This is a genomic window from Candidatus Uabimicrobium helgolandensis (genome assembly GCF_041508025.1).
Classification (GTDB): Bacteria; Planctomycetota; Uabimicrobiia; order Uabimicrobiales; family Uabimicrobiaceae; genus Uabimicrobium; species Uabimicrobium helgolandensis.
In genome coordinates, this window is sequence record NZ_CP165719.1 from 456,201 (window position 1) to 686,886 (window position 230,686).

Annotated in this window: 182 protein-coding genes, 4 tRNA genes and 2 pseudogenes (1 of these 188 running past the window's edge); 71 read left to right on the top strand and 117 right to left on the bottom strand. The window is 35.1% G+C overall.

Annotated features, from left to right (window positions below):
- The 8 genes from UABHE_RS01570 to rpmG all read right to left on the bottom strand — a co-directional run.
- On the bottom strand, positions 1 to 258 hold the 5' portion of the coding sequence (locus UABHE_RS01570; RefSeq protein ID WP_372368409.1) for an ATP synthase subunit C. It extends 165 nt beyond the left edge of the window; only the first 258 of its 423 coding nucleotides appear in the window; its start codon is at positions 256 to 258; the stop codon falls past the left edge of the window.
- A gap of 34 nt (positions 259 to 292) precedes the next feature.
- Positions 293 to 2,053 carry a V-type ATP synthase subunit I gene (locus UABHE_RS01575; protein WP_372368410.1) on the bottom strand — a complete coding sequence of 587 codons (1,761 nt, stop codon included), beginning with the start codon at positions 2,051 to 2,053 and terminating at the stop codon, positions 293 to 295.
- Entirely contained in the window at positions 2,050 to 2,661 is a 612-nt protein-coding gene (locus tag UABHE_RS01580; RefSeq protein WP_372368411.1) for a V-type ATP synthase subunit D, read from the bottom strand. Before UABHE_RS01580 ends, UABHE_RS01575 begins: the two co-directional genes overlap by 4 nt.
- A gap of 5 nt (positions 2,662 to 2,666) precedes the next feature.
- A complete protein-coding gene (locus UABHE_RS01585; RefSeq protein ID WP_372368412.1) occupies positions 2,667 to 3,968 on the bottom strand; it encodes a V-type ATP synthase subunit B in 1,302 nt (433 codons plus the stop codon).
- Positions 3,965 to 5,683: a V-type ATP synthase subunit A gene (locus UABHE_RS01590; RefSeq protein WP_372368413.1), complete on the bottom strand. Its 1,719-nt coding sequence runs from the start codon at positions 5,681 to 5,683 to the stop codon at positions 3,965 to 3,967. Before UABHE_RS01590 ends, UABHE_RS01585 begins: the two co-directional genes overlap by 4 nt.
- On the bottom strand, positions 5,676 to 6,398 hold the full coding sequence (locus tag UABHE_RS01595) for a DUF2764 family protein (RefSeq protein ID WP_372368414.1): 723 nt from the start codon (positions 6,396 to 6,398) through the stop codon (positions 5,676 to 5,678). Before UABHE_RS01595 ends, UABHE_RS01590 begins: the two co-directional genes overlap by 8 nt.
- A gap of 1 nt (position 6,399) precedes the next feature.
- Positions 6,400 to 6,978, bottom strand: a complete 579-nt coding sequence (locus tag UABHE_RS01600) for a V-type ATP synthase subunit E family protein (protein ID WP_372368415.1) — start codon at positions 6,976 to 6,978, stop codon at positions 6,400 to 6,402.
- 85 nt (positions 6,979 to 7,063) lie between these two features.
- Positions 7,064 to 7,234: a 50S ribosomal protein L33 gene (gene rpmG / locus UABHE_RS01605; RefSeq protein ID WP_372368416.1), complete on the bottom strand. Its 171-nt coding sequence runs from the start codon at positions 7,232 to 7,234 to the stop codon at positions 7,064 to 7,066.
- A gap of 498 nt (positions 7,235 to 7,732) precedes the next feature.
- Between rpmG and UABHE_RS01610 the strand changes: the two genes are divergently transcribed.
- Entirely contained in the window at positions 7,733 to 8,794 is a 1,062-nt protein-coding gene (locus UABHE_RS01610; protein ID WP_372368417.1) for an alpha/beta hydrolase, read from the top strand.
- 1 nt (position 8,795) lies between these two features.
- Positions 8,796 to 10,193: a DUF695 domain-containing protein gene (locus tag UABHE_RS01615; RefSeq protein WP_372368418.1), complete on the top strand. Its 1,398-nt coding sequence runs from the start codon at positions 8,796 to 8,798 to the stop codon at positions 10,191 to 10,193.
- A gap of 448 nt (positions 10,194 to 10,641) precedes the next feature.
- On the opposite strand, the gene UABHE_RS01620 is transcribed toward UABHE_RS01615, so the two are convergent.
- From UABHE_RS01620 to UABHE_RS01630, 3 genes are all read right to left on the bottom strand, one after another.
- The gene (locus UABHE_RS01620) at positions 10,642 to 11,307 is read right to left on the bottom strand and encodes a hypothetical protein (protein WP_372368419.1); all 666 of its coding nucleotides are present in this window, start codon (positions 11,305 to 11,307) and stop codon (positions 10,642 to 10,644) included.
- An 11-nt stretch (positions 11,308 to 11,318) separates the two neighbouring features.
- Positions 11,319 to 13,592: a hypothetical protein gene (locus tag UABHE_RS01625; protein WP_372368420.1), complete on the bottom strand. Its 2,274-nt coding sequence runs from the start codon at positions 13,590 to 13,592 to the stop codon at positions 11,319 to 11,321.
- Positions 13,593 to 13,658: 66 nt separating this feature from the next.
- Positions 13,659 to 14,786 carry a hypothetical protein gene (locus tag UABHE_RS01630; RefSeq protein ID WP_372368421.1) on the bottom strand — a complete coding sequence of 376 codons (1,128 nt, stop codon included), beginning with the start codon at positions 14,784 to 14,786 and terminating at the stop codon, positions 13,659 to 13,661.
- Between the two features lie 311 nt (positions 14,787 to 15,097).
- On the opposite strand from UABHE_RS01630, the gene UABHE_RS01635 reads away from it, so the two are divergent.
- From UABHE_RS01635 to UABHE_RS01660, 6 genes are all read left to right on the top strand, one after another.
- On the top strand, positions 15,098 to 17,605 hold the full coding sequence (locus UABHE_RS01635) for an SUMF1/EgtB/PvdO family nonheme iron enzyme (protein WP_372368422.1): 2,508 nt from the start codon (positions 15,098 to 15,100) through the stop codon (positions 17,603 to 17,605).
- The gene (locus UABHE_RS01640) at positions 17,598 to 18,563 is read left to right on the top strand and encodes a fatty acid desaturase (RefSeq protein ID WP_372368423.1); all 966 of its coding nucleotides are present in this window, start codon (positions 17,598 to 17,600) and stop codon (positions 18,561 to 18,563) included. The genes UABHE_RS01635 and UABHE_RS01640 overlap by 8 nt, the downstream gene beginning before the upstream one ends.
- A gap of 193 nt (positions 18,564 to 18,756) precedes the next feature.
- A complete protein-coding gene (locus UABHE_RS01645; RefSeq protein WP_372368424.1) occupies positions 18,757 to 21,687 on the top strand; it encodes a tetratricopeptide repeat protein in 2,931 nt (976 codons plus the stop codon).
- A 179-nt stretch (positions 21,688 to 21,866) separates the two neighbouring features.
- Entirely contained in the window at positions 21,867 to 23,414 is a 1,548-nt protein-coding gene (locus UABHE_RS01650) for a hypothetical protein (RefSeq protein ID WP_372368425.1), read from the top strand.
- Between the two features lie 2 nt (positions 23,415 to 23,416).
- Positions 23,417 to 24,130, top strand: coding sequence for a 16S rRNA (uracil(1498)-N(3))-methyltransferase (locus UABHE_RS01655; RefSeq protein ID WP_372368426.1), 714 nt, complete (start codon positions 23,417 to 23,419; stop codon positions 24,128 to 24,130).
- A gap of 6 nt (positions 24,131 to 24,136) precedes the next feature.
- Positions 24,137 to 24,853: a hypothetical protein gene (locus UABHE_RS01660; RefSeq protein WP_372368427.1), complete on the top strand. Its 717-nt coding sequence runs from the start codon at positions 24,137 to 24,139 to the stop codon at positions 24,851 to 24,853.
- Between the two features lie 96 nt (positions 24,854 to 24,949).
- Here the strand turns inward: UABHE_RS01660 and UABHE_RS01665 are convergent, their stop codons facing one another.
- From UABHE_RS01665 to UABHE_RS01680, 4 genes are read right to left on the bottom strand one after another with little or no spacing between them, the layout of a single operon-like run.
- Positions 24,950 to 26,170 carry a glycosyltransferase family 4 protein gene (locus UABHE_RS01665; RefSeq protein WP_372368428.1) on the bottom strand — a complete coding sequence of 407 codons (1,221 nt, stop codon included), beginning with the start codon at positions 26,168 to 26,170 and terminating at the stop codon, positions 24,950 to 24,952.
- A gap of 3 nt (positions 26,171 to 26,173) precedes the next feature.
- Positions 26,174 to 27,745, bottom strand: a complete 1,572-nt coding sequence (locus UABHE_RS01670) for a sulfatase-like hydrolase/transferase (RefSeq protein ID WP_372368429.1) — start codon at positions 27,743 to 27,745, stop codon at positions 26,174 to 26,176.
- Positions 27,742 to 28,305 (bottom strand): LON peptidase substrate-binding domain-containing protein, encoded by a 564-nt coding sequence (locus tag UABHE_RS01675; protein WP_372368430.1) that lies wholly within the window; start codon positions 28,303 to 28,305, stop codon positions 27,742 to 27,744. Before UABHE_RS01675 ends, UABHE_RS01670 begins: the two co-directional genes overlap by 4 nt.
- Positions 28,306 to 28,315: 10 nt before the next feature.
- Positions 28,316 to 29,341, bottom strand: coding sequence for a TrkA family potassium uptake protein (locus tag UABHE_RS01680; RefSeq protein ID WP_372368431.1), 1,026 nt, complete (start codon positions 29,339 to 29,341; stop codon positions 28,316 to 28,318).
- 199 nt (positions 29,342 to 29,540) lie between these two features.
- Here UABHE_RS01680 and UABHE_RS01685 point away from each other — a divergent pair, with 199 nt between their 5' ends.
- The gene (locus UABHE_RS01685; protein WP_372368432.1) at positions 29,541 to 30,248 is read left to right on the top strand and encodes a hypothetical protein; all 708 of its coding nucleotides are present in this window, start codon (positions 29,541 to 29,543) and stop codon (positions 30,246 to 30,248) included.
- A 12-nt stretch (positions 30,249 to 30,260) separates the two neighbouring features.
- A pseudogene (locus UABHE_RS01690) lies at positions 30,261 to 30,473 on the top strand (hypothetical protein); the annotation flags it as partial.
- Between the two features lie 46 nt (positions 30,474 to 30,519).
- Here UABHE_RS01690 and UABHE_RS01695 read toward each other — a convergent pair.
- The 8 genes from UABHE_RS01695 to UABHE_RS01730 form a co-directional block, all read right to left on the bottom strand.
- Complete coding sequence (locus UABHE_RS01695) at positions 30,520 to 31,341, bottom strand: hypothetical protein (protein ID WP_372368433.1); 822 nt, start codon at positions 31,339 to 31,341, stop codon at positions 30,520 to 30,522.
- Positions 31,342 to 31,429: 88 nt separating this feature from the next.
- Positions 31,430 to 32,644: a leucine-rich repeat domain-containing protein gene (locus UABHE_RS01700; protein WP_372368434.1), complete on the bottom strand. Its 1,215-nt coding sequence runs from the start codon at positions 32,642 to 32,644 to the stop codon at positions 31,430 to 31,432.
- Positions 32,645 to 32,656: 12 nt separating this feature from the next.
- Complete coding sequence (locus UABHE_RS01705; RefSeq protein WP_372368435.1) at positions 32,657 to 33,871, bottom strand: hypothetical protein; 1,215 nt, start codon at positions 33,869 to 33,871, stop codon at positions 32,657 to 32,659.
- A gap of 17 nt (positions 33,872 to 33,888) precedes the next feature.
- A complete protein-coding gene (locus UABHE_RS01710; protein ID WP_372368437.1) occupies positions 33,889 to 34,140 on the bottom strand; it encodes a sigma factor-like helix-turn-helix DNA-binding protein in 252 nt (83 codons plus the stop codon).
- Between the two features lie 242 nt (positions 34,141 to 34,382).
- Positions 34,383 to 35,825: a VWA domain-containing protein gene (locus UABHE_RS01715; RefSeq protein WP_372368439.1), complete on the bottom strand. Its 1,443-nt coding sequence runs from the start codon at positions 35,823 to 35,825 to the stop codon at positions 34,383 to 34,385.
- Positions 35,822 to 36,610: a MotA/TolQ/ExbB proton channel family protein gene (locus UABHE_RS01720; RefSeq protein ID WP_372368440.1), complete on the bottom strand. Its 789-nt coding sequence runs from the start codon at positions 36,608 to 36,610 to the stop codon at positions 35,822 to 35,824. Before UABHE_RS01720 ends, UABHE_RS01715 begins: the two co-directional genes overlap by 4 nt.
- Positions 36,607 to 38,637, bottom strand: a complete 2,031-nt coding sequence (locus UABHE_RS01725; RefSeq protein ID WP_372368441.1) for a trypsin-like peptidase domain-containing protein — start codon at positions 38,635 to 38,637, stop codon at positions 36,607 to 36,609. Before UABHE_RS01725 ends, UABHE_RS01720 begins: the two co-directional genes overlap by 4 nt.
- Before the next feature lie 62 nt (positions 38,638 to 38,699).
- Entirely contained in the window at positions 38,700 to 39,530 is an 831-nt protein-coding gene (locus UABHE_RS01730; RefSeq protein WP_372368443.1) for a serine/threonine-protein kinase, read from the bottom strand.
- Between the two features lie 366 nt (positions 39,531 to 39,896).
- Here UABHE_RS01730 and UABHE_RS01735 point away from each other — a divergent pair, with 366 nt between their 5' ends.
- From UABHE_RS01735 to UABHE_RS01760, 6 genes are all read left to right on the top strand, one after another.
- On the top strand, positions 39,897 to 40,292 hold the full coding sequence (locus UABHE_RS01735) for an Rrf2 family transcriptional regulator (protein WP_372368444.1): 396 nt from the start codon (positions 39,897 to 39,899) through the stop codon (positions 40,290 to 40,292).
- 14 nt (positions 40,293 to 40,306) lie between these two features.
- Positions 40,307 to 41,374, top strand: coding sequence for an adenosyl-hopene transferase HpnH (hpnH, locus tag UABHE_RS01740; protein WP_372368446.1), 1,068 nt, complete (start codon positions 40,307 to 40,309; stop codon positions 41,372 to 41,374).
- 3 nt (positions 41,375 to 41,377) lie between these two features.
- Positions 41,378 to 41,671 (top strand): hypothetical protein, encoded by a 294-nt coding sequence (locus UABHE_RS01745; RefSeq protein WP_372368448.1) that lies wholly within the window; start codon positions 41,378 to 41,380, stop codon positions 41,669 to 41,671.
- A 126-nt stretch (positions 41,672 to 41,797) separates the two neighbouring features.
- Positions 41,798 to 43,018, top strand: a complete 1,221-nt coding sequence (locus UABHE_RS01750; RefSeq protein ID WP_372368449.1) for a cysteine desulfurase — start codon at positions 41,798 to 41,800, stop codon at positions 43,016 to 43,018.
- On the top strand, positions 43,008 to 43,427 hold the full coding sequence (gene sufU / locus UABHE_RS01755; RefSeq protein ID WP_372368450.1) for a Fe-S cluster assembly sulfur transfer protein SufU: 420 nt from the start codon (positions 43,008 to 43,010) through the stop codon (positions 43,425 to 43,427). The genes UABHE_RS01750 and sufU overlap by 11 nt, the downstream gene beginning before the upstream one ends.
- Before the next feature lie 67 nt (positions 43,428 to 43,494).
- A complete protein-coding gene (locus UABHE_RS01760) occupies positions 43,495 to 44,880 on the top strand; it encodes a M17 family metallopeptidase (protein WP_372368451.1) in 1,386 nt (461 codons plus the stop codon).
- A gap of 67 nt (positions 44,881 to 44,947) precedes the next feature.
- Here UABHE_RS01760 and UABHE_RS01765 read toward each other — a convergent pair whose 3' ends face one another.
- Together UABHE_RS01765 and UABHE_RS01770 are read right to left on the bottom strand one after the other, a co-directional pair.
- Complete coding sequence (locus UABHE_RS01765; protein WP_372368452.1) at positions 44,948 to 45,493, bottom strand: hypothetical protein; 546 nt, start codon at positions 45,491 to 45,493, stop codon at positions 44,948 to 44,950.
- 335 nt (positions 45,494 to 45,828) lie between these two features.
- A complete protein-coding gene (locus UABHE_RS01770) occupies positions 45,829 to 48,345 on the bottom strand; it encodes a TIM-barrel domain-containing protein (RefSeq protein ID WP_372368453.1) in 2,517 nt (838 codons plus the stop codon).
- 334 nt (positions 48,346 to 48,679) lie between these two features.
- Here UABHE_RS01770 and UABHE_RS01775 point away from each other — a divergent pair, with 334 nt between their 5' ends.
- The 7 genes from UABHE_RS01775 (at position 48,680) to UABHE_RS01805 (ending at position 58,452) form a co-directional block, all read left to right on the top strand.
- Positions 48,680 to 50,062: a S1C family serine protease gene (locus UABHE_RS01775; protein WP_372368454.1), complete on the top strand. Its 1,383-nt coding sequence runs from the start codon at positions 48,680 to 48,682 to the stop codon at positions 50,060 to 50,062.
- A gap of 115 nt (positions 50,063 to 50,177) precedes the next feature.
- Positions 50,178 to 51,668, top strand: coding sequence for a serine/threonine-protein kinase (locus UABHE_RS01780; RefSeq protein WP_372368455.1), 1,491 nt, complete (start codon positions 50,178 to 50,180; stop codon positions 51,666 to 51,668).
- A 183-nt stretch (positions 51,669 to 51,851) separates the two neighbouring features.
- Positions 51,852 to 53,975 (top strand): molybdopterin oxidoreductase family protein, encoded by a 2,124-nt coding sequence (locus UABHE_RS01785; RefSeq protein WP_372368456.1) that lies wholly within the window; start codon positions 51,852 to 51,854, stop codon positions 53,973 to 53,975.
- A 29-nt stretch (positions 53,976 to 54,004) separates the two neighbouring features.
- On the top strand, positions 54,005 to 54,643 hold the full coding sequence (locus UABHE_RS01790) for a CatA-like O-acetyltransferase (protein ID WP_372368457.1): 639 nt from the start codon (positions 54,005 to 54,007) through the stop codon (positions 54,641 to 54,643).
- A gap of 203 nt (positions 54,644 to 54,846) precedes the next feature.
- Positions 54,847 to 55,377 (top strand): RNA polymerase sigma factor, encoded by a 531-nt coding sequence (locus UABHE_RS01795; protein ID WP_372368458.1) that lies wholly within the window; start codon positions 54,847 to 54,849, stop codon positions 55,375 to 55,377.
- A complete protein-coding gene (locus UABHE_RS01800; protein WP_372368459.1) occupies positions 55,367 to 56,830 on the top strand; it encodes an anti-sigma factor in 1,464 nt (487 codons plus the stop codon). The genes UABHE_RS01795 and UABHE_RS01800 overlap by 11 nt, the downstream gene beginning before the upstream one ends.
- The gene (locus UABHE_RS01805; protein ID WP_372368460.1) at positions 56,827 to 58,452 is read left to right on the top strand and encodes a hypothetical protein; all 1,626 of its coding nucleotides are present in this window, start codon (positions 56,827 to 56,829) and stop codon (positions 58,450 to 58,452) included. Before UABHE_RS01800 ends, UABHE_RS01805 begins: the two co-directional genes overlap by 4 nt.
- A 131-nt stretch (positions 58,453 to 58,583) precedes the next feature.
- Here UABHE_RS01805 and UABHE_RS01810 read toward each other — a convergent pair whose 3' ends face one another.
- On the bottom strand, positions 58,584 to 59,237 hold the full coding sequence (locus tag UABHE_RS01810; RefSeq protein WP_372368461.1) for an anti-sigma factor antagonist: 654 nt from the start codon (positions 59,235 to 59,237) through the stop codon (positions 58,584 to 58,586).
- A 261-nt stretch (positions 59,238 to 59,498) separates the two neighbouring features.
- Between UABHE_RS01810 and UABHE_RS01815 the strand changes: the two genes are divergently transcribed.
- Both UABHE_RS01815 and UABHE_RS01820 read left to right on the top strand, forming a co-directional pair.
- The gene (locus tag UABHE_RS01815; RefSeq protein ID WP_372368462.1) at positions 59,499 to 60,599 is read left to right on the top strand and encodes a serine/threonine-protein kinase; all 1,101 of its coding nucleotides are present in this window, start codon (positions 59,499 to 59,501) and stop codon (positions 60,597 to 60,599) included.
- An 8-nt stretch (positions 60,600 to 60,607) separates the two neighbouring features.
- Positions 60,608 to 61,306: a hypothetical protein gene (locus UABHE_RS01820; protein WP_372368464.1), complete on the top strand. Its 699-nt coding sequence runs from the start codon at positions 60,608 to 60,610 to the stop codon at positions 61,304 to 61,306.
- A 213-nt stretch (positions 61,307 to 61,519) separates the two neighbouring features.
- Here the strand turns inward: UABHE_RS01820 and UABHE_RS01825 are convergent, their stop codons facing one another.
- Together UABHE_RS01825 and UABHE_RS01830 are read right to left on the bottom strand one after the other, a co-directional pair.
- Positions 61,520 to 63,484: a ribonuclease catalytic domain-containing protein gene (locus UABHE_RS01825; protein WP_372368465.1), complete on the bottom strand. Its 1,965-nt coding sequence runs from the start codon at positions 63,482 to 63,484 to the stop codon at positions 61,520 to 61,522.
- Positions 63,485 to 63,829: 345 nt separating this feature from the next.
- On the bottom strand, positions 63,830 to 65,335 hold the full coding sequence (locus UABHE_RS01830; RefSeq protein WP_372368466.1) for a hypothetical protein: 1,506 nt from the start codon (positions 65,333 to 65,335) through the stop codon (positions 63,830 to 63,832).
- Between the two features lie 286 nt (positions 65,336 to 65,621).
- Between UABHE_RS01830 and UABHE_RS01835 the strand changes: the two genes are divergently transcribed.
- Together UABHE_RS01835 and UABHE_RS01840 are read left to right on the top strand one after the other, a co-directional pair.
- Positions 65,622 to 66,191, top strand: coding sequence for a hypothetical protein (locus UABHE_RS01835; protein WP_372368467.1), 570 nt, complete (start codon positions 65,622 to 65,624; stop codon positions 66,189 to 66,191).
- Positions 66,184 to 66,393, top strand: coding sequence for a hypothetical protein (locus UABHE_RS01840; protein WP_372368468.1), 210 nt, complete (start codon positions 66,184 to 66,186; stop codon positions 66,391 to 66,393). The genes UABHE_RS01835 and UABHE_RS01840 overlap by 8 nt, the downstream gene beginning before the upstream one ends.
- Before the next feature lie 135 nt (positions 66,394 to 66,528).
- Here UABHE_RS01840 and UABHE_RS01845 read toward each other — a convergent pair whose 3' ends face one another.
- Entirely contained in the window at positions 66,529 to 67,209 is a 681-nt protein-coding gene (locus tag UABHE_RS01845; RefSeq protein WP_372368469.1) for a hypothetical protein, read from the bottom strand.
- 439 nt (positions 67,210 to 67,648) lie between these two features.
- On the opposite strand from UABHE_RS01845, the gene UABHE_RS01850 reads away from it, so the two are divergent.
- The 7 genes from UABHE_RS01850 (at position 67,649) to UABHE_RS01880 (ending at position 73,846) form a co-directional block, all read left to right on the top strand.
- Positions 67,649 to 68,719, top strand: coding sequence for a type III polyketide synthase (locus UABHE_RS01850; protein WP_372368470.1), 1,071 nt, complete (start codon positions 67,649 to 67,651; stop codon positions 68,717 to 68,719).
- Positions 68,701 to 69,273, top strand: a complete 573-nt coding sequence (locus tag UABHE_RS01855; RefSeq protein ID WP_372368471.1) for an isoprenylcysteine carboxyl methyltransferase family protein — start codon at positions 68,701 to 68,703, stop codon at positions 69,271 to 69,273. Before UABHE_RS01850 ends, UABHE_RS01855 begins: the two co-directional genes overlap by 19 nt.
- A 1-nt stretch (position 69,274) precedes the next feature.
- On the top strand, positions 69,275 to 69,532 hold the full coding sequence (locus tag UABHE_RS01860) for an acyl carrier protein (protein WP_372368472.1): 258 nt from the start codon (positions 69,275 to 69,277) through the stop codon (positions 69,530 to 69,532).
- A gap of 4 nt (positions 69,533 to 69,536) precedes the next feature.
- Entirely contained in the window at positions 69,537 to 71,312 is a 1,776-nt protein-coding gene (locus UABHE_RS01865) for a fatty acyl-AMP ligase (protein ID WP_372368474.1), read from the top strand.
- Complete coding sequence (locus tag UABHE_RS01870; protein WP_372368475.1) at positions 71,305 to 72,597, top strand: NAD(P)/FAD-dependent oxidoreductase; 1,293 nt, start codon at positions 71,305 to 71,307, stop codon at positions 72,595 to 72,597. The genes UABHE_RS01865 and UABHE_RS01870 overlap by 8 nt, the downstream gene beginning before the upstream one ends.
- Before the next feature lie 176 nt (positions 72,598 to 72,773).
- The gene (locus UABHE_RS01875; RefSeq protein WP_372368476.1) at positions 72,774 to 73,037 is read left to right on the top strand and encodes a hypothetical protein; all 264 of its coding nucleotides are present in this window, start codon (positions 72,774 to 72,776) and stop codon (positions 73,035 to 73,037) included.
- Positions 73,038 to 73,096: 59 nt separating this feature from the next.
- Positions 73,097 to 73,846 carry a helix-turn-helix domain-containing protein gene (locus tag UABHE_RS01880; RefSeq protein ID WP_372368478.1) on the top strand — a complete coding sequence of 250 codons (750 nt, stop codon included), beginning with the start codon at positions 73,097 to 73,099 and terminating at the stop codon, positions 73,844 to 73,846.
- Positions 73,847 to 74,205: 359 nt separating this feature from the next.
- Here UABHE_RS01880 and UABHE_RS01885 read toward each other — a convergent pair whose 3' ends face one another.
- From UABHE_RS01885 to UABHE_RS01900, 4 genes are all read right to left on the bottom strand, one after another.
- Positions 74,206 to 75,954: a carbamoyltransferase gene (locus UABHE_RS01885; RefSeq protein ID WP_372368479.1), complete on the bottom strand. Its 1,749-nt coding sequence runs from the start codon at positions 75,952 to 75,954 to the stop codon at positions 74,206 to 74,208.
- Between the two features lies 1 nt (position 75,955).
- Entirely contained in the window at positions 75,956 to 76,807 is an 852-nt protein-coding gene (locus tag UABHE_RS01890; RefSeq protein ID WP_372368481.1) for a glycosyltransferase family 2 protein, read from the bottom strand.
- Positions 76,794 to 77,984 (bottom strand): glycosyltransferase, encoded by a 1,191-nt coding sequence (locus UABHE_RS01895; RefSeq protein WP_372368483.1) that lies wholly within the window; start codon positions 77,982 to 77,984, stop codon positions 76,794 to 76,796. The genes UABHE_RS01890 and UABHE_RS01895 overlap by 14 nt, the downstream gene beginning before the upstream one ends.
- Before the next feature lie 361 nt (positions 77,985 to 78,345).
- Positions 78,346 to 79,734, bottom strand: coding sequence for a M28 family peptidase (locus UABHE_RS01900; RefSeq protein WP_372368484.1), 1,389 nt, complete (start codon positions 79,732 to 79,734; stop codon positions 78,346 to 78,348).
- A 180-nt stretch (positions 79,735 to 79,914) separates the two neighbouring features.
- On the opposite strand from UABHE_RS01900, the gene UABHE_RS01905 reads away from it, so the two are divergent.
- The 6 genes from UABHE_RS01905 (at position 79,915) to ptsP (ending at position 84,935) form a co-directional block, all read left to right on the top strand.
- Positions 79,915 to 80,739 carry an alpha/beta fold hydrolase gene (locus tag UABHE_RS01905; RefSeq protein ID WP_372368485.1) on the top strand — a complete coding sequence of 275 codons (825 nt, stop codon included), beginning with the start codon at positions 79,915 to 79,917 and terminating at the stop codon, positions 80,737 to 80,739.
- Between the two features lie 11 nt (positions 80,740 to 80,750).
- Positions 80,751 to 81,488, top strand: coding sequence for a tRNA pseudouridine(38-40) synthase TruA (truA, locus tag UABHE_RS01910; RefSeq protein ID WP_372368486.1), 738 nt, complete (start codon positions 80,751 to 80,753; stop codon positions 81,486 to 81,488).
- Between the two features lie 216 nt (positions 81,489 to 81,704).
- Positions 81,705 to 82,481, top strand: a complete 777-nt coding sequence (locus UABHE_RS01915; protein ID WP_372368487.1) for a metallophosphoesterase — start codon at positions 81,705 to 81,707, stop codon at positions 82,479 to 82,481.
- A gap of 42 nt (positions 82,482 to 82,523) precedes the next feature.
- The gene (gene hpf / locus UABHE_RS01920) at positions 82,524 to 82,886 is read left to right on the top strand and encodes a ribosome hibernation-promoting factor, HPF/YfiA family (protein ID WP_372368488.1); all 363 of its coding nucleotides are present in this window, start codon (positions 82,524 to 82,526) and stop codon (positions 82,884 to 82,886) included.
- 26 nt (positions 82,887 to 82,912) lie between these two features.
- Positions 82,913 to 83,200, top strand: coding sequence for an HPr family phosphocarrier protein (locus tag UABHE_RS01925; RefSeq protein WP_372368489.1), 288 nt, complete (start codon positions 82,913 to 82,915; stop codon positions 83,198 to 83,200).
- 7 nt (positions 83,201 to 83,207) lie between these two features.
- Complete coding sequence (ptsP, locus tag UABHE_RS01930) at positions 83,208 to 84,935, top strand: phosphoenolpyruvate--protein phosphotransferase (protein ID WP_372368490.1); 1,728 nt, start codon at positions 83,208 to 83,210, stop codon at positions 84,933 to 84,935.
- 57 nt (positions 84,936 to 84,992) lie between these two features.
- Here the strand turns inward: ptsP and UABHE_RS01935 are convergent, their stop codons facing one another.
- From UABHE_RS01935 to UABHE_RS01975, 9 genes are all read right to left on the bottom strand, one after another.
- Positions 84,993 to 85,169 (bottom strand): hypothetical protein, encoded by a 177-nt coding sequence (locus UABHE_RS01935; protein WP_372368491.1) that lies wholly within the window; start codon positions 85,167 to 85,169, stop codon positions 84,993 to 84,995.
- A gap of 343 nt (positions 85,170 to 85,512) precedes the next feature.
- Positions 85,513 to 86,451 (bottom strand): hypothetical protein, encoded by a 939-nt coding sequence (locus UABHE_RS01940; RefSeq protein ID WP_372368493.1) that lies wholly within the window; start codon positions 86,449 to 86,451, stop codon positions 85,513 to 85,515.
- 442 nt (positions 86,452 to 86,893) lie between these two features.
- On the bottom strand, positions 86,894 to 88,390 hold the full coding sequence (locus UABHE_RS01945) for a serine/threonine protein kinase (RefSeq protein WP_372368494.1): 1,497 nt from the start codon (positions 88,388 to 88,390) through the stop codon (positions 86,894 to 86,896).
- 40 nt (positions 88,391 to 88,430) lie between these two features.
- Entirely contained in the window at positions 88,431 to 90,185 is a 1,755-nt protein-coding gene (locus tag UABHE_RS01950; RefSeq protein ID WP_372368496.1) for a methyl-accepting chemotaxis protein, read from the bottom strand.
- An 88-nt stretch (positions 90,186 to 90,273) separates the two neighbouring features.
- A complete protein-coding gene (locus tag UABHE_RS01955) occupies positions 90,274 to 90,810 on the bottom strand; it encodes a hypothetical protein (RefSeq protein ID WP_372368498.1) in 537 nt (178 codons plus the stop codon).
- Positions 90,811 to 90,813: 3 nt separating this feature from the next.
- A complete protein-coding gene (locus UABHE_RS01960; protein WP_372368500.1) occupies positions 90,814 to 92,127 on the bottom strand; it encodes a response regulator in 1,314 nt (437 codons plus the stop codon).
- 23 nt (positions 92,128 to 92,150) lie between these two features.
- The gene (locus UABHE_RS01965) at positions 92,151 to 92,636 is read right to left on the bottom strand and encodes a chemotaxis protein CheW (protein ID WP_372368501.1); all 486 of its coding nucleotides are present in this window, start codon (positions 92,634 to 92,636) and stop codon (positions 92,151 to 92,153) included.
- 15 nt (positions 92,637 to 92,651) lie between these two features.
- Positions 92,652 to 94,958 carry a chemotaxis protein CheA gene (locus tag UABHE_RS01970; protein WP_372368503.1) on the bottom strand — a complete coding sequence of 769 codons (2,307 nt, stop codon included), beginning with the start codon at positions 94,956 to 94,958 and terminating at the stop codon, positions 92,652 to 92,654.
- A 24-nt stretch (positions 94,959 to 94,982) separates the two neighbouring features.
- Positions 94,983 to 97,328, bottom strand: coding sequence for a hypothetical protein (locus UABHE_RS01975; protein WP_372368504.1), 2,346 nt, complete (start codon positions 97,326 to 97,328; stop codon positions 94,983 to 94,985).
- Between the two features lie 824 nt (positions 97,329 to 98,152).
- Between UABHE_RS01975 and UABHE_RS01980 the strand changes: the two genes are divergently transcribed.
- Positions 98,153 to 99,106: a tetratricopeptide repeat protein gene (locus tag UABHE_RS01980; RefSeq protein ID WP_372368505.1), complete on the top strand. Its 954-nt coding sequence runs from the start codon at positions 98,153 to 98,155 to the stop codon at positions 99,104 to 99,106.
- A 15-nt stretch (positions 99,107 to 99,121) separates the two neighbouring features.
- On the opposite strand, the gene UABHE_RS01985 is transcribed toward UABHE_RS01980, so the two are convergent.
- Positions 99,122 to 100,810: an ABC transporter permease gene (locus UABHE_RS01985; RefSeq protein WP_372368506.1), complete on the bottom strand. Its 1,689-nt coding sequence runs from the start codon at positions 100,808 to 100,810 to the stop codon at positions 99,122 to 99,124.
- A 308-nt stretch (positions 100,811 to 101,118) separates the two neighbouring features.
- Here UABHE_RS01985 and UABHE_RS01990 point away from each other — a divergent pair, with 308 nt between their 5' ends.
- Complete coding sequence (locus UABHE_RS01990; protein ID WP_372368507.1) at positions 101,119 to 102,294, top strand: hypothetical protein; 1,176 nt, start codon at positions 101,119 to 101,121, stop codon at positions 102,292 to 102,294.
- A 1-nt stretch (position 102,295) separates the two neighbouring features.
- On the opposite strand, the gene UABHE_RS01995 is transcribed toward UABHE_RS01990, so the two are convergent.
- From UABHE_RS01995 to UABHE_RS02015, 5 genes are all read right to left on the bottom strand, one after another.
- Positions 102,296 to 103,066, bottom strand: a complete 771-nt coding sequence (locus UABHE_RS01995; RefSeq protein ID WP_372368508.1) for an SDR family oxidoreductase — start codon at positions 103,064 to 103,066, stop codon at positions 102,296 to 102,298.
- Positions 103,067 to 103,068: 2 nt separating this feature from the next.
- Positions 103,069 to 103,845 carry a DUF4388 domain-containing protein gene (locus tag UABHE_RS02000; protein WP_372368509.1) on the bottom strand — a complete coding sequence of 259 codons (777 nt, stop codon included), beginning with the start codon at positions 103,843 to 103,845 and terminating at the stop codon, positions 103,069 to 103,071.
- A 96-nt stretch (positions 103,846 to 103,941) separates the two neighbouring features.
- Positions 103,942 to 104,781 (bottom strand): hypothetical protein, encoded by an 840-nt coding sequence (locus tag UABHE_RS02005; RefSeq protein WP_372368510.1) that lies wholly within the window; start codon positions 104,779 to 104,781, stop codon positions 103,942 to 103,944.
- A gap of 11 nt (positions 104,782 to 104,792) precedes the next feature.
- Positions 104,793 to 108,104 carry a HEAT repeat domain-containing protein gene (locus UABHE_RS02010; RefSeq protein ID WP_372368511.1) on the bottom strand — a complete coding sequence of 1,104 codons (3,312 nt, stop codon included), beginning with the start codon at positions 108,102 to 108,104 and terminating at the stop codon, positions 104,793 to 104,795.
- 133 nt (positions 108,105 to 108,237) lie between these two features.
- Positions 108,238 to 111,633 (bottom strand): methylmalonyl-CoA mutase family protein, encoded by a 3,396-nt coding sequence (locus tag UABHE_RS02015; protein ID WP_372368512.1) that lies wholly within the window; start codon positions 111,631 to 111,633, stop codon positions 108,238 to 108,240.
- A gap of 126 nt (positions 111,634 to 111,759) precedes the next feature.
- Here UABHE_RS02015 and UABHE_RS02020 point away from each other — a divergent pair, with 126 nt between their 5' ends.
- Positions 111,760 to 113,922, top strand: coding sequence for an ATP-binding protein (locus tag UABHE_RS02020; protein WP_372368513.1), 2,163 nt, complete (start codon positions 111,760 to 111,762; stop codon positions 113,920 to 113,922).
- 142 nt (positions 113,923 to 114,064) lie between these two features.
- Here UABHE_RS02020 and UABHE_RS02025 read toward each other — a convergent pair whose 3' ends face one another.
- The 7 genes from UABHE_RS02025 to UABHE_RS02055 form a co-directional block, all read right to left on the bottom strand.
- Positions 114,065 to 114,700: a leucine-rich repeat domain-containing protein gene (locus UABHE_RS02025; protein ID WP_372368515.1), complete on the bottom strand. Its 636-nt coding sequence runs from the start codon at positions 114,698 to 114,700 to the stop codon at positions 114,065 to 114,067.
- A gap of 133 nt (positions 114,701 to 114,833) precedes the next feature.
- Positions 114,834 to 115,313, bottom strand: coding sequence for an ATP-binding protein (locus tag UABHE_RS02030; protein WP_372368516.1), 480 nt, complete (start codon positions 115,311 to 115,313; stop codon positions 114,834 to 114,836).
- A 10-nt stretch (positions 115,314 to 115,323) separates the two neighbouring features.
- On the bottom strand, positions 115,324 to 115,689 hold the full coding sequence (locus UABHE_RS02035) for a hypothetical protein (protein ID WP_372368517.1): 366 nt from the start codon (positions 115,687 to 115,689) through the stop codon (positions 115,324 to 115,326).
- Between the two features lie 58 nt (positions 115,690 to 115,747).
- On the bottom strand, positions 115,748 to 117,877 hold the full coding sequence (locus UABHE_RS02040; RefSeq protein ID WP_372368519.1) for an ATP-binding protein: 2,130 nt from the start codon (positions 117,875 to 117,877) through the stop codon (positions 115,748 to 115,750).
- A 2-nt stretch (positions 117,878 to 117,879) separates the two neighbouring features.
- Positions 117,880 to 119,322, bottom strand: a complete 1,443-nt coding sequence (locus UABHE_RS02045; protein ID WP_372368520.1) for a cysteine desulfurase family protein — start codon at positions 119,320 to 119,322, stop codon at positions 117,880 to 117,882.
- Positions 119,323 to 119,564: 242 nt separating this feature from the next.
- Complete coding sequence (locus UABHE_RS02050) at positions 119,565 to 121,085, bottom strand: SpoIIE family protein phosphatase (RefSeq protein ID WP_372368521.1); 1,521 nt, start codon at positions 121,083 to 121,085, stop codon at positions 119,565 to 119,567.
- Between the two features lie 23 nt (positions 121,086 to 121,108).
- On the bottom strand, positions 121,109 to 122,302 hold the full coding sequence (locus UABHE_RS02055) for a V4R domain-containing protein (RefSeq protein ID WP_372368522.1): 1,194 nt from the start codon (positions 122,300 to 122,302) through the stop codon (positions 121,109 to 121,111).
- 538 nt (positions 122,303 to 122,840) lie between these two features.
- Here UABHE_RS02055 and UABHE_RS02060 point away from each other — a divergent pair.
- The gene (locus tag UABHE_RS02060) at positions 122,841 to 123,707 is read left to right on the top strand and encodes an alpha/beta fold hydrolase (RefSeq protein WP_372368524.1); all 867 of its coding nucleotides are present in this window, start codon (positions 122,841 to 122,843) and stop codon (positions 123,705 to 123,707) included.
- A 144-nt stretch (positions 123,708 to 123,851) separates the two neighbouring features.
- On the opposite strand, the gene UABHE_RS02065 is transcribed toward UABHE_RS02060, so the two are convergent.
- The 3 genes from UABHE_RS02065 to UABHE_RS02075 form a co-directional block, all read right to left on the bottom strand.
- On the bottom strand, positions 123,852 to 127,487 hold the full coding sequence (locus UABHE_RS02065; RefSeq protein WP_372368525.1) for a protein kinase: 3,636 nt from the start codon (positions 127,485 to 127,487) through the stop codon (positions 123,852 to 123,854).
- A gap of 75 nt (positions 127,488 to 127,562) precedes the next feature.
- On the bottom strand, positions 127,563 to 131,252 hold the full coding sequence (locus tag UABHE_RS02070) for a protein kinase (RefSeq protein WP_372368527.1): 3,690 nt from the start codon (positions 131,250 to 131,252) through the stop codon (positions 127,563 to 127,565).
- Positions 131,253 to 131,617: 365 nt separating this feature from the next.
- Complete coding sequence (locus tag UABHE_RS02075; RefSeq protein WP_372368528.1) at positions 131,618 to 132,346, bottom strand: hypothetical protein; 729 nt, start codon at positions 132,344 to 132,346, stop codon at positions 131,618 to 131,620.
- 158 nt (positions 132,347 to 132,504) lie between these two features.
- On the opposite strand from UABHE_RS02075, the gene UABHE_RS02080 reads away from it, so the two are divergent.
- The gene (locus UABHE_RS02080; protein WP_372368530.1) at positions 132,505 to 133,617 is read left to right on the top strand and encodes a hypothetical protein; all 1,113 of its coding nucleotides are present in this window, start codon (positions 132,505 to 132,507) and stop codon (positions 133,615 to 133,617) included.
- Positions 133,618 to 133,622: 5 nt separating this feature from the next.
- On the opposite strand, the gene UABHE_RS02085 is transcribed toward UABHE_RS02080, so the two are convergent.
- Both UABHE_RS02085 and UABHE_RS02090 read right to left on the bottom strand, forming a co-directional pair.
- Positions 133,623 to 134,564: a sigma-54 interaction domain-containing protein gene (locus UABHE_RS02085; protein ID WP_372368531.1), complete on the bottom strand. Its 942-nt coding sequence runs from the start codon at positions 134,562 to 134,564 to the stop codon at positions 133,623 to 133,625.
- Between the two features lie 387 nt (positions 134,565 to 134,951).
- Positions 134,952 to 135,584, bottom strand: a complete 633-nt coding sequence (locus UABHE_RS02090; RefSeq protein ID WP_372368532.1) for a glutathione S-transferase family protein — start codon at positions 135,582 to 135,584, stop codon at positions 134,952 to 134,954.
- A 127-nt stretch (positions 135,585 to 135,711) separates the two neighbouring features.
- Between UABHE_RS02090 and UABHE_RS02095 the strand changes: the two genes are divergently transcribed.
- Together UABHE_RS02095 and UABHE_RS02100 are read left to right on the top strand one after the other, a co-directional pair.
- Positions 135,712 to 137,694, top strand: coding sequence for an LTA synthase family protein (locus UABHE_RS02095; RefSeq protein ID WP_372368533.1), 1,983 nt, complete (start codon positions 135,712 to 135,714; stop codon positions 137,692 to 137,694).
- Between the two features lie 49 nt (positions 137,695 to 137,743).
- Positions 137,744 to 139,375, top strand: a complete 1,632-nt coding sequence (locus UABHE_RS02100) for an alpha-amylase family glycosyl hydrolase (protein WP_372368534.1) — start codon at positions 137,744 to 137,746, stop codon at positions 139,373 to 139,375.
- Between the two features lie 81 nt (positions 139,376 to 139,456).
- Here the strand turns inward: UABHE_RS02100 and UABHE_RS02105 are convergent, their stop codons facing one another.
- Positions 139,457 to 140,677: a hypothetical protein gene (locus UABHE_RS02105; RefSeq protein WP_372368535.1), complete on the bottom strand. Its 1,221-nt coding sequence runs from the start codon at positions 140,675 to 140,677 to the stop codon at positions 139,457 to 139,459.
- 144 nt (positions 140,678 to 140,821) lie between these two features.
- Here UABHE_RS02105 and UABHE_RS02110 point away from each other — a divergent pair, with 144 nt between their 5' ends.
- The 5 genes from UABHE_RS02110 (at position 140,822) to UABHE_RS02130 (ending at position 149,288) form a co-directional block, all read left to right on the top strand.
- Positions 140,822 to 143,218 (top strand): GAF domain-containing protein, encoded by a 2,397-nt coding sequence (locus tag UABHE_RS02110; protein WP_372368537.1) that lies wholly within the window; start codon positions 140,822 to 140,824, stop codon positions 143,216 to 143,218.
- 44 nt (positions 143,219 to 143,262) lie between these two features.
- On the top strand, positions 143,263 to 143,862 hold the full coding sequence (locus UABHE_RS02115) for an FHA domain-containing protein (RefSeq protein WP_372368538.1): 600 nt from the start codon (positions 143,263 to 143,265) through the stop codon (positions 143,860 to 143,862).
- 373 nt (positions 143,863 to 144,235) lie between these two features.
- Entirely contained in the window at positions 144,236 to 146,608 is a 2,373-nt protein-coding gene (locus tag UABHE_RS02120) for an ATP-binding protein (RefSeq protein ID WP_372368539.1), read from the top strand.
- A gap of 35 nt (positions 146,609 to 146,643) precedes the next feature.
- Complete coding sequence (locus tag UABHE_RS02125) at positions 146,644 to 148,761, top strand: response regulator (RefSeq protein ID WP_372368540.1); 2,118 nt, start codon at positions 146,644 to 146,646, stop codon at positions 148,759 to 148,761.
- A gap of 92 nt (positions 148,762 to 148,853) precedes the next feature.
- Positions 148,854 to 149,288 (top strand): hypothetical protein, encoded by a 435-nt coding sequence (locus tag UABHE_RS02130; RefSeq protein ID WP_372368541.1) that lies wholly within the window; start codon positions 148,854 to 148,856, stop codon positions 149,286 to 149,288.
- On the opposite strand, the gene UABHE_RS02135 is transcribed toward UABHE_RS02130, so the two are convergent.
- Positions 149,236 to 154,779: a carboxyl transferase domain-containing protein gene (locus UABHE_RS02135; protein ID WP_372368542.1), complete on the bottom strand. Its 5,544-nt coding sequence runs from the start codon at positions 154,777 to 154,779 to the stop codon at positions 149,236 to 149,238. The genes UABHE_RS02130 and UABHE_RS02135 overlap by 53 nt on opposite strands.
- A gap of 166 nt (positions 154,780 to 154,945) precedes the next feature.
- Between UABHE_RS02135 and UABHE_RS02140 the strand changes: the two genes are divergently transcribed.
- On the top strand, positions 154,946 to 155,572 hold the full coding sequence (locus UABHE_RS02140) for a metallophosphoesterase (RefSeq protein WP_372368543.1): 627 nt from the start codon (positions 154,946 to 154,948) through the stop codon (positions 155,570 to 155,572).
- A 59-nt stretch (positions 155,573 to 155,631) separates the two neighbouring features.
- Here UABHE_RS02140 and UABHE_RS02145 read toward each other — a convergent pair.
- A pseudogene (locus UABHE_RS02145) lies at positions 155,632 to 155,790 on the bottom strand (IS5/IS1182 family transposase); the annotation flags it as partial.
- Positions 155,791 to 156,025: 235 nt separating this feature from the next.
- Between UABHE_RS02145 and UABHE_RS02150 the strand changes: the two are divergent.
- Together UABHE_RS02150 and UABHE_RS02155 are read left to right on the top strand one after the other, a co-directional pair.
- A complete protein-coding gene (locus UABHE_RS02150; RefSeq protein WP_372371550.1) occupies positions 156,026 to 156,220 on the top strand; it encodes a four helix bundle protein in 195 nt (64 codons plus the stop codon).
- A 206-nt stretch (positions 156,221 to 156,426) separates the two neighbouring features.
- Positions 156,427 to 157,164: an IS982 family transposase gene (locus UABHE_RS02155; protein WP_372368545.1), complete on the top strand. Its 738-nt coding sequence runs from the start codon at positions 156,427 to 156,429 to the stop codon at positions 157,162 to 157,164.
- A gap of 80 nt (positions 157,165 to 157,244) precedes the next feature.
- On the opposite strand, the gene UABHE_RS02160 is transcribed toward UABHE_RS02155, so the two are convergent.
- Positions 157,245 to 157,439 carry a hypothetical protein gene (locus UABHE_RS02160; RefSeq protein ID WP_372368547.1) on the bottom strand — a complete coding sequence of 65 codons (195 nt, stop codon included), beginning with the start codon at positions 157,437 to 157,439 and terminating at the stop codon, positions 157,245 to 157,247.
- 181 nt (positions 157,440 to 157,620) lie between these two features.
- Here UABHE_RS02160 and UABHE_RS02165 point away from each other — a divergent pair, with 181 nt between their 5' ends.
- The gene (locus tag UABHE_RS02165; RefSeq protein WP_372368548.1) at positions 157,621 to 159,693 is read left to right on the top strand and encodes a SpoIIE family protein phosphatase; all 2,073 of its coding nucleotides are present in this window, start codon (positions 157,621 to 157,623) and stop codon (positions 159,691 to 159,693) included.
- Here UABHE_RS02165 and UABHE_RS02170 read toward each other — a convergent pair whose 3' ends face one another.
- From UABHE_RS02170 to UABHE_RS02400, 47 genes are all read right to left on the bottom strand, one after another.
- On the bottom strand, positions 159,694 to 160,476 hold the full coding sequence (locus UABHE_RS02170) for a hypothetical protein (protein WP_372368550.1): 783 nt from the start codon (positions 160,474 to 160,476) through the stop codon (positions 159,694 to 159,696).
- Positions 160,477 to 160,608: 132 nt separating this feature from the next.
- Positions 160,609 to 161,205, bottom strand: coding sequence for a 50S ribosomal protein L17 (gene rplQ, locus UABHE_RS02175; protein WP_372368551.1), 597 nt, complete (start codon positions 161,203 to 161,205; stop codon positions 160,609 to 160,611).
- A gap of 56 nt (positions 161,206 to 161,261) precedes the next feature.
- On the bottom strand, positions 161,262 to 162,266 hold the full coding sequence (locus UABHE_RS02180; RefSeq protein WP_372368552.1) for a DNA-directed RNA polymerase subunit alpha: 1,005 nt from the start codon (positions 162,264 to 162,266) through the stop codon (positions 161,262 to 161,264).
- Positions 162,267 to 162,444: 178 nt separating this feature from the next.
- On the bottom strand, positions 162,445 to 163,059 hold the full coding sequence (gene rpsD / locus UABHE_RS02185) for a 30S ribosomal protein S4 (RefSeq protein WP_372368553.1): 615 nt from the start codon (positions 163,057 to 163,059) through the stop codon (positions 162,445 to 162,447).
- A 3-nt stretch (positions 163,060 to 163,062) separates the two neighbouring features.
- Positions 163,063 to 163,443: a 30S ribosomal protein S11 gene (rpsK, locus tag UABHE_RS02190; RefSeq protein ID WP_151969697.1), complete on the bottom strand. Its 381-nt coding sequence runs from the start codon at positions 163,441 to 163,443 to the stop codon at positions 163,063 to 163,065.
- Between the two features lie 58 nt (positions 163,444 to 163,501).
- Positions 163,502 to 163,879 (bottom strand): 30S ribosomal protein S13, encoded by a 378-nt coding sequence (gene rpsM / locus UABHE_RS02195; protein ID WP_372368554.1) that lies wholly within the window; start codon positions 163,877 to 163,879, stop codon positions 163,502 to 163,504.
- Between the two features lie 18 nt (positions 163,880 to 163,897).
- On the bottom strand, positions 163,898 to 164,014 hold the full coding sequence (rpmJ, locus tag UABHE_RS02200; protein ID WP_372368555.1) for a 50S ribosomal protein L36: 117 nt from the start codon (positions 164,012 to 164,014) through the stop codon (positions 163,898 to 163,900).
- Positions 164,015 to 164,331: 317 nt separating this feature from the next.
- Positions 164,332 to 165,102, bottom strand: a complete 771-nt coding sequence (gene map / locus UABHE_RS02205; RefSeq protein ID WP_372368556.1) for a type I methionyl aminopeptidase — start codon at positions 165,100 to 165,102, stop codon at positions 164,332 to 164,334.
- Between the two features lie 6 nt (positions 165,103 to 165,108).
- Positions 165,109 to 165,669 carry an adenylate kinase gene (locus UABHE_RS02210; RefSeq protein ID WP_372368557.1) on the bottom strand — a complete coding sequence of 187 codons (561 nt, stop codon included), beginning with the start codon at positions 165,667 to 165,669 and terminating at the stop codon, positions 165,109 to 165,111.
- 95 nt (positions 165,670 to 165,764) lie between these two features.
- Positions 165,765 to 167,129, bottom strand: coding sequence for a preprotein translocase subunit SecY (gene secY / locus UABHE_RS02215; RefSeq protein WP_372368558.1), 1,365 nt, complete (start codon positions 167,127 to 167,129; stop codon positions 165,765 to 165,767).
- A gap of 23 nt (positions 167,130 to 167,152) precedes the next feature.
- Positions 167,153 to 167,638 (bottom strand): 50S ribosomal protein L15, encoded by a 486-nt coding sequence (gene rplO, locus UABHE_RS02220; RefSeq protein ID WP_372368559.1) that lies wholly within the window; start codon positions 167,636 to 167,638, stop codon positions 167,153 to 167,155.
- A 35-nt stretch (positions 167,639 to 167,673) separates the two neighbouring features.
- Positions 167,674 to 168,189 (bottom strand): 30S ribosomal protein S5, encoded by a 516-nt coding sequence (gene rpsE, locus UABHE_RS02225; RefSeq protein ID WP_372368560.1) that lies wholly within the window; start codon positions 168,187 to 168,189, stop codon positions 167,674 to 167,676.
- A 72-nt stretch (positions 168,190 to 168,261) separates the two neighbouring features.
- The gene (gene rplR / locus UABHE_RS02230; protein WP_372368561.1) at positions 168,262 to 168,654 is read right to left on the bottom strand and encodes a 50S ribosomal protein L18; all 393 of its coding nucleotides are present in this window, start codon (positions 168,652 to 168,654) and stop codon (positions 168,262 to 168,264) included.
- 10 nt (positions 168,655 to 168,664) lie between these two features.
- Positions 168,665 to 169,213 carry a 50S ribosomal protein L6 gene (gene rplF / locus UABHE_RS02235; protein WP_372368562.1) on the bottom strand — a complete coding sequence of 183 codons (549 nt, stop codon included), beginning with the start codon at positions 169,211 to 169,213 and terminating at the stop codon, positions 168,665 to 168,667.
- Between the two features lie 27 nt (positions 169,214 to 169,240).
- The gene (gene rpsH / locus UABHE_RS02240; protein WP_372368563.1) at positions 169,241 to 169,636 is read right to left on the bottom strand and encodes a 30S ribosomal protein S8; all 396 of its coding nucleotides are present in this window, start codon (positions 169,634 to 169,636) and stop codon (positions 169,241 to 169,243) included.
- Between the two features lie 45 nt (positions 169,637 to 169,681).
- Positions 169,682 to 169,876: a type Z 30S ribosomal protein S14 gene (locus UABHE_RS02245; RefSeq protein ID WP_372368564.1), complete on the bottom strand. Its 195-nt coding sequence runs from the start codon at positions 169,874 to 169,876 to the stop codon at positions 169,682 to 169,684.
- Positions 169,877 to 169,892: 16 nt separating this feature from the next.
- On the bottom strand, positions 169,893 to 170,447 hold the full coding sequence (gene rplE / locus UABHE_RS02250) for a 50S ribosomal protein L5 (protein ID WP_372368566.1): 555 nt from the start codon (positions 170,445 to 170,447) through the stop codon (positions 169,893 to 169,895).
- A 16-nt stretch (positions 170,448 to 170,463) separates the two neighbouring features.
- Positions 170,464 to 170,739: a 50S ribosomal protein L24 gene (gene rplX / locus UABHE_RS02255; protein ID WP_372368567.1), complete on the bottom strand. Its 276-nt coding sequence runs from the start codon at positions 170,737 to 170,739 to the stop codon at positions 170,464 to 170,466.
- A gap of 1 nt (position 170,740) precedes the next feature.
- Complete coding sequence (gene rplN, locus UABHE_RS02260) at positions 170,741 to 171,109, bottom strand: 50S ribosomal protein L14 (protein WP_372368568.1); 369 nt, start codon at positions 171,107 to 171,109, stop codon at positions 170,741 to 170,743.
- The gene (gene rpsQ / locus UABHE_RS02265) at positions 171,106 to 171,372 is read right to left on the bottom strand and encodes a 30S ribosomal protein S17 (protein WP_372368570.1); all 267 of its coding nucleotides are present in this window, start codon (positions 171,370 to 171,372) and stop codon (positions 171,106 to 171,108) included. Before rpsQ ends, rplN begins: the two co-directional genes overlap by 4 nt.
- Before the next feature lie 22 nt (positions 171,373 to 171,394).
- A complete protein-coding gene (gene rpmC, locus UABHE_RS02270; RefSeq protein ID WP_372368571.1) occupies positions 171,395 to 171,595 on the bottom strand; it encodes a 50S ribosomal protein L29 in 201 nt (66 codons plus the stop codon).
- Positions 171,595 to 172,011, bottom strand: coding sequence for a 50S ribosomal protein L16 (gene rplP / locus UABHE_RS02275; RefSeq protein ID WP_372368572.1), 417 nt, complete (start codon positions 172,009 to 172,011; stop codon positions 171,595 to 171,597). The genes rpmC and rplP overlap by 1 nt, the downstream gene beginning before the upstream one ends.
- The gene (rpsC, locus tag UABHE_RS02280; protein ID WP_372368573.1) at positions 171,944 to 172,690 is read right to left on the bottom strand and encodes a 30S ribosomal protein S3; all 747 of its coding nucleotides are present in this window, start codon (positions 172,688 to 172,690) and stop codon (positions 171,944 to 171,946) included. Before rpsC ends, rplP begins: the two co-directional genes overlap by 68 nt.
- A gap of 67 nt (positions 172,691 to 172,757) precedes the next feature.
- Entirely contained in the window at positions 172,758 to 173,102 is a 345-nt protein-coding gene (gene rplV / locus UABHE_RS02285) for a 50S ribosomal protein L22 (protein WP_372368574.1), read from the bottom strand.
- Positions 173,099 to 173,374 carry a 30S ribosomal protein S19 gene (gene rpsS, locus UABHE_RS02290; protein ID WP_372368576.1) on the bottom strand — a complete coding sequence of 92 codons (276 nt, stop codon included), beginning with the start codon at positions 173,372 to 173,374 and terminating at the stop codon, positions 173,099 to 173,101. The genes rplV and rpsS overlap by 4 nt, the downstream gene beginning before the upstream one ends.
- Positions 173,371 to 174,198: a 50S ribosomal protein L2 gene (rplB, locus tag UABHE_RS02295; RefSeq protein ID WP_372371552.1), complete on the bottom strand. Its 828-nt coding sequence runs from the start codon at positions 174,196 to 174,198 to the stop codon at positions 173,371 to 173,373. The genes rpsS and rplB overlap by 4 nt, the downstream gene beginning before the upstream one ends.
- A gap of 21 nt (positions 174,199 to 174,219) precedes the next feature.
- Positions 174,220 to 174,513 carry a 50S ribosomal protein L23 gene (rplW, locus tag UABHE_RS02300; protein WP_372368577.1) on the bottom strand — a complete coding sequence of 98 codons (294 nt, stop codon included), beginning with the start codon at positions 174,511 to 174,513 and terminating at the stop codon, positions 174,220 to 174,222.
- A 14-nt stretch (positions 174,514 to 174,527) separates the two neighbouring features.
- Positions 174,528 to 175,202, bottom strand: coding sequence for a 50S ribosomal protein L4 (gene rplD / locus UABHE_RS02305; protein ID WP_372368578.1), 675 nt, complete (start codon positions 175,200 to 175,202; stop codon positions 174,528 to 174,530).
- A gap of 406 nt (positions 175,203 to 175,608) precedes the next feature.
- Entirely contained in the window at positions 175,609 to 175,920 is a 312-nt protein-coding gene (gene rpsJ, locus UABHE_RS02310) for a 30S ribosomal protein S10 (RefSeq protein WP_372371553.1), read from the bottom strand.
- Positions 175,921 to 176,305: 385 nt separating this feature from the next.
- On the bottom strand, positions 176,306 to 178,354 hold the full coding sequence (gene fusA / locus UABHE_RS02315) for an elongation factor G (protein ID WP_372368579.1): 2,049 nt from the start codon (positions 178,352 to 178,354) through the stop codon (positions 176,306 to 176,308).
- A 326-nt stretch (positions 178,355 to 178,680) separates the two neighbouring features.
- On the bottom strand, positions 178,681 to 179,199 hold the full coding sequence (gene rpsG, locus UABHE_RS02320; protein ID WP_372368580.1) for a 30S ribosomal protein S7: 519 nt from the start codon (positions 179,197 to 179,199) through the stop codon (positions 178,681 to 178,683).
- Between the two features lie 18 nt (positions 179,200 to 179,217).
- Positions 179,218 to 179,592, bottom strand: coding sequence for a 30S ribosomal protein S12 (gene rpsL, locus UABHE_RS02325; protein WP_372368582.1), 375 nt, complete (start codon positions 179,590 to 179,592; stop codon positions 179,218 to 179,220).
- A 397-nt stretch (positions 179,593 to 179,989) separates the two neighbouring features.
- Positions 179,990 to 184,315: a DNA-directed RNA polymerase subunit beta' gene (gene rpoC, locus UABHE_RS02330; RefSeq protein ID WP_372368583.1), complete on the bottom strand. Its 4,326-nt coding sequence runs from the start codon at positions 184,313 to 184,315 to the stop codon at positions 179,990 to 179,992.
- Positions 184,316 to 184,460: 145 nt separating this feature from the next.
- Positions 184,461 to 188,237 carry a DNA-directed RNA polymerase subunit beta gene (gene rpoB, locus UABHE_RS02335; protein WP_372368584.1) on the bottom strand — a complete coding sequence of 1,259 codons (3,777 nt, stop codon included), beginning with the start codon at positions 188,235 to 188,237 and terminating at the stop codon, positions 184,461 to 184,463.
- A gap of 330 nt (positions 188,238 to 188,567) precedes the next feature.
- On the bottom strand, positions 188,568 to 189,008 hold the full coding sequence (rplL, locus tag UABHE_RS02340; protein WP_372368585.1) for a 50S ribosomal protein L7/L12: 441 nt from the start codon (positions 189,006 to 189,008) through the stop codon (positions 188,568 to 188,570).
- 209 nt (positions 189,009 to 189,217) lie between these two features.
- Complete coding sequence (rplJ, locus tag UABHE_RS02345) at positions 189,218 to 189,769, bottom strand: 50S ribosomal protein L10 (protein ID WP_372368586.1); 552 nt, start codon at positions 189,767 to 189,769, stop codon at positions 189,218 to 189,220.
- Between the two features lie 20 nt (positions 189,770 to 189,789).
- Positions 189,790 to 190,569 carry a 50S ribosomal protein L1 gene (gene rplA, locus UABHE_RS02350; protein WP_372368587.1) on the bottom strand — a complete coding sequence of 260 codons (780 nt, stop codon included), beginning with the start codon at positions 190,567 to 190,569 and terminating at the stop codon, positions 189,790 to 189,792.
- A gap of 78 nt (positions 190,570 to 190,647) precedes the next feature.
- Positions 190,648 to 191,085 (bottom strand): 50S ribosomal protein L11, encoded by a 438-nt coding sequence (gene rplK / locus UABHE_RS02355; protein ID WP_372368588.1) that lies wholly within the window; start codon positions 191,083 to 191,085, stop codon positions 190,648 to 190,650.
- A gap of 51 nt (positions 191,086 to 191,136) precedes the next feature.
- Positions 191,137 to 191,766: a transcription termination/antitermination protein NusG gene (nusG, locus tag UABHE_RS02360; protein WP_372368589.1), complete on the bottom strand. Its 630-nt coding sequence runs from the start codon at positions 191,764 to 191,766 to the stop codon at positions 191,137 to 191,139.
- 11 nt (positions 191,767 to 191,777) lie between these two features.
- Positions 191,778 to 192,221, bottom strand: a complete 444-nt coding sequence (gene secE / locus UABHE_RS02365) for a preprotein translocase subunit SecE (RefSeq protein ID WP_372368592.1) — start codon at positions 192,219 to 192,221, stop codon at positions 191,778 to 191,780.
- Positions 192,222 to 192,376: 155 nt separating this feature from the next.
- Complete coding sequence (gene tuf / locus UABHE_RS02370; RefSeq protein ID WP_372368593.1) at positions 192,377 to 193,570, bottom strand: elongation factor Tu; 1,194 nt, start codon at positions 193,568 to 193,570, stop codon at positions 192,377 to 192,379.
- Positions 193,571 to 193,713: 143 nt separating this feature from the next.
- Positions 193,714 to 193,785, bottom strand: a tRNA-Thr gene (locus tag UABHE_RS02375).
- A 16-nt stretch (positions 193,786 to 193,801) separates the two neighbouring features.
- Positions 193,802 to 193,873, bottom strand: a tRNA-Gly gene (locus UABHE_RS02380).
- An 11-nt stretch (positions 193,874 to 193,884) separates the two neighbouring features.
- Positions 193,885 to 193,967, bottom strand: a tRNA-Tyr gene (locus UABHE_RS02385).
- Positions 193,968 to 193,974: 7 nt separating this feature from the next.
- Positions 193,975 to 194,046 (bottom strand) — tRNA-Thr (locus UABHE_RS02390).
- A gap of 86 nt (positions 194,047 to 194,132) precedes the next feature.
- Entirely contained in the window at positions 194,133 to 197,345 is a 3,213-nt protein-coding gene (locus UABHE_RS02395) for a tetratricopeptide repeat protein (protein ID WP_372368594.1), read from the bottom strand.
- Positions 197,346 to 197,675: 330 nt separating this feature from the next.
- On the bottom strand, positions 197,676 to 198,548 hold the full coding sequence (locus UABHE_RS02400) for a hypothetical protein (RefSeq protein ID WP_372368595.1): 873 nt from the start codon (positions 198,546 to 198,548) through the stop codon (positions 197,676 to 197,678).
- A gap of 691 nt (positions 198,549 to 199,239) precedes the next feature.
- Here UABHE_RS02400 and UABHE_RS02405 point away from each other — a divergent pair.
- Complete coding sequence (locus tag UABHE_RS02405; protein ID WP_372368597.1) at positions 199,240 to 199,830, top strand: sigma-70 family RNA polymerase sigma factor; 591 nt, start codon at positions 199,240 to 199,242, stop codon at positions 199,828 to 199,830.
- 335 nt (positions 199,831 to 200,165) lie between these two features.
- Entirely contained in the window at positions 200,166 to 202,004 is a 1,839-nt protein-coding gene (locus UABHE_RS02410) for an anti-sigma factor (protein ID WP_372368598.1), read from the top strand.
- A gap of 218 nt (positions 202,005 to 202,222) precedes the next feature.
- Here the strand turns inward: UABHE_RS02410 and UABHE_RS02415 are convergent, their stop codons facing one another.
- The 5 genes from UABHE_RS02415 to UABHE_RS02435 all read right to left on the bottom strand — a co-directional run bounded on the left by UABHE_RS02415 (position 202,223) and on the right by UABHE_RS02435 (position 207,687).
- Entirely contained in the window at positions 202,223 to 203,308 is a 1,086-nt protein-coding gene (locus tag UABHE_RS02415) for a phytase (protein WP_372368599.1), read from the bottom strand.
- 3 nt (positions 203,309 to 203,311) lie between these two features.
- Entirely contained in the window at positions 203,312 to 204,067 is a 756-nt protein-coding gene (locus UABHE_RS02420) for a tRNA(His) guanylyltransferase Thg1 family protein (RefSeq protein ID WP_372368601.1), read from the bottom strand.
- Positions 204,064 to 205,347 (bottom strand): hypothetical protein, encoded by a 1,284-nt coding sequence (locus UABHE_RS02425; protein ID WP_372368602.1) that lies wholly within the window; start codon positions 205,345 to 205,347, stop codon positions 204,064 to 204,066. Before UABHE_RS02425 ends, UABHE_RS02420 begins: the two co-directional genes overlap by 4 nt.
- Positions 205,348 to 205,748: 401 nt before the next feature.
- On the bottom strand, positions 205,749 to 206,630 hold the full coding sequence (locus tag UABHE_RS02430; protein ID WP_372368603.1) for a DUF58 domain-containing protein: 882 nt from the start codon (positions 206,628 to 206,630) through the stop codon (positions 205,749 to 205,751).
- Between the two features lie 10 nt (positions 206,631 to 206,640).
- Positions 206,641 to 207,687, bottom strand: a complete 1,047-nt coding sequence (locus tag UABHE_RS02435) for an AAA family ATPase (RefSeq protein ID WP_372368605.1) — start codon at positions 207,685 to 207,687, stop codon at positions 206,641 to 206,643.
- A gap of 218 nt (positions 207,688 to 207,905) precedes the next feature.
- Here UABHE_RS02435 and pyk point away from each other — a divergent pair, with 218 nt between their 5' ends.
- The 3 genes from pyk to UABHE_RS02450 all read left to right on the top strand — a co-directional run bounded on the left by pyk (position 207,906) and on the right by UABHE_RS02450 (position 211,066).
- On the top strand, positions 207,906 to 209,420 hold the full coding sequence (gene pyk, locus UABHE_RS02440) for a pyruvate kinase (RefSeq protein ID WP_372368606.1): 1,515 nt from the start codon (positions 207,906 to 207,908) through the stop codon (positions 209,418 to 209,420).
- A gap of 184 nt (positions 209,421 to 209,604) precedes the next feature.
- Positions 209,605 to 210,381, top strand: a complete 777-nt coding sequence (locus UABHE_RS02445) for an RNA polymerase sigma factor RpoD/SigA (protein ID WP_372368607.1) — start codon at positions 209,605 to 209,607, stop codon at positions 210,379 to 210,381.
- 112 nt (positions 210,382 to 210,493) lie between these two features.
- Positions 210,494 to 211,066, top strand: coding sequence for an NTP transferase domain-containing protein (locus UABHE_RS02450; protein WP_372368609.1), 573 nt, complete (start codon positions 210,494 to 210,496; stop codon positions 211,064 to 211,066).
- A 44-nt stretch (positions 211,067 to 211,110) separates the two neighbouring features.
- Here UABHE_RS02450 and UABHE_RS02455 read toward each other — a convergent pair whose 3' ends face one another.
- Complete coding sequence (locus UABHE_RS02455; protein WP_372368610.1) at positions 211,111 to 211,761, bottom strand: hypothetical protein; 651 nt, start codon at positions 211,759 to 211,761, stop codon at positions 211,111 to 211,113.
- Between the two features lie 619 nt (positions 211,762 to 212,380).
- On the opposite strand from UABHE_RS02455, the gene UABHE_RS02460 reads away from it, so the two are divergent.
- The 10 genes from UABHE_RS02460 to UABHE_RS02505 all read left to right on the top strand — a co-directional run bounded on the left by UABHE_RS02460 (position 212,381) and on the right by UABHE_RS02505 (position 230,402).
- Positions 212,381 to 214,612 (top strand): RND family transporter, encoded by a 2,232-nt coding sequence (locus UABHE_RS02460; protein ID WP_372368611.1) that lies wholly within the window; start codon positions 212,381 to 212,383, stop codon positions 214,610 to 214,612.
- Positions 214,596 to 217,139 (top strand): AMP-binding protein, encoded by a 2,544-nt coding sequence (locus UABHE_RS02465; RefSeq protein WP_372368612.1) that lies wholly within the window; start codon positions 214,596 to 214,598, stop codon positions 217,137 to 217,139. Before UABHE_RS02460 ends, UABHE_RS02465 begins: the two co-directional genes overlap by 17 nt.
- Before the next feature lie 4 nt (positions 217,140 to 217,143).
- Positions 217,144 to 218,760 carry a hypothetical protein gene (locus tag UABHE_RS02470; protein WP_372368613.1) on the top strand — a complete coding sequence of 539 codons (1,617 nt, stop codon included), beginning with the start codon at positions 217,144 to 217,146 and terminating at the stop codon, positions 218,758 to 218,760.
- Positions 218,761 to 219,029: 269 nt separating this feature from the next.
- A complete protein-coding gene (locus UABHE_RS02475) occupies positions 219,030 to 222,674 on the top strand; it encodes a condensation domain-containing protein (RefSeq protein WP_372368614.1) in 3,645 nt (1,214 codons plus the stop codon).
- Between the two features lie 259 nt (positions 222,675 to 222,933).
- The gene (locus UABHE_RS02480; protein ID WP_372368615.1) at positions 222,934 to 224,001 is read left to right on the top strand and encodes a DUF3419 family protein; all 1,068 of its coding nucleotides are present in this window, start codon (positions 222,934 to 222,936) and stop codon (positions 223,999 to 224,001) included.
- A gap of 57 nt (positions 224,002 to 224,058) precedes the next feature.
- On the top strand, positions 224,059 to 226,782 hold the full coding sequence (locus UABHE_RS02485) for a phosphoenolpyruvate synthase (RefSeq protein ID WP_372368616.1): 2,724 nt from the start codon (positions 224,059 to 224,061) through the stop codon (positions 226,780 to 226,782).
- A gap of 10 nt (positions 226,783 to 226,792) precedes the next feature.
- Positions 226,793 to 227,566: an outer membrane lipoprotein-sorting protein gene (locus tag UABHE_RS02490; protein WP_372368617.1), complete on the top strand. Its 774-nt coding sequence runs from the start codon at positions 226,793 to 226,795 to the stop codon at positions 227,564 to 227,566.
- Positions 227,567 to 227,576: 10 nt separating this feature from the next.
- The gene (locus UABHE_RS02495; RefSeq protein ID WP_372368619.1) at positions 227,577 to 229,361 is read left to right on the top strand and encodes a cyclic nucleotide-binding and patatin-like phospholipase domain-containing protein; all 1,785 of its coding nucleotides are present in this window, start codon (positions 227,577 to 227,579) and stop codon (positions 229,359 to 229,361) included.
- A 285-nt stretch (positions 229,362 to 229,646) separates the two neighbouring features.
- A complete protein-coding gene (locus UABHE_RS02500) occupies positions 229,647 to 230,192 on the top strand; it encodes an NUDIX domain-containing protein (protein ID WP_372368620.1) in 546 nt (181 codons plus the stop codon).
- Between the two features lie 66 nt (positions 230,193 to 230,258).
- Entirely contained in the window at positions 230,259 to 230,402 is a 144-nt protein-coding gene (locus tag UABHE_RS02505; RefSeq protein ID WP_372368621.1) for a hypothetical protein, read from the top strand.
- The last annotated feature ends 284 nt before the right edge of the window (positions 230,403 to 230,686 follow it).

The following is a 230,686-nucleotide window of genomic DNA, read 5'->3' on the forward strand; positions in this document are numbered from 1 at the left end:
AAGACCGCACATAAGACCAATAGCTAAGAACTGCGCGCCACTACCTTTTGCACCTTGTAGTGTCATCATAAGTACAAGACCATATATCGTTTGTGAAGATGGTGCTGCAGACATTGCGATAAGGCCACCATGAGATTCTTTTGTGCGTGGCAAAGCGCCTGCTAAACCTGTTCCAGCAATCATACATCCAATTGCCGATCCAACAGCGCCCAAAGCCATTGGGCTAATAATACCAAACCACTTGATAATTTCTTCCATAATTCTGTTGCTGCGTAATCAGCAGCCCTCCATTTTAAACCTGAGCTTTTTTGGCAAAAGGCTTATAATCGTAGCCTGTACCTTCAAAGCAATATCTGTAAAATTCCAAAAAGTTTAGGCGCAATCCATGGATAAATCCACCCATGATTGCTAGAACAATATTGATGGTATGCCCCATAAATATAACTAAAACCATCAAAATGGGCCCAATTGATGGAGAAACTTCTCGCACTTGCATACCTAGATCATTAAATATTTTAGCCATTACTGTACTTGCAAGCCCTAGAGCGAAAAGTCGCAAGTAACTAAGTATATCAGCAAAATTTTGAGTAATTCCTAATAAATCTAAGAGGCCGAGTGCAAATCGCATGAAGATATTACGATGCTTACTGGCAAATAAAACAGCAAGCACTGCACCAAAAGCTAGAGCTGATAACCCTGCATCATTTTTCCACAGAATTTTTGCGATTGCCCCCCACATCATGATGAGCCAACCAACTTGATTGATCCATAATGTGCTAGGAAAAACGCGAATAATCTGTATTATACGTGCTAAGGATAAGTGAACTGCCCCAACATATACAGATAGCATCATCATATTGTTGAGATTTTGTTCTTCGTTGTCACTAGTACCTAGTATCTGAAACTGTTTTAAGGGGTTGTCGGCAGACATTTGTATGGCAAACCAGTTTCCACTAATGGCACCAAAAATAATACAGCCAACACTCAAAGTGATCATTAGGCGGTATATTCTTTGCCCAGCTTCGGAACTTTTCAATTTACCGCTAAGTCCAAGCATAAGAGCAAGTAAAATACATCCGTATCCTGCATCACCAACAATCATTGCGAAGAAAACGGTGAAGGCAAGATAAATAGCAGAGGAACTGTCCCACTCTTTATAACCAGGAGAGGCGTATAATTTAACTAAATCTACAACAGACTGCACCCACTTAGGATTTTGAATGAGTGTTGGTGGTTCATCTTCTTCGTCTATCTCTTCTATAACTAAAGCGGCAGAAATTCCTTGCATTTCTTTTTGTAGAGCTTCTATTTGTTGTTCTGGAATGAAGCCCTTTAAAGCAAATACATCTTGCTCACATAATAGTTGATCCTCAGTAGTTTTGAAAACTTGTTCATTCTCTAAGTTTTGTTGCTGCTTTTTTAAAAGAGACAAATAAGTTGTTGCTTGTTGCAGTTTATTGTTTAGCTCTTGTTGTTTTTGTTGTACGACTTGTTGTTGTTTCTTTAGTTCTATGGTACCTTTCGGTATCACAATTTTTTGAGCACAATCAGGTAATTCATATTGATCTTTATGTGAAATAATGGCCGCAAAAATATCTTTGCCTATTTGTTTTTTGTAAGCAATATTTTCTGCTTTTAATTGAGATATTTGCTTTGCCGTTATTTTAATAAATTGCAAATATACACCATGTTCTTGTAGTTTTTGCAATTCATCTGTGGAAAATTCACCCCACATAGATAGTGACTCAATACGTTTTGTTAGGTCGTTACTTTCTTCTTTGTATTTTTGAACGCCGTTGTGCCAAGTAATAATGTTTTCTACTAGGTGATCAGGAACAGATTCGCTGTTTTCTTTTTCTTGCGACAAAGAATCCAAAATAGAAATAGCACGCGTTACTTGTTCTTGGTGTTCTAGAACACCTAAGTGCGATTTTGTTTCATTTACATTCGCAGAAACAACGTGAACAACTCCTATTTCCTGTAATTTTTCCAATATTGCTTTACGGTTTTTAGTTGTTCCTAAAACCAGTAGCCTTTTCATCGAAACAATCACTGGGTACCCCCTTTAGGCTGCATTTTTTGCTTAGCCATCTTGGAACGTCCAACAGCTGCTGCCTGTAAATCGCCAAGTTGAATGCGAATCATTCGAATATTTTCTTTGCATTCAGGAATAAGTTTTTCTTTAAACAGGTTAATGCGCTGAGTTGTTTTGCGCAATTCCTGTAGGATCACTTTTTCTTTGTTTTGCAGAGATTTTTCTCGCTCTTGAAAAAAGATGATATCCTTGATAACTTCAATTCCTTTTTCTAGCCATGGTGAGGTTAGATAAAGATCGTATTCTTCTATTGCAAAAGTCACGTTTTTTACTTCAGTAACAGAAATTCCTGCAATATTTACTTCTCGCGTTTCTAAGTTTTCTATACGCACTAAGTTTTGTACTGCTTTGGGATAGTTTTCGCAAAATAAATTTTGCCACGACTTTATATCTTGGCGAAACTTAGTTATTTTTTCGCGAAACTCTGCCATTTCTTTTACAACTTTTCTACGTTCGAGTTCGAGTTGTAATTTTTTAAGCTCCAAAGTAGGTAAAAAACGTGCAAATCTTTTGAGCGATTCTTTTTGCGCTTTTAACTCATTACGGGTTAATTTTATTTTAGCCATGTTGGTTACTCGCCAGAACGCCAATACTTTTCTATTAGTTTACTAGATATCCCTATTTCTTGAGGCTCAAAAATACTACTCAATATTTTCCAGCAACCGTCAAGTGCTTCTTCTAATGTTAAATTGACAGCAAGGGACATCATTTCTTTTTCAAAACGCTCACCGTAAAGAAGAAGTTTTTCATCCCACGAGGACATCATAAAACCCATTGACTGTTTTTCGCGACTTTCTTTACATTTCGCGTATAATTGTATACAAGCAGTCATAATATCACGATGATCGTCGCGCGATTTCCCATTTACCATCTGTTTCAAACGGCTAAGGGAACCAAATGGTTCAATCCATCCGTTACGCAAGTAAAATTGCCCTTCGGTGATATATCCGGTGTTATCTGGTACAGGGTGAGTTACGTCATCCCCGGGCATTGTTGTTACTGCTAAGGTTGTTAGTGAACCACTGCCTTCGAAGTCAACAGCTTTTTCATAGCGCATAGCTAATTGAGAATATAAATCTCCAGGATATCCACGGTTACTTGGTATCTGTTCCATGGTGATCGCAATTTCTTTTAATGCATCGGAAAAAGCGGTCATATCGGTAAGAAGTACAAGAACACGCTTGTTTTGTTTTACCGCGAAATTTTCAGCAACAGCAAGAGCCATATCTGCTACCATTAGGCATTCTACTAGTGGATCGGCAGCAGTGTGGACAAAAAGGATTGAGCGGTGAAGTACTCCACCTTCTTCAAAGGTATTACGGAAATTCAGATAGTCATCGTGCTTTAGTCCCATACCACCAAAAACAATTACGTCTGCTTCTGCTTGCAAAGCAATACGCGCTAGCAGTTCGTTGTATGGTTCTCCTGGAATAGAGAATATCGGGAGCTTTTGTGATTCAACTAAAGTATTGAATACATCAATCATCGGAATACCCGTGCGAATCATATTTTCAGGTATTTTTCTTTTTGATGGGTTTACGCTAGGACCACCGATCTCGATCATATTATCTTGTAAATCGCTTTTGCCATCGCGTGGTTTACCACTTCCAGTGAAAACTCTTCCTAACAAATTGTCAGAAAAAGAAACCTGCATAGGGTGACCTAAAAAACGAACTTTGTCACCAGTGGAAACCCCTTTGGTTCCTTGAAATACCTGTAAAGAAACTTCTTCGTGGTTTAATTTAACTACCTGTGCAAGAGAAGAACCATGATCACTTTCCACAATCGCTAAATCTTCGTAACTTACGTTGCTGGCATTTAGAGTAACTACGTTTCCCGCGATGCTGTTGATTTTTGTGTAAACTTTTCTCATAGTAGTTCCTTCACCTTCGTTTCTTGGTCTTTAAAAGCCTGTGACTCCCACTCGGTCAAGTTCCAGTTTAGGAATGCTTCTTGTAGTTGGAAAAAGCTACTTCGCGCTTCGTCTTTTGATGAATAACTAAATGAATGGTTAAGTACATCGAGTAGAATGCCGAAAGTATGTTTTTGCCTATCTAAAGAACATGCTGCGTCAATATCATGAAAAGCATTTTGTTGTAAATACACGCGGTCAAGAAGCTCTGCTTTTAGAAAAAGAATAAAGTCGTCGATGCTGACTCCCTCTTCACCAACTACGGTCATCATCTGTCCTACTTCATTACCGTTACGTAGTATTTTTTTAGCAAAAGCAACTGTTTCTTCGTCAATACCACCTTTGTATTTACTCCACGATTCAATCGGATCCATTGATGGGAAGCGTCTTGCATCTGCACGCGCACGAGAAAGTCCATGAAAAGCACCCACAACTTTAAGCGTTGCTTGTGTTACTGGTTCTTCGAAGTTTCCGCCCGCAGGACTTACAGTTCCACCTACAGTAATCGATCCTTTTTCGCCGTTAGTTAGTTCTACAAGACCAGCGCGTTCGTAAAAACCTGCAATCACAGATTCTAGATATGCTGGAAATGCTTCTTCTCCAGGAATTTCTTCTAATCGTCCACTCATTTCGCGTAGCGCTTGCGCCCAGCGTGATGTGGAGTCAGCAAGAAGAAGAACATCAAGCCCCATTAATCGGTAATATTCAGCAAGGGTAACCCCGGTGTATACAGATGCTTCGCGTGCAGCAACAGGCATAGAACTTGTATTACAAATAATAATAGTTCTTTCCATTAAAGGACGCCCAGTTTTTGGGTCAGTTAGCTCAGGAAATTCTCGTAAGGTTTCCACCACTTCTCCAGCGCGCTCACCACATGCAGCAATAATTACCACGTCTACTTCTGCATGGCGACTAGTGATTTGTTGCATTACGGTTTTTCCTGCGCCAAAAGGACCTGGAATACAATATGTTCCACCTTTACAGACGGGAAAAAACGAATCAATAATACGTTGTTTTGTAATGAGTGGTTCTGTAGGGAGCAATCTGTCTTTGTAGCCCTTCATTGGAAGTTTGACTGGCCACTGGTAGCTCATTCCTAACTCGTGGGTGTTACCATTGTCACTTTTTAAAGTAACAATTTTTTCTTTTATGGTGTATTCACCTTCTTTGGCGATTTTCTCGATTTTGAGTTTGCCCGAGAATGATGGAGGAACAATAATGTGGTGTGTGAATATTCCTTCAGGAACACTACCCAAATAATCTCCTGCTTCGACTGTGTCGCCAGCTTTTTTAGTTGGAGTGAATTTCCATTTCATTTTTGTATCAAGAGGCTCTTTATATATCCCTGATTGTAGAAAAAATCCACATTCCTCTGCTAGTTGCGGTAGAGGATTTTGTAGACCGTCATATATTTGTCCTAGGAGTCCAGGGCCTACAGTTACAGATAATAGTCCAGAAGTGATTTCCACTTCGTCTCCTACCTGTAAACCTCGTGTCGATTCAAAAACCTGCATATCAATAAATTGATTACGTAGGCGAATAATTTCTGCTTTTAGCTTTACGCCATCCCGACTACGACAACAGTATGCTACAGCATTTTGTCTTACGCTGTCTGTAACTTCTGCTGTTACTAAGTTTCCGTAGATAGCAACTATTTTTCCTTTAGTATCAGCCATTGGCCACCTTTTCAAAAATATCTATTTGCGATTGAGAAATAGCCCACCATCGCTCTAAAATGAGTAATTTAATAGCGTATACCACAATTTCATCGTCTGAAAAAGAATAAGGCACAGCAAGTGAATCCGCAAATTTCCAGCGTTCTTGGTCTAAGAGTTTTTCACTTTCAAGAGGAGAACTTTGTTTATTGTAATCGGCAGTTATTTTTTGGTAATCGTAGAAAGAATCATTTTCCAATGCTTTTACCAATAAGTTTCCCGAAAGTGATTGTCCTAAAGATTCTGAACGTGTATTTGCTATATGTTTACGTAAGCCTACTTCCCACTCTAACCACTCTTTCGCACAGCTATTGTATTTGCTTGCTAGTTCTTTTTGGTAGTTAAGTAGTGTTAGCCAGATACGAGATTGCCATTTTTCAAAAGACAAGTTTTGCCAAATATTTTGTGGTAGATCATCGCGTAAAACTGTGGTGTCATTTTTGGCTTTTTGAATTTTGTCTAAAGGAATAGTACCGCAAAATGTCGGATTGTATCCGTTGGCAATTTTTTCCATATTGGCAATATCTTGCTGAAGCAAGATACTTTGCACAAGTTCTGAAATACTTGCATTTTCACTAAGAACTCCGTGCCAAAATTTTTGTATGGAAACAGCTGGTTGTTCACTATATACAAAAGATAGAGGAGGAAGAGACGCTAAAAGATAGTATTTTTTCAAGTTATTTCTCCTGAGTGAGAATACCCTTTACCATATCACTTAAATGAGGAGATAGGGCATCTTGTACAGAGTCATTCGTAACTTCAATGCACCCACCATCAGGATCATGAACAAGAAAACCGGCTATGTTGTCATTTTTTTTGCAAGTAGCTTTTACCTCTGATGTCAACCACGCTTCCAAATCAGAGGACAATTTTTGAGGCACTTCTACAGTCATGCTATGTCCACTATTTTGCGTATATTGTGAGATGAGATTTTGGAGTAAATCTTTTACTACATCGGTTTTTGCAAGGTTTTCTTTGACTTGTTTGTTTAAGAGGTTGTTAAAAATTTGTTCCACATCTTTTTTTAGTTGCAAAGTTACATCGCGAGCAGCGAGTTGTAAGTTTTGTTTACCGCTTTCGAGGAGTTTATCAGCTTCCTGTTGGGCTTTAGCTACGGTAGCTTGTTTTTCTTCCTCTGCTTCTTTGTGGATTTTGGCGGCTTGTTCTTGGGCAGATGCAATAATTTTCTGTGCTTCTTCTTTTCCCTGATCTACACCTTCTTGTTGCAATTTTTTTGCAAGTTCTTGTATATCCATAAAATCAATCCATAAAATTAAACCATAGATCAAGAAATATTGCCTCTGACCTATGGCGATTCCAATTTATTCAGTGGAAAACATACTACAGTTTTTTTTCTTTAAATATAACGTGCTTTCGAACAATTGGATCGTATTTTCTAAGTTCCAATTTTCCTGGTGTTTTACGTCTATTTTTTTCTGTAGTATAGAAATAGCCAGATTCACTACTGACCATTTTTACGTGTAAACGAACGTCTTCTTTTTTTCGTGCCATTTTAAATTTTACCTTTCATTATTTTTGATTTGAAAGAAAGGAGAGGTTACAATCGCTATTTTTGGGGAGAAAATAAAAAATATCCCTTGGATGCGGTATTGTAACAAAGATTTTCCTTGAGGAGAGCTTTGAACATAGGCGTGTATTCTCGGCTATGTTGTTATGTATAAATAACAACAAATACTGCTCAAAAAAACAGTTAAAAGCAAATTGTGAGAAAACTATAAAAAAAATACACTACCAAATAATTGTCCATACAAAACAAAATTACATTGTTTTTGGTGTAAATTTTCTTAAAATCTTAGTATGTAGTACACCATAACTTGTATTGAATTTTTGATGAGATTGAGGCAACTTATCAACTAAAGTTATTAAATTGATAATGCTCTTTCCGTGGAGCATATCAAATTTACTTAAAAAGTCAACTTTTTTTCTAGGAGCTTGTTATAAAATTGACTTTTGTCCAATTTTGTAACGAGTTTTAAATAGGGGAGAATAATGATAAAATTTTTATTGCTGCTCATCGTTTTGTGTGGAGCACTTTGCCTACAAAGTGCAGAAATTTATATCCACTACGATGCTAAATGGGGGAATCATGTTTCCATTCGTGGTGATGCTGCTTCTTTAAGTTGGGAAAGAGGCGTCAAGGCCGAAGCGGTTTCTGCAAACATGTGGAAATTTACGACTTCAGAACAAAATTTCTCCTTTAAACCGCTTATTAATGATGAAGTCTGGTCGATAGGTGCAAATTACTCTGTAGAAGACGGTGAAGAGATTCATATTTATCCATTTTTTTACAAAAAAATGGGAACATTGGAAAATATTACTGGTTTTTCTTCTAGTATTTTGAACAATAATCGTACGTTAAGAGTTTATCTTCCCCCGAGTTATCACGAAAATACCGAAAAAAAATATCCTGTTATATACATGCATGATGGTCAAAATTTATTTGATGCATCTACAGCTTTTGGTGGGGTTGAGTGGCAAGTGGATGAAACAATGAATCTTCTTGTTGTTCAAGGAAAAATAAAAGAAGCTATTATTATTGGGATGGACAATACTGGCGCTAGCCGTATTAGTGAATACACTCCTAGTGTAGATGCTAAATATGGTGGAGGCAATGGTGATAAGTATTTAGATTTTATTTCTACAGAAGTTGTTCCGTTTATCAATAGTAAATATCGCACCATGCACGGTAAGAATAATTGTATGTTAATGGGTTCTTCGTTAGGTGGCTTAATTAGTTTTTATGCTGGTTGGACCCGCAGTGAAATTTTTGGAAGTGTTGGGTGCCTATCTAGTAGTTTTTGGTGGAATAATGAAGACCAAACGTCGCAGGTAAAAAATTCTAACCATGCACGTTTATTAAACATATACATTGATAGTGGTGGTGATTCCGACGGACGACAACAAACGCTACGTATGTATGAGGCTTTAAAAGAGCAAGGTTACAAAGACAAGAAAAATTTATATTATTTTGTCGATAAAAATGGTCAGCACAGTGAAAAATATTGGGCGCAAAGGCTTTATATCCCTTTGGTGTTTTTATTAGGAAAGTAGAATGCACAAAGTTCCTCTAGTTGTTGCTCATGGTGGAGGGCGAGGATATGGTCCTCCAAATACGCTTGCAGCAATCGAAAAATCATTGCAAATAGGCGTAGATATGGTTGAAATAGATGTTCACTTATCTAAAGACAATGTACCTGTTGTTGTTCATGACCATGATTTACGGGAGTGTAGTGATGCGGAAGAAAAATTTCCACGCCGTAAATCTTTTTTTGTAAGTAATTTTACTTTAAAAGAATTACAAACGCTTAATGTTGGAAAATGGTATGTTGATGAGTTACAGAAACCAACAAGTGAACGCGTTGATTTTTTACAATTGTTAACAACGAGCGAGAAAAAGAAATATTTTAGTAAAAAAGATATAGAATGTTATGCAAATGAAATCACAATTCCTACCTTGGAAGAAGTGATTGTAAAGGTAAAAGAATACAAAAGTTTACTCAACATTGAAATCAAACAACTACCTCGTAATTATACTAATATCACTAAGAAAGTGATTGCAGTAGTTGATAAATTTAAAATGGCGTCGCAAGTTGTTATTTCTTGCTTTGACCACCATGAGTTGGTTATTGCTAAAAATTTAAATCCGCAAATAACTACAGCTGCTCTTGTACGTGAGAAATTGTATGATCCACATTTGTATTGTCAGAGTATTGGAGCAGAAGCTTATAATATATCATGCTTGGGAGTTTTAGATGCAATAGGAATTAACTCTGAATACTATCATAAAAATAAAAAAATTCCTAAACATCAGTATATACAACAGCTGCAAGAAGAAGATATCGCACTTAATGTTTGGACAGTGAATGATGTAGAACATATGCGCGCTTTAAAAGAGGCTGGAGTAAGTGCAATTATCACTGATTACCCCCATCGGCTGCAAAAAATATTGCCAAAACCATATATCTCTGTTGCTAAACTTGCGAAATACGATGTCTGGAGTAGTATGGAAGGAGAAACGACTGTTGGGAAATTTTTCTTGCGTTTTCGTACACCTATTCTCCACCAAACTGAAATTGGAAATTATCAATACCACTGGAATATATTTTGGGAATATGCAGAAGAAGGTTCAGGGGCATTACCAAGTAAAAAAGAACAAGCAAAACTGGACAAGTTCGAGAAAAAAATACGCAAAATGTGGGAAGATGATGGACTGGCCATTTTGACCGCTGTTCAGATTTTTGACGGTGGTTGTCAGTGGGTGTTTTATACCTATAATTTTGAAGAATGCGCACAGCGCTATACTGAGAAAGATATAGAAGACTATCCTGCTGAACTAACGGCTGAAAAGGATAGTCGTTGGACCTATTTGCGTGAAGAAATTCTATCGACGACTGACTGGAAAGAGCGTCAGAAAGAATGGCAAACACAATTTCGCAAATGGAAAAAGTGAGATAGAAAATTTCTCATTATCGCAAATACAGATAAAGTATTAGGGCGTGCCGGCATTTAAAAAAATAACAAAATAATCGAGCTTAGTGAGCTAGCATATGGACTTTCGATCCCGAACCCGTTCAGAAATGGGATCAGGATCAAACCTTGCAATTTTTATAAGATTTAAGTGTCGACACGCTTTATATATAATAGATATAAATTGGAAGATTGAGTATTGGCTGACGCTAAAACGTATAAAATAACTTAAGTTGCGACCTAAAAATAACAAGAAAAAGTGAAAGCGAGAACAAAAAGGACAACTTTTAACTCAAATCCATAAGAGGTAAAAATCAATGTTCCAGAGTGCTAGCGTCTTGGATATCGATTTACAATTAACTCTGTAGCATCGAAGTATATTAGTAATTGTTTCTCTCACATGGGTTAAACAAACTTTACAACATCTCAATTTACAAATTTTTTGCCCAAACTTTTGACCAACGATTAATCGCATCGCGAAAAGATTTTAGGGTTTTTTTACGAGCGCTGCTTACAAATATTCCTGTTGGTTCATACCAATAACCTTCTAGCTTATAAAACCGCCAACAATAAACGTTGTAATAACCTTGTTTTTTGTCTTTGTAGTATCTATAAAAGCTACGAAATGTTTTCAGTCGCTTTTTGTCTCCTGTTGATTCAATGATTTTTTGCGACACTGATTCAACGACGAGAACATTGTTTGGATCATGTCCGATGTAGGCATTTAATTGCATCTTTATTTTGCCAGTCTCGCTTTTGTCTAAGTTGGTATAAGGCATCGTAATGGCATCAATTTTTACGATTTTGCCATTGCGTTTTATGGTGAAGTAATCTTTTGTTATTGTCCATTTTTTTGTTGCCGATTGATCTTCAAACCACTTTTTCAGATGTTTAATTAATCCTGGAAAACCACTACCTTTTAGTGCTGAAACCTTGCATGTTGTAATTAATGTACCTTGATAGTGAGAATCGGCATATTTTGACTTTTCTGCCCAATATGGTTCTGTGGTAAATTCGGCTGAAAATTTATCCGTTTTCCACTGTTGTGCTTGCAATAGCATCATAAGAACAAAAATGAGTAAAAACACTTTCTTCATGGAGCAACTCCTTATTTTGAATTTCCTAAAAGCCACTTAAGTAACATGGTGCTAAATTTAGACGACAACAACTTGCGAACGGTACGAATACGTAAGAATACATATTTTTCGCGTTTACTTGCTTGTAACTCTAACAATTGAGAGAGCTGTTCTAAGTCATCTGTTGTTTTCATTAGTTCATTAATCATAGCCAAAAAAGAACTGTTGGCTTTTGTTATTTTTTTATGAGTAATCGCAAAACCTAGTTTTGCTTGCGGTTTATTGTCTATAAATAAATAGTAGGTGTTCATACTTTCGTGAGAAATTTTTTCAATAAGAGCGTCAATATATTTTTTCTCTAACTCTTGAATAAAGTAACACTTTCCAAGATTATAAAGACCTCTTTTGATAAAATCACTTGCAAAAGCATCGCGTATCATTGTTTTTAAGTAGAACCCCAAGGTTAAATATGAATTTGCGCTTTTTTTAAATTCCTGTAATTTTTTTTCAAGAGTCCATGATCTTGGAAATGAATCAACATCTTTACGAAAAGAGTCAATGATAATTTTTTGATTCTTTATTTTGATTCTGATAGCTATGTCGCCAAGGTCAGACTGGACGAGAATTCCGATGTTTTTGTCGGGGATAATTTGCAATAATTCCCGGCAAACCCCCATGTGTTTGTTCATCCAAATGAATGCTTTACTTAGGATAGCAAAATGACAATAAAAGCGCATTGTTTTAGGAGAGAATTCTCCAAGCTTTTGCGTTAAATTGAATATTTGTTTACTTTTATCTTCGGGAAATTGTCGTTCAACAACGCTGTATTCGTAGCGCAATATTTGCACAATCGTTTGTAAGATTTCAGGAAAAAGTTCAGGTATAAACTGCTTTTTGCCACTTTTCCCGACAATAGATGGTATGTTGTTCCATATTTCTTGAAAGAAAATGTACAAACTTTGTATATCGATGTGCATTTTGGGTAAATCAAGAATTTGTATATGGATGTACTTATTTACTTTTTCCACTGATTGCATATATTTGGATAATTCTTCTGCTATTTGAGTTGCGTTATCGTACACAGGAAGTAGTACATTTTTTGTATATTCATCATATGTATGACTGGTTTCAAAATTATGCCAATCATTTTTTTGGTGCCAGTCTAAAATAGGGATGATTGTATTTTCTATGTTGTTGTCTGGAGCCCATCCTAATGTATTTTTTAAACGTTTACTTGTTATCACTGATAAACTTAACATGTAATCAGCAATGTTCTCATTCAAAGCGCTTTTTTTTTGTGGAAAACGCAACTGATTTATAAAATCGTTGCTGTATTCAAAAAAGTGAGATAAGTATTTAAAGGTAGTTTGCGAAACGGGAATTTGTCCTTGGTAGCCAAAGCCCAAAATATTTGCTAGTTTACAATCAATTCCCAATAGTTTTGTTTTTGGCAAGTTTCGATCTAAAAGTCTTAGAAAAGTATGTAAAGAAACAGAGTTATCTGAAATGTTAAATATTTGATACCCTGGTTTGGGAGCTATCATAATTAAAAAGGCGGCCGTGATGACATCTGTGGCATGGACTGTTGGTATATTGTCAATATTATCTATTGTTCCTAAAATGTAACCACTGGCAAATAAATATACTAATTGCATTAAACCATCATTTACACAGATCCCATATACTGGAGCAACTCGCAAACAGTAAATTTCTAGCTCTTGCGGTTTATGATATGAAATGGACACTTGTTCCATTTCTTCAAAACTTTTTGCTAAAGGAATTATTGGTTTTGTTGCGTTATCTTCTAGTGTTGCTCCCTTAGAGTAAACACTACTGTCAGAAAAAAGAATAAGTCGACATGAGGGTAAGGATGAAAGTGTTTGGCATATTTTTTCAACTTGCAGGACGTTTTTTGTGTAGAGTGTAATAAAATCGGATTCACGTATATCGCGCGCATAATCACTGTAAAAAACAGTTTGGGGAGTGTAATCAATTAATAGATTTTTGATCTGGTGAATGTCCATAATTTTAATAAAGATAATGGACTTATAACGCTGGTCTTCTAAAAAATTTGGAATTGAAAATCCGATAAAAACAATAGATGTATTATGTTGATATTCAGTAAAGAAATGGAGTAAATAGTGTGTTAGCCAATTATCGTTACCAACAATAATGATGGGACGTTCTTGCTCATGCCAAAAAGCAGAGTTTTTTATATATTCGAGTTCGCTGCTGATCTCTTTAAGTTTATAATCTACACCTTGTAATTGGCTATCTTTTAATTTGTTTTTTGTAAAAATAGTCATTAAACTACCTAAAATTTAGAAGGATTACAATTTTATCTGAATTGTAGGGAAGATAAATGGTGGTAGCTAAACCTCATCATTCTCTTTTTCTACCTGGTCTTTTTGTTGTAGTGATAGGCCGTCATTCTCGTTAATATCAGATATCGAAACTTCTTTTGCTGTTGGTGCAATAGATCTTTTGGCTTCTTCTTGGGGAGTAAGGATTTCTGCCTCTTCGGCACTAAAGCTTTTTCCTTGGTATTTTTGTTGCACAGAGCTCCAATTTTCTTCCAAAGCATCTTTAAATAACTGGTTGTTTATCAAATAAGGGTATATATCCACGTCGCCATTGGCAAAATTTAAACGTTGATAGCGAAGAAAGAAAAATTTTGAAATAGACTTTGTCGTTCGCAGATGACGTAGTGGATATGCTTTTTTTTTGCCTACAAATAATGTATCATTGTGTAAGCACAATGGTTTTGGCTGCCAAGGAAACCACAAAATAGTGAATACTGGGATAAAGCAGAATAAAAATGCAATAAATGGATAACTCAGTAAGACGATGGCAGGAATAAGCATAATAGCACCTACAAAAATGGAAATCCAGGTATCTTCAGCAATGTTTTCTTTTTTGTCGTTTACTTTTTTTCTACGATAAATAAAATACACTACAGGAATTATTAATAATAGAAATGACATAAATAAGGAATAAGCGGTACAAAAAACGGTTGCAGTTAAGTAACGGAGAAAACGCAGGGTTACTTTGGGGTATTGGTACCAAGTAGACGTAGATAAGGGAATTTTTTTCTTTTCTACCATTTCAGAAACTTCTTCAAATCCTTTATAAGTCGAATTCAAATTAATAGATTTGGTATTTGCCCTGTGTAGATAAATGCCCTTGTAACGTAGAGGTGTAAAAGGAATACCTATAGGTCCCCACTTACTATAGGAATGGAACTCTTTCCAAGAAATATTTTCGTTTCCATAACTAATTCCTGACGTTTCTCCCACAAGATTTAGAGCCATTGGTTTACGCATAAACCATCTGACTTCTGCCATTAAACAACCAATAGTAAAAAGAATAGGTATTAAGCTGTAAAACTGTGAGATATAAAGTAAGATAATAATAGAAAAAATTACAAGAGTACCATTAAAAAAGAATTTCATGGTAAGCGGGTTATATCCTATACGAATGCTTAAGGATTCTTCTGTCACAGTAATACCTCCGTTGGTTGTGCCCTAAGGGATGGCCAAAATAAATCACCCCACTTACTCTTTTGTAATGTTAATAGAACTACAGCTATGCCACATTTAATGCCTAGCTAAATACAAAATTTTAGTGTAACCGAGACATTTTATTTTGGCCGCATCCCTAAATTTATTTCAAAGGGAGTTAAAAAGACATTGCTATGGCGATTATTTGTTGTAAAATTTTAACAGGAGACACAACCAATTTAGTTGTATCTCTTGTTAAAATTTTATACCAAAATATCAAATTTAAACAAGTTAAATTTATGGTAATTAATATGAATACTTCTCTACTTCACCAAGAAATACACGGTTATTTTGTTGATCGTATTGAAAAACAAGATGACGAAGGAACTACATACTACGGCTTTGATGTTGATGATAGTTATCCTGTGGCAATAAAAGTAATGAAATTTATTTCAAAGGAACACTTTGATCGCCTTTCAAAACTGAAAAATCTTAAACATAACAACTTAGCAAACGTACATGAAGTAGAACAATGGGATAATGATAGTTTACTGATTATACGTGACTGGGTAGATAGCACAAGTTTATATAAAGGGGTACAAGAAAAAAAGTATAATTTAATAGAATGTGTTAATTTTCTTAAAAACTGTCTGTTAGGTATTAGTTATTTACATAAACAAAATTTGTTTCATCAAAATCTTACATTGAGTAATATTTTCGAATGGGAATCTGGTGGTATATTACTAACTGATTTTTCTATTCATTGCTCTAAAAATTATAAAATTCAAGACGATATAGGATTGCTACATAAACTTTTTTACTCATTGATTACGGGAATTGTAGACACAACTAATATAGATGAACTCAAATTTGAAAATAAACTTTCAGAACATATTCCGTTAGAAAAAGCAGAAGCTCGTGTTCTGGTTATGAAATATTATGAAAAACTAGAGCGTGGAACATTTACAGACATGCGTGGTGCCCTGATTGATTTGCAACCAGTGATAGGTTGTATATATGATTTGCAAGAAAATGATGGCGCTCCTAATAAAATTGACACTGGAAAAGTTCGTCGAACTCGAGTTTTGCGAAAAGCGGATAGTCAAGATCGCAAACGTAAAGACTATGGTTTGCAGAGAGTAAAAACGGATAAAAAAGCGTTGTTCGATAGTGACACAAGCGATTCAGAGTTTAGCAAGAAAAAAACTGTTTCGTTAAAACCAGACAGCGAAGAGTCTGAGTGGAATAACTTGGTTGTAGAAAAGGCTGAAGATGATTTTCCTGATTTTCGCTTATCAACAGAAGTAGGAACGTCTTTAAATATAGACAATGCCGTAAAATCTGTTGTGCCAGAAGGAGATCTGTCTGAGTCTAGTTTAGTAAGTTCTATTACTCCCGAAATATCACAGGAGCCTGAAAAAAAGATTTTTGAAGATAATTTTCCGGAGTTTCGCCTTTCTACAGAAACTGATAGTGCTCCTGCACTACCAGTAGTACTTGATAATCCGGTTGATGTTCCATTACTTTCTCCTAAAAAAGAAACAGGAATACCTCCAACTTCTGGTGATGTTGTTTTTGAAAACGCACCTGATAATAAAGATATAAGTTTTAAACATATCAATCTTAATAAAGGCGAACGTGAACAAACAAAAAAAAGTATAAAGAATTACATCCCTTCTACTGAAAACACAAGTCAATTACCCCAGCAGCAGGAACACACACATGTTCGGGCTGTTCGCCTAGATGAGAAAGCTAAAAATGAAATTTTGCGACAACATACAGCTAATTTATTAAATGAGGTAAAAGGCACAGGAACCTACGTGATGCCGAAACCTCTAAAAAAACAATACCAACGCAAACAGCTAAGATATGTCTGGTTTTCGGTGATTGCAATTCTCATTATGGCTTTTACTTATATTAAATTACAAACCGATTTTGATATACACACTACATTCAAGAGTTTTTTTGAAAAAACAGGTGAGAATAAGCAAAGGAATGTAGACCCTAGTCGGCGCGGTTGGTTTGGAGAAGAGATGCCAAAGGGTATGTCTAAAAGTAAGAAACTTGGTGAATATGTTTGGCTTTTTGACAATAGCATTATGATTTATGTTCCTGCTGGAAATTTTTGGCGAGGGACAAGTGCTGGAAAAAAGAACGAACAGCCTCAGCGCACAATTTTTGTTTCCGATTATTACATTGATAAATATGAATTATCTAATGTTCTATATCGAAAATTTGTGGCGCAGAACAAAGAAAGATCAACGAAGTTTCTCAAGCACAAAAAGTTGGGTGAAGACGAGCGTCCTGTTGTAGCATTAAGTTGGTATAATGCTAAAGCATATGCAAAGTGGACAAAAAAACGTTTACCAACAGAAGCACAGTGGGAAAAAGCTGCAAGAGGTGGTATTGATGTGCTTCGCGTTGAAGGTGGACGTTTACGTAAGATGCCGAATAAGTATCCAAAGAGACAGTACCCTTGGGGAGAAAAAATTCATAGTGATTATGCAAATATCGGACACAAAAAAGGAAAGCCTTATTTTGTGAGTTCTTTTTTAAAAGGACGTTCTCCTTATGGATGTCATAATATGCTAGGAAATGTATGGGAGTGGTGTGAAGATTACTATAAGACAAACTATTACAGTACATCGCCTATAAAAAATCCTAAAGGACCTACAAAGAAAATGAAATATCGCGTTTGCCGAGGAGGAGCGTGGAGTTCGGAAAAAGTATACATTTATAGTCGACGAGGCCTAGAACCAGAACAAAATAAAGTCTATATTGGTGCTCGTTTTGTTGTATTGGGACTCAAAAATGAATAATTATTATCACCACACAAAAAACTTACGTCAAGAGTTAAAAGTTTTTTTGGATGTAGATGTTTTAAAAAATTTACATCGTAAAGTGTGGTGGAAGCATTTTCTTATTTGTTTTAAACAGATTTTGGTATTGGGATTGTGTTGTCTTTTTATTTTTTTGTATAATTCTGTTTATGTATGGTTACCTTGTTCTATTGTAATCGGTTTTATTACTTTTGCATGGAATCCTTTACTGCATGAAGTTATTCATGGCGGTATTTTTCAAAAAAAACAACCATTTATAGAAAATATTATTGGATATTTTTATGCTAACATGGGGGGTTTGTGTAAAACCCAATTTACGCGCTGGCATTTGCAGCATCATAGCGAACTCGGATCTTTTGAAAATGACCCCAAGCGAGCGTATTTGACACCTAAAATTGTTAAACGGTGGTATAAATGTCTTTACTTAACTCCCATGTTATTCTTAATTTATTTTCGTGCAGCTAACAAAGAAACACGTAGCTATCCGCAAGAGGTACAAAGGCAAATTAAGTTTGAAAAATTGCTTTTGTTTATGTTTCATGGTGGACTCTTTTTTATGATAACTAAGTATTTGGGAATTTTTTATGCGCTTAAAATGCATATTATTCCTTACTTCTTGGTATTTCCTATCGCGTTTACTATAAATCGACTAGGACAACATTATGCGATTGACCCTGAAGATTCTGCTCATTGGACAACTCTTATCTCTTCAGGTTTGGTAGTGAATACTATTTTTTTGTATTCAAATTTACATTTAGAGCATCATTATTTTCCACGAATTCCTTGTTACAATTTGCCTAAGTTACAGCACTACTTATTACCATTTTACAAAAGCCGTGGAATACAGCCTCGTAAATATCGATGGTTGATATATCACTGGTTTATTTTGAACCAACGACCTCACGAAAACTGGCATAAAGCATCTCTTGATTGCTAAGGATAAAACTAGCAATTAGAGTAACGCATATAAAAAAAAGTTGAAAAACACCTAAATATGAATTATCTTAAACGGTTCATATTTTAGCATATTCTAATTTAGCTGTTTTGGTAGAATGACCAGAAGCGGCCAACCAATCCCTTGTTGGGCAGTCACAAATAAAGCTAGGATAAAATAGCTCAAGGAGAAATTTATGAGTTTAGAACAAGATCTAAAACGTTTACGCGATGAACGGCAACAAAAATTTAATGAAGAAGATTGGGAAGGTGCTCTTCAGATACATGATAGAATTTTAGAATTAAGCCCATCGCCCCTACGTTATGCGAATAGAGGTTCCATTCTTTATAGATTAGGACGAATAGAGGAAGCTATTGCAGCATATCGCGAAGCCTTAGATTTAGATCCTAGCTTAAGGCGTGCCAAGGCAGATCTTGAGAGATTAGAAGGGCAATTAGAAGAACAACAGCAGCAACAGGAACAACAACCAGAACAAAAAGAAACTAATTTACCACTTCCTGACCAAAATGCGAATATTCCTGAGTCACAGCAGGAAAAACTCAATCAATTGCGCGATGACAGACAAGCATGTTTACAGAATGAGGATTGGGAAGGTGCTTTAGCAAAGCATGATCAAATTTTAGAGATAGAGCCAACGGCTTTGCGCTATGCTAATAAAGGTTCAATACTCTACAGACTTGGGCATTTTTCTAAGGCTTCTGAAAGTTATCGTAAAGCTTTAGAGCTAGATCCAACTATGGAACCAGCTAAAAGAGATCTTGAAAGACTAGAAGCACAGATGGAAGAAGAAGGACTGCTTCGCGGTGGTAAGCAAGATGAAAAAGAAATATACGAAAAAATAGAGCTTCTTAGAAAACAACGACAAGAAAAAGTAGAGCAAGGATTGTGGGAGGAAGCGCTTTCTATTCATGATCAAGTTTTAGCGTTAGAACCTACTGCACTTCGTCATGCTAATCGCGGGGCTTTACTATATCGTTTAGGTAAACATCGAGAAGCAATTGCAAGTTATCAAACAGCTCTTGGTCTCGATAGTTCTCTCGAACAAGCAAAAGAAGCAGTAACACATTTAGAAGGGCTTCTTGAAGAAGAATCGCTCCTTGCCGGTTCGGAACAAGAGGATGGTTCCCAAGAAGAGCTTGCGCGTCAGATAACGCAGTACCGAGATGAACGTCAGGTTTTTATCAAAGAAAAAAATTGGGAGCAAGCTCTCGCAATGCACGATAGAATAATTGAGCTAGAACCAACGGCATTGCGTTACGTTAATCGGGGTGCAATGTTATATCGTATGAAAAGATTACAGGAGGCCATTGATGCTCATAAAAAAGCTTTAGAAATGGATCCGTCTCTTGATAATGCCAAAAAAGACATTGTGCGTATGGAAAAAGAGCTACAAAAGAAACGTGCTGCACAAGAAGAGCTTATTACACCTCTTGTTGATGAACCAACTGAAAAAGAGATCGAAGAAAAACTTGAGAGTTTAAAATCACAGCGTCAAGAACAAATCGAGCTCAATAATTGGGAAAAGGCTTTAGAATACCAAAATGAAATTATCGATTTAGAACCAAATGCATTACGTTACACAAATAAAGGCTCTATGCTTTATCGTTTAGGTAAAGTAAACGAAGCTATTCTTTGCTATCGTAAAGCTCTAGAACTTGATCCTGAATTGGAAAGAGCCACAAGCGATTTGGAAAGACTCAAAGAAAACGAAATGGATCGTTTGCGTGAAGAACGTCAAGAGCAAATGGAAGAAGAAAATTGGGGTCAGGCACTTTATTTACATGATATTATTTTAGCCCTTGAAACAACTGCACTCCGCATGGCAAATCGTGGATCTATTCTTTATCGAATGAATAGATTTCAAGAAGCTATGTCAAGTTATCGCAAAGCGCTTGAACTAGATCCTGATTTAGAAAAAGCAAAAGAAGATATTGAACGATTACAAGAAGAAATAAATCAACCTCAAGAGTTATCGGCAATTCCTGAAGAATTTGAAGAAGACGATGAAGAATTTTTTGATGCTGTGCCTGTTGATGAAGCAGAAGAAATGGAGTCTGCTAACGAATTATCTGCTGTGGAAGAAATAGTAAATAGTTTGCCAACAGATGTTTTCGAAGGTCATAAAGGCGAGGTTACCGATATACAGATTGTTGCAAATACTTCAACACTTATTTCAACGAGCAAAGATAAAACTATTAGAGTTTGGGATATAGAGAGTAAAGAATGTTTACGGATTTTGGAAGGGCATGATGATTGGATTCGCTTTTTGACTTTAAGTCCTGATGGAACAAGATTGTTCTCTTGTAGTGATGATTGGAATGTGCGTGCGTGGAATTTTGATTCAGGACAATGTGAGTATATATTAGAAGGTCACACGATGCCTGTTCTTCATGTCTCAACTTCTCCAAGCCATCGTTTCTTATTCTCAACAAGTCGTGATCGAACTATTAAAATTTGGGATTATCAAAACGGTAAGTTACTTTCTACTTTGGAAGGCCATGAGGATTGGGTTAATCATTTTATACCTACACCTGATGGTAATAAAGCCATTTCTTCTAGTTTAGATGGTGATATTCGCATTTGGAATGTGTTGGGGTGGCGTTGTACAAATACTTTAAAAGGGCATGAAGGTTGGATTGAGTTTTTATATTTGATACAAGATGGCCGCAAAATTATTTCTGGAAGTAGTGATAATACAATTAAAGTTTGGAATTTTGCAGAAGGCACAGAAGAAAAATCCATTTCTACAAACACAGCTCTTACAGATATGATTTTGACTAAAGACGAAACGAAGGTCATTGCTGCAACAAAAGATAATACAATTCGCGTTTGGGATTTGAATTCAGGTGAATGCTTGAAAATCATTAGAGGGCAAAACTCTATTACTGCTAAATTGGCTCTTATTCATAATGATGAGTATATACTTTCTTCATCGTTAAAGGGTGAAGTAAATGTTTGGTGCATTTCTACTGGGACAAAAATTGCAAAATTTAACGAAAACAATGTTGTAAATAAATTTATAGTACTAGATGATAAAAATTTAGTGATAGGTGCTTGCCGCGACAATACAATTAAAATGTGGAATACGGAAAAATGTCGTTCTTAGGCACTTAAAATAATACCATTTTACTTGTCCGAAATTTTATTCATTATTGTCATTACGTCGCTTGCAGAAATAGACATTTACATGTCCAAAACATTTGGCTGATGAATAAAATTCCAGCACAAAAGAGCTTGTTACACGATAAACAAAGTTTTAAGAAAATATATTACTTGGGAGATTCCATGCGCACTGTTCTATGTTTAGTATTCTTGTTGTTAGTTGGTTGTTCCGATGCACTGGAACAAAAAGCAAAAGAGTCAGTAACAGCTAAAAAATACCATAAAGCATTTTTACTCTACAAACAAGCAATTACAAATAAGCCAACAAAAGATATTCTTTATAAAGAGTTACAAAAAACGGTTTCATTTATTCTTCACCAAGGTATAGATGAAATAAAAATTAAAGACTATCAAAAAGCTGTAAATACGTTGTCTCTTGTTGCTAAAGACAAAGATTATCCATCTGTAGATGCAAAAGTGGCTTTGGGGATTGCTTATCTAAATAGTTATAAGCTGTCCTCTAAAAATATTTTTTATGGCTTATCTTTGTTCACCGAAGCATTAAACCAATCAAAAATGCGTATGTTGACTAAAGGTATTCATAAAGATATTCTCGCATGGGTAGTTGACAAAGGAATGTCTCGAAAGGACATTCTATATAAAAATTTTCAAAAACTTTATGATATCGGCACTGTATACCGACAATTTTTGTTTTATGATATTATTAAAAATATAACTCAAGAGCAGAATATTCCTCGTCCAAAATATTTGGCAGAGGAGAAAGATAAGCGCATTTTAGATATTCATTCTCTTTTGGTGTGGTGCCTTCATAATTTAAAAATCATTTCTTCTGAAAGTAAATTTAATGCACCTGCAAGCACCGCTTGGAGTATTCTTCGGGGTTATGGTACGCTAGAGGAGATCAATGTATGTTTTGTTTTTTTATGCAGACAGTTAGGTCTTCCTTGTTATCTTGTACAAAAAGATAAGTCGCTTTTTCCCGTTGTAAAAGTAGATAGCGATTGGATATTTGTTGATTTTTTAGATCAAAATTTTGTTGTTGATAATGGTAATTTTAAATTTACTTTGCCAAAAGGCTTAAAGCATATAGATGCTCTTCGTTCAGGTAAAATTTTACTAGTTTTTCCTCCACGTAGTATTGTGCCGCGAATGTCTACAATTGAAAATCTTTATAAGTTGTATCACATTGATTCTCCTGTGTTTTACTATGATATTAATGAAAACGCTAGTACCGTTTACAAAGGCTTAGGGATGGAGTTTGCTTTGTCAAACCCTACGCTTCTTATTACTGACAGCGAGAAGTTGAGTGTGCAAATATATAGTAAATGCATTGAAGTATGGGGAAAATACAATCACAATAAAGATGAAAAGTTGATTGAAAAGTGGCAGAAAAAAATGCCTATCGATATTCCAACTAGACAAATGGTTTTGCACTCTCTTTTGAAAGAAAAAAAATACGTTGAAGAATCAGTTGACAAAATTGAAAATCCAGAAGAATTCTTGGTGTATTATCGTGCATGGTCTTTAAAAAATATTGGTGAGTTTGAGCAGTCTAAAAGTGCTTTTTTAGCGTATATTGATAAATATAGCAAGGGCTTTTGGTATGAGATGGCCAAAGTACATCTAGGACAAATTTCTTTTTGGCAAGGTAAGAAAGATCATAATTATTATCAAAATACATTTCTCAAAAATAGTTATTTTGCGAAATAACCATGTCGCATTTTTTCATTGAAAAACAGCCTGCAGATGGTTTGTTAACTATTGACGGAAGCGAAGCAAATCACATTATAAATGCGCGGCGCGCACAAATTGGTGAAGAGATAAAGCTTTTTGATAAGAATGCAAAGTGCTACAATGCTTTGATCGTTTCGCTGTCAAAAAGAAAAGTAAATGTCGAAATTGTTTCCGAATATGTGTACGAAAATACTTTTCCTGTGCAGCTTAATTTAGTACAAGCACTTGTGAAAAGTAAAAAATGGGATTTGATATTACAAACTTCTATGGAGTTAGGTTTGCAAACTCTTACTCCTATGACTTGCGATTATGTTGCTGCTGGTATTAATACTGCTGGTCGAAAAGAAAGATGGTCTAAAGTTCTATTAGCAGCAGCGAAGCAAAGTGAAAGACCATATTTACTCAATGTACAAGAAACTCAGACATTTACGAATGTTTTAGAGCAAAAAAATTCGCAAATACTCATTGCTCACACTGCGCCAAATATACCTTCTATGCATAGCGTACTTAAAGAGTTAGCTTTAGATAAACCACTTGTTGTTGTGATTGGTCCAGAGGGAGGATTTAGCGAGAAAGAAGTAGAGAAAGCCCGACAACAAAATATAAAGTTTTTTTCTCTGGGAAAACAAATTTTAAGGGCAGAAACTGCTACGGCGGCTATTATTGCAAATGTTCACTTTTATTTTTCGTAGGTATACATGTTAGAAAAATTTCATAATAATTTAACTTTATATACTTTGGCCTTCCGTTGTAAAATGTCGCTAGACCGTTTTCCTTTTTTGTATACAAATGCACTTAAATTTCATCGTCGTAATGACAAAGAGGCTTATCAAGATGTTGTTACTAATTTGACTGAGATAGTTATTGATGGTTACCCACGCTCGGCAAATAGTTTTGCACTTGCTGCTTTCAAATCAGCTCAAAAAAAAAATTATAGTATTGCTACTCATGTCCACACTTCTTCGCAAATAGTGATGGCTTGCCGTTATAAGGTACCAACACTTGTTCTTATTCGCAAACCTAGTGATGCTGTTGTATCGCACAAAAGTCTGTCTCTTGAAATCAACGATGGTGACAAATCTCTTCGTAAAATACCTCTCTCTTTGTATCTTAAAGCATATATTCAGTTTTACTCTTTGATTTATCCATATAGAGATAGATTTGTTTTGGGAAAATTTGAGCAAGTAACAACTGATTTTAGCTCTGTAATTCGCGAGATCAATAGTAGGTTTTCTACTAGTTTTACTGTTTTTGAACATATTTCGGATAATGTTCAACATATATTTGATAATAGTGGATTTCACCTGAGCCCTTCACGTAAAAGAAATTCTTATAAAAAAGAAGTTTATGAGGAACTCAGTGATTTTCCTGAACTACTTTCCAGAGCTGAGCAAGTTTATCAACGATTTTTATAATAAAATTCTAGATCATCATTCAAGCTAAGAGCCGATAAATTTTTGTAACAGGCCCTAATGAAGCCAAATAATGTTTTCTTTACTTCCAATTGCAATTTAAGAAATAATTGCTTCAATTGTTTGCGAAAGATTACATGCATACTTCTCCCAGGTGAAATCTTGAACGCTGTGATATGCATTTTGCCCAAGAGAAAATAGTTTTTCTTTGTTATGGTAACAATACAGTATTTGTTTTTTTAATGCTTGTAAATCCCCACTTGGTACAATAAAGCCATTTTGCCCTTCTATTACCAAATCCTTGCTTCCCACATTATCACTGATAAGTACTGGCGTACCACATGCCATTGCCTCTGTGACCACCATTCCCCAACTATCAAGATACGAAGGCAAGACAAAGAGGTCTGCTTTTTGATAGTATTTTACAAGATCTTTATGAGATAGAAAAGGAATATGGGTGTACAAACTGCGATCATATGAGCGCAGTATATTATTATGATCACTTGCTCCTATTATTGTGAAATCTATATTTGGCAATTGTAATTCACTTAATGCTTGTAGTAATAAATGAATGCCTTTTCTTTTGATAACAGAGCCTACAAACAACAACGAAAATGTTTTTGACTTTTTGTATTTTTTAGGGTGAAAAATAGATAGATCAGCGCCTAAGTTAATTAAATGTATTTTTTCTTTTGGAATTCCATTATTAATGAGTGATTGATAAGCTAGAGTTGAAATACAAAATATATAGTCGCTATGATCATATTCTATTTGTTTTCTTTGATTTATGCGTTGTGTGAGAGTAGTGTTAAAATCGTTGCCGTCAAAAATTTCTTCAAGAGGTGTACAGTATTTATAATGAACATTTGCTAGATCAAGAATCGTTGTTATTCCCATTTTTTTAGCAACATAGAAAGATTTCGCGCAGGAAATTTCATAACCAATAAGAATATTAGGACGAAGTTTTTTCATTCTTTTAGCAACTATTTTGTCGTGTGTGTATTGTTGCCAATCGACAAGATGCTTGTTAAAACGATTGTTACTAAGTTGATTTATTAAAACCCGAGATACTTCTCTTAATGGATGTTGTTCTACAAAATGAGGGTCTATTTTCTCATGACAACGTTTTTTACAAAATGCTTCGGCTTTGTTAAACAAAAAGGACGGAAGGTATTTGAAATGAGTATACGGGAATTGCTGGGGTTTATGCCAAGAAGAACAAATGAATTTCTGCAAAAAATCTTTTTGTTGTAGTGCGTAAACTTGGTGATGGGAGTGTAATCTAATAGGATTAGAAACAACAATGCTTGGCTTCTTCATTTTTTATTCACTAAAATTTTGTAGAAAAGGGTATAGGAAATTTTCCATACCTTTGTATGGTGGATTCTTTAAGGGAATAAGCCCTTTTTTATAACCTTGTTTGTAGAAAGGTTCTAGTAGTTTTGGGTTACGGCTTATTATATGAATAGGTACAGCCCAAGATGGTTTTTTACCAGTTATTGTTCCATGAGGTTGGTGGTCGCCTAATATAATTATGAGACTGTCATCGTTGATTTTTTGCACCAAATAATCCTCTATAGATTTAAGTACGTAACTTATAGAGCGTACATATCCCTCTGTGGCATTTGAGAGGTTAGGCCAGACAATAGGATAAGTGATTTTAGGTTTGTTATTGTATATTGAACCATCTTGGAGATCATTCCAGTTTTCAATGTAAGGTGGTTGTATGTGAAAAGGAGCGTGACTTGAAATAAGAACATACTCGACAAAAAGAGGTTTTTTGGCATTATTGATTTCTTGGCGATGAATATAATCAATGACGTATTGGTCTGTCATTGTACACCATCCATACTTTGGTCCTTGGTAGTTGAGATTCCAAGAGTAATACTTTTTGTCAAAACCAAAAAATTTACCCGCAGGCCACGGCTTCGTTGTTCCAGGCATTACCGAAATTGTTCGATAACCTACTCTATTAAAATAACGTGCCATAGTTGCTACATCAGAATCTAAAAGCATATCGAAAATAATTTGATTAAATGTTTTTACTCCACAAGACAAAGCTCCATGAGCTAACCATGAATTTCCTCCAAAAGTAGGAGAAATAATAAAATTTGAACATACATTGTATTTGTGTTTATCAAGTATTGCTTGAAAACTGTTTAATTGCGGTTGTATTAGTTTGAAATGTCTACTCTTGCTAAAAATTGTTTCTCCGTATGATTCTACTATGAACAATAGCACATTATTCTTGTGGAGTTTTTGCAGATTGTAAGATGCATTTGTCGATTTGTTTACAGCATCTTGAAGTAGAAATTGATATTGTTGTTGGTAATGTTTTTTTTGATAAATGAATGTGATTTGTTTTTTTATTTCTTTTGCACAACTTGGGTGAAAAAGGTGTAGGCCACATAAGTGCGTGATAAATAATATTAAGAATATGATGTAGGCTTCTTTGCAGTAGTTTGTTGTTTGCGTTGTGCATGTTCGAAAACTTATATAAAGTAGCCAATAAAAAAGCCCTATTAAGCATAGTGCTGCAATAGAAACAATAGTAAATTTCCAAAGTGGAATAGAGTTATAAACAAAGTGAAGGAGATTGGGAATATAAGCAAAGTCGATGTAAAAATTAAAAGATCTGTGGAAAAATTTAGGTACTGCGTAAAAACTAATTTTAGACAATGAAATAAAAATGATGATTGTACTAGCAAAAAAATATAAAAAAGTATTTTTGTGGGGAAATATTTTATCGGTTATTGTAAGAGTAAGCAAAATAACAATAAACTCTGGAGCTAAATAAATTCCAGATAAAATGCTAGTATCTTCCCAAATGTTTGCAATATTGACGATGAGATTGATAAAGAAAAATGCAGCTAAAAAAAATAAATATTTTTTCATAATAAAGCTCGCTCTAATATGTTTGTCATTTTAGGTATAATTTCATCTATATCAAGTTCTAGAAGCATTTGTTTTTCTTGAGGAATACCTGATAACAACGCACTTACTAATCCAAATATTTGATTTTCATTTTGAGGTATTTTAAAGCTTTGTTGCGGAAGCTCTGTCAATAGGCTTTTAACACATAACTTTAAACGTTCGTAATCTCCTGGAAAATAAGGATTTTCTGTATCGATCCATTCAATTTCTACGCGAATATGTGGCTGTTCTTGTAAGAGTTTCTTTATATAGAACCTTCGCTGGCCTCGCGCAAAAATAAATATTTTATTATTTTCTAAAGAGCGCAAAGAGATAATTTGTGCGGAAGTTCCTGTTTTATGAGGAATAGCAGGTGGACCAACCTCTGTTCCATCGTTAATTAAGCATATACCAAAAGGTTTTGAATTATCAAAGCACTTAGAAATCATATTCAAATAGCGCGTTTCAAAAACTTGTATTGGTATTACTTGGTAAGGAAATAACACAGAGTTTAGTGGAAAAAGGTCTATCGTTGTATTCATAAATACTAACCTAACTGCAAATTCTATACATTGTGTCTAGCTGTTTTTCATTGCCAACAACAATTAATATGTCTCCGCCAATAATGCGATCTTCTGCTAGAGGATTAAAAATAAAGTCACCGTTTTTCTTGATTCCAATTATAATAACTCCAGCAGTTTGTCTTACTTTTGATTCTTTTATCGTTAAACCAGCGATTGATGAACCGCTTTCAACGATGATTTCTTCAATAGTAAAATTGGTTTTTTCGTCTGGAGTTATGATGTCCATAAACTCGACAATATTTGGACGAATTGCTGCAAGAGCCATTTTTTTTCCTCCAATTAAGTCAGGAGAAATAACGCGATTTGCTCCAGCGCGTCTAAGTTTTTTTTGTGAAGACGGAGATTCAGCGCGAACCACAACAAAAATATTAGGGTTGAGTTCTTTAGCGGTAAGAGTTATAAACACATTATCAGCATCAGACCCCACTGCCCCTACTAAGCCTTTTGCGTTTTGTATTTTGGCTTTGTTCATCGCATCGTCTGCAGCAGCATCGTCGTGAATCGCGTAGAAGCCATCGTGAAGAGCGTGGTCAGCCATAGTCCTATCTGATTCAATTACAATCGTTTCAATACCTCTGTGTCTCAATTCTTCACAAACTTGACGTCCAACTTTACCGTAACCACAAACAATATAGTGATTATTGAGATTTTTTATATCTTTTTTCATTTTTCTGAGTCCGAAAGTTTTGCGAATTTCTCCCTCTACTATGTATTGAGTAAAGGTACCTAAAAAATAACCCATCACTCCTACGCCAGTTACAATAACAACGGAGGTAAACATTCTTCCATATGCTGATAGCGAATGAATTTCTCCGTAGCCGATCGTGGTTACGGTAATTAGCGTCATATAAAAAGAATCTAGCGTATTCCAACCTTCAATGTAGCTGTATCCAAAAGTTCCTCCAATAATAACGAGTATAAGCAATAAAGAGACAAAGAAAAGTCTTTTTTCATGGTTAACTGATTGCCGGAGGCGAAACTGTTTTCCTATCATTTTTTACTAAATTCTCTATAGATTTTGTTGTAGTTATGCCATGTTCATCTTGATATATTATGCTAAAAATCTATTTGTGCAAGGATATCCTAAAAAAAAATTTGTCTATTTCGCGAAAAAAGCCTAAAATAATGATGTAAATTATAATCTACAAGATATAACTCAAGTTTTGTATTAGTGATAAATCTAAGGATAAAATATGACAAGTAAAATTATGCTTTGTCGCGCTCATCTTATGGTTTTATGTGCGATATTTGTTCTAACCTCTTTTTCTTTCGCTGATGAGAAAACAGAGTGGCCAACAGATATTTCTTCGAAAGAACGCCAGCATGTATACCAAAAGATAAAGCCGACATTAAAAAAAATGCGCCGGCAAAAAGAAAAAGTAAGCATCGGAGTTTTTCGCGGTAAATTGTTTCGCGGAGATGTGATAAAAGTAGGAAAGACTAAATTTACAATAGTTGACTACAAAGGAAAATCACATACTATAAAGTACAAAGAAATCAAAGCCTCTTATCTAAGTAAGATAATACCAAGTAAAGAGCAAGATGGAGAAGTTTTACACTGCTTAGGGCTTATTTCTTTACATGAAGGCAAGAAAAAGAACGCAAAAGCTTACCTTGATCGTGCAGTAAAGGCAAAGCACAGTAAATCAAAGGAATATTTAAGTAGTGTGGAAAGCGGTCTTGACGAAGACCAAGGAGAATTATTAGCAGCAAAAGAAGAAAAGAAGAGAAGAAAAGAACAAGCTCTTGCAGAAGCTAAGGCTAAAAAAGAGAGAATTAAAGAAGAAAAAGCTCGTTCAAAAATAGCAAATATTGCTTCTCTTGGTTCAGGAGAATTGGACGTGAAAGCGAATTCTTTTCCTGGAAAGTACACCATTTTTAAATTTGGTGCCCCTTGGTGAGGCGCTTGCCGACGATTAGAGCCTCAGGTTGAGGCCATGGTGAAGAAAAATAGTAGTGTTGTTGCACTTCGTAAAGTAAATATTGAAACGTGGAAATCTCCTGTTGCCAAGCAATTTTCTTTAAGAGGAATTCCATATTTTGTTATTACTGATAGTAGTGGAAAAATTGTTGATAAAGGCAATCAATCTCTATTACAAAAATATGGTAGAATGTTTGCAAAGTAAGATTTTAGTTTACTCCGTGTTATCACGGAGTAAGTTAAGATCGAAATTATTTACTGTAGCAACGTGTAGAATATATTTGCCCAGGAGAGTACACAGGATTTGAACTTTTTCCCGGATCATGAGATCCATACCCACCAGATTTAGCGCCTGTTAGTAGCACAAAGTGGCCTCCCACATATGCAATTACATGGTAGCTCGAAAACAAAGAGCTAGACAAAGACTTCTTGCCTGCATAAGATAAATAAGGTACTTTTGTCCATATAATAAGATTGTTTTGGTACCCACCGTTACCTTTAAGTCTGCTGTTTAGATCGCGTGGAGTCCAATTGATTATATTTGCCGCAGAACTCATCGCACAACCATCTTTACCTATTGTTGTACCACCGTACTGTCCCATCTTGTCATATTTCCACTTTGAATCGAACTGCTTGTAGTTGGTATACCAACGGCTTTTTTCATCACTGAATTTTTGCACAAATTGAATTTGCGGATTTTCATTTGCGATATTTTTTCTCGAAAGAATAGCTGATTCACATTGGGATGTAGCTAAAAGATCATTGCTATTTGATTTGTAAATTTCAACAGTAACGCGCAAAGTTTTGGATGCCCAATTTTGAGCAGAAAGTTCGATTTGTTGAGGAAGCATGCCAAGAACTTGGCGCTCAGTAGAATTACCGTTTAAGGTAATATAATAGCGATTGTTATCTATAGTGTAGTACATATAAGTATCCCACACTTTGCCATCTAAACTCTCTGGCAATTTTACTTCAATGGCAATGTTACCATTATCTTTTGTTGCACTATTTAATTGAAGACTGTCGCAATAAATGCAACTAGTAAGTATAAGAAAAAAAATAATGTATTTCATAAATTAACTCCCCTGTATAAAAAATGTGTTTAGGATGCCTTGCGTTATTGTATAAGAAAATATCGAAAATGGTAGTAAATAAGTTGTTTTAGTAAGGGAAAAACTCTATCATGTGCAGAAACTCCATATCACCTCGAAAAAGTTGATCTAGCACTTTTATAGAAGGAAGTGCTTTGTCTAAATGATGTTTTCTAGAGAGACTGGAGCGAATATAGAGTTCTTCTAGAGTCTTTATTTTTGATAACTCAGATATCATATTTTGACTAACTTTCATTTGGTAGCCTGTCAAACAAAGTTTACGGAGTTTTTGTAAACCGATAAATTTTGCATTGGATAGTTCGCAGCTTTTTAGACTAAGTATTTCTACTGTTTTGATATTACCTAATGTTTTTCCCTGTATGTTAGTGAACGCCAAATGAATTTCGCGAAGTTGATTCATTCGAGATAGAAATTTCAGACCTTTATCAGAAACATTCGTATGTGAAAGATTTAGATATTGGGTATTGGTCAAATGAGACAAATATTTTAAGCCTGCGTCTGATATTTTTGTATATGAAAGATCAATAACATTAAGTTTGTTTAGGTTAGATAAATATTGTAACCCTTTGTTTGATATTTTTGTAAATGAAAGATCGAAAGTACAAAGATTGGTCAAATGAGACAAATATTTTAAGCCTGCGTCTGATATTTTTGTACATTGGAAACTAATAAATTGTATGTTCGATAAACAGGATAAGTGCTTTAAATCTTTATTTGATATATTTGTTCCTGCAAGGTTAAGAGATGTTAAATTTTTGAGAGCCAACAAGTATTGCCAATTACCACTTTTTACTTGTAAACCATTTAAGTAAAGTTTCTTTAGCTTTGGTAGCCCTAACATAAATTTACAGGTTAAAATTTGCTTATTGTATAGATGTAATTCAATCAAATTATCTAGCTGTAACTGTTCTAAACCTTCATCATTTACATTTTTCAATTTATCAGAACAGTCTAGTTTGCGAATATGTGGTAAACTGTTGAGATATACCATATCCCTGTTGTAAAATTGATATCTTGTTTCCCACAAAGCAAAATCCCACATACACACAGTTGATTTAACAGAAGATTCCATATGGATATAAAAAGTCATAATATGATCTAAGGAAAATCCTAAAGTCACGTTTCTGTATTTGTGGTGTGGCAAAGCGTCGACAATTTCTGCTTTTACCTTCAAAAATAGACCTACTATACAAGTCAGAATCAAGGAGATAACAACAAAGGTAATCAATATAACTTTGGCGATTGTATTTTTTATTTTTTTCATTGAATTCAATTTCTAGTACTTTGACTCACTGTAGCGCATAAAAAATTCACTCAACAATGCGCACTTTTCCCATATTTCATCATAATGTTCAGCGGCACAATCTATGTTATCTAAAACATTTTCATGGTTTGGGCCGTCTGCACCTTGATCTTCAAATGAATCAATGTCTGAGAATATCCAAGTTATGTGATCATTATGACTTATACCAAAAGGAAAATGGTCGTACCAAATAATGCCTTTAGTCCCTATATTTTTGCTATAGATTTTTAGCTTTTGTTTTTTGGCATATGGCGTGGATTTTGATAATAGTTGGGTGATGGTTATTGTGTTTAGCTTTGTTAAGTTTAAATAATTTCGATATTTTTTGTAAAGTCCCTTCTGCAAAGCAGAAGCTATATTCTCTTGCTCTTTTATAATGCGCTCAACCCTTTTTTCTACCTTTGTAATGTTGTTGTGTTGAACGTATTTCCATAGTTCTTGCTCTGATAACTCAACACTTAAGATCAAAAGGTAAATACGAGCTAGTAAATGAGGTAGGCTGTCTGTTGGGAATTTTTTTACTAGTTGATTTAGCTCTTTTAAATTTTTTACATTTTTCCAATTGGTTCGTTTATCTTTATAAAACCACTCGAAGACATCCTTACAATCAAGACTTCCTGCGACAGGATGAAGTATATTCCACGGTTTGTATGGTCTTTTTATATGATTATGTAAGTTTTTCCATACCATTGGAACTGATGCAATTGCTCGTAATTCTAGTAGGATGAGAGGCACGGGATTGAAAATGCGAATGGTATTAAAAAAGCGTTTAATAGGATACACATCTGGGTCAATTGGGTGTCCAACCGTTTCGTGAATTAATACACCGTGGATGTTAAAATAGCGCAAATCATCTTTGTAAATGTAGACATAGCCAAAAGTAGGATTAAAAAAAGATGTCTCTCCTGAATTAGATAGACGAATTTGTTCGAAATCAAAGCTAGGAGACATGGCTAAGGCACTGTAAAGGCGAACATTACTATGGATAGCTTTACGCAATTTTGGGGTAATTTTTTTACGACCAAAATATTTGCTTATAATTTGGTCGTTTTTTTGTATGGTACTTCGTATTTTATCGGAAGAGCTTTCTTGCAAGAGCTTAATGTCTTTGAGTGACGTATTCCACGAACAACTACTTACTATTATAAATAAACAGCATAGTGGAATACGAAAAATTTGTCGATTCATTGCTCTATTTTCATTTTTTAAGCAGCCCTAAGCCTTTGGGATGTAACTACGCGCCAACGCGACCGGCAGCGACTACTTTCGTCGCTTTCTTCAAAAAATACTGTTCTTGCTCGGTGGATGTAGACCCCAACAGAATTTACTTTAATGTCCATGATTTCTGCTATTTCCTTGTATTTATAGCCTAATACATCGTGTAACACGAATGCTTTTTTTTCACGCGTTGGTATTTTAGCTATTTTTTCTTGAAAATCGTATAGTTCAGCAGACATTTTGTTATTCTCCTAATTTAATTACATGGACTAATTCTGTTGTTAACATAGGGCGTGTTCCTATTCATATATCCCATAATTCGGTACTTTGAAACACTAGCTTTGTTACTTTTCAAGCGCATAGTAGAACTATTCACTTTCAAAGCCTTGCTACTGCTTAAAATAACTCGAATTTTGCAGAAATCTAAATAGGGACACGCCCTACATACTCAGACGTAAAAAAAAAAAAAATGTTGGAATTTTTATCGTCCGACGTATTGTCCATTCGTTAATTCAGAGAGTGTATGTAGATATTTATAAATATCAGCATACTGCGTTTTTTCTTTTTTGCCATCTTCTGTTGGTGGATAACCTATGGCAATTGTGATAATACGAGTTTTACTACCTGAACCTTGTTTTTTTCGTATATAGTCGAGAATTTGTTTTTGTAAGTCAGAAGATGATTGTTTGGGAGCATAAGGCAATCCGTCTGTTAGCAAAAAAATTGCATCGAGGTTTCCGTAATCTTCGTAAGCTATTCTTAATGCCTCATGCACATAAGTAGACCCACCAAAACGCAATTTTCTTTTGAGCCAATGTACAGCATTGTTTTTGTTTTGTTCATCTCCTGCTGCCATTAGGCCTTTACTCTTGGGATAAAATTTCATATTAGAAGAAAAAGCAACAACTGCGAATTCGTCTACTTCACAATGCTGTAAAACTTCTTCACAAGTATCAATGATTACTTTTTTCCAGTGATTAGAAATAATGCTTCCCGATTTATCGAGAAGAAAAACAATACGCTTGTATTTTAATTTGATACCAAAAAGTGATTTGTCGCCCTTTTTCTTTAGTGTTTCTTCAAGTGTTTCTATTGCATCTTCTTTTTGTTCAATTTCTTGTTCACGCTGTTTTATTTGCGCTTCGATGTCTTTTAATTGTTGCTCTTTTGACTCTAAACGACTTATGAGAGTTTTATTTTGATCGGCTATTTTTTGCGAGGCGCTGTTTATTTCGTCTAATTGTTGCTGCGCTATTTGTTTTTGTTGTCGCGAGTCAGACACTCTTTCTTGAAGCGATTTGTTTTGCGAAGCCACTTCTGTGGCATTTTCTCTCAATTCTTTGCGGGCTTTTTGTGAAACATCGTACAATTGTTGAAGTTTCTTGTACTGAGCCATTAGATTTTGCAATTCTTTATTACTAATCTCTTTTTGTTGAGTTATCGCTTCTAAGGCTTGATTTTTTTCTTTTAATAATTGATTTTTCTTTTGCAAGTCTTGGTTTACAATTTCACTGCGGATTTGGGTTTTACGTAATTTTTGCGTAGCTACTTGAGCTTGATTTTGCGCTGTTTTCGCCTGTTGTATTGCTTGTTGCGCTGCATGAGCTTTTTCTAAAGCCTCTTTGCTGGCTTTTTCTGCTAAATATTTGCTACGCAAAGCGTCTTTTTCTGCAGATTCCGCAATGTCGCGCGTTTGATTTGCCAAATCTCGGGCTTTTTGAGCTTCTTCGCGAGATTTTCTTGCGAGATTGCGCTCTTGTTTTGCTTCAGCCGCTTTTTGCCTGTATTTTTCAACAGAACTTTTAACAGTATTATTTAAATGTTGACTGTTAATCACAAAAATTAAAATCATTGCACCTAAAGCACAGCAAAAAACATCAATAAATGAAATACTAAATACGCTTATTTCTCGTTGTTTTTTCATTTTTTCTCGCCTAGACTTAGGTTAATAATAAATTTTTCTTGGCAAAACAAATCAACAGAGTTAAGTAAGTCTTCTTCTTTGCGTTGTGTACTATATAAAAAGTACATGAGGACCATGCTTTCTACTAAAGCAATTAAGGTAGTATCAAAAGCTGTTCCTAGAGGCTTTGTTACCAAAGTAATGTCTTGAGCGATAAAATCAACATTCGAAAGAGCAGCTCCAATTCCCATAACAGTACCTATAAACCCTAGAGATGGGATTGCCCACGCAATATAGCGTAAGATGTTGTAAGACGACTCGATGTGTTTTTCTAGTGTATCTAGTCTTTTTGTGAATATCCCTAAAACTTTTTTTGATGTTTCTGTAACAAGACAATGATCAACGAGAAAAAGTAGCGTTTGCACCACCATCGAATTACGTATTTTTTGCGCTTGACTACCACTATGAAGAATTCTATTGCGTAAATTGTCGACTTCGCTTCTTTGACTAATGATCCGGCAACTGTCTAAGTTCTTCTCTAAAGTTGTTAAAGCGTTTCTCTCAGAGTTAATTAATATATTTTTGTTAATAATACTAATTACACCCCAAAAAAATAAAATATATAAAGATGCATAGATAAACATTACAAATGCATGATCGTTTATGGGACCTAACATTCTTCCCAGAGATACATTTAAGAATTTATCAGAGAAAAAAAGTACTGCATAAAAAAACACACCGCTGATTAATCCCATAAAAAAGCAAGCTGACGTATTGGGAACAAGAAAAGTTTTTTTTGTACTCACCGCATTAATTCCTCAAGTATTTTGCCATGAATTCCGTATACCAAGTTCTTTTTCCCGTCGGAAAAAGACACAATACCTACAATATTCCCTTTTTTATCAATAATTGGGCCGCCCGATGAGCCGTTGGTTTGATTAACATCTAATTCGACAAAGTCAGGTGCTTGGGACTCACTAGAAACCCTACCTTCGCAAACAACTGGCTTTGCAACTCCGTTTTTATTCAGTAGCCTTCCTCCGCCCAACGAATATCCTAAAACAATTACCTCTTCGCCAACATTTAGTTGTGGTTTTTCGACAATATGCCACTCATTATAGTTGTAGTCTTTATCTTTATCGTTAAGGACTATTTTAAGAATAGCTAGATCACCATTGCTATTTTTTTTATGCATTTGATAATCATCTATTTTTTCATATTCATCTTCTGCAACTTTGTGAATTTTTAGAGAACCAATCCCCTTGTCTCCTGGAAAATTATTGAAACTATTTTCTAAAACGTAGGTTGAGTGTTCTGGATCTAGGACCTGGCTATTATAAGGCCAAAGAGCTATGTACTGTTCTCCTACTAAAATGCCTTTTTCATCGAGTACTTTGCCATCTTTTTGTTGATGTTTTTCGAACTTCCATGACTCTATAACATGTTTGCACGTTACAATGTAGTAGATATTTTTTTCTTGGGCATCTTTTTGAGTAATGAGAAAACCGGTTCCCGATGCAATAGATTGGTTACTATTTTTATCAAAAGTAGCTATGTAGTAAATATTCTTTTGATATAGTTGCATTGTATTGGGAGGATTAATTATATTTTGTAATGAAGGAGAGTATTTTTTGATGGCGAATACTGTCCCAAGAATAACGATTGTTATAACTAGTGTTGTTATAAAGCCTGTTAAAAGAGCTTTCATCCCTAAAGATTTTTTTAAGGCAGGTAATGAACGGTGATTATTGCGAATTTCCCAGTAGTCTCCTACACTGAGTATCTGGTTAACACCAAAACGACTGCCATTGCGAGGATCTGTTTCTACAATTTTTCCATCTATAGATATTGTAATGTCTAAACCACCTATCTTACGAATAGAAAAATAGTCACCTTCTAAAGGCACTTCAATTTCTGCTAGTAAAAATGGTGCATTTGGGTCGTCAATAATGAATGTTGCTTCGTCATTCTTACCTATTGTATAGACATTTCCTCTTTCTGGTGATGGTATAAAATCAGACATTAAGCATTTTTGTGCACTACGTGGAACATGAAATTTATTTACGTCATGTAACAATGTAAATGAATTTCCCACTTGTAGACATTTTTGATAACTTAAAATTCTATTTTCGTTTTTATGAACTTCGCTACCATCAATACTTACCGATACATCGCAACTGTCATCTTTATTAAGGACAATGTGATTGCCTTCTATAGGAACTTCTATACGAACAATTGCGCCGGAAATTGAAGGATCTTCAATATGAATATTGTGTTGTTCATTACCACCAAGAACATATTCTTTACCTCGCTGCAAAGAGTCTACAATGTCAGACAAGCGCTTATGAACTTTGTGAACTTCTTCTTGTCCTTCGATATAAAAACGTATTTTAGGAGCGTTTGTAGCAACACCTAATTTAATAACACTACCAGAGTGTAATTTGCTGTCATTTGCTACTTTTTTACTGTCAATAAAAATAGGGTTATCTTTTGCTAGGCACCTGATAACATAGCTCTCATCTTCTATGGAGTAGGCAATTGAAGCCTGTTCTTCTGCAACATACTTATCTTTATAAGTAATGCGGTAATCACATTGTACACTTCTACCAATGAGAAAATATGGTTTAGTTGTAATAATTTCGCAAATTTTGGGAGCTGCGCTAGGTGAGTCCAAGCTGAGTAAATTAAACTCAGCAATAACTACTCCATGTAATTCCATTGATGATTGTAAACCAAGATCATCTTCGTTGGAACTTTCTTCGTTTTCGTTTTCGTTTTGTTGGTTATTGAGCTCTTCTTTGTCAAAGATAACATCCTCTTGCGGTTCGTCCATCTGTTTCCTCTTTCATTATGAAATTAGCATGTGCTCAGCTCAAGAATATCTAAAGTAGTTTGTTACGGCGAAATTTCATAGCTTTCATCGGCAAATTTACCGACTTCGTATAGCACTTCCCTCATGGTTTTGTAGCGTTTATCTTTATCTTTCTCTAACATACGCAGAATAATAATTTCTAACTTGTGTGGAATACTTTTATTAAATTGGCGTATTTTGGGAATACTTCCTTTCATTTGTTTTTGCAGAATGGCTTTCTCATTTTTACCTTGGATATGAGGTGTGCCAGCAAAAACTTCAAAGAAAGTTGCTCCTAAGGAATAAATATCGCACCTAGGATCAAGATTTTCTTTACGTACTTGCTCTGGAGACATATATAAAGGTGTTCCTTCGCGTTTTTTAGGAAGTAACTTAGAAAAAAAGTTGGTTTTCTCTGCTATAGAAAAGTCAATTAAGCGCGCTTCGCCGTCTTTATTTACTAATATGTTTTCAGGTTTAACATCTTTGTGGATAATGTTGTTTTCGTGTAAATAATGTAAAGCTTTTGCCATTTGAATAAAGGATTTTACTCCTCTTTTCATTGACAATGGATTTTTATTTAGAATCCAAGCTTTGAGCGTTTCACTTTCAAAATATTCTAAAGCTATCGCTGGGCGTTTCGACTCTTTTATTACGCAATCCAACTTGATAATGTTTGGATGTTTTAAAGATTCTACTAATTTAGCTTCGCGTTGAAATAATTTACGTATCCGTGAATTTTTACAACCAGCTTCGTTTAGAACCTTGATGGCAAGATACTTTTTATCTTTTATGCGTAGAGCATAATACACTTCTGCAAACCCACCGCTTTTAATGGGCTTTTCTATTTTATATCCTGAAACAATATAAGACATGGTTTACTCTCTTGATATACTGAACGAAATAAACAATAGCAAGGTTTCCGCTACTTAAAATTATAACATGCTCTCTATCATTAGGCAATTTCGTTTGTGCATAGTTAGAAGTTATCGCAAATTAGATTGTGAGCATGTATTTTGTTGTAACCCTATTTGTAGTAGTCATTGTGGCTGTAATCAATTTAGAATAAAGATGAAATTTATAGCCATATTTTTGCAAATAAAGATATAATGGGCTATGGTAATAGTGTGCGATCAGGACACTGATTACAATAGTTTGCTTTACATAAAAAAATTAGCTTGACATATAAAAAATTTTTTTTACAATTACGACTTTATAAGTCGTATTTTGAAAGAACGCAAATGCTAAAAATCTCTCGCAAAGTAGAATATGGGATTATAGCCTTAAAATATCTACACTCACAAGACTCTTTATGTAAATCAAAAGAAATTTCTAAAAAGTTTGGCATTCCCACTGAAATTATGGCAAAAATTCTACAAGGACTTGCTAAAGCGCGGTTTATCCAGAGTATTCAAGGAGCAAAAGGTGGGTACAAATTAGTGCGCAGTCCTGCAGAAATTAATATGAAAGATGTCATAGAAGTAATTGATGGCCCAATACAAATAGTTGATTGTGTATTGGGAAAACGCCATTGTCCTCAAGCAGGCGTGTGTAATATTCAAGGTCCTCTTGCTAATGTACAAGAGAAACTTTGCGAATTCTTTAGTGACATTACTCTCGTGGATCTTGTAAAATGAAAGAAAGGTGAAGTATGGGTATACCTATTTCGCAAATGTGGACAGTCTCGTCATATGTCTTCAAACAAAAATTTATCAAAAGAAACAAACATTACCCGTTGGTGTTGATGTTGGAACCATTATTTCGCTGTAATTTAAGTTGTGCTGGATGTGGAAAAATTCAGTACCCAGGGCACATCTTAAAAAGACAACTCTCTACTGAAGACTGTGTTAAAGCCGTTGAAGAATGCGGTGCACCTATTGTGAGCATTCCTGGAGGAGAACCTCTTTTACACCCAGAGATGCCACAAATTGTGGAAGAGCTTGTTAAACGAAAAAAGTATATTTATTTGTGTACAAATGCTATTTTATTAGAAAAGAAAATAGAAGAATATAAGCCTAGTAAATATCTTACTTTTTCGATTCACATGGATGGTTTGGAAGAAGAGCATGATGAAGCAGTTTGCCGTGATGGTATTTACAAAAAGGCTATTGCTGGTATAAAAGTAGCGCTAGACAAAGGTTTTCGAGTAACAACAAATACTACGCTCTTTTTAGGAGCAAAACCTGAAAGAACAAGACTGTTCTTTGATGAAATGACAAAGCTTGGTGTAGAGGGAATGATGTTATCTCCTGGATATAGTTATTCAAAAGCACCAGACCAAGAAAGCTTTCTTGAAAGAGAAGAAACTTACAAACTATTCCAAGAAATATTTTATGGAATGAAAAAAGGCTGGACGTTTAATCACTCGCCTTTGTTTTTAGAATTCTTAGCAGGCCATAGACATTACGAATGCACTCCATGGGGAAATCCAACATATAATATTTTTGGTTGGCAAAAACCATGTTATCTGTTACAAAAAGGGTACACAAAAACCTTCAAACAGTTGATAGATGAAACAAAATGGGATGAATACGGACAAAAAAGTGATAACCCTGAATGTGCGAATTGTATGGTGCATAGTGGTCATGAAGCAACTGCAGTTGATCATACATTTGGAACACTGGGTGGCTTTTTAGGAACTGTTCGTGCAACGTTGTTAGGACCTCGAATTCCTAAACCAAAAAGCCAAAAAGTACCAAGTGCCAGTGGAGGTAAGTAACCTGTGGATGTCAAACAAGGATTAGTCGTTGAAAAAAGCGACTTTATTAGTAGCTCTCTAACTGAAATTGTTGATTACCGAGGAGATGTTACACTCTTTCTCGATGACAATTCTTCGACAGAGGGTTATGTTTTTGATGTAGTTGGTGACCACTTTCACTTTTATCCATCTGTTGGGGACAAGCAAGAAATACCAATTGCAAGTGTTGTAAAAATAGAAGTAACAGGTAAAGACACTGCGGAAGGGAAAAGCTGGGAAGCTTGGGTTGCAAAAAAGGCCGAAGAGCAAAATAAATAATATGGTTGCTATGTAAATAAAAATACATTATACATGGAATAAAGTATAGAGGTAGTGCGGAGATTCTGCACTACCTTTATCTTTCTATAGGGACAAACTCCTGAACTTGGATTTGAAAGAAACAATATGATTGATAGCATGAAAATAAGGGAAGAGTTTCCCATTTTGCATCAAGAGATTAATGGTAAACCTCTGGTTTACTTAGATAATGCTGCAACTTCACAGAAACCAAAGTTTGTTGTTGAGGCGATGAAGGATTATTATTATAACTACAATGCAAATGTTCATCGCGGTCTGTATAGGTTAAGTGCTCGAGCAACAGAAGCTTATGATCTAGCACGAGAAAAAGTAGCTCGGTTTATTGGAGCTACTCATAATCACGAAGTTATTTTTACTAGTGGAACTACTGCTGCCATTAATTTGGTTGCCTCTTCGTGGGCCCAAGAAAATCTAAAAGAAAATGATGTGATTCTGTTAAGCGAAATGGAGCATCATAGTAATATCGTTCCGTGGCATTTTTTACAAAAACGTATAGGGGTTGAGCTGCGTTTTTTGAAAGTAGATGAGAATGGTGTTTTGTGCTTAGATAACTTAGATGAACTGCTTCAAAACGTGAAGTTAGTGGGCCTGACACATGTTTCAAACACACTTGGAACAATAAATCCCATAAAAAAAATTGCAGAAGCTGCTCACAATGTCGGCGCTAAGGTCTTAATTGATGGGGCGCAAGCTGTTCCACATATGGAAGTAAACGTACAGGATTTAGGGTGCGATTTTTATGCTTTTTCAGGTCATAAGATGTGTGGACCGACAGGAGTTGGAGTTTTGTGGGGCAAAGAAGAAATACTAGACAGTATGCCTCCTTTCTTAGGTGGAGGTGATATGATAGATGAAGTTTACCTCGAGTATTCCACATATGCTTCTCTTCCAAATAAATTTGAAGCTGGAACAATGAATATTGCTCAAGTAGTTGGACTGGGAGCAGCAGTCGATTATCTTTTACAAATAGGCTTGAGTAATATATTAGCACATGAAGAACAAATGGTCGAAGTAGCGTTAAAAAAGTTAAGTGCTTTAGATGTGCGTTTTATTGGCAATGCGGAAAATCGTGCAGGAGTGATTTCTTTTGTTATGGATAAAGCTCACCCTCATGATATTGCAACTATTCTCGACTACGAAGGAATAGCTGTTCGCGCAGGTCACCACTGTACGCAGCCACTGATGAAGAAATTTTCGGTTCCAGCAACTGCTCGCGTGAGCTTTTATTTTTACAATACGCTAGATGAAATTGACCGATTGGTTTACGGTTTAGAGAAAGTTAAGGAGATATTTCAGCGTGTCTCTTAGAGAATTATATCAAGAAATAGTTATGGATCATTATAGTGATCCTCGAAATTTCGGAAAGCTTGACAAAGCTGATTACACTGTTCATGTAAATAATCCATCTTGTGGAGATGAGATAGACCTTGAAATTATCGTTGATAACGGCAAAATAGAACAGGTTAAATTTCATGGGCAAGGGTGTGTTCTTAGTCAGGCCTCTGCTTCAATGATGACCGAAATGATCCAGGGTAAGAGCATAACAGAAATTATGAATATTGCAGATAATTTTCGTTACTTTATTACTGGAAAAGGTGAAGTTAATATAGATTTAGAAGATCTAGAGATATTTGAGGGAGTAAAGCAGTTTCCTCTCAGAGTGAAGTGCGCTTGTCTTGCTTGGAGTGCCTTGCGGGAAATTTTACAAAAAATATAGGACATATCTATAGATACATCCTAGGCGCTATTTTAAATTTTACATAACCTTTATTTAGAGAATTTATATGGAAGTAAAGTTAAAAAAAACGATAGAAAAAAGTGTGATTGCTGTTTCTTTAACCAAAGAAGAACACTCTTACTTAGAAAAAAACAACAATGTTTCAACACTTAAAATTGGTATTGGCAAAAATAAAATAAACCGTCGTCAATTCTTTGTCATCGTACGTAAAATAATAAAAAGTGCTCGCGAGTACAATTTTAAAAAAATAGCAATTGAGTTAGATGATTTAAAATTTAATCATCTCAAAATGCAGCCTCTAGAACTGTTAGAGATAGTTACTTCAAATCTACACATGGCGAATTTTGAATTTGTAGAACATCGTACACCACCAAAGTCTGGCTGGAATTTTGTCAAAGAGGTTCACTTAGTGAGTAGTAGCATCACAAAAGCGATGCGCGACGGAGTTAAAAGTGGAACCATTATCGGTGAAGAAGTTAACGCATGTAGGGTTATGGTCAATACCCCAAGTAATTTTTTGCGTCCAGATTCAATGGCTGCTCAAGTTGTAGAAAAATTTAAAGGAACTAAGATAAAAGTAAAAGTTCTTGGGAAAAAAGAAATTGCTAAACAAAAAATGGGTGGCATACTTGAAGTTGCGAGTGGTTCAGAACAACATCCGCAGTTAATGGTACTTGAGTATAACGGTGGTGGAAAAGAAGCACCAGTTGCTCTTGTAGGAAAAGCGGTAACTTTCGACTCCGGAGGTTTATGTTTAAAGCCAACACCTGCTCTTATTGAAATGCATATGGATATGGCGGGTGGTGCTGCTATGATCCACGCGATAGCGCTTGCGGAAAGAATGAAATTAAAGAAAAACATTGTTGCAATTATTCCGTCGGTAGAAAACTTGATTTCTATGACAAATTATCGCCCAAATGACATCATTACAAGCATGTCAGGAACAACCATTGAAATTCTCAATACCGATGCAGAAGGACGTTTGATTTTAGCAGATGGTTTAACATATGCTCAGAAATACTATAAGCCTAAATGTATTATTGATGCTGCAACTTTGACTGGCGGAGCAAGAGTCGCTCTAGGTTTGAGAGCCACAGCACTTTTTACTAATGATGATAAACTGGAAAAAATATTTCGCGATTTAGGTGAAAAAACTGGGGAGTATGTGTGGCGATTACCATTATGGGATGAGTATAAAAAAGAGCTTAAAGGAAATTACTCTGACATAGCCAACATTCCAACGACGTCAAATCCTCGTTATGGAAGTCCGATAACTGCAGCATGTTTTCTAAGTTACTTCATTGAAAATGACTGTCCGTGGGTGCATTTAGATATTGCTCCGCGTATGACAACAGTACCTGATGAAAATTTAGCAAGAGGTGCTTCTGGTGAACCAGTAAAATTACTACTTAAAGTTCTAGAAGCTCTTTAGGTTTAGATATCTACTAAAAAATCCAGGTATAACCTGGATTTTTACTGCTAACTATTTTTAAAAGTAACTATCTTTTTACTAGAGAATAGTTATCTTGCAAGTATTTGAATTGATTGTATAGATGTGTTTTTGTAGGAAGATTAGCTAGTGAAATTATGACCATTATCACAGCGGGCGTTAAATTAGCCCAATAAATACTATTATTGCCCATGACTCCATTGAAAACAGCCAACAGACAAGTCACACCTCCAAGAAGTGCTCCTCCCTCAAGAATAACTATTTGCAAAATCCTTGTTGCTCTAAATTGAGCCATAAAACTTTGTACAGGTTTATTACTTTCAAAAATACCTTTGAGTGTATCATTTTTATAGCGTAATTTAGGTATCATTATAAAAAACATGATTGAAGAGAACGCAAGTATACCTGTGATGATAGATAGCAGATTGATTAGTTCTGCACTTTCAGGGTTTGCAGGTTCTTGCTTTTGGGTAAAAAATAATAAAAATATTACTGCGCTAAAAAACACAACCCCCATTGTTAAAGCTAACTGCAAAATTATGATGCCGGTAGCATCTTGTTGATTTAATTCTTTTTTAAAGTCTTCAAGTTCCATTTTATTTCCAACAAAAATAATTATCAAAAAAATTGTAGTTAGAGCCTGTATAAAATTAAAGGAATGTCATCAATTAAAACATTATACTAAAAATTTGTGACTGTGACTCTTATCGTAATTGTGATTGTAGCTCAGGGTCACAACTACCGCTATGATAGTTATTAATATCTAATTGATGACATTCCCTAGTTGAAGATAATAATTTTGTAACAGGCTCTTTCTCTAGTACTTTGCAAAATTATTTTGATTGTAATCGTTGTTGTACTAATTAACACAACAACGATTATTACTGTTTATGAGTATTCGCGTTAATTTAAATATAGAATGTGAGCTCTTTACTTAAAAGTAACACGTACTTGAGATTTACCCTTCGTAGGAGCTACTTTTACTTTAAGAGTATTCTTCTCCATAAACCAACCTTGTGTAGCTTTTGCAAATGATTCTTTATCTGTAAATTGAGGTAAAACTAGTGCGTTATTGTCTATTTGTTTGATGGCATTTTTTTGCGATAGACGTACTATCCAAGTATAGCGTCTAGATTCAGTACTTTGCGCTTGAAAATCAATAGATGATTTGTCTTGCATTGTACTGCGTATAACAGTGCCATCATAAAGAGTAAATTCAGAGTTTTGTTTTGGAAAAGCCATAACAACTAAGTGATCGCGCTTTTGTTCCCAAGTAACAATTCCTGGTTCTGTTGCGGTTGTAAGAGTATCAAGTGTTGGATCAGCCATTGGAATTAGACTGCCATCTTTTACAAAAAGTGGGAGAGTATCAAGAGGAGCGTGGACGTGAATTTTTGCTGGTCCGTTATGTTTTTTTCCAGTCCAGTAATCAACCCAAACTCCTTCAGGTAAATACACTTCTCGATCAGTATTGTCTTGATATATAGGCGCTACAAGGAAGTTTTCACCGAATAAATACTGAAAACGAGCCTTGCATGCTTCTTCGTCGTTAGGATATTCTAAAAATAACGGACGCATAATTGGAAGACCTTTTTCACTAGCAATTTTTGCATAGGTATAAAGGTAAGGAAATAAATCCATGTGCAAGCGCGCGTATTTCTTGTAAATATCTAAAGTTTCGCGATCAAATTGTTTGAAGTCCCATGGTAAGTGATTTCCGCCACCACCAAGTTGCATTACTGGTGAGAATGCTCCAAACTGCGCCCAGCGAATTAAAGAGTTTTTGGTTGGTGTTCCTTTGCGGAATCCTCCAATATCAGGACCATAATATGGAAACCCTGACATACTTGTGCTAATTCCACCGACAATACCTGCTGGTAAACCACCAACAACACCTTTGCCGTTAAAGCTAAAGTCGTTGTCTAAATCACCAGGCCAAATACAAGGGGCATTGACTTGGTCACCAAAAGCTCCTGTGCGGCATATAAGAAAACCATCACTGTTATACTTCTTTAGCATTTCATTGAAAGTACGGTGATAATTAAGCCTGTATTCTCCTACATCTACCATTCTTTTTGTGCCGTTATAAAAACGGATTCCAAGAGATGACGCGGTAATACCATCTTCTATTTCACCATAATCTAGTTTCCAGCCAGAAACACCCATTGACATGCATTCATCTATTTTTTTCTGCCACCATTTGCGCGCTTCGGGATTGACGAAGTTTACTGGAGCTCCCCAGCCATTTGCCCAAGGCATAACAAAAGGAGTCTGATGTTTGTCCATGCCCAGAAGATAACCATTTGCCATTGCTTCGCCAAATTCGCTTGCTTCGCTATTCAAGAATTCACTTGACCACAAGGCAGCTCTGTAACCTTTGCTACGCATGTTTTTAATTAAGTTTTGAATTTTTGGAAACTGTTCTTTATTGAATTTGAAATTGTTGTATTCTGTTTGCCAAGGGTTATCAATCCAAATAACACTTCCTGGAATATCAAAGCCACGCATTTTTTCCATGTCCTCATACACTTCATCCTCATGGTTGTGAACATTACGCCACTGATGAGGAGCAAACACCCACTTAGGATAGAGAGGCGGCATTCCCACTATTTGCATGTAAGAGGTCATGGTTTTTTTAGGATCTTGATTTGCAATGAAATAGAATTCAAGAGTATTGGTATCAAAAGTGAAGCGCGCTAAGTCAGCAAATGAAGCGCCCATATCAAAGTACCCGCGGCGTCTAATTGGTGCAAACACACCGTAGCCTTTATTACTGATGTAAAAAGGAACGAGTAAGTGAGTTTTACTGTGCTCGGATTTACTTCCTGGAGCGTACTCTGGTTGCATTCCTCTTACATAGCCTTTAGAATCGGAAGCATTAAAATGCTCACCTAGACCAAAATAATGCTCATTTTCGTGTGAAGTGAAGGTTTCACTAAAATTCCATACTGCTTTGGTTTTAGATAGTGTTGCTTTAAATTGAAAAATGTTATCGGAAGTAAAAGTGATGAGTACTTTCATAGAAACAATACTAGGGTCATCAACTTCCGATGTAGTACAGTTAATTTCAATGCCGTTCTCCACGCTTTGCCAATTAATAATATTTTGAACGTGGAAGGCCTCTCCTTCATTGATATTAGTCCCTAAAGCTTCAATGCGCTTATCGCGATATACTCTATATACTAAGGGACCAAAAGTGTGTTCGTCGCTATAGTAACCTAAAGGCGTATCAGGAGGTTCAGGTAGAGATCCGCCTTTGCGTATGTCTCCTTCTTCTGCGAGAGTGTCACCATTACTATTTGCTACACGTAAATGCCAAGGATTTTTGGCAATAGAAATTTTTATGGACGAAGTTTGAATAATTAACTCATTGTTGTTGTCATTGATGTCAACGTCTGTTGCTAATAAAGGAAGTAGCAAGAACAAAAATATAAATATATAACGCATAATAGTCTCTTTCTAAATAAAACTCTGACATTATATAAAGCTGGATGGTACATCTAGTGAGGATAAAAAGTTTTGAGAGTGACTTACTCTTGTCTAAATATGTCGGTATGCTCTGTAGTTTAAGATAATCAAAGAAGGTGACTCTACATAGTTTATGATAACATAATTTATAGGTTGGAGGAAAAATTTTTTATGTTTGCGACAAACTACTTGATAATTTTGGTGAATAGTGTTTAGTTATGGGGTGAGAGTGCTCACTCCATTTTATAAAGATCAATATAAATAGCAGCGCTCGCGTTAAATGTGTTTATACTCGAAATAGGAACAACAAACTATGCTGTACTCTTCTGTTATTCGTATATTTGCAACTACTCTAGAAGTCGATTATGACAATCCTTGGCAGTCTGACACGCCATCAAGTGGTACTGGGTCGGGGGTTGTTGTTGGGTCTGGTAAAATTCTTACAGGTGCTCATGTCGTTGCTAATTCGACTTTTTTGCAAGTTCAAAAAGCTTCTGATCCAAATAAATTTACTGCTCAAATTTTGAGTATTTGTCACGATTCCGATTTGGCTATTCTCGAAGTAAAAGAGCCTAATTTTATGGAAGGTATTTGCATCGCTGAAATAGGAGATTTACCTTCGTTGCAAGATCGTGTTACTGTTGTTGGATACCCTATTGGTGGGCGCGAAATATCTGTGACAGAGGGCGTTGTTTCTCGTATCGAGGTTCAGCGCTATAGCCATTCAAGGCGACATTTATTGGCCGTAACAGTTGATGCTGCCATTAATGAAGGAAATAGCGGAGGACCTGTCTTTAAAGAAGATAAAGTAATTGGTATTGCCTTTCAAACTTTAAAAGCGGCTGAAAATATAGGGGAACTGGTACCTTCGAATCTTATTCATCGATTTATCAAGAAATCACAAGATGTTTCTATCGTAAAAGTTCCACATCTTGGTATAAGGACACAAAATATGGAAAATCCTATGTTGCGTTCTTATAAAAAGTTATCATCAACAGATAGCGGTATTTTACTAACAACTGTTCAGTATGGTGGTTCTGCTTGGAAAACATTAATGCCTGAAGATGTGCTTGTTGAAATTGATGGATATAAAATAGCTAATAATGGTACGATTAAATATCGCGATCAATATCGCACCATGTATGAAGTTGTGATGGGCGACCACTTTGTTGATGATGAAATTTCCTTAAAGGTTATTCGACAAGGAAATTATCTGGATGTAAACGTAGTTTTAAAAGAATGTGCACCACTTATTCCTTTTTGGAGCTATGATAATAATCCGACTTATTTTATTTATGGTGGTCTTGTTTTTCAAAAACTTTGTTTGGATTATATTGCAACTTGGAATAAATGGTGGGATAAAGCTCCGGTAGAGTTTTTAGATCTTTTTTATTCTGGTGTGCGTACAGAAGAAAGACAAGAAGTTGTTATTCTTGCACAGGTACTTTCAGATGAAGTAAATGTGGGTTATCAGAATATATCTAACGAAGTAGTTGCATTCGTGAATGATACTAGACCAAAGAATATGATAGATTTTGTAACGATTATGACTAACGCGAAAGATACTATTACTGTTAAAACATCGGGTGGTCGAATTATTATATGTGACGCAAAACAAGTTTCACAAGCAAATAAACGCATAGTGCAAAATTATCATATTAATGGGGACCGTTCTTTAGACTTAATTGATATTTAAGAATAGATTCTAAGTGAAAACTTATAGCTTGTTATAAAATAACTTTGTAACAGGCTCCTAACTTTGATAGAAAATCGCAGGTTATTTACTAAAACATTATTTTCAGGGTAGCAATATGATCGGTAAAAATTTTAAAGGTTTCGAAATTATAAAACTATTGGGAAAAGGTGGAACAGGAGATGTTTATTTGGCTAGACAACAACCTCTGGGCCGCTTAGTGGCTTTAAAAATTACCCCTAAATCTCACCCCACACTTGTATTGGATTCTGCTAAACCGTTGGGAGAAGCTAAAATTTTGGCAACTTTACAGCATCCAAATATAGTCAGTATTTATGATGTTGGCCAGGAAGATGATTTTCATTATATTGCTATTGAATATGTTCAAAAGGGTTCATTAAAACAAGAAATCGAGCGTAGCGTTTTACCTGAGATGCAGGCCTGGACAATTGCTTTGCAAATTTGCCAGGGGCTTCAGGTTGCATTACAAGAAGGAATTGTTCATAACGATATAAAACCTGAAAATATTCTAATGACGCGTAACGACTTTATTAAACTAACCGATTTTGGTATTTCAGAGGTTCTTGCTCATAAACGTGAGAGTGAGGTTATTTTAGGAACACCAGGTTATATTAGTCCTGAAAAATATCATGGAGATGGTGGTGATTTTCGCTCAGACATATACTCCTTAGGTAACACTGTATACTACATTCTTACAGGGAAGTATGTGTTTGTAGGCCAAAGCCCTGAGGATATACAACAAAAACACGAAGAGTCGTTAATTAAACCTCCTGCTATGCACAATAATTCTGTTGGTTATACAAGCAGTATTATTTTAAGTAAGATGTTGCAAAAAGACCCTGATAAACGCTATCAGTCTTATGGAGACTTAATGGTTGATATTCGCTCTTTGTTAGAAATGAAGCCTGCTAAATTTGCAACAAAACAAGATGCTAATGTTATTTATACTGATGTAAAAAATTACGTTAGTAATAAAAAAATGAAAATATCGCAAAAGCTAAGAGTTTTTACAGAAACAATGTTGCACCAACTTGACCTAGAAGAAGATACTGATATTGTTATTCTCGGTGAATGGCCTATTGATCATATACGTAAAACTTTTTATCATTTTTCTCGCGTGCACTTTATGGGAAGTATTGCTGAACTAAATTTATATCTCAAAAAACGCAAAGCTGTTGTTGTTTTAGACTGCGATTACTTAGAACACAAAACAATAGAGTTTTGCTCTATCATGGCAAATTCTCATAAAGAAAACTATTTGTTGCTACTGATGAAAAACATACCGGAGAAATTAAATGAAGATAGTAGAACTGTGTCTTATGAAGATTTTACGGAGAATTTGAATCAGTTACTAACAACAAAAGCACTTCCAGATGCAACTCAAATAGACATTAATCTCGTTTTGAGTTTGGCACAAGGAAAATACTGGACATTTGCGATTGAAATTTTTAATGACGTACTTTCTGCAAAAGTACTTGTTGAAAATGGGCATATTGCTAAAATTAAAACCGCAAATAACGAAACTATTGCCATGGATACTTTAACTGCGAAAGGTAATTCGTGGAAATTATGTGGTAACCTTCTCTAAAAATTATAATAAGTAACCACCGAAAATATTTACCCATTGGCATTTTGTTCTTTTAATTTTTAGCTTTGTTACTCCTTCGTTACGCAGCTACAGCTGGCATCCTTGTTGCGCCGCACTAGAAAATAAAAGCCATGCATTGAGCAGGTAACTACTTTTATCAGATCACTTAGAACAGGAAAATATATGACAATCCACTATCGTACTTGTAATCTTTGTGAAGCAATGTGTGGAATAGAAATTCATACGCAAAATAACAAAATTTGTAGTATTCGCGGTGATAAACAAGACCCTTTTAGTAAAGGTTATATTTGCCCTAAAGCGGTTGCACTTCAAGATGTATACGAAGATTGTGATCGATTGCGCCAACCGATGAAACGTACATCTGAGGGGTGGGAAAAAATATCTTGGAAAGAAGCGTTTGATGATGTCGCTAAAAATTTGAAGCAGATTCAGAAAGATCATGGCAAAGATGCTGTTGCGTTGTATTTAGGTAATCCTGTTGTACATAATTATGGATCTATTTTTGGATTGCTTTTAGCGAAAAATTTACAAACAAAAAATCGTTACTCTGCTTCAACTGTTGATCAAATACCACATCATTTGGTTGGTCTTAAAATGTTTGGCAATGCTATGCTTCTTCCAGTGCCAGACGTAGATCGTAGTGATTTTTTTCTAATCATTGGAGCAAATCCTGCGGTATCTAACGGTAGCCTGATGTCTGCTCCAAATATATCTAAACGTATTAAGGATATTCAAAAGCGCGGAGGTAAGGTAACTGTTGTCGATCCTATTTATACGCGCACTGCAAAACTTGCCGATAGGCACTGCTTCATTAAGCCTGGCAGTGATGTTTTTTTATTGTTAGCGATGTTAAATGTGATATTTACCAAAAATTGGGATTGTTGTGATTCGTTACCTTCGTATTATAAAAATAAAAACGAGCTTTTTGAGTTGTTTGTTGAGTATTCTCCTGAGAAAGTAGAAAAGGTTACAGGTATACCTTCTCAGAAGATTTACGAGCTTACCAAAGATTTTTGCGAAGCAAAATCGGCGGTTTGTTATGGAAGACTAGGGGTGTCTATTCAAGAATTTGGAACAGTCACGCAGTGGCTAATTACTTTGTTGAATATTGTATCTGGAAATTTTGATCGCGCAGGCGGGGCAATGTTTAGTAAACCTGCACTTGATATTGTAGGGCTTACTCAAAAGTCAGGAGATGGGCAATTTGCTTCTTGGAAAAGTCGCGTGCATAACTTACCAGAGTTTAATGGTGAGACTCCTGTTGCTACAATGGCTGATGAAATGTTAACTCCTGGAGAAGGTCAAATTAAAGCATTGATAACTGTGGCAGGAAATCCTGTATTATCAACGCCAAATGGTAATAAACTAAATGAGGCAATAAGTAGTCTTGACTATGTGGTTGCTGTTGATTTTTACATCAACGAAACAACACGCCACTCAAATATTATTTTACCTCCAACCCACACTTTAGAGCACGACCATTATGATTTTATATTTTTGGCTCTTGCTGTTCGCAATTTTGTGAAATATTCTCCTGCTCTGTTCTCTCGCCCTAAAGATATGCGACATGACTGGCAAATTTTTCGCGAATTGCATGTTCGATTGGAGAATAACAAACTACGATCTTTTTTTTGGCGATTATTATATGCTATCGTGACTCCTCTAAACTTAATTGCTTTAGGATTTCGTCTTGGTCCTTATGGTAAATTGTTTGGCGGCTTGACGCTAAGAAAAATAAGAAAATCAGTGCATGGTATTGATCTTGGAGCCTTGAAACCATGTCTTCCGCAGCGCTTAACAACAAAAGATAAAAAAGTAGATCTTGTTCCCTTAGTTTTTAAACAGGATTTACAGCGGGCAGCAACAAAACTAAGCCAAGTAGAAAAACATAGGTTTGTACTTATAGGAAGACGCAATTTACGTAGCAATAATTCTTGGATGCATAACTGCAGGCGCCTAGTTAAAGGTCCAAATAGATGCACTATGTGGATACATAGTAGTGACGCATCAGCGTTAAGTATACAAAATGGAAGTAATGTTAAAGTTACTTCACGGGTTGGGGAAATAGAAATTGAAGCCGAAATTTATGATGATATTATGCCTGGGGTAGTGAGTATTCCTCATGGCTGGGGGCATGGTCGCGTTGGGGTTAAAATGAAAACAGCACAACAGCATGCTGGAGTGAGTGTTAACGATCTTACTGATGACGAATATCTTGACGAGCTTAGTGGTAATGCCGCTTTGAATGGTGTGCCGGTAGAGATTCATCTGCAAAAAATTGAATAACAAAAATTTATTGGTATTAGGGAGAGAGAATGAAGTACTTAGACATTGAAAATTGGGCTAGAAAAGATCAGTATTTCTTTTTCAAGGAGTATGAAAATCCATTTTTTAATATTTGCACAACCTTAGATATAAAAAATTTAATCGTATACACAAAAGCAAACAAGATTTCACTGTCTCATGCTTATTTATACTTATCGCAAAAAGCTGTTAATGAAACCCCTGAAATGCGTTATCGAATACAAGGTAATAATGTTGTTGTGTATGATAGAATTGATGCAGGATGGATAATGATGAAAAATGATGGTAGTATAAATTTCTGCTATTTAAAACATACAGAAGGATTTTCTGCATTCCACCAGCAAATGCAAAAAGTGAGTTCCAAGTTGGAAACAATGCCTTTTGACACTAACGAAGATCGAGATGATTTAGTTTATTACTCTGTTTTGCCGTGGATCCACTTTCGAAGTTTGTCCCATGCTCATCGTATGCCAAGAACAGATTCTGTGCCGCGAATAGTTTTTGGTAAGTGCGAAGAGCAAAATGACAAAGTAAATATGCCAATCTCAATTGAAGTGAACCATGCTTTAATGGATGGTTTTCACGTGGCGCAGTTTTTGGACAAGTTTCAGTATTTTTTAGATAATAGTAAAGAAATACTTGAATTTTAACTGTGTTGAGATTTTTTTACCTTCCCTCTATCATCAAGGATTTATTGTCAATTAGATCATAAGCGTAGCCCCCTTACGGTAATTGTTTTTCTAATTGATAGCACACCTAAATTTTTTTCAAAAAGTTTTTAACCTTTATTTAATCCCTGCATCTATATAAGTACAGCTTTAAGATTTTCTTTTCTCTTATTAAGATGGCAAGAATGAATGATACGCAACTTATTTTACAATTTAAACAGGGAAACACTCGTGTGTTCAATGCTATTGTTGAGCGTCATAAAAAACGTATATATTTTTTTGCTTTAAAGTTATCTCAAGATCACCAAAAAGCAGAAGATATATCGCAGGAAACTTTTTTACGCGCTTATAATAAATTACATACCTTAAAAGAGGAATCGAGTTTTGTTCCTTGGTTGTATAGAATAGCAAGTAACTACTATCGTAGCATAATACGTCGTCCTATGTTGAAAGTTGTGAGTGATGTTGATCTGAATTCTTTAGCAATAGATAGACAAGAAGAAGATGATAATGAAATGGAAAAAGCAATGAAATGTGCAATTGCTCAGTTGCCTAAAAAACAAAAAGTTGCTTTAGTATTACGATGCTTTGAAGGGCTTAGTTATAAAGAAATCTCTCAGATTATGGGGATTTCTAATAGCGCCGCAAAAGCGCATGTTAGCTATGCCCGTAATAAGCTTCGCGATTTAATGGAACGGACAAACGATGAAATGTAACCAAGCAAAAAACTATATGTCATCAAAATTAGATAGTGAGTTATCTAGAAAAAAGAGTAGGTTACTCGATTTGCACTTAAAGAGCTGCGAAAATTGCGCGAGTAGGTGGAAAGATTTACAAAAACAGGAAGCCTTGTTTTCTGAGATATCTTTTGGTGATCCAGGTGAAAAATATTGGAAGAATTATTCAAACGAATTTGTCTTTAAGAAGCGTTTTCCTATTTATCGCTATGTCACCGCTGCAGCTTTACTATTGACTATTTTAGGCATGTATTTTTTAAACATTTTTTATCAAGATGATTACAAAATCTATGATTTAGCTTTAGCAAATGATCAACAAGCACAACGAGTTATATTACTAAAAGAAAAAGAGTTGGGCACAGTTGATAAACGTTACTTTTTACGCGATGAGCGATTTCTTAAAGTAGAAAAATTCGTTTTAAAGTTACTAACTTTACGAAAAATGTCCGATTCATTTAACAATTTAGAGCAACTATATGCGCGTGGTAGAGAAAAACATCTTTCTTTGTATCATTTATGGCAAACAGACAAAAAACGATCTTTGCCGATAGTTGTAAAGGCCTTAGATCACGATAATTTTTATCTCTTGGCTCTATCGTTAATAAAAGAATCGGAGCGAGATGCATATCGTTATTTTGCTACATTAAATAAAGCTGTTATGTGGCGTGTTTTGGGAGATTTACGTGGATATTACAGTCTCATGATGCTCAAAAGATCTGCTTTATCAGGCAACAAAGAAGCAATAAGAGCTTTGGGCAAGAGAAGTAGTATTAAAGCAGCAAGAGTACTATTTACTTGCATGAATCGTTACCAAATAAGAGGAGATGCTGTTCGAGCACTGCATTGTTTGCGGCCATTTAGTATTGATTTAATTCATGAAAAGATCAGACAAGATGATCCTGTCGGAATTGAATTGTCAACACAGATTTTCGATGATCGAACAGCTGGCGTTCTACTTGAAATGACAGCTAGAACGCGTAATTTTTCTAAGATAGTTAACAGTTTATCTAAGTTTAAAAGCGCACAAAACGTTGATTTTTTTATGAATTTAGTGCCGTATAAAAAATATCGTTCGTTAGCTCTGTCTGTTCTTGCAACTACAAAAGATAGTCCTCGCGTTAATCGATTCATGATCAGAGGTTTGCAACATGGACATTTGCACAATGAATTTTTGAAAGCGATAGGAAATAATGTTTCACCAGAAATGATCGAGCCTATTGTAAATGTTGCATATAAAAAAGGACTTAGTTTGATTGCAACAAAGGCACTACTTCATATGCCAAAGAAAAAAATTATTCCTTATTTAGTTGTAATGTTACGGAGTTCTCGCTTAAGAAAATCTGCAAGTGTTATTTTAGAAAAACTAACGAATGAAGATTTTGGCACAAACGAATATTTATGGATAAATTGGTTAAAAAGGAGCGAAATATGAGAGCAATTATTTTTGCGATAATAGTTTTGTCAAGCGTTTACAGTGAAGATTATGTGTATAAAAAGTATAACGCTAGTATTATTAGAGAGGCAATAAAATTACCAAATCCTCAAGATGAAGCTGAAGGTGTTATTTTACAAGAAGAAGGTGTTATTTTACAAGAAGAAGGTGAATACGATAATACCATACTTGATTTTATTCGTCGTTTTGTGGCACCAAAAACGTGGAGTAAATCTGAGTCGCTTATTGATATTGACGATAAATTTTTGCATGTTGTTCAAACAAAAGGTGTTCATCGCGAATTGCAGGTGCTTTTTGAGCAAATTAAAATGCGGTTTTTGAGATCTATTTCTATGGATTTGCAAGTAGTGCGCGTTCCTGTTAAAGAATTCCCCGATTTTAAAAATAGTGAGGTTGTACATGAACAATTTGTAACGCTTAATTGTGGTCAAAAACAGACAGTTTCTCTCTCAACAACGCATACTTTTATTTCTGACTATGATGTGGAAGTAGCAGAAGGCAGTGAGTGTTCTGATCCAGTAATTAATATGTTGAAAGAAGGCTTTAGTTTAGAAGTGGTGCCTTTTGTTTCTTTTGATAATAAACATATTCATCTCTTTGGTGGTGTTAGCCAACTCGATTTAGACGGAATAGATACTCAAGCCACAAAAAGTGTACCAGGAATAGACCTTCCTCGTTATAGACATGAAGGATCTTATGGCAGTTTCAGAGTTGCTGTGGGAAAAAGATCTTTGCTCACATATTATACAGCAAATGGTAATGTTTATGCTATTTACGCAACGCTATCATTGAAAAAACAACAAGATTTTACAATGAAACTCTATGATGGTGGCTTATTATATTATCTTTCTTATCCTTTTGATTACGAGAATAACGAAAGTCCATCGCCTGACTATGGAGCAGTGGGTGTCTTATTTGAGGAAAATAAAAGTAAGGGGGTTTTATTTGAAGAAGCAGATGATGAAGATATTAATGATCGATTTGGTAAGTACTTGTTAAAAGATGATCTGGTGTTTGGAAGATTTATTACCAATGTCTCCAAAACAGACATGAGCGCTAAATTAAAAGAACTTGAGGATATGTGGAGTAATTATTACAGTATTCGCGTTTGTAAGTATAAAGTACCAAAAAACAAATATAGTGAGCTAGTACAAAAGACTAACTATATCAAAAAGGAAAAGCAATTGTTTTTCAGCGAATATGCCTCTGATTATCTACATCTTAGTGGAGTTAATTCTCAAAGGTCTCGAAATTTTAATTATCAAGTCTTTAATATAGTATATGATTATGATGTAGAAGTGGCAACAAGGGCATCAATAGGAGATCCTATTGTTAGCACAATGAGGCACGGGCTTGAATTTTCCGTTTTGGCCGAGCGAAATGATATAACAAACGAAATTTTTTGTGATATTGATATTAAAAATTCTAAGTTGTTATTACCTATTCCTTTAAGAAAAACGCCACATGGCCCAATACATTCACCTGTTATTTTAAGTAGCGATACTCAACAGAAGTTATACTTGGCTACAAACCGCGAATGGATTATAAAAAAGTTTGTTTCCGAAGACATTGTTACTGTTTTCACATTATCTATAGAATAATTTAAGGAATAAATTAGCCATTAACTAAATGGTATTAATGACAGGACCTTTATAATTTATCAAATTTATATAAATATTGAGGACGGAAATATTCGTCCTCTTTTTTATTTGGTGGTTAAATCTACAGGTTGCTATTTTTGAAAATGTATTTTTCCATTTTTTTGTAGTTTGAAAACTACCATGCATCTTGGACACCTGTATGTGCCTACTTTTGGGCGAGCTCCTAAATTAATTTTACTACTGCAACTTTGGCAACGGATAATATACGTTTTGCGTTTAGCTCCACTGCGCGGTTTTGTAGCCGCTTGTTTTGGAGGTGCAGATCTAGAAACTGTTCTTCGAGGTTGCGACACAGCGGGTTGTGGTTTTGGAGCTACTGGTTTTGGTTGGACAGATGCTTGCTGAGCTGATCCAGAACCTTGGCTTCTATTTTTATAGAATGTTTGTACCGCTTCTTCTTCTGATTTTGATAATTTAATCAACGATAACAAACCTAGCATATTAAATAATGCAATGAGTTTGTCAGGTACATCAATTAAGCTGATATCTCCACCACTCTCTTGAAATTTATCAGCGATTTTAACAAGAACACCCATACCAGTACTATTAATGTAGTTCACTTGCGAAAAAACAATGATCAAATGTTGTACACCTTGGCCTAGAAAGCCTAGAAGTTTTTCCTCAAATTGCCTTACTGTAGAGCCATCAATAGAGCCTAATATCCTGGATACGATTACAGGAGCGCCATCTGGTAATTGAATTTGTCGATTTTGAAATTGTATCATGAAAATCTCACAAATCATAAACTAATAAGACCCAAGAAATTTGTTTTTTATAGGTTTTACTAAGTGTTGGAAGTTTTTAAATGTAGTTATCTAGTATTCGTTGGGTACTTGAAAATAACCTATTTATGCTACCCTATATAGCATAAACTGACATATTTTGCAAATAAATTATTTTATTGAAACTAATGAATATTTATTTATATAATTTGTTTTACCTTTCTTTCTTTTCAGTCATCAATTTATGTTCCGAGGAGCTTTAAAATGCAACAACCTCAAAATAATACTCATGAAAATTATGCAGAGTTTATCGAAAAAACGATAGCTAGTCGTTATCAAATTAAAATGTTTATTGGTAGCGGAGGAATGGGTATTGTTTTTAAAGGTTTTGACGCAAAACTAAACCGAGTTGTTGCAATCAAAGTTGTTAATTTAAAGTCTTTTAACGAAGGAAAGAAACAAAGACTAATTAATGAAGCTCATGCTATTGCTCAGTTGAATCATACCTATATCATACAAGTTTATGATATTGTCGAAGAAGAAGGGCGTGGTTATATTGTTATGCAATATGTCGATGGGTTGAATTTTGAAGAACTCTTAAAAAGTAATACTTTTACTTGGAAACAGATTGCTACAATTGTTAAAAATATTGCTTTGGCAATGTTTTATGCACACAAAAAAGGTTTGGTTCATCGCGATATTAAAACTTCAAATATACTCATATCAGCAAAAGAAAATCGTTGTTATTTGATGGATTTTGGTTTAGTTGCAAATATACAAAACGATACGCGTTTAACACCAGAGGGCGCTATTATTGGAACTCCTGATTTTATGTCTCCTGAGCAAGCCCAAGGCCAAGGAATTGATAACCGTTCCGATATATATTCTTTAGGGGTTGTGATGTATGAAGCTTTAACTAAAAAGCGTTGTGTTAATGCTTCTAATAGTTTTGCCGCCATTATGCAAATTGTCCAAGAACATCCAGAGAAACCAAGAGAAATTAACAGTGAAATTCCTGAAATGCTTGAGGAAATTTGTTTAAAAGCAATGAAAAAGAACCGCGAAGAACGATATCAAACTGCTATGGACATGGTTAAGCACCTTGAAGGCTTTTTACTTCAGCAAAAAAAAGAAAGTGAAGAAGGATTAGAGGCGCACGAAATTCAAGAGAAGAAAACGCAAATTATTGATTTGAGTAAAACCAAAAAGAATAAAGCTCTGTCTCGAAATAAAAACACAGGACGTATACGTAAATCGAAAAAATATGCACGAAAACATCGCAAGAGCCAAAGCCAGTATGCTGGAATTTGGATCGTGATCATATGTTTATTTATCATTATTTTGATTATTTCTAATCTCACGTAAGGTAACAGATGGCTAAGAAACGTAAGTCTAAAAAAAACAATAATAAATTATTAAATAGTAATTTACAATTTCATGGAGCGTGGATTAATCCAGATTGGCAATCGTCTGGGAACGCATCGATTTTATTTGCTCGCAAACTTCCAAGTGGTCTTTTGTCATTTGTTCATTTTGGGATTCTTGTTTCTGTTAGCAAATGTGATGATTCGTTTCTTGTGAGCCGTATTACCGAAGAAAAATTTCGAAATGAGTTTTTAGCGGATCGGAAATTGCTTAAGATAGATGAAAGTGCAGTGAAGGATATTTTACGAGGCGTAGTACGCGCGAATAAAGAAGATGGCTACGAGGTTCCTAAAGAGTTTTACAATGCTGTAAAGCTAGTAGGTAATATCGATTGGAAAGTAGAAAAGAAAAAAGAAGAGTTTACAGGTAGTGTTTTGCGTTATGCTATGGTTAAAGATCGCGATGATGTCGAAGTAGAAGTTCGCCAAACCTCTGTATTTAGAGAGTCAGACGAATCAACAGACGGTGCGCGAGAATTTTTGTGGATAGAAGCACGTAAAAAAGGTGTTTTTGCAAAGAAAAAATTAAAAACCGTTGGACGTGTGAAGTTTACAGATGATGAATTAATTATCGAAGTTTCTGAAGACGAAGATAAAGAGTTCTTAGATCACAAAATATTTCAGTATTTAGGTGCGTGTATTGAGTAGTTTGATATTTATGTGCTAAAACTCTAGGTAGTACACACCAATATTTATCCTTTTGATTAAGGCCATCATTTAATGTCTTACCTCTTTTTCGAATCTGAGCCTGCTTGTGAATCTGAACTCGTCTGTGAACTTGAGTTTAAAGTTTTTACTTGAACTTTAACTAAACTTCTAAGCTTTTCTCTCCCTAATTAAAGGGAGAGAAACCAGTACTTACTAGTTAGGGATTACATGTTGTAAATGTAGTCTTTGTTTACGTGGGGATGCGCCTTGAATACGAAAAGACACTTCTGTGCCCTCTTTTGCGTAAGATTCTCTATCTACTTTTGTGGAAAATTCCTGAAATAGACCTGGGAAAAAAACTAATACGCGATTGTTGTCAAATGCTTTAGATACGTATCCTTTGTAAATCTTGCCTTTTTGCTGTTTCAGATACTTGTAAAACCAAAATAAATAACGCTCGTTTTCTGATATTTTGATTTTTTTCTCTCCTTTTTCGATAGAAGATATTTTTCTTCTAACTTCATCTGAAGAGTAGCACATTTTGTTTGTATTCATAAATTGAAAAAATTGACGATGAATTATTAGGTCACCGTAACGGCGAATGGGTGATGTTCCTTGTGTGTAAGCATCTAAACCAAGAGTTGCGTGCTTTCCTGGTGTTAAAGATAAAGTTGCACCTCCTAAACATCTACGAAGTTGTATAGGGTAAACGGGGTTGTCTTTTACCAAACTATCTACAGGATTGTTTATTGATTGTATTCTATAAAAAGCAGGGATGCCCTTTTTGGCCATTGTTTGAGCAAGAATATGATTGAAGTAAATCATGAATTCAGATACTACTGTGTGCGCTGGAGTAGTTGCTGAGGTTAATTTGAACTTAATGTCATTTTCGTCTTCGATATTAATACTCGTGTCAGGAAAATTCGTTATGATGGCACCTTTTTCGCAGCGTAATTCGCGAATTTTTTGTGCTATTTCGTGCAGTTTACAAAAATGATCATCTTTTCCTAATTCGCCGAGGCTATCTTCGTATGTTGCTCTTTTTCGCAAACTAAGGACGGTTTTTTCGAATTTACTTTTTTGTAAAGTTCCGTCATAATCAAAATGAAAAAAGCCAGAAATTGTGGCTCTTGGGGAATCTTCTGCTAGTGTTAGACGCTTTTTAACAAGTTCCATTGGAAATAGTGGTACTTTTCCATCAAGAAAATAAACTGTGGCAAATCGATCTTCTGCCATAGAATCAAGAGCGCTATCTTTTTTTATTACTGATTCAACATCAGCAATATGAACGCCTACTACGGATAGACCATCTTCTTCATGGAGTGAAATGGCATCATCAACTTCTTCTGTTTGCTTATCATCAATCGCAATGTTCCATATATCACTTACTACACGACGACCTTCCCAGGTAACTTCTTCTTTAATAATTTCTTCCACTTCTGACATGACTTGTGGAGAAAATTTAGTTTGTAATCCTTGGCGATAAACGACTTGATTAATATTTTTGCTGATGACTTCTTTATTTTCTAAAAGAAGTAGCATTTCGTCGGGTGTTTTTCCTAATAGGCTACCTACTTTTTTTACTTCTGAACTTGATAGATCACCATAAAGAGCATATGTTTTTGCCTTTTCGAGAAGGGAAACAAACTCTTCTGGAATGTCTTTGTTGCCGTGGTAAGAGAGAAACCACTTTATAAACAAATCTTCTTGTTGTTGGCGCATTTTTTCATTGTGAATTCTTTGGAGATTTGCTTCTACATTTTGCTGAGAATTTTTTTCAAATTTGCCATTATTTAGTTTGAAGTATAGTGGATTTTTTCCAAGAGCTACAAATAGAGAACCGGCGTCAGTATTTGTGTAATCAGTGAAATATACTTGTAAAAGATTTTCTAGAGTATATATTTCGCCTTCATCTAATAATTCCCATAACGTTGGAATATCAATTTGTTGTTGGGCATATTCATCAATTAGCTCTGCAATTTTTAATCTCATACTTTTTTCATTATCGGCTTTGATTTGGCTGTTGAAATTCCATAGTATTTTTTTTTCAGCAATACTAATTTTTTCTCTATCTTGGGTATATACTTCGATTTTTTTGCCGCTATTGTTATTTTTTAAAATAATAGCAAGAAGTAAAAGCCCTCTTCTCTCTACTCCTACAACAACATAACTATTCAAAATGATACCTTTCCAATACTTAAGTGGGTTTCCTCGTTCATTTTTTTCATATTATAGTTGAGTATTGGTAGTAGTGCTAGTTGAAAATTTTTTAGAATATGTTTACTAATAATCATGAAAATTTTAAAAATGACATGGCTAGAGTGTATAAGTGTTTAGGTTTTTATGCAGCGTTATCAATTAAATAGCCATTGTACCTGTTGCCATAATCGTAGCGGCTTCGACAGAACATAAGAATTGTTTTTAATGTGAATTATTTTAGAGAGTAGAAGGTCCTTTGAAGTGCAAAGTTATACTCTATAACAAAGAAGACAAATGTTGAGTAACTATTGCACTTTTTTTTGTTTAAGAGTGCTTTCTTTTTAAGATTCGCAAACCGAAATATAGTGAACGATTAAAGAAATGTTCTGTTGCTGTGTCTTCTCCGCCCCATATAGGCATTAGTATACCGAACTTTCCTACTGAGTCGTATAGGATGAATGTGGCAACATTATTGTTGTTTGATGCACTATAAATCATTTGAGCTGGATATGCTAAGTTACCAATAACAGGGATAGCTCCGATAAAAAGCGCAACCCATGGTCTTTTTTGACTGCGAGTATAGCTTTGAATTAAACGAAATATTGTGTAAAGGCTACGAGCTACAGGCCCGGAAACGAGTATAAGAAAAATAGACCATTTGAGAGTGACCACCCCAGATACTAACAAGGAAGGGATGACTACGTATTCAAATGTTTTAACGAATGGTTTAATGGCTATGTGTACGCCAAAGTCAGTAATAAAAGCACTTGTGTCATTTTTATTGATTTCTTTTTCTAATATACTGACGGTTTTTTGTTCTAGTTGCTTTCGCTGTTGCCAGCGATGAATACTTTTGCGTACATAGTTACGCGCCTTTTCTTCGCGGTAGCGCTGAGATATGGCGAACTTTATTGCTTTGAGAAATTTTTGTAAGAAAGGAAAGTTAGTTATAAAACGTATAGATTTTTGAGGAATACTAAAAAATAAAATACTAAGTAGCAGCCAAAAAACGCGCGCAATTTCTCGTCCGTACCACAGTATTGAAAAACGTTTAAAAAATTGTAGTTGTTCGGCGCTTATCCTGTTCTTTTTATGCGAGTAAGTTAAACTGCGTTCAATTCTTTTAGTTGTTCGCCAGGCGTGTTGGTGTTTTTGTAGTTGATCAATTTCTTGTTGCAAGTTAGCGAATTCTTGTTTTGACAAAAAACTAGAAAGTTTTTCATTATTACTATCGATATAATTTTGTAGTTGTGAGATATCGACGTCATCGAATAGAGCACGGCGGTGGCGAAAACTTTTTGGGATATAAAATGTAAATAGTGGAATAGGATTTAGTGGAATAAGAGCAGGAACACCAGATTCAAGATCTATCCATACCCAGCTAGTTCCTGTGTATAAAAAATTGTTAGCCGCAACTGGGTTGCCCATACCTGCTTGCCAAACCAGACCATCGAAGCCACTTTCTTTGAGTTTTTTTTGTAAAGGAGACATTATTTCTCGGGCAAGATAGTCAAAATCTAGCGGGCTTTTTTGTGTTTCATGAAGCGAATGTTTTAATATTGCCGTTTGGCCGTTTATGAGTTCTGCTTGCAATTCATATGCTTGGTATTCTTCGTTCCAGTGGACGGCAAATGCTTCCGAGACATCAAGTGTACCACTAAACCAAAAACGAGTGAGTTTTTTAAGAATATTTCGCCGTAGATAAGCGCATTCTATGGCATTTTCGTCCCAGGTGTAGGCATTAGGAGCTCCAAAAAAAATGTAGTGAACTGCGTTAGCTAATTTACTTCCGATAAAAATTTTATGAACTTTTGTTTTATTTTCATCCATAAAAACAATTCCGGAACGTCCCTGACCTAATTTTTTCATGTCAACGTGGCGAGGATATTCCCTAAAACGTTAGGGAGGAAGGAGAACTTTAGTACGATTTACTATACGAACCACAAGCTATTTGCCTCGCACTTCCTTTCTATGTAGATTGTTGTATAAATGGTATACCTGTTTTAATAGAGGTATTGTTTTGCTATATTCATTTGCAAAACTGCTTGTTTGATGTTATTACTAAAACATAAAACACATTTTATTGCTAGTTCATTTCTTTTATAGGTTGCGTAATGTGAATTTTCCTTTACTTTCCTTTGTCAAAGAAACTACTTGGGATGAAATTATTCAAACTTGGAAACAAGATGAAATTGACCAGGTTTTTTGGCAAAAAATATACAAACAATATTCTTCTTGGGAAAAATGGCGCGAGCATTGTTTGCAGGAATTTAATCTTCCTAAAAATGGATGGAGGGTCTATCGTATTGATGACCCCGAACTATTTGCAACAAAAGCTTATTGTGGCCCTTTTAATACGTGGTTTAAACACTATGCTAAGGATGATTTTCCCACAAAAGAAGAGCGCGATTTATCCTCGTTTGGTTATATAGTACCGCGAAGTGTTCTAAGTCGTAATCCGAAGATCGCGAGTATTATGGAAAACTTTCCTGACTGTAGTCAAGTGCTTGGAGTAACAGATGGTGAAAAGTTTATGTTGTACGAAGGTCATCATCGTATGTGCGCATTGACACTAGCTAAAGAACAGGGGATTAAAATTTCAACAGAATTATACATAGCAGTACATCAGTTTTCAACAGTGGATTTTTACAAACACTTTTATCCGCAAAGGACTTGTAATGAATGATAAAAAAGACATGCAGAGCGCACTATGGCAAATATTAGAAAAAAGTAATGGACCGGTAAGTGATGAAGAATTAGCGAAGATGAGCGAGTTGAAAATAAGTCGCGTTCGCGCTACATTGGGAAAAATGGTAAAAGAAAGACTTGTTCGTCGCGCAGGAGGCGGAAAATTTTGCTTGGTGAGTAAAAATTCTAAAAGAAAATAGGACTCTTTTATTCGTTAATTGTCATTCCCATGAAAATGAATCCAGGCATATCAAAGCTTGGATTAGTTATGCTGGATTACTGCCTTCACGGTAATGACATGCTCTTAAACTTTGTATATAGAAGTTATGACGATCTTAATTTTCTATACCTTTGTTAAAGGAGTGTTTGATTTCGTACTTTTTTAGAATTTGAGATTGTTTCTTAAATAGTTTTAAAAATTCTTTTTCAGAAACTTCTTGAGGATCTCCACTTTGGGTGATGTAGACAACTTTATTAAAGTATGACAAAAAAGACAAGTCGTAAACAACAATAGTTTCGAAATTATCTAGTTGTTCTATTTCTTCGCAATTGTGATATAAGTATTTGTAGTCTGTTTGGAATTTCAGAGAGTTATTTCCAGAAAGGAAAACTTTCTGGCGGTTTTGCGGAGCAATGAAAGGCATTAGAGTGGCAATAATTTTTTGGTCGTATAAATCCTGTAGTTTGTTTGGATATTTAAAATCATTATTGGCGTAGTATGCTTCAAAACCACTACGAATTTCATAAAGATTTCCCCAGGTAATCTCTAAGTATTTTGCATGAACTAATGGAAATATAACAGCAAAAATGACAATTAAAACAGCGGCTGATCTAATAATAATTGGTACAAATGCTTTCTTTGATTCCTTTATAGCAAATAGTAAATCAAGCCCTGGTAATGCGGCCACAAATCCCCAACCTTTGCTTTTTGAAAAGCCTAACCTACACAACCATGTTGTTGCGATTAAAAAAACAATTCCAAGTAAAATACATATCAATGTATAGTTTGTAATCATGGTTTTACTACCTTAAGAAAAATTTTTACGGCTTAAGCCTTCAATGACGATTGTGTCATTTTACTTTTTGACAATATACATCAAAACACAACTGTAACTTTATAATTGCGAATTGCAAAGTAAAAACATAGAACAAACCGAAATAAGAAAGGCTTTTAGTTGGGCGTTGGTATTTGTGTCTAAGACGTAGATATCGAAAAAGTGTTGGCCATTGAGGACAATGATAGCTATAGCAGGGTTGTAAAATTTTTTCTTGTTGCGCGCAAAAAACATATTATAATGAGCCAAAGAAAAAATTTAAGGTGGTGTGTATACAAGTACTTATGTTCCATATAAGTTTTTAATCTTAAAATATTTATATAAAAAAATTGTAAATACTTTTTGCATCACATTTAAACTATTGTTTAGCATAATAAAATTTTTTAGAAAGCGTAATCCCATGCCTTATATTCACAGTGTTAGCTGTGCATTTCCTCCTAATTATTACGACCAAGATACTCTAATAGATGCTTTAAAGTCTAAGTGGTCAGAAAAGTTTTTTAACCCAGAGCGCCTAGAGACTTTTCATCGGAATGTTCTTGTAGGAGGTCGTCACTTAGCCCTTCCTATTGAAGAATACGATACATTAGAAGGCTTTGGTGGACATAATGATGCTTGGATTCGAGTAGGGGTTGATGTTGCTGAGCGAGCAACTAATAATCTCTTAGAGCAAGCTAATATCTCTGCTGAGGATATTCAGTTATTGGTAAGTAATACTGTTACTGGTGTTTCTGTACCAAGTTTAGAAGCGCGCCTGATGAATAAAATACCTTTTTCACCTTATACAAAACGTTTGCCTATTTTAGGCTTAGGATGTTTAGCTGGAGTGGCAGGAATTAATCGCGTATGCGATTACTTAAAAGGGCATCCTAAAGAAGCTGCGATCTTTATCAGTGTTGAACTATGTTCTTTAACACTACAACGACAAGACCTTAGTATTCCGAATATTATATCTTCTGGATTATTTGGCGACGGTGGAGCTGCAGTGCTTCTTGTTGGAGATGAACATCCTTTAGCTCAAAATTCTCCATTTGAAGTATGTTCGTGGCGTTCTGTCTTTTTTCCAAATACAGAACGAATTATGGGTTGGGATATGGTTGATAGCGGTTTTAAGATTGTACTAAGTAGTAAGGTGCCTAATATCGTCTCAGATGAAATGCCGCAAGCGGTTGCTGATTTTTTAGAGAGTAGTAAAGCCAAAAGAGATGACATTGTTTTTTATGTGGCTCATCCTGGAGGACCTAAAGTTCTCAAAGCAATGGAAAAAGCACTAAATTTGAAACCTGACGATTTAAAGAGCAGTTGGGATTGTTTAGCAAAACACGGAAATATGAGTTCTGTATCTGTACTCTTTGTTTTGCAAGCGCTTCTCGATGATCTTCCACAAAAGAATTCGCTGGGATTGATGACGGCGATGGGGCCAGCATTCTGCTCTGAATTGGGGTTAATTAGATGTTGTTTACCGCAGTAAATTTATATATTGCACTGGTTATTATGGTCGCAATACAAAGACTATGGGAAATGCGCATTTCAGCGCGAAATGAAAAAAAATTAAAAGAAGAATACCGTGCAGTAGAAAAGTTTCCTAGGCATTTTATTTTTATGAAACTAGTTCATGCTTTATGGTTAGTTAGCTGTGTAGGTGAAGCTTTTTATCGTCAGATGCCACCGCAATGGTGGTGGATTGCTGTAGGGCTTATTTTGCTATTAGCAGGACAAATTCTGCGTATAGTTGCGATTCGAACATTAGATGGTCGCTGGACAGTTAAAATTATCGTAATTCCGGAATCTGTGCCAGTTGCAGGTGGAATATATCGTTATATTCGTCATCCAAATTATTTGGGCGTTATCATTGAAATAGTAGCTTTACCTGTGATTTTTGGGTGCTGGATCACTGCTATAGTGTTTAGTATAAGTAATGCTTTGGTTTTACTTATTCGTATTCGCGCGGAAGAGCAAGCCCTACAATCAGTGAGCGAATACAAAGAATCATTACCTGATCATCGTTTTATACCTGGTGAGTAATATGAAAATAGATATTTATAATGAAATTGTGCGCATTCTACAAGAACAGTGCGAAATAGAAACAACAAACATTGATAAAAATTTGGATTTGCAAAAAGATTTAGGCTTAGATAGTGTTGGTTTGCTTACCTTGGCAACAGAAATTGAGAACCATTGGGAACTATATTTAAATGAGACCCCTGAAGATCCTCCGCAAACAATTGAGGATCTTGTGAATTTAATTGATGTTCGATTGCAAGAAAAAATGGCTACGGAGTAATAAAATGGACGAGACGAAAATGGACAGTGTGACTCTAGATCAACTTTTTTCGCGAGCCGCAGATGCTCCAGAAGTCAAGGTACACTTTTGGAAAAATAAGAATAGTATTTCTTCTTTTAGCTATAAAGAGTTACAAGATAAAGCTCTCCTTGTTACAGGGAAATTACAAAAGCTTGGCGTTAAAAAAGGGGATCGTGTGGCGATTGTTTTACCAACAGATCCTACTTTTTACCATGCTTTTTTTGGAGTTATTTTTTCTGGTGCAATAGCTGCTGCGTTGTATCCACCGGTGCGTCTTGGACGTATGGATGAATGGAAAGAACGCACTGCCGCGATGTTAAAGTCCATTGGTTGTAAAGCAGTGATTACCGACAAAAAAATATTCAATCTTTTGGGAGAGCCTGTACGAGAAGCAAGTCCTGAATTGGGATGTTTTACGGTTGATGAATTGCAGAAAGATAACATTTCTGGAAACATGGCGAAGATGAGTTCGCGAGATCTGTGTATTATTCAGTTTAGTTCAGGGACAACTGGTTCACCTAAACCAGTTGCTTTATCACATCACAATATTATTCGTAATACTCATTCTATTTTAAGCACTTTGCCTGGAGATATTACGGAACACAGTGCAGTGAGTTGGCTGCCTTTATATCATGATATGGGTCTTGTGGGATGCTTATTTAGTACAATGATGGCCAAACGCGATCTGACGCTAATTCGTCCAGAACAGTTTATTGCGCGTCCTAAAATGTGGCTTGAAGCTCTAACAAAGCAAAAAGCTACTGTTTCTGTCGCTCCAAATTTTGCATTTGGTTTGTGTAATAGTCGCGTATCTGAAAAAGATATGGCAGAATTAGATCTTTCTCGTTGGAAAATTGCTTTGTGTGGTGCGGAAGCTGTACATCCAAATACACTCAAAAATTTTTCCAAAAAATTTGCAAGTGTTGGTTTTAAAGAGACTTCTCTTTCTCCTGTTTATGGGTTGGCAGAGGCAACACTTGCGGTTACCTTTTCTTCCTTAGAAGAAACTCCTATCTCTACAGTTTTTGATCGCGAACAGCTAGAAATTCATGACAAAGCGGTTCTTGCAGATGAAGGAATTACCTTAGCATCTGTTGGTCGCGCATTACCTGATACCGAGATAGAAATACGAAGTAGCTCTAATAAAAAAATAGATGACAATGCTATTGGTCGTGTGTGGGTGAAGAGCGATGGTATTATGGAAGAGTATTATTTAAATCCAGAAGCGACAGCAGAAATTATTCAAGATGGTTGGTTAGATACGGGAGACCAAGGTTTTATTCATGAAGATAATTTATATCTTTGCGGACGTTACAAAGATGCGATTATTATCCGCGGACGTAATTATAGCGCTGCTGACATTGAGCATGCCTTAGAAGAATTGCCCGGAGTACGCCAAGGATGTGCTGCTGCATTTAGCGATTATATCAAAGAAGAAGATGATAGCGAGAGCTTAGTTGTTCTTGTAGAATATCGTAAACAACAAGTTAACAATATGGATGAGTTGAAAAAGCAGATTGGTGAACGAATTCAATTGCAATGTAATTTAAAAGCGGCGGATATTGTACTTTTAGAACCAGGGACACTGCCAAGAACTTCATCGGGCAAAATAAGGCGAAATGCTGCGAAGATACAGTGGCGTCGAAACGAATTGTATAGTCCTGGTAAAGGTGGTTTAAAAACAGTTCTTAAAGAAAGTATTCAAGGAGTATGGCAGCATCGACAAGCGCAGCGCGAAAGAAAAGTTAAGAATGTCTAGAGTTCTTATTGTTGGTGGTGGTCCTGCTGGCTTGAGTGTTGCTATCACTTTAGCCCAAAAAAATGTAGCTTGTGTTGTTGTTGAAAAAAGTTGCTGGCCTCGAGATAAAGTTTGTGGTGAAGGATTAATGCCAACAGGCGTTCATTTTTTACAAAAATATAATATTGATAAGAACTTACCTGAAGATGGGTATTATCCTTTTGCTGGTATTCGTTACTTAGATGGTAATATTATTGCTCAGGCGCATTTTAAAAGCGGAGACGGATTTGGAATACGGCGTTTGCATTTGAGTAATGCTTTACTACAAACAGCGAGGGGTTTTTCGTGTGTTGAGATTCGCGAAAAAACTCAATTACAAAGTTTTTCTAGGGATGAGATAGGGATAGATGCTGTTTTATCTTGCGCTGGAAATTCGTTAAATGAAAGATTTTCGGTGATTATAGGAGCTGATGGGCTACGCTCGAAGGTGAAAAAAATTGCTGGTTTAGAAGGCCGTGCTCCAGGAAAACAAAAGAGGTGGGGAGGAAGGCAACATTTCGCTGTAACTCCTTGGTCTCCTTATGTTGAGATTCGTTGGAGAAAGGGTATTGAAGCTTACGTAACACCTTCAGGTGAAAATCGCGTAGAAATAGCCTTTTTATGGGAACGAGAAAAACTTAAACCTCGTAAGAAAGATTGGTTTGGTAGTTTGTTAGAGCTTTTTCCTGATCTTTACGAGAAAGTACGCGATTGTAAAGAGTTGAGTAAAGCACAAGGAATTGGACCACTTGCTGTAGGTTGTAGTTCGGCTGTAGATGATCGCATTATTCTAATTGGAGATGCGCAAGTATATCTCGATGGAATCACTGGCGAAGGAATTTCTATGGCTTTTGAGCAAGCGGAAATTGTAAGCGAAGAATTGCCACAATTACTTATAGATGACCGTTTACAAAAAAAAGACTTACAAGTTTTAGCGAAAAAATTTAAGAAACCAGTACGCCGTTATGTTTTACTAACACGCCTAGCACTGCTCTTAACAAGGTATCCTGTACTTCGACGCGGAGCAATGCGTTCTCTCTCTCGTTCTTCTACTTGTTTTCAACATTTTTTAGAAAGTAACATGGGCGCCAAGCCTTTGTGGTATTTTCCGTTGTTTTCTAGCTGGCAGCTATTATGGGGTCTTCTCGTTCCTAAACGCATTACAGATGTGTCCTCAAGTTTTATCAATGAAAAACGTGATTTGATAGGCCCAAATTATAAAGAAGATAAATGTCGACACACTTTAACGGATTCTAAAGCAATTTAGAGTAGTATAAGTGGATATATTTCGAAAGAAAAACAGACACAGTGAAATTTTATTGAATTTTGCAACATATTTTCGTATGATTATTTAGGATGTATCTCTGTTCAAATTTTTGATGAATTTTGAACAGGGATGCATTCTATAGAGAATCTGCTATTACCATTAGAAAGGTGGTTTTCATGACTGAGAAGAAAAAAGGTGCTCAGGTACCTGGTTTAAAACAAAAAGGCACAAACGACCTAAATGTTCATAAAAACGTAAGCGGACATGGAAAGGCTCCTGGACAAGTAGGACTTGCTGCTCCGCATAGCCTTGATGGAATTCGCAAACCAAGAGCTGAACAACGCGTAGACACAGGTAAGCGCGACTTTGGTGGTGTATCTGCTCCTAAAGTATCAGATCAAACTTATGATCTATACAATACGAAGAAAAAAGATAAGTAACAGCACGCTTAAATTGCCATGCTCAAGAGTATGGCAATTTTATTTGGAAAGAGCATTAAATGACTTCGGTATTTGGTAAAAAAATTCGCGAAGCTCGTAAGGGTCTGAAGTTGACTCTTGATGATGTGGCAAAAAAAATAAAAACCTCAAAAGGTTATCTCTCTGATATCGAAAATGGAAAAACAAATCCTCCCTCAGATAAATTAATTCGCAAACTATGCAAAGTTCTTAAAATGGATCGCAAAGTTTTGCTACGTTTATCACATATCGATAAAATTCCCGAAGATATAAAACAAGAATTACACATTTCTAAAATCATTACCCCTTCAAAATATTTGAAAGAAAAAGGCAATGAATTGTCCTCTATTCTCGAAGAAGAATACACCAAGCGAAAATCTATGCCCGAAGATTACATTCCTCTTATTCACAACTATGAAAAAATAGAGCAAGATTTTGAAGAGCATATTAAAAATGTTCAGGATTATGTTAGGTTCAAAATCTACAAAATATCTATTGTTTTTGCTTTGCATATATTTGACGAAATGATGGAACGAAAAGCATTGCCGTCTTTTTGTAAAGGAAATGTTGTTTTCTTTTCTGAAATAGAACATATTCATAAAAATGATTTTGTGTTTGTGATTCATCAAAATCAATCAGGTATGCAAAAAACATTTAGACAAGTTACTGAATCAAATAGAGGAAAAATATATCTGAAGGCATTAAATCCACGCTTTCGCAAAGAAACAATCATCTCGCGTAAAAATATAATCGGTATTTGGCGCGCTGTTGGGCGTTTGGAGTTATTTTGAATAAGTTATACAAGCGACTTAAGAAAAATAGGATGCGGATATTTGTGTACTTCCATTTTTTCATCGTGTATTATTTGATTATTTGTGCACATCAAAGTATATATGGACGCTTCTTTCATCTTCCTCAGTATTTGAATATATTTTTTGAACTATTTATTTTTGCGGAAAAAGTTTTTTTTACAATATGCGTTTTTAGTGTGCCTCTCTTCATTCTTCCGCCTTTTCTTTTTTGTGATGTAAAACAAACGATTTACGGATTTATTGCTCATGTTGTCTTAGTTGTTGTTCAGTTACGCGCTTTGGAAATTTTGCTTTGAACAAATAATAATGCCTGTAAAGATGTAGTGACATTCCAGAGGCTACTTGCGTGTAACAATAAAATTTCCGATGGCAATGACATCCATTTTCGTACGCAAGAAACAATCTAAAGCCTGCTGTGGTGTATTTACAATAGGTTCGTTTTCATTAAAAGAAGTATTGAGAACTAGTGGAACGCCTGTTTTTGTACGGAATTTATCAATGAGTTCGTAATATAAGGGATTTTCGTCTCTTGTCACGGTTTGAAGCCTTCCGCTTCCATCAATATGAGTAACAGCAGGAATTTGTTCGCGTTTGTCTTTTTTGATTTCAAAAACCATCATCATAAACGGAACTTCGTGGTCTTTTTCAAAATATTCTGCAACAAATTCGCGTAAAATAGAGGGAGCGAAGGGACGGAAAGATTCGCGGCGTTTAATTTTTGCATTGAGAATTTCTTGCATGTCACTGCGCCGTGGGTCTACGATAATACTGCGATTACCCAGGGCTCTTGGCCCCCATTCCATTTTTCCTTGAAACCAACCAATTACCTTGCCGTCAACGATATATCCTGCTACTTTTGATGTTAGTTCATCTGTGTTTTCGAGATGCAAACATGTAAATAATCCATCTTTGATTCCTTGCTGCAAATTTTGACTACCATTTATTGTTTGCTGAATTTGTTTTTCATTGTAACCTGGGCCAAGGCATGCACGGTTTTGTTTTGCAATACGTTTATTGTTCAACATTTTGTTATTTACATAATACGCTGCTCCAATTGCTCCTCCAGCATCGCCTGCCGCCGAGGGTATGTAAACGTTTTGGAAATTAGTTTGTGCGTGTATTTTTCCATTGGCAACGCTGTTCATTGCACACCCTCCAGCAAAAGCTAGATTTGTAAGTTGTGTGTTTTTTTGCAGGGTATTTAGTAAATGAAACAATGCTTCTTCGTACATTTTTTGCATGGAAGCTGCTATATTTTGATGATGTTTTGTAATGGATTCATTTTTCGTTCGAGGAGGACCAAGTAGTTTGGCTAATGACGGTGAATAAACTTTTTCAATAGTAGGTTCGCCGCCATCCCAAGACATTTTTCCACCACCTGAATGATGACAAAAATATTTTAAGTTTAGAGAAAATAACCCATTTTTTTGTAAACGAACTATTTTGCGCATTTCGGAAAGTAGGCTATCGTCTCCGTAGGAAGAAAGCCCCATAACTTTATATTCATCGCCGTATTTATTAAAACCGAGATATTGAGTGATCGCCAAATAAAAGAGTCCAAGAGAGTGTGGAAAAAAAACTTCACTGTGTATATTTATTTTGTTTTGGTGGGCTGTTCCAGTCATGGTGCTTGCAAAGTCGCCGAATCCATCAACGCTGCAAATGGCTGCTTCTGCCATTCCCGATAGAAAAAAGCTACTTGCCACATGAGCAAGATGGTGGTGTACATAGATAACTTTTGCGCGGCAATTTGGCCAGTGAGATAACAACACTTGATGGATATTACTTACTTTTTTTCTATTTTTTAAGCGATCAAGTACCAATGATGGTTTTGGTCGTTTCTTCATTGTAAATAGCACTTTGCGCCAAACATTTGCCTTCGGGTCGCGATTTATGGCGATGTAATCGACGTCTTTCATTTCGATATTACATTCCTGTAATGCAAACTCTATGGCTTTTAGCGGAAAACCGGCCCAGTGCTTTATACGAGAGAATCTTTCTTCTTCCACTGCTGCAATTAAACGACCGTCTTTTACAATACACGCTGCCGAATCTCCGTGATATGCATTGATACCCAAAATAAACATGTTAAAGTTCCTTACCACTTTGTTTGATTTCGTAAATTTTGGCATCGATCAAGAACCGATACCAAAATCCTTGTAAAAAATGAAAAATGAGTCCTGGCTTTCCATCTAAAAAACCTAAACGCACAAAATAGCGATATAAAAAATAGAACAATGGTCGTAAGAATAATGGAAATTTTCCATAGAATTTGCGTAGAAAACGCCGTTTTTCGATAGGATTTCCTGTTATTTTAGCAGCAATTTGTTTAGTATTTATTGCTGACAATTGTTCCTTTGCCTCAAGTGTGGCCCACTTATTGTGTCTTTCAATAAATTTGTGTAGAGAATCAGTAATAATATCGATCATATCTCCAGATACTTTGAGAGTCTTACCTTCTATAATAAAGTGTTGATCATAAAGGCGTTCCTCGCATTTTCCTTTGTGGCGACGAAAAATGATGGCGTGGTATACTGGATAATGCCCTCCGTGTTTGATCCATTTTCCCATAAAAATAGTGCGTCTACTAACTAAAAAACCTTGGATATCGTTAGCGATACCTTTTGCAAAGAAATGTACCATATTTTTTCTTAATTCAGGTGTTGCTCGGTGATCAGCATCTAAATTGATAATCCACTCTGTGGAAATAGGAAGATTATGAAAAGCCCAATTGCGTTGTTGTGAGTAATTATCAAAAGGATTTTGTACTATATTTTCAGTATAGTGTTTTGCAATACTAAGAGTGTTATCTGTAGAATATGAATCTACTACAAAAATATCCTCTACCCACTCAATTACACTTTCAATACAATCTTTTATGTTTTTTTCTTCGTTGTATGTCAGAATAATTGCGGAAATAGGTAATCTATTTTCTTTCACAAAGAATCTTTCTATATTGTTGTTCCATCAAGCTGGAAATTGCAGGCGCAGAATAAGAATTATTAACAAGATTGCGTCCTCTAGTTGCCGTTTGCGATGCTAGCTCTTTGTTATTCCACAAAACTTTTAGTTGTTGGAGAACGCTTGGCGAATTGATATCGCATATAAAACCTGCGTTATGTTGTTGTATATCAAGGTAAATTCCAACGCGATTAGAAATAATTATTGGTGTATTACACGCTAAAGCCTCGATTGCTACCATTCCAAAATTTTCAGAATAGGAAGGTAAGACAAAGCACAAAGCTTGTTGGTAGGCAGCAAGTTTTTTTTCTCCGGTGATTAGTCCTGTGAAAATAACTTGTTTCTCTATATTATGTTTGTCGAGAAGTTCATGTAAGTACTGCACGTAGTTGTTTTCATCTGGACCAGCTATAACTAAGAATATTTGCGAATGCTCTTTACAAAACTCTGCGTAGGCTGGCAATAATAAATCCAAGCCTTTTTTCCAGTTTATACGGCTTAAAAATAATATATATTTTGCCGATGAATCTCCAAGATAATTTAAAGAAAAATCGTAATTTGTGGTTGTAAAGTCTTTGAGGTCAATTCCATTTGCAATAACAAAATTTTTGGCTTTTAAACGTAAAAAATGCTGAACTTTTTGTTGCTCGTCTTGGGTTGTGAAGTGTAAAGCAGCACTTTTATTTAAACATGATTTTGCAATAAGGTGATAGTAAAGTTTTTTTATGTATCTTGATTTTTTTAGAAGAGTTTGCGCATATATTGTTCCACGTGGAGAAATCACATAAGGAACATTATGTACTCTACATGCAATACTTGCTGCGACAACAGGAAAATTCCAGACGGCGGTAATATGAATTAAATCGTAGTTTTTAACCATGCGCAGTAAATGATAAAACATACGCGGTGAAAATGTAAAGTGATGATAACCGTAATATTTACAGTACATTACTCGAACATTATCGATATTTTGCCATTTATATAAGGTAATGTCTTGATCTTTAAGCCCTGCATTTGAAGTGATTACATCGACATGAACACCTAGTTTTACTAAGTTTTTATTCAGTAAATGTACAGAGTGGATCGGACCACCGTATGAAAATGCGGGGTAATATGAAGGGCTTACATGTAGTATTCGCAACGATTTTTTTTTCATTATATTTTTTATTTACTAAAGGTATTTGTAATATATTTTGGCGATGTTTTTTCTCTTGTCATGGTTATCAAGCTAAAATCTCGCTTGCTGTACAAGTTTATATTCTTTTCTACAGTAAGTGATTGACAATTTAAGCAGTAGTAAACTGATAAGATACACATAAATGAAGTGCGATGTAGGGGCGGTCTCGTGCCGCCCGGCCTTCGCAAACAATTTAAAATTATTTAAGATTGTATTGATAGGCACAAAAAATGGCAATACGGGTGGCACAAAATTACCCTACATCGCACTGTTATAAATAAAACCTATTCTACAAATTCTTTTACTTAGTAAATACAGCATCAAATTAAATAAAGTATGTTTATTCCATTCCATATTTATCAAAAAGATAAATCAAGCTGGTAATAGTAGCACTACCTAGTTCTAATTCGCGCTTATTCACCGCTTCAAAAACATCTGTTTCGGCATGGTGATAATCGAAATATCTTTGTGAGTCTGGCTTAAAACCTACAAGAGTAGCGCGACCATCTTTTAAAACCCCTACATCTGCTGCCGATCGCCCAGGAAAAAAAGCATAGACATTATACTTGGCAAACAAAGGCTGCCACTGCAACATTTTTTCCATACGCGGCCAAGAAGTATCGATGCTAAAACCTCGTGGAGTGAATCCTCCAGAGTCACTTTCTACGGCCGCAACATGTAATTCTTTTTTTTCTTTAGCTACTTTCGCATACTCTGTGGCTCCGCGTAATCCATTTTCTTCATTCATAAACATAACTACACGTAAAGTTCTTTTTGGCTTTATTTTTAATACATTAAAAATGTGCATTACTTCTATTGCTTGAACACAGCCAGCTCCGTCGTCGTGTGCTCCTTCTGCCATATCCCATGAATCAAGGTGGCCACCGACAGCAATGATTTCATTGGGGAATTCACTTCCTTTGATTTCGCCAATAACATTGTAAGATTTGGCATCTGGAAAGGTTTTGCAGTGCATAGCATAATTTACAACGACACTTTCATGTTGTTTTAATAGTTTGCTTATAGTTTCAGCATCGTTTGTGCTTATTGCTGCCGATGGTATTTTGGTGATACCATCTTGGTAACGCATTGTTCCTGTGTGAGGATAATCGTCTAAGCGCAAGTTCATTGAGCGTACAAGGACTCCTACAGCTCCATATTTAGCTGCTTCTACTGCACCTCTGGTTCTTTGCCCTACCGCTTGAGAATAGGAAAGAAAAGCATTGATATTTGTTGCTTTCATTGGACGATTGAAAAACACAATTTTTCCGGTTATTTTATCTTTTCCAAGTTTAGCAAGGTCTTCGAATTGATGGACTTCTATGACTTCTGCCTGTATGCCATCTTTTCCAGTGGCAATGCTTCCTCCTAGAGCACATATGCGCAGGGGTTGATTTTTTATCTTACCTTGTTCGACAATATAAGCGGTCTCTTTTTCTCCGCGTTCCCAGTGAGGAACCATTACTTCTTGTAAGGTAACTTGCATCCCTAGTTTTTCAAGAACTTCTTTGGCCCATACGACTGCTTTTTCTGCTTGCATTGAACCACTAAGACGCGGTCCTATATTTTTACATAAGAAACGTAAATTTTCATAACACTGACCGTTTTCTAAGGCACCTTGGTATATTTTAGCGAACATTTTTTCGTCAGCAGATGGTTCGCTGTTTTTTGCATTTTGGGCAAATAAGGTACTTATTGAAAAAAAAATTACTACAAAAATTTTATACATATGATTCTTCCTATAAGAATTAAGATAGGGCGTATTTGAGCTTAGGACGCGTTGACACGCCCTACTTCAATAATGCGTACAATTAAGCTCGAAATAAATTTTCAATCACAACTACGCTGTGATATTATATTGATATCTATCTATATTTTCTACTGATCTTTTTTGCGAGTGCATTTAAAAATGTCAAATAGTTCTTTTATTCAAACTCCATTCTTAAAAATAGCAACAAAAATATACAATAGAGACCAACAGAAAAAACTTTTGGCTATTCATGGTTGGATGGATAATGCTGCCAGTTTTGATCGCTTATTACCTTTACTTGATGATTATCATAGTGTTGCTATCGATTTACCTGGACACGGACGATCTCAATATCGTTGTCTTGATGGTAATTACTCTTTTATTCATTGGCCAATAGATGTTGCTCACTGTATCGAAACACTTGGTTGGGAAGATCTTACTCTTGTTGGGCATTCCTTAGGAGCATCTATTGCTTGTTTTGTTGCTGCTCTTGTGCCATCTAAAGTCAAGCGTTTGTTCCTTATTGAAGGTATTGGTCCTTTGACCAAAGGTAGCGATGATCCTATTACTTCACTACAAAAACATATGCAAGATAATAGCAAATATCGCATAAAAAAAACCCCTACTTACAATAACTTGGAAATGCTAATTGAGAAAAGACGGAGTGTTGGGAATCTTCGTTATGAGGATGCTAAAATTTTAATAGAGGGGTCTTTGCGTCCAGTAGAGGGAGGTTATCAGTTGTCCACTGATGAACGTTTACGTACAGCTTCTCCTATTCGTCTTACAGAAGAACAAGTTCTCTCTGTCCTTTCAAAAATTAGGTGCCCTGTTGTCTTATTTAAAGCACAAAACGGACTTTCTTACAACGAAGAGCAAGTTGCTAAACGTTGTGAGATGATTGAGAACTTAGAAATCGTCGAAATACCTGGAAGTCACCACATGCATATGGAGTATCCACAAAAAATAGCAATATATATTTAGGTGAAATTTAGATGAAACGCAATATTAAAATTATTGTAGAATACGACGGTAGTGATTACTGTGGTTGGCAAGTACAACCACAAGTGTCCACAGTCCAAGACGAATTGAAGAAAGCTATTTTTAATATAACAAAAGAAAGTGTTACCCTTATTGGTTCAGGGCGTACAGATACAGGTGTTCATGCTAAAAATCAAGTGGCTCATTTCCACACAGAAAGTTCAATAAAAGCAGAAATTTTTGCCAAAGCAATTAATTCTCAATTGCCGCGCGACATCGTTGTAAAAAAATCAGAATCTGTCGCTCTTGATTTTCATTCACAGTATCAAGCAAGAGCAAAAGCATATAGCTACACTATATTTACGTCGAAACACCGCCCTGTTCTCCGCCGAAATTACGTGTACTGGTCAAGGCGCAATCTTGATATTGATTTAATGAGAGAAGGAGCATCTTATATTGTCGGAACATATGATTTCTCCTCTTTTGAAGCGGCAAAATCTCCACGTAATTCAAGTATAAGGACTATAAATAAAGTTGACATCGAAAAAGAAAATTGCTATATTACAACACTCTTAGAAGCAAATGGTTTCTTATATAAGATGGTTCGTAACATTATGGGAACCTTAATTGAAGTAGGCTATAAAAAATACAGCCCTTCAAAAATAAAAGATATATTAAGAGCTAAAAATCGTGACTTTGCGGGAGTAACAGCACCTTCCCATGGTCTATGTTTGGAATATGTTTTGTATTAAGGGGTTCGACATTTATCTTCCTTGTAATATGATTCTTTTAGGGAGTAGTTTTGTTACTTTTCAGTTGAATAGCATAACTATACACTTTCAAAATACCTTGCTACACCCTAAAACACATCGCATTATACAAAACCTAAATGTCAACACGCCCTAATTTGGAGATGGCAAATTATCTTCTAACACATACATAACTTTAGAAGATTTGTCAAGTTTACCATGAATAAAAGGATAGCCTTGATTTCAGATATCCATGGAAACTTAGAAGGATTTAACGCTGTACTTGAGGATATTAGTCGCCATAATGTCGACATGATTTATTGCCTCGGAGACGTTATCGGCTACGGACCTAATCCAGTTGAGTGTCTTGAAAAGGCTATTCAGTGCAGTGAATTTATACTAATGGGGAATCATGAGGAAGCCGTTTTAACAGGAGCTTTTGGATTTAATCCAACAGCAAAAGAAGCTGTTGATTGGACGCGGAGTCAACTAAAACCTTCGTGGCTCAGCCTAAAAAAGACAAAAAAACGTTGGGAAGTACTAAAGAATTTATCTTTATCTTACAGTGAAGATGATTATTTGTTCGTCCATGGATCTCCCCGAGACCCTACCATGGAATATATTTTAAAATCAGATACAGAAGATTTATTTGGGGAAGTCCCCGAAAAAATTCGCGAAATATTTGGACAGTTTAACAAAGCTTGTTTTGTTGGTCATACGCATACGCCTGGTATTATTACTGAAGATAGTAAGTGGTATAATATTGAGGATTTTGATGGAGTGTGGGAATGTAAACCAGGTGAGCGAGTTGTCTGTAATATCGGTTCCGTTGGACAGCCAAGAGATAAGGATAATCGTTCTTGTTATGTTGTCTTTGATGGAAAAGAAATTTGTTATCATCGCATTCCATATGATTTTAGAAAAACTCAAGAAAAAATCTTGAGAATAAAGCAGTTGGACAATCGCAATGCCGAAAGATTGGAATTTGGTAGTTAACGAGATTGTTTACCGTTGGACATCTAGAAAGGTAGTTATATTTTGAACAGTAATATAACAGTTAGAAACGGCGAAGTGAGCCAAGAAACCAAAGAATACATTCAAGATAAAATTCAAAAACTTGGTAAATATTCTGTACGTAGAGTAGAAACCATTGCTGAATTCGAAGGTACTAAAGACGTTCAAAGTCAGTATAAAATTGAAATTGTTGCTTCCCCTGAAAGAGGAGGTACAGTGGTTGGTACTGCAAGAGCAAGTGAATGGTTCGGCGCGGTTGATCAGGCTTTAGATAAAGCTGAAAGGCAATTGCGAAAAGCGAAAGAAAAAAGCAAAAGTCATCGTGTTAAAAGATATACTCCTGAGCCTCAGGATGATGGTGACGATGATATGATCATGCATTATTAATTGACTTTTTGAGTTCTTTTGTAGTTATGGATATAACGTGCAAGTTAATAGTTCCTTGGGAATATGGAGTCCATATTCGTCCTGCAACAAAAATAGTAAAACTATTGAAAAAATTTGACTCTGAAACATATTTTTCAATACACAACAAGAAATATAATGCAAAAAAAATGATGGAACTTCTTACAATGGAAGCTCACTGCGGACAAAAAATAGAATTTTTGGCTGTGGGTAGCGACGCAGAGGAAGTTGTTGAAAAATTAAAAGTGTTGTTTAATGAATATGATGAAGAAGAAAGTCAATTAGGTGCCTACTAGACGAAAAATGGAAATCCAAGGAGGAGTCGCAGTTACTCCTGGCATTACCGTGGGTAAAGCATTTATTTTAGATCGAGAACAACCGATAATAAAACAACAGTTTATACGCCAAGATAAAAAGTCTATCGAAAACGAAAAACAAAGATACTTAAAAGCGCAAGAAAAAGCTATAAAAGAACTCAAAAAAATTGAAAAACAAACTGCAGATACAAAAGATATATCTATCATTTTTTGTGGGCATCGTCTTATTTTAGAAGAAAGTCAACAAGAAATACTTCATAAAATAGAACACCATTTTTTCAAGGCAGAATATGCCGTCCACCACCTAATGCAAACATACCAGGATCATTTATCTTCTCGCGAAGGTGAGTTGTACTCAAGACGCCTTAGCGATTTAAAAGATATTGAAAATCGCTTATTAAAACACCTCACTTGTAGCAAGAATTATTCATATAAGTTATTGCGCAAGCCTATTGTTATAATTGCTAAAGAGTTAACTCCGTCGCAAACCGCTTTGTTGCCTTTAAACAAAATAGTTGGTATTATAACCAATACTGGAGGACAAACATCTCACACCGCAATTGTCGCTAGAACAAGAGGTATAAATGCTATTGTTGGGCTTGGTGAGGGAACTAATAGTATATTTGCTGATGACACTGTTATTTTGGATGGTTTTACTGGTAATGTCATAATAAGACCGACTCAGAAGACACTTGCTAAATATAAAAAATTACAGCAGAAACAAAAAAAAAGCGTTGCGTCGTTACAGAAAATTAAAGCTTTTGATACTGAAACAAAAGATAAGGAAAGCATTCACTTATTAGCCAATATTGAAAATCCTTCTGAAGTAGAAACTGCTCTAGCACAAGGAGCTAAAGGTGTTGGTTTGTATCGGACGGAATTTATTTATGTAAACCATAGTCATCCAAATGAAGAAACTCATTATAATGCTTATACTCAAGCCCTTCGCAAATTAGCTAATCGAACTCTTATAATTCGGACTCTCGATCTTGGTGCTGACAAAGATTTTGGTTTATTTCGTACGATAGAAGATAATCCTTTTTTGGGGTGTCGTTCTATTCGTTTGTGTTTCAAGTATGAGCATGTGTTTCGAGTGCAATTACGCGCTATTTTAAGAGCGTCCGTCCATGGTAATCTCTCTATTATGTTTCCGATGATTTCTTCTGTTGAGGATTTAAGAAAAGCATTTGATGTTTTACAAAGTGTAAAGAATGATTTACGTAAAGAAAATATAGATTTTGCACAAAATATTCCTGTTGGTATTATGATTGAAATACCATCGGCAGCTCTCACTTGCGATTTATTTGTTTCGGATGTCGATTTTTTTTGCATTGGTACTAATGACTTAGTTCAGTACACTTTAGCTGTTGACCGATGTAACGAAAATGTAGCTAGTTACTACAAATTCGCTCATCCAGCTGTGTTGAGATTAGTAAACCATGTAATTCAGACAGGGAATAAACATAGTGTTAAGGTAAGTATTTGCGGTGAAATATCAAAAGAAATGATTCTCGCGTTTATAGGTATGGGATTGAAGGAGTTTAGTTTATCTCCTTATTCCATACTAGAAGTTAAAAAAATGATTTGCGGAATGACTTTACAACAAGCACAAAGAATAGCTAAAAGGGTTTTACAATATACAAATCATGAAGATACTGTTAAATATTTGTGCAAAAAAGTTAAAGGCATAGAGAAAAACCAGGTTTTATTGTAAGGTTATTTTAGCGTGTAGCAACTATTTTAGAATAGTGCTAATTTTAGATATGTTTGTCTAATAGCCTTCTACTGAATCATCTGCAGGAACAGCAATAACAACTTGGCCGCCTTCACTCGGCTGAGGCACTATAATAATCACTTGGCAACTTGGACAGCGGACTTTTTGCCCAGCCATAGAATCAGGTAAGCTATATGTTTTACTTCCACAAGTGCACATAAAATGTACCGTCATATTTATTATTCCTCGAACTTTCAATCTTTTTAGTTAGATATCTCATTAAAATTAAAAAATTTTAGTGAGAGAATATTTAAAATACACCCCTATTTAAAGTTTACTGTATGTAATTCCCACTTAAATTGCACACACAAATAAATTTTTAATAGGGATGTTTTAGAGTGTGTCATCGGTTTGAAGAGTGTTGGAATTTAGAAAGAATCTAAAATTTGTACACCTTTTCGTTGTTTCAATTAGTTGAAAATAACGTTCCACTATACCGGCGACATCACTTATTAGTATATATTATTTTTATTAAAATAACGAGATAAATTTTATTTATCCCGTTATTCTTACGAAATTAGTAATTTATGTTCAAGCCAAAAGTTCCGACTATGTCAAATTCTTCGCCTTCACCTTCGCCGTTATTGTTATTATCACCTTCAAGGTTTTTGTCTTCTGCTGCGTTTCCTAGGAAATAAACGTCAACTCCTGCACTAACGTTCCAATCACCAAAGCGCTTAGGGATAAAAGTTAATGGCACAACTGCTTTCGCACCAACACTTACATAACCAAATGTTTCGCCATCGTTTTCGTCATCAACGTATGCATTGTTGTTTGCACCAAAACCAACGGTTACAGGAAGAGATAGTAACAAGTTAGAACCTTCTGCTATTTCTATAGCGATAGTAGGCTCAATACCTGTTAATATAAATGCACTTTCATCACCTTCGTTGTCAGCATTTGGATTACCATCTTGTAGTTCATATGCAAATAACATCCATGGATTGATTGAAAAATTTCCACCTAGTATTGCACCGTCGTTTATGCGAACTTCTACAGAAATTTCATGACGATCATCTACGCGATCTTGGTTTATACCAGCGTCAGAGTCGTTTGGAAATGTGTAGACTGTGTAACGAGTAGTAACTGTCAATAGATCATATAAATCTAAAGCCATTCCACCAATAAGTCTTAATTCATTAAGTCCTTCAGGGTCGTTTGCTACTTGGTTAGTGATGTCTTCACCGTGGATACTTGCCCAAACACCACCAAATAAAGTAACTTCAACATCACAACCGCTTACGACGTGAAAATTAATCTGTGCGTATGGTTGAATAATGTATCCATCATCTTCTACAAGAATACCGCGGAAAAAATACTTTGTAACATAGTCAACGCCTGCATCTACGGAAATATCACCTTGATTGTATACAATTTCAGAAGAAACCTCTTCTGCACAGATGAAAGTAGATAGCATTAGAATCAAAACTAAAGAAAATGTCGCTACTTTTTTCATGATAATACTTTCTAAAATATACAAACCTTAATAGTCTGTAGTAAAATAATTTTTTATAAAACATTATCCCTTATTCTTATTTCACTACATCTTTAAGATGTTTTTATACGAATTTTTTACTAAGATGTTAAACATCTTTTACAATTTAATTCAATTTTGTAGCTCTAAACGCGTATCATTCATTGAGTATTTAGATGGTTTTGAGCTTTAGTGTGTTTGCCACATAAAATACTAAAACACAAAATTAACTACCTACTGCAAAGACAATAAATGAAACGCTGAAAATACGGTGTAGATTTTTACACTTGTGTTACTTGGAGTTATTGTAGCTAATCACTAGTTATTGTTCAAGTGACTTCCATAAAAATTATTATTTAGTTCTTAGAGCCTGCTACGATACGAAATTAACATTGTCTGTAGATTTACAGACTTGCGGCATGCCTTAATTTTTTGAAAAAAGAATTAGTTCTTGCTCTAACAAGTCGCGTTTGATCATTTTCTCGCGTAGTAATACTTCATAAAAATCAATATGATGTCTGTCTTGTTTAGATAAAATTTCCAATACCTGTTCTTTGCGTAAGAAGCCCATTTGTACGGCAAGTTGCCCAAAAGATTTTTTAATACGACGTTGTACCTTTAAAATCTTTGCCACTTGGTCAGGAAGTAACCATCCTTCACTAATAGCTAACTCTCCAAATTTAGAGTTAACTGTTAGATATATTTCAAGAGCTGATTTAATTTGACCGCTTGTTAAAACTCCCTTTTGAACAAGATATTCGCTAAAAGATTTTTTAATTTTTTGTTCTAAGAACTCAATATTTTTCTGCAATAAATTATTTGCCGAATTTTTGCGCGCAGTTTTTCTACGTCGTATAGCTGTTTGCTCACTTGTTATTTCTCTTGCACGCCTACGTGTTTTTTGTAAAGACTCTTTTCTCCACCCTATAGTTTCTTTTATTTTACTGGATTCCGATGTTTCATCGCGGTTTATAATATTTTGTACGTTGCCTACTATTCGCTGTGTGAGCCGCGATGTTTTTGAAAATACCTTTTTTTCGATAGGCTTATCTAAATATATTCTCTCAGCACTTTTTTCATCGGCGTATATTAACGGCTTTTCATCTAAGAGACAGTGAATGTCACATAGAATTTCGTCATAACTTTGATAACGATTAAGAGGATCTTTTTGGATCATTTTTGCGATAATAAAAGAACTTTTGTACGAAAGGCTGGGAACGCATTCTATCGGATCAACCGTTTTTTCATATTTATGCTTATAAAGAACATCAATTACAGTATTTGCAGTGAATAGTAAATTACCGGTGATCGTTTTGTAGAGAGTCGCTCCTAGAGAATAAATATCTGAACGATGATCAACAATTCCTCCTGAGGCTTGTTCAATGCTCATATAACTTGGAGTTCCAAGTATGAGTCCTGCTTGAGTTATTTCGTGATCGTCTTGCCTCTTTGAAAGACCAAAGTCAGTGACCTTGGCTTGATTTTCCGTAATGAGTATATTCGCTGGTTTTATATCTCTGTGGATAATATCTTTTACTAAGGCTGACTTTAAAGCATCAGCTATTTGTAAAGCAATTAACCAGGTATCTTCTTCAGCAAAAGGTTCTCTTTCGATTATATCTTCTAAAGGATGTCCTGAAACATACTCCATAGCAATATAGCAAAAAGCCTCTTTATTACCTATGGCGTAGATATTGACTATATTTGGATGTTGTATAGAAGCTGCAATTCTCGCTTCACGCAAAAAACGCCCTATAGAATCATCTGCTTCTAAACTATTTGATCGACGAAGAATTTTTAGTGCAACATCTCTTTGCAGAGAATTTTGCCTGGCAAGATAAACTTCGGCCATATTTCCTCTACCAATCAATTCGGTTACAGTATAATCATCGAAGGTACTGCCTACGATAGATGTTTTCACTGCACATTCCTTTTTTTTGTAAATAGACTTCATAAATGACCTATTTTATTTGAAAAAATTGAATCAAACTTGCAAGAGCTTGGGCATCATTGTTGATCTTATTCGAAGTAATCTTTAACTCACTAATTACACTTAGATTATGTTGTGTAAATGCATCCATTTCAACAACAGTAGTTGAAATTTGTTTGATTGTTTGTGCCAATTCTTTACTTGAAGAAGCAATTTCTGTTATGTTTTCAATTACACTAGTGATTGCTTCTACTCCTTGGTGAATTTGTTGAATATTATCATGAATGGACTTGCTTACTTCATTAGACTGCATTTCTGTTCGTTTAGATAGTAGTCTCATTTCATCAGCTACAACTTCAAAACCTTTTCCTACATCACCTACGTGTGCGGATTCTATCGCGGCATTTATCGCTAGTAGATTTGTTTCAAAAGCGATGTCATCAATAATTTTTAATACCTCTGACATTTTGTTACTTGTTTGTGAAAGTTCATCCATTGTTTTTTTTATACTTTGCACTTGTGTCTCTACTTTTTGGGTTGTTGCAGTGGCTTCATCTAGCATCTTGCTTGTGGTAGAGATTTTTTGCCGAAATTGATTTACAGTAGTCGCTTCTTTTTCGGCATGTGTGAAAATATTTTCACCTTCTATATGTGCTTTTTGTACTGATTTTTGTAAATTGTTGCAAATAAGATCGCTTTTTTCTGCAAAATTATATAGGTTATCAACGAATTTATTGATTGTATTACCTAATTTTCCGACTTCGCCTTTCGTAGAAATGGGAATTTTACTTTTTAAGTCTCCCTGTGATAAGCGCGTCACTGTTTCATTCACATGATATAAAGAAACTGTGGATTCTGCCGCAAAAATATAAGTGATAATAATGACAAGTATACATAAACCAAAACAAATTGCTGCTGCTGAGAAGTTGGTGTTTTTTTCTGAGATAAGCATTTCATTTTCGGAAATCGCGACAACTATTTTCCACGAATTTAATGATTCGTAGAACATATATGTCAGTAGATTTGTTTCCGGATCTACTAACTTTACATTACCATTTGCTTCTTTTATTATTTTCTCTAACGAAGGCCTTTTATTTTGTTTTGCGTAGGAGGCTATTGTTTGCGATTGTTCAACTAAATTTGCGTTGGGGTGAACGATATAGCGATTTTTATTGTCTACGAGAAATGTATATCCTGCATCATATTCGTTAGCTTCTTCGACTACATTGGCAAGTAGATCAAAAGATATATCGATGCCAATAATTCCTATGAAATTATCGTCTTTTACCATCGGTACAATTAAGGAAACGAGCGACGCATTTCTTTGTACGACCGAATATGCCATTTGGAATTTCTTTGTTATCTTACTCTTGCGATACCAATCACTTTTGTGTATGTCGTTTGGCTTATCTAATTTGATGTTGTTGTCAGCAAGTCGATTCCAGTAGTAAGTGGTTGGTTTATCTTCTTTAGAAAACTCAAAGCAACAAAAAACAGCTGATAAATGAATATTTTCTCTTAGAAGTTCTTCGATAATATTGTTTATTTTTTCGCGGCTATCACTATGGTGGTGCTTCATAAAGGTCGCAAATCCATGAACCAATGTGTTATTTTTTTCTAAAAAAGTTGATATTTTTTGTGCATAGCGTTTTGCTATTTGTCCTCCACTGTGTAGTGCTGTTTGTCTTTGTTGGTTAGTAACTTGCGAAACTATTAGTAGTGTAGCAATTACTATACTACTGATGATAAAAACATTCATGAGTAATAATTTTTTAAATTGTCTCATAGCAAAGCCTTTGTGAACAGTTTTGTCACTAAAAAATACAAAATTAGGTTTGATGTGTCGAGCCTAAATGTTAACACTTTTTGTCAGATTATCTTGCAAGTTCTGACAATTCATTTTGGTTTGCTCCGATATCTTCAGGAGATCCTTTACCTTTATCTAAATACTCAGAGCATAAATCAGCATAGCATTTACGCTTTGCACCATCAGCACATCTAGCTTGCAACAAGTATTTCTTGGCACTTTCTAGAAAACCTTGGTTTTGTAAATGATCTAGCTCTTGTTGTGTAGTACCTATTTCTTCAGGAGATAAACTGTAGTTTGTTAAAGTAGTACGGCATAAATTTGCAAAATATTGGCGATTTGTGCAGCTGTTGTCGCGGCATTTCTGTAAGTATTCTTGACAAATTTGCACTGGGTTCTTGCTTTTGATACGAGCTGCTCTACGGCGACGCCTAACTATTTTTCGCGATAACTGTGTCAACTCTTCATGATTTGTGCCTATGTCCAAAGGAGAAGCAGCGCATTTTGCCAAACAAACTTTTGTCAAATTTGCAAAATAGTTTCTAGTACTTCCTGAAGCATTTCTAGCTTTTTCCAGATATTTTTTTGCTAATTCAAGATACACGTTTTATTCCTCAAAAGTTTTTTTACGCTGTGTAAATATACTTTTGCCAACTATCATCAAATCAACCTGTCCTTCAGGCACAAGAATTGGCATTATGAGGGCCTCTCTTCCCTTTGGCAAAGTTATATATTCTTCGTCTACTTTTTTGATTTTAGGCGGTTTCATTTCAAATTTTATATTATGGTTGTCTAACTTACTAAGGGCGTTACCGCAAACGATGTTTACAAATTCTCCTGCAACTTCTAAAAGTGTGTTGTCGTCTATTTGTTCTTCTTCTTCGATCTCTATCATTGATTCAGCAATTGCTATGGCAACTTCGCGGCTAATGTTTAACATATACATCCAGTTGAAATCACCTGAGAAAGATAACTCGACAATAATACCATTAGACTGGATTTTTTCGTTATCGAAATTCCAATCGCCTTCTAAAACAAAAAATTCTGCAAGGCGCATTAATAATTTTAATGTTTGCTCTGTAAAAACTTCAAAAACTAAACCATTTTCTAAATTTTCTTTGATCCAGTTTAATCCATAAACACCTTGATCATCTTGATCAAGAGATCTAAACAATTTTAATTCAGCATCTAATTTTTCTTTTAAAATAATTTTTTCTTGGGCCATAATTTCTTCCAAATGAATATAGTGCTTTTTTTGAATGTGCAGCAAATTTTGTATTTGACTGTGAGTTAAAATTCTCATTTGCATAGTTAACTGACCAAAATATTTGTTTATGCGTTTTTGTACTTTTAGAATTTTAGTCACCTGTTCGGGTATCATTACACCTTCTTCTACAGCAATTTCACCTATTTTTCTATTGATCGAATTTTGAACTTCCAAACAATGTAGTAGTTTGTCTTTTGAAATAACCCCTTTTTGAAGTAAGTATTGTCCAAAAGAGCTTCCTATGACTTGGTAATCATCGTCTTCTTCCGATTCGTATTCTATAATAGGTGCTTTACTACCGAGAATTTTAGCAAGTGTTTTTAGCAGTGTGTATGTTTCGAATGGCTTCGTTATATAGTTTTTTACACCTATACGAAGCGCCTCTATGAGTTTTTTCTTACTTCCGATAGATGTCACCATAACAATCCGAGCTTGAGGATCATATTTCAAGATTTGCCTTGCGCTGTCAACGCCTTTTAATTTAGGCATATTGTAATCCATGAGCACTATATCTGGCGACACTTCTTTATAGTCTTGAACTGCAGCTAGTCCGTTGGGACTTTCGCAAACGACATCATATCCGCTATCTGTCAGAATTTCACGTAGTACCCTTCTCATAAAGCTAGAATCATCCGCTATGAGTACTCTGACCATTTTTTACCTTTCTAAGAAACTATCTAGCTTTTGATGTTTTTTAAGTTGACAATATCATGAACGATTACCAACTCTTCGCTAGTGAGTACCTTTTCAATATTAAGTAGTATCTTTATCCCTTTGATATCTTTGGCAATTGCCTCAATAAATTCGGTTTTTACTGCAGAACCAAACTGTGGAGTTTCTTCTTTTGACTCTTTTTGAATGTCCGCTACTTCGTAAACAGCATCAACAATAACACCCATTTCGCTTTGCTTAATATAAACAATAGCAATACAAGTATTGCGATCATACTCTTTATCAGGTAAGTCGAATTTTTTTCTCAAACTGATAATGGGAATTACTTTTCCTCGAACATTTACCATCCCTGCAACAAAATCTGGTGTTTGTGGAATAGGTGTAATATCTTTAATCGCTATGATTTCAGAAACGTTTGTTATTTGAATCCCGTAAGTTTGGTTATCTAAACCAAAAGTTAAGTATTTATTTGAAACATTGGCGGATGACATTTGCATTTCCTTAATTTACGACATGGCACGCTCGACAGATTGCATTTCCAAGTATTTTTCGGTAATATTGTTTAAGTCGAGAATATACGCTATACTACCATCGCTTAAAATAGTAGTGCCTGATATTCCGATAAGTTGTGAAAAACTTTTACTTAAGCTTTTTATTACCACTTGTTGCTGTTGTTTTACTTCATCAATTACTAAACAGTAAGGTTGTTTATTTTTATTGACGATTACCCCAATTTTTTGATGGAAATTACGCGATAAGCACGATGTATCAATGATTTCTTCGGTGTAAATAATGGGTATACTGTTGTCTTTGTGAACAACAACTTCCGCGCCATCAATTAATGATGATATCGAGTTTGGTGACAATTGAATAAACTCTTTGATGTCCTTTGAATTTAAAATATAGTTATTATTATTGATCTTGGTGATAATTCCGTCTAACATTGCGAGTGTAAGTGGTAAAGTAATGGTAAACTTAGAACCTTTACCTTGTTGAGAATGTATAGTAATTTCGCCTTCAAGAGCTTGTATTTTCTGTTTTACTATACCTAGCCCCATACCACGCCCTGAAATTTCTGACAGGTTTTCTTTGGTGGAAAATCCGGTGTGAAAAATAAAATTTGCCCAATCGATATTAGGATCGCGTAAATTTTTAATCAAGCCCAACTTTAGTGCTTTTTCTTGTATTTTCGGGATTTGTATTCCGCAACCATCATCTTCAATTTCAACAATGATATTTCCAGCACTGTGGTAGGCGCGTAAAAAAATATTTGCCACTGCGGGCTTCTCTATTTTTTTTCTTGTTTGAGCATCTTCTACTCCGTGATCTACAGCATTACGCACTAAATGCATAAACGGATCGTGAATCGCTTCCACAACTGTGCGGTCTAGCTCCGTATTTTCTCCAAAGGTGTGTATAACTATCTCTTTATTTAGTTTTTTTGCTAGATTGCGGCCCAAGCGTTTCATACGTTGAAAAATAGGTTGAATAGGTGTCATTCTTGCGCGAAGTGCTACTTTCTGTAGTTGTTTTACTAATTTTGTGCATGATGATATTTTCTTTTGAGTTGCAATGCTTTTTACTTGGGAGATATTTTCATCGTTTTCAACCATGGAGTAGGAAATAATGAGTTCCCCTACTGTATCGATTAAGTCATCAAGATCAGATGTTTTTATTTTGGTGATAGCCTGTAATTCAAGGTTTTCGACAATATCTTGTGTTTTCTGTGCTGAGTACTCGTGCATATCACTATACGGTATAGTGATTGTCTCTTCTACTTGTTTGGAAATTGATTGGGTTCGCGTAATTGTTTCTAAATTTAAAGGATCAATCATTTTCTCGGTTTTAACGCGAACTTCGTCAGAAAAAACCTGTTGATTTTTAAGAGGTGCTGCTTGAGATGCTTGTTCTAATTCAATTAGATACTCCTGAAATTCTTCGACAAGCATGTTTGGGTTCGTGATAGCTGTGAATTGACGATTATCAAGATAACTTTTTAAAGATAGATCCATTTCTTTAAAACAATCAATTGCTCCAAATAGAAGGTTAGCGGCTTCTGGAGTTAGCGCTGATATTTTTTCAAGAAGGGTTTCTGCAATGTGCGCTACTTTTACCATGTCGTGCATTTGTAATATTCCAGCGTTGCCTTTTATTGTGTGGAATACACTTAGTAAATCTTGTAATTTATCTTGGTTATCAGGCGAGTTTTCTAACGCAAGGATTGCCGATTCTGCTGTATCAAATAGATCATTCATGTCACTTAGAAAAGCTACTATATGATCAGGGTTAATCTCTTGCTCTGGTATGGAAAATAAAATTTTACTTTCTGAATTATTGTAGTCTTGCGCATCTTGTTTGTTTTTAGCGAAACTCTCTTCAGAGTTTTCGATATCTTCAGTAGGTCGAGGCTCTTCTTTTTCGATGTTATCTGTGTTCTCTATATCATCGATTTCTTCTTCTAAATCCTCTATTTCTAATCCTAGTCCCTCTGGGATGTCTACAGCCATAGGGTCATCTTCGTTTATAATTTCTCGGACCATACATTGCAAGGTCGAACAGGATTCTATTACTGTACCTAAGTCATACTCAACATCTTCTGATTCCTGTAAAACTATACTCATTGCAATCTCTGCTGCTTTTTGTCCGATTTTAGATAAAAAGGAATATTCAGTTTCCGCAAGAGGAGCAACGATCTCCATTAATTCGTCGTGGATATTTATAATAGTAGAAAGATCGGATTCATCCGCTTCTACAGCATTTATTACTAGCTGATCTATTTGCTCAATGATTTCATCCCATGTTAAGTCTGACATGGTGTTCTCCTACACGCCCTAAAATCAAAAATCACTGTACTCTATCTCTTTTAAAGGAACCAAATTTCTATCCTGTGTTGTGATATTTTTTTGTAGTAAAGTTGCTTCTGTATCTTCTCTTTGCATGAGAGAATTATGTAAATGTGGTATTGTTGTTTCTGTCTTTCGGTATGATAAAAATGTAAGTAAGTTACGCAAATTACTTGCTGTAGTTTGTTGTTCTATAGCTTGGATTGTACAATTTTCCTCCATTTTCTTTAGAAAATTTTGCGTGTTTTGTAGTGGTATTTTTTGTTCTTGGCACCACTGTTTGACGCGAATAAGTAGTTGTAAACGATTTCGCATTATTTCAATAATTTCTTTTGCTAGTTGCTGCCTATTTGTTAATTGGTTTAGTGTATGAAAATTATTAGCGCTATCTACGACTTGTCTTGTTGTTTCTTGGAGAAAAAATTGAATGCTCGAAGCTACACTTTGGTATTCTTTTGCTAATATTGAAAAAGCTTCATGTTCTGACGAGTTAGATGCCTCTATTGATGTGTTTAAGGACAGTATACTAGATGTAAAAGATAATCCTTGTGCTTTGTTGATTGTAATCGAAATATTATGTTGGTATTTTGTAAGCTGATTGACTAAATCTGAGACTTTGTCAATATTTTTTATGTTTTCTTGTAAGGTCTTTATTAATTTTGCAAATATTTTTTCTACGTCTCCTAACATCACTTCAAGGTCTTGATTTGCAGTAATAAATGTCTGTAGTTGAGTATTTGCACTATGGCATGTCGAACGTAAATCTTCTGCCTCTTGGGAACGTTGAATGATATTATGTTCTATTTTTTTTAAGTTTGTCGCCATATCATTCCACTGGTGTTGGTTTAATTGTGATTCTTGGTAGAGTTGGTAAAACTGTGGAGCTAGGTTGTAATAGCAAATAGCGACTGTTACTAATACTATAACAGCAAAAATAAAGTATAATGCTAACTCTTTGGAACCAGAAAGTTTGTTAAGAGTAATAATACTATCTTGCTGTAGTATTCTAACTGGAATTGCATTTGTAGATGCGGCAGGTAAAAGATTTTTCCTACCTATAAATAACTTAAATTCCATGTTTTTTGTATTGATAGAAACATTTTTGTGAATTTTATTCATGGATGTTTCTATTACAATATACAAAGGGAAATGCTGTTCTAAAACAACTTTATTTGCTAAGTACACACTACCTAAATCCTGGTTTTGTTTGTCAACAACCATTGCAAAAGATTTTTTTTGTAAATGAATTTTTAAGAAGTCGGTAATTTTTTCTTGGAATAGATTATTTGTCGTGAGAAGGGTTTGCATTGTTTTTGAAAAAAATACGTGTACATTACACTGTTCATTTTTATGAAAAAAATGCATAAGTGATTGTAAGTCATTATAGAAAATATTTTGTAATTGGGATTCTATATACAGTGTCCAAGGTGTGTTTTCAATTTGGCTAAAAGATCCTACTACGAATCTTTGACTTAAATCACGATATATTGACGATGCTACTGTATTTTTTGACCATACTTTAGAAAGAAAGACTTGCGTTTGACTATGAAGTGATTTAGTACGTAACTTTTTATCTTGTCCAACAATAAATATATCAGAAATTTGCTGAGAAATACCTTCGTAGAGTATTGGTTCGATGGTCTGTGTTGTTTTCATTTGGAATATAGTAACCACTTCTTTTGTTGGCGAAGCAACAAAAAACGTTTTTTGTTTTGCATCTATATCCGAAACAAAGGTATTTTTTTTTCCTGCAGAGAAGGCCTTCGCTATGGCTAATTTTTTATAATTTTTGCTCGCTAAATTTTTACGAAATAAGGAACTTGATGCTTTGTTTGTACTCCAAACTACTTCACCACTCATAGAAACCATATAAATGTGTTCTATTTTTTTGGCGCGCGCAAAAGCTTCTACTTTATTTGTATAACGATTATATTTTTTCCAAACATCGAGTTTTTTTTGTACATATCCTCGATAAAGGTTTTCAATCATTTTTGAGAAAAAAGGATTATCGTTGAAGACCTCTATTTCTTTTTTAATATGTGTATAATATTGCTTTACAGCGCGTTTTTTTTGCCTCACAGTGTCTCTTTGTTGTTTAGCAGAATCTTGGTAAGATTTTTTTGCGTAAGATGCCATATAATCAAGGTTTTCTTTTTTTTGTTGAAAATATTCAGTAAAGAAACGCTTGATTTTGTGTTGATTTAGATTCTGATATTGACGCTTTGACTTGTCATAAAAATAAAAATGAAAAATAAAACTTATTATGGTTACTGCAAGAACTGTTGCAACAATAATAGTAAATACTTTATTTTTAAGATCATGTATTTTTGCTGGCAACATGCTTTTTCTTTCTTTTAACTTACGAATAAACGAGTCATTTTGAAAATATACTTACGACATTAAGTCACTTACAGTAATATCGTAAATAATAATTTTACTATTAAAGCCCTAAAATGATAGCTTTTAATATACAAAATTTACTTTTATTTTTATACAAAATACTTGGAAAAATTTGCGAGCATTTAAGCAAATATATTTTTTACATTACTATAAATTAGGTAAGTGTGTAGTACTTTAGCTGAATTTTTCATTTTTTACGCTATTGAAACTTAGGGACATGGTGGGAAATAATTTACGATTTTAGATGTTCTTTTACTTATTGACGATTATTTTTTATTTACAGAAATCGATTATGAGTATTCAAAATATCGCGCCGATAAAATAAAATTTCTGGTAGTTCTCACAAATAATGATTCAAAATGTATAAAAAATAGCGTTTTTTGACTCTATGTTACTATTTATGATAACCTTAGCAAGCTTCTATGCAGAATGAGCCGATTATATTCCGCGACATACCTATTTTTTTACTTATAAGTTCTAGGGCGTGTCATCATTCAAAATATTGTGTGTTTTTTCGAGCCCGAGCCCGTTTGCGAGCCCGTTTCCGAAACTTTCACTAACAATTTATCAAAGAAGCAAAGTTTCTTTTTCCATCGCAAAAAACTAGTATTGAACCAATAAATCACTTTCTGTCGCTCTCAAAAAGTTTTCGGGCGCGGGCTCGCAAACGGGCTCGGGCTCAATACTACTGGCGTATCATTAAATGAATCCGTACAACTGTAGTACTAGTACTCGCCTATTTTTGTTTAACAAAGGAGTTCTTTATGAAATGGTTAGTTTTTTTGTTTTTTTTTTCTATAAGTTGTTATGCGCAAGCAGGGGAAGAAGCTTTTGTACAAGCAGTAAAAGAATATTATGAAAATCATAATTATCAAGAATCTTGGCAAATAAATGAAAAAGCTATTCAAATGCGAAAAGATTCTCGGTACTTAGCACACAAAGCTAAAATGCTTTTTATGGGACATGGCACAGATAAAAAGATCACATTGGCAAAAGAGATGGTTCGGAGTATATCGCAAGAAATAAGTAAAAATAAAGATGCTTTTTCTTTATATATGTGTGGATGGTTTTCGTTTATCCCTGTTGGAGAGAAGAAAGATAGAGCTAAGTCTTTTCATTTTTTCAAGCAAGCTAGTGAGCTTGGTTTTAGCCCAGCAATGAACCATATAGGGGTAATGTATCGTTACGGTCTTGGTGTAGAAAAGAACCTAGATACTGCTATGATTTGGTATCAAAAAGCCGCCAATTTAAATTCAGCTTATGCTATGAATAATATTGCAACAATGTATTACTATGGTGCAGGGGTTAAAAAAGATATAAAACAAGCTGGAGATTGGTTCAAAAAAGCTGCTGATTTACGTTTTCCAGAAGGAATGTATAGATATGGACTTATGAACTATTATGGCGAAGAAATGGATATCAATCAGGAAAAGGCCGCTGAGCTATTTACTTTGGCAGCAGAAAAAAAACATTTTCTTTCGATGTATAACTTGGGTGTAATTTATTTCTATGGTACAGGGGCTGATTTTGATTTTTCTATTGCGCGCAAGTGGTTCTTACAAGCAAGTAAATATAAACATTCCGAATCCATGGCGTTTATCGGTGAGATGTACGAAAAAGGCTTTGGAGTAGCGAAAGACAAACAAAAAGCACTTGAGTGGTATCAGAAAAGCGCTGCTCTTGGGAATGAAAGAGCACTGAAAAAACTTCAAAAATAGTGTTTGCATTTTTATTTAGTGCTTGTTGCTGTTGTAGTGAAGGTTGTAAGCCGCAAGGAAAAAACAAAGTATTATCCCTAAAAGAACTAATTGTGGTTTGTTTGCTATTCCAAAAAAATTGTTATTGTACGGAGCTAACCATGAATTATAGGCGTCACTTAGAGAAGACAGAGGTAGTAAAGAGCATAACATGAGTATTCCAACAACATAGTGGGTATTCTTTGTGTTTGAGAAGGTGCTAAACACCATTGCAACAAATTGAAATGATATAAATACAAATAAAGTACACAAGAAATAATACCCCCAGATATACGAAAATGCTGTGAGGTAAGAAGAATAGTCTTTGTAGCTCGGAATGCTGTAGCGTGGAATCGCTAAGGATAGAATGAGTGCGATTGATATAGTACTTTTTGTCATACATAGCGTTTTTTGCCATATAATATTGGAAATACCAATTGGCGTGGTCAAAAGAATGTGCCATCTTTGCTTTTGTTTTTCTTTGTAGAACAATAAAGTATTACTTGTGATAATTACTAGCATTGTAAGTAGTAGAGTTGAGAAAGATGATAAATGTTGAAAATTCCATGTTTGTAAAGAATAGCGCCTGAAACATATGATCGCTGTGAAAATAATGATATGTATCGTATATTTAGGACGATTGATACGAGTTTGTAACCACCAAATAGGAAAACGTAAACTTACATCTGATTGCTTTATTGAATAAAGCATTGCAAATAGTAGTGCAACTAAGAAAACAATAGCAAAAATAGTAATTTGGTGACCGTTGATGATATTTTTGTAGCGGCCAACTAAGATAATAACAATAGTTACCATTGCAAACACAGCAGTAATGCAGTAACAAAAAAGCAAAATATAATCGTTAAATTTGGTTGGCATGTTGTAATGAAGAGATTTTTTGAAGTACTTATTTTTTGACTTACTTGTTTTTTCTATTGAGAGATGTTTACTGCTAAAAATGGTTTGTAAAGGTATCAATTGGGCAGCAAAAATTATAGTTATGATGCTAAAAATCCAATTTATACTAGTGCCCCAGTATAGGTGCATTAATTGATGTTTATCTTTTGCAAACAACAAGATATGTGATAAGAGATAGATCGGTGGGGTTCGAAAAAATATGCGTGGTAATAGAATGTATAAGCTAAATACGGACAAATAAGATGCAATGATGGCAGTGGTTGTACTTGTAAAATAACAGGAACAAAAAGCTCCTATCGCTGTAATTTGAAACATTGTAAGTATTAGTGAATACAAAGATAATACCAAATCAGAGGACGTAACTCCACCCAGTAGGTAACTGAGATAAATAAGAGGAAAAGACATTGCAATTAATAACAAAGAAGTAAATAAAATACTTAAATATTTTTCAAATAATATTTGTGTTGTTCGCAATGGACTAACTAAAAGTAGATCTAACGTTTGTTGCTCTTTTTCACGAACAATAGTTTGCGCACAAATATTTGGTAAAATTAACAATATTGCAATAGTGTTAGTGTAGGATATTACTTCTAAAAGGCGTTTTCCTTTGCCAAGTAGTGTAAAACGACTCAAACGAGTGATGTCAGACCAAATGGTGAGAAAAATCGAATATAATACTATTCCATAAATAATTCTCATAACATAAGTTTGTTTGTTATGTGCGTGATTGATCAACTCTTTTTGTAGCAAGGGAAATTTAGAAAGCATTGTTGTCCGCCTAAAAGTTGTTTAATTTAAGCAAATCGCAAAAAGTTTTTAAGAGCACGCAGCTTGCCTTTGAGTGTCATAGCGGCGTTGAGCCTTCGGTTACATAGCTACAGTTATGCGCCTCTCAGGCTCTCCTTGCTCTGACACTTTTTGCGACTCACTTAACATATATACTATATTTTATAGCAAAATCAAAAAAAAGATTTTATAATAGTCTAAGTCTTTGTATAGTAAAAAGTTACAGTGACGGTTTTTGTACGGTTTATTGGTGATAAATATATTGAGGATACAAACTACAGGAGTTTACAATGGATTACCAAACAATTACAGTTAAAGAAGCGGCTAAACGCAAAAAAACGTCTATTCCGACAATTATGAATTGGATTGGAAGTAAGATTATCGCTGAAAAAAATCCGCGTTGGACTATTCTTGTAGATGACTGTTTTCAGCAAGCTAAAAAAGGTAAATCTTTGGGTAAAGACTTGCAAGAAAAAGTAGATTTTGTGTCGCAAAAAATAAATCAAGGCAAAAACATGCTTGATGTACTTACAGCGTATGAAAAAAAAGCGCCTAAAAAGAAAAATTCTCAAAAAGTAGTGAAAAATATAGCTAAAGATAATTCTAAACCATGGGACTTAGGACAAGATGTACTTTGGTGTGACGCTAAAAAGAAATCTAATCGTATGGGAATTATTCGCGATGTAAAAAAACGCGTGCAAGTAGAGTTTCGAAATGGCCAAAAAAGCTGGGTAGCAAAATCGAGTTTACGTGCTATCAACCAACCAACAAATTTTTATTCTACAACTACAGCAAAAAAAGATGTATTGTCTATAACAAAACCAAGTTATTTAGAAAAAAAAGCTTTTGAGTTTGAGCAGCAAATTCTTGCTTTAAAAGAAGAAATAGAGTGTGCTATTGCTGAACGCGATAAAGCGCGGGCATATCGTATTGATTTAGAAAATAAAAAAAATGAAATGCACTCACAAATTAGCGAACTACAAGAGGCGCTTAGTGAAAAACAAGAGGTAGTAGACATGCAAAAATCTCAAATTGATGAGCTTAAAGAACGCTTGTATGAACAACACAGTCGAGCAAATCGCAGTGAGTTTGAAAATGAGAAATTAAATAAAACACTCGAGGAATATAAAAATAACTTAACTTCTACCAAGAAAGAGTTAGAACATACAACAGCATTAAAAAATTACAATCAATCTGAAAAGATGTCTTTGCAAGATCAAATAGTTGAAAAAGTAAAAGATGTTGTATGTATCCCGGCTAATTCAAATATTGCAAAAAGAAGACAAGAGGATATTGAAGCAGGAAGACCTGTTTCAGATAATATTCAAGTTATTGATGTTGATGCACTACAAGCGCGGCTCATTCGCGAAGCAAAAGAAAAATATAAAAACCATGCTTTTGTGAAAGTAATGAATGAAACGGCGCGAAAAAAAGCAGAGAACGACAAAAAGAAAAATATATCCTAATTTACTGTAAGCCTACATTACTAAAGCCACCATCAACGCAAATACTTGTTCCTGTAACATAAGAGGAAGCAGGCATTGCTAAAAAAGCGATGGTTCTTGCTACTTCTTCCGGTTCTGCAATTCTTGCTAAAGGTGTACGCTCTAATATTTTTTGTAAACGTTTGGGGTTGTCGAGGACTGGTTTGGCAAGTGGAGTACGTGTGTACCATGGTAAAACGCTGTTTACTCGTATATTATCTTTAGCCCACTCTACAGATAAATATCTTGTAAGTTGATCAAGAGCTGCCTTTGTCATTGAGTATACTATACCTGATCCGATATACTTTAAACTTGCAACAGAGCTGACATTGATGATGGAAGATGAAGAAGATTGTTTTAGGTGTGGATGAAGTGAACGTAGCAAATCCCAAATAGAGGTAAGGTTGGTTTCTTGAATATGTTGGTATTCTTCGTCACTATAACTACAAGTATCTTTTCGTATGTTAGTCGCGACATTATTGATTAGTATATCTAAGTGAGTCCATAAGTTCTGAATTTCTTTTTTTATTTTATCCCGCTCACATTTCAAAGAAATATCAGCGCAGATTCCATGGACACAGATACCTTTTTGTTTCCAAAAAGATATCTGTTGTTGTAAACTTTCTTCGCTTCGAGCTACTACACACACTTGCGCTTGCAACTCGATAAATTCTTTGACTGTTGCCAGACCAATCCCTTTTGTGCCTCCAGTGATTAAAGCTGTCTTGTTTTTTAAAGTCCAGTGGCTACTCATTTTTAGCTTTCATCGAGGATTCGAAGTCCTTCTAGCAATAGTCGCTGTAAATTTTCTTGCATTGTTTCTTTTAACGGTAATTTTTCTTTATGAAATTGGAATTGTCCTTTTTCCCATTTCATAATACTAAAAAAAGCATTTTCACCAACAGCACCAGAAGATATTTGCGTATTAATAACGCTACCTTCTTTAAAATATATATCACCTACAAGTTCACTGTTTTGAATCGTTAAACAACCTGTCTGATTGTCACCACTAAGCATTTGTAAAACGCTAAAAAGAGGGATTGTCTCTATATTTCCCTGCAAACTTGAACGTAAGTGTTTTATTTCTTCAACAGATGGAACTCTAAATACATTTTGCCCCATATCTGTTTTTAGTGTTTTGTTGTGTTGATATTCGCTTTTCTTTTCCGACTCTCTGTAAGTGATTAATTGGTTTCCAATTAATATTTTATCACCAGCTTGTAATTTGTGCTGCGTTTCAATAATCTCATCGTTGACAAATGTTCCATTACTACTTCCTAGGTCCTCAATAATAAAACCATTATCTCCCCATTTTATTACTGCATGATAACGCGAAACATTATCAAGTGAAAGAACTAAACGGTTATACACTCCGCGACCTATTGTAAATTCTTCTTCTTTTTGAAGTTGCGCTAAAGGGTAAGGTGGACATTCAACATAAGCAACAATGTTATTGTTATTATTTTCTTGAGTCATTTGCATTCCCAAATGAATAGGATATTTGTTACGAGATATTTGTAAGTGACCTGACAAAAGTAATATCCAACAAATAATTACTTTTGGCAGGTCACTTGCCTATTATTTTAATGAAATTATGTGGTTTAGTCAAGCCACGAAAATAGTGTAATACTATTTTTTCCAGTTTAATGGAGGAGAAGCTGTAATATTACGCCAAAAAAAAGTGGCGTTATATTTTTTTGAGTTGTGTGGCTCGTGTAGAAAATACATATCCCAAGGTATATACTTAGAGTATACGGTGCCTATTGGAGAAAAATGATGTATTTTGGGTATCTCAGTTAACATGACCCACGCTTTTGTATTATAACTACGCATATGTATAGATAGAATATCTTTTTGGGAAAATATACTAAATTTTGAAGAAAAAAGAGCGTTTGCCATCGGTTTGGATTTTTGTTGTGTACTTTTTTCTAAAAGAGCATGAGCGTTTCCTGCAAGTAGAATGATTTTATCAAGTTTTTTGGCCTGAAAAACTTTGGTAATGTTTTTTGCCATACCTATATCTCTATTGTTCCAATCTTCAGGATCATAACAAATGATTGGAATTTCTTTTAAAGCGGCTTTTTTTATAAGCAAAGCTATCGCCGTGCTTGACCTTCCATCTTGAAACTTTGTTGGGTAGTTAAAAGGAATTGATTGTTTTAGTTGTTCAAAATTATTTGTTTGGAAAAAAGTATCTATAGTCTTCTGAAAAGTTTCTGACATCTCTAGTCCAACAGCTACTTTTTCCTTTTTACTGTGGATGAGTTGCGATAACTTGTAAATGAGTTCAGGACCTTCATTTGTTCCGTGGAGTTCTCCTAAAATGATTACACGGTATGGTTTTATAATTTTGTAAATTTTAGCAGGAAGTTCATTTTGGACGCGAATCGCATTTTTCTCGATAAACTCTTGCGTTGTTTGTGCTGAAAGCAAAATAATCGTTGTAGCTAGTAATAATAGTTTTTTCATTGAAATATTTTCTATCCGTCAGAGAGGTATTCTAAGGCTTCTTGCACTTTTGCTTTTAGCTCTTCGTCTTGGGAAGCTGATAAAATTGAAATTTCTGAAACATAATTGCTGCTGTTTCCAGCGGTATTGGAAATAAGTGCATCAAGCGCTTCTAGACGTATTCCTGTACTATATTGTGAGTCTATAGCAATACGAACAAAAAACTCGCTTTGAGAATCAATATTCATGCCACTTAAAGCGTTAATAATTTTTTGTTTGATGCTCTCACTATTTACTTCGTAAAACTTAGCAATCATAGATTGTTGTACATCATAATTCTCAGGCGCAATTTTTGCTAAGGAGTAAGCCGCTGCTTCCAAAACGCTTTTGTCTTGTTCTCGTCTAAATGTGTCGAGAATAGATCCTTGTGCACGGGCATCGCCTGTCTTTTCTAAAGCATTGAGTGCTGCCTTACGGTTTTCGGCTTGTTGTGAAGCAATAAGAACACTTTCTAACCATTCTCTTGCCTCCGAGGAGCTAATACTTCCCATTGCCCATATACAGAGTTTTTTTACCTTTTTATCTTGGTGTTGATTGTATAACTCTTTGATGTAATCAACATCTTCTTTGTCTAAAATACCTCTTTGTGACATACTGCGAAGTGCTTTACTAACTTTTGAAGGATTTCCTTCATTACCATACAGATAATCTCGTAAACGAGGTGTTTTTTGGGCCGTATTGTTTTTCGTCGGATTCTTCTTTACTACAGGATTTTGTTTTTGCGGCGGATTATTCTTTACTATTTTTTCTTTCGGCTCGTCTATTTTAGTTTGCTCAAAATCTTCATCTGTAAAATCGTCGTCTATTGATCTTGTTTTATTAGGGATTTTTTTGTTGTTTTTTTTGTTTTGAGAAACATCGTTTTGTTTTTCATCAGTTGTTGCTTTTAAGTATGGTTGTACAAAAAGATATACAAGGCCACTAGTAAACAAAACAAGTAGTAGTGGAACAGTAAGTTTTGCTAATAACGAACTTTCTTTTTCTTTGTAGCCTTCTACATATTCTAAGGCGGTGGGTATTGCACTATGTAATTTTGGCTGACTGATTGAAATAGTACGACGTAGTTGAGGATTATTACGCGTTCCTGGGTTTTGTTCTGCTTTTTGTAATTGTTGTGGTTGCGTTTGCGGTTGCGGTTGTTCTATTTCTTCCATTTCAAGTAGCGGATCGTAGTCACTTCCTGTATCGCGACTAAACTTGTCGTATAATTGTTCGATGTCCGTGTTTTCATCAATGTCGTCAAATGATTGCAAAAAAGAATCAACTTCGGTGCTAATATCCATAATATCTGGTTCTAAAGGAGTGAATTCTCCTGAATCGCCAATTTCATCTAAATGAGTAGGCATTTGGTCGCCACTTTTAAAATCAACATAGTATTCTTCAAAATTTTCCTCTTCAAATTCATTTTTGATTTTTTCTTTTTCTTGGGCGCGTTTTATGGCGAATTCTTTGTTGCCAGAGCTTTGGTCTGTTTCAATCTCTGTTAAAATCTCATCGTATATGTCGACCTCTGCTTTTTTAGCTTTTGCTTCTTGTGGACGATCTATACGCTTTGCAATTTGTTCAAAAACATTTGTTCTTTTTCCAACAATTTCTCGTTGGGTTGGCAAACCCTTTTCTTTTGCATCAATGTTTGCCATTACATAACCATATATAGTCTCAGAGTATTGTTGGTAATTTACTACTGGTTTACGAGATGCCAATTTTGCTTGTTTTGGGGCTGATGTTTGCTCTTGTGTTTGTGCTTTTTTTCGCGCGCGTTTTTGTAGGCTCATTGTAATTGTTTTGCTAAATTTTTGTAGTATTGCTGTTGCTTTTTTGTTTCCCGAAATTTGTTGCTTATCTTCTTCTGATATAGGAATTGCTGGCAAGGATAGCGTTTGTCGCAACCTATGCTTTAAAGAGTCTGTCGTATTGCCTTGTGCTGCCTCCATTTCAATAAGACTATCTCCTGTTAAAGGAACAGCAGAAATCATTTCGTCGTGATTTTCATTTTTTTCAGGTGTAAGTGTTTCAGAGGCACGATGAGTTTCGTTAAATTGTTCCTTTTGCGACATATTTTCAATGATATGTTGTGGGGTGTCAATATCGAGATGCGTATATATACTGCTAATTGCTACAGCTAACTCTTGCTCTTTTAAATCGAAATCAGGTATATATTTTCCACGTTTACGGAAGAATAAAAATGTGGAATGATCGACCAATCCATCGGGTATTATAACTGGTTTTGCTAAGTCAATTCGTAGTGACTGCATAACCGTTTCGTATTTTAATTTGACTTGTTCTAATGAATTACAATTTACCGCTTTTGACGATATATTAGGCGATGATGTTAGATAGAACTTTTCATCGCCACAAAGAACATAATTTCCCAAACCTTTTAGGATATCGTACACTTGTAGTTCGTTAAGCAAATACATATGCAACATAACTTCAGGAAGTTGTAATTGCTTGTTTTGCTGAAAAGCACGGTGCTGTACTTTTAGTGCATCTTTCACTTGTTGTGATGTTATTTTGTAGTACTTAATTGCTAAATCTTCAAACATTTTTTGTTGTAGCAACCACAGTAATTCGCGAAGATTTTTGTTGTATCCCAAGAATACTTGTTTTACTAATTCGAGATTTTTTTGTTTTTCTGTTTGTGCTTGCTCTTGACTTAAGGAATTAATATGTGTTTCATTGGCCATAACAGGTGTTGCTATCCAGTGCTTAAAAGTAGCAATGACATTGTGAAATTCATTATCTAGTTCGTCTACTTTCATCAATGAATGTGTTTCCGTGTTGAGAAAAACAAATAGATCATGACTTTCTTTTGTTTTTTCGGGTACTTGTCTTGGCCACGAATAGTCTATACGTAAGAAACGCAGTAGCTGTTCGCGTGAAACCTCATTTGCTTTTTTGGGTTGAAGGTTTTTTCCGTGGCGTATACGTTCTTCTTCTGTAGAAAACAAAGCTTTATAGCACTGGTTAGTGTGTGGTTCGTATAGAATTTCTTCGCCAAGAATGCCACATAATGTATAAATTTTTTCTTCATCTAAAAGATACATTTGTAGCAGTATTTCGCCTATGTGGATTTGTTTCCCTGCACTAAAAGCACGTTTTTGTGTTTTGATCGCTTGCTCAAGTTGATTTTCGTTTAAATATTGAAGTTGCAAGCACATCTTGTAGAAAAGTTTTTGTTTAAGCAGCCATATATACTCATGGCAATAATGGGCATACCCAAAAAATAACTGCGCTAAATTATTTTTTTCGTTAGATGTTTCATCAAAAAAATTATTTTTCATAACTTTGTTTTCCAACAATGTACATCCCAGATTCCTAAAATAGAGAAATAGTCGTATATTTCCTTAACTTTAACAAACAGCAGGAGAACTTAGGTCTAGAAAAACTAGAACTAAGGATCTCCTACTAAATTAATTACATGTTGCGTCGATATTGTCCGCCAACATCGTATAGCGCATTTGATATTTGTCCTAGAGAACAGCATTTTGCTGCTTCCATTAGTGAAGCAAATATGTTTTCTTGATTGAGCGCTGTTGCTTGCATTTCTTGTAAGGATTGTTTACCTTTTTCGGCCGAACGTTTTTTTGTTGCAGCTACGTTTTTTATCTGTTTTTCTTTTTCTTCGCTTGTTGAACGAATTACTTCTTGCGGAATAATTGTTGGCGATCCTTGCGAATCTAAAAACATATTTACTCCTACAATTGGATATTCGCCTGTGTGTTTTAAGTGTTCGTAATGCATCGACTCTTCTTGAATTTTGCTACGCTGATACATTTTTTCCATAGCGCCTAGAACCCCGCCGCGCTCTGAAATTCGTCTAAATTCTGTAATCACTGCTTCTTCAACTAAATCCGTAAGCTCTTCGATGATAAAGGCTCCTTGTAAAGGATTTTCGTTTTTAGCTAGTCCTAATTCTCTATTTATAATAAGTTGTATTGCCATTGCGCGGCGTACTGACTCTTCTGTTGGAGTTGTTATTGCCTCATCGTAAGCATTTGTGTGAAGCGAGTTGCAGTTATCATAAATAGCATATAGCGCTTGTAAGGTTGTTCGTATATCGTTAAAGCCTATTTCTTGGGCATGAAGTGAGCGTCCAGAAGTTTGAATGTGGTACTTGAGCATTTGTGATCTCTTATTACCATTATACTTCATTTTGATAGTTTTTGCCCAGATTCTTCTTGCTACTCTACCAATTACCGAATACTCCGGATCAATTCCATTGCTAAAAAAGAAAGAAAAGTTTGGAGCAAAGTCATTGATGTTCATGCCACGACTTAGGTAATATTCAACAAAAGTAAATCCGTTGGAGAGAGTAAAAGCTAATTGAGTAATAGGATTAGCTCCTGCTTCTGCTATATGATAGCCTGAAATTGACACCGAATAAAAATTGCGGACTTTGTTGTTGATAAAATATTCTTGAACATCGCCCATGAGTCTCAATGCAAATTCAGTAGAGAAAATACAGGTGTTTTGTGCCTGATCTTCTTTTAAGATATCAGCTTGCACGGTTCCGCGAACACTGTTAAGCGCTTGTGCTTTTAGTTGTTGGTAAATGTCAGAAGGAAGTACCTCATCACCTGTTACTCCTAATAACATTAAGCCAAGTCCGTCGTTGCCTTCCGGTAAATCACCACTGTATTGTGGAATAGACATATTTTTTTGCTCGTAGATTGAGGCAATTTTTTGTTGTACTTCTTCTTGTAGACCATTTTCAAGTATATACTTCTCACACATTTGATCAATAGCAGCGTTGAGGAAAAAAGATAACAATATAGGAGCAGGACCATTAATGGTCATTGATACCGATGTTTTTGGAGAGCAAAGGTCAAAGCCAGAGTATAGTTTTTTTGCATCGTTAAGTGTTGCGATACTCACGCCTGAGTTTCCAATTTTACCGTAAATATCAGGGCGATGAGCTGGGTCTTCGCCGTAAAGAGTAACAGAATCGAAAGCAGTACTCAAGCGTGCAGCAGGCATTCCTTTACTCAGATAATGAAAACGTCTATTTGTTCTCTCTGGCCCACCTTCTCCAGCGAACATTCGTGTCGGATCTTCGCCTTTGCGTTTGAACGGAAAAACACCTGCCGTAAATGGAAACTCACCAGGGAAATTTTCTTGTGCTGTCCAAGTAACAATATCACGCCAGTCTTGAAAACGCGGAACAGCGATTTTGGGAATAGGTAAATTGCTTAGCGAAGTTGTGTAATTCTCGACTTTAATTTCTTTGTTGCGCACTGTGTAAGAGAAGTACTGTTCTCGATATTTTTGTTTTTTCGTTTCCCAATGCTCAATGGCGCTTTTGACTTCTGGAGATAGTAGTAGCTCTTTTTTATTGATTTCTTCATCTAGAGCAGTGCTATTTTCGCCAAGTATTTTTTTAGCGCCACTTAGCTTATAAAGATCACATGCTATTTCTGCTTGTTTTTGAGTATTTGAGTTATAACGATCAACTTCATCGCATATTTCAGCAAGATAGCGATTTCTTTCAGGAGGAATAATATAGACTTTTTTACTTGTTTCTGATTCTGAAGTATATTTTGATTGCCAGCGAACGCCAGTTCTTTCAATGAGAAGTTCAATAATTGATCGATATAATTGATTCATCCCTGGATCATTAAACTGCGATGCAATTGTACCAAAAACAGGCATATTATCAGGAGACTCTGTAAATAAATTATGAGCACGTTGGTATTGCTTTTTTACGTCGCGAAGAGCATCAAGAGCACCGCGCTTATCAAATTTGTTGAGCGCAACTACATTGGCATAGTCAATCATGTCTATTTTTTCTAGTTGTGTTGCTGCTCCATACTCTGGAGTCATCACATATAGAGATGCATCGACAAATTCTGTTATTGCAGAATCACTTTGGCCAATTCCTGCCGTTTCTAAAATAATAAGATCAAATTTTGCGGCTTTATAAAGATCAATAACAGGCCCGACGTTTTCATTAAGAGCTAAGTGAGCTTGACGTGTTGCCATAGAACGCATAAAAACGCGTGGAGTGTCAATGGCGTTCATGCGAATACGGTCACCTAACAATGCACCGCCTGTTTTTCTTTTTGAAGGATCAACACAAATAATGGCGATATTTTTATCGCTAAAATCGTTTAAAAAACGTCGCACAAATTCGTCAACAACAGAAGATTTTCCTGCTCCTCCTGTCCCAGTGACTCCCAATATTGGTACTTTACTTTGGCGAACACTTTCTTCTATTTCTTCGAATATTTTCTCGGTAGTATCGTTTTTGTTTTCTATCGCGCTGATGATATTACCAAGTGCTAGAGAGTTTCTTTTATAAAGTTCGTTTGTTTCGCCTTGAAGTAAACGTCCTGTTGGAAAATCACATTTCTCTAGTACATCGTTAATCATTCCTTGCAAACCCATGGCCCGGCCATCATCGGGAGAATAGATACGACAAACGCCGTGCTTGTGTAGTTCTTCTATTTCGCTAGGAAGTATTGTGCCACCACCACCAGCAAATATTTTAATGTGCCCGGCTTTGTTTTGTTTAAGTAAATCATACATGTACTTTAAATATTCAACGTGCCCACCCTGGTAACTTGTAATCGCTATTCCTTGGACACCTTCTTGTATGGCGCAGTTGACAATTTCCCCTACACTGCGATTATGGCCCAAATGAATAATCTCAGCACCAGAAGCTTGCAACATTCTGCGCATAATATTAATACTAACATCATGGCCGTCGAACAAAGATGCTGCTGTCACCATGCGAATTTTGTTTTGAGGTTGGTATATCTTAGGCTTTTCAGGTATAACATTATTATGTGTTTTTTCGACCTGTGTTTGCATAATATACAGCCTTTCTATCAGAATAGTTGTAAGTTATGAATGGAAAAGAAATTTGGGTAGGCTATCGGCCATACTTTATCATTTTTAGTAAAAATTTTCTATTAAAAAGTGCTCGGGAGTAACATTTTGCCAAAAATAAACGAAATGATCTTTCCTATATTTGAAATATTTAGTTTTTTGTTTTTAAGCGTACTTCAAATCAGCATCTTGTTGCTTATTATGAAACGCAAAAACCGTCAGCACAATGAGACAATTTTCGGTTTTTTTACATTTACGGCTTTTGTGTGGAATTTTAGCGTGTTTATTTCGCATATATCTTTGTATTTGTATACACAAGCAAATGTAGTCGAACAGATTTTTAATATAACTGCGATTGTCGGCTTTACGATGTTGCACCCTCTTGCTGTACATACCTTGATTAATTTTATTGAAACGCGTTATTTGAAACTAAAGCCTTATATCCGTTATACAGCGTTTGTTAGTTTGTATATACCAACAATATACTTCTTTGTTTACCCTCTTGTGGGTAAGATGACTATGCTGGAAAATAGTCCGCGAGAAAATTTGCTAGCGCAGTTTTCTGTATGGTCTTCTGTTTTGCTAGTTATTTCGTGGCTAATTGTTGTTAAGCTTTGCCGCTCTTTAGAGAATGAAGAAGAAAAGAATTTTCTTAGTATCTTTGACTGGCTTGTTACTTCAGTTTTGGTTATTTACCTCACTACCTTTATTTTAAACGTTCGCTCCGTACCGCACGTTGGCGACTATTTGAATTTGCTTAGTAATATTCTTGTGTCATTGCTTCCTTCCTTGTTTTGTTACTACCTCTATCGCTATAGTTACATCGAATATGTTTTCAAACGCGGTTTGATTTATACTCTTTTAGGATTTTCAATCATTGTTTTCTATCTTTCGGCAATTTCTCCTTTTGGTAAAGCAATGGAAAAGCATCTGAGTATTAATTTTCGTATTCTTCAAGGTATACTTATTATGGTAATGGTATTCTTTTTTGATACTTTGAAGAAAAAGCTACTAGAATTGTTTAATCGCATTTTTTTTCGCGAAAATCTTTATTTTCAAACCATTATCAGTAACCTATCAAAGACAATTAATCAAGTTCATATGGATATCGATGATTTACTCGATTATACCGCATTTAGCATTAGTCGTGCTTTGAAAATACGTGCTGTTTCTATTGTTATTTTCCGCGAGCAGATAGATAAAAGTTTAACAATTACTGGAAGTACTCTTGATATTATGGCTGAAGATATTACCGAAATTATTAACTATCTCAAAGTGCATAAACCGCGTGTTCTCAGCCGTTATCATCTTCGCGAAGAAGACGTTGAAATTTTCCGTCAGATGAAAAATATCAAGGCTTTTAATATTATACCAATTTACCAAGAGAGCGAACTTGTCGGACTATTAAATATTGGTAAGCGCCCTGTACGCAACCACTTAATACCAGAAGAAGAAGAAATGTTCTTAATGCTCGTTAACCAAATTATTACGACTATCGAAAATACGAAACTTGCAAGGGAGAAGTTTGCTCTTGGACGTAAGATGTATGAATCAGAAAAGCTTTCGTCGTTAGGAAGATTGTCAGCAAGTATCGCTCACGAAGTAAAGAATCCGTTGTCATCTATAAAAGCCATTACCCAAGTAATGAAAGAGGATTTACCTAGCGATGACTCTAACCAAGAAGGATTAGGTATTATCATTCAAGAAATTGATCGTTTATCTCGCGTAGTGAATCAACTTTTACACTTTGCGCGACCTAGATCTTATAACGAAGAATGGGTAGATATTGGCGAAGTAATATCTAATGTTACGATGTTGATAAAACATAATGCGAGGCGGAATAATGTTGAGATAGTAACAAATATAAAACCAATAAAATTATATTGCGATCAAGATGCTCTGATGGAAATCTTTCTTAATTTAACTACTAATGCTATCCAGTGTATGCCTGATGGAGGCAAAGTTGAAATTTCAAGTTATGAAAAGAAAAGTAAACGCCATTTACTAAGTTACTGCGTTGTTGATGTAAGCGACAATGGTCCAGGAATCTCTGGAGAAGATCGTGATAAAGTATTTGAACCGTTTTACACGACAAAACAAACTGGTACTGGTCTAGGACTTGCTATTGTGAAAAGGCGTTTGGAGAGAATAAAAGGAGACATTCGTTTTGCAGACAACAATCCGGGAACCAAGTTTTCGGTGAGAATACCATTGATTTCGCCGGAAGAAAGAGATCAAATAGAGATTGATGCTGATGAAAAGAATAATTGATACTTGGTTAATAGAGCTGAATAAAAATCACATGGAATGAACTGTCAGCTAGTAAAATGAATAAATAGATGATTGTCTAACCAAGACTCAAATTCACTCGGAAAGCAAATTCTTAAGTCTGACACTTTTTAAAGTGCATGCTCTACTTTCCGAAATATATATTACAATTTGGTAGAAGACAACGTATATAATTTTGTTGTCTCTTAGAAATCGGATTTCCTTCAAGATCTAGTTCTCTCAATTTTGAAAGTCGACCAATTTCTTTTGGAAGTTTACTTATTTTATTCCATCTTAAGTACAGCGAAGTTAAATTTTCAATTTTACTAATAGATTTTGGAATAGTTTTTATTCTATTTCCACATAGATTTATATGATCAAGAGAAACTAAGTTTGTTATTACATTTGGAAAATGAAAAATCTCATTCCTAAGTAAGACTAGTTGATAGAGATTTTTCATTTTCGCAATTGAAGAAGATAAACATGTAATTTTATTTTCATATAGATGTAGAACATTAATAAAATTTAGTTCAAATACATATTCTGGAATTTTTTCCAATAATTGTGCGCTTAAATCCATAACTACTTTTGAAAATTTACAATTTACAAAAGAACATCTTTCTAAACTTGAAAAATGTATTTCTTTTTTAAAATTACAATTAATGAAATATGAATTTTCTAAATAGTATTTTACCTCTTTATCTGCTAGATGGAAATTACAGTTATCATAAGACATATTACTCTTAACTTCGCTCAATATTTTATTTTGTATAGTATACAAAACTATATCCCACGGCTTTTTTTACTTGAAGAATAATGTTGAGAGTTTTCTTTTATAAATTTGCTTAATCTTTCTAGATTTACCATTAACCGCAACTGTTTTGGCAGCGCATCTCAAATCTGCGAAATAATAATTATTGGGCCTGAGTTATTGGCACTTTGCACACAACAAGAACGTGATCTCCTTCGATTGAAAGATCAAAAGTTGCATTTGTTTCGTAACGAATGCGAGAAAAACCAAGGCGACTGATATTAGGGTTTTGGGCTACACGCGCTAGGTTTTTTAAGTATGCTTCTTGTGGTGGTAGAGAATTGACATCGTCTAATTCTTGTCGCAAAATTTTGCTATTCTTTTCCTCGCTGTAGTTGCTAACGCTAATATTAACATTGTTATCGTTGGGAGCAATTTCCATTTTGAAACTAACATCTTCTTTATAGCTGTATTTAACGGCATTTTCTAAGAGCTCACTTGCTACAATCATAATTTTATCTGATATATCATTTGGAAGTTGACTATTGACACAAAAATTCTTAACAAAATCCCTTATATTTTGGACATAAGCCCAACGGGGAGAATAACTAATCTTCACATAACTACTTAAAATTTCGGACATAGTATTTTCCTTACTTAACAATTACAACGTCGGGAGCCATTAATGATAATACGTTGATGCTTGATCGCTGCCATGTGTGCTCTTGGTTTGTAACTAGAATAACTTTGTACTGTTCATCTTTATTAGAGGCTTTTATTTTCAAAATCCAATTAACAATACTTTTTATTCCATTTGAGTTTAAAAACTCTAGCTGTTTGAGATGACATTCTGCTTGTTTAATGTTCTCTTCGATAGCTTTTTTGTGTATTTGTGCAAAGTAAGGATCTAAACTTTTATCTGGATTTTGAGTGTCAATTTTTCCTACAAATGCTAAAACAGCACTATCTTCTTTGAATTGACATTGTAATTGAAAACGTTCTTCATTGAGTTCCATCATTATTTTAATACCTCGTAGTTAAAGATTTCGGCATACATTTAGAACGCGTTAGCGCGTCCTATTTAAAACCTAATTTTGTTTTTATTTTTACAAGTAAAATTGTTTGATTTATATACGAAACAAGTTGTTCTATATCTATTGGCTTTGTAATATAAGACTGACAGCCTATTTTAAAAGCTCTTTTTCTAAAATCTTTATCAACAAAAGCGCTACAAGCAGCAATAGGGAAATTTAAATTGCGTTTTTTAAATTGGACTATTGTTTCAAAACCATCCATCTCTGGCATTCCGAGATCCATTAGCACTAATTTGGGTTTTATAGTTTGTGCTATTTCAATTGCTTTTTGTCCAGAATCTGCAACATGAGTAATAAAAATAGAATTTTCTAAGGTCTGTTCTATTAAAGTTAGATTGTTTTTATTATCGTCAACAACGAGTACATTTTGTTTTTTTTGTGAGCAAAAAACAGAAAGCCAAGTGTTCACTAAGTTTTGCTGAGTACTGGGCCATGATAGCGATCGTACATTTTTTGGCAATTCTCTGGTTTGATGTCCTGTGCACACAATAAGAGTTGCATGTGGATAGTTTTTATAAATATCCGAGAACGATGTCAAAAAAAATGCTACTACTGGTTGTTCTACCTTATCTATTTCAACTATCGATTTCTCCGAAAAAAAGCGTATTTCAAAAGAAAAATAAGAAAGCCAGGTACTGATAGAATCGTATAATTCTTCTGAAACAACAATGATTGGTGGTTTATTTTTCCAGGGAGAAAGCACAAAGCTATTACTTTTACGTATATGAGATGAAGATTTACGATTTTGGTTGTTAGAAGCGTACTTTAAGGGAATATCCAAAGAAAATACTGTTCCGCATTGTTCCCCAGAACGTACTTGGATTGAAATTCCCATTAAATCGCAAATTCTTTTGCTAATAGTTAGTCCTAAGCCTGTACCACCAAATTGCTTTTTGGTAGAATCATCTGCTTGATGAAATGATTCGTAAATTAACTGTATTTTTTCTTCTGGTATTCCACAACCTGTATCTTCTACCTCGACAACAATGGAATCTGCAGCTTCTTCATATTTAGCACGAACGGTTACGCTTCCATTTGCCGTGAATTTTGTTGCATTACTCATTAGGTTTTTAATAACTTGTTTCACTAACATAAAGTCAGTTTCCACTTTTGGCATATTTTCCTGAAGAGAATGCTTGATTTTTACATCTTTTTCTACTATTAAGCCCTCTGCTTGTGCACAACACTCTAAAAGCAGAGTTTGCAAAGAGAATGTTTCAGCATAAACACTCATTTTTCCAGCTTCTATTTTAGAAAGATCGAGAATATTGTTTATGAGGGACAGTAGATCCTTAGCTGATTGTTGAGCGCGCCGTAATAATTCGTAAGGCTTTGATTGCTGTTCGAGAAATTTTTTCAATACAAGAGATACATATCCAATAACAGAATTGAGTGGAGTTCGTAGCTCATGACTCATATTTGCTAAGAATTGACTTTTAGCTTTGTATGCATCTTCTGCTATTTCTTTTGAACGTTGTAATTCTTTACGTATTTGCTCTCCTTCTATGATTTTTTGTTGTAATTCTTGGTTCGTTGTTTCTAGCTCTTGGGTTCTTTGTTGTACTCTTCTTTCCAATTCGTGATTAACCTCTATAAGCTGATCTGCTTGACGCCAACGGTCAATTGCTAAAGCCATATGAATTGTAAAAGTGACGGCCATTTCTAAATCGGCGATTTCGAAATGATCAGTCTTTCTGGCGGCAAAAATGATTGCACCAATCGTTTTCCCACTTACTTGTAGAGGTAAAGACAATATGGAATTTAAACCACTTGACCCCGAAGCGATGATTTCGGTTTCATTTGGTTGCCAGTTACCAGATAAATACATTTGTTGATTTTTGATTACCCAACCACAAAGACCTACCTCAAGTGATATATTCTTTTCATAGGAGACAGAGTCTTTATCTATATTAAATAGTAATTGTAAATCGTAATTTTTGTAGTTTTCACTAATAAGCCCTAACCAGCAACAATCAAATTTAAAAACTTGGTAGATCTTGCTAACAGCTTCAGAAAGCAGTGTTTTTAAATCTTTAGCACGAGATACAGCGAGAATGATTTCTGACAACCGTGCATAACGTGTTGCTTCTTCTTGAATGGACGGTTCCTCCATAATTAAGTAACCTTTTTCTTTAACGATTGTAATATTTTGTCTATTGTTTCAACGCATATACGAATTTCATCATTATTTGTATATTTTCCAAAACTAAAGCGCAAACTTTTTTGCGCTTGCGTTGTTGGAATCGCCATAGCAAGAAGTACTGGCGAAGGCTCTTGTGCATGAGCATTACAAGCTGAACCGCGAGACACTATTATTCCTTTTTCATTGAGCATTATCATTAGTGTGTCGCCATCAATATCCGCAAAATAAATGTTGAGTGTTGAGGGAAAAGATAGATTGAGATTATGATTTAATGATGAGTTTATATTTTTTTGCGACAGTAATTTTAGAAATTCTTTACGAATAGTATGTAGGTGACAATTATTCTTGTCTATTTCGCGCTGTGCGATTTGACATGCTTCTCCCATCCCTATAATACCAACAACGTTTTCTGTACCACCACGTAAATTATATTCTTGTTTTCCACCACACAATAAAGGGGAACTATCATTGGGATTTTTAATATACAAAGCGCCTATTCCCTTTGGCCCATATATTTTGTGAGCAGAAACAGAAAGGAAATCAATAGGTATTTTCTTCGTAGATATTGGAACTTTTCCTAACGCTTGGACAGCGTCAATATGAAGCTTTGCAGATGATTTGTTTACAATATCTGCAATTTTTTCTATAGGTTGAATCGTTCCTACTTCATTATTGATGTACGAGAGCGTTACTAACAAGCAGTCGTCATTTACTAATTTCTCTAATACTTCAAGAGAAACAATTCCATCAATTATTGGTAGATATTCAATATCAAAGCCCCAATTTTTCAAAAAATCACATGTTTTTAATGTTGCACTATGCTCGGTTTTTGCGGTGATAATTTTATGGCGTTTATTTTCTTGGTTGAAAAAGCGCTTTCGATTCGTAGCACTTAAAAGTGCATGATTTATGCTTTCCGTTCCTCCGGAGGTAAAAATTAACTGTTGTGGATCGCAATCAAGTATGGCAGCAACTTGTTGTCGTGCTTTTTTTATACAATTTTGAACTTGCTGCCCCATCGAATGTGCACTAGATGGATTACCATATAAATCTTGAAGAAATGGCATCATTTTTTGTACAACTCTCGGATCTACGGGGGTTGTTGCGTTGTAATCTAGGTATATATGAGCGTTTTCACTGCTTTGTTGTGCAATTTCTAAATCGCAATCGAATTGTTGCTCCAATTCTTGCCAATTCTCATTTTTATATGATACACTGAATTGATAACCGTCTACTATCCCTTGAATTAAAAACTGATGCGGTATGTTTACTTTGTAAGTTTTTAATAAAGGAAGTATTACAATTTCGCCGTATTTTTCAAAACGCGTAATCGCTTGTGTAGACATTGGGATTGTAGAATAATATTTTACAACGCGACGTTTCATGCAATCTACTTGTACAACTTTGCGAAACACTTTATTCTCCGTAAATTTTGTTGTATCGTGAAGGTGTTTTTGGGTTTAAACTTGATTTAGTCGAAATTAAGGTTGTTGAAAGAGTTATGTTTGTGTGCAAATTCTTACATGAAATTGGGTAGTCTCAAAACTTTGGTTGTTAATCAATGCTATGTTTCGTTTTGATTGAAGGTTTCTTTGCAAATCTTTCTTTGTAACCCTGTGGTTTGTTTTGGTTATCTTTGACGAGCAACTTTTTTTCTTTACGTTTTACGAATTACCATAAGAGACATATCATCTTGAGGATCAGAAGTATACTCGTTAACATCTTTTATAATTATATTTCGTAGATCTTTTACTGCTAATTGCGAATTTTTTTCGATCAAAGCAATTAGCCGATCAAAATCATAGATATTTCCTTGTTCATTCTGAACTTCGATAATACCATCGGTGATTAAGATAAGAATGTCATTCTCGTTAAGCTGAAAACTTTTTTCGCATGTTGTCTTACCAAGGTCAGGAATAATGCCAAGCCACACACCTTCTGTCTGCATCAGTTCGCATTTTTTTTGTTGATAGCGGTAGATAATTAGATCTAAGTGTGCTCCGACATAATGAAAATTACCGTCTTTGTTGCTAACCAGAAGTGAGAGTGTCATGTAGTGACTTTTTTTCATTCTTTCGCGAATGTTAGTATAAAGAACACGATTGAGTTTACTATACATTTCCTTGGGAGATATATCTGGAGAAAGAATAGTTGTTGTCATAATCGCGACTTGCGCCATCATCATAATTAATCCCGAAGTAAGTCCGTGTCCACTAACATCACCAATCGTAAACCAGTAACGGTCATTTTTAGAAAAAATAAAATCATAGTAGTCTCCTCCTACTTCGTCAGAAGGAATCATTTGCGCACTAATGTCAAAGTGTTCCTTTGCGTCAGCTAATACACTCTCTGGTGGTAGAAGAGTCATTTGAATTCTTTTCGCTATCTCTACTTCTTTTTGCATTGCTTCTATGCGAAATTTTTCTGCTTCTCTTTCTTTTGTTATATCATGTAGCAAAAATGCAACGCCAATAAACTCGTCTTGTGCAGTGAATATGGGAGAGTATGTAATTTGTAGTACGACGTTATTATTTTCGATTTTACAGCGACACGACGCATCAGGGGTTGTTGAAAAACTCTCAATGTCATTGTAAATCCTTGGATATGAATCAGGTGGAAAACATATCTTGATACTTTGGCCAACAATTGCCTCGCGAGACATCACAACACCATGCGCTGTCCGCAAATCTAAGAGCTCCATTGCTTTTTTATTGATCATGGTGATTTCTTGTTCTAAACTACATATGATTACACCATCACCGAGGTAGGTTAAAATAGTCTCTAGTTTAGTTTTTTGCTGATGCATGTGATCTAGGAGTTCAGCCTTTTCGGTTACATCCTCTAAAGTGCAAACTCGATAATCTTTTTCTTGGTAAATATTAAACCAAATTTTGATTTCTTTTGGCTCACCATCTTTAGGTACTATTTGTATTTCATGAGTAAAACTGACACTTCCAGAACAGTTTTTTTTATTGTGAAATAAGAATAAACGCTTCTTGTCTTGTTTGTAAAATAATGACTCTATGCTTTTTTCTCTTACTTCTTCTAAGCTATAACCAGTGATACTACTAAATCGATTGTTAATATGAATGATTTTCCCTTTTGCATCAGTTATAAACTGAGCAAGGCTATGGTACTTAAATACTAAGTCATAGCGAATTTGTTCCATAAAAGACATACAGCAACTTTCTAGAAATGTACTTAAAATTTTTCTACCACAAATTCACAGTAAGGATCACCTTTCGCAATACATTTGCTTTCCCAAGAGTGGTATTTTCCAAACTTGTCTTCTAAAGTTCCTGAACTATAAATTAACTCCATTAAGCCAGCACTTACACCTGTGAGCATATAGCAACGAGGAACTTCTGATTTACCAAACATTTTGCGATAACCTAAAGCTTCGTAACCATTATAGGAACGCAGTACCAATTTTTTCATTGGTTGTAACTCGGTAACAGCCCAATTTCCCCATCCAAAAGCATTAGTAATAGCAATCAATGAGAAGATGCTGTCTTCGCGATTTTTTAACATAGGAGAAACTAAACTTTCCCATTCTTGAGATGCCATAATACCATGAAATGTATGCAACCCACAAACTTCTCCTCCAAACACCAATAAAGAGCGTGCACTTTCTTCTGTATCTTTTCCTTCTTTTGCCATTTCTAATTCGTAAAGGTAAGATATTTGATTGTAATAATCTGCTGGAACATTTGTTGCGTATATTCCAAACATTGGTATAAGCCCTTGTTCATCTCCATAGACCGGAATACTTGCAATAGCTTCAATAATTGCCTTTTCATTAACATTACTACTATTAATAATATCAGGGTCATTGAGAAAAGGAGTAAAATTTATGTCTTTATTAGTTTCATGAACTATTTGAGTTTCGTCAGAGGAAGTAATTTCAAATACACATTCGTCATTCCCCATTGCCATACACTTTGTTTCACTAATTTGGACTTTTTGCGAAGTGATAAGCTCATAGGCTCTTTCTAAAAAGCCACAAGTTAAAGAGCAACGCGCCTGATTTGATACACCAAACTTAGCTTTCCATCCTTCTGCAAAATGCGAAGAACAAGAATTAATTTTTCCTTCTTCTAAGTTTTGCCAGTCAAATGTTCCAAAGCCATGCGTTTTATATATTTTACGTGCCAAATCCCATTTTTTTTCTGCGGAATCAAGCTCAAGCTTGTTTTTACTTATATAGTGTTCAAGTTCTTTGCCAAATACATCTTTCGCTACGTCTTTTAGAAGACGTGGGCCGTCAATAAATTGACTAGATTCAATACAACTTTGTAACTGACAGTTGTAATGATGACAATGAACCACAACTTCGGTTGATTCTAGCAAACGGCGATTATGCTGCGAATCAAAAGTAATTTTTAGATTTTCCACTTTTACCTCAATACAATAACCAATAATGTGTAGACCAAAAACAGGTGAGACTATCTTCTTTAGAATTTGGCTCTTTTAGAAATTAGCTTCGTTACTTTTCAATTGTGGAGTGTAGCTATTCGCTTTCAAGGATTTTACTACTTCTTCTTAAAATAACTCACATTATAAAAATCTAAATGTAGACACACCGTATTTAAGACATGATAAATACTTTAAAAATTTGATATAATTATTATATTAGATAAAAGTTAAAATCTCAAACGACTTTTGTTATTTGATTTATAATAATTAGCTTTGTGGTGATTAGCTTTTTCGGCAAAGAACAAAATAGGGCCTGTTATCAATTAAAACATTATACTAAAACTAGTGACTGCGATCGCGACGCCGTAATCATAACCGAACAGCTGCGATTTTTTTCAAGAAATACTTAAACTATTCGGTCACAACCACGGACCATGGTCATGACATCACGACTACCGCTACCGTAGTTATTAATATCTAATGATACGCCCTAATCTATTTTTATAGAAGATTGTGCATGCAATATAAGAAAGTAAATAATATACAACTACATGTTGTTGAAAAAGGAACAAAAAACGACGAAGTTGTCATTCTGCTACACGGTTTTCCTGATTTTTGGTATGGATGGAGCCATCAGATTTCATTTTTAGCTACACAAGGATATCGTGTAATTGTTCCCGATCAAAGAGGATATAATCTAAGTGACAAACCTCGCGGTGTTCGCAACTACCATCTAGATATATTAGCTGCAGACATCATCGCATTAATAGATTCACTGCGAGTTGAAAAAGTAAACATAATAGGACACGATTGGGGAGGAGGTGTTGCATGGTGGTTGGCAACTAAATATCCACAACGAATAAGAAAATTAATTATACTCAATATGCCACATTTAGCAGTTCTACACAAATATCTACTTTCTAATATACGTCAAATGTTACGCAGTTGGTATATGTTCGCTTTTCAAATACCATTTTTGCCAGAAAAGTATTTATATTATTTTAATTCGATTTTAAAAAATGCTTTGATTAACACCCCAAATAATGCCTTTTCTAAAAAGGACATTACCCTATATGAAAAATCTTGGTCAAATCCACATTCTTTTTCTGCTATGATTAATTGGTATCGTGCTGGAATACGCTACCGAAAAACAACGTTTGCTAACAAGGAACTTTCAAATGAAAAGATAAAAGTTCCCACTGCCATTATTTGGGGTGCAAATGATTTTTATCTTTCGCGAAATATGGTAGAACAAAGTGCTAAAATGTGCGAACAGTGCAACGTTTTTTATATTGAAGAAGCAACTCACTGGGTGCACCGGGAATATCCGCAACAGGTAAATGAGCTTATAAAAAACTTTTTATGTAAGGTTGTTAATTTATAAAAGAATTAGAGCGTGTTACTATTTAGAGAATAACAGATGTTGTTACAATATTATTTGTATTATGATATTGCGAATAGTTTTCAAGCCTACCTAGATAACAGTTTAATTTTGCCTAGATTCAAAAAGTTGTAAGTTTATTGTGAGTTACTTAACGAAACTATCAATATTAGGTAGGTCAGGCAAAAATCTTCTTAAAAATGGCTTAGTGATTTTTTGGGAAATTTTCTCTACTCGATAAGAATTGACGTGTTTTACTTCTTCATTTTCTGTTTCAATTAAAGCATGTAGAAATTCTTTTGCTTTTTCTTTTTGGTTAGTAATCCAGTAAGTTTTTACTAGCCAGATACTTTGAGAGACATCAGTAGGATTTTGCAAATGGAGCTTCCAAAAAATTTCTTTTGCTTTGTTATGCATTCCTAATTTTAAGTAGTGTTGTGCTGTTTTGTGTATGGTTATTTTGTTATTTGTATACATTAAAATTTTTGATAATGTCGACTTCACTTTCCGTTTGTCTGAAGGCTCTTTTGAAGGTGAAAAATGCGCAAAAGATAGTAAATATCTCGGATTATTTTTGTGTAGGCTAATTGCTTGTTCTATATCTAACTTTGCTGAAGAATATTTTTTTTGCGCTTTGAAAAAAAGTGCTCTATCGTAATAATAACGCGCAACATTAGGATTTAAAATAATCGCACGAGAAAGGCTTTCTTCTAGCATATTTTTTTCACTTATCGATAGAGTAGGTAGTATTTTTTCAATACGTTCATAGTATAACTCATTAAAATTTTCTAGAGAGTTCATACGTTCGGTAAAATTAGGCATGTCGCGACGAATATAGAAATAAAATACATTATAAAAACCAGAGGCGGCAGCCTTACGAACTATTTGGTCTACAGAATTAAAGGCTTTCCTAAATATTAAGGTGCGCTCAGGTCTAGACATTATTACCCAGGCAGCCCAAGCATGATGTTTTATTTCCGGTGATGAATTATCAAGGTATTTTTTTACCCACTTTATTTTACTACTATGATTTAGCTGTTTTATTAATGTTTTTCTTTTAACACTTGCAGATCTCAAGCTATACATAATATTTCGTTGCACAAGTTTTGATTCATTTTGAAAAAATTGAGTAAAGTCATAAGTTATACGATAACTAAAAGTGGTTGCTAAGTAAGCATAGTGTATAGCGCGCATGTTCTCATCTTCATATGTAGCGATATTTTGGCTATTTTTATATAAATAATTTACTAATGTAATAATGTAATGTTCTTGAAAGTAAGTAAATGTGTAAATCATTATGTGCCGCGATAGAATGCGTAGCAATAGTGATTTTTCGGGATTATCTACTATATTTTGAACCAAACTACTGTCAAGACAACCAAGAGCATATGCCAAATTAAGACTGCGTTTTCCAATTTCATTGTTACTCAAATACTTTTGCGTGTAAGAAGCCAATGGATTTTTATCAAAAATACGACAAAGTCTTAAAACAATGATATTGATACCTTCATCATTGTGATCGAGCCCTTTGAGGTAAATAGATTTGCTTCCATGTTCAATACTATAGAGAGATTTCCAGAAATAATAATGAGCGTAACGACTTAAAACAATATCTTTGCTGTCCATGTTCTGAAGTAAGATATTTTTTGCTTCTATTTTTAGATTCTCTGAAATATTTTCTTGGTTGAAAATATTTCCAGCTGCGCTAAGTTTTAATTTTTTGTTATTACTTGTCATCCATATTTTTAACTGTTTGGTATTTAATTTTTTGACATTTTGTGCGAGTAGAGTTTGCAATGTGATATTGTTTTCATTTTCTATTGCGTGAACTAATAGCGGGGAAACTTTTATAGGGATGCCTTGAGCATGCAAAGCGCATAAACTGATGATAGCTATTTTACTATTTTTGTTTTGGGTACATTCGAAAATACGGTGAAAATCGTGTGTGTGTAACAAGGCACGCGCTGCTAAATAACGATAAACAATATTATCACTTTTGAAGAATATTTTTTTTACTGTTGTCAAAGATATTTTTTCAATCGTTTCAGTTGTACCTTCAACAGCATTTTGTAATTGTTTTTGGATATATAAATCTTGTAAATTTGCAAAACGATAATAATAAATATCTTCTATTTGAGAAGTGATTTTATCAAACAATCCATTGCGCCAATAAAAATAACTTACATAGTGTTCTCTATTTATTTCGTCTCGTACGTTTTGAAATATATCAGGTGCCGGAAAACGTGCTAGAGCATAATTGACAACAATAGCATGATAATGAGCAAAGTGTTGCAAGTGTGGATATTTTACCGCCTCTTTGTATAAACTTGCAAAAGCTTTAAAATTTAAAGTATTTAACTCAAGTGCACGTAAATAACTCTTTTGGGCAAGGTCATTCTTATTTTGTAAAGAAAGGATTTTTCCCATATAGTAATGTATGTTGCTATTATAAGGTTGTAATCTCGCACTTTTTTGTAAATTGTGTAGGGCATTAACTAAATCGCCTTTTTCCATATAATAGCGTCCTAAGTACTCATATACTTTGGGTTCTTTGGGCAATCCTTTTTTGGCTTTTTCCAAAAATGCCAGAATTTCTTTATCTACCTTTTTACCTTGTCGCTGTTCAATTAGACAAATTGCCATATACAAACTAAGCATATCAAGATAATATGTTTCGTGTTCATTTTGTTTTTTTTTCGAAATAGAAAATATATTATTCAATAATTTTTCTGCTTTTTTGTATTTTTCATCAGCGATCATCTTGGTAATATTTGAAAAAAAAACGCGTTCTATGGTCTTGTTTACTTGTACATTTTCTGCTTTGTTTGCTTTACTATAGAAAACAGCAAACACACATACAAATAACAATAATACTGTTATTTGCCACAATTTGTGAATGTGGTGTTTTAAAAAGAATGACTTACCTTTTAAGAACCATCTAAGGTCTTTCGCCATATCATTTGCAGTAGAGTAACGCTTTTTTTTGTCTTTAGCTACTGCTTTAAGACAAATACTATCCATAATCTTGGGTAATTTATTATTGATTTTACTAGGTGGTAAAGGTTTTTTGTTAAGGACAGTATAAATAATTTTACTGATTTTCATCGGCGGAAAAAGTGTAACCCCTGTGACAACTTCGTATAAAGTTGCCCCCAGCGAATACACATCAGTACGAGCATCTAGTTCGCGTAATTGACCTTGTGCTTGTTCAGGAGACACATAATTTGGTGTTCCCATGAATGAACCTGTTTTTGTCAATGATTTTTCATCATTGTCATTAATTTTTGCAATACCGAAATCCGTTAAATAAGGGATGCCTGTGTCACTAACTATAATATTTTCTGGTTTTATATCGCGGTGTAAAATATTATAGCTATGTGCATAGTGAACAGCCTCAATAATCATTACCATTATTTCTAGCTTTTGTTCTAATGATGGATTTTTTTGTTGTATATATTGTTGGAGTTGTATTCCCGGAATGTATTGCATTACAATGCACAACGATTCATCTTCGACAAAAAAATTGTAAAACTTAACGATATTCGGATGATTTAAACATGCAGTGGTTTTTGCTTCACGTACAAATCGTTTTTTAAAATGTACACCTTTGTGTAATAAGACCTTTAAAGCTAGTTCTCGATTGAGAGTCGTATCATAAACTTTATAAACAGCCCCCATCCCACCCTCACCTATTTTTTCTAGAACTTGGTAGTGCGCATATTTTTTTTTGCCATGTATTTTATTCAAAATGTGTAGTGAATTTTTGGGTGGCTGTTGATCCATATTTTCCTCATAATAATTATAGAACTCAGATAATACATAAATTCCAAAACAATATGCTCAAAATGCGAAACATACCTACTTATTGGTGAAACTATCAATATTTGGCAATTCAGGTAAAAATAATTTTAAATACCCTAGAGGAATTCTTCTTCGCATTTTCTTGACTCGATAAGAATTTATATGCCTTAAATACTGATTTTCTATTTCAATTACAGCACGTAGGAATTCTTTTGCTTTTTCTTTTTGGTTGGTTGCCCAGAATATTTTTACTAACCAAATGCTCTGTAGCACATCAGTAGGATCTTGTAAATGAATCTTCCAAAAAATTTCTTTTGCTTTATTGTACATACCAATTTTAAAATATTGTGTACCTACTTTATGTCTAATTGTCTTGTTATTTGCTAGAGCTAGTACTTTTGATAATATAGATTCTATTTTTAATTTGTCAGGAGATTTTTTTGAAGACAAAAATTGTGCACGAGTGAGTAAATATCTTGGAGTCTCTTTTTGTAGAATAGCTTGCTCTATGTCTTTTCTTGCCAAAGAATCTTTTTTTTGCATTTTAAAAAAAAGTGCTCTATCATGGTAGTAATGCGAAACTTTAGGATCTAAACGGATTGCGTAAGTCAGATTTTTTTCTAACTTTTTTTGTATTTTCGATGACAGAGACGGTACAATTCTCTCAACGTGCTCGTAATATAGTTCATTAAAATTTTGTAGAGAAGTCATACGTTCATTAAATTCAGGCATAATCCTACGGATATAAAAATAAAAAATATTATAAAAACCAGAGGCCACTCCTTGACGAATCATTGGATCTTTGGAATCGAAAGCTTTTTTAAATATTTCTGTGCGCTCGGATTCAGACATAATCACCCACGCAGCCCAAGCGTGATGTCTTATCTGATCTGATGGATTATTGAGATGCTTTTTAACCCATTTTATTTTATTACTATGATGTATTTGTTTCGCCACTGTTTTTCTTCTAACGCTGGCGCATTTCAAACTATACATAATATTTTGTTGCACAAACTTTGACTCGCCTTCAAAAAACTGAGTAAAATCATAAGTTATATTATAACTGACTGTCGTGGCTAAATAAGCATAGTGGATGGAGCGCATATTCTCATTTTTATATTTAGGAGCTTCTTGGCTGTTTTTCTCCAAGTACGGTCGTAATTTGAAAATTGGATGTTTTTGAAAATAAGAAAGTGTATAGATCATTATGTGTTGTGATAGAATGCGTAGTAGTAAAGGTTTTTTGGGATCATCTATTATTTTTTGAACCAAACCACTCTCAATACAACCAAGAGCGTAGACTAAGTTGAGGTTGCGTTTTCCTATTTGGCCATCACTCAAGTATTTGTTTGTATAAGAAGATAATGACTTTTTATTGAATATACGACAAAGTCTTAAAACTATAGCATTGATATCGTGATCTTTGTGGTCTAAACCTTTCTTATAAATAGCTTCGTTTCCATACTCCTTACTATAAATAGATTTCCAAAAGTGATAATGAGCATAGCGACTAGTGGCAATGTCAGCGTTGTCCATATTTTTTATTAGTATTTTTTGGGTTTTATTTTGTAAATCTTTAGAGATGTTTTCTTGGTTGAATATATTTGCTGCCGCACAAAGTTGCAATTTTTGATTACTACTTGCCATCCATATTTCAAGCTGTTTGATATCTAATTTTTTGATATTTTGCGCCAGTAGAGTTTGTAATGTGATATCATTTTCGGTTTCTATTGCGGAAAGTAACTCAAAAGGAACCTTGATTGGGATTCCTTGAGAATGCAAAGCACATAAACTAATAATTGCCTTTTTGTAATCCTTGCTTTGCATACATTTGAATATATGATGAGAGTCATGAGTATGTAACAAAGCGCAAGCCGCTAAATAACGATAAAAAACATTATCGTTGTTGATAAATATGTTTTTTATTGTTGTCGAAGAGATTCTTTTCGTTTTTTCTTGAACATTCGTAACGGCATTTTGAAGTTGTTTTTGAATGTGTAAGTTTTGCAAATTTGCAAAATGATAGTAATAAACCTCACTTTTTTGAGAAGTTACCTCGTCAAATAATTCATTGCTCCAATAAAAGTAGCTCTCATAGTTTTGTCTACTTATTTCATTGAGTTTGTTTTGGAATATATTAGGTGCAGGAAATTTTGTGAAAGCGTAATTTATTGCAATAGCGTGATAATGAGCAAAGTTTTGTAGGTGCGGATATTTCACCGCTTCTTTGTATAAACTTGCAAAAGCTTTAAAATTCAAAGTATTTAGTCTAAGTGCTCGTAAATATTTTTTTATAGTGTTTTTGTTTTCTTTATTTTGTTCTCTTTGGGTTAAGGATTGTACCTTTCCAATATAGTAGTGGGTATCGCTATCGTAAGGTTGTAAATCTGCACTTGTCTGTAAATTTGATAGAGCGTTAACTAAATCACCTTTTTTCATGTAGTAAAGGCCTAGGTATTTGTATACCTTAGGTTCTTTTGGTAATCCTTTTTTAGCTTTTTCTAAGTATACTAGCGCTTCTTTCATTTTATCGTAGTTTTGTTGTTTAATTATGCATATTCCGATGTATAGGTTAAGCATATTGAGGTAGTATGATGTTTGCTGTGTTATGGCGTTTTTTGACGAGACAGCAAAAATACTTGTTATTGTTTTCTCTGCGTCGCTATATTTTTCACTCGCAATCATTTTTATTATGTCTGGAAAATAAACGCGTTCGATTGTACTTGTTTGGGTTTTTTCTATTTTTTGATTGTTGTATAAAGCAAAAAAAGCACATACAAGTAATAAAAGAGGGATAACTTGTCGCAGCTTGTAAAGATAATGCCTAAGAATAATTGACTCACCTTTTAGGAAGAACTTTAGATCTTTAGCCATATTGTTTGCTGTGGAATAGCGCTTTCTTTTATTTTTAGCGATTGCTTTCAGGCAAATGTGATCAATGGCCTTGGGTAGTTCGTCATTAATTGCAGTAGGAGGCAAGGGTTTTTTGTAAAGGATTGTGTAAATAGCTTCGCTGATATTCATCGCAGGAAAAGGTGTTGATCCTGTGACCACTTCGTACAAACTCGCCCCTAACGAATATACATCTGCTCGCGCATCTAGTTCGCGAAATGCGCCTCGTGCTTGTTCCGGGGACATATAATCAGGTGTTCCCATGAATGTGCCTGTTTTGGTCAATGATTTTTCCGAAGTTTCAGTAACCTTGGCAATACCAAAATCGGTTAAGTAAGGAATACCGGCATCGTTAACTATGATATTTTCGGGTTTTATATCTCGATGCAAAATATTGTATTTATGAGAGTAGTCAACCGCTTCAATGATTGTCGCCATTATCTGTAGTTTTTGTTTGAAAGTAGGGTTTTTTTGCCGTATATATTGTTGAAGTTGCATCCCTGGAATATACTGCATTACGATACACAATGAATCATCTTCGGTAAATAAATTATAAAACTTAACAATGTTTGGATGGTCTAGGCGTGCAGTGGCTTTTGCTTCGCGTACAAATCGTTTTTTAAAGTGTATGTCTTCATGCAATAAAACTTTTAGGGCAAGTTCTCGATTGAGAACAGTATCATAAACTTTGTAAACAACTCCCATACCACCTTCGCCAATTTTCTCCAAAACTTGATAGTGCCCATATTTCTTTTTACTCTGTTTTTTATTTGGAATTTGTAGTGGATGTTGCTGATTTACTTGATCGATAAAAGAATCAGAGAGTATTTTTTTAGGCGTCTGTTCTTGGTCCATTTATTTCCTCATCGAAAATGACTATAGAATCTGTGTGACGTATAACCCGCAAAATAGCAATAAACACAAAAAAGCATGAAATGAAACGATAGCACAAAAAAACAGCACTTGTTTCGCTGATGATGAGAAAATCCATCCGAAAGAAGTAATTGCCATACAAATTACGTAGTAGTAATTTTCATATATTGTGTATTCAAATAAAGAAAAGCACAGTTTAGTAATTATGTGAAATTGGCCACCACCCATTAGCAGCTCAAAGTACTTCGGTGTATAGAATTCGCGAATTCCCATGAAAACAAACGAAGATGATAGTGCTAAGACATAAACGATCCAAAGAAGTACACATTGAAGTTTTTTCTCACTATCTACTTCCACCAAGGACTCGTCATTACTTTTTTTCCTTCTTCTTGCGAATAAAAGCGGTGCATTTTGTCAAAAGTAAAATAATGCCAAAAATGTTTTTTTAATTTTTTTTCTTTTATTTGAAAGTTATCGTGCTTTTCGCTGTCTTTTAAAAACGCGTGATATGCATCTAAAGGTTCTGGCCCCATTTGTTGAAAAATAACACGACCACCATACTTTTGATACATAGAATTATTCATTTTCCAACTACGAATAAAAGAAGAAACAATCCACTCAGAGACCTTCATATTCTGTGTTTCTATTTCATACTCTATATTTTCTATTTTAAATTGAATATCTTTTTTTTCTTTGTCTTTTGCGATTTCAAGTTTTTTTAGTAGTTGTTGCTTTTTTTGCTCATATTCTTTTTTCAACCGTTGTTGGCGAGCTTTATTATCAACATAAAACGCTTTAATATCTGCTTTTGTTGGTGTAAGATTGTTGTCTTTTACATATTTACTAAATAAACTACCAATAATCTTTGGGCTTAAGTTTTGAGCGCGACTTTCCCACAACCAATTCTCGTAGCCTTGCGAATCATTTGTAAAATACTCTTTTTTAGATTGCTGTTTTTCTTCTTCAGAGACATCAATATCTTTCATGTAGATATTTTTTTGTAACAATGTAGCGACTATTGTTTCTTGTGAAGACAGGAAAACCGTGATTGATAAAATAAAAAACCAATATCGCATGACAAAACTTCCTTATAAAGACTAATGAATTTGGTACATTGTTTTTTTCCAAACCCCTTAGTTATGTTAGAATCAAATAGAATATCAAAACAATTTGGCACTAACTAATTATAACATATATCGTATAAATTATTAAATTGTTATTGGGAGCAAACATTATGAATAAAGCTATTTTTCTCATTATGACTCTTTTTACTTGTGGTTGCACATTAATTATTCCCACAAGTGGTGTAAGTGTAAGTAGAGGAGGATCTCCCTCTTCTATGGACAGTGAATTACGTGAATACCGAGCAGTATTTCACTGCCACTCACATCTTTCCCATGATTCCGAAGGGGAAATTGATTACATTGCACAATCAGCAAGAGAACAAGGATTTAATATTGTTTTTATGAATGACCATTACGCAAATGGAATACTCGCTGATTCACCACGCGGGGATCATGGAGGTGTACTCTTTATTCCTGGAGTAGAAACGCGATTTCCTAAAGCAGAAGGTCAACGTCGTAAGGCCTCTGTTTTAGGAAACGGTTTTTTAAAAGACTATGAGAAAAATATGCCCTACGAAGAGCGCGTAGATCAATTTATTGAACAGGATGGATTTCTAACTGCTGGGCATGTAGAGCGGCTCTCTCCGACTCAAGATCTGGCAAAATTTAGAGGATTTGAAGCCTATAACTTGCATGCTGAATTTACAGGAGCCAATCGCTTTATGTTGCTATGGCGTTTTTTATTTTATCCCTTAGATTGCTTCTTAGAATCAACGATAAGCACTCCAGAAATGCAATTAGCTAGGTGGGACAAAGAGCTAATATCAGGAAAACAAATGACTCCTTTTGCTGGACATGATGCCCACGCCAACCTGACTATATTGTGGCGTACACTCAATGACTATCCACCTCTTTTTCGTTTGTTTTCTACGCGAATTTTAGCCAAACGATTAGACCAAGACTCTATTTTTGATGCTCTAGAACGCGGAAGAACTTTTATTACTTTTGATTATCTTGGTGAAAGCAAAGGGTTTTCTATGCGTTATGGTATGCTTGATAATTGGGCAATTATTGGTGATAATGTTCCCTATAACAAACAAGCAAATCTCGAAATCCATCTCCCAGCGACAGCGACTATTCGCATACTACGCAACGGTAAAGAAATTGCTAAAAAAACTGGAAGTCACTTCTCTTCGGAGCTTCCAGGCAAGGGAGTATACCGTACCGAAGTTTACAAAGATGGCAGTTTGTGGATTTTGTCAGGACCAATGTATTTGAAATAGCATCTTTAAGAAACGCCTATTTTATAATACAAGCAGCGGCGTGAAATACCAAGGAGTCCAGCAGCTTTGCTTTTGTTACCGCGAACGATTTTTAACGTTTGTTCAATATAACGATTTTCAAATTCAACAACAGCTTGTTTTAAAGTTCGATATTGTGGAGAATTTTTTCCGATAATTTCATAAGAAAGATCATCTGCATCGATAATATTTCCAGATTTTTTGAGAGCAATGGCCAAGGAAAATTCGTGGCATAATTGGCGAATATTTCCTGGCCAACTATAATTAATAAATATATTTTGCGCTTCACGACTAATACCAGTTATTTTTCGTCGTTTTACAAGTGGATTATTTTGTAAAAAGTGTTGTAATAACAAAGGAATATCTTCTTTGCGTTCTCGCAGCGGTACAAGACGAAGTTCAATTCCTCGTAAACGATAAAGTAAATCTTCGCGAAATAATTTTTGTTCTACAAGTTCAGGCAATGATTTATTTGTTGCACAAATTAAACGGAAATCAGTTCTTTCCCAAGAAGAACTACCAATTCTACGCACAGCTTTTTTTTCTAAGGCACATAGTAGTTTTGCTTGCATCGCCAAAGGCATATCGCCTACTTCATCGAGAAATAAAGTGCCGTTGTTAGCCGCTTGAAGGAGTCCATTTTTTTGAACATTCGCTCCTGTAAAAGCACCTTTGTTATAACCAAATAGTTCACTTTCAAGAAGCGTTTCAGTAAACGCTGCGCAGTTTTCCGAAACAAATTCTCCATCAACACTACTCATCAAATGGATTTCTTCGGCAAGAACACTTTTTCCCGTACCACTTTCCCCAGTAATCAGGATAGGTATATTAGATTGCGAAGCTTGTATTGCCAAATCGAAAATTTTATGCATTTCGCTATTACGCGAAATAATATTCCCCATACGTTGTATTTTTTTCATATCTGTCATTGCGGTCTCCTGAAAAATAATTCACATTTTTACCTGATGTATGCAATATATCACACACTTCGACAAAACAGTGATTTTCAGGGGGAAAATAAACTGGTAGTTTTCTTTTTGGTACCGAAAAGAAGATGTCATAAATTTACAGATTATGGCATCATTTCAATTGAAAACACAATACCTGAAATAGGAAACCAAAAGCATGAGTATAAGAAATGATAGGTTCTCTAAGGAGTGTGAGGTACCAGCTCAGGGCAGGTATAAAGCCGCCCTGAGATTTAGCCTTGAAGAAACAATCTAATACAAACTACATATATTTAGAACTAACATATACAGGGAATTTATCCTTGTGTCGTTTTCTAAATTTATTAGTTAGTATCAGAATCCTCAAAATTACTGCTGATTCGGATATTTTTCATACACAGCAAGCACACGTTTGTGGGCGTCGCGTTCTAATAAACTATCTGCATATTTATTTACTTTTTCATCACCGATAGGGACCTGAAATTTTCTTGCCCAAGAAACGGTGTGAACGATCATGATATCTATCATTGAAAATTGATTTCCTACCATGTAGTTGTTGTCTCCCAAGCCTTCTGCGAGAATTTTGAGTTGGTTATCAAATTCCCACAATGCTAATTCCATCACCTGCGGTATTCTTTTATTTTCAGGATAGATAAACTTGTGTCTTCCCATAGTCCAAAGAGGTTGTTCTAGTTCGCTAATTACGAATGCAATCCACTGCCCGTACAATGCTCTTTCTTTTGTACCTGCTTTAGGAACAAGGTTTTTTTCAGGAAATTTATCAGCAAGGTAAGTTACTGTTGCTGCTGATTCGGCTAAGGCAAAACCGTTATCAATTAATACCGGAACTTTTCCTCCAGGATTTTTAGCCAAAAACTCAGGAGACTTATGTTCCCCTTTCATAAAATTTAAATTTGTATATTGATATTCAACTCCCAGTTCTTCCAAAGCCCATAATGTGCGATGAGAACGCGACTCGTTAAATCCATATAGTTCTAACATGAATATCTCCGAATAAAAGTGTTGTAATAATTTCGTAAAATCATAGACGAGAAGTTCTTTTTTTTTCATATTTGTATGCTAGCATAAAAATATATTTTACAATTTTCGTTGCTATTAAGGAAATAAATTGCTATTTACAAATTTTAAAAAAAACCTAAATTTATTTTTGCTTCTAACCATTATAAATATCTTTGTATTCACGTTACTTCGTTTATGTTTTTGTATTTATAATTATGAAAATAATTGTTCTTTAGGCGATCTGTTATACGCTTTCTACATAGGCTTTAAATTTGATCTACGTTTAGCATTGTGCTTGAACCTCCCCGTTTTCATTTTTAGTTTGTTGCATAAAAATTTAGATTCCTTTAGTCAAAAATACGCTCGATGGTGGTGGTTGTTGTACCTTGTTGTGGTGAATTTTGCTGTTGTTATTATCTTTATTATTGATTTTGGTTTTTATGATTACTTGGGAAATAGATTGACAATAGTTGTCGCGCGATTTTTTTATAATCCTGAAATTTCACTAGGAATGATGGCTAGTAGTTACCCTACGTTGCTGATTGTATCGGGGATACTTTTTGTTATTCTACCATTGTTTTTTGGGTATAAAATTTTAATAAATAAAATTTCTAAAAGCCAAGTTGCATCTATTTCTTTGAAAAAAACGATCATTGTATTTACGACAGTTTTGTTATTTTGCGCTTTGGGTTTATATGGAAAAATGGCTCGTTATCCACTTTTTTGGAGTGACGCCTATTTTTCATCTAATTCTTTTGTTTCAAATACAGCTCTTAATCCGGTTTTACTTTTTGTTGAGTCTTGTTTTCGTGAAGAGCCAGATTTTGACATAAAAAAAATAGAAGAAAACTATTCTTTAATGAGTGATTACCTAGGAGTTGAAGACAAAAATGATATGAATTTTGTGCGGCATGTAAAAGCCAAACACCAAAATCGTCGTCCAAATATAGTTATTGTTTTCATGGAGTCATTTGCTTTCCATTTGATGGGACTGTCAAACAACCCTTTACAACCAACACCAAATTTCGACAAACTAACGAAAGAGTCTATTTATTTCTCGCGTTTTTATACACCGCATCGCAATACGGCACGTTCTATTTTTACCGCGATTACTGGTTTGCCAGATATCGGAGCAGTGCGTTCGACCTCTCGAAATCCGATGCTTGTCAAACAGCAAACTATTGTCAATTCTTTTGATGACTATAACAAATACTATTTTTTGGGTGGTAGTGCGAGTTGGGGAAACATCCGCGGAATACTTTCTAATAACATAAAGAATCTGCAGCTTTACGAAGAACATATGTATACTTCTCCCAAATTTGATGTGTGGGGAATTAGTGATTTACATCTCTTTGAAGAATTTATCAAAACAGTAAAGCAAAAGTCTAGAGATAAACCATTTATAACTTTTATTCAAACAGCTGGAAACCATAGTCCTTTCTTAATTCCAAAAGATCATCGTGGTTTTGTCACGAAGAATATCTCTAAAAAACAGGCAAAACAAGGAGGCTTTAAACACAAGGAGGCGTACAATTCTATGCGTTTTCTGGATCATAGTTTGGGTGTCTTCTTACAGCAAATTCGCGATCCTTTTTTCGACAATACTATCTTTTGTTTTTTTGGTGATCATGGAAAAAGAGTTCCTAGCGCTGGTGCAGCGCATATGCCCAAATCGCAACATCTTTTGAATCTAACTCATTTTCATGTACCAATGGTAATTTATGCTCCTAAGATCGTGAAACCACACGTTTATGATACTGTCGCTAGCGAAGTTGATATCTTGCCAACACTTGCAAGTTTTACTTCTATATCATATATCAATAAGGGGCTCGGGCGTAATTTGTTCGATAAACGCTTTGCCAACACGCGTTATGCTTTCACGTTAAATTACAATACCCACGAAATAGGTTTAATCGGCAAGGAGTTTTATTTTGTAGCATCTATAAATCGCGAAAAAGAATGTTTGTACGATATAAATAGTTCTGATCCTTTACAAAATATACAAGGTTCTTTCCCTGAGGACTTCACAAAATTTCAACGATATTGTTTTGGTCTTTATGAATTGACGAAATACCTACGAGTCACTAAGTAAGGTGTGCTAGCCTAAATGTCAATACCTCAATTAAATATGGGAAAAATCAATGCAAAATATTCAAAAACTCTGGCACGATCTTTATGGACATAATGAGCAAGAAACGCTAAAAGAATTGCTACATTATATTGGGCAACAAAAAACACAAGATTTTCAGCGATACAACGATAAATATTGGTATCAGAAGGCAGTCGTTTATTCATTATATGTGCAATTTTTTGATGATACTATTGAAGGATTACAACAACGATTGCCCTATTTGAAAGATTTGGGGATTAACTGTTTATGGTTATTACCTATTCTAGATTCTCCAATGATTGACACTGGTTATGATGTATCTGATTATATGTCTATTCGTTCTGATCTTGTTGCTGACAAGAATAAAACCAAAGTACAGCGCCTTGAAGTTTTTAAAAACTTTGTCGACAAAGCTCATGAATTTGGTATTCGTGTTGTGATTGACATTGTTTTGAATCATTCATCTAATGAGCATGAATTCTTTCAACAAGCAAGTACATCTCGCGATTCACCGTATCATGACTATTATGTATGGAGTGATGACCAAAATAAATATAATGACACGCGCGTCATATTCGAAGATACATGCACTAGTAATTGGAAGTACAATTCTCAGGTAGATCGTTATTATTTACATCGTTTTTACCCACAACAACCTGATTGGAATTATCGCAATCCGCAAGTACTTTTATATATTATACGTGTTTTTGTTTTCTGGAAACAGTTCGCTATTGATGGGTTTCGTTTGGATGCAACACCGTTCTTGTGGAAACAAGAAGGAACAAATTGCGAAAGCCTACCACAATGCCACACTATACTTAAAATAATACGCGCAACTCTCGACGCGATACAACCAGGAACATTGTTATTAGCAGAGGCTTGCCAACCAACATCGCAAACTGTAGAGTATTTCGCTAGCGGGGATGAATGTCACGCAGCCTATCATTTTCCATTAATGCCGAAAATATTCTTATCACTTGCAAAGCAAGACCCTCGTTATATTACCAATATTTGGCAACAGACGCAGCAAATTCCATCAACATGTCAGTGGTTTGTCTTTTTACGTTGTCATGACGAACTTACTCTCGAAATGAGTGATGACAAGGAACGAAAAATACTTTACGAGCATTATTGTAAGAGCCCCCAGTGGAGCTTTCGCAATAAAAATGGTATTTCGGCGCGATTGAGTGACTTACTAGACAACAATACTCTTAAAATTAATTTAGCATTTTCTATACTTCTAACTTTGCCTGGAACCCCTGTTCTTTATTATGGTGATGAAATTGCCATGCGGAATGATAAAGAATTCTATGAAGAAGTTATTGCACGTACAGGATTTAAAGATACAAGGAATCTATGTCGTAGTCGTATGAATTGGGAACAGAAAACGTTAAAAGATACTAGTGTTGAAGTGCATTCTCACGTGAAGAATATACTAAAACTGCGTTCACTGTCGGATTGTTTTTATTCACACAATATAGAATTTGTAGATCTTTCACACATCAGCAAAAATCTACTTGCCTATTGCCGCCAAGGTAGTAAAGAAAGTTTGAATATTGTGCATAATCTCAGTGGGAATGAAATCAATTTTGTATGTGAAGATATGATTACTGAAAATTCGCTACAAATGTTAAAACCATACCAAACGGTGTTATATATGTAGGCATGTTTCTAAGTGACCCACCAAAAGTATTCAACGGGGAACTACTTTTGTCAAGTCACTTACTTTTGTCAGATCACTTACTTATGGTTTTTCTTGGATAAGCATTTTTTCAATTGTCTTAGGTTTTATTTTCATCAATATAAATGAAACTCGCTTGGAAGTTTCGGGAAAAGCTTGTTTTGCATAAAAATAAGCTTCCTTTTTCTTTTTTTGTAAAGCGTACATTGTCGCTACTACGTTTTTATGTCGTTTGTCTTGAGAAAAAGCAAGTCTTTGTATATTTTTTTCATTGAATGTCTTTTCATCAATATAAGCTGTCCATAGTTCCTCACTCCATTTTTCATAGCGCAGATGTTCATAACTTTCTATATGATCAACTAACATTGCTCCTGCTGAAAAACGCATGATGAGAACAATTATAAATATCAACCAACAAAAAGAGAGTATGTATTCACTAGCCTGTGCAGCATAATGCTCTTTTTTATTTTTTACAGAATGTTGAGGATAAGAACGTAGCATTATTTTAAAGATGATAAATGGTGCTCCACCAGCGACGATTTCAGATAAAATACATAATGGCGAGTTGCCATAAAAAACTAACAATATTAGTGTTATGATCATTGCAATAATGTCGTCTTTAAAAATAGTATGTGGATCAATACCTTTTTTTAAGTACCAAGCATCAATAATGAATTTTATTACTAAAAACCAGATAGCAGATGTGTAGGATAGAGCAAAATACAGTATAATAAGGTCAAGTAAGGGAACTGCGTAATTAGACTGCTCAAAATAGGCATTAATACACGATATCAATGCGACTACCAAAGTAGAAAATAGTAAAGAGAAACATTTTTTCCATGAAAAGCCAAAAAATAGATCACTATCTAAACAATGCTCTTCACAATAAAACCAAAACAACGAGCGAATTACATAACAAAATAGAAAATACATAAACAACATGATAAGAATACTATCGTATACTGATTTTCCTATAGAAAGCTGCATGTTGATGCGAAAAGTAATTGTTTTTTCACTTGGATAAAACATCCAAAAAGCTTGTTCAGCGAGAGAAGAAAAAGTTGTTGTGTATTTCTCTTCTAAACTTGCTAAATCCTGATCTCCAACAGCAAACGTATTTACGTCATTCCAAAAATTTTTGTGTAGATGTATCTCAAAATAATTACTACTCATGCCGATTAAATCGGCAAGAACCATTGCTAAAATAATGAATCCACAAAATCCAAGGACAAAATGAAACATCCGCCGATACATCTTTACTAGCCAAAAAAATGCTTTTAACATAAATAAACCTTTGCTTTAGAGCGTAAGTGTTTCAGAACGTAAGCGTTTCGATATTTAAAAGAATAACTAGGATAATACGGTTAGCTAACTAAGCTGTAAGTAAAATAATTAAGATTTAAGCGCCTTGTAATTTTAGGATATTAAATGCTAGAAACAAAAAACAAAGAGAGAATGCATTCCTTACTTTTTAAAAAAGTAACTGAGCTAAAAGAACTACTGTTGAGTATGCCGCAAAAATACATCGAAAATTTTTCTATAGAAGAGTTTCTCAATAGCCATTTACACAAATGCGATAATTTTTTAGGACCTCTTTACCCAGTAAACATTGAAATTCCGCAAGATAAATGGCAAGGTATTGAAAGATCACCAGATGCATTGTGTTATATGCAAATTATTTTGGAAATAGAACAAAAAATACATTACGGTTGTCCTATTGGAGCACTGATCGATTATATATTAGCGGAAATTGCACAGAAAATCCCGAATATTAGTAATATTAGCGTGTGGTCTATAGCCAGTTCAAAAGAACTTGTTGTTCGCGGTTCTATTCAAAGTTTATCACATTCTTCAAAACTAAATTTTCCATTTCGGCGTTTTGTTTTGCAAAAAATGTTTGCAAATGAAAATCATGTAGCCTGGTCTTATAAAAAAAATAAAATGAAATATTGTCTTCCTATTAAGAAAGAACAAGCTATTATCGGAGCTATTTACTGCGAAATATTGCGTAATAAATCTGAACCTTACATAATGTGTTTGTTGCACATTGTTGCAAGTTTAGTTACAGATATATTTTTCACTCCAAAAAAACATGTTACGCCTTTACCCAAAGTAGAAAAAAGTAAAGAATTAGAAACATTAGAAATGCCAGAAATACCACAGGGCACCAAAGAAGAATTTCAACAAGTCATTACAACCTACAAGTTTCCCGAACCAAAATCTCTAGAAGAAAAAGTAGTTGAGATACCAGCCAAGAAAAAGAAAAAAGAACGAAAAACAAAATTGATAATCCCAAATAGACAACTTATAAATAATGCTATTAAAAATAAGAGCGCTACTTTAGCTGAAGATGCAAAAGGAGATTATGGTGATATGTCTGTCTCCATAGTTAATCAACAGATAGAATCTACTATTTCTGCTCCTATTATGGAGAAAGATGGAGATTTACAAGGATTAATATATCTAGAAAATTTCAATAGAAGATTCAAAGAAGATGATCTAGCCTTGGTAACAGCCGTAGCCTCTCAATTGGCTACGTTTCTTAAAAATGTATACGACAAAAAAGCGTTAGAGAATAAAGCTGATGACGAAAAAAATCAATTAATTAAAGAGATGGCAGTATATTTACTAGAACGCGTCGATAAATCGAGCTCTTTTGAAAAAAATTTACAAAAAATAGCTAATGAAATTGAACAACAAAACTTTGAATGTACCTATTTTGAAACCATTTATAAAATTTCTTGCTTTTTAGTAGCATCCACAAAAAATCCACAAAAGATATTAGAAAATTTTACCAAGCAATCAACACTATCATTCCCATCTTTTGAAAAATGGTTAAGTGATGATGCAATGCGCCCTGGTCCAATAGAGAGACTAGTTGCACAATCAAGGAAATTAAAACGCTGGATACAGGTAACTATTGGCTTGAAATTTATAGCAGTTGCTAATGCTTTTGATACTTTAATAGAGTTTTTTACTAGTATAATAAAAACTGTTTTTAATTCTTGGAAATTTGCCAAAAGTGTACAACGTCGGGTGCAACGTCAAAAATCAGGACAGCTAGTAGAAGAAATAGCATATGAATGGCAACAAAATCGGGTATTACTTTCGCGTTTCTTTCGTTTTTCTGGCTATATTGAGGAAAAAAATCAGCCAACATTTGCTTTAGAGTTAGCTCTCGATATACGAAAAAACTTGGATGAATTTAAGCAGGATCTTGCACTGTTGACAACTTCACAAATAACGCAGGCCACAAAAAAATCAATCAAAGACTTTTTGGTTGGTTTGATTCCGAATCCTTTAGATGTTTTATTGTCTTGGAAAGACTTAATAGTGGTAGTTTTTTTCATGAAATACAATCGCGGCGAAATAGAACAGATGTATTTAAACATGACAGATAGCACTGTGCAGGTTATTGAGTTTCTTTGCGAACAAGAACAAAAAAAGGTACCTACAGAATTACAAGATTATGAACAAGAATTAAAATGGCGTGGAGAAAAACTTAGAACTTATAAAGATTTAGAAACGTGTATTAACAGTAATCGCAACCATTTACAAAGATTAATACAAGTGATTGCCAACTCTTCAAAACTAATTACTCCAAGACTCTGGTCAACAGCAGATATTATACGTGAGATAAAAATTAGTCGTTATACAAATAAGTCAAATTTCTTGTGTGATATTGAGTTAGAAAGACGTTTAATAAGAAAAATTAAAAATACGATAAAAAGTGACAACGATGAATTGCAAAAACAATTGCAAGATAATATGATTCACCGAAAACGTTATAAACTTGCCAAGAAATTAGCAGATGATTTTTTATAATGTTTTACCAAGCAGATCATGTATTTATATTTTAAAGGAAAATAATGGCACTACTCATTATTATGGATGGCCCGCAATCAGGCAAGACTTTCAATTTAAAAGAAATTAATATTATTGGTAAAGCTAAAACTTGCGATATTGTTATTAGTGATCTAAGTACTTGTAATTTTGAATTTGAAATTGAGAGAAAAAACGAACGATATTTTGTCTTTCCTGTAGAAACAAATATTTTAGTTAATGGACATTCGATTACAAAAAAAACAAAACTGATCCATGGAGATATGATCACAGTAGCAGATATTCTGTTTCTGTTTGGGGAAGAGGATGCTTGTGTTCCGCCGCACTCTAATCATCCAAGTGAAATGAATGCTACTCCTATAATTGCAAGTACCCAAGCGGTGAATAGTACTCTCGAAGAAATTTTATCAACAATAGAAAACACAAAAACACCGGACAAATACAAAGCTATCATTTATGAAGTTGAAAAAATACTAGAATATCATCTGGAGCAAAGATCAGTTGATGTAGGAAAAGCTCTGAAAGAAGTATTAGAAGTATTAATAGATAACGATCTTGGTGAACATGGTTTGATTTTTTTAAAAGATAAGACAAGTAATAAACTATGGCCAATGGCATCTCTTTAATTTTTAGGCGTTCTATATGAGTAAGGTTAAGTTACGACCTATAAAAATCTAGGTTTTCACAAATGATGTATCTAATCCGATATTTGTGGGGTGAATGTTGGTTCGAAAGAAGTTCTAAGTGACTTGACAAAAGTAGTTACCCGTTGAATACAGGGCTTTATTTTTATAGCGCGGCGCGACGAAGGCGCGCAGCCGTAGCTGCGTAACAGAGGAGCAACAAAGCTAGAAAATTAAAGAACAAAATGCCAATGGGTAAATACTTTTGGCAGGTCACTTATTTTCACCTTTCGCGAAATTCGAATATAGAAGTATCATTTTTGTTAAACTACCTGATCTAACAGCATTCTGGGAACTGTTATTAAAGGAGCTCTTTTTGTCCGAGAAAAGTAAACTAGTAAAGATAATAGTCTATTTGGGAATTATTATTCTACTATATCAGGGTTACTACTATTTTGCGGTATTACATACAATAGCGATAAGCTTTGTTTTTAGAAGTTATCAAAGCACTTACTCTCAACTTAGTAAACAAATAGATAAAAATAACTTTTTAGAAAAACAGCATGATAGGTTATATGAAAAAGCTCCTGATATGTATATTTCGATAAACAGAGTAACCAAAAAAATTACTAGGTGTAATGAAAAATTTCGTAGTAAAACTGGATATGATGTCAGTGAACTAGTTGGAGAAGAGTATGATGCCTTTATTTTTGGCTCTGATAAACTTGTCGATATAAAATTTGAACTACGACAAACGGGCTGTTTAGAGAATGGCGAGCTCATAATTCGTCGCAAAAATGGTGAAAATCTCTATGTTTTAGTTGAAGCTAACATTGAAAACGAAGAAGATGAAGCGATTAGCCGTTTAGCTTGCCGAGATATCACGAAAAGCAAAAATATTGAATCTGTACAACAACGTTTACTACAAATTATCGGTAGTACAAGTGATATTGTTAGTACAGCGACTCCAGATGGCAAAGTTATGTATATTAATCACGCTGGCCGCAAAATTTTAGGATGGGAAGGAGATTTGTCGCAAAAAAAAATCTCCGATGCCCACCCCAAGCATGTTTTACAACATATGAAAAAAGAGATTTTGCCTGTTGCTATAGAACGCGGAATTTGGCGCGGGGAAAACTTGATGTCCACAAAAGACGGAGAAGAATTGCCCGTTTCGCAAATCTTGATGTCACATAAATCAACTAATGGACAGCTAGAATATTTATCGACTATTATGCGCGATACCACGCAACAAAAAAATATTGAAATACAATTAAAAAAAGCAATAGTTGCTGCTGAAATGGCGAATAAGGCAAAAAGCGAATTTTTAGCAAATATGAGTCATGAAATACGAACTCCGATGAATGCCATACTCGGATTTACGGTAATTCTAAGTGAATTGATCACGGATGAAAAGCAAAAAGAGTATCTACAGTCCATTCAAACTAGCGGTAAGTCTCTTCTTAGTCTTATTAATGACATACTTGATTTATCAAAAGTTGAAGCGGGAAAATTGAAATTAGAATACACTACTGTTGATATTCGTCAACTATGTAATGAAATGAAACAAATTTTTATAACAAAAATAGAGAACAAAGGACTTAATTTTTATATAGATATTGATGAAAATATTTCAGATGGATTTATTCTCGACGAAGTTCGCTTACGTCAAGTTTTAGTTAATATTATTGGTAATGCTGTAAAGTTTACAGATAAAGGGTACATAAAAATATTAGTAAAAGTAACTGCATTAAAGGAGGAGTATGTTTCTTGTACAATCGCTGTTGAAGATACTGGTATTGGTGTGCCTCAAGAACAGAAAGAAATTATTTTTAACGCTTTTGAACAGCAACAAGGGCAGAGTCATGCTGTATTTGGAGGAACGGGATTAGGTCTTGCCATAACAAAAAGGCTTGTTGAAATGATGGAGGGAAATATTTATATCGAAGATAATATAACTCATGGAAGCCGATTTATCATACACTTACCAAGTGTAAAAATGGCGCCTCTTTCTAGCTTAGAAGAGAAAATTCAATTAGATATTAGTCAAATCTCTTTTCACGCGGCAGTAATTTTGATTGCGGATGATATAGATATAAACCGTGACTTGGTAAAACTATTTCTAGGTAATTATGACTTTACGTTTATAGAAGCAAAAAATGGTGAAGAGGCGATCAATATGACAAAGGAACATCTTCCCGATTTAGTTTTTATGGACATTAAAATGCCAGTAATAAATGGGTATGAAGCAACGCGTCAGTTAAAAATATTTGAAACGACAAAAACTATTCCTATTGTGGCTCTAACGGCTTCTGCTATGAAGCAAGACGAAGAACAACTTAAAAAAATATGCGATGGTTTTCTCAGTAAACCGGTTGCTAAAAATAGACTTATTGAAGAAATGACAAAATTTTTACCACACACTATGGATAGCGGTATAGTACAATTAGTATCCACAGAAAACAAGTCTAATGATAATAAACATAATTTTGGCGAGCTAGACATACAGACGATTTTAAATATTCTATCTCAAAAAAAACAACAATGCGTAGAACTCATAGAAACATTAGATATCAATGGTATTGAACAATTTGGTTGCGAAATGGAAGTTTTAGGAAGTGAGCACAACTACCAACCTTTAATTCTTTGGGGAAAAGACTTACAAAACCAGGCGAGTATGTTCGATTTGGAAAATCTTATGCAAACCTTAAAAAAATACGAAACTATTATTCAAGAGTTAGAGGGTTAACGCTTTAATTAATATTTCACATTAGGGAGTTATTTATGAGCCGTATTTTGATTGTCGATGATACAGTTAAAAATATACAAGTATTAGGAACCATTTTAAAAAACGAAGGCTACCAGATTAATATCGCACAAAATGGTATCCAAGCGCTCAAAATAGCCCAAAAAATAGATATTGATTTAATTTTACTTGATATTATGATGCCAGAAATCGATGGATTTGAGACTTGCAAAAGACTAAAAAATTCTCTTCACAGTAAAGATATTCCCGTTATTTTTCTTACAGCAAAAGTAGACTCTGAAGATATAGTGAAAGGTTTCAAACTCGGCGCTGTAGATTACGTGACTAAACCTTTCAATTCAACAGAGCTACTTGTACGTGTCAATTTACATTTGACTATGCGCTATTTGCAAAAAGAACTAGCAAGGCGCAATCGCACTCTGACTCAAAAACTGCGAGTAACGCAGGAATTGTTTAAAGAAGCAAGTAGTCGCTTGGATGGTTCTCTTCTTGGTGAAAGTGAATCTATACGAAAAATTCGCGATGCGATATTTGTCCACGGAAAAAAAGATGATCACTTGTTACTTGTCGGGTTGCCAGGTAGTGGCGACGAGGCGATTGCTCGCGCTGTTCACAATTTATCTCCGCGTGCAAAACAACCATTTATCTATATAAATTGTATTCAAGTGCAAATGGAAGATGTAGGTGTTTTCTCGCTTGATAATCCCGATGGTTCTTTTATTAGCAAATTCCATCTTGCCGATGGTGGAACTTTATATCTAGATGGCGTTCACGAACTTCCTTTTGCTATGCAATCAAAAATGCTTGATTCATTAGAAAAACTGGCCGATCCATCATCAAATTTAGAGATAAGGCCTGATGTACGTTTGATTACTTACAGTCCGGTAAAGTTATCACTACATCCTGAAAAGTTCAATTTTAATCCGCGATTACTAAACTTTCTTGAGAAAAATGTTTTACAGATACCCTCTTTGGTGGAAAGAAGTATTGATATCCCTGTTTTAGTAAAGTACTTTGCTAAATTGTACGCACAACAACTAGGAAAATCATTCGAAACAATCTCTGAAAAAACAATTGAGCGTTTAGAGAAATATTCATGGCCAGGAAATATTCGTGAATTACAAAGTGTATTAGAGCGCAATGTAATTTTAAACGAAGGCGATATTTTTGAAATAGGTGAAGAATTTCTACAAGAAGGAAAAACAGTTGACCGTTATCATTTAATTGAGAAAATCGGCGAAGGGGCTATGGGAGAAGTTTGGCGCGCTAAACATCAATTGCTAGCGCGGCCAGCAGCCATAAAATTGATTCGTACAGATGTACTAGGAGACAGTAAGAAAAAAGAAAGTGCCTTGAAGCGTTTTCAGTTGGAAGCGAAAGCCACAGCAAACTTACTTTCACCAAATACTGTAAAACTATACGACTACGGTATCACTGAAAAAGGCGCTCTGTACTATGTAATGCAGTTACTACGAGGACTTGATTTATATAGCTTGGCTTTGCGTTTTGGACCAATAAAACCATCGCGCTTGATCATGCTATTGAAACAAGCATGTCGTTCGCTCATGGAAGCACACGACTCCGGTCTCGTTCACCGCGATATCAAACCTCAAAACTTATTTGTATGTAAACTAGGGATTGAGTACGATTTTTTGAAAATACTCGATTTTGGCATTGCTAAAAAAATAAGTAACGAAGATTATGGTAATGTGACAAGTAGTTCTGAATTTTTAGGAACGCCATTATATACCGCACCAGAAGCCCTTTCAAGAAAAGAGAAAATTACCGACCGCAGTGATATTTACTCGTTAGGCTGCGTTGCTTATTGGGCTTTAACAGGTTGTAATGTTATAAAATCAAAGAAAATAATGCAAATTCTCCTAGACCATGTCAAACTACAACCGGAACCTCCATCAGTAGTATGCAATTTCGAAATCTCACCACAAATGGACACAATGATTATGAAATGCTTAGAAAAAGATCCACAAAAGCGTTTTAGTGCAAGAGAACTATGGGATTTTTTAGATAAAATGCAATTGGAAGATGCATGGAACGAGAGAGATGCTGAAAAATGGTGGCATGAAAACTTACCCGAATTGACGAAACGCAGCAATTTATTCGAAAATGACTTATAGTGTCAGAGCAAAAAATTGGTGTCAGAGAAAATTGATGTCAGAGCAAAATTGATAGTGTCAGAGCAAAAAATTGGTGTCAGAGCAAAAAATTGGTGTCAGAGCAAAAAATTGGTGTCAGAGCAAAAAATTGGTGTCAGAGCAAAAAATTGGTGTCAGAGCAAAAAATTGGTGTCAGAGCAAAAAATTGGTGTCAGAGCAAAAAATTGGTGTCAGAGCAAAAAATTGAAAAATTGGTGTCAGAGCAAAAAATTGGTGTCAGAGCAAAAAATTGGTGTCAGAGCAAAAAATTGGTGTCAGAGCAAAAAATTGGTGTCAGAGCAAAAAATTGGTGTCAGAGCAAAATTGGTGTCAGAGCAAAATTGATAGTGTCAGAGCAAAAAATTGGTGTCAGAGCAAAATTGGTGTCAGAGAAAAATCAGTTTTTAGCTTGGGCACAATTTGTGCCCAAACTAAAACTGACAAATCAATATAAACCTACAAGTCGATATCAGTTAGATATTTTTCGGTCATCTCCTCTAGCGATTTAATAATATAAGGTCGTAGATTCTTTGCTGAAATAATATCGTGAATCGATCCCACTGCTTGCGCTCGTTTCACAGAGTGGACACTGTCGAATTCTTGGGCTAGATCATTTTGTTTTTCTGTGTATACTTTTTGAAAAATCTGCTTGAATTCGTTTTGTGAAATCTTTCCAGCAACTAAATCTTTTTGAGCGTTAATTACTGTTAAGTCACTGTAGGTATCTTTTTGTACTTTTTTCGGAAATACTACCGCTGCTGCTGGTGCACCGCCAATTACTGATGCATATGTTCCTTCAATTGCAGCTACGCGTAAGTATGGATTCAGTGATCTTGAGAATACCACGTATGCGCCGCCATGGTAACGTGCGGTGACGACAAAAATAATAGGACCTTTGAAGTTGACAACTGCGCGGCCGATTTCAGCACCGTATTCTAGTTGACAGTTACGCAAAGATTCAGGAGATCCGTCGAAACCCGATAGATTCGCTAGAATAACTAGTGGCATACAATCACTGTAGGAATTGATCGCGCGTGCAATTTTTTGCGATGATTTAGGGAATAAAGTTCCGCCATTCCACGTTTCAGGACCATCATTTGCTAGAGGACCTATTCTTGTAAGAGGGCGACTTTCAATACCGATTAGCCCAACAGAGTAGCCTCCTATTCTCGTTTCCCAAACAACAGCTATTTCGGCGTTCTTCATTAGTTGCCAGCGTTCTACGTGGCCAAAATCACGGTCAACTACAGCTTCCATTATTTGACGCATATCAAATGGTTTTTTGCGCTCGCGATTACATTCTATACTAAAGATGTCGCCTACTTTTGTAAAACCTTGTCCTAGAGAATCTTGGTAAGGCGCTTCGCTAACACTACGTGTTTTTGGGTCTTTAGTTTCGCGTTTCATTGGAAATACTGATCCTGGAGCGCGATAAGTAACATCATAGTGGCGAAATAAAACCTGATAAGCTTCTGTCAAATTTTCTACCCAAATTTGTGCTTGACCGTTTGGAGCCATAATGCGCTCCGCGCCACCGATTCCTAAGTTATTTCCTGCTGAAACACTTCCTGAGAAGTCCAATGCTTTTTTTCCTGTCAGTAACATCGAAGCGTCACTGGTCATAATCAGTAGACCAGCAGTATGCATTAGCATTGTTGCTTCAGCGTTCCAATATGATTGTGCACCAACATTGGTTCCGGCGACGATCATATTGATTTCACCACCTTGCTGAGTGAATTCGATGATCTTACGCAAGGTGCTTGCTGTCCAGTCAAGATTTTCGGTACCACTTTGCATATCAATTCTTGCTCCTGAGGAGATAGGAATCCACTCAACAGGTAAATTTCGTTCCTGAGCAAAGTCAATAGCAGCATTGATACGACGACATTCATCTTCAGCAAGTGATCCCATATCTCCGCTCGGATCGCCTAAAATCAAAACACGCTTTAAACCATATGGATGATTTTTAGAGAAGTTGATAATTGTACCAAAGATAATGTTGCTTTTGTTTTTTCCATAAGGACGATCAGCTACAGAAAGAAGACGATGTTGATCGCTTTTTTCATCATACTGTAGATCAAGTTCTTTAAAAACACCGCGCGGTAAGTTTTCTGCATTCGAATGCCCTGGCCGCGTAAGCATTTTTATGAGTTCGTACGGATAAACAATTCCACGACGACGACAGCGTACGTTCTTCGCTACGTAGTAGTCCATAGGCTCTAATGGCGCATTTGATATCTGGCGTCCACGTATGGAAAAATGTAATCCTGAAATATTCTCAAATAAGAATTCCATTTCTTTGTCGGGTTTTTCGCGGTCAGTATGTGCATAAATAACAGTTTTCTCTAGACCTAAACCGTAAAAGCGCGGCGCCAATTTTTTGGCATATTTTTCTATCAATTTAAGTTTTATGTCTAGAGGAGAACGAATATGCATAATAATGCGATTCCAATACAACCTTGTTCCGTATGCTGCTTGATAAGTGCGAATTACATAGATTGCTTCTGTGATACTATGTTCTAATGTTGGAATTGCAGTGATAGAATGATCTTCGTCGTATTGAGGTACTGTATCTGTTACATTACATAGTACAAATATACGCTGATCTTTTTTATTATCTTTAGCAGTGGCACGTAGTAAGTACACTGTTTTGGTTCTGTAAAGTAATTCTAAATGAAAATTACACAGACGTGCGACACGTAATTCGTTATAAATAAGAGGACTAAAATAACGACGGTGTTCATTTTCAGTCCACATCCAATCACTATCTTGTTCTAGAGTACGATAAGTGAATTGTAGGTCTTTATAGAAAAATCCCAAATAGAAAAGATCTATTTGTTGCGAACATTTTTCTAGTTTTGCAATGAAATCTTCTTCTTTTTTCTCATCTTTATTCCCTGGAGAAGATACAAAAAGCATTACTTCTGGAGAGTCTACTTTACTTTTTTCTATGTATTCATAAAAATCGCTGATGCGATTTTGATATTTAATCGTGGAAATAACTCCAAGAATAAAATGCACTGTTTTACGCTTTTCTGTATATTTTAAGTGATAGAAATAGCTATTGTTTTGTTGAACTACTTTACCACTGTGGAATTTTCGATAACGATTAAAGCGTTTCGCCAATAATTCTAAAGCTAGCTTCTTTTTATCAGTGTCTTTATCAAAAGTTAGGTTGATGAGATCAAAGTTAATGTAATTTCCAGAGTTGATAATTTTTTGCTCGTAATTTTCAGGATCACTCGTTTCGTTATCAAGAAGAATGTCAAACGTTTCCAGTAGTTCTTGTCGGTTTTCCGAGCGAATTTCTCCGAGCTTTGGACCATCGACTAAGTGATAACGAGCGTGAAAAGCGCCATCAACTAAACTTGGATAAGTCAACTGCGTTTCGCGGATAAGCCTATCTAAAATATTTCCAAGGTCATCGTGATCGTAGCGTTCTTTTTGGAAAAAAGAAATGTCTTTTAGTGAGAATAGTACTGTTTGGAGTACTGACGCTTTAGCAGCGGAGTTAGCATAGGACTTGTATATACGAAAAATAGCACGATTTGTTGTTTCATAGTGATTAAGACTACGATATGTATACAAGTGGATTGCTTTTTCTAAACGTTGTATAAATGCTTCGGGAAGGCCTTTTTCGCGGTCTTCTGTTCTTTTGAAGAAATGTGCTAGAAGTTCTTGGCAGTTAAGAGCTTGGGCAGAGCTTTCTGTACTAAAACGTTTAGAAGAAAATAAACTTTCAATAGAGATAAAAATTTCAATAGCTTTGGTGAGTGTTTTGTACAATTTTTTCTGATAAGAGGGGTTTTCATGAACAAAAGCTTGTAGATTTCCCCACATTGCCGTTTGTTTTATAGCATCGTAGCCTAAGAAAATCGCTAAAAATTCTCTCTCCAGTATTTCCCATTTTCTCTCGCTTTTGTTTTTGTACTTTTTTCCTTTAGTGAGAGATTTAAAATCTACACGTTTACTCTTAGGAGTGGCAGCTGCATTATCTTGTTCTTTGGAATCTACAGCAACAAGTGGCTGACCTGCAGCGACTTGCTCACCTTTTTGTACATAAAAAGACTTGATTACACCACTTTCAGAAGCAAAAATTGCCGTTTCCATTTTCATTGCTTCGAGAGTGAGAATAACATCACCTTTTTGAACAGTATCTCCTTCTTTTTTTACTACATCAATAACCATCGCTGGGGCTGCAGATTTGATAACCCCTTGAGAATCCATTTCAATTGGATGGGGAACTCCATCTACTTCACAGATAATTGTGTCACCGCGTTCGATGTTTTGAATGACAAAACGCTTTCCTTCGTAGATCAAAATACGTTGCTCATCTTTTGGTAGGTATGAGACAACAACTAAAGTTTTGTCAATATTAATATGAAAAACGTTTCCACCTACTGATTTAACAAAGAATACATAGTCGTTTCCTTGCAGTTGCAGTTCAATTTCTTTACCTGTAGGAGAAGGTACATTGTGTAAGTATCCACTCTTAGAGAATTGCTGTTGAAAGTTTTGCAACTCTTCGCGATATTCACGTAAATAACTTTCTATAGCACAAGAAACAAGAGCAATATGCCAAGATTTTCCTTGCTCGCGTTTTTTATGTAAAAAACGTTCGATAAATTTAGTGTCTGCAATACCATTAACAACTTCTTTTGAATTTAGAAGCTCTAGTAAAAAAGCGCGATTTGTGATACCACCTTCTATTTTTATGTGCATTTCTTGTAGTGCGCGTTTTAGTTTTGCCATTGCCATTTCGCGCGTTGGTGCGTAACTGATAATTTTTGCGATCATTGAATCGAAGTCTGTTGGAATTTCACTGTGTTGTTCAACGCCCGAATCAACGCGAATTCCGGAGCCTGCTGGCATTTTTAAAACGGAAATAAGCCCAGGAGCTGGTATAAAATCGTTTTCTGGATCCTCAGCATTTAGTCTGACTTCTACAGAGTGACCGCGAGGTGCGCAGTCAAATTTGACTTCTTTTCCAAAAGCTACATCTAGCTGTGCTTGTACTAAATCTACTTGATAAATCTGTTCGCTAATAGGATGTTCTACCTGCAAGCGCGTATTTACTTCCATAAAGTAATACTCTTTACGCGGAACATCATAGATGAATTCAACGGTTCCTGCGCTACGATATTTGGCTACTTTAAGTAGTTTAGCAGCATCTTTTTGAATTTTCTCCATGAGTTTAGGTGAAAAATTCGGTGGCGGAGTTTCTTCGATCACTTTTTGGTTACGGCGTTGTACAGAACAATCGCGAACTCCGAAAGTATTTACGTTGCCGTGGGAATCAACAACCGTTTGCACTTCGAGGTGGCGACTTTTTTCAACCATACGCTCCATAAAGATATGATCGTTATTGGTAATGCGTATAGTTTCATCGCGAGCAGAGATGAACTGTTTTTTTAGTTCCGAGGCATTTTTAACCATGCGTATTCCGCGTCCTCCGCCAGCGTTTGCCGCCTTGAGGATAACAGGATAACCTATTTTTTCTGCAAACTTTTGTGCTTCTTCCACAGATTTAATCGCCTTTTTACTCCATGGTAAAATAGGTACTTTTGCTTTCTCTGCTATTTTTTTTGCTTCAATTTTATCTCCAAGTGCTGCCATTGCTTTTGCCGATGGCCCTAGAAATAAAATTTCTTTTTCTTCCAACAGAGAAACAAAATTATCGTCTTCTGCGACAAAACCCCATCCTGGCCACACAGCATCACATTTAGTTTTTTTGAGAGCATTGAGTAGTAGGTTATAGTTGAGATAGGGGCTTCCTGTGCTTGCTTTTTTCTCAAAATCTTTGAGATTATAAGCTTCGCTAGCACGTTTTACAAATAATGAATTTTCTTCGTTTGGTATGTAAAAAGCAATAGTGCTGAGTTTGGTGTTATGCAAAAAATTGTAATCGTTGACAGCACGAATAAAGCGAATAGCCGCTTCGCCGCGATTAATAATCGCAATGCGTGCGTTCTTTTTTAATATTCCTTTTTGTTTATTCATAACATTCCTGTATATAATATTGTTACTGCTTGGCTTAAGGACCTCCTACCAAACTTCATAAACTATGATCTTAAGCCATACAGCGTAGAAATTACAGTTTGAGGCAAATTGTAACAATAATGCTACTTTTGACAAGGTATATTTTACAAATAAGCGAGATTTTTACATGAAATTACTACTCTTTAGTGACTTACATTCCAACAATATAGCAGCAAGATCATTAGTGGATATGGCAGGAAATGTCGATATTGTAATAGGAGCCGGAGATTTTTGTAACGCCCATCGTGGCTTAAACAATATTTTAAATACTCTAAAAAATATTTCTGTGCCAATGATTTTTGTTCCAGGAAATAATGAAACAAATAACGCGTTGCGTCAGGAATGTAAAGGCTTTGAGAACGTCTATGTTTTACATGGAAATGGTTGTGAGGTGCAAAATGTAGAATTCTTTGGTGTTGGTGGAGGAATTCCCATGACACCATTTGGCCCGTGGAGCTTTGATTTTGATGAAATACAAGCGCAAGAGTTGTTTAGGCAATGCCCTCGAAATGCGGTGATCATAAGCCATTCACCACCCAAAGGAATTGTAGATGTTTCTTCGCGAGGCAAAAGCCTAGGAAGTTCAACAGTGCGTAGTGTTATCGAAGAAAAAAATCCGCAATTGCTTGTTTGTGGTCATATTCATGGTAGTGAAGGACAAATAGAACAATTTGAGAATAGTTATATTATTAATGCTGGGCCGCATGGTATTTTTTGGGATTTAGGGAGCAACTGTGTCGTGGCTACGAATTAGTTTTACAAGACTTTTGAGTACAGATAACAGACATATCCTGAAGTAGGACCTGTCCTCATTCAATGAAGTAAGATAACACAAGAAGCTAGGTAAATAGCCCCTGAAAAGTTCTGAGCAGTTTTATCATATCGTGTAAGGTATTATTTAAATTTCTGGAAAAAGTTTTCTATCAAATGCCTGGCTCTATAGAGATGCTTGTCGTACTCACGAGGCTGTTTAATATTAACCCAAGTTGCGACCTATAAAAGTTATCGTACAGTCTGGTATAATTACTCTTACAAATTCGATGTGCGCAGTTCGAATCTCGTGAGATGCAGTCGTGGCACATGGCACGAAGTAAGGGTAATGCAATGAATTTTAATCATGAAAGATTAGATGTATATCAAGTATCACTAGAATATACAAAAGAAACATTTAATGTGATGGAGAAAATGCCATCAGGTTACAGTTAATATAGCAGAAGGCAATGCCAAATTTAGCAAAAAAGAGAAAGTAAGGTTTTTCTCTATGGCAAGAGCATCAGCAAATGAATGTAGTGCAGTATTCGATGTTGCTAAGATAGCCCAAATAATAGACTCAAAAGAAAAAGAGAAAATCAAAAAACTACTCTATAGAATAATTTGTATGCTTTCAAAGTTAATAGTCTAATTTTCGCACATGGAATATCGATCCACGACCACGAACCTCAAAAATCGAATTGCACACATCGTTTTTTTATACTGTTATAACGACTCTTCTCTTAAAGTAGGAAAAACAAGAAGGAGAAAGTCATTGAAAAAGAAATTATAATTGTTTTCTGTATATGTGATGAGATAACACAAGCACTCAAGATTGTAGAAGATCCTCAAGTTAAAATGACTAATTCAGAAATTATAACAACAGCATTAGTTTCTATGCTCTACTTTTCTGGCAACTTTGAAAAAGGACGAAACTTTTTAGCTGAACATGGCTACATCAAAAAAATGCTAAGTAAAAGTCGTTTCAATCGCCGCATACGTGCTATTGGTGAAAGTGTATGGCTTTCTCTTTTTCATTTGTTTGCTGAAATTAGTAAGCGAAACAATCTGCGAGATTATATCATAGATAGTTTCCCTATTCCGGTCTGTGACAATATTCGCATTAGTCGTTGCAAAATATACAATACACAAGATCATCGGAGTTATATTGCAAGCAAACGTCGTTATTTTTTCGGTTTGCGGGTTCATATGCTCGTCACCAAAACTGGTTTACCAGTTGAGTTTTTGCTTGCTCCTGGCGGCTGCAATGATTGTCGTGTTCTCAAACAATTTCAATTAGATATCCCTGAAAACTCTTTTGTTTTTGCTGATAAATCTTACAATGATTACTCTTTCGAAGATATTGTTTCTGAAGCTCTTAATGCCTCTATCTTACCTCAGAGAAAGAAAAATTCTAAAAGGGCTTTTTCCGGAGCTACTGAGTTTATTCAAAAGGTTACCCGTAAAAGGATTAAAACTACTTTTAGTCAGATCACTTCTTTTTTTCCAAAGAAAATTCATGCTGTTACCTCTTATGGATTTGAGTTAAAAGTTGTCCTTTTTGTTCTCGCTTTCACTTTTTCTTGTTATTTTTAGGTCGCAACTTAAGTTAATATTAGATCTAGTAGGAATAACAGGAGTAATTTTTCTCCCATCTATTACAATATAATATTGTCCTACTGCCATATTATCTTGCAATTGTATAGCTGAGCTATTTTTTTCTCTTTTAATCGTATTTTATCTGGTTGTATTTTCTCGGAAGTATTTTTATCTTTGACATGAATGTTTAGTTTTCGATGATTATTTGGTAGCTGTTGTCCATATGTTGTTACGTAAAATATTGAGACAACATTATTACGAATTTTATTCAATTGTGATCTATATTTTAAAGAAGTAGGCTCTAGTCGTATTTTTTAACTTGGTGAATAATTCATTTACACAAAACAATAAAAATTGCTATAATTATTTAGAATGTACCTACGGATAGACATTGAATTTTAAGTTGTTCGATATTTAAGTATCGCGTTTAATTTGTAAGGAATATACGGCAGTATGGAATTAATTAAAGATCGTAAAATGGCAGAGTTAGCCCATAGTCTTCATTTATTTGATTTAGATGAAATATTAGATGTTGCAATAGAACAAATTCCGCAAATTGTTCATTCTCACCGCGTATCTATTTATTTACTTGATTCAACAGAACAGCATTTTGAGTCTAAACGCCATAGTTCAAAAAGGTTGCAAGAGCATCTAGAAGAAAAAGTGGCTATTTCAAGTAAGCACTCTCTTATACCACAAGTGTTTATCAAGAAAAAATCTTTGTTAATTACTAATGTTGCAGAGTATATACTCAAAAATAATCTTCCTATCAAATTAAGCCGTAGACAAAGATATACTTCTGGTTCATGTATGCTGGTTCCAGTGATGGTTCGCATGAAAAACCAAGATAAAATAATTGGCGCGATTAATTTTTCTGAAAAGGCTGATTTTACTCCTTTTTCAAAAATCGATTTAGAGGCAGCGACCCAAATAGGACAAATTTTAGGAACTGCTGTTCATAATTGCTCTGTTGTTGAAAAAAAACTGGGTGGTCAACAGAAAGAGCTAATGCAAGAATTAGAACAAGTTAAAGAGGCTTACAAACAGAAAGAAATTAACTTAGACGAAGCCAAAAAACGTCAATCACAAATGCAGTCTGAAGTGCCAAAAATTGAAGGATATGATCTTAACGTTTTGTACTCTCCTATGGAAACGATTGGCGGCGATTTTTATGATTTTATAGAATTAAACGATCATGAAGTTGGCATTGTCGTCGGCGATGTCTCAGGGCATGGTATCGAAGCAGCGCTTGTGATGTCTATGGCTAAACAAATCTTGAGTATTTATATAAAACTACATCGCTCTTTAGTTGATACTCTGTGTCAGGCAAATGAAGAAATATGCACAAATCTAAAAGGAGAGGCTTTTGTTGCTGTTTTTTTAGGGATTCTAAATACTAAAAATAATACTTTACGTTTTGTAAGAGCAGGGCAGGCATATCCTCTAGTATATAATCCTGCGCGTAATGAAAATCCATTTGAACTTCAATCCCGAGGAATGGTTCTTGGAACTGTAAGAGGCGAAATGTTTCGCGGTAGAATGGAAGAAAAAGAATTCCAGCTAATGGAAAAAGATGTGGTGCTTATTTACTCTGATGGTATTACAGAAGCTTCTGATGAAACAGGAGAAGAACTTGGTGTGGAAGGTGTTTCTGCTCTTGTGAAAAGTAATATAGAAAAAGATACACAGCAACTAAATGAACTTCTTTTTGAAGAAGCTACTCGTTACACAAGCGGAGAAAAGCAAGACGATATTACTGTTTTAACCATCAAGGCGAATGAACTGCGCATTTATGAAGAAGAAAATGAAGGAATCGTTATCAGTGAGGATTTTGAGCAGTCTGAAGTATTCATGGTTACGACAGATTATTCTTTTGATGAGGACGCAAGTCGCCAAATTTTTGCTTTAGAAGAAAAAATTCGAGATTTAGAAAATCAGTTATTAGTTACTGAGGAAAAAAATTCTGAACTTGCTGATCGTAATAACAAACTAATACGCCAAATTGAATTGCAAGAAAATGACCCTGAAGGTTTGACAAAAATGCTACGCGATCAACTTGAAATTGCTTTGGAGCTTCCAAAAGACTTAATTCAAGATAACAAACAGCTAAATGAAACAATAAAAAATCAGCAGGATGAATTGCGGAAGTTAGAAGTTGAGTTTAATGAATTAAGTGCTCACATGGACTATGTAAATAGTGAGAAAAATTCATTGGAAGAAGAGTCTAATCTCGTTGAAAATATGGTAACATTTCTTGCTGATAAAATTAAAAATTCGCGAGAAGCGATACAAGAAGATATTATGAACGCAGATTTAAAGCTAGATCGACATACATACGAAAAAATTATGGATGCGAATTATAAAGGATTGTTATATCATTTTGAAAATAAATTCAAGAAGGCTTTAGAAGAAAGTGATTTGACAAAAGTTACAGTACTTCAAAAACAGTTATTTACTGTTATGGATATTTTACATGGACATTTAGATGCTATTATCACTGTTTTTGATATAGAGCCTGTTAGTTAATTAGTAATAAGAAAGTTCTTTTAGTATTCTTTCTGCTTGCGTCGAGAATTTCTTTGCCCATTCATACATTTTCGATTTTTTAATGACTTCTTTGCGTAAAAATTTGATATATAGTTTTCGAAAATTAGTGTTTACTTTTGATCTTTCAGCAAGTAACCACAATAAGTTTTCTTTTACTTCTTTGTTAACAAAATACAAATTCATAATAGGTTTTCCTGTGATTACATCAGTAACGGTTTTATCATCTAAAATAGCTGGAAGAACAGCTAACCGATGCTTTTCTATCATCAGATCCCTTTTCATGCCTGGTTTTTTATCACCTTTGTTATCTACGATATAAATAGCTCTGTTTGTTACAGTTACCCAAATAGCTTGACAAGTTTGCATTATTGTTTTTGGTTTATCAATAGGTTTTACCGAAACCCACTTTGTCTGCGCTGATTTTTTAAAAATGGGTAAGTCAGCAGAACTATCTAAAAATTCGTTATCCTCCCATTTGTTTGTTTCACCAACTGGTTTTTTATTTTGACTTTTAGTCTCTATTTCTTTTTGTTTTTTTATACTCAGCATTTTTATTTTATTGTTGAGTTTGTTTAACGTATCTATAGTGGTATCTAAACCTTCACCTAGCTCATTTAACTCCATTGGGTTTAAGGTTTTTATTTCTGACCATGTACTGATCCATGATTGTTTACGTGCGTTTCCTGCATCTTTTGGTTGCATAAACGCATTGTGGATCATTGATATCGCTTTATGGATTTTGGAAGATACATTTGTTTTCATAAAAATACAGCAAATAAAATTTGCTACTCCTCTACAACAAATAAAAATTACTCGTGGGTGTTTGGTGGGATTGTTGTAGCATTATTAACCTACTTGATTAAATAATGCTACAACAATGTGAATAAATATTATTTATTTATTTTTTTGCTTTGCTTTTTTTGCTTTATCTTTTTCTTTTGCTCTAGCTTTTTGTTTTTTCTCTTTTTCTTTTTTCTTTTTCTCTTCTTGCTTACGGCGTTCTTTTTCTTGGTTTAGTTCTTCCGCCGTTTTTTCTCTTTCACTTTCTTCTGGTAGCTCTTCTACAAGTTTCAAAACAGCTTGACGAGCATTGTCACCAAGGCGTGTTTTATCTAAATGTAGAACTTGAGTGTAGCCACCTGCTCTTCCCGCATACTGAGGAGCTATATCATAAAAAAGTCTTTGAACTAGTTTGCGGTCTCTGAGAATAGAAAATGCTTTTTTGAAATAAAAAGCTCTTAGTGCATTCACTTGTTGTTCTGTATTTTCTTGTTCACTGTCCTCTAGCTTTTCAGCCAACTCTTTTGCTTTTACTTCCGCGCGTTTAGCTATAGTAATTAGCTTATCCGCGTGAGGAGCATATTCTTTTGCTTTCGCAAGTGTAGTGACAATTGTCCCATGTTCTAATAAGCTTCTCAGCAAGTTTCTAGCAAGAGCTTTACGATGAGAACTAGAGCGTCCCAGTGTACGTCCTTTTTTGCGGTGCCTCATGTTTCTTTTCCTCGGTTAAAAGATTAATACTTGTGAATAGCTAGATAGAAAAAACCCTAACTAGCTAAAATTTCCTCAACTTGCATACCTAGCGAAAGGCTGGACTCTATTAGTTTTTCTTTTATTTCTTTTAGCGAAGTTTTTCCAAAATTGCGAATTTTCATCATGTCCGTTTCTTGTCTTTTCACTAAATCTTTGATAGTACGTATACCTTCGGCTGCAAGACAATTTGACGCTCGAACACTCAATTCTAATACTTCGATAGGCTGCAATAACTTTTCTTTTATTTTTTGTAGATTTTCATCGGCTTCGGAAATTAATTCTTCTTGAGGGCCTTCCTGAAGTTCTTGACCTAATTCAAAGTATTGAACAAAAGGATTTAAGTGTTTGCGTAGTATTTTTGCTGCTTCAACGAGAACCATCTCAGGAGCAAGAGTTCCATCAGTAGTAATTTTTAAAATCAGTCGGTCGTAATTGGTCATTTTTCCAACGCGAGTGTTTTCAATTTGATACTCTACATGTTGAACAGGAGAATAGATAGAATCAACAGGTATGACACCTATTTCTTGAGGTTCTTTCATATTTTCTGATGCTTCAACATAACCTCTTCCTCGTTTTACCTGGAGTTCAATTTCGAGATCGGAGTCCAATTTTTCTGTAATATGAGCTATTACTAAGTCTTTATTATGAACTTCTAGGCTTTCATCGTCAGATTGAATGTCACCTGCTGTTACAGGCCCCACTTCGCTTTTCTTTATGTAAACGATTGCATCATCTTCAACAGATAAACGAATTCTTTTGACGTTTAAAATAATATCTGCAACATCTTCTAACACACCAGGAATTGTGGAAAACTCATGGTCAATGTCTTTGATTTTAACAGATGCAACTGCACATCCCTCAATAGCAGACAATAAGATACGTCTTAATGAATTTCCTACGCTGCGGCCAAATCCTCTTTCAAAAGGTTCTACGATAAATTCTCCATATACAGGTGTAAGAGTTTCTTTCACACAGACTACTCTGGTGGGTAATTCAAGATCTCGCCACCTAATTCTCATATGAAGTCCTTTCTTGAAAAGAAATATTTGTGAATAATTTTATATCACAATGTAGGTAAAGGGTATTCTTTTTCAGAACACCCTATATGTAAACAACTTCTAATAGCTCATAACCTATTACAAAATAATTCAAATGTAACAAAAAATTTACTACCAGAAAATTGTTGTAGATAAATGATTAACGTGAGCAGAACTCGACGATCATTTGATCATGAATTTCAATTTGTATTTCTTCGCGATTTGGCTGTTGAACAACTTTCATTGAAGGCGCTTCTTTATCTAGTTCAAGCCAGGAAGGAACTCCCGCAGGTACTGGATTTTCAATATTTTTTATAATTATATTTTTAGAAGACTCTTTCTTTTTTACTTCAATAACATCGCCAACTTTAACGAGGTAAGATGGAATGTCTACTTTTTTACCATTTACAAGCAAATGTCCATGATTAATAAGTTGTCGTGCATTTGCTCTTGAGTGTGTAAACTGGCCTCTACAAATGACGTTGTCTAAACGACGTTCTAGTAGAATAAGTAGGTTTTCACCTGTGTTACCTTTTTGTTTAGATGCTTGGTTAAAATAGTTTTTGAACTGTCTTTCGTAAATCCCGTAGTAGCGCTTTACTTTTTGTTTTTCGCGTAAACGTTTACCGAATTCCGATAGTTTACCTTTGCGCCAGTTGTGCATACCAGGAGGGGATTCAATGTTGCATTTTGAATAGCAACGCTGACCTTTTAAATATAACTGTGTTCCTTCTCTACGGCATAATCGGCATACTGGTCCTGTATAACGTCCCATAATCTAAACCCTTCTTTTCTTTCTTGGTCTACAACCATTGTGAGGTAAAGGAGTTACATCTTCGATTTCTTTGATATCTAAACCTGAGGCTTGCAACGCTCGAACCGCTGATTCTCTTCCGGCCCCTGGACCCTTAACCTTCACATCTACTTCTCTTACACCAAATTTCATAGCTTTTTCTGCGCATCTCTCTGCTGCTTTTTGAGCTGCAAAAGGAGTACTTTTTCGTGAACCTTTGTAACCAATAGTTCCAGCGGTATCCCAGCACAGAGAATCACCGTTTAAATCAGTGATTGTAATAATTGTATTATTGAATGTTGCTTTGATATGTGCAATTGCTTTAGCTACATTGCGTCTTATCTTTTTCTTTTTTGCTCGAGCCATTTAGCTTTTTCTCCATTGTAAATTTATATCTCGAGTGTGGATACTGGTTTCAAGCAGTTTATTTTCCGACACGCTTTTTACCTGCTATAGTTTTTCTTGGACCTTTTCTTGTACGGGCATTAGATTGAGTTTGCTGACCTCTAACAGGTAGTCCCCGACGATGCCTGAAACCACGATAACAAGCGATTTCTTTTAAACGCTGAATGTTACCGCGAATTTGCCTACTAAGTTGTCCCTCTACTACATAATTACTTTCAATTTCGTTTGCAAGAGTAGAAAGTTGTTCTTCTGTTAGGTCTTTTGTTTTTTTCCTGTGATCGATACCTAATTTATTTAATATTTTTCCAGCACTATCTTTTCCAATACCATAAATGTATGTTAAAGAAATTACTACGTGCTTATCATTAGGTATGTCTACACCCAGAATACGGGCCATTGATTACCTTTCTATAAACTATCTTCCTTGTCGTTGTTTGTGACGGGGGTTTTCACAAATTACTCTAATAACCCCTTTTCGTCTAACAAGTTTACATTTTTCGCATATTCTTCTTACGGATGTACGAACTTTCATGAGAAAAATTCCTATAATTAGAGACTTTAAAGAATGTTGTAAGTTTTACACACTCTCTTATCTAAAAAGCCAAAAAACAATTACCAATAAAAGATACTTAGTAAGATAACTTTATTTAAAGCTATTTATTAAATTAGAGTAAATTTAAAACTATTCAATCAACAGATAATAAACCAAATATCAAGTTCTGTTTGGTATATATTATACTCTTAATAAAATTATCATTGGTAATTGTTTTAGCTTTTTTTAAATGACAGCTCTGTATTATAACGACCATAAAAATAAATTTCGATATTTTTTTTTATAAATCCGAAAATTTAATCATCTATTTTTGTTAAAATAAAGGGACCGTCTTCTAAAATAGCTACACTATGTTCAAAATGAGCAGAAAGACTGTTGTCTTTAGTCAAAACAACTTCCCACCCTTTTCGGCGTTTTACCTTGGTTTTATGTGTACCTATATTTAACATTGGTTCAATAGCTATACAGAAACCTTTTTTTAAACGCGTATCATCATGTGATCGCCAACTGTCATCAACATAATTCGGTATTTGTGGATCTTCATGTAATTCTGTGCCAATGCCGTGACCAGTATATTCACGAACAATACCATAACCGTACTTTTCTGCGTGTTTTTGCACCGCTGCTGATATTACAGATACCTTATTTCCTGGAATTGCTGCTTCAATCCCACAATACAATGACTCTTCACATATTTTTAGCAATTGTTGCGCTTCTTTGGATATTTGCCCTACTGGATAAGTCCAAGCAGAATCTCCGACATATCCTCGATATTTTACCCCAATATCAACAGATAAAATATCTCCTTCTTTAAGTTTTCTCTTGTCAGGTATGCCGTGGACGATTTCTTCGTTTAAAGAAGCGCATATTGTACTAGGAAATCCGCGATATCCTTTAAATAGAGGAACACCATCGTTTTTACGAATAAAATTCTCGGCTTCTTGATCAAGAATTTCCATAGCAATACCTGGTTCGATTAATGATTTTATAAGCGCATGAGTTTCGGCTACTAATCTACCAGATTTTTTCATTATTTCAATTTCGCGCTTGCTTTTTATCGTAATCATTATTTTTTATTGTAACAAACTTATTGTTGTTGCAAATACCTCTTCTTTAGAACGGTTAGCATCGATTTCTTTTAAAATATTTTTTTGTTTATAAAAATCGACAAGTGGCAATGTTTTTTGTTTATATTCTTCTAAACGTTTTGCAGTTACATTTGGATCTTGATCTTCTGGACGTCCATCTTCTCTACCCATAATACGTTGTTTTACAATTTCATCGGGAACAGAGAAAAACAACACAATATCAAGTGGCATATTTTGCTTTGTTAAGTGCTCATCTAAAGCATGTGCTTGGCTAAGATTTCTAGGATAACCATCGAGAATAAAACTTTTTTCGAGTCCATTTTCTGGTGATAAGCACTGTAAAATTACTTTGGTCACAACTTCATCAGGTACTAATGCACCTTTTGACATAAAACTTTCAGCTTGTTTACCTACTTCGTCGCCACGTTTGACCGCTTGACGTAGCATGTCACCCATTGTTAGCAGAGGAAATTGTTTTTCTTCGTGTACTAAAGTAGCTTGTGTACCTTTTCCCGCACCTGGAGGGCCTAAAAATAATATTTTCATATTTAACCAATCTAATAAAATGCCCATTAATTTATGTAGGGGCTTCTACTATTAAAGTATAGCCCCTACATGACAAGATATTTTATAGTTATTTTTTAGAAGCGTCTATTTCCAGAGCCTCGTTTTCCTTTAGTGAAACCTTCATAATGACGCATTAGTAGATGAGATTCTAGTTTTTGAACTAAGTCAAGAACTACACCTACGATAATTAGAATGCTCGTTCCACCCATATTATAAGCAAAGCCAATTTGAGCGGAGCTTTGTAGTCCAAGTGCCATAGTGACAAACACAGGAGTAAGTGCTACAAGTGCCAAGAAGGCAGCACCAACAAATGTTACGTGAGTCATCACTTTTTCTAAATACTCAGATGTTTTTTTACCTGGGCGAATTCCTGGTATAAAACTACCATTTTCTTTTAAATTGTTCGCCATCTCTGTCGGCTGAAACATCAAGCTTGTCCAGAAGTAACTAAAGAAATAGATAAGCACTATATAAGATGCTATATAAGAGAAAGTCCCACTAGAAAACCAACTATCTAGACTACTTCCTTCACCGCCACTAAAAAAGCTAAAGAGCACTTGCGGGAAGATAAGAAGGCTACTTGCAAAAATTACCGGCATTACACCTGCTTGGTTTACTTTCAGAGGTAAAAAGTGTCTTTGTCCACCGTAGACTTTGTGTCCTTTTACGTGTTTTGCTTGTTGCACTGCAATTTTTCTTTGCCCAAAGGATATATAGACAATCGCAAATACAATGACTACAAACAAACCTAAAAGAACAGCTAGAATTTTGGCTTCACTACCGTCACCTGATCCTTGAAGCATTGTTGATACTTGATAAGGAATACTTGCGACAATTCCAGCCATGATGAGTAAACTAATACCATTTCCTACACCATACTCTGTAATTTGTTCACCAAGCCACATCAGGAATATTCCTCCTGCTGTTAAGGCAATTACTGAACTAAGATCAAATAGAAAGCCAGCATCCGGTGCAACAAGATATACTTGTTGGCCACTTATTGGCATCGGAGACTTGAATACTTTCATAATCATGACCGCTTGCACGATACATAAAGGAACAGTTGCGTATCTTGTGTATTCGTTGATTTTTTTTTGGCCTGCAGGTCCTTCTTTAGAAAGAGCTTCAAGAGAAGGAACAACTTTAGCTAGCAAGCTAAAAATAATAGATGCACTAATGTAGGGCATAATTCCTAGTGAAAATATGGCGCAATTTGCTAGTGAACCACCAGTTAATGCTGAGAAAAATGTCAATAAACCACCCAGTCCTCCTCCAGGGAGTTGGCCGTCACCTCTCATTTGTTGAAGAACGTCTAGTTGTATACCTGGAATAGGTATGTGCGACCCTAGACGAAAGATGACTAAAAAGAATGCTGTGTAGAGTATTTTTGTTCTCAGCTCTGGTATTTTAAATAAATTGCGGAAAGATTCGAAAATCATATGCACTCTCCGTGGCGATTACGTTATTTTTTTTTGTTTGTGTTTGCTGAAGTTAGTGGAACTAGTTTTACTGTTCCTTGATTATTTTCAATTTTTTCTTTAGCAGACTTACTAATTTTATGAACTTTTACTTTTAACTTTTGAACTTTTAATTCTCCGTTGCCAAGGATTTTTACGTATTTCACATCCTTGCTAGCCTTTACGATCCCTGCTTTATCTAGATCTGCTAGAGTAACGGTTTGTCCATCTGATAGAGCATTGAGTTCTTCTACATTTACAATAACGTATTTATCACTAAATCTTTCGTTATTGAAGCCTCTTTTAGGGAGGCGACGATAGAGAGGCATTGTTCCACCTTCAAAGGCACGTGATCGGCTAGTACCAGATCGAGCATTTTGCCCTTTGTGACCTTTTCCAGATGTTTTTCCCTGTCCACTACCTATACCACGTCCTATACGCTTAGCTTTTTTGCGCGAAATAGGAACTTGTTTTATATCGTTAAGATCCATAACAATATTAAAGACAACTAGTGTCTTCCTCCTTATTAATCTATTTTTACGCCTCTTAGCATTTCAACTTCTTCTTTTCTACGCATTTTTGCAAGACCATCAAGGGCTGCTTTTGTTACGTTAATTGGATTTGTTGAGCCGTAAACTTTTGTCAATATGTTTTTTACACCAGCAGCTTCAACCACCGCGCGAACAGAAGAACCAGCAATTACACCTGTACCAGGCATAGCAGGCTTCATAAATACTTTTGTTGCACCATATCGACCAATAATTTCGTGAGGAATAGTATCTCCTTTAAGGGAGACTTTTTTCATAAGTTTTTGTGCGTCTTTAGAAGCTTTTTGAACTGAAGGTGGTACTTCATTTGCTTTACCAAAACCAATTCCAACTTTTCCGTTTTTATTCCCAACTACAACGAGAGCACTAAAACTAAATCTTCTACCCCCTTTTACAACAGTCGAGCAGCGGTTGATTTTTACAACGTATTCTGTCCACTCTTCTTGTTGATAATCATCATGTCTTCTCTGGTCATGTCTTTTCGGAGATGCCATGTACATGCCTTTCTTAAACTAATAATCAACAAAAGTTTTTTGCAATGAATGCAAAAAACTTTTGTATATGATTTAAAACTTCAATCCACCTTCTCGAGCTGCATCAGCAAGAGCTTTTACTCTTCCATGATATTTATAACCAGCTCTGTCAAATGTTACGGTTTCAATGCTTTTATCTTTTGCTATTTTGGCTATTTCTTTTCCTACGACAGTCGCCGCGTCTTTATTACCACCAGAGTTTACTTCTTTTTTTATTGAAGGAGTCAGTGTAGAGCAACCAGCAATTACTTTCCCTGATCGGTATCCACTTTTATCAACATAAGTATCATCTATTAATTGGCAATAAATGTGCTTCGAACTTCGATAGACACATAGCCTTGGTTTTTCTGGAGTGCCGATAAGCTTCTTGCGAATACGCATATGGCGACGCCATCTACCAACTGTTTTTTTGTGTTCCGATTTCATGTTAGTTCACTTAACCACTACCAAAACTCTTACCCGCTTTACGTATTATTACTTCATCTTCGTAACGAATCCCTTTACCTTTGTAAGGCTCAGGCGGACGAATCTTACGAACGTTCGCTGCAAATTGTCCGACTTGTTGTTTATTGCAGCCTTTGATTGCTATTTTCGTGGGAGATGGTACTTCTACTTGAATGCCTTCAGGAATGGCGACTTGTTTAGGTAAACAAAAACCTATTTGTAGCTCTAGTATGTTGCCTTTCAGTTTGGCATTGTAACCGGTACCAACGATATCCAATTTTTTTTCAAAACCTTGTGATACCCCGTGAACAGCATTTGCTAACAAAGATCGAAATAGACCATGTAATGCTTTATTTTCTTTACTGTCGTCTGGTCGATTTACTGTTAGTTCGTTCTTTTCTTGATCCATATCCACAGTCATGTTTGGGTGAATGTTTTCGACCACTTTACCTTTCGAACTACTCACTTCAACACAGCCAGGTTTCATAATAACCTTGACACCTTGTGGGATAGAAATCACTTTTTTTCCAATACGAGACATTACATTATTCCTGTTATTATATTGAGTTTACCATACAACACAAAGAACTTCACCACCAACTTTTTGCTCACGGCATTGTTTATCAGTTAGTATACCTTTAGATGTAGATACAATGTTTATTCCTTGCCCACCAAGTACTTTTTTCATATCCGTAACTCCGCGATATATTTTTCTACTTGGCTTGCTTACACGAGCAATCTTACGTATAACATGTTCTCCATCAGGGCCATACTTCAAGATAATTTCCATTTTGTCCTGTGGTTGTTCTTCAATTACTTCGTATTCTTTAATGAATCCAGTTTCTTTTAGTTTGAGCACAACACCTTCTTTTATTCTTGAGTGTGGTACTACTACTTTTTTGTGATATATGGCATTTGCGTTACGTATCATTGTAAGCATATCAGCAATTGGATCAGTCCTCATACAGTTACATCCTATATTTTATATATTTGTATGTTTTGAATAATTTTACCAGCTTGCCTTTTTCATACCAGGTATTTCACCTTTGTGGGCAAGTTTGCGTAGGCAAATTCTACAGATACCAAATTTGCGGTAATATGCTCGTGATCTACCGCATAAAGAACACCTATTGTATGAACGTGTTTTGTATTTGGGTTTTTCTTTTAATCTTTGGCATTGAATAATTTGAGAGGTTTTTGCCATAGCTAATCCTTTTTTATTAGTTTTTCTTTTCTTCGCGTTTGAACGGAAATCCAAAAAGTTTCAAGAGCTCAAGAGATATTTTTTTATTAGAGTTCTTGATAACAAATGTGATATTCATCCCTTGATAGAAATCAAGTTTATCTAAATCTATCTCTGGGAAAAAACTTTGTTCTTGAAGACCTAAAGTATAGCTTCCACCTTGATCAAAAGCTGTTTTTGAAAAACCTCTAAAGTCTCGAATACGCGGAATAATGACCGTAATCAACCTATCTAGAAACTCGTACATCATGTTTCCTCTAAGAGTGGCTTTACAGCCAATTCCAACATCTTCTCTTAGTTTGAAACCTGCAATCGATTTTCTAGCTTTAGTAACAACAGGTTTTTGTCCTGTTATTAGGCCGAGGTCTTGTACCGCAGACTCTAAACGCTTTTTGTTCTCAATAGCTTTTCCAACACCCATATTTATTACAATTTTTTCGAGTTTTGGACAAGCCATTTTATTTTTGATACCTTCGGATTCCATCACAGCGGACATAATTTCCGAATAATATTTTTCTTTTAGCCTAGCCACAATGTGCTCCTCGTTACTATTCTGACTCTTTCATTTCGTATGTACTTCTTGAACGAGTTGTTTTTTGGTAATGTACGCTGTATAACATAACATTTGAGACGTGTATTGCAGCTTCTTTTTCTATACGTCCACCTTGTGGATTTTGTTGGCTTTTCTTCAAATGTTTATGAACGTAATTGAGGCCTTCAACAACTACTTTATCTTTATGCGAGAATGTTCTTAGAACTTTTCCTCTTTTTCCAACATCTTTCCCGGCTATTACTTGAACGTAATCACCTTGTTTAATTTTCATGTTATACTACCTCTGTTGCTAACGATATGATTTTCATAAAGTTTTTTTGTCTTAACTCGCGTGCGACTGCGCCAAAAATTCTTGTGCCTTTTGGGTTATTGTCGCCATCAATGATGACCATTGCGTTACGATCAAAGCGGACGTAAGATCCGTCTGCTCTTTTGATCGATTTGCGTGTACGAACAATAACACCTCTAACAACAGTTCCAGCTTTTAAGTCGACACCAGGAAGTGATTTTTTTACAGATGCAACAATAATATCGCCAACTCCAGCGTATTTTCTTTTTGTACCACCAAGCACTTTAATGCACATTGCTTGCTTTGCGCCAGTGTTGTCTGCTACATCTAAAATAGATTGCATCTGAATCATGCAGCACCCCCACGCTCTAGTATTTTCACTAAGCGCCATGACTTGGTTTTGGATAGAGGACGCGTTTCCATAATTTCTACGCGGTCACCTATTCGTGCTTCGTTGTTTTCGTCATGAGCTTTGAATTTACTAAACTTTTTAATGTACTTACCGTACTTAGGGTGTTTTACTAATCGCTTTATTTCGACAGAGACAGTTTTGTCCATTTTGTCACTAATAACAATACCTATCTTTTTCTTGCGATTTCCTCTTATTTCGCTCATCTTTGCCTCTTTTTCAAAATTGTTAACTTGGTACTCTTTCGTGGAGTATCGTTTTGATTCGAGCAATTTTTCTTCTAGTTTTGCGAATTACGCTTGTGTCGTTCATTTCGTCTACCACTTTTTGAAAGCGTAGCTTTAACAAACCTTCACGAGCTTCATCGAGTTCTTTTTTTAATTCCTCTTCGGAAAGTTTGCGTAGATCACTAGATTTTACGTTTTTCACTACTGCTCTCTCCTCTCTACAAATTTGCATCGTACTGGCATTTTATGTGCTATACGGTTCATCACTTGCTTAGCAATTGATTTTGGTACACCACCTATTTCGTAAAGAATGCTTCCAGGTTTTACGCATGCCACGTAATACTCTGGTTCCCCTTTACCTTTACCCATACGAGTTTCTTGTGGAGTTGCTGTCACTGTTTTATGAGGAAATATACGTATATGAACTTTTCCATCACCTTTAAGAAAGTGAGCTGAAGTAATACGACCAGCTTCAATTTGGCGAGAGTTAATCCAACCAGCTTGAGTAGATTGTAAACCATATTCACCAAAAGCGACAGCGTTACCTTTGTTAGCTTTTCCTTTTATTTTTCCGCGCTGACTTTTGCGGTATTTTTGTCTTTTCGGCATGAGAGCCATGGAATACTACCTCCTTGCCATAACGTCCTAGATATATCCAAACTTTAACACCAATGGTACCATAGGTGGTATATGCTTCAGCAAATCCGTAACTTACATTTTCATTTAGCGATTGTAATGGAACTTTACCTTGACCAGTACGTTCTGTACGTGCCATTTCTGCTCCACCTAATCTACCAGAAACTTGTAATTTTATGCCTAGTACGCCTTTGTCCATTGCAATATCCATAGCTTTTTTCATAGTGCGACGAAAATTAGCTCTTTTAACTAATTGATCTGCAACGTTTTCAGCTACAAGTTGAGCATTTACCTCTGCTACCTTAATCTCGCGAATTTCAATATTTACTTCGCGATCTTTTTGTTGATTAGCACTATCTTTTTTCTTACTAGAAATAAAAGTACCAAGCTCTTCTCTTAACTTATCAACGTTAGCGCCTTTGCGTCCGATGATTAGTCCTGGTCTAGCTGTGTGTAAGATAATATTTACTCTTTTTTGTGTACGTTCTATTTCTATTTTTGGAATATTACTAAAACCATAGTTCTTTTTGATATGCTTACGCAATTTTTGATCTTCGAGTAAGTATTTCGAAAAATCTTGCTTTTTGTTTGCATACCAACGGCTACGCCAGTTTTCAGTAATTCCAATGCGAAATCCTGTTGGATTTACTTTTTGACCCATATTATCGGCCTTTCAATCTCGAAACATAATCAATTATTTGATTTCGTTTGCCATAACAAACGTTATATTAATCTTCTTGTTGTGCTTCTGCTAATGATATGGTGATATGAGATGTTCGCTTGCGAATTCTCATTGCGCGTCCCATTGGTCCCGGACGAAAGCGTTTTAATGTTGGACCACCATCGATACGGGCACTTTCAATAACAAGATTGCTAACATTTCCTAAAGATTGGTTTGCATTAGCAACAGCTGAATTCAAAACTTTTCTTATCATTGGTGCCGCACGTCGACTAGATGCTTGAAGTATACGCAATGCTTCATTGACAGATTTCCCACGTATCATATCCATAACATATCTACTTTTACGCGGTGCAATACGAGCATATTTATGTGTGGCCGTATAATTTTTCATCTCTTGCCTTTCTCTTTCTTTATGTGTCCTCTAAAAGTACGAGTTAAGGCGAACTCTCCTAGCTTGTGGCCAACCATTTCTTCGCGAACGGCTACTTTTTGAAAATGTTTGCCGTTGTGAACTAGAAAAACATGTTCAACAAATTCAGGTAATATGGTTGTTGATCGTGACCATGTTTTTATTGGTTCTATGCGAGACGCTTCTTTTTGCTTAAGAACTTTCTTAAGAAGTTTTTCGCAGAAAAAAGGACCTTTCTTACTCGATCTACTCACTTCTTCCTCCTACGGATTATGTGTTTATTACTAGGCTTTCTTTTTTGTCTAGTTTTTCCACCCTTAGAAAGTACTGCTGTAGGAGAACAAGGATGACGTCCACCACCAGCTCGACCTTCCCCACCACCCATTGGGTGACTTACAGGGTTTTGTGCTACACCGCGGACGTGAGGACGACGACCTCTCCAACGATTTCTACCAGCTTTACCAATAGAAATGTTTTGATGGTCCATGTTTCCTAGCTGTCCGATAGTAGCGCGGCACTTTAATGAAATTCGTCTGGTTTCTCCAGAAGGTAAAACAATAATTGCGTGCTCACCTTCTTTAGCGGATAATTGTGCACTAGCTCCTGCAGATCTTGCGAGCTGGCCACCTTTCCCAGGATACATTTCAATATTGTGAACAGTCAAACCTACAGGGATATTTGCTAGAGGCATAGAGTTACCTGTTTTAGGTTCTACTTTGTCTCCTGCAACAATCTGTTCACCAACTTGTATTCCGTTAGGAGCCAGAATATATCGTTTTTCACCATCAGCATAAACTACAAGGGCTATACGTACGCTGCGATTTGGATCATACTCAATAGTTTTTATTTTACCAGGAATATTAAGTTTACTGCGTTTAAAATCTATAACCCGGTATTGTCTTTTATGCCCACCACCGCGAAATCGACTCGTCGTAACTCCATGGTTATTTCTTCCCCCTGTTTTCTTTAGTGGGCGAATTAGACTTTTCTCTGGTTTATCAGTTGTTATTTCTGAAAAGTCTGGCAATACCACAAAACGAGTCCCTGGTGTTCTAGGCTTCAGCTTGCGGACCATAATATATACCTCTTCTATTTATGATTAAAATAGTTCCAATTTATATTCAGGGTCTAAAAAAACAATTGCTTTTTTCCAAGATTTTGTTTTGCCCTTGCGAAAACGAAAGCGACGGCCTTTTGTTTTCTTATTCATTACACGAACTTTTTTTACTTTTACGCCTTTATGGGCATAAATTTTTTCGATAGCTCCACGGATATCAATTTTATTAGTTCCTGAAGCTACTTCAAAATGATACGCATTTCTTTCTGCAGTATCAGCTTCGCCCTTTTCTGTAATTAAAGGGCGACGAATAATATCGTAAGGATTTTTTTCCATAATATTTCTCTACTTTATTTTTTATTATATAGAGATTCTCGCTTTAGTGATTTGACTTCACCATTACGATCGCTAATTAATTCGTTAAATGCTTTTTTTGTAAGCAATATTTTATTGTTATACAACAATGAATATGCGTTTAAACGCGAAACAACTTCTACCGAAGTTCTTGGAATATTGCGCGCTGATTTTAATAAAATATCATCGCGTTCTTTCGAAGTTCCGATAAGTGTTTTGCTTTTTACTACTCCTAAAGTGCTTAAAACCTCGTGAACTGCAGATGTCTTTGGGGCTTCAAGTGCAAAATCTTCGATAACAATAACTTCGCGATCTTGGAATTTTGCTAGCCATGCACTTTCTGTAGCTTTACGTTTGGCTTTCTTAGGAATAGAATAACTATAATCTCTTGGATGAGGGCCGAATACAGTTCCCCCGCCTTTCCAATGTGGAGCTCTTGCTGGGCCAACGCGTGCTCTACCTGTTCCTTTTTGACGCCACAGTTTTCTACCGCTCCCTGCGCAATCAGAACGTGTTTTAGTAGAGTGAGTACCTTGTCTTTTACGCGCTTCGTACATCAAAACAGCTTCTTTTAATAGAGCTTTCTTTACTTCTTCACCGAAAATCTTTTCGTCAAACTCTAATATTTCGTCTGTTCGATTTCCATCTTTGTCATAAACCGGCAATCTCATTTGCTAGTGTCCTAAAATCAAAACTAAATGTAAAAAAAAATAGTTGCTAGCGAATTACGGTTTAGAGCATGTTATAAAATCAACATTAGCTACAAACCTATGTGTATCTTGTGATCTGTCAAAAGTTTCAAACACCTTCGATTTAGTTATTACTAACTATGAGGATTTGCCACTTTTTCCTAGGTTCAAAAGCACCTACAAATTTTCGCTTTAATACAATTTTGTAACAGGCTCTTAAAATATGTGAAAATATTAAAATTGAATATCTATTTTAAATATAACACCATATTTTTTTGAGGTGTTCCTCAAGGAACGAAACCTACGCCCTTTTAGTACATTTCAATGCTATTTAAACATTTCCAGTTTTAGCTGGTGTGCGTACTTACACATTTGTTTTACTGCTCGATCACGCCTTTATTCTGATTTCAACTCCAGCAGGCATAATTAACTCAGTAAGTTTTTCTACTGCATCTTGCGTAGCATCAGCTATATATATTAAACGCTTATGAGTTCTTATTTCAAATTGTTCTCTCGATTTTTTATCGATATGAGGTGAACGAAGAACAGTATAGCGTTCTATTCTTGTTGGAAGAGGTACTGGACCAGAAACCCTTGCGCCCGTTCTTGTTACAGCTTCAACTATTTCCAAGGCATATTTGTCTAATATTTCGTGATCATACGCTTCCATGCGAATCTTCATTGTTTGGTTATTGTTCATCCAGTTAATACTGCCTTTCTTACGTACCATATTTCTTTGGCAAAAACTTTTTTTGTTTCCAAATAAATTATCGCCAATAAAACTTTGCATGTAAAATATAAACACATATAGATCTATAACCTATATGAAGGAACCTAAGTTCCCGGAAGGAGTCTGAAACCTCCAATAAATATAGCTAGCAACAGCTAATTTGTGTTATGGAAGCCCATAGAAGATGAGTCAGAGGTTTTATCTCTAGAAATTTCAGTTTAAATAAAAATATTTACTTAAAATTTATGAGAATAAAAATTAGGAAGTATTTTTGATTTTGATAATTCTTTGACTCAGTGAATTCACAGGGGGTATATGAAATCACATATAAAAACTTTTGTCAAGAAAAATAAGATTAAAAGTAAAACATTTTTTCTTGTACTTCCTTTGGCACAGGTGCATATTTTAGTGGTTGCATACTGTAAGTTGCTCTACCTTGGCTAAGACCCCTTAATGTATCAGCATAGCCAAACATTTCTGAAATAGGCACTTGGGCAATAATTGTGCGAAAATCACCATCTACTTGCATATCCCCTACTTCTGCACGCTTAGAGCCTAAATGAGCAATAATATCACCCATATAACTAACCGGAGTTTTTATTTGTAAACTCATTATTGGTTCAAGAAGAAGGGAGCTTGCTTTTTGAATAGCGTTTTTTGTCGCAGAAAAAGCAGCGGCATTAAATGCACTGTCAGACGAATCTACATTATGCTTTACACTTTCTATTGTTACGCGAAGATTGATAATTGGATATCCTCCAACATCTCCGCTTGTTGCAGCGCTCTGAATACCTTCTTCTATAGCAATGTAAAATTCTTCAGGTATGCTATTTTTGCGTACTTGGCTCTTGATTTCTACACTGTCTTTCTCAACAGGTTCCACTTTTACTTTCACATGCGCAAAATGATTTTTTCCTGCAAATTGCTTTTCGAATGTAAAACTTGCATGCGCTACACCTGCAACAGTTTCGCGGTAAGATACGCGAGGTTTTCCTACATTCGCACTAATTTTATGTTCATTGAGTATACGACTACAAATAATTTCCAAATGAAGTTCACCCATACCCGACATAATAACTTGTCCACTTTCTTCATCACTTTTATAAGAAAATGTAGGGTCATCTTTGCTAATGATCATTAGTACTTCGGCTAAACGATCTTTATCTGCCGTAGCTTTTGGCTCTACAGATTTAGAGATAACTGTTTCGGGAAAATCCATTTTTTCTAACTCGATAAGAGCATTCTTTTTGCAAAGAGTATTACCTGTCGTTGTATGTTTCAATCCGATAACGGCAACAATCTCTCCTGGTAAGGCTTTTTGGCACTTCTCTCGAGTATTTGCATGCATATACCATAATCTATTAATTCTTTCGGTTTTATTGGTATTAGCATTGTATACCTGTTGGCCTTCTTCTAACTCACCTGTATAAATACGTAAATAAGTTAAATCACCGTGTTTATCGAAAGCGGTTTTAAAAGCAAATGCACATAAATCTTTGTCTTTGCTTGGATGTCTTGTTGCTTTTTTCTCTGTTTTCGGGTGAATACCATCAATTGGAGGAACATCAAGTGGCGAAGGAAGATAATTAATCGTAGCGTCAAGAACTAGTTGAACCCCTTTGTTTTTTAATGAGCTTCCTACTAAAACAGGGACTATTTTTTGAGCAAGAGTTGCTTTGCGCAAACAACTTGTGATATCTTCGATGACTAATGTTTCTTCCATGTATTTTTCGATAATAGAATCATCTATATCTGCGAGAGCATTGATAAGAACTTCTCTTTGTTCTTTTGCCTCTTCAAGATAATCCTCAGCAATCTCTTGTTCTACAACACTGCGTCCGTCGGTTTCTTCAGAAAAAGTAAAGCATTTCATATTTACAAGATCAATTACTCCCTGAAAATCGCTTTCTACTCCCCAAGGAATTGCAATAGGGACAGCATTTGCACCCAACTTACTTTGTATAGCTTGTACTACATTGTAGAAGTTTGCCCCTACGCGGTCGACTTTATTTACATATGCAATACGCGGAACTTTGTATCTATCAGCTTGGCTCCATACTGTTTCAGACTGAGCTTCTACACCTCCGACAGCGCAAAAAACTCCTATAGCACCATCTAATACACGTAAACTTCTTTCTACTTCAGCTGTAAAATCAACATGTCCTGGCGTATCAATAATGTTTATTTGATGATCTTTCCAACTGCATGTTGTTGCAGCGCTGGTAATTGTAATACCTTTTTCACGCTCTTCGGGCATCCAGTCTGTTGTTGCAGTACCATCATGGACTTCGCCCATTTTGTGTTCTTTGCCTGTATAGAAAAGAATTCTTTCCGTTGTTGTTGTTTTTCCAGCATCAATGTGGGCTATGATACCAATATTACGTACTTTTTTTACATCGGACATTTTTTTACCTTTGCCAATTATTTCGTAGATGTTTTTATTTACTATATTTTGCGCTACTAAATAGCTTTATTCATAACTAATTGCTCCTTGCTCAACTAGAAGCAAAGAGTCAAAAGCTATAAATTACAAATTTAATAAAGTATACGCAGTGATAAACCTTAACTTAACATCATTATTCTTTTATTAAGGTTTATAAACAAATAGCCATAGATTACGTATAATGTATCTATGGCTATTTAAATTTGCTGAGTAACAGCGCAAATATTTATATGCATTTTGGTTTGCAGAAAATCAGTCTACTTAGGACATATCCTAGCGTAGGAAAATTATGATGCAAAGTGTGCAAAAGCTTTGTTTGCTTCTGCCATTTTGTGGACGTTTTCACGTTTTGTAATCGATTTTCCTTGTTTTTTATAAGCATCTGATAATTCATCTGCTAAACATCGCGTCATGGATTTGCCTTTTTTTCCTCGAGCTTCTGCTAAAATCCAACGTAAGGCAAGAGTTATCTGTCTTTTCTTTTCTACTTCCATCGGAACTTGATAAGTTGCACCACCGATTCTCTTAGATCTTACTTCAATTAGAGGTTTTACATTTTGTACCGCTGCGCGAAAAACCTTTAATTCATATTGCGCCTCTTTACCACTTTTGTCTTGGGATTTTTTGGCAATTTCATCAGAAGCATATTTCTTTTTAATGATTTCCATAGCACCATAAAAAATTCTTTGCGCGACGGTTTTTTTTCCATCAAGCATGATGTAATTGATAAACTGACTAACTAATTTGTCATGATATATCGGATCAGGCTGTAAATACACTCTGGTGGATTTAAATTTCTTCCCCATTTAAAAAATCTCCTTCGATTATGCTTTAGGTTTTTTAGCACCGTATTTTGAGCGACCGCGTTTTCTATTAGCAACACCCATTGCGTCTTGAGTTCCGCGAACAATGTGGTAACGAACACCAGGTAAGTCACGTACTCTCCCACCGCGTATTAATACGATGTGGTGCTCTTGAAGATTGTGTCCAACTCCTGGAATGTAAGCTGTGATTTCTTTTCCATTAGAAAGGCGAACTCTCGCAATTTTTCTTAGAGCAGAGTTAGGCTTTTTTGGAGTAGCTGTTTTTACTTGCAGACATACACCTTTTTTATGTGGACAAGATTCTAATACTGGGGATTTTCTTTTCTTTACAACTTTTTTCCTACCTTTGCGTATTAGCTGATTGATTGTAGGCATAAATTTCTCTTTCTAAGAGTCTGTATTTACAATTAGCGTAAAACTAGAGTTACTCGCTGTATGCGAAAAATATAAAATCTAAAGTTATATACCGATTTTTCATTGAAAACCGTATAGTGTTAGCAACAAAAAAAACCTAAAGGAATTTCTTGTTGTAGTAAACTATTTAGCCAAAGATACCTATATTAAAGTAAGCCTGGTATCGCATATGTACTGTTATTCCATGAGGCGAAACGTTTGGTGATTAACTTTAGATTTTGGCTTTTCGTTAGAACGGTGTATCCCTATAGATATTTACTGCAAATAATTGCAGAACATGATATTCTACAGAAAAAATTTATTTTGGCAATAATTTTTTTCATGTTCTGCAATCATTATTGATATTTATTTTATAATTTTATAGTAGGCTTTCGGAAGTTTCTTTTGAACCTTCTTCATCGACTACTTTAATATCGGTTTGATGATGCGCCTTAAAACCTGTTCCCGCAGGAACCATATGTCCTAATATCACGTTTTCTTTCAAACCGAGAAGATCGTCTTTTTTACCAGCAAGTGCAGCTTCCGTTAATACTTTAGTTGTTTCTTGGAAAGATGCAGCACTAATAAAAGATTCTGATTGCAATGATGCTTTTGTTATTCCAAGAAGTAGTGGTTTGTATGTTGCCATTTTTTTACCACTTTCTCGCATTTTGCGGTTTACTTCGTGGAACTGGAATTTATCCACAATTGCTCCAGGTAGAAAATCAGTATCACCAGATTTTTCTACGCGTACTTTACGCATCATTTGACGAATGATGATTTCAATGTGCTTGTCATCGATTTTTACATTCTGCGCCCAGTATACTTTTTGAATCTCCTGAAGTAAGTATTGTTGTAGCATAGCTACTCCACAACAACGAAGTATGTCATGAGGTACTTTTGGACCATCAACAAGAGCATCTCCTGCTTTTACTTGATCTCCACGACGTACTTTTAGTGGTTTACCATGCGGAACTAAATGTTCACGTGAAATCTCTTTTTCACCTTCAGTATTTTTCACAATGATAGTTCTTTTACCACGACGTTTTTCCCCTAATTCTACGACACCAGTGATTTCACTAATCACTGTCGCATTTTTCGGACGCCGCGCTTCAAGAATTTCGGTTACACGTGGTAAACCCCCTGTAATATCCTGGGTACCTGTTACCTCGCGAGGTGTTTTAGCTAGCAAAGCACCAGCAGTAACCTTTTCACCATCTTCTACTTCAATGTGTGCTTTTTCAGGAACAGAATAAATCGCAATATTTTTGCCTGTTTTATCTTTTAAGACAATAGCAGGTTGTTTTTCACCCTTATGTTCAATAATAACTTTACCATTTTCATCTTCGCGCATAGTAACATCGCGAATGATGTCATCGTAATGTACAACTCCACTAGTTTCTGAAAAGATTGGTATGTTGTGTGGGTCCCAATTTGCGAGTATGTTATCTCCCTTTTCAAGGGTTGAAGTTTCAAGAATCATACCGTCGTAAACAATTGGTTTTCCACCTTCTACTTTGTGAAGTTCTGCTCCAAGAGGAATATGCACTTCTTCTTCAAAAGAAATTACAACATTACAACCTTTACGGCTTGTGACTTTGTTTTGTTCATTGACATTCTTTTTGTCTTTGATTTCAGCAACACCACCCATTTTCGCCTTAAGTTCAGTACGTCCTTTTTTGGCAATTACTTGTGAAGCTGTATTTAGTACTACTTGTTGATTGTCCATAACTTCTAAAGTAGAACCATAAGGAATATGAATTAATTCTTCGTGTTGCATCACTACACTTGCCCCACGAGAAATAACAACATAAACTTTGTTGCGGTTTTGTACATGTTGTAAATTTTTAAAGATAAACTTAATACGATCACCACGTTTTGGTATTTTTACTTCCGCTTCTTGGCGCATTTTTACCGCGACCCCACCAATGTGGAAAGTACGCATTGTAAGTTGTGTTCCAGGCTCACCAATAGACTGTGCAGCAATGATTCCCACTGCTAAACCTTCTTCCGCTCTTTTGCCTCGTGCGAGGTCCATACCATAACACATAGCGCAAACACCAAGAGGAGTTTTACAAGTAAGAGGACTACGAATGCGAATTTTTTCATACCCAAGAGCTTCTATCTTCTTAGCAATTTCCCCGGTAATCATTTCATTTTCGCGAACAATAGTTTCACCGCTTTGCTTGTTTTTTATGGTATTACGAGCATAACGACCGCGGATATTTCGGTTTAGTGGTACAACAATCTTGTCACCTTGCTTTTCTGCACCTTTAGTTACTCCGTCAGGAGTACCACAGTCGATTTCATTGATAACAACATTTTGGGCAACATCTGCCAGTTTACGTGTTAAGTAACCAGAGTCAGCTGTTTTCAAAGCTGTATCAGCAAGACCTTTACGCGCACCGTGAGTTGAACTAAAGTACTCAAGCACTTTTAATCCTTCGCGGAAATTTGCAATAATTGGCGTCTCAATAATCGCCCCACTTGGTTTTGCCATCAAACCACGCATACCTGCAAGCTGTCTAATCTGTTCTAAACTACCACGTGCACCACTTGAAGCCATCAAATAAAGTGGATTGAATGTAATATCTTCATCACCAGTGTTGTTTTCTAAACACTTCATCATTACTTGACCTACTTGGTCGCGCGCAAAAGTCCAACAGTCAACAATACTGTTGTGGCTTTCTTTTTCTGTGATAGCACCGTCCTTGAAGTTCTTTTGTATTTTTTCTACTTTTTTGCGTGCACTCTCTATAATTTCCGCTTTTTCTTCTGGGATAATTAGGTAATTCTTAGCAAAACTAATTCCTCCTGTAGTGGAGGCGTGAAAACCTAACTGCTTTAAATCATCTAAGAGTTTCAAAGTAGGTCTACGACCTAACAAGTTATGGCACTCTGAAATTGTTCCCGTGATTGCTTTTTTGTGCAGCGCGTAGTTATAAAATGGCATACCCTTCGGAAGAATTCGATTAAAAAATACCCGACCAACGGTTGTTTTTATTATGTTTTGTCCACGTATCTGATCTTCTGTTGGTGGTGGTATGATTTCTTGGTCTTCTGGAAGCTTTACCCATACAGTGCTATGAATGCCCACTGTCTTGTGTTCATATGCAAGAAACACTTCTTTGAATGATGACATCAAAGGTGCCTGTTTCTTTTCGCGAGGGTCTTCTATTGTATAGTAATAAACCCCAAGAACAATATCTTGACTTGGTGCAATAATTGGCTCGCCATTCGCTGGAGAAAAGATATTGTTTGTCGATAGCATCAATGTACTTGCTTCTACCTGTGCTTCTATTGAAAGAGGTAAATGGACAGCCATTTGGTCTCCATCAAAATCCGCGTTGAATCCCGAACACACAAGAGGGTGAATTTTTATCGCATTTCCCTCTGTTAGTATTGGTTCAAACGCTTGAATACCTACACGGTGAAGTGTTGGTGCACGGTTTAAAAGAACAGGGTGTTCACGAATTACATCTTCAAGAATATCCCAAACTTCTTTGTCTTTTCTTTCGAGCATTTTCTTTGCACTTTTTATTGTATCAGCGTGTCCAAGTTCTTTTAGTTTTCTTATGATAAATGGCTGAAACAATTCTAAGGCTATTTTTTTAGGCAAACCACATTGGTGTAGTTTTAGATCAGGCCCCACAACAATTACTGAACGTGCGGAGTAATCGACGCGTTTTCCCAAAAGGTTTTCGCGAAAGCGACCTTGTTTACCTTTGATCATATCTGTAAGACTCTTCATTGGTCTATTGCCTGTTCCAACAACTGGTCTTCTACATCTTGAATTGTCGAATAAAGCATCTACAGATTGTTGTAACATACGCTTTTCGTTACGAATAATAACATCAGGCGCATTCATCTCTAGCAATTTTTTTAAACGATTGTTGCGATTGATTAAACGGCGGTACAAATCGTTTAAGTCACTTGTTGCAAAGTTTCCAGAGTCTAAAAGAACAAGAGGTCTAAGGTCCGGTGGAATTACAGGTATAACTTCTAGAATCATCCACTCAGATTTATTACCAGACTCACGAATCATTTTTACAAGTTCAAGTCTTTTAATAATTTCTTTTTGGCGTTGTTTTGCCCCGGTATTTTCGTAATCTTTTTGAAGTTCTTCGACAAGTGCTTCTAAATCAAGAGTTGAAAGCAATTTCTGAACCGCTTCAGCTCCCATACCTACTTCAAACGTGTCGCCATATTGAGCTTGAGCATCTCGTAATTTTTCTTCAGACAAAAGATCGAATTTTTTTAGTTTGGTTTCACCTGGATCTATAACAATGTAATCTTGGAAATAAATAACTCTTTCTAGATGAGCATTTTTTATACCAAGTAGAGTGCTTAGACGACTAGGCATTGCTTTAAAAAACCAAATATGAGCTACAGGAGAGGCTAGATTTATATGCCCCATTCGTTTACGCCGAACTTTAGAATGCGCTACTTTTACACCACAACGATCACATACAATGCCTTTATACTTTATACCCTTATACTTTCCGCAATAGCACTCCCAGTCGCGTTCTGGACCAAAGATCCGTTCACAAAACAAACCATCTTTTTCTGCTCTGTACGTGCGATAATTTATTGTTTCTGGTTTTTTTACTTCTCCAAAAGACCAACTTCTGATGTCTTCAGGTGATGCTAATTTTATGGTCACTGAACCATAATCATTTATTTTATCGTAGAAAGTTTCTACCATTTTGCGAAACTCCTTTTAGATATTTCGCCAAGTGTGCGGAATAACCATTCTTACTGCTAGTGTGATTAACAGCAATACAAAACAATGTGTTTCAAAAAATAATCAGTAAAGATACAATTAATGTACCTTTACTGATTATAAAAATTTAACTTGTTGTGTTTTTTCCAGGAATCTGTTTACTTACTTTTTTTTTATGTAGTTGCATATCAAGAGCAAGACCTTTGATTTCGTTGGTAAGAACTTCAAAGGAAATTGGAGTTCCTGGTTCAAGAGTATTTTCACCTTTTACCATCGATTCATAAATCTTAGTACGCCCCTCTACATCGTCAGATTTTACAGTTAACAATTCTTGTAAGATATTCGCAACACCGTAAGCTTCGAGTGCCCATACTTCCATTTCTCCAAAACGCTGTCCACCAAAACGCGCTTTACCTCCTAGAGGTTGCTGTGTTATGAGAGAGTATGGACCTGTTGCTCGCGCGTGAACTTTATCGTCAACAAGGTGGTGTAGTTTCATCATATAGATATAACCTACCGTTGTTTTTTGTTCAAATCGTTCACCTGTTCGACCATCATAAAGATAACATGTACCATTGTTTGGTAACTTAGCTTCTTCAAGAGCTTCTTCCACTTGTTTTTCAGAACAACCATCAAAAACAGGTGTTATTGCTTGAAAATTTAGCTTTTTAGCTGCCCACCCTAAGTGTGTTTCTAATATTTGTCCAACGTTCATACGCGAAGGTACGCCCAGAGGATTTAGTATAATTTCGACGGGAGTTCCGTCTTCAAGAAACGGCATGTCTTCTTCTGGCAATATTTTTGATATTACCCCTTTGTTTCCGTGGCGACCAGCCATTTTATCACCTACAGATAAAATACGCTTGGTAGCGATATATACTTTAACAAGTTCTAGAACACCTGGAGGAAGTTCATCACCAGATTGTAATAAGGTACTTTTCTTATTTTTCTGGTCTTCTGACTCCATTATGATGTCCATGTGTTTTTTGATTATTTGCGCTGCTTCTACTCGTTTTTCACGACTAGATAATTTTAAGCGGTTTATATTCAGTTTTTCTTTTACATCTTTTAAGCTTTTAAGGCTTGGATTTTTTGGCCACGCTATTTTTTCCGCTAAAACATTTTCACCGAAAATTTTTGCTAACTCGTCTGATAAACTTCTTAGAGTATTTTCAAAAGTTTCTAAATGAAGTTGTTCAATTTCATCTAATTCTGCTTTATTTTTGGAAGCTTCAGATGCATCTTTGGGTTTTAATTTGCGAGCAAATTTTTGAGTATGTATAACAATGCCTTCAACACCTGAAGGTACTTCAAGACTATCGTTTTTTACATCCTCACCAGCGCGACCAAAAATCGCGTGCAATAGTTTTTCTTCTGGAGACAATTCAGATTTATTTTTTGGAGCAACCTTACCTACTAAGATATCCCCTTGGCGAACTATTGTTCCTACTTTTACGATACCATTATCATCGAGATTAAGGAGAGCTCTTTCTGAAACATTTGGTATGTCTCTTGTAAACTCTTCTTTTCCTAGTTTTGTTTCGCGTATTTCTGCCTCAAATTCATCTATGTGAAGAGAGGTATAGTAATCTTCTTTTACTAATTTTTCAGAAACAATGATTGCATCTTCAAAGTTATATCCATCCCAAGGCATAAACGCTACAAGAACATTTCTTCCTAAGGCTAGTTGACCATTATCTGTAGCTGCACCATCAGCAATAACTTGATTTTTCTTGACCTTGTCTCCTGTACGAACAATTGGTTTTTGATTGAGACAAGTTCTTTCGTTGAGTCCAACAAATTTGCGTAAAGTGTATTCTATTTCTTCTTTTTTACTTTCAACAATTATGCGCTCGGCGGTAGCAGATTTTATTTTACCATCTATATCACTACAAATAACCATACTAGAGTTTTGAGCAACAGCTTTTTCCATTCCCGTAGAAACAATAGGTGCTTCTGTTACAAGCAAAGGAACAGCTTGCCTCTGCATGTTTGATCCCATCAGAGCGCGGTTAGCGTCATTATGCTCTAAGAAAGGAATTAAAGACGCAGATACCCCGACCATTTGTTTTGGCGATATATCACAGTAATCTACCTTTTTGTTTGATAACTGTTGGTAATCACCGTTTACACGTGCAATAACAAAACGATTATAAAAATTTCCTTTAGCATCAATGATATCAGCAGGTGCAATTACTTTGTTGTGCTCTTCATCTGCGCGGAGATACTTAATTTCTTGGGTAACTTTACCGTTTTTTGCCACAAGATACGGAGAAACTAAAAAGCCGTATTCATCGATAGTTGTATAGATCGCTAAACTAGAAATCAAACCAATATTTGTACCTTCAGGTGTCTCAATAGGACAAATACGTCCGTAGTGCGAAATATGTACATCACGTACTTCAAATCCCGCTCTTTTTCTATTAAGTCCACCAGGCCCAAGTGCTGACAAACGTCTTTCATGTGTCAATTGCGCTAAAGGATTTGTTTGGTCTACTACTTGCGAAAGTTCACCTCTACCAAAAAAGTAATCTACCGCAGATGAAATGGTTTTCGAGTTTATTAAATTTTTTGGTGATAGTGTTTCTTCGGCTTCTATGTTCATACGTTCTTTAATTGTACGATTCAATTTTAGAAACCCTTTGTAGAACTCGTCTCCAGCCAATTCAACGATTGTACGTACACGACGATTTCCTAAGTGATCAATGTCATCCACTTCACCTTCATTTTTTCGCAGCTTCAAGATGTAATTTACAGAATTAAAAATGTCTTCTGGAGTTAAAACCATTTCTTGAGGATTTACTTTTTGACCAAACTTACGATTTAAGCGAAAACGTCCGACAGGACCTAATCTGTAGCGTGTTGGATCGTGAAATTTTTCAAAGAATAGGTTTTTTGCTCTTTCTAAATTAAAAGGCGTTCCTGGGCGCAAACGAGCAAAAATACGTGCCAAAGCAGCAACATATCCTTCTGGTTCTTTTTCTTTGTTGCGTTTAAGATCACTAGTTGGATCTTCTTCAAGAGTTTTTAAAATAAGATTATCTATACGATTTTTCTTTTCTTTAAGGACAGTTACTGATTTCAAATCACTATCGCATATTTTCTTTATAAGGTCGTCTGTTAAAGAAGTCCCAGCAGGAACTTGAAGTACTTTATCTTGTTCGACAGCGTCTTTTATTTGTATCGAAGAAGCTAAAATTCTTTGGCCAAGTTCTTTAGATGCTTTACTACTTCTAAGCGAGATCGTTTGTGTTTCATAGAAAAGTTTAATGATAGATTCATCTGTAGAATATTCTGGCCCCATTGCTCGAATGAATATCGTAATGGGGATTTTCCCACTTTGATCGATGCGTATTACAAGAGTTTCTTTTTTGGTTACATTGATTTCAATCCAACTACCCCGTTCAGGTATAATCCAACAAGTTTGCAAGTGTTTTTCACCTGAGTGTTTTTCTTCAGCGAAATCAATACCTGGAGATCTGTGTAATTGACTAACAATGACACGCTCTGCACCGTTAATAATGAATTCTCCACCACCAATCATAATAGGAACTTCACCTAGATAAACATCGTCTTCGATAGGTTCACGTCCTTCGATATTAAGTCGAACACGTATTGTGAAGGGGGCTCCGTAAGTTAGTTTTAGTTTACGGCATTCATCAGGATTGTAGCGCGGTTTTCCTAGTTCGTAGTACAAGTACTCTAAAGACATTTTTCCGTCGTAACTTTTTATAGGAAAAACTTTACGAATAATAGATTCTAACCCTTTGTCATCGCGATCAATAAAAGGGGCTTCCATTTGTAAAAAGTCTTCGTATGCTCGAAGTTGTAGTTCTATTAGATTCGGAACCTCGATAACTTCTTGGTACTTGCCATAATGTTTTTTTTTCGGAGAAACTTTCATATATGTTTTAGCTCCATAAAAGGGCTTTATAGGGGCGTGTCAACATTCATCTTCTTTTTATAATTTGACTTTTTTAGAAAATAGTTTCGTTATTTTTTTAAAATATAGCATAACTATGCACTTTAAAATCCTAAAATACCTCACATTATATAAAACCTAAATGCTGACAGGTCCTAAATCACAAAAATGTTTTTTCTACAAAATAAAAGTAACAGATTACAATTTATACCTAAATTTTAGGGTTTCCCCTTAACTATAAATTATAACCTGTTACTTGTTTTTTTGTGAATAAAGAGACACTGAGACCTAAGTCTCTTTTCCGAAAATATATTAGCTAACGCCTTTTACTTCCACTGAAGCGCCTGCTGCTTCTAATTCACCTTTTATCTTATCAGCTTCATCTTTCGAAACTTTTTCTTTTACTGCTTGAGGTGCTTTATCAACTAGCTCTTTTGCTTCTTTTAAACCCAAAGATGTAATTGCGCGAACAGCTTTAATAACACCGATTTTCTTATCGCCAGCAGAAGTAAGAACTACGTTAAATTCTGTTGGTTCATCAGCACCACCGCCACCATCACCAGCTGCACCTGGCATCATCATCATGCCACCCATTGGTGCTGACGCTTCAACACCAAAAGTATCACAGAAAGCATCTTTGAAATCTTTAAGTTCTAGAACGTTGTATGTTTTGAAAACTTCCAAAAGTAGATTATTTTTATCTTCTGCAGATAGTTTTTGGATATCTTCAACTAACTTTGCCACATCAGACATATTTTATCTCCAAATTAATATTAACCTAGGTTTTTTAATTGTTTTTTATGAGGATTAGGGAATGTCCCCTATTCGTATTTCTCATAATTCGGTACTTTTAACCACTAGCTTTGTTACTTTTCAAGCACATAACAATATTACGCACTTTTAAGTGCTTTGCTATTGTTTAAAATAACTCGAATTTTACAAAAATCTAAATAGAGACACGCCTAACTTGCGGCGTCCCCGACGCTTTCTATATTATTTTCTTCCATTTTGGAAGTTAAGTTATTAAATATATTTGATATATTTCGAGATGGGCCATCCAGAATATTTGCAATTTGCTGTGTTGGAGCTTGGAAAAGACCAGCAAGCATAGACAATAGTTCTTCGCGAGAAGGAACTTTTGAAAGTGCTTCTACATCGTCAGCATTTAGAATTTTTCCAGGGATGTAACCACCCTTAATAACTAGCTTTTTATTTTCTTTGCGAAAATCCACAAGAATTTTAGCCACAGAAGCAATACTGTCACCACCAAATGCCATGGCAGTTGGTCCTTTGAAAAGAGTTTTCATCTCTTCAGGATAATCTTCGGATAAAGCAAGTTTAGCCATTGTATTTTTTACTACTTTGACTGTAACTTCTTTTTCGAAGGAAGTACTTCTTAAACTATGGACTTGTTCAGCTTTTAGACCTGTATAATCATACAGTAGAAAACTACCTATTGATTCTACTTCGTTAGCTAGCTCTTTAGCCATTCGCTTTTTTAATAGTTTGGACATTGTAAACTCCGCCTATCTAATTATTTGCCAGTCTCGATCATTAGACCTGGTCCCATAGAGGACGAAATACATACTTTCTGCATGTACGTACCTTTTGCAGTCGAAGGTTTTATATTGCTAATGTGCTCAATAAAAGCTGTTGCATTGACAATTAAATCTTCAGGCGCAAAGCTCATTCTTCCTAAAGGTGCAAGAACATTACCGCCGCCATCAGAACGAAACTCTACTTTTCCAGCTTTAAATTCTTTTACTGCTTGTGCAACATTTGGAGTTACAGTTCCAGATTTTGGTGATGGCATTTTTCCTTTTGGTCCAAGAATTTTCCCTAGTTTACCAACATGGCGCATCATCGCAGGGTGTGCGATAACAAGGTCAAAATCCAACCAACCTTCTTTTTGAATTTTATCTGCATATTCAGAGCTACCAACATAATCTGCACCAGCTTCTTTTGCTTGTGCGGCTGGATCGCCTTCTGCAAATACTAATATTTTAATTGTTTTGCCTGTTCCTTTTGGAAGAGAAACAGAACCTCTAACTAGTTGGTCTGATTTACGTGGATCGATACCAAGCTTCATTGAAACTTCTACTGTTTCATCGAATTTTGTTCTTTTGCAACTTTGTAAGATTTTAATAGCTTCGTCTACCGAATACCTTTTCTTCTCGTCCACCTTGGTTAGATTTTCAGCATGGCGTTTGGAAGAAGATCTTCTTCTCGCTGGCCCTGGGCGCCTTCTTTTCTTTTCTTCCTTAGGAGCCTCAGCTTGTGTTTCAGCTTTTTGTTCTGCCTTTTTTTTTGCCATTTTTCATACCGATCTATATTGCTAAAAATGTAATCAACTGATTGTTATATTTGAGTAGCTTGATAGTTATCTATCTGTTTACTCTTCCTCAACAGTTATTCCCATACTTCTTGCGGTTCCTGCAACAGTAAACATTGCTTGCTCGATGTTATGAGAATTCATATATTTTGTTTTTTGTTCTGCTATTTCACGAATTTGAGCAGTTGTAACTTTGCCCACTTTTTCGCGGTTTGGAACACCTGATCCCTTTGCTACACCAGCTGCTTGTTTTAGCAAAAATGAAGTTGGAGATCCTTTTAATTCAATGTCGAATTTTCGATCTTCGTATACATGAAGAACCATCGAAATAGGTATACCCATTTGTTCACGGGTCATGTCGTTAAATTTTTTAACAAATTCGCCGGGATTTAAACCATGCTGACCCAAAGCTGGTCCTACAGGTGGTGCAGGTGTTGCTTGTCCACCAGGACATTTTAGTTTTATTAAGGCGACAACTTTTTTCTTTTTCTTGGCCATGATTTCCTCTACTTTACTTTTCTTTCGCGATATTGACTGCTATGCTTGGTGTTATAAACTCTCTACTTGCCAATATTCTAACTCTACTTGAGTATAGCGACCGAATATACCAACAATTACTTTAACTATACCTTTTTGCTCATTGACTTCATCTACAATGCCGTCGAAGTTTTCAAATGGCCCTTCTTTTATCTTTATGTTCTGGCCTTTTTTGAAAGAAACTTTTGGCTTTGGTTTGTCTTTCGATTGCGAACAGTTTGCCAACATTCTTTCTACTTCTTCGTCTGACATTGGTATTGGTTTCGAAGGCGGTCCTACAAAATCCCCTACACCTGGAGTTCCCTTGACAATAAAATGAGTCTCATCGTTAAGTTCCATCTCCACCATCACATAACCAGGGTACAGCTTTCTTTCTACAACACGCTTTGATCCTTTTTTTATTTCTGATACTAGTTCACTTGGAACTACGATATCGGAAATTACATGTTGCATATTTTCTGCAATAACTCTTTTTTGAAGGTTTGTTTTTACTCGATCTTCTTTGTTACTTTGTACACGCAAAATGTACCATTTTTTATCTAGTTCATCTGCAATTTCGTTGTTGACCACCTTAGCAGATTCTTCTTCTGAAGTTTCTAGGTCATTTTCTTCTTCTGTTTCTGAATTTTCTGGTAAACTCATGTTATACCTAACTAAAAAACACGTTGAAAGATAGAGTCAAATCCTATGTCAACAACAAATAAGTAGAGTGCCAGTATTACAATTGCGATGATAACTACAGTAGATGATTTCACGACTTCTTTCATTGTTGGCCAGGAAACTTTTCTCATTTCACTTTCGGTATCAATTAGGAAGTCCGAAGTTCGTTGGCTCAAAAAACATAAATATGCAGAAATGAAAATTAGGAAAAAACCAATTCCTAGTGAAGTTAGTAATTTTGGTGTAACTTCAGGCATTTCATAATCTATGAGGGGAATAACGATACCTTCAACATAAACTATTCTTGTCCAATCCCATTCAGGAAAGCTATGAAAACATTTATATGTTGCAAATAACCATAGAGCAACAAAAGTTAGAAATGCTGTCCAGCGGACAACTTGGCCTTGCTTTTTTTTGTACATTGGGAGTAAAGGCATTTTGCCACTCCTTTTTTTGAAATGATGATTTGTTTTATAGTTGTATGTAATAATGCTGCTCTGAAGAAACAAACAAAGGCTGTTCTGTCAAAAGTCAACGCTGCAAATTTATATTTGCAGCGTTGTTGTATTACTTTGTCGTACAATAAATATTACTATTCGATGATTTCGATAATTACACCAGCACCTACAGTTTTTCCACCTTCGCGGATTGCAAAGCGCAATTCTTTTTCAAGAGCAATAGGTGTAATTAGTTCTACTTCTAACGTAACATTATCACCAGGCATAACCATTTCAGCATTTAACACTTCTGCTTTTCCAGTTACATCTGTTGTACGGAAATAAAACTGCGGACGATATCCAGAAAAGAAAGGTTTATGACGTCCACCTTCATCTTTTGTTAAGATATAAACTTCCGCTTTAAATTTAGTATGAGGATTGATAGATCCAGGCTTAGCAAGTACTTGGCCTCTTTCTACGTTGTCCTTATCGATACCTCTTAGAAGGATACCAACGTTATCGCCAGCCATACCTTCGTCTAACAATTTGCGAAACATTTCAACACCAGTACATGTAGTCTTTTGTGTATCATTAACACCTACAATGTCCATGTTATCACCAAGTTTGATGACTCCACGCTCTACACGTCCAGTCGCAACAGTACCACGACCTTTAATAGAGAAAACATCTTCGATAGGCATCAAAAATGGTTTATCAACTGCACGCTCTGGATCAGGAATATAAGAATCTACTGCGTCCATCAAATTCATAACACCTTGTGCAGCTTCATCGTTAGCATCCTCTGCTTGTCCAGCAAGTAATGCAGAACCTTGAATAATTGGAATGTCGTCGCCAGGGAACTCGTACTTATCTAAAAGTTCTCTTAGTTCCATTTCAACTAGTTCTATAAGTTCAGGTTCGTCTTTCATCATGTCGCATTTATTCATAAATACAACCATAGCAGGAACATTTACCTGACGAGCTAACAGAATATGCTCTCTTGTTTGAGGCATTGGACCGTCGGTCGCAGCAACTACAAGTATCGCACCATCCATCTGTGCAGCACCTGTAATCATATTTTTGATGTAGTCTGCGTGTCCTGGGCAGTCTACGTGCGCGTAGTGACGCTTTTCTGTTTCGTACTCAATGTGACATACAGAGATTGTGATACCACGTTGTCTTTCTTCAGGAGCTTTGTCGATATCTTCGAACTTCATTTTTTCAGCAAAGCCTTTAAGTGCTAAAACGTGAGAAATCGCTGCAGTTAGGGTTGTTTTACCATGGTCAATGTGACCAATAGTGCCCACGTTCACGTGAGGTTTGTTCCGTTCAAACTTTTCCTTCGCCATGGGGATACATCCTTCAATAATTTAAACTATTAATATGGAATCCATAAATGTCAATTACTTATGAAAGATTTTTGATGCTTTAGGGGGATAGGTCAGGCAATCGACATTTTTGATATGATAAAAAGAAATAAGGAAGTTTCCTAAGCTGCCGATGGGGATTGAACCCATGGCCTCGTCCTTACCAAGGACGTGCTCTACCACTGAGCTACGGCAGCATTGAGGATAAAGAAGAGCGGGTGATGGGAATCGAACCCACATATCCAGCTTGGAAGGCTGGTGCTTTAGCCGTTAAGCCACACCCGCATTTCATTTAATGGTGGCGGAAGGATTCGAACCTTCGAAGACGTCCGTCAGTAGATTTACAGTCTACCCCCTTTGGCCACTTGGGTACACCACCGTTTAAAAGCTAGTGGTCGGATTTGAACCGACAACCCCTCGCTTACAAGGCGAGAGCTCTACCGTTGAGCTACACTAGCAATGTGAAGGGTATTATATATACTGAATTTTTAATTGCAAGCAAAAAAAAAAAAAAAAGATTAAATTTCGAACATTAGAGAGGAAATTAATTTGTTTTCCCACGAAGGCTTCTTATGGAAGGCTTGATTTTTAAGGCTTTTTTCCAATTGTCGATTGCTGATTGTTTTTGTTGACTTTTTGCAAAAATATCTCCAAGATGTTTATATGCTTGCCAATTTGTTCTTGGTGCAAGGTTGATAGATTTTTTAGCAAATGTAATTGCTTCTTCTGTTTTTCCCAACATAAAATAGTATTGGCTTACAACAAAAAGAGACTGAGGTGTGCCAGCGACCACCGCTTTATTTAGGTTAATTTCTGCAGACTCTTTTTTCCCTAATTTTTGATAAACTAAGGCTAAATTGCCATACAACTGTGTTTTCTCTGAATCTTTTTTTAATGCAATATTGAAGTCATTCAACGCCTTAGTGTACTGCTTTGTAAGAAAGAACAATTGCCCGCGCTTTTCGAAATAAACACTTTGGCCTGGATCATGTTCTATTGCTTCGTTGAAATTCTTTAGTGCAAATTTTGCTTTTTTGAACTCTAGGTAAATAAGCCCCATATAAAAATGAGCCTGTGCTTTAAGTTCACTACTTAGGGTTACAACTTTTTTGAAGTCTTGAAATGCTTCAGAAAATTTACCGATTTCGTAATAAATTTGTCCGCGCTCAAGATATAAAAAGGCATTTGGTTTTTCAGAAATAAGTTGAGAATAAAAAGGCAATGCTTTTTGCCAATTCTTTTCTTTTAGATAAAATTTACCTTGAATTTTTAGGAGGTTAGGAGAGTTTTTATTGAATTTTTTTAGTTCACTACATGCTTTTTCGAATTCATCTACACCAATAAGCTCGTTTTGTACATTTAGCTGTAGTTTTTTGAGCAAAACTAGATATCTAGGGAAACCTAAATCAATCACTTTATCATAGGTTTTGAGTATAACAATTGGCTCTTCATTTCGATGAGAAAGCACTTGTGCAAAAAAGAACATGTACTCAGGGTTTTGCGGATGTAGTTTCGTTAATTTTCGCAAAATATTTTCGGCTAAGGTATGTTGATTTTTTTTGCTGTAGCATTTTGCTAAAAGAAATTGATCATTAGGGCTTTTGGCATTTTTTGATAGTAATTTTATTACTAGATCATACTGTTTAGCTTCGTAGTAAAAAGAAGCAAAGGACTTTGATTTTTTTTGTAATAAGCTTTCTTTAAGCCTTGCTTTTTCTTGCTTTAATGTTTCTATTTGCTCTGCGAATGACGGCTTGCTGTTAGATTTTTCTAAATTTATCCAAAGGTAAAGACTAGTAGATACGGTAATAAGGAAAATGGTTATCACAAAAAGAGCAAATATATTTTTTTTCGGAGGAGTTATTCCTTCAGGAATTTGGAAAACCTGACTTTCGCGCATTTCTCGTATCAAATTTGTTAAATTTGTTGTTTTTTCATCTAAGCCATCAATTTGTTCTAAAATAGATGAAGGAAATGCATCTTCCATTTCGCGATTTTTAGCGTGGAATGGTTGGTCTACAACAGTGTTCCCGTATGAGTCAAAATCATTAGCTTCTTGAATAGTTTTGGCAGAGGCATCAATATCAACATTTTTTTCACTGTGTAAAAGCTCATTCACATCTTTCGAATTCATGTCCAAAGTTGCTTCAATATCCTTATGACTTTCCTTTACTGTTGCAACTCGATCTTCTCTGTCGACTAAAAGACTTTCAGTGGATTGCTCTAGCAAGGTTTCTGAAGAGGCATCGCAAGATTCGTTTGTACTTATAGCTTGAACGACCTCTACAGGGAGATTTCCATCTTGGTTTTCAGTATCTAAAGGCAAAAAACTTGGCGCTTCACTGTCTAATGTTTGTTCTGCTGCTTCGTTGTTCACAGGTGTTTGTACTTGATCTAGTGTTTTTTCTTCGTCAAGTGCCTTCATATACTCCGAAAATGTTATATCGCTTGCTATCGTTTTTGCCGTATCAATATTTTCGTTTTTATTTTCAGATTTACTTGAGAAGTAAGATGAAGTTTCTGCTAAAGGACTTTGATGGAGTTGCGCAGAAGTTTTTGGATCATTAATTGTTATCGAAGACGGATCATTTTCAAAATATGAATTGTTTTCACTTTTTATAGGTGATTGAACTGAATCTACTGTCATTGCTGATAGATCGTTATGGTTATCTATGTTACTATCAAAGTAGGATTGCTTTAAATCAGTTATTGGAGGCTCAACGGTATCGATTGTCATAGCCGACGCGTCATTTTCCTCATATAATTTTTGCGATAAATTTTCTTGCGCAATAATAGGAGATTCTGCAGCATCAATTGTCATGGCAGATGCGTCGTTCTTCTCGTATAAATTATTTTGTGATAAATCTCCTTGTATAACAATAGGAGATTCGACAGCATCGATTGTCATCGCCGACGCATCATTTTCCTCATATAAATTATTTTGCGATAGATTTTCTTGCGTGGTAATAGGGGATTCGACAGCATCGATTGTCATAGCTGACGCATCATTTTCCTCATATAATTTTTGCGATAGATTTTCTTGCGCAGCAATAGGAGATTCGACGGCATCAATTGTCATCGCCGACGCATCGTCAGAAAAATAAGAATTATTTGGTGATATGCGAATGGGTGAACTATTGGCTGTTGATTCATGGGGAGATGGTGATTTTTGCGTAGGAGGTTCAACCATGTCTAAAGTTTGATTAGATACGTCATGTGTATTATTCTGATTAAAAAAATCAGGATTCACTGTTTTTTCTGAAACATCAGGAGTCGATTTTTTAAGAGACGATTCAATAGAATCTAGTGTTTTTTCTACAAACTCCATTTCTGAAGTGTCAAAATCACGAGAAGTGTTTGGAGAATGTTCTTGTAAAAGCTCATTAAACATCTCAATGTAGTTATCAACAGATAATATGCTTGAAATAATAAGTAGTTCTCGAAATGAAATAGCTTGATTTTTACACTTGCCCAGAAAAACATTTACCTGGTCGTCTGTTAAAAATTGAGTTTTTTTAATATGAGCGATGAATTTTTTGTCCCAGTACTCGGAGATATCTGATTTGTTTAGTTCTAGTTCTTTTAGGATAGAGAGGGTTGCAGTGTAATATTCTATTTGTAGTTGACTTTCTAGTAAAAGCGCTTCGCGAACACACACGCTTGGGTATTTGTCTTTTACGAAGTTAACTGTTTCTTTAGAGATGATTCCTTGAGTGATTACGTGGTTACAAAAAGCCTCATCTAAGGACTGTGCCATAAAAAATTCCTTAATTTTAAGTCGAAATATTTGATGTCATGAGATGTAGTATGCCATTTTTGCCGCAGAGAGCCTTATTTTATTAGGAGTGTATTCTTCATTTTTTTTAGTTGAATTATTTAAGAAACTACTTTTAAAACACCTGCTTAAAACATTTAATTTTTAGAAAAATCTAAACAACAAGCAGCCCTTTAAAAGGAAAAATTATCAGGGCGCGTTTTTGTTTAGATGCTTGCAAAATCAGGCGTTTTCGACACGTATAAAATGTTATTATTTATGAAAATAATAACGCTAGTGTCAAAGACATCGAAATATAAAATATTACCTCTCCTAAGCTTCGACGAAAAATTCTACGGCTTTCTCTATGTAGTATTCCAAATCTTCGTCAGGCATATCCATAAATCGTTGTTCTTTGTCTTTGACATATGCCATGAATTTTCCAAAACAAAACATCGAATATGTTGATTGATTCTTTTGATCTAGCAATATATAGCTGTGCTTAAATATATGGATAATGGAGTTTTTATCCACAGGAGTTTCACAAGCCCATGATGTTGTTTCTACAAAAATTTCAGGACTTCCATATTGCGCTAATGTTTTTAGTGTATGGATAACTTCTTGAAATAGACTTTCACTCTCAAGTTTTTCACAAAGTTTTATAAAATTAACATAGGCTTTGTGCGTCCCTAAGTATTTTGTTATAAAATACGTTGTTTGTAATGTTGAAAGAAGAAGATCTTGTTGATGTTGAATTTTTTGAAAGAAGTGAATGTACTTTTTGCACAAAGATAGATTTATAGCTAGACTGTTAAAAATTCCGATTACAGAAGTTTCGATATCTCCTGTGTTAGTGAAGGTTCTTAGTGTATTTTGAATAAGTTCTTTACTATCATCATTTGTGTATATTGCAAAAGTATTTTTCAAGGTACCTTGTACAACCTCAACATCTTGTTCTGTGATCGTATCTTCGTGGATTTCTCGCAAAATTTGTTCTGCAAAACTATCGCCGTAGATTTCTAAAATTTGTCGAAAATTATTGGTTTTAAGACAATCAAGGAAATCTCTATAAACCATTCTATTTTTTTCACTGAGACAGTAAATAGATACCGAAAAACTAACTGCGACTTCTAATGTTTTTGGGTAGTTCTCAAGAAGAGTGCGTATTTTATTTTCAGAAAAATCTTTACTAATGTTTGATCTCATCAAATACAAAAACATTGGGCGATATATTTTTTTTAGTACGGAAGGAACTTTCAACCGTACAATCGTCTTTCTACTTGAAACAATGCTTTTTAACCTATCCTGGTAGCCCATAGTTATTTATTCTTTCTGAAATGTTACGGTTGTGTCGGTAGTTATTAAAATGACCTCGGTATTACTAAAGTAACACAGTTTTTACTGAAAAATAGTTTTGTCAAACTCATTCAGGCTTGGTTTTTTATGTTTGCGTTTTGGCCTATTGTAATGTGAATGAGGTATACTTTGTTTAGAAGTACCTGTAGTTACTCAAAATTATTCAAATAATACTCTGAAATTACATTACAAAATAAAGTATAAATCTTGAGCGTAGTTTTATTCAAAGAAAACAATTGCGATCACAATTGATTTTGTAAAACATGTTAATATTTATCTTCATTTGAAGTGTTAATTTCGTTACCTTTGTTTTGAAAGCACAACTGTTTATTTAAAAGTACTGCGCTGTTCCTTAAGATGTGTCAATATTATACAACATATAAACATTGACACATCCTATAAATATAATAAATATATGTACATTAGTTACAACAATCATTACAATTTGTAGATGGCTATGATACTTTTCAATATTTTAGAATTTATTCTAATGAATTACAATAAACTTCTCAAGTAAAAAAAATGTCTAAAGGCATAGCAAATGGGGAAAAAATTTTTGGACGATGATACTCTTCTTGTAACAAAATCTAAACAAGGCGACAAAAGTGCGTTTGATGTTCTCGTTATTAAATACCAAGATCGCGTTTTTAATGTTGTCTTCCGGTTGACTAGTGATGAAAGTCTAGCTTACGATTTAGTTCAGGACACTTTTATAAATGCATACCGCGGATTGAAAAATTTTAAAGGACATTCTACTTTTTTTACGTGGTTATTTCGCATTGCTATAAACACAGCGACAAACAGTCGCCGCAAACGTATGAGAAATAAAACGATTTCTATATCTAAATTCGAAGGAAAAAATGACGAAGGCTGGTTTGACCCTGCTTCCAACGATAAAGGCCCTAGTCAAAAGGCAGAAGAAGTTGAGCAAACAGTTATTGTGCAACAAGCAATTAACTCTCTAGAGGAACCGTACAAAACAGCTATTATACTACGCGATATAGAGGGAATGAGTTATGAAGAGATGCAGGAAATACTAGAATGCCCCATTGGAACTGTTCGTTCGCGCATTCACCGTGCGCGAAACCTAGTTAAAGAAAAATTAGAAGCTACCCTTAATAATTTTGGGTAAAAATATCATTTTTTTGGGAACTTAACTAAGACAAGTAACGACTAAGAGTATATTATAAAATTGAATAGTAAAACTTTGTGCTTCTCTGTTCTTTCGAACACCAAGTGAGCTCAGTACACCTGCATCAACGCAATTTTATAACTAGCTCTAGGATTGTCTTCTTCTATGGTTTTGTAAAATTCGAGTACTTTTGGCAAAAACCACAATCAAAGTACACAGTATGTTATGACTTTCATTGTGGCAAGTTAAGTCTGAGCATCGAGTTGTGAAAACATTAAGTACGGATATGTCCTGAGAAAAACATAATAAAATGATTGTCATGTTAGGGAAAATATATGAAATGTGATAAGGCTGTGCTGTGGCTGTCTGATTACATTGATGAGCTTCTAACACCAGAAAATAAAAAGCAATTAGAAGAGCATATTCACCAATGTAATAGTTGTGCGAGTGAGTTACGGCAATTGCAAAAAACAATTGACTTGATCAAAAAATTGCCCAAGACGCCGGCGCCAAAAGATCTGCGAGAAGGAATTTCGCGTGCCATAGAGCCTGTGCCATGGTTACGCGTTTATCGGAATTTATCTCTAGCAGCAGGTTTGTTGTTTTCGTTTGTACTAGGTATATGGTTTATTATTTACCAAGACCGAATTGCTTTAACTACAGAATCTGCCGTTGCGAAAAGCGATGTTTTGTCTTCCGATAGAGATGACAAAAAACAAAATGAGCAACCTGTTCCGCAACAAACAATAATAAAAAATAGTAAGTTTGAAACAAAGACAAAGATAAAGACAAATACCAACGCAAGACAAGGTAAAATTTTACGCAAAAAATTAGAAAAAATTCCTAAGAAAAAGAACAATTATGAGCGCGCCAAAAAACAAGAATTCAAGGTGCGAAATGAAATTTCAGACGAGTCTTTTGGAAACAAGTTTAATGCAATTGAAAACGAGAAAAGATTTCAAAAAACAAAAAGTGGCAAAAAAATAGAGAAAAGAGTTCTTCACGATAGTCCTTTGGACCATATAGCGAGAGAGTCTTTTGATGATGACAATATTGCCGGTTCGTTTCATGGAGAGGATTCCTCTAACAAAGGCGCGCAAGATGCTGAGGCTGAAAGTACTAGAAGATCATTTAATGAAGAGTTTTCATCTGATGGTGAAGGTCCAGAGGTTGGAGATGCTGTAGACGTTGAGGCTGGCGAGGCTGGAGATACTGCAGATTCATTTGACGAAGATGACTCATCTAGCGAAGGCATGCAGGTTGGGGATGTTGAAGCTGAAGATACTGCAGATTCATTTGATGAAGATGATCAATCTTTTGGACAAACAGTAAAATCTAATGACACGGTTGAAGAATATATTGACCAATTTCTTAGTGCTACTCAAAAGAAAAAAGTCGAACCAGCGTTGCCTAAAAAAGACAAAACGAAAGAAAAAGAAACGGAAGAAAAAAAAGAAAAAAGCGCCCTTGCTAGTGGTGCACCATATGAAACAAGAGGAGCGCAGTTTGAGAATGAAGTATACAAAAAAGATTCGATGGGATTAAACCGCGATATTTTAATAGAACCTCTCTTGAATAAAAATAAGCACAAAACGGAGTCTTGTAATCGTTGTCACGTTGACAATATCGATTTGATGCACAAACATCTTGCAAAAAAAATCTCACTCACTAATCTCTATCAGCAATTTATAAACTGTAACGATTGCCACACTATTCTAGACAAAAAATTAATAAGAAGTGGTCATCCAATACCTAAAAATAATATATCTTCCCTTTTTAGTAGTGAAGATAGCAAAATAGCAGAACAAATTTTTGTTGTACAAAAGATGGTGCAGTTAGAACTAAGTCTACGTGGTTTATCAACGGCAAAAAGGGAAGGAAAATTTGCGTCATACATGCGGCAAACGATATCCGTTGTTTATGCACAACTAAAAGCAAACACATATTTACATAACAAAAAATATGTGAGTACAGTGCTAAAAAAGCTACAATCTACAGAGTTACGGATTGGCAACTCTTTGCAGTTACTAAACTTAGCTAGGTACATCAAACAAAAATTACCAGCGTCATCGTTCTTACCTGTAGAAAGACAACTTCAGGTACAAGAACAACATATGCAACCAGAGTTGTTAGAAGAATCAGATGAAAATAGGGACGAAAATTCTGATCAATAAACAAAGTTTAGTTGATGACAATCATTTTAAACTGTTATTGATGTTTTCGCGATTATTCTTAACATTATTAGGGTGCGTCGACATTTAAAGACAATTTTGGAAAAATAGAAGGTCCTTATGTTTTCAAAGACGAAAAGGGAACGATCTAAAATTTTAAATGTCGACAGGCCTTAGTTTGGGCGCAATTATAACATTACCAAACTAGCTAATAATATTTATTACTTTCTAATTTTATAAGTACTTTTGTATTTCAATTTTAGTTTTTTTGCTATTTTATTCCAGGATGTGGCTGTAATAGAAAAGTTTGGAGGTAATGGAGTTGTATGGCAAAGAAACAAACCACCTTCGATTTGCGGGTGTATTGAGTATGGAGTTATGTCTAAACCATCGGTTGAAGTTACTTTGCGAATATGAAAGTCTGTTATAAAACGGTTAGTTACGCGGTCAAAAACGCAAAAAGAACTGTGTCTCTGTAAGGAGACAATAATATAACCTTCTTCGTCAGAAATTTTGTAAAGAGCAATTCCCTCTAAACTTACTGATTCATTTTTTGTTGGCGGAGCAATCATTTTTTTTTGCAGTGGCTTTTCAAGGTCTGTTGAAAAAGCCCAAATTCCTGCTTTCTCCTGACAAACGTAGATAACACCTCTTTCGTCATCAGCAACTGCACCTTCACATTTTCCAGGAGAATCCCAATCTCTAACTTTTTTGAACGTAACTTGTTTTTTCTTATTATCTAAAATTTCAAATTGCTCTATTTTTTCATTGTCATCTTCGTCCGTTTTTATAAAGTAAAATTTATTGTTCTGTCGATTGTGAAATAAAGTCCCTCCAAAAGATTTTCGTCCATACCGCCTATTTTGATTTATCTCACCACTACCATCATCTATACGTTGTAAAAAATTTTCTCTATCTATTTTAAACACTAATATTCGGTTTTGTGTACCTCTTGTTGTTGTGGTTACGATATCAATTTTTTCACCGTTTAAAGAAAAATTGTATCGCAGATCTATATTTCCAGGTTTTGAATATTCTAAACTTTGTAATAGTTTACCTGTTGTGGTATAGACAAAAAGTTGATTTGCTACTTTGTCAGCTGTAATTACAAGACTTTTCTGAGGTTGTAGAGGGTGAACCCATATACACATGTCATCTTGATCTTTAGCTTGAGGATTACCATATTTGGCGTCACGGCTAAATTTCAAACCACGTTGTTTAAAAATTTCTGGTTTTCGCGGATAAAACAATATTACTAAACCAATAACAGAAAAAACTATTGGTATTAAAAATTTTTTGTTACTCATATTTTACTCACAAATAAACTGTTGTATAAAGTCTTGGTAAGCTTGTTGCCTCGGCAATTTGGTAATAGCTTCGAGAGAACGACGTTTTGTTGTGACAGTTTTTTTCGTAATAGGATTGTAACCTTCTCTCATTATATTTTTCCAAACAACGGCGATTCCGTATCTTTGCCATTTAGGAATTTCTTTGTAATTGATATCGTAGGAGCGAAGTAAAATATACTTTTGCTCTACAGGCATTTTTTCTAAAACGCTTGTTGCTTGGCGTTCTGTTTTTCCATTCTTACGTAAAGTCCAGTAACAATAAGCGTTTAAAGAGTTACGAGCGCTATCAGCTTGTCGCCAACGAAAATAGTCAAAAATAATTTCTGTATCTGGAAATGGGCAAATTCGCGCATCAAAAACTCCAGGATATCCTAAATGGTGAGTAAAGGCAGCACTTGCTTCACCAGCTAAAGTACTTAACCACTTGCGTATTTTTCTTCTAAAAGTATTGTCATTTTGCGAAAACAAAATTGATATTTCATCGCTTTCCACGTACGCATAAATAGCTTGAAATCCTGCCTGCATAACATGTTTAGTTGTGGCAATCATCGCATCGCGAAATTTTATATCAAAAGGTTTTTCTAGTTCTAAATTTTGAGTCAAAGTTGAAAATGATCTACCGTCTAAGCGTACTACTGGCCAAATTTTAGGAGGAATATGTTGGTCTAAAGCTTCTTCATATTGCCTCATAATAAGATCAAGATTTTGGAATTTCATTTATTTTCTCTTTTAGGTTGTTGGGCTTCTTCCGAAGCATAAATCTGTACTTTGTGTTTTGTGTATAATTGTTCCATGAAGCTTTTCATAATCGCTTGGTATTTTCTTTGGTAGATTTGTGGTCTTATTTGTTCTTGAACTTCTTCAAACGTTTTCTTTTTCTGTGCTTCGACTTGGTGAACCCACAAACGAATAATTTGTTCTCCTACTTTATGTATTTCTTGAGGTTTTTCTTGTGTAAAAATTAAGCTAATTATTTTACTGATATCTCCAAATGGCTCTAAGGTCGTTGTTTGTGATGTCACAGTTATTGCTTGCTCCATTTCTTTATCATCGAGAGAAGCGACTTGGGCTGATTCTTCATCAGCAAAACTCTTCAAGGTAATTTTAGCAAAAGCTGGTTCGTTAAATTTATCTGTATTTTGTTGGAAAAATGCTCGTATTTCTTCTGGTAAAACAACGATTTGCTTTTTAATTTCGCGTTGAAGCACTTCATCAACAAGCATTTTTTTCGCGATAGATTTTATTTTTTTGTGGTGCAGTGCTTGTTCGTGTAGTTCATCTTCTAAAGCTTTTCTCCACAAAACTTCTTGAAATAAGTATTCTTGCAAAGCTCTTTGCTTTCCTTTAGGAGTGTCGTATTGCTTGTGCATTTCTTTAAAAAAATTATTATTTTGATGTGCCATTTCAGGAAAAGCTAGCCTCATTAGATTGGTTTTTAATGCTATTTGTTCCTCGATAATTTTTTGTAAATCATCTTCTGTTATTTCCAGTTTACCAATTTGTGCCAAAACTTTTATTGATTGTTTTTTATGCCCAAATTCAACTTGTTCTTTTAATACATTTTCCATTGCTTGAAAACGTTTTATTTGTTGTAGTGATTCACTCATACTTTGGGCTATTTGCCGCTTTTTCTCGGAACCTAGTTTTTGCGCTGTAACAAAATGAGAGATTGCGTCAATATGGTTATTATCATTTTGAAGAAGTTTTGCAATTCGTAAATGTAAGGCTGCGAGTTTCGTGTTAGAAAGATCGCATACTTGTAAATATTTCAACCATACTTGCGATGCTGCTTTTCGCAAGCCCATTTCCTCTAATTTTAGCGCTGTTTTCTGTATATATTCGTAAGAATGTTCTTTGGTAGTAGTTTTTGTTTTTGGTAATAGAAGCAAGGAAAGAATAGCTATTTGTAAAATAACAACAGCAAATAACCCTTTATTTATTTTTTTCTTACTTTTTTTACTAGGGTGCTCAGGAAGTGTAAGTTGCGAAGAACTCATGTTGGTAAACCTCCATTTATATAATATAAAAATTACTAAATTATTTAGAGCGTGTTAGCACGCTTTATACGTTTATTTTTGTCAATTTAAAAAGAATTACGATTTTGTACTAGTTGAGATAAAAATACGATTCCGAACCTAATTTCGCTTGTGTTTCCAGAAATTCGACTAACTAGGGCCTGCCATCAATTAAAACATTCGTGACTGTGACCCTAGCCCCTAGTCGTAATCATAACCAAACAGCTGTGATTTCTTTTTCAAAATAAGAATTACAATATTTATTTTGGACTATTATCTCCATTACCACGGACCCCCACAAGAGGTGTCCTATACCTTTGTAAAAGCGCATTTCTGTATCTTTGCGAATTAGAAAACTCAATTGATGTTTACCTATGTTACTCTTATTTTTTGCGACCGGTAGCACGTTTACGAAATAATTGGTGGATGTTTTTTAGATAATCTTCATTGGTGGATACAGACAATTCATCCATGCTAATTCGTTTAAAAAGTGCTTCGCGTTCTTTTTTAATTTTCGTTGTGCGTTGTGAAAAGATTTCTTTTAGCAGAGGAGATTGACCATCAACAATGATGCGTTCGCCCGTTTCTGCATCTTCTAATTCGACAATTCCAATTTCTGGAAAAGAAAATTCTCCTGGATCATTGGAGGTAATTGCTATTACATCGTATTTCGACTGAGCTTGTTTTATACTTTTTTCGTAAGAGGTGCTAATAAAGTCTGATATCAGAAAAACAACGGCTTTACGACGTTGGACTCGTCCCAAATATTCCAAAGCCATAGCAACGTCCGTACCTGTTCCCTTAGCTGTTGTCGATAGCATTTCGCGAATGATTCTCATGACTGCGTGGCGACCTTTACGTGGGGGAAGAAATTTTTCTACGGTATCAGAAAATAAGATCAAGCCAATTTTGTCATTATTCTTGATAGCTGCGAAAGATAAGATTGCTGCTATCTCTACAGCTAACTGTGCCTTTGTTCTATTTTTTGTTCCAAATCCCTGCGAGGGACTAATATCAACTAAAAAATATATAGTAAGTTCGCGTTCTTCGCTAAACCTTTTGACATAAGGGGTACCTGTTCTGGCAGTTACATTCCAATCAATATTACGAATGTCATCACCTACTTGGTATTCTCGCACCTCATCAAACTCCATACCTTTACCTTTAAAAGCGCTGTGATACTCGCCTGCAAGGATTTCATTTACCATGCGATTGGTAATAATTTGAATACGGTGTACTTTTTTTATTAGTTCTTTGGCTTCCATAACATTTACCTTAAGGAACTGGTACTTCGCGAAGTAAAATATTAACCAAATCGTTGGCTGTAATTTCGTTGGCTTCAGCTTCGTATGTAACAAGAATTCTATGCCCAAGAATATTGTTCGCAATATTTTTAACATCTTGCGGTGTCACATACCCGCGACCTTCTAAAAACGCCACAGCTTTGGCAGCTAGTGTCAAGTATATAGTTGCTCTTGGAGATGCACCATTTTCTATTAAATCGCCAAAAGGGATATCAACAGCACTACTATCAAAAGCTTTCAGTTCGCTTGCAGGATAAACTAAACCGTTTTGTAGGAATTTTTGCGGTTCTCTTGTTGCAAAAACTAGATCGACAATGTAATCTTTTACTTTATCATCAATATATATTTTTTTTATGGTACTGCGCATTGCAAATAAGTCTTCTTTTGTTAGAACTGGTTTTAGAGAGAAGCTGTTTTCTTCTGTGAAGCGATCCATTATTTTGCGCTCTTCTTCACGATTGGGATAGCCAACCTGTACTTTTAACATAAAACGATCTACTTGCGCTTCTGGTAGAGGATAAGTCCCTTCTTGTTCAATTGGGTTTTGGGTCGCCATTACCAAAAAAGGCTCATCCAACTGAAAGGTTTCTTCGCCAATACTTATTTGGTGCTCTTGCATTGCCTCTAGTAATGCTGATTGTACTTTAGCAGGAGCGCGATTAATTTCATCTGCGAGTACGATATTTGAAAAAATAGGACCTTGCTTTACCGAAAAATTTCCATCTTTGGGATTGTAAATTTGCGTTCCTATTAAATCAGCGGGAAGTAAGTCAGGGGTAAATTGGATACGCTGAAATTTTGTGTTCAAACAATCACTCAATGTTTTGATTGCCGTTGTTTTTGCTAAACCAGGTAATCCTTCAAGAAGGATATGTCCGCCTGTAAGCAGTGCCACAAGTATTCGTGAGTACAACTGTTTTTGTCCAATCAAAACTTTATATACTTCATTTTCTAATTGTTGTAATAAATCAGAGTACTGTCGTATTTCTTCTTTAATCTGGTTTACATCTGGGCGCATTGTTCGTTACCTCTATATAAATAAAATATGTAAGTGACTTGATCTGTCACTTAATTAATCGAATTTTTCTGCTTACAACATTAAATACCACACTGTATTTGTTTGTATTCTTGTTGTTTTTACGTTATAACAATGCTATGGTAATTTTTTAGTAATTACCAAGTTCATTTTGAATGATTGTAAATATTTTTTATTGTTTGTCAACCTTGGATATCACTATGTTTGAGTATAATACAATTCCTATTTTGAAATTACGTAGAACCAAAATAGTAGCTACTATAGGACTTTCTAGCTGTACAGAAAAAACTTTGAAAGACTTGGTCTTGCAAGGTGTTAATGTCTGCCGTCTCAATTTTTCTCACGGAACGCACGAAAGTCATTTAAATATTATTAATAATATACGAAAAGTTAAAAAAGAAACAGGTAAAGACGTTGCTATTCTAGGAGATTTATGTGGTCCGAAAATTCGCGTAGGGCAATTTGTTCCTAATAAATTCGGAAAACAAGAAGTTTTTCTTGAGGCAGATGAAGAGGTACTTGTTGTTACTGATAATGTTATGGGTGGGAAAGGCGTTATTCCATCGCAGTATTCATTATTAATTCAAGATATAAAAATCGGCCAGTACATTCTTCTCGATGACGGAAACTTAGAGTTGCAAGTTATCGCAATAAATTCAGATACTTGTGCCACTTGCCGTGTTGTTAGAGGTGGTATTCTTAAAAACAACAAAGGAATGAATATTCCTGGCTCAGCGCTATCTGTACCAGCATTAACGGCAAAAGATATTCGCGACCTTAAATTCTGTATCAAACAAGAAGTTGATTATATTGCTCTGTCTTTTGTACGCCGCGCAGATGAAATAATTGACTTGCGAAACAAGATTGTTACTTTTTCTCAAGAAATATTCAGCGGAGAAGAATTAAAACGCTCTTTAGAACACCCTATTCACATTATTGCAAAAATAGAAAAGCCAGAAGCTCTTGATGATATGAAGCAAATTGTCGAGGCCACAGATGGAGTAATGGTTGCTCGGGGTGATTTAGGGGTCGAACTAGTGCCACAAAAAGTTCCTATTGTGCAAAAAGAACTTATCGAATTAGCTAATGAAAAAAATAAACCGGTTATTGTGGCAACGCAAATGTTGGAAAGTATGATTACCAATGCTCGACCAACGCGCGCAGAAGTGAGCGATGTTGCTAATGCAGCTTTTGACAATGCTGATGCCGTTATGTTGTCGGGTGAAACAGCTGCAGGACGTTATCCACTAGAATCAGTAAAAGTTATGGATGCAGTGCTTCGTGAAGTAGAGTATTACAAATGGTCTCATAAACAACTAGGTCGTTTAGAGCTAGACGAAAAAATCTACGAACTTCCCGATGCTCTTTCTCGTGCTTGTACTCTTTTATCTCAAGATTTATTGGCCATTCGTGCGCTCAATGTCTTTACGTTGTCTGCATACGGTCCCCGCCTCTTGTCAAGTTTACGTCCAAATGCGCCAATATTTGCTTACTGTACAGACAAACGCGTTGTTAATCAAATGTCTTTGTACTGGGGAGTAAAACCTATTCTTCTCGAAAACGTTGTTAATGTTAGCGAGTTTATTGAAATTTCTATAGAAACAGTAAAAAGAGCCAAAGTTGCTAAAGAAGGTGAACAAATTATTGTTGTTTCTCCGGTTTCTGATAGTGGTAATAAAAATTATCACTCTATTAGTGTTTGTGATGTAAAATAATTTTCCCTTTTGTTTTTAAGTAAAAATAAGGGGTAGCGATGATCTTTCGAAAAAAAATATAAAAAAAAGCCAACAAATTTGCATTTGGTCCGTTTTATATATTAAACGAAGTAAAATTTAAAAAGAGGAGTTTCGCCTTAAGGAGGACCAAGTCATCGCTACCGAATTTATTTTGGAAACATATTTGAAAGACATCAACCGTATTAAACTTCTTTCTGCAGAAAGAGAACTAGAACTTGCTGTTTTGGTTCAAAAGGGAGACGATAAAGCACGGGAAGAGATGATCAGCGCTAACCTAAGGTTAGTAGTTAACATTGCGAAAAAATATGTTAATTGCGGTCTTCCTCTTCACGATTTGATAGAAGAAGGTAATATCGGTTTGTTAAAAGCCGTCGAACGTTTCGATCCTGAACGCGGTTGTCGTTTTTCTACTTACGCCACGTGGTGGATTAAGCAAGCTATAAGAAGAGCACTTACCGACAGTAGCAAAGTTGTACGGATACCGTCATACATGAGAGAGTTGATGGCCAAAGCCGATGCAATTGCGCAGAGGTTAACACTGGAGAATGGCTCAGCACCAGGAATGGATGAAGTTGTTGCTATACTCGAAGTAAAACCAGAAAAAAGAAAATACATCGAAAACATTTTGAGATCTACTGTAAATCTATCACAAATACAAAGTTTAGATAAAATATGCGCGCAAAAAGACATCATCGAAGATAAAAACAGAGAAGAACAAGTATTTCAAGAAGATATCGAACGTTTAGAAGTACTTATGAAAACTTTAGATCCGAAATGCCGCGATATTTTACGAAAACGTTTTGGGCTTGATAACAAAGGCCCAATGACTCTACAAGAAATTAGCAATCATGTAAATCTGTCTAGAGAGCGTGTAAGACAGATTATAAAAGAATCACTAGAAAAGCTTCGTAACACTATAAAAAAGCATAATTACATATAACCTAAAATCAAGTCATAAATGCATATATAGGTGGGTTTATTAATTATTAGCAGCTTAGACGAGGGATTTTATCCCTCGTTATTTTTTTGTAGGTATTTAAAAGGAAGTTTCTTTGAAAAATAATATATCTTGTCTTATTTTAGCCGCTGGACTTTCTAGTCGTATGGGGAAATGCAAATCTTCTTTAAAATGGGATTCACAGCGTAGTTTTTTACAGAAAATAATCGAAGATTATATTTCGTTTGGTTGTGAAGATATTATTGTTGTTGGAAACAGTACAATAACTCCTTTTAGACAAGCTAAATTCATCACAAACCCTCATCCAGAAAAAGAACGATTTTTTTCTATAAAAATGGGAATGCAACAAGTGAAATCGCCTTACTGTTTTTTGCAGCCTATTGACCAACCTTTTACAACTCAAAGTCTTTTAAAAAAATTATCATGTAATATTGAGACATATGACTATGTTGTGCCTTGCTTTGAAAAACGCGGAGGGCATCCTATTTTTTTAGGGCAAAAAGTAATCAATACTATTAGTAATTCTTCCGATGATAGCAACTTGCGAATAATTTTGCGTTCTTTTTTACGCAAAAACATTGCAGTTAATAATGATTTTGTTCTACGGAATATTGACACTCCCCAACAATACCAACAATATTTTCCTGACTTTAAACAACCCAAATAAATATTTTCAACTAGCTTATTCAGCTTACATAAATCTATTCTTTATTACGATCGATGCCTTAACGGATCTTCATCACGGTCTTTGCGATTTAGCTGACTAATAGCTCCAAATCCTTGTGCCATCCCAACAATAAAAAAGATTTTCATTACTAAACCACCTGTAGAAGGACTATTTCCTGATTCTGCGGCCATCATAACCGATAAAACTGTGTCAGCCACAACAAATAATATCGCTAAACTTAACGCTACTCGCGATCTTTTACTTGTAAAATAGCCTAAAATAGCTAAGAAAAATCCGACAACAACAAGTGGCGCTCCGAAACCTAAACGCAGTAAAAAATCAACTTGCCCTAATTCTGCAATAAGACCAATGACTAGATTGAGACCACCCAAAAAGTAGATAATTCCTGTGGCTGTCTTTAGTTGGTCAGCAGGATGTGTTCCAGAACCAGGTATATTTTCTCCATTTACTAGCACCTGAAGCTGCGCTCCCATAAATTTATTTATAAGTTGTATGCTTAGCTTTGAGTCATCACCAAGGTCAAAATCCTTACCTTTTTTTAGCTCTTTCATGTTGGCTATAGTTCCTATTTCTTGCGAGTCTAGCTTAATGGAAATATTTTTCCAAACACCTTTCCAAGATATTTCAAGCCTTTGCGGTTCACCATCTGCAAGAGAAAACTTTTTTGAAGGCATTTCATTTACTCCCTGTATTGTTTGTTAACGGAAACTTACCGATTTTTAATATTTCATTATATTTTCAATAGGGCCTATCGTCATTCAAGCTAATGAAGCCAAATAATGCAAGAAACTAGTTAAGTACTCCTTTTAAAAAAAAGGAATTTATGAATTTAAAAATTAGAAAAAGAGAATATTCATTGTTATTATGAAAAGAAAAATAATAAATGTGAAAATAAATATCCTGAATACTACAAGAAAAGAGCGTAAATTACCAAAGGAAATCTATAAGAAAGGTATTGTTCAATATCTTACGGAATCCAAATAATTGAAGAGCTATTTGGTAAAACCTCGAGACGTTCAGAAATGATAAAGCGTGTAAACATAGAGCTTTCTATTGGATTTTTTTTAGATGATAATTTTTGTGAATCTTGATAATTTCCATCAAAATAATTTGACTGAAGGTATAAGTTAAAAACGTGAATCTGCCGAAAAAAAAGGCTTAGGTTCCGTTTAGTTTATTTGGCACGCTATTAGCATAAGACAAATTTATATTATGCTAATAGCGTGTTTTGCTGAAATTGGACAAATATTTATTGATGTAAGTTAGGGCATTGCATTTTTTGAGGAGACATAAGTGAAGAACTGGTTCATAGGTGGTAAATGGATTTGGCTCAGCCTTCTTATTACTACAGCTATTTGGGGTGGTGTTAATATAGGCAAATTAAAAATTGATAGTTCCATAGAAGTGTGGTTTTTAAAAGATAGTCCTAGCTTAATTAATTACCAAGAATTCAAAGAAGATTATGGTAATGATGAAATTGTTGTGGCTTGGATAAAACCTTCTCAAAAATCTATTTACAAGATTGATTTTGTAAAAAAGCTACAAGAAATTTCGCAAAATCTTAAAAGTCACGATTTAGTGGAACGCGTTTTTAGTTTAACTTCTTCCTCTTATATTGGAGATGATGATGGAGATCTTGTTGTTGAGAATATTGTCCCTTCTGATGCTAGTTTTTCAGAAAAAGAAATAGAAGAGCGTTTTTTATCGAATCCTATGTGGGCGCAACTGCTAAGAAATAAAGATTCTACAGCAACTATTTTACTTATCGAACCTGTTACCACACCCAATATGGATGCAAAGCGTGGAGAGGTACTTGATTTTATTCATACAACATTAAGCGGAACTAACTACAAATTGACAGGAGGAGGTGTAATATACGAAGAGCTTAATCGATTGGGAATGAAAGACTTTTCTACTTTTGCCGCTTTGTCGTATATTATTTTAATTGTATCTCTTTTTGTGCTGCTAAAAAGTTTCCGCGTTCTACTGACAGCCTCTATCACGATTGTAATTTCTATATGCATATTTTTGGGTATTTTTGTGGCAGTTGGTCAAAAATTAGATTCTATTTCAATTATGTTACCAACTCTTATTATTATCATTTGTATTGCCGATATTGTGCATATATTCACTTATTATCAAAAGCTTGATATAGCAAATCACAACGAAAGATTACAAAGCACGTTTTCACATGTAACTTTACCTTGTTTTCTTACGACAGCAACGACAGTACTGGGATTTCTGTCTTTTTTTTCTAGTCCTATGGCTATTCTTAAAAATTTTGGCATATTTGCTGCGATTGGAGTTACAATTGCTTTTGTTGTTTCTTTTGTTATTTCAGTTATTACTTTAAGCCTTTTCCCTGCAAAAGCAAAGCCTAAATCATCTTGGTTTGAACGCCCACTACATAAACTCACACAGTTCAATTATGCTTACCGTAAAAAAATCATTGCTTTAGGTAGTGTGTTAGTAGCAATAATGACTCTCGGCATATTTTATTTAAATGCTGACACTTACAGCTTGAATTTTTTGTTAGATAGCAATCAAGTTAAAAAAGATGCATATTTTATAGAAAATAACTATGGTCATTATCTACCGTTGGAATTTCGTATTCTAGCAAAAGAAGGCTCGTCTATTAAAAATCCTGAGTTCTTAAAAAAAATAGAGGCTGTATACCAAGAATTAAGCACCGTGGATTATCTACAAAAACCAACCTCTCTAGTGGATATTATCAAACAACTAAATAAAGTTTTAACAGATAATCAGTCAGAATCGTACGTGATTGCCAAAACAAAACAAGCAGTAGCACAAGAGCTTTTCTTTTATGAAATGGATGTAGATAATCAAATGTCTTATTTCACAAATTTTGAGCGTAGTGAGTTACGATTTACTGTTCGTATCAAAATGGAAAGCAGTCGCACAATTCAGAAGCACTTAACGCAAACAAAAAATATTATGTTGAAGTACTTTTCTGCAGAACAAATTGTCGCCTGTGGGTATGCGCCTTTGTATGTGACAATGATGGACTACATTGTTTCTAGTCAAACCTCTAGTTTTTTGATCGCATTTGCAGTTATTTTAATTGTTTTAGGGGTGTTGTATCGTTCTTTAGCAATGACCTTGATCGCGATCGTTCCTAATATTTTACCAATATTACTTACCTTAGGTTTTATGGGATGGACTGGAATCCCTCTTGATGTTGCGACTGTAACAATAGCATCTATTGTTATTAGTATATCTGTAGACGATACTATTCATTTTATGTTTGTCTATCGTAGCAGTATGCAAAAATTCTCGTCTAAGGAATCTATTGAGCAAACAATGCGTGTCGCTGGAGAGGCAATTACTGTTACTAGCATATTGCTTGTGGTTGGTTACATTGTTTTTTGTTTAGCGAGCATGAAATCAGTTATTCTTTTTGGTTTACTCGTTGCTGTATCGATGATATTTGCTTTGTTGTGTGATCTAATTTTATTACCCGCTCTTATCTTAACTGTATGGAAAGATAATGAAAATGAAAGCTAAAAGTCTTGCAGAAAAAGTTTTTAATAACGAAACTTTTCAGCCTAGTAAAACAGCACTTATTTATCAAGAAAATCCTAAAGATATCAATAGAAGAAAAGAATTAGCAATTACTTATGGTGAATTAGAAATGGGTTCTGCTCGTTGCGCATCTTTTTTAAAAAAAATAGGTTTTCAAAAAGGTGATCGCGCCATTGTTTTTGTTTCTTTAAGTGCCGAACTTTATGAAATAATCTTTGCGATCAGTCGTTTAGGAGGTGTATTAGTATTCTTAGATGCATGGACAGGGATCGAACAGTTTGACCAAGTTTGTCAGTTGTCGCAACCAAAAGTATTTTTTGGTACAACGAAAGCCCATAGTTTGCGACTAATGAGTCGCGCGTGTTCGAAAATACCTCACAAAGTGATCGTTGGTAAAAAATATTTCCCAGGATATTCATATAAAAAAGAAATGGCCAAAAGTAAACCATTTCTGGAATTTGTAGAACTTCAAAACGACGATGCTGAAATGATTGCCTTTACCACTGGATCTTCAGGTGTGCCTAAAGGTTGTGTTCGTACGCCAGAAGTTTTTCAAGCTACTTGTAATGCTATCGAAACCATTGAAGATACTCATATGCTAGCTTGGCCAGGTGTTATATTAGGATCATTACTTTGGGGAAAAAAAGTGATTGTCCCTGCCTTTGAGCAAGGAAAGATAAGGGAATGCGATCATGAATATACGCTTGATTTGATCAACAAGCATAAAGTTGAATTGATTGTTGCTCCACCTATTTTTTACGAAGGTTTGCTCGGGTCATTAAAGGGAAGTTCTTGCACCAAAAGCATAAAAAAAATCTATAGCGGTGGGGCACCTATCTCAGACAATACATTGCGTATGTTAACAGAGAAATTTCCTCACAGCGACGTAAGCGTTATTTATGGCAGCACCGAGTGCGAACCGATATGTCTCTTGGAAAAAGAACAATATTTAAATAAAAAAAATATAAAAAATTATGGTTTCTGCGTAGGTCCTGTTCATGAAAGTTTGCAGTGTAAGGTATTACCTACTTCTTACAACAAAATGCATGTAGAAGACCTAGGAAATGATTTACCTATTGGAGAAATAGGAGAAATAGTGGTTGCTGGACCACAAGTAACTAGCTCTTATTGGAATAACGAAAAAGCTTTCTCTACAAATAAAATACAAGATAAAGGCTTTGTGTGGCATCGTCTAGGAGACATTGGATTTTTCGATGAACAAAAGAATTTATGGTTAGTTGGTCGACATCATAACATTGTTCGCAAAGAAAATCATTTTCTATACCCAGCAGCCGTAGAACCGATATTTGAAAAAATTCCTGGTGTCACTCGTGCAGGACTTACATCTTATGAGAGTGAAGGAAAAACAAAAGCAACTATTGTTCTTGAGTGCTCACCTGATGAAGATTATGAAAAATGTATTCAAAAGGCAGAAGAGTGTAAACAGCAAACTCAGATTGATCAAGTGTTAGTAAAATATCAGTTGCCTAAAGATCCTCGTCACAATACTAAAATAGATGCACGTAAACTCAAACAATCTGTGGTTTGGCATAACAAAATGAAGCGAGAAGGATCTCTTATTTCTACAACAGCTCTAACAAGCAAGGATTCTTTCGTTAAAAGATTTGTTGCTTATTTAAATGAAAGATTTGATCCAAAAGAATATTTAGTAATGATTACAATGATGGTTATTGCATTTGCGCAAGTTTTTCGCTTTGCATTTGAAATACCTTTAACAACTACTTTGGCAGTCTCTGTTCTTGCAACAATTACAATGAAATTTTGCTTTTATCTATTGATGCGTGTCTTTGATGAACATAAAGATTGGGAGGATGATCATGTTGCTTTTCCTGAAAGAATTTTGTCTTTAAATATTATTACACTCCATCATTTAAAATTAGTGGGACTTGTATGTTTGTTTATTATTTATGGTGTCAGTGCATTTCTTGGAAAAAATACATTAATTGTTACAACGGTTGTTGTAATCTATGCACTTCTAATGCTAAAAGAATTTTTTGTGAAAGAGTGGCTTAAGAAACATCTTTTTTGGTATGGAGTATCACATAATCTCATCGTTTTCTTAACCATACATTGGTGCTTCACAATCTTTGCAGAGGTAATTCAAATAGAAAGTTATTGGACAAATACATCTCTAAGCATTTTTGCTATTGCTATTAACTTTTTGTTATTTTCATTAGAAGTAGCGCGGAAAATTCGTTTACCTGAATTTGAAAGAAAAGAAGTTGATACTTATTCTAAAGTTATAGGACACTCTAATGCTGCTTTTCTAGCGCTTACTTTACAAGCAGTAGGGCTAGCGTTGATTTATTCTAGTTTAACATTTCTAAGTGTATGGCATTGGAGTGCAATTCTTGCAACATACACTTTATTATTTGTGATTGTCGTTAGATTTGTTCAAAAACCAACAGAAAAAGTCGCAGAAAAGTTAATGAAGCCTTGTTCTCTCGTTATGATGGTAGTACTTATTGCGATTATTTGTAATGGGTAACCAAATGATAAAGATAATCCAAATAATGTGTATATTTATAAGTATAACATGTTTATATTGCCAAGAAGATATAGACTTGCCTTCGGACTTAGAGGACCCTGTATTAGAAGAAGATATAGACTTGCCTTCTGACCTAGAGGATCCTGTATTGGAAGACAATATAGACTTGCCTTCTGACCTAGAGGAACCTGTATTGGATGACAATATAGACTTACCTTCTGACCTAGAGGATCCTGTATTGGAAGACAATATAGATTTACCCTCGGACCTAGAGGATCCTGTATTGGAAGACAATATAGACTTACCTTCTGACTTAGAGGGGCCTGTAAGTTTACCTTCTGATTTAGAAAGTATTCCAAATTTTTCTGATTTAGAAGATTCGAGGCAAGCGCACGCGGAAGAAAATAAACGTGAACAAACTTTTCGCGATTGGTTAGACACCTTCCCTTTTGAGATAAGCGGATTTGTGGAAGGAATTTTTGGGATAAGGCCTCAAAACGATCCTTTGCTTTCAAGAGATGTTAATGTGGGAGAAATTAGGTTTCAATTGTCGATTGCAAAGTATTACGACAACGTATCTTTTCATATTAAAAGTGATTTTTATTACGATGGATATGAGGAAAAACCATTTGTTGATTTGAGAGAAGCAAAAATTGTTTTTCATCCACTAGACTCATTATATATAAGCGTGGGGCGCCAAATATTGTCTTGGGGAGTGAGTGAAGGAATTTTTATTAATGATTTATTCCCAAAAGATTTTCCTTCTTCGTTTATAGGAAGAGATGATGTGTATTTTAAAGCGCCATCAAATGCCATACGCGTTGACTGGAATGCCGAATTTGCGCAGCTTTCGTTTGTTTATAGTCCACTAAATGATGAAGATCGTTATATAAGAGGAAAACGTATTTCATTTGTAGATCCTTTAGGAATAGGAAGAGGAGAAGATGAGAGACTTCCTACAGATGAACCTAATCGTTGGTTTCGCGATAATGAATTTGCTTGGCGTATTTTAAAAAATATAGACGGCTACGAACTAGCATTTTATGGATACTACGGATACTACAAATCGCCAGCGGGCTTTGATCTTAATAAAAATAAATTTAACTTTCCACGCCTTTTTGTCCATGGTACGAGTTTACGCGGTCAAATATTTGACGGTATTGCTTCTTTTGAATTTGGTTATTATTATTCTCGCGAAGATACAAACGGAGATGATCCACTAATAACAAATAGCCAACTGAGATTTCTCGTGGGATATGAGTACGAGTTGTTATCAAACTTTGTTATCAACATTCAATATTATGTGAACTTTACACTACAATATGATGCGCTAGAGGATAATTTTATAGCTGGGCAAGTAGAACCAGAAGAGGCCCTTGATTTTATCATTGTAAGCGCAAATAAAAGCTTTCTTCGAGATAAATATAATTTAAACATGTTTGCTTATTATTCACCTGTAGAAAGTGATGCATACTTACAACCTGTTTTCACTTACAAACCTGATGACAATTGGCGCTTGGAAATAGGGGCTAATATTTTCTTTGGTAAAGAAAATGACACTACTTTTGGACAACTAGAAAGAAACAGCAATATTTTTGCAAGTATCCGTTGGACATTCTAAGAGCCCGTTACAAAATTAGTTTAGGGTAGAAAATTAGGGCATTTCAGCTTCTGATGAGGCATTTTTTTGGCGCAAAGTTGTAATTTTGTAACGCAAAAATAACGAAATTAGAGGCTAAAAGGATCAATTTTATACCTTTAAATGATTTTATAACAGGCTCTAAGGGCAAAACGAAAATGTCTAGTGGAAGAAGAATTTTTAGCAAAATATAAAGATATGATGATTAGGACGCAGAATGCGCACTAAACCAAAAGGGATGGAGGAATATAATGAATTTTACTGAAAAATTTATACAAAACTGTAAACAGTTTCCCAGGCGAAAAGTATTTGCTTGGTGGGATGAAAATGGTGAAAAAATAATAGACATTAATGCAGAAGAGTTGTTGAAGAAATCCAGTAAAATAGCTTGCTTTATACGTTCAGATTTAAAAATGCAACCGGGAGATAGAGCTATTTTAGTATATCCACCTTCTATGGAATTTGTATATGCATTTTTGGGTTGTATTTTAACAGGAGTAATTCCAGTACCTGTATATCCTCCACGACCACATAAATTTGAAAGTGATTTAGAAAAGTGTTCTCAAGTTGTCGAAGATTGTAAGACGGAGGTCGCCTTGACCACAAGTATGTACAAGTGGGTGAAAAGACTTCACTCTTTAAAAGGTTTGTTTAGCAAGAAAAAAAGCTCATGGCAAAATCTAAAATGGCATGTCACCGATAAAATTTCAAATAACGGTGACCCTATTATTTACCAACCTAATTCCGAAGATATAGCGTTCTTACAATATACTTCAGGTTCTACCTCTATACCTAAAGGGGTTATGATTAGCCATAAAAATATTATACATCAATTAGAGTATAACCAACAATCACTGCAGCTTTCAAAGGATACTGTTGCCGTTTCATGGTTACCACAGTATCACGACTTTGGATTAATAAGTTGTATACTAAGTGCCGCTTATGGTAATGGATATATACATATGATGTCGCCACTCACTTTTATCCAAAGGCCTTTTTTATGGATGGAAATTATATCGCGTGTAAAAGCCACTCATACTGCCGCTCCCAATTTTGCATATGAATTAATTGTCCGCAAAAGTACGGAAAAACAACGTTCTTCTTTAAATTTGAGCTCTCTATCTACTGTTATGAGTGCTGCCGAACCCATTAGACATAAGACAATACAAAAATTTCAAAACGCTTTTGCTGTTAGCGGATTACGTCCAGAGTCTTATTCTCCAGCTTATGGTATGGCAGAACACACTGTGGGAGTGAGTGTAAATGGCAAGGCTGTGGTAGATTTTGATAAAAGACAATTAGAAAAACGTAAAGTAATTGTTGTTGACTCAAATCATCAAAATGCTGTGAAAATTGTGGGATGCGGTAAGTTTTCATCAGACATAGATGTCCAAATAGTTGATCCAGAAAAATGTACGCTTGCTGAAGGTATCGGAGAAATATGGGTAAATTCTGATAGTAAAGCTAGTGGTTATTACGGTATGGAAGAGCTTACTCAAAAACAATTTCGTGCACAAATACAAAGTAGCACAAATACAACAGAGTATTTACGTACCGGAGATTTAGGGTTTATCTATGAAGATGAAATTTTTGTTGTTGGACGTTGTAAAGAATTGATGATTTTTCAAGGGCGTAATGTATACCCTCAAGATATTGAAGAAGCTGCTCGATATGCACATGAATCTATTCGCCCAGGAGGTTTATCGGCTTTTGCTACAGATAATAATGAACAAGAAGAGCTTGTTGTCTTTGTAGAAATACGCGAAGCAAAAATAGATAAAGAACAAGCAGAAAAAATCGCAAATCAGGTAAAAATTGGAATACAGTCTAATTGCCAATTAGTCTGTCATACAGTGGTAATTGGAAAAGTCGGCTTAGTGCTAAAAACAACTAGTGGTAAAGTTCGCCGTGGAGCTTGCCAGATCGCATTTTTAGAGGAAAATTTTTCTTCTAATAAAAATATACTATTTGTTGTACGCAATACTGCTCAAAAACTAGCAAGTGATGATAGTAAACAGATCGAAGACCTTGATTCTGCAGTTAAAAGTTTAGAGAATGTAATTCTTTCTCTTTACAAACGAGAACAATCACAAGGAGTTTTGTTACTTGAGGAGGCTCTACAAAAATATGTGAGCGCTTTAATTGGACAAAGCAATATTGATATCAACAAAAATTTACTTGAATATGGCATTGATTCTTTAGCTCTCGCTGAATTTACAACAACAATAGAAAAAGCCACCAAAAAGAAATTCATGATACAAAATTTACTACAGCACGCAAATATTCATGCGCTTGCTATTTATATCTATGATGAATTTTTCGCATCTTTACGCAAATTTATTTACAACTCGTGGTGTTATCCTGAAGAGTTTATAAACACTGTTCGTATGAAACCCTTAGTTGCTGAGGTTAAAAATATCCAAAAACATAAAAATTCAGCGATTAAAACACGCATGCTTATTAACCGTAATTTTGATACTACAAAGGTTAAAAAATTCCTACGTAAGACAAACACAACTGAAGTAGAAAAAAGAGGAGTAGTTTCAAAAGTATCGAAAAAAATAGTTGGGCTTTCTTCTGGACAAAGAAGGGTGCTTGCGATACAGCAACAAAGTGGTAAAAGTATTAATTACCATGCATTTCAAACTACAAAAATCTCTGGTCCTTTTAACATTGAAATATATAAAAAATCGCTGGAGATTGTTATGCAAAGGCATGATTCTTTGCGTATTATTTTTCAACCTGTTATGAGTAAGTATTTACAAAAGCTAAATGAAGATTTAGAAGTTCCATTTACTTTTTTAGATTTACAAAATGAACCTCAGGGGCAAGAAAAAGCAATGAAGTACCTCGTCGATTTAGAGGATAAATCTTTTGACTTATTTGGAGAAAATGCATTGTGGCGCGCTGTTGTGATTCGTTTAGCAACAGATGAGTATTGGGTAAGTTTTGTTTTTCATCATTTAATCGCAGATGGTTGGTCTCTGGAAATACTACAACAAGAACTCCAAGATATTTACAATACTCTAGACCGCAATGAAGAATACACTGCCCTTGCAGCTGATCATAACTTTTTTGATTATAGTGTTGCCCAAAGCAGGTTTTTGCAAAAAGATCTGACCAATACGCGTTTAGAATTTTGGAAAAATAATCTAGCGGAGAATATTTCTGCTATAGAAAAGAAAGACCCTTGTACAAACAATGTTGCTTGTGATGGTGTTCGCCACAATTTATATCTCGATAAAAATTTGCTAGAAGAATTTACTAATATTACTCAAGCAGCAGGTGTAATGCCTTTTCTTCCTTATTTAGCAAGTTTTTACCTCGCTTTTCACGAAAGCTTTGATGATCAACCAAATCTAATTGGATGTTACACAGCAAATCGCGAATATGAAGAAATTAAAAATACAGTGGGTTATTTTACAAATATTCTATTACTAAAATTAAAAAATAGCGAATCACTTACATTTGTAGAATTTATAAAATATATACAGGACATCTATCTTAAAGCACATCAAAATAGTTTACCTATTTCTTTTTTGATTAAAAAACTTTTACCTAGTATTTATCCTTATAGGATTATGCCTTGTTCTGTGGCGTTCAATATTATTCCGTTTGTCAATTTGCAGTGGCATATAAATCAATGTGAAGCAACTTTTTACCCGTTAGAAGTCAAATCTACATTTAAGCATTTTGACTTAATACAAACGGTTGCATTTATGGAAAATGAAATACTGCTTCATACTTGGCACAACAAGAATGTCTTTGACCCAATAAAAGTTCAACAAATGTTGAAAATATTTAAGTCTTTTTTGGAAAGCATTGTCGAAAATCCAAGTGTGAAAATTATCGATATTTGCCAAAAAAGCCAGGACCTTGCCGAACAAAGGAGCTAGGAGTCATCAATTTAATCGTTACTGTGACTTTGCCCCTACCATAATCGATTCTAAATTACAATTTTTTTGAATGTATTTTATAGTTAAATCGAGGGCTACTAGAACTCAGACTATGTTGAAATCGATCAAGGTCACGATAATTTGTCGTAGCTCTTTATAATTTTGAACTTTGACAGAATATAAGAATATTTCTTAGTTGATGATGCGTCTTAATTGGTATACAGAAAAAGTTTAAATAAAATTTGATGGAGGAATTTCAATGGATTTATCGATTTTACGTTACTCAAATGTGTGGGAAGATTTAGAACTACTGTATGGTGGTCTTCAAATAGAGGATACCGATAATATATTATCAATCACTTCTTCGGGAGACAATGTTTTAGGCTTACTGCTTAAAAAGCCAAATTCAATTACAGCGATTGATCTTAGCCCAACACAAAATCATCTTTTAGAGTTAAAAATAGCAGCGATTAAAGAACTTGAGCATGAAGAATTTTTAAATATTTTAGGGATAAACGATTGTTCTGATCGCATGAAGTTATTTTCTAAAATAGAATCTTCTTTATCACCAGAAGCTTGTTCTTTTTGGAGAGAGAATTTTACGCTAATTGAGCTTGGTATAGTTTTTCAAGGAAAGCTAGAAAAACATTTTTTTAAACTAGTAGAAGAAATAAAAAGGCAAAATTGGGATGCCAAAATCGAAAAGTTTTTACATTTGTCAGATATAAAAGAGCAAGAGCAAGAATTTAAGCGAGTTTTCAATGAAGACTTTGCCAAATTTTTTGAAAATCTTTTCTGTGCGGAAAGTTTATCAAAGGGACGTGATGAAGAAAAGTACAAGTACGTTACTATAGATGATACTGGCAAACAATTTTTTCAACGTTTTAGAAATTGCTGTTGTAGTTGTCCAGCTCAAGAAAATTTTTATCTCCACTGGCTTCTGCTTAGGAAATATATTCACGATTTACCTCATTACCTTAGACAAGAGAATTTCGATATATTGAAAAAACAAATTCATAAAGTAAAAGTTGTAACAGCTGAATTAAATGAATTTCTGAAAAAACAATCAAAAAACAGTATCTCTAAAGCTAATTTATCTAATCTTTTTGAGTACTTGTCGTTAGAACAAACTAATGATATTTTTATGGAGTTATCAAGAGTGATGTCGCCAGGAGGTATCAGTGCACATTGGAATTTATTTGTAGAGCGTACTTTTCCTAAAGATCTCACTTTATTCAAAAGAATGCCAAAATCAAAAGAGCTCTTTGAAAAAGATCGTATTGGGTGGGCTTATGGCGATTTTCATCTGGTTGAATATTTAAGTTAAAGTTTTACGTTAGAAGCGTCTGAACCCAATATACTATTTTTCAAGGAATATCAAAATATGAGTTACATATACAATAAAAACTCAAGACCACAGCTGGTTTCAAAATATGCTGGTGGTAAAGGCTACAATTTATTTCTACTCTCTAATCAAAACATAAATGTTCCAGATTTTCAATTGATCAGTAGCCAAGCTTTTTTAGATTTTATTGAAGCTCACAATTTAGAAGCGCAAATTGAAGCATTTGCAACAGAAGCTAAAGAAAATATGAGTATCAAAGAGGCGGATACAATTCACAAAAATATTGAAGAGCTTTTTTTAAAATACGATTTGCCAGAACAAATAGATATAGAGATAACAAAGGCTTTTGAACGTTTAGGAGATTCTATTTCTGTTCGCTCTTCAGCAGCAGGAGAAGACTCAGCTGCTCATTCTTTCGCAGGTCAACTTTCTAGCTTTTTATACTTAAGTAAAGATACAGATATCAAAATCGCTGTCAAGAAATGCTGGGCTTCAGGATTTACTGGACGTAGCTTAGCTTATCGTCTCAGTAAAAAACTTAGTATTTTAGATACTCAGGTTGCTATTGTTATGCAAAACATGATCAATCCCGATATTTCTGGAGTTATTTTTACCCAAAATTTAATTGAAAGTAATCCTGAAGAAATCATTATAAGCTCTGTTTATGGCGTAGGTGAAGGAATTGTCTCGGGAGCTTTGGATGCGGATACGTTTTATTTTCATCGTAAAACAAAAGAAGTGCGTCAAGAAATTGCAGCAAAAGAGCACAAATTTATCGCTGACCCAGATGCACCAGGTTCATGTATTGAAGTAGAATTAAGTGCTGATATGATAGAACAGTCTACTCTCTCAAGTGAACAAATCAACAAGCTTGCGCAAATTTCTTTAGATGTTGAAAAATACTACTTATTTCCTCAGGATATTGAATTTGCAATCTTAAAAGATGTTGTGTATATACTTCAAAGTCGTCCAATCACCACAACGCAAGGCGAAGCTTACTTACAAGAAGGCCAAATCATTGTCTGGGATAATTCTAATATTATAGAGAGCTATCCAGGAGTTACGACACCACTAACATTTAGTTTTGCTTCCCACGTATACAAAACAGCTTACTATGAAATGATGAAAATTGTAGGTGTTAACAATAAAATATTAGAAGAGCACACTGATACTTTCCGCAATATGCTTGGTATTATAAACGGACGAATCTATTATAACCTTGTTAACTGGTACAAATTGTTATCTTCGGCACCTGGCTTCGACAAAAACAAGTCTTCAATGGAAACAATGTTGGGTGTTAGTGAAAAAATGCCGCAAGAAGTCATAGAAGCTTTGATACCAAATGTCAAAAAACCTACTTTGAAGTCGCGCTTATCTAAATTTAAAGGGTTGCTTAGCGGCTTATTTGTTCATTTTACCATCAATAAAAGAGTAGAAGGGTTCTTTGATAAATTTTGGAAAACATACAATATCTACAGTGAAATTGATTATAAGGCAATGACCACCGACAAAATTGTTCAGCATTATTTAAAGTATCGAGATAGGATACTAAAAAACTGGCAGGAACCTTTAATGAATGATTTTTTACTGATGGTACATTTTGGCATATTAAAAAAACTAACAGGTAAATGGTGCAGTGAATTAGACAGTAATTTACAAAATGATTTGTTAAGTGGAGAAGGTGGCTTAGAAAGTGCTGAACCAACTTTGCGTATTGTAGAGCTGTGTTCTCATGTGGTCAAAAACCCACAGTTACAGAAAATATTTGAAACTCAGTCTCCTGAGCATATTTTTGAAGTAATAGGCCAAGATCAATCATTTTCCAATTTCAATGATCTTGTTCATCAATATATAAAGCGCTTTGGGTTTCGCTGTATGGGAGAATTAAAGCTAGAGGAAAAAGATCTCAACAGTAATCCTAGTTATTTATTCTCTATGATAAAAAATTATTTACGAACTGGAAATACAGACCCCGATGAGTTTGTTAAAAATGAAAAAAAATTGCGTAATGAAGCTGAAGCGAAGGTGAACGGTCATCTTAAAGGTATAAAGAAAAAAGTATACTATTGGTCACTGAAAAATACACGTAATGCTGTAAAAAATCGAGAAAATACTCGATTTGCACGTACGCGATTTTTTGGAATTGTACGTAATATGTTTCAAGCGATAGGTCTTGACTTATTTAGGAAGTCCATTCTTAATCATCCTGATGATGTTTTTTATCTTACCGTTGAAGAGATTATTGGCTACAGTGAAGGAAGGTCCGTTACACAAAATTTAGCCCAATTAGCAGAAAATCGCAAACAAGAATATGCTAAATATGCTTCAGAAGAAGATCCTGCAGAACGTTTTTACACCAAAGGAACAGTTTACGTCGGAAACAACTGGAGCGAAGGTGATGCGGTTATTGAAGACGACCTTCCAGAAAATATGCTCAAAGGTTTACCATGTTCTCCCGGTGTAGTCAAAAACAAAGTAAAGATTATTTTATCTCCAAATGATGATCTAAATTTAAATGGCGAAATTTTAGTAACAGCGCGAACCGATCCAGGATGGGTACCTATTTATCCTTCTATTTCTGGTTTGGCAATAGAAAGAGGTTCTCTATTATCGCATTCAGCAATAGTAGCAAGAGAACTTAGTATTCCTACGGTTATCAAAGTAAAAAAAATCTTGGAAAAAATAAATTCAGGTGACACTATTTCTTTAGATGGTTCGAAAGGAACAATTGAAGTTTTGGAGTCGGTGGAATCACAAAAATAAGGAGAACAAAATGAAGTATTTTTATATTCTTACGTTATTTATCTGCTGCTGTTATGCTCAAAAAGCTAAATTAACAGCAGATACGATTGTTCAACGAAGTATCGATGCTGCTTTTTATTCTGGGGAAGATAGAAAAGCAATAACCAAGCTATTTATATATGATAAGAAAGGGAATGTGCGCGAACGTTTTTTTACTGTATTACGAACGAATTTATCGAAAAAAGAACAAAATTATTATATGCATTTTGTGCGCCCTACTGATGTTCGCAACAGCACTTTTTTAACAATTAAAAAACAAGATAAAGATGATCAGCGTTGGTTGTATTTTCCAGCACTAGATTTTGTAAAGAGAATAGCTCCCTCCAAAAAAAGAACTAGTTTTGTTGGAAGTCATTTTTATTACGAAGATACGACTGGACGTAAAATAGAGGATGATAAACATCAACTAGCAAAAATAACTGACGATTATTACTTAATCAAAAGCACACCCATAAAAAAAGACGTGGAGTTTAGTTACTATATAAGTTGGATTAATCGTAAACATTTTTTGCCAGTAAAGATTGTTTATTACAACAAGAAAAAGCAGAAATACAGAATACTAAGTTCTCTTAAGATAGAGTTAATTCAAAATTATCCAACAATCACAAAACAGCAAGTTGAAGATCTTAATCGCAAAGGTAAAACGATACTTATTAGTGAAAAAGTAGAATACAATATTGGCCTAACAAAAAGTATTTTTAATGAAACAAGCTTACGCAATCCTCCTATAAAATGGCTGAAATAAGAGAATAAAGATGTCTATTAATTTTAATAAACTTTCTCAGTTAAAGTCGGTTTTGTGTGCAGAAGATTATGAATGTGTTGTCGATTTTGCATCGAAACTACATTGGGTACAATTGCCTAAGAATACTTATCTTTTTCACCAAGGAGAGGAAGGAAACAGCTTTTATATTGTGGTAAGTGGTCTTTTGCAAGTTGTTTTAGAGTCAAAATTAGGAAGTAAACCACTACAACAAATAAGTAGTGGAGAATATATTGGCGAATTTGCAATGTTTACCGATCAACCTCGATCGGCAGGCATTGTTGCGCTACGTGAAAGCTATTTGATTAAATTTCCTAAAGAAATATTTACGGATGTTATTACACAACACCCAAAGGTATCGAAAAAAATTATTTGTGAAATTATTAATAGAGTACAAAAAAAGAATCAGGCTACTCACAAAAAGTGCCAAATCTTTGCGATAATACCTTTGGAAAACTCGATGGATATTTCTTCTTTTGTTGAAAAATTACAACAAAATCTAAAAAAATTTGGAAAATGTTCTCACATTGATGAACAAAAAGCTTGCGATTTGATGGAAATAAAACGCCAAAAAGGTCGTATTCCTGACTCTATTGTACTGTCAAAAAGTTTAGAAAAACAAGAAACCAAAAATAACTTTTTACTGTACGAAGCAAATCCTCAATACGATTTTTGGACAAAGAAATGTATTGAACATTGCGATCAAGTTATTCTTATTGCTCCGGCTAAAAGCCATACAAAATTAAGAGATATAGAGAAAAAACTGCAACGAGAAAATAAAGCTGTACATGCTTTGATTTTGATGTATGAGAATAATGAAAAGCCTAATAAAACAATAGATTGGTTAAACAAGCGCTCTGTTAAAATCCACCACCATTGCCGTTGGAACAATCAAAAACACTTTGAAAAATTAGCGCGTTTTTTCAGTGGTAATACTATTGGTTTAGTACTTGGAGGAGGTGGAGTAAGAGGCCTAGCGCATTTAGGAGTAATAAAAGCACTAAACGAAGCGCAAATTCCTATTGATATTATTGGAGGGACAAGTGCAGGCGGATTATGTGCAATTTCTCATGGAATAGGAATGGATCCCGATCAAATATTAGAACACAACAGAGCTGGTTTTTTAGAACAAAAAATTTTTCAAGAATACGATATTCCATTTATTTCTCTTATCAGAGGACGTAAGTACACAAAAGCTGTACAAGTAATGTTTCGTAATTTACACCTAGAAGATCTATGGACACAGACATTTACTGTTTCTTGTAATCTTACTACAGGTAAAGAACATATACATAGGGAAGGAGTATGCTGGAAAGCAGGTCTCGCGTCAGGAGCAGTACCTGGTATATTACCACCAATTGTAGAAAAAAATGAAATATTAGTTGATGGTGGAATAATAAATAATCTCCCATCGAATATATTAAAAGAAATATTCCAAAGTAATGTTATTCTAGTAAGTGTTAGTAAAGAAGACTACTGGAATCTACATTTTTCTCAAAAACCACCGTCTTTGTGGCAAATAATAAGTAATTTTTTCAGAAAAAAAAAGAGAACTTACCCTAATATTCTAGACTTGCTTATGCGTTCTGCATTAGTAAATTCAATTAATCAAGAGCGAGAAGCGGTTGAAAATGCAGATGTTTTTTTACAACCTCCTGTCACAGAATATGGCATGCTTGAATTTGAAAAAATGCATGAAGTAGTCAAGGTTTCCTACCAATACACTCAGCAACAAATATCTGATATTCGCAAACAATTAGCTCATTGCAGGATTTAAAAAGAGCTATTTCCTGTTATCACTTGAAAATCAAATGATAAAATTTAGCAAATTTGATAAATTTTAACAATCCAATACATACCTTGAATACATAAAAAATTAATCAACACTGTAAAACAAGGGAAAGAGAAGAATAAACCCCTTTTTTATATTTTGGCATACTATTTGTTAATTACAAGAAAAGACAACAGATAGTCTTAGGAAACCAATCGCATATCGTTGCACAACAGCTTTAGCAAAATGAAGCTGAACGGCATTTTATGAAATAGAAATTAGGAGGAAGATATGCAAGAAGATATAGAATACTTATACCATATTGATCTTAACGATCAGGTTATTGGATGTATCGAAAGGAAAAAAGCACACAAAGAAGGGCTCTTACATCGAGGAGGAGTCGTTTTCGTCTTCAATTCTAAACAGCAAGTTTTCCTAACGATGAGAAGTAAAGAAAAGACAATTTTTCCTGACCATGTTGATTGTGCGTGTAGTTTTCACGTCCAATATGGGCAAACATATAAACAAGCAGCTATTGCTGAATTACAGGAGGAGACTGGACTTTGTCAAGTACCTGTTTTTTTAGGTAAGTTTGTTTTAGATAAAGCCCCTGATCATCTAATTATCAATGTTTACAAAATAGTATCAGATGCAGAAATCACTTTAGATCCAGCGGAAGCGTCTAGTGGAAAATTTTATGACGTTAGGGAAGCTGAAAAACTCATCTCCGAAAATAAAACAACTAGTTGGTTACCTCAATCTTGGAAGATTGTAAAAGAAAACTATTTACAAGCAGTGCACAAAAATTCTCGTAATAAAAACCGATTTACAAAATAACAATGAAAAATATAAGGTTTTAGAATTTCGCGAATCAAAACCACATTATGTGCAGAAGGAGTTAGTATGAGTGATCTAAACGTAGAAAAATCAAATTTAGTAAAAGTGATAATGTGGAGTAGTGTATATTTTATTTTTTTATTATCTGTTAATGAAATACTGCGCAGGTCTGTTTCTGTAGGCTGGATAATATTTGTTTTTTTTCCATAATTACCCCATTTCTCTTTAGAGAACATCTAAATAAAAATCGTATCTTTTTTTGGATAAAGACCTACTCAGTTGTTGCAGGTGCGATTACAATAATTGTTACAAAACAATTTTTTAGCGTACAGCCATATGAAGTTTGGCCTATTATTTTAATTACTCTTTTTGTCCTAAATATTGTAGAGGCAGCTATTTCAGATTTCTTACGCAAAAAGTATGTAAATGTAGTCGTTGCGATTGCTTTACTTGTTACCGTTCCCAGTGTGGATGGTATGTCTATAGCAGATAAT

What these genes read in the sequence shown, in the direction of transcription:
- UABHE_RS01800 (WP_372368459.1), top strand. Translation starts at nt 55,367, where the DNA reads ATGAAATGTAACCAAGCAAAAAACTATATGTCATCAAAATTAGATAGT.
- UABHE_RS02415 (WP_372368599.1), bottom strand. Translation starts at nt 203,308, where the DNA reads ATGAGTAACAAAAAATTTTTAATACCAATAGTTTTTTCTGTTATTGGT.
- UABHE_RS02180 (WP_372368552.1), bottom strand. Translation starts at nt 162,266, where the DNA reads ATGAGAATTAGGTGGCGAGATCTTGAATTACCCACCAGAGTAGTCTGT.
- UABHE_RS01965 (WP_372368501.1), bottom strand. Translation starts at nt 92,636, where the DNA reads ATGTCATCCGCCAATGTTTCAAATAAATACTTAACTTTTGGTTTAGAT.
- secE (WP_372368592.1), bottom strand. Translation starts at nt 192,221, where the DNA reads ATGCCTTTACTCCCAATGTACAAAAAAAAGCAAGGCCAAGTTGTCCGC.
- secY (WP_372368558.1), bottom strand. Translation starts at nt 167,129, where the DNA reads ATGATTTTCGAATCTTTCCGCAATTTATTTAAAATACCAGAGCTGAGA.
- UABHE_RS01710 (WP_372368437.1), bottom strand. Translation starts at nt 34,140, where the DNA reads ATGTCTGCTGAACTATACGATTTTCAAGAAAAAATAGCTAAAATACCA.
- UABHE_RS01655 (WP_372368426.1), top strand. Translation starts at nt 23,417, where the DNA reads ATGTCGCATTTTTTCATTGAAAAACAGCCTGCAGATGGTTTGTTAACT.
- UABHE_RS01950 (WP_372368496.1), bottom strand. Translation starts at nt 90,185, where the DNA reads ATGAGACAATTTAAAAAATTATTACTCATGAATGTTTTTATCATCAGT.
- UABHE_RS02110 (WP_372368537.1), top strand. Translation starts at nt 140,822, where the DNA reads ATGCTAGAAACAAAAAACAAAGAGAGAATGCATTCCTTACTTTTTAAA.
- UABHE_RS02400 (WP_372368595.1), bottom strand. Translation starts at nt 198,548, where the DNA reads ATGAGATCAAACATTAGTAAAGATTTTTCTGAAAATAAAATACGCACT.
- UABHE_RS02080 (WP_372368530.1), top strand. Translation starts at nt 132,505, where the DNA reads ATGAATAAAGCTATTTTTCTCATTATGACTCTTTTTACTTGTGGTTGC.
- rplJ (WP_372368586.1), bottom strand. Translation starts at nt 189,769, where the DNA reads ATGTCCAAACTATTAAAAAAGCGAATGGCTAAAGAGCTAGCTAACGAA.
- UABHE_RS01715 (WP_372368439.1), bottom strand. Translation starts at nt 35,825, where the DNA reads ATGAAAAAACAACGAGAAATAAGCGTATTTAGTATTTCATTTATTGAT.
- UABHE_RS02210 (WP_372368557.1), bottom strand. Translation starts at nt 165,669, where the DNA reads ATGAAAATATTATTTTTAGGCCCTCCAGGTGCGGGAAAAGGTACACAA.
- UABHE_RS01870 (WP_372368475.1), top strand. Translation starts at nt 71,305, where the DNA reads ATGTCTAGAGTTCTTATTGTTGGTGGTGGTCCTGCTGGCTTGAGTGTT.
- UABHE_RS01880 (WP_372368478.1), top strand. Translation starts at nt 73,097, where the DNA reads ATGACTTCGGTATTTGGTAAAAAAATTCGCGAAGCTCGTAAGGGTCTG.
- UABHE_RS01615 (WP_372368418.1), top strand. Translation starts at nt 8,796, where the DNA reads ATGCACAAAGTTCCTCTAGTTGTTGCTCATGGTGGAGGGCGAGGATAT.
- UABHE_RS02060 (WP_372368524.1), top strand. Translation starts at nt 122,841, where the DNA reads ATGCAATATAAGAAAGTAAATAATATACAACTACATGTTGTTGAAAAA.
- UABHE_RS02005 (WP_372368510.1), bottom strand. Translation starts at nt 104,781, where the DNA reads ATGAAAAAACTATTATTACTAGCTACAACGATTATTTTGCTTTCAGCA.
- UABHE_RS01820 (WP_372368464.1), top strand. Translation starts at nt 60,608, where the DNA reads ATGGCTAAGAAACGTAAGTCTAAAAAAAACAATAATAAATTATTAAAT.
- UABHE_RS01905 (WP_372368485.1), top strand. Translation starts at nt 79,915, where the DNA reads ATGTCAAATAGTTCTTTTATTCAAACTCCATTCTTAAAAATAGCAACA.
- UABHE_RS02410 (WP_372368598.1), top strand. Translation starts at nt 200,166, where the DNA reads ATGAAATGTGATAAGGCTGTGCTGTGGCTGTCTGATTACATTGATGAG.
- UABHE_RS01585 (WP_372368412.1), bottom strand. Translation starts at nt 3,968, where the DNA reads ATGAGAAAAGTTTACACAAAAATCAACAGCATCGCGGGAAACGTAGTT.
- UABHE_RS02085 (WP_372368531.1), bottom strand. Translation starts at nt 134,564, where the DNA reads ATGACAGATATGAAAAAAATACAACGTATGGGGAATATTATTTCGCGT.
- UABHE_RS01935 (WP_372368491.1), bottom strand. Translation starts at nt 85,169, where the DNA reads ATGACGGTACATTTTATGTGCACTTGTGGAAGTAAAACATATAGCTTA.
- UABHE_RS01635 (WP_372368422.1), top strand. Translation starts at nt 15,098, where the DNA reads ATGAATACTTCTCTACTTCACCAAGAAATACACGGTTATTTTGTTGAT.
- UABHE_RS01785 (WP_372368456.1), top strand. Translation starts at nt 51,852, where the DNA reads ATGACAATCCACTATCGTACTTGTAATCTTTGTGAAGCAATGTGTGGA.
- UABHE_RS02090 (WP_372368532.1), bottom strand. Translation starts at nt 135,584, where the DNA reads ATGTTAGAACTATATGGATTTAACGAGTCGCGTTCTCATCGCACATTA.
- UABHE_RS01680 (WP_372368431.1), bottom strand. Translation starts at nt 29,341, where the DNA reads ATGATAGGAAAACAGTTTCGCCTCCGGCAATCAGTTAACCATGAAAAA.
- UABHE_RS01725 (WP_372368441.1), bottom strand. Translation starts at nt 38,637, where the DNA reads ATGGACGAACCGCAAGAGGATGTTATCTTTGACAAAGAAGAGCTCAAT.
- UABHE_RS01795 (WP_372368458.1), top strand. Translation starts at nt 54,847, where the DNA reads ATGAATGATACGCAACTTATTTTACAATTTAAACAGGGAAACACTCGT.
- UABHE_RS01885 (WP_372368479.1), bottom strand. Translation starts at nt 75,954, where the DNA reads ATGTTTATTTTGGGTATCAATGCATATCACGGAGATTCGGCAGCGTGT.
- UABHE_RS02125 (WP_372368540.1), top strand. Translation starts at nt 146,644, where the DNA reads ATGAGCCGTATTTTGATTGTCGATGATACAGTTAAAAATATACAAGTA.
- rpoC (WP_372368583.1), bottom strand. Translation starts at nt 184,315, where the DNA reads ATGGTAGAAACTTTCTACGATAAAATAAATGATTATGGTTCAGTGACC.
- ptsP (WP_372368490.1), top strand. Translation starts at nt 83,208, where the DNA reads ATGGAAATCCAAGGAGGAGTCGCAGTTACTCCTGGCATTACCGTGGGT.
- UABHE_RS01700 (WP_372368434.1), bottom strand. Translation starts at nt 32,644, where the DNA reads ATGAAAAAAATAAAAAATACAATCGCCAAAGTTATATTGATTACCTTT.
- UABHE_RS01760 (WP_372368451.1), top strand. Translation starts at nt 43,495, where the DNA reads ATGGAAGTAAAGTTAAAAAAAACGATAGAAAAAAGTGTGATTGCTGTT.
- UABHE_RS02435 (WP_372368605.1), bottom strand. Translation starts at nt 207,687, where the DNA reads ATGCGCCCAGATGTAAACCAGATTAAAGAAGAAATACGACAGTACTCT.
- UABHE_RS01600 (WP_372368415.1), bottom strand. Translation starts at nt 6,978, where the DNA reads ATGGATATACAAGAACTTGCAAAAAAATTGCAACAAGAAGGTGTAGAT.
- UABHE_RS01855 (WP_372368471.1), top strand. Translation starts at nt 68,701, where the DNA reads ATGTTGTTTACCGCAGTAAATTTATATATTGCACTGGTTATTATGGTC.
- UABHE_RS02035 (WP_372368517.1), bottom strand. Translation starts at nt 115,689, where the DNA reads ATGATGGAACTCAATGAAGAACGTTTTCAATTACAATGTCAATTCAAA.
- pyk (WP_372368606.1), top strand. Translation starts at nt 207,906, where the DNA reads ATGTTTGAGTATAATACAATTCCTATTTTGAAATTACGTAGAACCAAA.
- UABHE_RS01865 (WP_372368474.1), top strand. Translation starts at nt 69,537, where the DNA reads ATGGACGAGACGAAAATGGACAGTGTGACTCTAGATCAACTTTTTTCG.
- rplN (WP_372368568.1), bottom strand. Translation starts at nt 171,109, where the DNA reads ATGATTCAGATGCAATCTATTTTAGATGTAGCAGACAACACTGGCGCA.
- UABHE_RS02040 (WP_372368519.1), bottom strand. Translation starts at nt 117,877, where the DNA reads ATGGAGGAACCGTCCATTCAAGAAGAAGCAACACGTTATGCACGGTTG.
- UABHE_RS01665 (WP_372368428.1), bottom strand. Translation starts at nt 26,170, where the DNA reads ATGAAGAAGCCAAGCATTGTTGTTTCTAATCCTATTAGATTACACTCC.
- UABHE_RS01780 (WP_372368455.1), top strand. Translation starts at nt 50,178, where the DNA reads ATGATCGGTAAAAATTTTAAAGGTTTCGAAATTATAAAACTATTGGGA.
- UABHE_RS01895 (WP_372368483.1), bottom strand. Translation starts at nt 77,984, where the DNA reads ATGAAAAAAAAATCGTTGCGAATACTACATGTAAGCCCTTCATATTAC.
- rpsG (WP_372368580.1), bottom strand. Translation starts at nt 179,199, where the DNA reads ATGGGGAAGAAATTTAAATCCACCAGAGTGTATTTACAGCCTGATCCG.
- UABHE_RS01670 (WP_372368429.1), bottom strand. Translation starts at nt 27,745, where the DNA reads ATGAAAAAATATTTATTTTTTTTAGCTGCATTTTTCTTTATCAATCTC.
- rpsQ (WP_372368570.1), bottom strand. Translation starts at nt 171,372, where the DNA reads ATGAGCGAAATAAGAGGAAATCGCAAGAAAAAGATAGGTATTGTTATT.
- UABHE_RS02485 (WP_372368616.1), top strand. Translation starts at nt 224,059, where the DNA reads ATGAGTTACATATACAATAAAAACTCAAGACCACAGCTGGTTTCAAAA.
- UABHE_RS02155 (WP_372368545.1), top strand. Translation starts at nt 156,427, where the DNA reads ATGACTAATTCAGAAATTATAACAACAGCATTAGTTTCTATGCTCTAC.
- UABHE_RS01750 (WP_372368449.1), top strand. Translation starts at nt 41,798, where the DNA reads ATGATTGATAGCATGAAAATAAGGGAAGAGTTTCCCATTTTGCATCAA.
- UABHE_RS02470 (WP_372368613.1), top strand. Translation starts at nt 217,144, where the DNA reads ATGATAAAGATAATCCAAATAATGTGTATATTTATAAGTATAACATGT.
- rplO (WP_372368559.1), bottom strand. Translation starts at nt 167,638, where the DNA reads ATGGATCTTAACGATATAAAACAAGTTCCTATTTCGCGCAAAAAAGCT.
- UABHE_RS02465 (WP_372368612.1), top strand. Translation starts at nt 214,596, where the DNA reads ATGAAAATGAAAGCTAAAAGTCTTGCAGAAAAAGTTTTTAATAACGAA.
- UABHE_RS01705 (WP_372368435.1), bottom strand. Translation starts at nt 33,871, where the DNA reads ATGAATCGACAAATTTTTCGTATTCCACTATGCTGTTTATTTATAATA.
- rplX (WP_372368567.1), bottom strand. Translation starts at nt 170,739, where the DNA reads ATGAAAATTAAACAAGGTGATTACGTTCAAGTAATAGCCGGGAAAGAT.
- rpmJ (WP_372368555.1), bottom strand. Translation starts at nt 164,014, where the DNA reads ATGAAAGTTCGTACATCCGTAAGAAGAATATGCGAAAAATGTAAACTT.
- rpsH (WP_372368563.1), bottom strand. Translation starts at nt 169,636, where the DNA reads ATGAGGACTGATCCAATTGCTGATATGCTTACAATGATACGTAACGCA.
- UABHE_RS01925 (WP_372368489.1), top strand. Translation starts at nt 82,913, where the DNA reads ATGGATATAACGTGCAAGTTAATAGTTCCTTGGGAATATGGAGTCCAT.
- rpsE (WP_372368560.1), bottom strand. Translation starts at nt 168,189, where the DNA reads ATGGCATCTCCGAAAAGACATGACCAGAGAAGACATGATGATTATCAA.
- UABHE_RS01735 (WP_372368444.1), top strand. Translation starts at nt 39,897, where the DNA reads ATGCTAAAAATCTCTCGCAAAGTAGAATATGGGATTATAGCCTTAAAA.
- UABHE_RS02135 (WP_372368542.1), bottom strand. Translation starts at nt 154,779, where the DNA reads ATGAATAAACAAAAAGGAATATTAAAAAAGAACGCACGCATTGCGATT.
- UABHE_RS02490 (WP_372368617.1), top strand. Translation starts at nt 226,793, where the DNA reads ATGAAGTATTTTTATATTCTTACGTTATTTATCTGCTGCTGTTATGCT.
- rplD (WP_372368578.1), bottom strand. Translation starts at nt 175,202, where the DNA reads ATGAGATTGCCGGTTTATGACAAAGATGGAAATCGAACAGACGAAATA.
- UABHE_RS02070 (WP_372368527.1), bottom strand. Translation starts at nt 131,252, where the DNA reads ATGGACCAAGAACAGACGCCTAAAAAAATACTCTCTGATTCTTTTATC.
- rplK (WP_372368588.1), bottom strand. Translation starts at nt 191,085, where the DNA reads ATGGCCAAGAAAAAGAAAAAAGTTGTCGCCTTAATAAAACTAAAATGT.
- rplW (WP_372368577.1), bottom strand. Translation starts at nt 174,513, where the DNA reads ATGGAAAAAAATCCTTACGATATTATTCGTCGCCCTTTAATTACAGAA.
- UABHE_RS02065 (WP_372368525.1), bottom strand. Translation starts at nt 127,487, where the DNA reads ATGGATCAACAGCCACCCAAAAATTCACTACACATTTTGAATAAAATA.
- UABHE_RS01875 (WP_372368476.1), top strand. Translation starts at nt 72,774, where the DNA reads ATGACTGAGAAGAAAAAAGGTGCTCAGGTACCTGGTTTAAAACAAAAA.
- UABHE_RS02480 (WP_372368615.1), top strand. Translation starts at nt 222,934, where the DNA reads ATGGATTTATCGATTTTACGTTACTCAAATGTGTGGGAAGATTTAGAA.
- UABHE_RS02015 (WP_372368512.1), bottom strand. Translation starts at nt 111,633, where the DNA reads ATGCAAACACAGGTCGAAAAAACACATAATAATGTTATACCTGAAAAG.
- UABHE_RS01625 (WP_372368420.1), bottom strand. Translation starts at nt 13,592, where the DNA reads ATGACTATTTTTACAAAAAACAAATTAAAAGATAGCCAATTACAAGGT.
- UABHE_RS01650 (WP_372368425.1), top strand. Translation starts at nt 21,867, where the DNA reads ATGCGCACTGTTCTATGTTTAGTATTCTTGTTGTTAGTTGGTTGTTCC.
- UABHE_RS01640 (WP_372368423.1), top strand. Translation starts at nt 17,598, where the DNA reads ATGAATAATTATTATCACCACACAAAAAACTTACGTCAAGAGTTAAAA.
- UABHE_RS01985 (WP_372368506.1), bottom strand. Translation starts at nt 100,810, where the DNA reads ATGCTTTCTAAATTTCCCTTGCTACAAAAAGAGTTGATCAATCACGCA.
- UABHE_RS01770 (WP_372368453.1), bottom strand. Translation starts at nt 48,345, where the DNA reads ATGCGTTATATATTTATATTTTTGTTCTTGCTACTTCCTTTATTAGCA.
- UABHE_RS02505 (WP_372368621.1), top strand. Translation starts at nt 230,259, where the DNA reads ATGAGTGATCTAAACGTAGAAAAATCAAATTTAGTAAAAGTGATAATG.
- fusA (WP_372368579.1), bottom strand. Translation starts at nt 178,354, where the DNA reads ATGTCCGATGTAAAAAAAGTACGTAATATTGGTATCATAGCCCACATT.
- UABHE_RS01960 (WP_372368500.1), bottom strand. Translation starts at nt 92,127, where the DNA reads ATGGTCAGAGTACTCATAGCGGATGATTCTAGCTTTATGAGAAGGGTA.
- rpsC (WP_372368573.1), bottom strand. Translation starts at nt 172,690, where the DNA reads ATGGGTCAAAAAGTAAATCCAACAGGATTTCGCATTGGAATTACTGAA.
- map (WP_372368556.1), bottom strand. Translation starts at nt 165,102, where the DNA reads ATGATTACGATAAAAAGCAAGCGCGAAATTGAAATAATGAAAAAATCT.
- UABHE_RS02075 (WP_372368528.1), bottom strand. Translation starts at nt 132,346, where the DNA reads ATGCGATATTGGTTTTTTATTTTATCAATCACGGTTTTCCTGTCTTCA.
- truA (WP_372368486.1), top strand. Translation starts at nt 80,751, where the DNA reads ATGAAACGCAATATTAAAATTATTGTAGAATACGACGGTAGTGATTAC.
- UABHE_RS01970 (WP_372368503.1), bottom strand. Translation starts at nt 94,958, where the DNA reads ATGTCAGACTTAACATGGGATGAAATCATTGAGCAAATAGATCAGCTA.
- rplP (WP_372368572.1), bottom strand. Translation starts at nt 172,011, where the DNA reads ATGGCTCTCATGCCGAAAAGACAAAAATACCGCAAAAGTCAGCGCGGA.
- UABHE_RS02140 (WP_372368543.1), top strand. Translation starts at nt 154,946, where the DNA reads ATGAAATTACTACTCTTTAGTGACTTACATTCCAACAATATAGCAGCA.
- UABHE_RS02050 (WP_372368521.1), bottom strand. Translation starts at nt 121,085, where the DNA reads ATGTCTTTTATGGAACAAATTCGCTATGACTTAGTATTTAAGTACCAT.
- UABHE_RS01620 (WP_372368419.1), bottom strand. Translation starts at nt 11,307, where the DNA reads ATGAAGAAAGTGTTTTTACTCATTTTTGTTCTTATGATGCTATTGCAA.
- UABHE_RS01765 (WP_372368452.1), bottom strand. Translation starts at nt 45,493, where the DNA reads ATGGAACTTGAAGACTTTAAAAAAGAATTAAATCAACAAGATGCTACC.
- UABHE_RS01610 (WP_372368417.1), top strand. Translation starts at nt 7,733, where the DNA reads ATGATAAAATTTTTATTGCTGCTCATCGTTTTGTGTGGAGCACTTTGC.
- UABHE_RS02170 (WP_372368550.1), bottom strand. Translation starts at nt 160,476, where the DNA reads ATGAAAACAAATGTATCTTCCAAAATCCATAAAGCGATATCAATGATC.
- UABHE_RS02405 (WP_372368597.1), top strand. Translation starts at nt 199,240, where the DNA reads ATGGGGAAAAAATTTTTGGACGATGATACTCTTCTTGTAACAAAATCT.
- UABHE_RS01940 (WP_372368493.1), bottom strand. Translation starts at nt 86,451, where the DNA reads ATGAAAAAAGTAGCGACATTTTCTTTAGTTTTGATTCTAATGCTATCT.
- UABHE_RS02245 (WP_372368564.1), bottom strand. Translation starts at nt 169,876, where the DNA reads ATGGCAAAAACCTCTCAAATTATTCAATGCCAAAGATTAAAAGAAAAA.
- UABHE_RS02165 (WP_372368548.1), top strand. Translation starts at nt 157,621, where the DNA reads ATGGAATTAATTAAAGATCGTAAAATGGCAGAGTTAGCCCATAGTCTT.
- UABHE_RS01815 (WP_372368462.1), top strand. Translation starts at nt 59,499, where the DNA reads ATGCAACAACCTCAAAATAATACTCATGAAAATTATGCAGAGTTTATC.
- nusG (WP_372368589.1), bottom strand. Translation starts at nt 191,766, where the DNA reads ATGAGTTTACCAGAAAATTCAGAAACAGAAGAAGAAAATGACCTAGAA.
- UABHE_RS01990 (WP_372368507.1), top strand. Translation starts at nt 101,119, where the DNA reads ATGGATTACCAAACAATTACAGTTAAAGAAGCGGCTAAACGCAAAAAA.
- UABHE_RS01685 (WP_372368432.1), top strand. Translation starts at nt 29,541, where the DNA reads ATGACAAGTAAAATTATGCTTTGTCGCGCTCATCTTATGGTTTTATGT.
- UABHE_RS02115 (WP_372368538.1), top strand. Translation starts at nt 143,263, where the DNA reads ATGGCACTACTCATTATTATGGATGGCCCGCAATCAGGCAAGACTTTC.
- UABHE_RS01830 (WP_372368466.1), bottom strand. Translation starts at nt 65,335, where the DNA reads ATGGATGAAAATAAAACAAAAGTTCATAAAATTTTTATCGGAAGTAAA.
- UABHE_RS01580 (WP_372368411.1), bottom strand. Translation starts at nt 2,661, where the DNA reads ATGGCTAAAATAAAATTAACCCGTAATGAGTTAAAAGCGCAAAAAGAA.
- UABHE_RS01675 (WP_372368430.1), bottom strand. Translation starts at nt 28,305, where the DNA reads ATGAATACAACGATAGACCTTTTTCCACTAAACTCTGTGTTATTTCCT.
- UABHE_RS02395 (WP_372368594.1), bottom strand. Translation starts at nt 197,345, where the DNA reads ATGGCACAGTCCTTAGATGAGGCTTTTTGTAACCACGTAATCACTCAA.
- UABHE_RS01860 (WP_372368472.1), top strand. Translation starts at nt 69,275, where the DNA reads ATGAAAATAGATATTTATAATGAAATTGTGCGCATTCTACAAGAACAG.
- UABHE_RS02030 (WP_372368516.1), bottom strand. Translation starts at nt 115,313, where the DNA reads ATGTCCGAAATTTTAAGTAGTTATGTGAAGATTAGTTATTCTCCCCGT.
- UABHE_RS01900 (WP_372368484.1), bottom strand. Translation starts at nt 79,734, where the DNA reads ATGTATAAAATTTTTGTAGTAATTTTTTTTTCAATAAGTACCTTATTT.
- rpsL (WP_372368582.1), bottom strand. Translation starts at nt 179,592, where the DNA reads ATGCCTACAATCAATCAGCTAATACGCAAAGGTAGGAAAAAAGTTGTA.
- UABHE_RS01845 (WP_372368469.1), bottom strand. Translation starts at nt 67,209, where the DNA reads ATGATTACAAACTATACATTGATATGTATTTTACTTGGAATTGTTTTT.
- UABHE_RS01915 (WP_372368487.1), top strand. Translation starts at nt 81,705, where the DNA reads ATGAATAAAAGGATAGCCTTGATTTCAGATATCCATGGAAACTTAGAA.
- UABHE_RS02430 (WP_372368603.1), bottom strand. Translation starts at nt 206,630, where the DNA reads ATGGAAGCCAAAGAACTAATAAAAAAAGTACACCGTATTCAAATTATT.
- UABHE_RS01975 (WP_372368504.1), bottom strand. Translation starts at nt 97,328, where the DNA reads ATGTTGCCAGCAAAAATACATGATCTTAAAAATAAAGTATTTACTATT.
- rplQ (WP_372368551.1), bottom strand. Translation starts at nt 161,205, where the DNA reads ATGAGGCACCGCAAAAAAGGACGTACACTGGGACGCTCTAGTTCTCAT.
- UABHE_RS01805 (WP_372368460.1), top strand. Translation starts at nt 56,827, where the DNA reads ATGAGAGCAATTATTTTTGCGATAATAGTTTTGTCAAGCGTTTACAGT.
- rplL (WP_372368585.1), bottom strand. Translation starts at nt 189,008, where the DNA reads ATGTCTGATGTGGCAAAGTTAGTTGAAGATATCCAAAAACTATCTGCA.
- UABHE_RS01645 (WP_372368424.1), top strand. Translation starts at nt 18,757, where the DNA reads ATGAGTTTAGAACAAGATCTAAAACGTTTACGCGATGAACGGCAACAA.
- rplA (WP_372368587.1), bottom strand. Translation starts at nt 190,569, where the DNA reads ATGGCAAAAAAAAAGGCAGAACAAAAAGCTGAAACACAAGCTGAGGCT.
- UABHE_RS02425 (WP_372368602.1), bottom strand. Translation starts at nt 205,347, where the DNA reads ATGAGTTCTTCGCAACTTACACTTCCTGAGCACCCTAGTAAAAAAAGT.
- rplR (WP_372368561.1), bottom strand. Translation starts at nt 168,654, where the DNA reads ATGAAATCGGAACACAAAAAAACAGTTGGTAGATGGCGTCGCCATATG.
- rpmG (WP_372368416.1), bottom strand. Translation starts at nt 7,234, where the DNA reads ATGGCACGAAAAAAAGAAGACGTTCGTTTACACGTAAAAATGGTCAGT.
- rpsJ (WP_372371553.1), bottom strand. Translation starts at nt 175,920, where the DNA reads ATGAACAATAACCAAACAATGAAGATTCGCATGGAAGCGTATGATCAC.
- UABHE_RS01590 (WP_372368413.1), bottom strand. Translation starts at nt 5,683, where the DNA reads ATGGCTGATACTAAAGGAAAAATAGTTGCTATCTACGGAAACTTAGTA.
- UABHE_RS01850 (WP_372368470.1), top strand. Translation starts at nt 67,649, where the DNA reads ATGCCTTATATTCACAGTGTTAGCTGTGCATTTCCTCCTAATTATTAC.
- rpsM (WP_372368554.1), bottom strand. Translation starts at nt 163,879, where the DNA reads ATGGCCCGTATTCTGGGTGTAGACATACCTAATGATAAGCACGTAGTA.
- UABHE_RS02105 (WP_372368535.1), bottom strand. Translation starts at nt 140,677, where the DNA reads ATGTTAAAAGCATTTTTTTGGCTAGTAAAGATGTATCGGCGGATGTTT.
- UABHE_RS01980 (WP_372368505.1), top strand. Translation starts at nt 98,153, where the DNA reads ATGAAATGGTTAGTTTTTTTGTTTTTTTTTTCTATAAGTTGTTATGCG.
- UABHE_RS01790 (WP_372368457.1), top strand. Translation starts at nt 54,005, where the DNA reads ATGAAGTACTTAGACATTGAAAATTGGGCTAGAAAAGATCAGTATTTC.
- UABHE_RS01695 (WP_372368433.1), bottom strand. Translation starts at nt 31,341, where the DNA reads ATGAAATACATTATTTTTTTTCTTATACTTACTAGTTGCATTTATTGC.
- UABHE_RS02475 (WP_372368614.1), top strand. Translation starts at nt 219,030, where the DNA reads ATGAATTTTACTGAAAAATTTATACAAAACTGTAAACAGTTTCCCAGG.
- UABHE_RS02010 (WP_372368511.1), bottom strand. Translation starts at nt 108,104, where the DNA reads ATGAAAAATAATTTTTTTGATGAAACATCTAACGAAAAAAATAATTTA.
- UABHE_RS02420 (WP_372368601.1), bottom strand. Translation starts at nt 204,067, where the DNA reads ATGAAATTCCAAAATCTTGATCTTATTATGAGGCAATATGAAGAAGCT.
- UABHE_RS02100 (WP_372368534.1), top strand. Translation starts at nt 137,744, where the DNA reads ATGCAAAATATTCAAAAACTCTGGCACGATCTTTATGGACATAATGAG.
- UABHE_RS01840 (WP_372368468.1), top strand. Translation starts at nt 66,184, where the DNA reads ATGAATGATAAAAAAGACATGCAGAGCGCACTATGGCAAATATTAGAA.
- UABHE_RS01660 (WP_372368427.1), top strand. Translation starts at nt 24,137, where the DNA reads ATGTTAGAAAAATTTCATAATAATTTAACTTTATATACTTTGGCCTTC.
- rplF (WP_372368562.1), bottom strand. Translation starts at nt 169,213, where the DNA reads ATGTCTCGTATTGGAAAAAAAGTGATTTCTATCCCACAAGGTGTCAAG.
- rpsK (WP_151969697.1), bottom strand. Translation starts at nt 163,443, where the DNA reads ATGGCTCGAGCAAAAAAGAAAAAGATAAGACGCAATGTAGCTAAAGCA.
- hpnH (WP_372368446.1), top strand. Translation starts at nt 40,307, where the DNA reads ATGGGTATACCTATTTCGCAAATGTGGACAGTCTCGTCATATGTCTTC.
- rplV (WP_372368574.1), bottom strand. Translation starts at nt 173,102, where the DNA reads ATGAAAAATTATACGGCCACACATAAATATGCTCGTATTGCACCGCGT.
- tuf (WP_372368593.1), bottom strand. Translation starts at nt 193,570, where the DNA reads ATGGCGAAGGAAAAGTTTGAACGGAACAAACCTCACGTGAACGTGGGC.
- UABHE_RS02500 (WP_372368620.1), top strand. Translation starts at nt 229,647, where the DNA reads ATGCAAGAAGATATAGAATACTTATACCATATTGATCTTAACGATCAG.
- UABHE_RS01995 (WP_372368508.1), bottom strand. Translation starts at nt 103,066, where the DNA reads ATGAGTAGCCACTGGACTTTAAAAAACAAGACAGCTTTAATCACTGGA.
- UABHE_RS01810 (WP_372368461.1), bottom strand. Translation starts at nt 59,237, where the DNA reads ATGATACAATTTCAAAATCGACAAATTCAATTACCAGATGGCGCTCCT.
- UABHE_RS01775 (WP_372368454.1), top strand. Translation starts at nt 48,680, where the DNA reads ATGCTGTACTCTTCTGTTATTCGTATATTTGCAACTACTCTAGAAGTC.
- UABHE_RS02455 (WP_372368610.1), bottom strand. Translation starts at nt 211,761, where the DNA reads ATGCCTTCAAAAAAGTTTTCTCTTGCAGATGGTGAACCGCAAAGGCTT.
- UABHE_RS02495 (WP_372368619.1), top strand. Translation starts at nt 227,577, where the DNA reads ATGTCTATTAATTTTAATAAACTTTCTCAGTTAAAGTCGGTTTTGTGT.
- UABHE_RS01730 (WP_372368443.1), bottom strand. Translation starts at nt 39,530, where the DNA reads ATGTCTTATATTGTTTCAGGATATAAAATAGAAAAGCCCATTAAAAGC.
- rpoB (WP_372368584.1), bottom strand. Translation starts at nt 188,237, where the DNA reads ATGAAAGTTTCTCCGAAAAAAAAACATTATGGCAAGTACCAAGAAGTT.
- rpsD (WP_372368553.1), bottom strand. Translation starts at nt 163,059, where the DNA reads ATGGGACGTTATACAGGACCAGTATGCCGATTATGCCGTAGAGAAGGA.